Consider the following 230,686-nt stretch of genomic DNA (forward strand, 5'->3'; position numbering starts at 1 on the left):
CAATATATGAGGTATTTATTATATTTTCACAAACAAAGACATCTCCTCTTTTAATTTCTTTTAACTGTGTTTTTAACTCTTTGATGATCTCCTTCTCTGAATATTGCTGCAATAAATTAGCTTTAAGTTTTTTAATTAGGTTTTCGTTTTGTGTTAAAAATAAAATAGAAAAACCAGATTGATTTGCCTCTTCAATTTCACCCAGTTTATTCAATATAGCAAATTTTCGGTGTTCATATTGAAGAATATCTCCAATCATTGCATTCCCACAACCATAAGAAACGAATTTATAGTTTTCATTTTTTTTAGAATCTCTTAAGTATTGTAGCGATTTGTTATATTCTTGTTTTTCGTAATAAATATCAGACAATAAAACTTGCGTTTCTTTTTTTAATTGCTTCCCTGAAAGATTACTGAAAATATTTTCAACCTCATACTCATCGACAAAAACTGACTTTTCACATATAAATCTATTAAACTTAAATGCTTCATCAGAATTGTTTAGATGCAAAAGTATATTTTCCGCAGCATTATATTTATTAAAATAAAAATATAATCGAGCTAAATTAAAATCAATAATTGGATTGAGGGAAAAATTATTTTCGTTAGACTTTAAATGTTCTAATCTCAATAAGAGAGTTTTATAATCGTTCTTATAATATAAATTTGACAATTCAATACTTGTATCACATAACTCATTTTGTGAGAAAATCATAATGGGAATAAGTATTGAAAAGAGTATATTTTTCAAATCTTAGTTTTTCATTGCTAATACAAATAAATTCTGAATTCTAACTTCTATCTTTTAAATAGGCATATATTCCTCTACTTTCCATTCGTCTGAGACAAGATTAATGTAATGATAATGCACTTTATCATTTTTGTCAAAAGCGCCATTTTTATTGATATCTTCTAGACATCTAAAATAAATGCGATTTTGAATTTCGATGATATTCCAATCTATTAATTCTTGAAGGGGTTCCGATAATTTAGTGAAATTTGATCCATCAATATTACTAATATATAAGGATTTAATATCATTTTGATTCACTTTTCCATCTTTATTCGTATCAGAATCTACTAAAACATAAGCTAGAATTTGTCTTTTAGTTTTTTCTGCAATCGTATTTAAAAATGTGACCGTTTGAATTTGGATAAGTTTATCCGTCAGTGGTTTAACAGAAGTGGAATCAAGATGTTGAAATTTTAAATTTTCAAAATATCCCGTTAATTCAAAACGATTGTAATTAGAAATGGCATAACTCACTTGATTGGTTTTACTTGAACCATACACTTTACTATAATCGTCATAAACACGAATATCACCTACAGGATGAATAAGATATTTTGTACCTTCCATAAGGATTGGTAAATCGGCAATCTTAATAGAAGTAGAATCGATTTTCTTAGTTTCGATAGTTTCTTTAGCTTCTTCATAAATCACTTTAGGAGTTGGTTTTTCTTGTTTACAGCTTAGAAAAAGAGAAATTCCTAAAAAAGCGATATATTTTGTGAGAGTATTCATAATTTGGAATTATAATCAAATATACTATTTTTTTTGCTGTATAAAAATTACATACGTGCAATTAATTTCGCATTAAAAACTCTTGTCGTAAGATAATTAGGCACACCATATTGAGATTTAGTATATACATCTCTTACCCAAGTATTTGTAATTGAATTTTGGTTATTAAACAGATTAAAAATTTCTAACCCAAGCGAAAAATCGGTAAAAGGTTGCAACCATTTCTTACTAGATTTTATAGCATCGTCTTTAAACACATAAGAGAATCCTACATCTGCTCTTCTATAATCTTTTAATCTTAATTGAAAATCATATGGATCAGCGTAAGAAGGTGAACCTCCTGGTAAACCAGTATTATAGACTAAGTTAAGATATACTTTAAAATTAGGAATATTAGGCATGTAATCTTGAAATAATAAGCCAAATTTCAATCTTTGATCCGTTGGCCTTGAAATATATCCTCTATCATTTTGATTTTCTTCTGTTTTTAGGTAGCCAAAACTGAACCATGATTCTGTACCTGGAACAAATTCTCCATTTAAGCGTGTGTCCAAACCATAAGCATAAGCTGTGGCTTCATTATTCGCTCGATAACGTATTCTTACATTGTCAATAGTATAAGTGTTTACATCATTAATCTTTTTATAATAAGCTTCACTAACTAATTTAAACGGCCTGTCTCCTAATTTAAAACTATAATCATTACTTACTACTAAATGTATTGATTTTTGCGCACTTACATTAGGTTGAACTACCCCATCATAATCTCTAAGTTCTCTATAAAAAGGAGGCTGATGATACATTCCACCTGAAATACGGAACAGCATGTCTTTTTCCCAATCGGGCTTAATCGCAAATTGAATCCTTGGCGTAAAAGAAAATTGGCTTTCACCATTTGCCACTGTTTTACCACTAACTTGCCATTGATGCCCTCTTACTCCAATATTTAACCAATATTTATGTGTTCCTATTTCACCTTTATAATTCCATTGTGTATATCCTGAAAAACGATTTATAGTTGTATAATTTGTAGCTCTTATATTTCTATAAGGAGCTAAAGGTCCAACATAAGGATTATAAGGTTGATCATTTTGGTAATCTAATACAGGTGTAGGCAAAGAAAATCCAGCAGAATCAATTACTTCCCATTCTACAATTCTATCCCGAATATCTTCTTTAGTGTATTTAAAACCCCATTCAATTTGAGCCTTCTCATTTAATTCATGAAACCCTTTTGTTTCTGCATTGAATATTAAAGCATCTAAATCGTTTCGAGCATGACTCAATTGAGACCCAATACCTCTTGAGAAAACTACATCTCCAAAAGTTTCGGAACCAATATTTGAATCTACTTCGCCTAAACGATACTGCGCCAAAATATCATAATATTCTTGTTCTTGAGTATGATAAGTAGAAACAATAAACTTTAATTTATTGTTTGTATTATACTGATAAACCGACTTCAAAGCACCAAATAAAGTAAGATATTTATCTTTTTCTTGTCCTTCGTAGTAAATTAATAAAGCAATCGGATCACTAATTGTTCCAAAATTTGTTTGACGAGTTAGCGGTTCATAATTGTATTTGTTTTGAGAAATATTCCCTAAGAAACTCCAATTCCATTTGGTTGAAGCATTAAAATTTACTAAGGTTTGAACATCAGCAAAGGACGGTCTAAAATTTGTTTCTGTTTCTTTACTATTTACTAATAAACTATTATCTCTATAACGAACACCAGTAATATTACTCCATTTTTGGTTTTTTGAAACTGCTTCAACAGTCAAACTTCCTCCCATTAAACTAGCTTCTAAACTTGCTCCAAACTGCTTTGGATTACGATAAGTAATATCTAACACTGAAGATAATTTGTCTCCATATTTAGCTTGAAAACCTCCTGCAGAAAAATCTACATTTTCAACCATATTTGTATTGGTAAAACTTAATCCTTCTTGTTGTCCTGAACGAATTAAAAAAGGACGATATACTTCAATTTCATTAACATATACAAGATTTTCATCATAATTTCCACCTCTAACAGCATAAGAGGTACTTAATTCGTTATTAGAATAAACACCTGGTAAAGTCTTGATAACATTTTCAATTCCTGCATTGGCTCCTGGAATCGTTCTTATAATTACAGGGTCAATTGAAGTAACGCCTTCTACTCTTTTTTTACTAGTTCCTGTAACCGTAACTGGACCTATCTGATTTACACGATCATTCAAAACGGGGTAAAATTCAAAATCTTCATTCTTTTTTAAAGTAGTAATAATGGTTGCACTTTTAAATGAAACATGAGAAAAAACAATAGTAATTTCTTTACCAGCTGGAACTTCCAAAGAATAGAAACCGTTTTTATTAGTTTCAGTTCCCTTATCTTCTACACTTACCGTTACATTTTCTATTGGGGTATTAAATTCGTCTAAAATAACTCCTTTAATTCTTGCCGTTTGTGCTAAAAGAAATTGCCCTATAAGGCAAAAAAAGACTAAAAAAATTTGTTTTTTCAATTATTGCAACTTTAATTATTCATAAAAAAATAGGACTCAAAGGTAGTAGAATTTTGCATATTATCTGTTACTACAACTTTAAAATCATTTTTACCTTTTACATACTTATTATCACTTAACGTATGAATTAGCTTTTTAGTCTTATAATCATATTCCATTAATATCCATTCACCATTTAAATAGGCATTATATGTATCAATTCCTGAAAGATTGTCTGCTATTGAAACACTTAATGTTTTTTGATTTTTTAAATCTTTCCCTTCTATGAAATTTACATTATAAATTCTAGGAGCAACCGTATCTTGCGCTAACTTAAAAGTATCTAAATCTCTCACTCTAGTAGAAAAACTATTTCCTTTTCTGTAGGTTTTATTATAATATAATTTATATCCTTCCACAGAAGCTATAAATGTTTTGTCTAAAAGTTCTGGTTTAATCCCCTCTACATCACTAAATGTTATTGTAATATTTTTTTGAATAGGAATATTTTTTTCTGAAAAACTTAAAACACCTTCCTTTACATCAAAGTTAAATTTAAAATCATCGTAAAATGCATTTTCAGGCACATAAATAGAAACATTTTCTTTTGTATAATTATTCTCTACTTTTGAACGTAATAAATAGGGATCTTTGTCAATTTCTTTATGAACAGATGCTTCTTGATTTTGAAATTCAATAGGAATATAAATTGTTGTCATGTTTCCGTGAAAATCAAAAATTTCAATTTTATAATTATAACTTGTGTCTGCCTGAGTATTTATTATACCGTTGTTCTTAGTCGATTTTATAACCGATAAAGGATAAGGTGTTAAATGAAACAAACGTTGCACTCTCTGATTCATTTTTTTAAATCTTTCAAAATCAATCAAATTATTAACGTATCTTGATTCGTCGAAAGAAAAAGTCTCAAAGTCGTATTCATAATATAAAACTCCATTCAAATAAGCATTAACCTTATATAATCCATTCTTATTATATGGATTCGTACAATAATCATAAGCATTTATCCCAAATCCAACCCTACCATTAGCAAATACTTTTGAAGCTAGATATGAACCATCTGCTTGTTTATTAAAAGAAATGGATATCGGTTTTTCAGATTTATTAACGATAGTATTATCTAAAGGATAAGCAACTATACCTTGTAAAAAAGGTTCTCTTTTGTCTGGCACATATTTGGTAAAACCAAAATGCAAAGGATTAATTACTTTTTCTGTTTTTACATCCCTAAACTCAAAATGCAAATGTGGACCACCACTACCACCGGAATTTCCGGAAAATGCAATGACATCTCCTTGTTTTACGGGCAATTCACTTGAAGATGGAAAAAGTTCAATTTCAAAAGCTTTCTGATTATAGTGTTGCTTTTTAATATATTGTTCAATACTTCCGTTTGCTTCTCTTAAATGACCATATACAGAAACATAACCATTAGAATGTGTGATATAAATTGCTTTTCCATAGCCATATGTAGAAATTTTAATTCTGGAAATATAGCCGTCAGATACTGCATAAACAGGAAGTCCTTCCCTTTTGTCTGTTTTAATATCTAAACCCGAATGAAAATGATTTGATCTTAATTCACCAAAAGAACCAGATACATCAATAGGGATATCTAGTGGAGAAATAAAATTATTGGGATATTGTGTTTGTCCAATAATTGTAGAAGTTGCTAATAAAAGGATAATAATAAGTCTCATGTGCGTATATATATTTAGGCTAAAATAATAAAAAATACTTTATTTTTATTATAAAAAAAAAACCTATTCACAAATCATTAAATATCAATACATTAAAAAAAATATTCTTAAAATTATAATTTTTTATAAAAAGTATTGTTATTATTCAATAGTAATACTAATTTTGTAAAATATTGAAATGAATTATATCATTGATGAATGGATTATCTGAACTAATTGATTCTCTTGAAATTAAATTTTTCAAGCTTAACCAAAAGTTAATTAAACTTGAAAAAACAAACCAAGAATTATTAGAAAAAATTAAGGCTTCTGAAGATATTCAAAGCCAACAAGCTAAGGAAATAGCTGTACTTAAAGATAATATTGAAAATTTGAAGATGGTAAATTCATTGTTAGGCAGTGAAGAAAATAAAAGAGAAACAAAACTCAAAATAAATTCATTAATTCGAGAAATTGATTATTGCATAGCACAACTTTCTGATTAGAGAGACATGAGTGAAAAATTAAAAATTAAAATATCGATTGCGGATCGCATCTATCCTTTAACAATAGAGGAATCACAAGAAGAAGGTCTTCGAAGAGCATCTAAAAAAATTGATATTATGATTAAAGAATTTGAAGAAAACTATGCAGTAAGAGACAAACAAGATGTTTTAGCCATGTGCGCTTTACAATTTGCTTCTCAAACAGAACAAAAGCAAATTGATTCGTCACAAGAGTATGACATTTCGTTAAATCGATTAAGGAATTTGGATAAAAAACTGAGTGATTTACTCTATAAATAAAATACGTTCTTACATACAAACAAAGATACTGCCTACATTAGTATATATTTGATAAACTCAACACTAACAAATTAAAATGAGTGAATCTTCGTAGCTATTGCAAGCCCTTAAGTGGGAAGCATGAAATATGAGTTAGCTCAAAACTTGTCTTTACGAGTTTATACAAACACCTAATGTAGGCTTTTTTTATATAATTTATTTAACAAACTATGGACATACTGAGTATAATAATTGGAATCATCGCTGGTCTTGCTTTAGGATTTGGAATTGCAAAATTTCTTGAAAAAAGCAATGTTTCAAATCTTATAAAAAACGCCAAAAAAGAAGCAGGTTCAATTTTAAAAGATGCTAAAACGGAAGCGGAATCACTAAAAAAAGATAAAATATTACAAGCTAAGGAAAAATTTTTAGAACTTAAAGCTGAACATGAACAAGTCATCTTATCAAGAGATAAAAAAATGGCTGAAGCTGAAAAAAGAACAAGAGATAAGGAATCTCAAGTTTCAAATGAGTTAGCAAAAAATAAGAAGGCAAATGAAGATTTAGACAGAAAAATGGCTGACTATGATTCTAAAATTGACATTTTAGAAAAAAAACAACAAGAAATTGACAAACTACATAAAAGTCAAGTTGAACAACTTGAAGTAATCTCTGGTTTATCTGCGGATGAAGCCAAAAATCAATTAGTTGAAAGCTTAAAAGCTGAAGCAAAAACAAATGCTATGTCTTTTATCCAAGAAACTATGGAAGAAGCAAAATTAACCGCTCAACAAGAAGCTAAGAAAATTATTATTAGCACTATTCAAAGAGTAGGTACAGAAGAAGCTGTAGAAAACTGTGTTTCTGTATTTAATATTGAATCTGATGATGTAAAAGGTAGAATTATTGGTCGAGAAGGTAGAAATATTAGAGCATTAGAATCGGCTACTGGTGTTGAAATTATTGTTGATGATACCCCAGAGGCGATTATCCTTTCTTGTTTTGACCCTGTAAGAAGAGAAATTGCACGCTTAGCTCTTCATAAATTAGTAACTGACGGACGTATTCACCCAGCAAGAATTGAAGAAGTTGTTGCTAAAACGCAAAAACAAATCGAAGAAGAAATTATAGAAGTAGGTAAACGTACAGTAATCGATTTAGGAATTCATGGTTTACACCCAGAATTGATAAAAATTGTAGGTCGAATGAAATACCGTTCTTCATATGGTCAAAATTTACTACAACACTCTAGAGAAGTGGCTAACCTTTGTGGTATTATGGCAGCTGAATTAGGATTAAATGTTAAACTAGCAAAAAGAGCTGGACTACTTCATGATATTGGAAAAGTTCCTGATACGGAAAGCGAATTGCCACATGCTATTTTAGGAATGCAATGGGCTGAAAAATATGGAGAAAAAGAAGAAGTATGTAATGCCATCGGAGCGCATCATGATGAAATAGAGATGAAATACTTAATCTCTCCAATTATTCAAGTATGTGACGCTATTTCAGGAGCTAGACCTGGAGCAAGAAGACAGGTTCTTGATTCTTATATTCAACGTTTAAAAGACTTAGAAGACATTGCTTTTGGTTTTAATGGAGTAAAAAATGCGTATGCCATTCAAGCAGGTAGAGAACTTCGTGTAATTGTAGAAAGTGAAAAAGTTACTGATGAAATGGCTTCTAATTTATCTTTTGAAATTTCTCAAAAAATTCAAACTGAAATGACTTACCCTGGGCAAGTAAAAATCACTGTAATTAGAGAGACAAGAGCAGTGAACATTGCAAAATAATGCTGTAAAATATATAGAAGACAAAAGCGCTTTTCAATAGAAAAGCGCTTTTTTTATACCCTTCCCAATTGTATAAAAATAATTTTGGCATGATTTTTTCGTTTATTTAAATATAAACACAAAAATAAATTAATATGAAAAAAATCGTTTTATTCAGTTTTATTTTTCTATTAACAAATACCTTTTTTGGACAAAATGGAAATTCAGAAAAATTTGGAATTAAAGGTGGCCTAAATTATTCCACAGTAACTAAAGGAGATTTTAATGAAGGAGCTGATCCTAGAACTAGCTTCTACATTGGTTTTTATGGAGAAGTACCTCTAATTAAAAAAGTACTTTCCTTACAACCTGAAATTATCTATTCTAGACAAGGTTTTGAAAACAATTACTCAACCCTTTTAGGAACAACTTATACTCAAGAATATCAAATTGACTACATTAATCTTCCTGTTTTAGCGAAACTTCATATTGGCAAAGTTTTTTCGGTAGAAGCTGGTCCTCAATTTGGTTTCAAAATTAACGAAAAAATAAAAACCGATAACAATTCAGTGATTAACAATGATGTAAATAGTTTTGATACTGCCTTAGCTGGTGGAGTTTCATTTAACATTGATAATTTTTTAATTTCTGCAAGGTACACTTATAGTATTAATGAAGTAATTAAGAATACAGATTCTAAAAACTCTGTTTTTCAACTAGGAGTTGGTTTTAATTTTTAAAATAAAAAAACGCTCTCAAAGGATAAATTTTAAACTAAGATTAACAATGAGTCAGCAAACAAAAATTTCTTCATTCTGCTTTTCATATAAACTCAGTATGATACAACTTTTGAGAGCGTTTTTTATTTTCTAGGATGATAATTTTGTAAAACTTCTGATAAAAATTTTCTATCTAAATGCATATAAACTTCAGTGGTAGTTATTGACTCGTGTCCTAACATTAATTGAATAGCGCGTAAATCGGCACCATTTTCTAATAAATGCGTCGCAAAAGAATGCCTAAATGTATGAGGGCTAATTACTTTATTTAAACTAATTTTAACCGCTAGATCTTTAATTATAGTAAATATCATTGCTCTTGTTAACTGTTGCCCTCTCCTGTTTAAAAATAAAGTATCTTCGTGACCTTTTTTTATATTCAAATGATTTCGAATTTGAGTGATATAAATTGTAATATATTTTTCGGTTGTTTTACCTATTGGTACAAAACGTTGCTTATTGCCTTTACCTGTAATTTTAACAAAACCTTCTTCAAAAAATAAATCAGAAATTTTTAAATTAACTAATTCAGAAACTCGTAACCCACAGCTATATAAAGTTTCAAGAATAGCTCTATTTCTTTCTCCTTCAAAAGTAGATAAATCTATTGCTTGAATTAGTGAATCAATTTCAGTAACAGAAAGCGTATCTGGTAGCTTTCTAGCTGTTTTTGGCACCTCAATAAGCTCCATAGGAGTTTCTTGTCTATAATCTTCAAAAACCAAGTAATTAAAAAAGCTCTTTAGTCCAGAAATAATTCGAGACTGACTTCTTGCGTTCACTTCAGAAGCTATTTTATAGATGAACTGTTGCACTGTTTCTTCAGATATAGTTATCGGGCTTTCGGAAATAGAATTTTCTGAAAGAAATAGAACAAGTTTTTCAATATCAAAAGAATAGTTTTCAATTGTATTTTCTGAAAGCCCACGTTCTAACCTTAAATAGTGCTGGAATTCTTTGATATACGTTTGCCAATTACTCATGCTTCAAAAATATCAAAATATTTTTTATAAAAAAAAATCCTGCTAAAGCAGGAATTTTAATATTTTACAAAAATCGTTTTTCTTAAAAATGCAAGGTTAAATTCAATGAAAAAACCCCTACACCCACATTGGTAGTGTTATCTAAATCTCCAAATGCAAAAGAAAAACTTTTATCTCCTTCTACTGTTTCTGCATCAGCTGTTCCTAGCTTTGTGGTAGTTTCAGAAGCCCCATTTAACGCTAATCCAACTCTATAAGTATATTGCGCTCCAATAGCAAATTTTGGAAAAATAAAATATTCAGCTCCAATAAATCCTTGAACACCTACGCCTAAATCTAAACCTGATTTTTCCTCAACACTACTTATAAAGTCCCCTGTTTGTGTATCGGTTGTAGTGTTTTTTTCATTACTAAAAGCGGTAGTTAATAAAACATCAGCACCATAAAATCCTTGCAAACGTGTATTTCCTTTTCTCCACTCTTTTCCTAAACCAGCAGCTAATGCAAAATCATTATTTGAAGTTTCTAAAGTAGTACCTGCATTTGGCCCTGTAGTAATAGGATTTGTATTATTTTGAGTACCAAAACCTAAATTTGCTACAACACGATACGCTTTTTTGTCAGAAATAAACATCTTTCCTACAAAGGTATTGGTTCTAACATAACCCACTTTGGGAGCATAGTTTTTTGAAGTAGACCCACTAAATGCATTTCCTACATATTCAAAAATTCCATCAGCATTAAAACTAATTGCCCAATCGTCCATTTGAGGCAAATAATGTTCCCCTTTACTAGAAACAATAGGATTTACTAAATTTTCTTCTTCTTGAGCATTTGCAACTAAAAAACCGCAAACTGCAAATACAGAAAGTAATACTTTTTTCATTTTGTTTATTTTTAATTTTGTTGACGCAAAACTAAAAAAAAATCTCAAGAATTCACTTGAGATTTTTTTGATTTTATAATTTAAAAACGCCACCAACATTAAATGAAGCGTAAGCATTTTTAATGCCATAATATCCATTTTCTGGAACTTCTGTTAATCCAGTCATTCCTTGGTAATCAATTAGAATACTAAACTTTTTATTCACTTCAATTTTATAACCTATTCCGTAAGCTAATCCTAATTGAAATCCATTAACCTCATTTTTAAAACTTCTACCATTCGCTCTTGCTGCATTTAAAAACCCAAAATTAGGTCCAAAATTTAAATTCCATTTTCTAGTAGAGCCAAAATGCCAATTTGCATTAACAGGTATAGTGATATAATCTAATTCTTCTTTATAATAACTAGTTACTTTTGATCCCATGGTTTGAAAAAGCAATCCTGAACGTAAACTCCATCTATCATTAAAATAATAATCGACCTCAACACCAAAATTTACACTTGTGAGACTAGAATTATTAAATCTTTCATCTCCATAATAATTAGATGAAGAATAACCAACCAAAGGTATTATTTCAACATCTTCTTTACTTCTTTGTTGTGCATTAACAGTTCCTAATGCAAATATTGAAACGAATAATAAAATTTTTTTCATAAAAAAGCTATAAAATTTAAGGGTGCAAAAGTATTAATTAATTTCTACGTTACAAGAAGTATCTCATAAAAAAAAGAAACCACCTTAAACAAAAAAATCCCGCCAAATGGTGGGATTTAATTATATAGTTTATACAAATATTAGAATTTGTAAGTTAAACCAAATGTTGTAGTAGTAAAGAAATTATCAAAAACATTTACGTTTCCGTTAAATTCTGAAACTGCTTTTTCTCCATCATTTTTGTTTGAAGAATATGATAAAATATCAGTTAAAGCAAAATTGATAGCAAAGTTTTCAGTTAAGAAATAGTTAATTCCTAAACCTGCTCCAGCACCAACACCAGAATACTTAGCATCTGCTAAACCTTTTTTACCAGAATTGAAACCAACACCTGCTTCAGCATAAGTTTTAAATCTTGCCCCTAAATCTAAGAAATAGTAACGTCCAAAAACACCAGCACCAAAGTTAGAATTTTTGTCAGTATCAGTTCCAGCAACTTTTGTTTTGTCTGAACCAACAGATAATTCAAGACCTAATGCAAATTTATCAGTTAAAAAATAACCAGCTTTAGGGTTAAAAACAAAACTACTTTCTTTAGTTTCAGTATTTTTGTTATTAGTAGATGAAAAACCTAAATTTCCCTCTACAATAACATTACCTTGAGCAAAACCAAAAGTACTTCCTTCTTCTTGAGCATTAGCAAAACTAAAAGCAAAAACTGCAGCAGCAGCAAATAATAATTTTTTCATTTTTATTAATTTTAAAAAATTTTAGTAGGCAAATCTATACAATTATTACATTCTAACAATCAAAAAATGTATTAAAAAAAACATAAAAAATGTAAGTAATTAATTATCAATAAATAAAAAACTGGACATAAAGTCCAGTTTTTATAAAATTTCATTATTTCTATTCTAAAATTAGAAATAAAGTGCAAAACCTACATTTACTTGGAACACTCCTTTATCTGTATAATCTTCATTTAATGAATGATTATATCTAATCCCTGGTTCAATAGAAACTTTATCTCCTAAGAACCAAGCATACCCAGCACCAACTCCTAACCACATAGGTGTTTCTCCTGCAAAATTTTCTACAGCGTCACCTGATGCACCTGTTAAATCTAATGTCACAGGAATCATACTTTTCACATAATATTTAGCTCCAATACGATATGCAAAAGCACTTACTGCATCTGAACCATCTTCTTTACTACCTCCATAACCTAAACCAACTTTAAGAGCTAAATCATCCATAATGAAATAACCTCCATCAAGTCCAATATTGTAATCACTACTACCATCTTGAGAAGAAAAATAAAAACCAGTTGTTCCTAACATAGCATTACCTGTATTAGCTTCCACTAATATTTTCCCTTTTGATGTTTGACCATCTTGTGCATTTGCAAAACCAAATGCAAAAACTGCTGCTGCAGCAAAAAATAATTTTTTCATTGTTATTAAATTTTAGTTATTATAACAAATATATACTTTTTTCTTAATAAAATAACACATAAGTATTGGTTATTAGCAAGTTACTAAACTTAGTTTTTATTAATCGCTGTTTATCAATGTTTTAAGTAAAATTTCAAAATAAGACATAAAGATTTTATAACAATAAATTATTATTTTTCAACAACTTAACCAAATAAAAAGATTATTTTCTTATATAAAAAACACAATCTTTTCAAAAAAACAACAACTCAAGTTTATTTTTTGCTAAAAAAAACCACATTAAATTTGCTGCAATTAAATAAAAAACCATGAAAAAAATTTATTTCTTGCTCGTACTAAACTGCTTTTTTTTCAGTTATGCACAAAGTATTTGCGCGCCCAACGGAGTGAGTACTAATCCTCAATCACCAATTAATCCAAATGAACCTACTTATTTGAATCATTTTGATTGGACTACTACTAGTGCCTACTATAGTATCAATTCTCAATGCACTCCAAACTCATTTACTCCCAATCCTTTCCAATCGAATCAATCTGAACTTCTGCCATTATCCTTATCTAAAGACATGAAACCAGAAGACGGCTGGGAAATGATTGCCTATAATCTTGGATACGACAATAATAATATTCCATTAGCCGCAAGACCAGAACACACCTATCTAATGCTCTACAATAAATACACTGGTATGCTTCGTATTTTAGTAAAATGGTGTAGAAATGTTAATTATAATGGAGCTTTATTAACTTTAAAATTCACTCCAGGTTTTCAAACCAATCTTTTAGATATGGCTAATGATGAAAAAGCTTTAGATGCTCCTCATATTGCCAATCCATCTCTGAGCACAGCTTTAAAATTTTACAATGACAATAACTATTGGGCGTATGCCGATTTTAAACTAAATTATGATCCTTGTACTTGTTCTGTAAATGAAACAGCACGATTAAAATTATATAGTGAACTAATTAGCAATTCATCTGTAGAATTAACAGGTAAAATAACCGGTACTATAACCTCTATTTCTCAAGGACAAGGTGGAGCTTCTTCTGATGGAAATTTTTGGAAAACCGCAGACAATATCAATAATAAAATGATGTCTGTACACTCTGGTATTGAAAAATTTAAAGAAAAATATCAAAAAATTTATAAAGATTTAGCAGATGGTGGTATTACGATTAACGCTATTAATAATCTTGGTGATTTTTTCAATAATAATAGTTTTATGAAAGCAGGATTAGCAGCTCTTCCAAAAATAAGCGAAGGAGTAAAATTTATAAGTGGCTTATTTGGAGGTGGTGCAAGTGGAAACCAACCTATACAATTAGCTCCAATGAGTGTTAATTTAGACGTAAAAATAAGCGGAACGATTTCTACTCAAGATCCAATGCATAACCAAACTATTGGTTTACCAGGTTCGCTAAACAACAATTTTTTACCCGGTACGATGGGTGGACAACCTTTATATAATGAAACACTTGGGGTTTTTTCATTAATAAATTCACCTGTAATGTACTACAAAGACAGTAATTATTCAAAGAGTTTTTTGAATAGAGAAACAATAGTCCCTTCATCAAGAATAAAAGAATATTGGGAAATACTCTCTGATTACACATTCACAAACAGAAGTTACAAACTTTCGGGTGATGTTATAAAATATGCCATAAACCCTGCTAGCCATTTAACTTTACAAGATGCGGAAGTTATTCTTATAGTTGAATACGAAAAACCTTCAATTACATATCCCAAAAAATACCCTTCTTTTGTTTTTAGTAATCTTGATTCTGACTTAAATAATGGTTTAGCTATTAATGGAACAGACATTGGTCCTTCTGTTGATCCAAATAATGGAATTTTTCAAAATGCTTTTAAACCAATGGGAATAAACAACTTTAAAAATGATTATTCATTTGAATTTTTACATGATGTTTCTTCTGTGAGTACATCTGTCAAAAAAAGACAAATAAATCAATATAGTACAGGTTCTTTTACCAAAAAATGGCAGTGCACAAACACTTGTGATTTCCAAAATATTCAAGGTCCTAGAATATACAGTTATACACAAAACAAGGCTGACTTACCTGTAAATTGGAACAATTTATTAACTTCAGATTTTAAAAGCAATACCGCAAATTCATTAGCATTTGAGCCACAAGTAACAACGCCTAGACCAGAGTTCTTAGCACCAAGAGTTAAAAATTTCAAATTAAAATTTGTTCTTAACTTAAAAAGAACCGATAATCCTGATGCTCAAAATGTATTATATGTGGTTACATATCCTATAGAATTAAAAGAGGCACCTGCTGGATATAATATGAATGGTTCAGATTATATAGCTGATGCAATAACATATGCAAATCAAGGCACGTCAAATCCTGCAAATCCAACAAATAAAGTTATACCTGCAACACAATCAGAATTAGTCGATATGTGTGCAAGTGCTAAATACACAGCTAATCGTAATTCCACTTCTGGAAGAAAAGCTAATAATGAAGAAACAAGTATATTTAAATTGGAACAAGAGCCCGTTTTATTTCCAATACCAGTTAAAAATGAGTTAACAATCGTAAAAAACAATTGCAAAATTCTATCCATTATCGATTTTTATGGAAAAATGATTAAAGATTTCCAAAATGATTCACCTACAAGCAATGAAATTTCGGTAGTAACAGCTAATTATGGTAAAGGAATTTACTTACTTACGTATCTTGATTCTGAAAATAATTTAAAAACAAAAAAATTCATCATTGAATAATTAAAGAAATTAGTTTAAATATTTATTCCCATTTTTAATACGATAAGTACCATAAACTAATTTTTTGCTAAAATTTCATAAACTTTTTATAAAACCATTTGTTAGACAAATGGTTTTTTTACTTTTACTCAAAATCTATATAAAATACAAACATGAAAATAGCAATACTTAATGGTCCTAATCTCAATTTATTAGGAAGAAGAGAACCTGAAATCTACGGAAATCTGACATTTGAAGATTATTTTAAAACTTTACAACAGCAATTTCCAACTATTTCTTTTATTTATTTTCAAAGTAATATAGAAGGTGAATTAATAAATAAACTTCATGAAGTAGGTTTTACATACGACGGAATTATCCTAAATGCTGGTGCTTACACACATACATCCATAGGTATAGGTGATGCTATAAAAGGAATAAACACCCCTGTTATTGAAGTACATATTTCGAATACCTTTTCCAGAGAAGAATTTAGACATCAATCCTACATTTCACCCAATGCTAAAGGAGTAATTATTGGGTTTGGACTAAAAAGTTATGAATTAGCTGTACATTCTTTTCTTTAATGCAACCCTTTAACTGACAAAATCGTCTATTGTATAAACCTAAATTAAAAATGAAAAAATTATTTACTCTAGTACTTATATTAACTAGTAGCTTTATTTTAGCACAAATTAAAGGAACTGTAACAGATGCCAATGGCAACCCACTACCTTATGTTAACATTTATGTTGAGAATACCTACATTGGCACAACAACTAATGAAAATGGAAAATATGAATTGAATTATACCACTTCTAGAAACGTGAATCTTTTGTTTCAGTATTTAGGATATAAAACGCAAAAGCACAAATTAAATGTTACACAATATCCTTTTATTTATGATGTAACTTTACAAGAAGAAGATTTTCAGTTAAACGAAGTTGTTGTTCAAAATGGTGTTAACCCAGCAGATGAAATCATTAAAAAAGCAATTATAAATAAAAAATCGAATGCAGATAAAACGGATAAATTTGAAGCAGATTTTTATTCTAGAGGTATTTTTAAGGTTAAAGACATCCCTGAAAAGTTCATGGGTGTAGAAATAGGCGATTTAGATGGTAGTCTTGATTCTACAAGAAGCGGAGTAATTTATTTATCTGAAACAGTTTCTAAAATAAAATTCGAAAAACCTAATAATTTAAAAGAAGAAATTATTGCATCAAAAATAGCAGGAAATGATAATGGTTTTAGCTATAATACTGCTTTAAATACTAATTATGATTTTTATGAAAACTATGTCAATTTTGATATAAATATGGTTTCACCCATTGCAGATAATACTTTTAATTATTATCGTTTCAAACTTGAAAGCACTTTTTATGATGATAAAAATCAATTAATCAATAAAATACTTGTAACTCCCAAAAGAGATAAAGAACCGGTTTTCGAAGGATATATTTACATAGTAGAAGATACTTGGGCTATTTATGGTATTGACTTAGATATTAAAGGATATCGTATGCAACAACCTATATTAGAGACTATGAAACTAATTCAAAACTTCAGTTATAATACAGAAGAAAAGTTGTGGGTAAAAAATATTCAATCATTAGATTTTAATGCTGGAATATTTGGCATGAAGTTTACAGGTAAATTTACTCATGTTTTTAGCAATTACCATTTTAAAGAAAACTTTGATAAAAAAACGTTTGGCAAAGAAATTGTCACTTTTGCTGAAAATGCAAATAAAAAGGAAAATGCTTTTTGGCAAACAAGTAGACCAGTACCGCTAACAGAAGAAGAAATTACAAGTTATACAAAAAAAGATAGTATACAAACCATTAGAAAATCGCAAACCTATTTGGATTCTATTGATGCCAAATCAAATAAATTTAAGTTTTTTGACATTATAACTGGTTATAGTTACAAAAATTCATTTAAAAATTGGAGCTTTTCTTATGATGGTGTATTAGACTTTTCCTCTTTAAGTTTCAATACGGTTCAAGGTTGGAATTTTGACAGTGGCTTTTCATTCCGAAAATGGGATGAAGAAACAGGTAAGTTTACTTCTATAAGCTCAAAATTCAATTATGGGTTTGCAGAAGACAGGTTGCGTGTTATAGGACGTTATTTTCATCGTTTTAATAATAAAAACTATGCAAATCTAACACTTTCTGGAGGAAGTAGTGTCAATCAATTTAATAGTAATGAACCGATTACAAATTTTGTAAATTCGGTAAGTACACTGTTCTTTAAGAACAACTTTATGAAATTATACAATAAAGAATTTGTAGAAATTAGTTATGGCCAAGAGGTCATAAACGGATTAACGGCTAATGCTAAAATATCCTATGAAAATAGACATTCTCTTTTTAATACTACAGATTATGCAATTGCAAAAAAAGAGGATATTTATTTTTCAAATGATCCATTAAACCCGTTTGACTATACATCTGGATTTGAAAAACACAGTCTATATAAAGCGCATATTTCAACTAGAATTCGTTTTGGTCAAAAATACATATCAAGACCAGACGGAAAGATCAACATACAAAATGACAACTACCCCATTTTAAGTTTTGCTTACGAAAAAGCTTTTGGAGGAAGTGAATCTAATTACAATTATGATTTTGTGGCAGCACGTATTGATTATAATAAAACACTTGGCAACAAAGGAGAATTTGACATCAATATAAGAGGTGGAAAATTTTTCAATGCTGATGGTATTTCTTTTATTGATTATAAGCATTTTAATGGAAATCAAACGCATGTGAATTTTAGAGGCAATTATACGAATGCTTTTAATCTACTTCCTTATTACACACATTCTACAAATGATTCCTATTTAGAAACCCATTTGCAACACAATTTTAAAGGATATATTATGAATAAAATTCCGTTATTAAACAAATTACAATGGAATTTAGTAGGTGGTTTTCACCAAATTAATATACCCCATACAAAACCTTATCAGGAATTTAGTGTAGGTTTTGATAATATTGGTTTTGGTAAATTCCGATTTTTACGAATTGATTATGTAAGAGCGTATCAAGGTGGTTTCCAAGGAGACGGAATAATGTTTGGATTACGTTTTTAATTAAAAAATACCCATAAAAAAATCCAAATTCAAATGAATTTGGATTTTTTTATTATAACTCAAAAAACTGTTATACTCTCACAATCTCAGCTCCAAGAGCTCTTAATCGTTCGTCTATTCTTTCATAACCTCTATCAATTTGTTCGATATTTTGAATCGTACTTGATCCTTTAGCCGTTAAAGCCGCAATTAACAATGAAATTCCCGCACGAATATCTGGTGAACTCATTGTAGTCGCTTTTAATTGTGATTGAAAATTATGTCCCATAACTACAGCTCTATGTGGATCACACAACATAATTTTGGCTCCCATGTCGATTAATTTATCTACAAAAAACAATCGACTTTCAAACATTTTTTGATGGATTAAGACATCTCCTTCTGCTTGAGTTGCTACGACTAAAACTATACTTAATAAGTCTGGAGTAAAACCTGGCCAGGGTGCATCAGAAACCGTTAAAATAGAACCATCAATATCAGTTTTTATTTTATAACCATTAGTATGAGCAGGAATATAAATATCATCTCCTTTTCTTTCTAATGTAATTCCCAATTTTCTGAATACATTCGGAATTTGTCCTAAGTTGTCCCAACTCACATTTTTAATAGTGATTTCACTTCTAGTCATTGCAGCAAGACCAATCCAAGAACCAATCTCAATCATATCAGGAAGAATTCGATGTTCGCAACCCCCTAAAGTTTCAACGCCTTCAATGGTTAATAAATTGGAACCAATACCTTGTATTTTGGCTCCCATCGAATTCAACATTTTACACAATTGTTGCAAGTAAGGTTCACAAGCTGCGTTATATATAGTAGTTGTTCCTTCTGCTAAAACAGCTGCCATAACAATATTAGCCGTTCCAGTAACCGAGGCTTCATCTAACAACATATAGGTTCCTTGTAACCTACCTTCTATTTCAACACCATAAAAATGGTCTTCTCTTTCATATCTAAATTTCGCTCCTAAATTAATAAAACCTTCAAAATGTGTATCTAAACGACGACGACCTATTTTATCTCCTCCAGGCTTTGGAATATATCCACAACCAAAACGCGCTAATAATGGCCCCACAATCATTATCGAACCTCTTAAACTTCCTCCTTCTTTTTTAAAAGCTTCCGTTTTTAAATAGTCAACATTTACTTCATCCGCTTGAAAAGTATAATCACCAGCACCGTTTTTTTGAATTTTAACACCTAAATTTCCTAAAAGGGTAATTAATTTATTTACATCAATAATATCAGGTATATTGGTTACCCTTACTTTTTCTGATGTTAACAATACAGGACATAAAACCTGTAACGCTTCATTTTTTGCTCCTTGAGGAGTAACTTCTCCTTTTAGTTGTTTTCCACCTTCTATTTTAAATGTTCCCATGAAAATTAATTTCTTTTATGGTTTTTAGGATTATTATTATTTGGTTTTTTCTTATGGTTTTTAGTATTCGAATTCTTATTACCCGAATTAAATTGTGATTTGTTTGATACTTTCTTATTCACTTTCATAAGGTTGTGTGAATTGGAAAGTTCTTCATTTGATTTGAATAAATTTATTTTCCCATCAGATAATTCTAATAAATGCTGAAAAATAACTTCATCTTCTACTGTTTCTTTGTTCCAACTCAAGTAGCATTTCTTCATATGGTTAGCAATAACCAATATTAAAGCACTTTTCAAATCTCCTTCTTCCCATTTTATAGCCACATCTATCATATATTTGATGTTATTTCCATAAAAACGATATTTAGGAAAGTTTTGCGGATATTTTAATATATCTGGACGTTGGTTTAAAGCTTCTCTGGAAGGAATTGGATAAGGTGAATCTACATCTAATTTAAAATCAGACATAATAAACAATTGATCCCATAATTTATGTTGAAAATCGGGAACATCTCTTAAATGAGGATTTAAAGAACCCATGACAGAAATAACATATTTTGCTGCCTTATTTCTATCTTCTCTGTCCTTAATATCTGTTACCTGATCAATTAATTTCTGTAAATGTCTTCCATACTCAGGAATTATTAAAGGTTCACGCAATGAATTATATTCTAATTGTGAAACTGCTTCTGTTTTTACTTCCATAATTATAATGATATGATACCTTCTACCACAGCTAATTCTTGATATTTATCAATTACACTCTGTGGGTTTTGCATTTGTACACTTATTGATATACTAGTGTATTTTCCTGTTTTAGATTGTGTTGTATTAATAACTGCTCCCATTTCATTGAAAGCATTCTCTACCGTTTCTACTTTTTCAACATTTGAAGGAACAATAAATTTAAATAAATATTCTGTAGGCCATAGTGAAGTATTTGCCAATTCCTCTTTCAAACGAATATAAAAGTCTTCCGTTTTCTTATCCATCTTCATTTTTTTAAAGTAGCAAATATACTTTTTTAAGTTAAGAATAAATGTTTTGAAGAACATAAATTTAATTTATGAACTAGATTTTTAAAAAAAACTTACTTTTGCGTTTTAGTTTTAATGGAATGGAGAAAGAAATTGTAGTTTTGATAGGAGGTCCAAGCTCTGGAAAAACAACTTTAATTAATGCTTTAGTAAAAGAAGGACATATATGTTATCCTGAAATTTCAAGAGAAGTAATTCAAAAAGCGCAACAAGAGGGTATTGAACAATTATTTTTAGAAAAACCTTTATTATTTAGTGAAATGCTATTAGAAGGTAGAATAAAACAATATCAACAAGCAAAATTAGAAACTTCTAATCTTATTTTTATAGATAGAGGTCTTCCAGACGTAATAGCTTATATGAATTTTATTGGTGATTCTTTCCCTGAAGCTTTCCATGAAGCTTGTTTAACACATAAGTATTCAAAGGTATTTGTATTACCCCCTTGGGAAGAAATTTATACTAGTGATCAAGAACGTTATGAATCTTTTGAACAAGCGGTAGAAATTCAAATGCATTTAGAAAATATTTACCAAAAATATGGTTATCATTTAATTCATGTTCCAAAAGACACTGTAGAAAATAGAGTTTCATTTTTAATGAGTGAACTTAAAAAATAATTGGTTAACTTAAACATTTCTATCTTTTTTTATAATGACTGGATCTTTACAAATTCTTCAAAAGTATTGGAAATATGGTTCTTTTAGAGAACTACAAGAAGAAATAATTGATTCGGTTTTAGAAAAGAAAGACACCTTTGTACTTTTACCCACTAGCGGAGGCAAATCGATATGCTATCAAGTGCCTGGCATGCAAATGGAAGGTATTTGCTTGGTTATTTCTCCTTTAATTGCTTTAATTAAAGATCAGGTTCAAAACTTACAAAAACGAGACATTAAAGCGATAGCTCTTTTGGGTGGAATTTCACAAAATGAAACTATCGATTTGCTTGACAATTGCCAATTTGGAAATTATAAGTTTCTATATCTTTCTCCAGAAAGATTACAGCAAGATTGGATTATTGAAAGGCTTAAGCAACTCCCTATTAACCTTATAGCAATTGATGAAGCTCATTGTGTAAGCCAGTGGGGACACGATTTTCGTCCTTCCTATCTAAAAATTAAAAACCTTAAAATACATTTTCCAAAAATCCCTTTTTTAGCTTTGACAGCTTCAGCTACAAAACGAGTACAAGAAGATGTTATCCAAAATTTAGCTTTAGACAATCCCGCTATATTTCAAAAATCATTTAGTAGAAAAAATCTAGCGTATCATGTTATTGAAACAGAAGATAAATTATATAAAGTAAGACAAATACTTACTAAAAATCCCCAATCATCTATTATTTATGTACGTAATCGAAAATCTTGTTTAGAATTATCGCATCAATTAGAAGCGTTTGGTTTTACAGCAACTTACTTTCATGGTGGTTTACCAAGCAAAGAAAAAGAACACAATATGCAGCTTTGGCTAGAAGACAAAGCCCAAGTTATTGTAGCTACTAATGCTTTTGGAATGGGAATTGATAAACCAGATGTAAAAACAGTAATACATGTGCAACTTCCGGAAAACCTAGAAAATTATTATCAAGAAGCTGGAAGAGCAGGGCGAAATAATGAAAAAGCTTTTGCTATATTATTGGTTAGTGTAGGTGATGTTGAAATAGCAAAAAAACAATTTTTAACCTCTTTACCTGATAAAGATTTTTTAAAAGAAATTTATATAAAACTCAACAATTATTTTCAAATAGCATATGGAGAAGGATTTAATGAACAATTTAATTTTAATTTAAATCAATTTTGCACACAATATAATTTTCCTGTGCTTAAAACATTTAATGCATTACAATATTTAGATAGACAAGGAATTATTACGCTTCAAAATGAATATTCTGAAAAAATAAGCCTTCAATTTATCATTCCCAGTAAAGAAGTAATACGTTATATGAGTTTGAATCCTAAATCTGAAGAAATTATCACAACCATACTTAGAACCTACCCTGGAGTTTTTGAATTAGACACATTAATAAATATCAGTTTAATTGCTAAAAAAGCAAAAACAATTGAAAAAGAGGTTCTCAAAGTTATAACTGATTTAGAGAAAAACAACAACATTCATCTTATCATTCAAAATAACGATAGTCGTATTACATTTAACGAAATAAGAGAAGACGCTCTTACCATAAATAGAATTTCAAAACCCTTAGAAAAGCAAAACGAATTAAAAGTTAATCAATTAAAAAGTGTCATTCACTATATCTCTAAAGAAAAGTGTAAAAACAAACTTTTATTAGAATATTTTGATGAAAAAATAATAGAAAATTGTGGTATTTGTTCTTATTGTGTTTCACAAAAAAGCACATTAGATTTTGAAACAATCAATAAAGTTGTTCATTTTTTAGAAGAAAAAAAAGCAACATCAAGAGAAATACAAAATAGTTTAGACTTAACTACAGAACAAACTATCTTTGCCATACAAACCTTACTAGAGAAAAATAAAATAGACATCAACACTTATAATCAATATTTTTTATTATAATGGAAAAATTAAGAATTGTATTTATGGGAACACCTGACTTTGCTGTAGGAATTCTCAACACGATATATAATAGTAACTATGAAATTGTAGGTGTAATTACTGCTCCAGACAAGCCTGCGGGTCGAGGACAAAAAATAAGTATGAGTGCAGTAAAAGAATTTGCATTAGAAAAAAATTTAAAACTTTTACAACCAACTAATCTCAAATCAGAAAATTTTTTGAACGAATTGAGAAATTTAGATGCTAATTTACAAATTGTAGTTGCTTTTAGAATGTTACCCGAAGTAGTTTGGAAAATGCCTAAATATGGCACCTTTAACTTACATGCATCGCTACTTCCTCAATATCGTGGGGCAGCACCTATTAATTGGGCTATTATAAATGGAGAAACTAAAACTGGAGTAACTACGTTCTTTATTGATGATAAAATTGACACAGGTGCAATGATATTACACAAAGAGACAAACATCTCTCCTACCGAAAACGTTGGAGAATTACATGACAAACTCATGCATTTAGGTTGTAATGCTGTCATTGAAACATTAGATTTAATTGCCAATAACAAAGTAAAAACAACTATTCAAGAAGAACTTGGAGAATTAAAAACTGCTTACAAACTTAACAAAGAAAACTGTAAAATTAATTGGTCTAAAAAAGGAAATGAGATTTACAACCTTATAAGAGGTTTAAATCCTTATCCTGCAGCTTGGACATATATTAAAGATGGTCATAATGAATGGAATGTAAAGTTCTTTGATATTCATTTTTCGGCTGAAACACATAAAAATCCTGTTGGTAAACTAATCACATCCAAAAAAGAATTAAAGATTGCAACCCTTGATGGATATCTTCATATATATAGTTTACAATTCCCAGGAAAAAGAAAAATGGAAACTAAAGAATTGCTGAATGGTATAGAATTTTCTGAAGACGCGATTGCTTTTTAGACCTTATGAATACTGATACAATCGTTTTAAATTAGAAAAACAACCAAGGTTATTAACAAAAAAACCGTTTTATTAACATTTTAAGGTAAAATCCTAGTAAACACTTGCACAATTCAGTTATACAACTAAATTTGTGTAGAAATAATTAAGTTTAACCAAATTAATAAACATTTTATTATGAACAAGTCAGAATTAATCGATGCAATGGCAGCTTCAGCTGGAATTACAAAAGCAGCTGCTAAATTAGCTTTAGAATCATTTTTAAGCAACGTGGAAGGAACTTTGAAAAAAGGTGGAAGAGTTTCATTAGTAGGTTTTGGTTCTTGGTCTGTATCTAAAAGAGCTGCTAGAGATGGAAGAAACCCACAAACTGGTAAAACTATTAAAATTGCTGCTAAAAATGTAGTTAAATTTAAAGCTGGTGCAGAGTTAGACGGAGCTGTAAACTAATCTTATTTTTTTACATAAATCATAAAATCCCGCAAATGCGGGATTTTTTTTTAACTTTTTAAGAAAAACATTTGATTTTGTAAACATTTTTTGATAATTTTAAATAAAAATCATCGCTTATGATATCAGTTTTACCCAAAAAAGGACATTTGCTGATAGCAGAACCTTCAACCTTAGGAGATTTTTCTTTTAACAGATCAGTTATTCTACTAGCAGAGCATAATCATGATGGATCTGTTGGTTTTATATTAAACAAACCTTTATCTTATACTATAAATGATTTAGTTCCAGAAATTGAAGCTTCATTTAAAGTATATAATGGTGGTCCTGTTGAACAAGATAATCTTTATTTTATTCATAATATTCCTGAAATTATTCCCGACAGTGTAGAAATTGCACATGGAATCTATTGGGGTGGTGATTTTGAAACCACTAAAAACCTTATTAATCAAGGTCTAATCTCTAAAAATAACATTCGCTTCTTTCTAGGCTATAGTGGATGGGCACTCCATCAATTAGAAAATGAACTCAAAGAAAATTCTTGGATAATTACGGAAAATACACAAAAAAGTGAGCTACTTGCTCAAGCATCACAATATTTTTGGAAAGAAAAAATACAAGAACAAGGAGGTGAATATATATTGTTTTCAAATGCCCCCTCTGACCCAATACTTAATTAAGTCGAATATAAACATTCAAATCTTGCAACAATTCATAAGCTAATTGTACTTGATATTCTTTCTTACGGTATTTTGTAACAGGCTGTATTCCTGAAATCACATTGGTAATGAATAACTCATCTGCTTTTTGTAAATCAAAAGGCGAAATAGATTGTTCAATTACGTTATATTGTTGTTTCTTCTTGATAAAATTTAAAATTTGTTTACGCATAATTCCGTTTAAACAACCATCAGTTATTGGAGGAGTAATCAATGTATTTCCGTTTCGCATAAACAAGTTCCCTTGTAAAGCTTCAATTACATTTTTTTCATCATTCAATAAAAGGCAATTATCATAACCGTTTTCTGCAGCAAAAACACTCCCAACAACTTGTACCATCTTATTATTCGACTTCAGTGAAGAAAAAAGTTGTTTAGTTATATAAGCATCTTTATACAATTCAACTTCATAATTTGCAGAATGAATAATATACATATCGTTTTCAATAGGAAAGCAAGTTATTACATAAGCAATATCATTCGTTTTAGGTAAATACAACCCTAGATCTTTTCTAAAGACTGATAGTCGCACTCTATAAGATAAAGCGTTTATTTCTTGTGCATTTACTAGAGATAGGATTTGTTCTTCCATAAACTCCATTGTAAACTCCATTGGGATTTCCATTCTAAAAATACGCATAGAAGCCATCAATCTAAAATAATGATCTTCTAAAAACAATACCTTTTTATCAAATATCCTCATCGTTTCAAAAACACAATCCCCAAATAAAAAGCCTCTATTTTGCTCAATAACTACACTACTACTCTGTTGGATAGTTCCATTATAATTTACCATAAATAAAAAAGTCCCGATTTAATCGGGACAAATATACTTTATAAAATCGAGTTTTATACAGAACCTAACACATGTTTTAAATCGGAAACTTGATTTTCCCACAGCAATTTAGATTCTTGCAACTCATCTTCTTCTGAAAAATCGACAACTACTAAAGACACATCCTTTGTTATTTCATCCTCCATAATTTTCATTTCAAAAAAATAATCTGTATCACTCCCTTCTTCGTCTAACCAACGAAATTTTACTCTTTCACCTGTACGCTTGGCAATTAATTTAGCTTTCTCTTCAGAATCGTCCCAAATAAACGTAAAAAGTTCTCCTCTTGAATTTACGTTATCTGCAAACCATTCAGATAACCCAGAAGGAGTGGATATATATTGATATAATAGTGAAGGCGAGGCATGAATGGGGAATTCTAATTCGTATTTTAATTTAACTTCCATTTTTAAAAATTTATTTTGGAAATATATAGAGAATAATCTTAAAAACCAAAAAGAAAAAAACAGATTTTTTTTAAAAAAATATTTTATCAAAAAATGTTTGGAGTAAAAAGAAATAATTATATATTTGCACCCGCATTGAGAGATGCACAACCAACAAATATGGCGAGGTAGCTCAGTTGGTTAGAGCGCAGGATTCATAACCCTGAGGTCACGGGTTCAAATCCCGTCTTCGCTACGAAAGTTAAAAACTTAAAAACATTAGATTTTATGCGGTTTTGAAGAAATTTAAGACCGCTTTTTTTATGTCTTTAACTAAACTAATTTTAACAAACGCATACGGAAACGCATACGAAAACGCATACGGTTTGAAACCATTTAGTAAACCAAAAATATACGATTAAGATTAGTTATAAACAAATAAACATTCCTGTAACTACTTCCTATTTTCTTTGAAATGACATTATTTTAATAAAGTGGAAATAGATCTATTTTGAGGAATTTAAGTTTATAAATAAATTTACATTTAAAAACCTCATGAGGCATTATATTGGAAAAAAAATAGTAGCAGCTTTGATAGATTATTCTATTATTGTAATAATTGATTTCTATTTAATATTTGCATTAGGTGAACCTGTAGCTGGAGAGCCTGAAAGTTATGAATTAAATGATTTTCCCGCATTAATAACGATTCTTCCGTGGTTTATTTTTACTATTTGTTTCGAATACTTTTTAGGATCAACCCTCGGAAATGGAATTATGGGTTTGAAGCCAGTTGCACAAGATAATCAAACTATTAAAATTACATTTATTCAATCTTTACAGCGACATCTGTTAGACCCAATTGACATGTCCTTTTTGGGGCTTGTTGGGTATTTGGTAATGAAAAGCAATTCAAAAGGACAAAGACTGGGTGACATTTGGGCAAAAACTATAGTTATAAAATACAGAAATTGATTTTTTCAGTATAAATTAAGCTTACAATAATTATAAAATAATTAAAAATAAAATCATCTTACAAAAGGAATTGAAAACAGTATTTTTTTTATTCTCTAATTTTAGTCTATTTTTACTACTCGTATCGTCTAACTTTAAACAAGAAATGAAAAAATAGTTTTCTTGATATTTTTCTTAACTATATCAACCTTTTTCCACGCACAAAATCGTATTTCTGGAACCATTTCAGAAGAAAATTCAAATCTTCCTTTATCAGGCGCTTATATTTATATTACCGAATGGAACAAAGGGGTTGTTTCAGATGAAAACGGAAACTATTCCATAACTTTAACTACAAAAGGTAGACTGACGCTTCAATATTCCTATTTGAGTTACGAACCTGTTGTCAAAGAAGTAATCCTTTCGGATTCCAATACAGAACAAACCCTTAATGTACAATTAAAAAAACAAATCATTCAAATGGATGAAGTGGTGTTATCAAATTCTTATATCAACACACAAAGCACCAATACTTATGAAGTTGATGTAGTGGATATTGATAATATATCCAAAGTGGGTGGTTTTAGTGTAATGGACATTATTAATAAAATACCGGGTGTAGATGCAGTAACTTCTGGAACTATGGTAAGCCGACCTTCTATTCGCGGACTTTCAAGTAATCGGGTTTTAACCGTTATTGATGGTGTTCGCTTTGAAACTCAACAATGGGATGACGAACACGGAATTGGGGTGAATGAAAATGGTTTTGAAAAAATTGAAGTCATCAAAGGACCTGAAAGTTTATTATATGGACCTGAAGCAATGGGTGGTGTTATAAATTTTGTAAAAACCAAACCCGCTCCTATTGGAATCACACAAGGTTCTGCTTTTGCAGCTATGTCTACTAACAATTTAGGTTGGAGAGCCAATGCTAAAGTAGACGGTGCTAAAGAAAATTTGAATTGGGGTGTGAGCGCTTTAGGGAAACTTTTCTCTGATTACTTTATCGACAATCAATCTTTCCGAATTCCAAATACCCGTTTGTTAGAATATGGAGCCAAAGGATATCTAGGTACTAATAGAAAATGGGATCCACTAATTTAGAATATACTTTTAATCAAGCTTTCTTTGGAATTTTAGACGGTAAAGACATTACTTTTGGACCCAATGGTGAAATTATTAACAGTGATATTGAAAAAGAAAAATATCCTTTTGAAATTGAAGCGCCTTTTCATACAGTCTTAGACAACCGCCTTACATCTCACTCTACTTTTTTAACTGGAAAATCAAAAGTCGATTTAGTTGTCGGTTATCAAAACAACCACCGTACTGAAAATGAAGAATTAACAGGTGTAAAAAAAGGCTATAAGTATGTCGATATGACCTTGCAAAGTCTTACCTATAACTTAAAATGGTACGCTCCTACTTGGAATCGATTCAGTACGATTGTTGGTTCTCAAGGAATGTACCAAAACAATACCAATAATTCGGGAGCACAAACCGTTTTAATTCCAGATGCAAGGATTAAAGATTTTGGTTTGTTTGCAGTAAACAAATACCAATACCAAGCTTTTAATTTTAGTTTGGGTGCGCGTTTCGATTCTAGAAATTTAGATACAGATGAAACGAACGGCTTAAATTATACCATTCCCGAAATTTCTAAATCTTATAATAATGTTAGTGGATCTGCAGGTATTGCTTATACTATTGCTAAAAAACTAACCTTACGTTCAAGTTTTGCAACAGGCTATCGTTCGCCTAATCTAAACGAATTAACATCAAATGGTTTCAAATTAGAATCTCAACGTTTCGAAGTGGGTAATGCTAATTTTAAAAAAGAACACAACCAACAATTTGATTTGAATGCGGTTTATGCCAATGAATCGATAAGCATTGAAGGAGCCTTCTTCGTGAATACCATTCAAAATTATATCTATATTGAACCAACAAGCACTACAGTTCCAAGTAATTTAGACCCAACAAATAGTGTCCCTTTATATGAGTTCAAGCAGAATAAAGCTCAAATTACTGGAGGAGAAGCTACGCTTTCTATTCACCCAGAAGGCTTAAAATGGTTCCGTTTAGACAATAGTTTTGCAACCTTAAATGGCATACGAACAGATGATGATTCGTATTTACCCATGATGAACCCAACGAAGTTAACCAATACCTTATTCATTACACTGAATGATTTTGGTAAATTTAGTAGTTCGGTTATCAACTTAACAGTTGCTTCTACTTTCGACCAAAATCAAGTAGCCAAAAATGAATTAAAAACGCCAGGTTATTCCATCTTCAATTTAGGAATTAGCACTAGTTATAAAAAACAGCTTTCACCTTAACTGCAAACAATATTTTTGATCGCAATTACATCAATCATATGTCTCGCTTTAGACCTTATAAAATTGCGGAACCTGGCTTAAATATTGCATTAAGCGTTAAAATACCCTTGGATTTAAATTAATTTTAGAAATATAAAAGAAATAAAAAAAGCCTTTCTGAATCAGAAAGGCTTTTTTGTCGGGGTGGCAGGATTCGAACCTGCGACCTCCTGCTCCCAAAGCAGGCGCGATAACCGGGCTACGCTACACCCCGCGAACGAGGATGCAAATATAAAACTAAATTTAAGACCTGCAAATAAAAAAATATTTTTTTTCGCATTTAAAATTTCCATCAAAAAATAGTTCAATTCTCAGTTTTCTAACAAAAAACAGTATATTTTAATGCATTCTTTTGACTTTATAGATTTTCTAATGTATAATTGATAGGAAAGACATAAAATTAAAATCAAATACTTAAATTTGCCCAATAAAATAAATCAAAAATGTTAATAATAGGAATAGCTGGTGGAACAGGAAGCGGAAAAACCACTGTAGTTCACCAAATTATGAATGAATTACCGGCAACTGAAGTTGGAATTATCTCACAAGATTCATACTATAAAGAAACACATCACCTTAGTTATGATGAACGTACTAAAATAAATTTTGACCATCCAAGAGCCATCGATTTTGATTTATTAGTGACGCATTTAAAAGATTTAAAAGCAGGTAAAACCATAGAACAACCTGTTTATTCCTTTGTAACGCATGACAGAACAGACGATTCTATCATTACACATCCTCGTAAAGTGATGATTGTAGAAGGAATTCTAATTTTAACCAATCCAGAGCTACGCGAAATGTTTGACATTAAAGTCTTTGTTCATGCCGATTCAGACGAACGCTTAATCCGACGTCTAAAAAGAGACATTGCAGAAAGAGGAAGAGATATGGAAGAAGTTTTAAACCGTTACCAAAATACTTTAAAACCGATGCATCAACAATTCATTGAGCCTACTAAAGCGTATGCCGATATTATTATTCCAAATGACAAATACAACACCGTAGCTATCGACGTAGTGAGAGCAGTAATCAAACAACGCATCCGTTAATTTGAAAAAAATTAAAAGCATATTATCCCAATTCCCTTTTCTAAATTTTTTAGTAAACAGATACCTATTGGTAACCATAGGATTTTTGGTTTGGATGCTTTTTCTAGACAATTACTCATATTTGGAACATCGCGTTTTAAATAAAGAAATAGACGAATTGCAAGACAATATCGATTATTACGAAACCGAAATTAAAAAAGACAGTATTCGCATCAAAAAATTGAAAAATCCCGATCAAATTGAAAAATATGCTCGAGAAAAATATTTTATGAAACGCGAAAACGAAGATATTTACATCATAGAATTCGAAGGAGAAGAAAAACAAGAACAAAACGATTTTTAATAAGAAGTCAAACACTTGCGCTTCTTTTAAACCATGTTCCTGCTGTACGCACTACAAGGTAGTTAGCTTCCATCAGGACTAAAACAAACGACAGGAACAATAAAACCCATTAAAAAAACAACTAATGGATAGTCAAAAATTATTTCAAGAATTTGAAGCCATTTCATCAAAAGAATGGAAACAAAAAATACAATTTGAACTCAAAGGTGCCGATTATAATGAAACTCTCGTTTGGGAAAGTTTAGAAGGTATTAAAGTAAAACCTCTCTACCATGTAGACGAATTTGAATCTAACATAAAAGTTAATACGCAAGTAACCCAATTTAAAATTGTACAAAATATTTTTGTTCATGATGTTGCTAAATCCAATAAAAAAGCGCTAGACACTTTACAACGTGGTGCTGAAAGCATTCGTTTTACTATTGAAAACGAATCGGTAGTTATAAAGGATTTAATGCAAAATCTTCCTTTAGGTAACACGCACTATTTTTTTTATTTACCTTTTTTATCAATCGATTTCGTAAATCAAATTAATGATTTTGCAACCAAAAATAAGGCAAATTTCTCCATACAAGTTGACCCCATTGGTCATTTAGTTAAAGAAGGAAATTGGTTCACCAATCTAGACACCGACTTTAATACATTAAATCAAATTATTACCCAAACAAACCTGCCATTTTTAAACTTACAAACGCGTATTTATCAAAATGCAGGAGCGAATATCATTCAGCAATTGGCTTATACTTTAGCGCATGCCAATGAATATTTCAATAGAATTAACTGGTCTGTGGAGTCAAATTCTAAAACAATTATAACCATTGAAGTGGCTGTGGGAACACATTACTTTTTTGAAATTGCCAAACTTAGAGCCTTACGCCTTCTATTTGAAACACTAGCAAAAGAATATCATCCCAATATCGAATGTCATATATTGGCTACACCAACGAAACGAAACAAAACTTTATACGATTATAATGTAAACATGCTTCGTACTACAACCGAATGCATGAGTGCTATTTTAGGTGGTGCTGATTCGGTTGCTAATTTGGCTTATGATGCCTTATATCATAAAGACAATGAATTTGGTGACCGTATTTCTCGTAATCAATTATTAGTTTTAAAGAACGAAAGTTATTTCGATAAAGTCAACAATCCTGCAGATGGTGCTTATTATATAGAAACTATTACAGAGCAATTAGCGGAAAAAGCGCTCCAACTTTTTAAAGACATTGAAGCGAATGGCGGATTTATTACGCAATTAATTGAAGGCACAATCCAACGAAAAATAAAAGAAAGTGCTACCAAAGAACAAGAACTTTTCGACACAGGTAAAGAAATTTTATTAGGCACCAATAAATATCCGAATAAAAATGACCGAATGAAAGAGGATTTGGAACTATTCCCTTTTGTAAAAACCCATTCGCGCAAAACACTAGTTACACCAATAATCGAAAAAAGACTAGCCGAAAAACTAGAACAAGAACGCTTAGCTCAAGAAGAACAACTATGAGAAAAGACATACAAAATTTAAAATTAGAAGTCCGAAATCAGAAATCTAAATCTGTCAGTTCGAGCGGAAAAGAGAATTTCATTACCGCAGAAGGAATTGAGGTTAAATCAACCTATACAGAAGAAGATATTGAAAATTTAGAACATATTGGCTTTGCGGCAGGATTTACACCCAATCTTCGAGGTCCATATAGTACTATGTATGTAAGAAGACCTTGGACCATTCGTCAGTATGCTGGTTTTTCTACCGCAGAAGAAAGTAATGCTTTTTACCGCAGAAATTTAGCAGCGGGGCAAAAAGGACTTTCTGTTGCCTTTGATTTGGCAACTCATAGAGGTTATGATTCCGATCATGAACGTGTAGTAGGCGATGTTGGGAAAGCAGGTGTTGCCATCGATTCGGTGGAAGACATGAAAATTTTGTTTGACCAAATTCCCTTAGGTGAAATGTCGGTTTCTATGACCATGAATGGTGCAGTTTTACCTATCATGGCTTTCTATATAGTAGCAGCAGAAGAACAAGGTGTGGCACCTGCATTACTTTCAGGAACCATTCAAAATGATATTCTGAAAGAGTTTATGGTAAGAAATACTTACATCTATCCTCCTACTCCTTCCATGAAAATTATTGCTGATATTTTCGAATACACCAGTAAAAATATGCCCAAATTCAACTCGATTTCTATCTCAGGTTACCATATGCAAGAAGCAGGTGCTACAGCAGATATCGAATTGGCTTACACATTGGCAGACGGATTAGAATACATTCGCACCGGGTTAGCTGCTGGAATGGATATTGATACTTTTGCGCCTCGTTTATCTTTCTTTTGGGCAATTGGAATGAATCATTTTATGGAAATTGCAAAAATGCGTGCGGGCCGAATGTTGTGGTCTAAACTGTTAAAACAATTTCATCCTAAAGATGAAAAATCACTAGCCTTACGTACGCACTGTCAAACTTCAGGTTGGAGTTTAACAGAACAAGACCCATTTAACAATGTAGCGCGTACTGCTATTGAAGCTGCTGCTGCTGCTTTTGGTGGCACGCAGTCTTTACATACCAATGCTTTGGATGAAGCCATTGCTTTACCTACCGATTTCTCTGCTCGAATTGCTAGAAATACGCAAATTTTCCTTCAAGAAGAAACTAAAATTTGTAAAACGGTGGATCCTTGGGCAGGAAGTTATTATGTAGAAAGCTTAACGGCTGAAATTGCTGAAAAAGCTTGGGCATTGATTGAAGAAGTGGAAGCTTTAGGTGGCATGACCAAAGCGATTGAAGCAGGAATTCCGAAATTACGTATTGAAGAAGCTGCAGCTAGAAAACAAGCCCGTATTGATAGCGGACAAGATATAATTGTAGGAGTTAACAAATACCGTTTGGAAAAAGAAGATCCGTTACATATTTTAGATGTGGACAACCAAATGGTGCGCAACCAACAATTAGAATTATTAGCTAAAATAAAAGCCACTCGAAATGCACAAAAAGTAGCTGAATCTTTGGCAAAATTAACGGAATGTGCTAAAACAGGTAATGGAAATTTATTATCTTTAGCTGTAGAAGCAGCTCGTAATAGAGCCACTCTAGGAGAAATTAGTGATGCACTCGAAAGTGTATTTGGAAGATATAAAGCACAAATTAGAAGTTTTAGCGGCGTGTATAGTAAAGAGATAAAAAATGACGAAAGCTTTGAAAAAGCGAAACAATTAGCCGATGCTTTTGCTAAAAAAGACGGGCGTCGTCCTCGTATTATGATTGCCAAAATGGGCCAAGATGGACATGATCGTGGTGCCAAAGTAGTAGCAACAGGTTATGCAGACGTTGGTTTTGACGTAGACATTGGTCCGTTATTCCAAACACCACAAGAAGCGGCAAAACAAGCTGTTGAAAATGACGTACATATTTTAGGTGTTTCTTCTTTGGCAGCGGGTCATAAAACCTTAGTTCCTCAAGTAATAGCCGAATTACAAAAATACGGTCGGGAAGATATTATGGTGATTGTAGGTGGTGTCATTCCAGCGCAAGATTACCAATTCTTATTTGATGCAGGTGCTGTAGCTGTTTTTGGTCCTGGAACTAAAATTAGCGATGCTGCCGTTCGTATTTTAGAAGTTTTATTGGAGGAGTAACTAAAAACAACTCTACAACACCTCAACAATATTAAAACAGCTTAGCTCTAAAAGGCTAAGCCGTTTGCATTTTAAGCTATCTAACCGCTGAATTTCCAAATTATATAAACAAAATAAAAGAGTCAGAGAAAAACAAATCTGTATAGTTTTTATAACTTATATTTTATATCATTATAATTTATATGGCATTATATTTAAAAAATATAAAAAATAGTATTTGAATTTTGGTAATAATGAAAAAAAACTATCTTATAATTTTATTCCTTTTTAACTATACATTCACTTTCAGTCAGCTTGGTTTCTGTAATGGCAGTAGTGGCGCTCCTATTTTTTTTGAAAATTTTGGTAGTGGTAGCACTTATGGTCCGCAATTGCCTGCAGGAGTTACGAATTATACTTATGTAGCCAGTGGTTTTCCACAAGATGGTCAGTATACACTTTACAATAGAACCAATCTTATACCTAATAACTGGCTGTACTCCTTAGATCATACACCTGATACACAACCTGATGGATTAAATGGTAAATGTTTAATTGTAAACGCCAGTAATACTCCAGGCCAATTTTATAGAAGAGTGGTTACGGGGTTGTGTAGTAATACCACTTTCGAATTTACGGCTTGGTTGCTTAATATTTACAATTCGGCTTCAAATGGTTGCCCTGGAACTGGCATTCCCATTAATGTGACTTTCGAAATTTGGAATGCTACAGAAACCGTATTGCTTCGATCGGGAAGTACTGGAAATATTGCAGGAACATCAACACCTAATTGGACACAATACGGACTCGTTTTTACCATGCCAACTGGACAATCTGCCGTAGTTCTTAAAATGAAAAACAATGGTGCTGGTGGTTGCGGTAATGACTTGGCTATCGATGATATTATGTTTCGTTCTTGTGGTGATTATTCAGCTATTGCTAATACAACTACTTCAGGCAATTCGATTACTATTTGTCCAAATGAAACGCTTATTAATAATAGCCTTCAAGTAAGTACTTCTGGTGCTTCCACTTATTTTTATCAATGGCAACAAAGTACAAACAATATTAATTTTTCAGATATTTTAGGAGAAAACAATACTACTTTTTCTGTACCTACGCCCTCAGTAACCACCTATTATAGAGTAAAAGTAGCACAAGATATTTCTCACATTAATAACAACTTCTGTTCTACCTTATCCGATATTTATACTGTCTTTGTTAGTCCATTACCTAATGCTCCTGTAAGTAATGGAAATGCTACAGCATGTAACAATTCAACTAGTACTTTATCAGTAAGCGTGAATGCAAATGAAACGGTCAATTGGTATGATACTGCTTCAGGTGGAACACTTTTATTGGCAAATAGTAATTCTTTTACACCAACTAACATTGGCACTTATTACGCAGAAGCGATTAACGCAAATGGCTGCCCTAGTGCTAACAGAACGGCTGTTACTTTAGAACCCATGCCAACACTAACCACAAATGGTACAACAACCATTTGTTCGGGTGAAACAACGTCTATTGCATTAAACAGCACAAACCCCAATATCACTTTTAGTTGGACAGTAATGCAAAATAATTGTACAGGAGCCTCTAATGGTACAGGAAACAGTATCTCGCAAATGTTGACCTCTTCGAATAACACGACTGGAACAGTTATTTATACTATTACACCTTCCATTAATGGATGTGAAGGAATATCAGAAAATATCACTATCTCTGTAAATCCTACACAAATCATACAATTAAGTTTTCCAAATATTCCTTTATTATATTGTGAAAATGCAACTGCACCCGTTTTACCTAATACATCTTCAAACAGTACTCCTATTAATGGAACTTGGAATCCATCTACAATAAACACATCAGTTCTAGGAACTACAACCTATACTTTTACACCAGAATCACAAACTTCTTGTGTGCAAATTGACCCTTATGAAATAACGATTACTGTAGCCAACGATTTTAGTCCTGATTTTGAGGATGAACTCCTTTTTTGTTCTGGTGCAACTCCTCCCATCTTACAAAATACAGCACCTAATGGAATCACAGGCACTTGGAATCCTGCTGTAATTGATAATAATAATTCTGGTATTTATATCTTTACCCCAGATGCGGGACAATGTGCACAATCACAAACCTTACAAGTAACTGTTAATGAAGCTACTTTAACCGATTTTGAATATACCACAACAGCTGCTTTTTCCGAAAACCAAATCATTACTGTAGTAGCAACTGCAACAGGTAATTATTTATACCAATTAGATGCAGGTCCGCTACAAGAAAATAATGTATTTGAAAATGTCTCTATGGGTAGTCATACCATTACAGTTATAGATACTAAAGGTTGTTCGGAAGAGTTAACCCAAGAAGTTTTCATCGTTAATTATCCTTATTTCTTCACACCGAATGGAGATGGAATTAATGACACTTGGTCCATTCGTTTTGAAAATGCCTTTCCTAACGCTATTATCTCTATTTTTGATCGTTATGGTAAATTAATCAAACAAATTACCAATAACTCTAACGGTTGGGATGGTACTTTCAACAATCAAGACTTACCTGCAAACGATTATTGGTTTACCATAGAATTTACAGAAAATAATAAGACTCGTATATTTAAATCGCATTTTAGTTTGATAAGATAAAAAGATGCTGTCCAAAAAGGTTACAAAGGTGTCATTCAAAATTTATTACTTCGTTTAATCTTCGATTTAAGAAACTGATAACATTGATTATCAACTTAATTTAGAACCTAAAACAAGTTCAGATTGACAAAAATCATTACTTTTTGGACAACTTCATAAACTTATTGCATCAAAAATTTATTTGTAAGTTGATTTTCTTTTATATAAAGCGCCATTTGTTGGGCTACAGCAGTAGGTCTATCCGAAGAAATAATCATGACACCTGCTTTTACAATGTCTAAATAAATGGCATCTCCATTGGCGATAGCACTTTTATCGATATTCACCATTGTTCCAGATATACAAACAATTCCTTTCCCTTTCATATAGTGCATGGTTTCTGGTTTTGGAAAAGTAGTTCCTACAAAAGCAATCATGTTTTCCGCTTTAACTCCTAAATTTTCCATACGCTCTACATCTTCTTTACCTCTAGCTGAAACCGAAAGCATCATCTCTGGAGCTAAAGTTGCCACTTCTGCCGCTTGAGTAGCATTATAGGTAATAATAATGGAATAATTTTCTGCTTTGTTACGTTTTACCGCATCCACTATCATTTTAAAGGGTACACCTCTTTTTACATCTAATGTATACACTACTTTATCTTTTCCCCATTGCAACACCTCGTCTAAGGTTTCAATTTTATACGGAGTAACCTTACCTTCGGTATCTTTTAAATATAATTGTTGCAATTCTTTGTAGGTATATGCATTGATATTTCCTGTTCCTGTAGTAGTTCTATCTAAGGTATTATCGTGCATCATGACTAAAACAGAATCTTTGGTTAATGCAATATCTGTTTCAATTACGGCTGGATTATACAAAATTGTATGTGCAAATGTAGCTGTACAATTTTCTGGAAAACCTACTGTTGGTCCACCGCGATGTGCACTTACCACAGGATAAAAATTAGTCGAGGCTCTAAAAAATGATTTAAAATCGGTATTATTTTTAAAAGCCAAAGTGTGTTCTTTTTGCTGCGCAGTTCCTAAATAAAAACTGCAACATACAGCTACATATAAAACAATATTTTTCAAAACGTTATTTTTTAAAATTTGAAGCACAAAAGTACATATTCTATGAAATGATAGACCTATAGAAATGTTAATTAATTGGAGTTTGTTTTCACACTTATTTTTATTAAAAAACCCCTACTTTTGTAATAATAATAATTTTCATGTCAAAATTACCTCACATTCCAACCAGTATTTTCTCTGTGATGTCGCAATTAGCGAATGAATATGGAGCTATCAATTTATCACAAGGTTTTCCTAATTTTCCGGTTGACCAAAGGCTTTTAGATATAACGAAGCAACTTACACAAGAAAATACCCATCAATATACACCCATGGCTGGGCTGTCCTCTTTATTAGAAAAAATTAGTCAGCTTACTTACGAAAAATATGTACGAAAAACAGACATTGCTACTGAAATTTTAGTTACAGCTGGAGCCACACAAGGGATTTACACTACAATCAATGCCTTAATTGAAAATGGTGATGAAGTGGTTATTTTAGATCCTTGTTACGACAGTTATGAACCTTCTGTTTTAGTTGCAGGAGGCAAACCTGTTCGTATTGCTTTAAACGAAGATTATGCCCCAAATTTTAACCGTATTGAAGAGGGTATAACTTCTAAAACCAAAATGCTTATCCTGAATAATCCACACAATCCTACGGGAAGAATTTGGAAAGAAAGTGAATTTGAAGCCTTAGAAACCCTTTTAGAAAAACACCCTCAAATAGTACTTTTAAGTGATGAGGTGTACGAATACATTTCCTTTACGCAACCTCATATTTCGATAAACACACGTCCTAAATTAAGAGACCGTGCTATAATTGCTTCCTCATTTGGGAAATCGTTACACGTAACCGGATGGAAAATAGGTTATTTGATTGCACCAGAAAAACTAATGCATGAAATAAAAAAAGTGCATCAATTTTTAGTGTTTAGCGTGAGTAGTCTTTCCCAAAATGTGATTGCTTCTTATTTAGATATCGTTGATTTTGATGCTGTAGCCAAAATGTATCTACAAAAAAGAGATTTATTTCGATCTCTTTTAGAAGGCAGTCGTTTTACCCTATTACCTTGTGAAGGCACTTATTTCCAAGTGGTTAATTATGATAAAATTAGTTCTAAAAACGACACCGATTTTGCTAAAGAATTAATTACCCATCATGGTGTTGCCGCCATTCCAATTTCTGTATTTTATGAGGATGGAACAGACAAGCAGATGTTGCGCTTTTGTTTTGCAAAAACAGATGAAACTTTAATAGCTGCTGCGGAGAAATTAGTTTCAATATAAAATTAAACCCTATGAAATTTTTTTTTCAGTTTGTTTTCTATGCTTTCTTATTTCAGTTGGGTTTTTCCCAAAATCAATCCAATGCATTAATTAAAAAAGGTTGGGAAGAGCTGATAAAAGATAATGAAAACAAAGCTTTTTTCTATTTTTGGGAAGCTAAAGAAAAGGCTGAAAAAACTAATAATTCTTTTGATAAAGCAGAATCATTACTTTATTTAGGTATTTGCTCTTATGGTTCTAATTTGCAAAATGGACTTCAATTTGCTACACAATCATTAGAAACTTATTCTAAATTAGAAAACACTTCTGTAATTAAAGCAAAAATGGGACGATTTAAATGTTTACAATTAATTAGCACCATTTATGCCAGACAAGGCAAATATGAAGAAGCATTACAACTTAGCAAAGAAGTGATATCTGAATTAGAAAATGAAAATCAAAAAGATGAAACTCTTGGTTTGGCTTATAATAGTTTAGGATTTATATATGAACAAAAGAATAGTTACTCTTTATCTGAAAAAAATTTCAAAAAAGCCTTAGTCCTTTTTGAAAAAAATAAAAGTTATGCCTATGTTCCAATGTGCTATTTTAAACTTGGTGAGATTTACAGAAAGAAAAAAAACGAAAATCAAAGTTTAGATTATCTTAATAAAGCTTTAAAAGTATCTATAGAGACAAAAAACAAACAAGCATTAATCAATACCCAAATAGCGTTAGGTAATTGGTACTATCAATTTAAGAATGATCATACAAATGCAAAGAACTACTTTACAGAAGCAAATAAAAATGCTGCTTCTTTAAAAGATAAAACTTTTCAAATTAAAACTATAGAAGCATTAGTTGATTTAAATTTTAAAACAGAAAAAGATTATAAAGAAATTGCTTCACTACAAAATAATATTATTAAAATTAAAGATCAATATAATAACTTTAAACAGCAACAAACCTTTAAAAACTTAGAAATTCAATTTGAAATTTCTGAAAAAGACAGAAAACTAAAAATAATTGAAACTGAAAAAGAAAAAACTAATTTAATTAATTACTTTCTTATCGTTTTAATTTTATTAATAGCAAGTATTGCAATAACAATTTATGTTTTTCTAAAACGAATAAATAAACGAGACAAACAACTATTAGTTACAAAAGAGAAACTTTTTGAAGCCTTACAAAAACAAGAAGAGCTCAAAAGAAAGCAATTTCAAAACGACATTGAACATAAAGAAAGTCAACTTAGTGCAATTACTATTCAAATTTTAGAAAAAAATGAGTTATTAAAAGACATTAAGCAAATTATAAATAAAAAAGAATCTCAAAATGATACTGAAATAGCAAAATTAATCAGTAAGCATACCTTCCAAGATAAAAGTTGGCAAGACTTTGATTTCTATTTTGAAAGTATTAATAAAAATTTCTACACCCGTTTAAAAAATCAATACCCGGAAATTAGTACGAATGACCTTAAGATGTGTGCTCTTATCAAATTAAATTTATCTATCAAAGAGATGGCATCTATATTAAATATTTCACCTGATAGTGTAAAAACAGCTAGACATCGTTTAAGAAAAAAACTACAATTATCTACAGAAGAGAATTTAACCGATTTTATTCTTTCAATTTAAAACACTATAAACAAGCAACTTAAACCCATTGTTTACCTATTGTACACCTCAAAAAATGCAATTTATTTTTCATAGTCAATACTTTTGAAAAAAAAATATAGAATATGAAAAAATTATTACCAAACTTGCATTTTACATTTCTTTTAATCGCATTTCTTTTAATAGAAAAAAATTACGCACAAACACCTACCTTACTTTTTGCCGAAAAACTTGAAACCAATCACTTACATGGAATTTGGTCAAGAGCTACAGTTACAGATATAAATGGGAACCTATATGTAACAGGCTTGTTTCATGGTACTGTAGATTTCGATCCTTCTAGCTCAAGTGAAACTCTTTTAACTTATCAAGGAGGAATAACTAATGATAATTCGGGTGAAGCTGATGTATATATAGCAAAATATTCTTCTTCAGGATCGTTAATTTGGGTAAATAGATTGAACGAACCTACTTTTGTAAACATGAATGAAGAAAGAGCTAACGCCATGATTATAGATGGAAACCATCTATATCTTACAGGTTTTACTTCTACACGAGGTTTTTTTGTTTCTAAGTGGAATATAAATGGAAACGAAATTTGGACTCAATATTTTGATGACACAGACCAAAATTTCGTGAGTACCTTTGCAATTGCTAAAAATGGTTCAAACCTTCTCATTACAGGAACATTTGCTAATACATTAGACTTTAACCCTGCTACTGAAACTAACGAATTAACAGGTATAAATCAGGATGGTTTTTTATTATCTTTAAACGAAAATGGCATTTTCCAATGGGTTAAACAGTTTAGAACAAATGGACTTGTTTTTATATCCGATTTAGCAACAGATAGTAATAACAATATTTTTTTAAGTGGTGTCTTTGTAGGAACTGTTGACATTAATCCAAATCCATTCATAGATAATTTTATTACCTCGCAATCGGTTTCCTTTGGAGCTATAAGTTCTAGCTTTATAACTAAATTAGACTCCAATGGAAACTTTATATGGAATCAACATATAAATGGAAATAGCACAACAGATATTTTCATGTCGTTTATCACCGTAGATAGTAATAATGATATTATCAACACCTTTTCTTTAAAAGGACAAGCTATATTACCGAATAACAACAACATTAATACTCCAAATCATTACACTTCAAATATCATTAAATTTACAAATAATGGAACTACTTTATGGAATAAATCGTTTGGTATTCCAGAACCTGTACAAGGCACTAGTTTCCCTAGCTCATTTGCAGCTAATGTAATTACTGATGATTGCAATACTATTTATATATCAGGTGAGTTTTCTGGGGATTGCAATTTTAACACTACTGCTTCAGATATTCATTCTAGCTTAAATAATAAAAGAGAAGCTTTTATTACTAGTTTTGATGTAAACGGAAATTATAACTGGACAATAGATATAGGAGGTTCAGGAAATGTAGATTTTGTAGATTTTGCTGGATATCTACCTATTGCTCTTGATTCAGATAACAATATCATATTAACAGGTACTTTTAGAGGGGAAATGGATTTTGACCCTACAATTGGGGTGCAAACTCTAACATCAAATTCATCAAGTTCACCAGATAATGCTGGCATTTTTATCTCTAAATTTACAAATCCTAATACTTGTACCTTACTAGAAAATTCTTTCAGTAAGAATACTTATTTCGAAATTTATCCCAACCCAAGTAAGGGATTATTCACACTTAAGTCTTTTTGGAATGAAAGTGAAGTAACCATTTTTAATTTAATGGGTAAAAAAATGCATACATTAAAAGTAAACCAACTTGAAACTTTAATCGATTTACAAAATTTCGAAAAAGGTATATATATAATACAATTGGAACATGATAATTTAAAAACTCAAGAAAAAATCATAATTAACTAAAAATCAATATTTGTTTTTAATAAAACAACTAAAAACATATCTTTGACTATAAACAACGAGAAAGTAAAAATGCTATGAAAAAGACAATCTATTTACTTCTATTTTTTAATAAATTATTATTAGCTCAGGTTTTAAATGGAAATTTTGAACAAATAAATTCAAATCTTACTCTTAAAAACTGGAGTATGGATTTTGAAATTCCTTCTCAAATTGACCCTAATACAGGTGAAACAATACATGATGAGATATTATATACAAATGCATCTATTTCATCAATGGTTTATGCTACTACTGATTCTTATTCTGGAAATTATGCGATGGTAGTTTCCAATGCTTATAATGAAACACAAAATTACACTATACCAGGAAAAGCAATTATTCATTTAGAAAATACAAATAGTCACTTAGAAGACAATATCCCTGTAGCAGAAAATGACAATATTTCTATGTTAGGTTTTTTCTATAAATTTATACCCATAGGTAATGATAAGGCAGAAGCAAAAATAAAAGTCTTTGATTCAGACAATAATACAATTGGAGAAGCAGCAATGACAATCGAAAATACAAATAACTTTTATAATTACATTTACACACCCATAAATTATTCTTCTAATGCAGTTGCTTCATCTATAAGCATTACATTTCGTATGGATAAAAACAGTTCAAGTATAAATTGGGGAAGTATTTTAATTGTGGATAATGTAGTTACAAATTTTTCAGCCTTAAATATTGAACAATTTAATGTGCTTGAAAAATGGAAAGTATATCCTACAATAACTTCAGATTACATTACAATTGAAAGTTTACTATTAGAAGATAAAAAAGTGAATTTATCACTCTATAATTCTTTTGGTCAAGAAGTAGAAGTAAAAAAAGAAATAATCGAAATGTTGTCTAAACAAAATATTATAATGAGTCATTTACCAAAAGGAATCTATTTTCTCACACTCGAACGAAACAATTCATCTATTACAAAAAAAATTATAAAAAATTAAATTACTGATTACTACAATTATTACAAAAACAGGAGGAATTATTTCTTTCCTGTTTTTGTTTTTAAGAAATAGTTATAATTAATTAAAAAAATTAAATTGTTAACAAAATAGATTTTCAAAACCCATAAATAATTGTATTTTTACGACTCAAAAATTTTTAGAAATCACAATGGGTAAAATCATAGCAATTGCCAATCAAAAAGGTGGTGTAGGTAAAACTACTACCTCTATTAATCTTGCTGCAGCACTAGGTGTTTTAGAAAAGAAAGTACTTTTAATTGATGCTGATCCGCAAGCTAATGCTAGCTCAGGATTAGGTATAGATGTAGAAAGTGTAGAGATAGGTAGCTATCAAGTTCTAGAACATAGTAATACTCCAGACGAAGCTACTATGGCTACTAATGCTCCGAATGTTTCGGTTATACCTGCACATATAGACTTAGTAGCTATTGAAATTGAGCTAGTAGATAAAGAAAATCGTGAGTACATGTTGAAAAAAGCACTTGAAAGTGTGAAAGACAAATACGATTACATTCTTATCGACTGTGCTCCTTCATTAGGATTACTAACTTTAAATGCGTTAACAGTTGCTGATAGTGTTATTATTCCTATTCAATGTGAGTATTTTGCTCTAGAAGGTTTAGGAAAATTATTGAATACCATTAAGAGTGTTCAAAAAATACACAACCCAGAATTAGATATTGAAGGCTTATTATTAACCATGTATGATTCTCGTTTGCGTTTATCAAACCAAGTAGTTGAAGAAGTACAGAAACACTTCAACGATATGGTTTTTGAAACTGTAATTCAAAGAAATATCAAACTAAGTGAGGCACCTAGTTTTGGTGAGAGCATTATTAATTATGATGCAACAAGTAAAGGAGCTACCAATTATATTAATTTAGCGGAAGAAATTATCAAGAAAAATAAGTAAATAGTAAGATGGCGAAAGCAGAGAAAAAACAAGCACTAGGAAGAGGATTATCAGCTTTATTAAAAGATCCTGCAAATGATATTAAATCAGTTGAAGACAAAGGAGCAGATAAAGTGGTAGGTAACATAATTGAGCTTGAATTAGATGCAATTGAGATAAATCCGTTTCAACCGAGGAGTAATTTTAATGAAGAAACCTTAAAAGAATTAGCTATTTCCATTAAGGAATTAGGTGTTATTCAACCCATTACTGTTCGTAAATTAGACTTTAATAAATTCCAGTTAATTTCTGGAGAAAGAAGATTACGTGCTTCTAAACTAGCTGGTTTAGAAACGATTCCAGCATACATTCGTTTAGCGAATGACAATGAATCATTAGTAATGGCTTTGGTGGAAAACATTCAACGTCATGACTTAGATCCTATTGAAGTTGCTTTATCCTATCAAAGATTAATAGATGAAATTAATTTAACGCAAGAAGAATTGAGTGATCGTGTGGGTAAAAAACGCTCTACAATTACTAATTATCTTCGTTTATTAAAATTAGACCCAATTATTCAAACAGGCATGCGAGATGGATTTATTTCTATGGGGCATGGAAGAGCTTTGATTTCTATTGAAGATGATGAGGTTCAATCAGAAATTTATCATAAAGTAGTAAGTCAAAACCTTTCTGTTAGAGAGACAGAAGCTTTAGTAAAAAAATACCAAGACAGCTTAAAACCACAAGCTGCAAAATCAGCGTCAGATAGAAGTTTTGAAGTAGCAGATACCGATCAAAAAGCTTTTACAGGTTTTTTTGGTACAAAAGTAGATGTAAAAGTGGCTTCAAATGGAAAAGGAAAAATTACTATTCCATTTCATTCTGAGGAAGATTTTAATCGTATTTTGAAATTGATAAATAATTAGTGAAAAAGTTATTTCTCATATCTTTTTTTGGTTTACTTTTTAGTAATACGAGTATAGCTCAGGAAGAGATTTCTGTAGTGGTTAAAGACTCTGTTATTTCTAAACCAACCCAAATTAATCCTTTGTCTCCTGCTAAAGCTGCTTTTTATTCAGCAGTCTTACCTGGATTAGGACAAGCTTACAACAAAAAGTATTGGAAAATTCCTTTAGTTTATGGAGGTTTAGCTTCTAGTTTATATTTTTATGGATGGAACAATAAAAAATACCATGAATTTAGAGATGAATACAAAGCTCGTTTAGACGGAACTTCTAAACAAGGTGACCACCCTATATATGGTTCACTTTCAAATGATGGATTACTAAGAGGACAAAAATACCATCAAAGAAATAGAGATTTGTCTGCTTTAATTACTGCAGGTATTTACATCCTAAATATTATTGATGCCAATGTAGATGCTCATTTGCTTCAATTCAATGTAAATGACAATTTATCTATAAAACCAGAACTATATCAAAACGAAATAGATTATCAATATAAAACGGGTATCAAACTCACTTACAATTTTTAACTTTTTATTAGCTAACATAATATAAAAAAAACGTCTTATACTTCATGAAAATTGCACTTTTAGGATATGGAAAAATGGGTAAGGTTATTGAAAAAATAGCTTTAGAAAGAGGTCATGAAATTGTTTTAAAAAAAGGAAGAGATGATGATTATGTAGACTTAGAGCAAGCAGATGTAGCTATTGATTTTAGTATTCCAAGCAGTGCCGTTGCTAATATTTCAACATGCTTTGAAAAAAATATTCCTGTTATTTCTGGAACTACTGGTTGGTTAGAAGAATATGATCATATAGCTGCCTTGTGTAAAGAAAAAAATGGAAGCTTTATATATGGTTCTAATTTTAGTTTAGGGGTTAATATCTTTTTTGAATTAAATGATTATTTGGCAAAAATGATGGCTAAATTAAATCAGTATCAAGTGTCGATGGAAGAAATTCATCACACTCAAAAGCTAGATGCGCCAAGCGGAACAGCTATTTCATTAGCCAATGGAATTATAAGAAATACGAATTACACTAATTGGACCTTAGAAGAAGCTACAGCAAAGGAAATACATATCGAAGCCAAAAGAATTGAAGATATACCAGGTACACATAGTATTTTTTACGATAGCAATGTGGATCAAATCGAAATAAAACACACCGCACACACTAGAGAAGGTTTTGCTTTAGGTTCAGTTGTAGCTGCAGAGTGGCTTATAGGTAAAAAAGGCATCTTTACGATGAAAGATGTTTTAGGATTAAATTAGAAAAGTAAAAACATAATAATTGCATTGAAGTTTAAATACTTAAACTTTAAAACAATTTAAACAATTAAATAAAATAAAAATGTCAGTACAAGGTTGGTTATTATTTATTTTAATAGTACAAGTCATACATGGTTTAGGCACTTGGAAGTTATATATAAAAGCAGGTAGAAAAGCATGGGAAGCTTTCGTACCTATCTATAATGCTATTGTATTAATGAAAATAATCAACAGGCCTACTTGGTGGACATTGTTGCTCTTTATTCCTATTATTAATTTGTTTATGTTTCCAATTATTTGGATAGAAACCTTACGAACATTTGGTAAAAAAACCACTCTAGATATGCTTTTAGGCGTAGCTACATTAGGATTGTATATTCTCTATGTAAATTATACTCAAGAACTTACTTATCATAGTGATCGTGATTTAAAAGCACCTACAAAAGCTATGGATACTTTAGGTTCATTAGCATTTGCTATTATTGTCGCTACTTTTGTTCACACTTATTTTATTCAACCTTACGTAATTCCTACTTCTTCATTAGAAAAATCATTATTAATTGGGGACTTTCTTTTTGTAAGTAAGTTTAATTATGGAGCAAGAACCCCTATGACACCCATTGCAGCTCCAATGGTTCATGATTCCATTCCTTTGGTAGGAACATTATCTTATTCTAAAAAACCACAGTTACCCTATTTTAGATTTCCAAAACTAGAGAAAATTAAAAATAATGATATCGTTGTTTTTAACTGGCCAAGAGACACCTTAGACAACATGTATCATCCTTCTAATAGAAGAATCGACAAACCTATTGATAAAAAAACGAATTATGTTAAAAGGTGTGTGGGAATAGCAGGCGACTCTTTAGAAATTAAAGATGGATTTGTTTATATAAATGGAAAACAACTCATTTTACCAGAAAGAGCAAAACCTCAATATTCATACAATGTTGCAGTAGATAGAAGCAAATTAAATATTGAATATATCATATCAGAATTAAATATTACTGATGGTATAGGCTTAATCACGGAAGATACTTTATATTTTAGTGCCTTAACTTTTGAATCTGCTGAAAGATTGAAAAATTTCCCAGGTATTTTAAACATCAAAAGAAATATAAAAAAAGATGCTGAAGACGGTACTTTCCCAGATTTTAAAGACGGTACACCTTCACCTAACAGAAATTGGAACGGAGACAATTTTGGCCCTATCTATATTCCAGAAGCTGGAAAAACAGTAGCATTAACCAAAGAAACACTTCCACTATATAAAATCATCATTACAGAATATGAAGGAAATACACTAGAAGTTAATGGTGATCAAATTAAAATTAACGGACAAGTAACAAACCAATATACTTTCAAACAAGATTATTATTGGATGATGGGAGATAACCGTCACAATTCGTTAGACGCGCGTTATTTTGGTTACACTCCTGAAGACCATATTGTAGGAAAACCAGTATTCATCTGGATGAGTTGGAATTCCAACGGTAAAGGACTGAACAAAATTCGTTGGGAAAGATTATTCACAACTGTATCTGGTGATGGTCAGCCTAAATCGTATTTTAAATACTTTTTAGTTTTACTTGCTCTATATTTTGTAGGTGAGTATTTTTGGAAGAAAAAGAAAAAAGAGAAAGAACTTAATAAATAAATTGCTGAAGCTGTCTAAAAAGTCTTGATTTGTCATTCCAAATTTATTTAACTTCGTTGAATCTTTGATTTCGGAATCTAATAATAGTTGAAAATCAAATAATTTACAGAAACTGAAACAAATTCAGCTTGACAAGATTATACTTTTTGGACAGCCTTCTTTTTATAAAATAAACAGCAACAAAAGCTAAGCTAAATCCGAATTGATAAAAGTTTAATTTAATGAATATCCTTTTACATCCCACTTATTTTCCTTCTATAAGTCATTATGTGGCTATGCTTCAAGCAAAAACTATTACGTTTGAAATGGAAGATAATTTTCAAAAGCAAACGAATAGAAATAGAATGTATATTTATAGTCCGAATGGTATTCAAATGTTAAATATACCGATTAAACATTCTAAAGAAATACATCAAAAATATAAAGATGTCAAAATTGAAAATGCATTTGGTTGGCAAAAAAATCATTTCAAATCCTTAGAAGCTGCATATAGAACTTCCCCTTTTTTTGAATATTTTGAAGACGAATTACATCTCATATTTCAAAAAGAGCATACTTTTATGATGGATTTAAATTTTCAAATATTTGAGATTATCAATTCTTGCCTAGGTATTCATTTACCATATCAAATTACAGATGAATTTTTTCATGAAGTAGAAAATGGCACCGATTTTCGATATCTAGCAAATGGTAAAAAAGATTCTTTTGTAAACGAACCTTACACTCAAGTATTTAATGAGAAGAAAGGTTTTATCCCAAACTTGAGTATTTTGGACCTTCTATTTAATGAAGGAAGACATGCAAAAGACTATTTATTAGCTCAACAATTAATATAATTAATTTTCTTTTTGTTTTTCATCCATTTTCTTTAAACGCGTAATTATAGGAAAATGGTCGCTTAGTTTTACTTTATTGTCTGTAGTAAATTCTTTTACAACAAATGAATCTTCAACAAAAACATAATCAATTCGCGCAGGATAATATTTAAAATTATAAGAGGTACCAAAACCAGTACCTGCTTCTTCAAAAGCATCCTTCATTTCGCCTTTAATATTTCTATATACATAAGAAAAAGCACTATTATTCATGTCTCCACAAATAATTTTAGGATAATTACAACCAGCATAGTGATTCTTAATCAATTCCGATTGTAATTGTTGTTGCTTAAAAGCTTCACTTATTCTTTTAAAAATAAATTTAGATTTATTTTCATCTAATTTTTCATGTATATCCGTACTTATTTTTACAGATTGCAAATGCATACTATATACTCGAATGGTATCGTTCATTTTTACTATATCGGCAAAAATGACATTATTTGTAGAATTTGGAAAAACAATATTTCCAGTATTGATAATTTCATACCTAGAAAAGATAGCTTGACCATATTTATTCTTATCTCCTTTTAAATATATTTTATTGTAAGGAAAATTTCTTAGTCTTACATCATCATTAGGGGTAAATTCTTGAAGGCATAAAATATCAGGATTGTAGTTTTGAACAACATCAGAAATATCGCTTGCTACCTTTTTATTTGGCAACCATTCATATTTATTAAATAATCTCACGTTATAACTCATAACTACAAAATCATCTGGTTCTGGTTCTAACTTTACAGCATCATAACGATATAGTTTTCCCAAAAAGGTAATTCCTATTAAAAGTACTATTCCCGACAAGAACATCTTTCTTTTTAATTGCAAAACCCATATAATAAAAAAGGCAACATTTAAAACCAAAAACAAAGGCAATAAAAGTGTTAATACGCTTAAAAATGGAAACAAATTAGGTGCAAGAAAGGGTAATAAATAGGCAAGAAATGTTAGTAAAGCTAAAACTTTATTACAAAAAAAGGCAACTCTACTTATTAATGATTCTCTTTTCAACTATTTCCTGCTTTAAATAAAAACTCTTTTTCTTCTTTACTTAAACTATCATATCCTGATTTACTTATTTTGTCTAAAATATCATCTATTTTTTTTTGATTGATATCGTTTTCTTTAGAAACATTTGAAGAAACAGGTCTTTGATAATTGTTTTTATGCACCTTTTTAAAAGGAGTCTTCTTTTTAGGAGTAACACTGCTTTTAAAAATATCTTGCAATTTAGATATTCCTTTAGACAAATCGGTTCCATTTTGAAGTAATTTAACATATATAAAACCAAAAAATGCTCCTCCAAAATGTGCTAAATGTCCTCCGAAATTCCCAAAAGGCATTTGAATAAAATCCAAGAATAGAATAAAAAAACTAATATGCCAAAGCTTAACAAAGCTAAGTGAAAAGAAACCTACTTGTGTATAAGGCGCATATATTGTAACGGCAAATAAAACGGCTAAAATAGCACCACTAGCTCCAATTAATTGAGATTGCACACCTATAAACTGGAAGTAAGTTAAGAATACAATACCTGCAAAAATACCTCCAATAAAATAAACCGTAGTAAATTGTTTTAGTGTAAAATAATATAAAAAGTAACGAGAACTGAACCAAAGCACCAATACATTAAACAAAAGATGAAAAAAATCAAGATGAAAAAACATGTAAGTAAATATAGTCCAAAATCGAGTAATGTATTTACTAAACAGGGAAGGTAAAGCTACATATTCATAATAGTTAAAGTGAACATTAGTAACTTTTAAAATCATACTTAGCAAAGAAAAAACTACAAAAATTCCTATATTCCAAAATATAATTTTTTGTACTAAACCTCCTAATCTATATTCATTTTTAAAATCTTGAAAAATATTCATAAATGTCAAATATTATCTATCCCAGCGGTTTTTATTAAATTGATTTTTTTTCCAGTACCACATCATTACAAGACCAGTTATAGCTCCTCCAAGATGAGCAAAATGTCCAATTAAAGTAACTTTTCCACTTCCGAACAAAGAACTTCCTTGTAATCCCAAGAATAAATCTATTAAGAAGTAACTTCCAATTAAGTATTTTGCTTTTATTGGAATTGGGAATGGAAACAATATCATTTCTCTATTAGGATTCAAAACAACAAAAGCTACCATTAACCCAGATATAGCACCTGATGCTCCCACTGAACTTCTTAAAAAAGTTGAAACCAAACCATTAAAATTACTTTGAGACAAATATTCGTTCCATATAGTATTATATTTCATTTCATTTAAAGTTTGGTAAATTTCTTTTTTATCAAATCCATTATCAATTAAAATATTCAAACTATGATGAAATTCAAAATAGTTGATAAGCATTTGGAGTACATATGCTCCTAATCCACATAAGAAGTAAAAAAGCACGAATTTTTTATCACCTAAAAAATATTCAATTACTGAACCAAAGAGCACGAGAACAATCATATTAAAAAAGATATGTCCTATATCAGCGTGTACAAATATATGAGTTATAGGTTGCCAAAAACGAAACTTATCACTTTCAAAGTAATGCAAAGCTAATACATCGAAAGCTGTTGGAACTAAATAACATCCTAAAAAGAATATAATATTAATGATTAGCAAATGCTTAACCATATCGGTCATTTTCATCATAATGCAAATTTTTTATCTAAGTCTTCAACACTTATTGTAATAAAAGTAGGTTTATTGAATGGAGATACATTTGGATCTTTACAAGCAAATAATCCATTAACTAAATTTTCTTGCTCCATTTCTGTCAAATAGGTTCCTGTTTTAACAGCAACACTTTTAGCCATCGTTTTTGCAATACCATCATTTAATGAAAAAGTACTCTCAGGTATATTACTTTGTAAGCCATTTAATAATTCTTCTAACAAAATACTTACTTCACTTTCTTGAATACAGGCAGGAATTCCTGCAATTTGAATACTGTCTTTAGTAATACTATCAAATATAAAACCTGTATTTTCTAATGAAGGTACTAATTCTTTTATAAAAATCAGCTCTTCATTATTGAAATATAATTCTAAAGGAAATAACAATTGCTGGCTGGATGCTTTTTTAACCGTTATATTGGTAAGAAACTGTTCATATAAAATGCGTTGATGCGCTTTATTTTGGTCAATTACGAGCATTCCCGACTTAATCGAACTCACAATATATTTTTTATGAATTTGATAGGTTCTAGAAGGAGTTACCTCAACATCTTTATTTTCAAAAAATGAACCTGTCACTTCCTCACTTTCTATAGCAATACTTTCAATTTCTTTAGTATCATTTCTTAAATCTACATATAAACTTTCCCAAGAATTGACTGTTTCTTTTTTAAAATAATTCCCTTTAGAATTATAAGAACCCGTGTAGCTCAAACTTGAAGCATTTTTAGCTGGACTTTCATCCGCAAATGGATTAAAGTTAGCATCAACTTGAATCAATGGCAAATGAGAGCTTTTGTCTTTATAATCATAAGGAGTATCTAAATTAGGATCTCTTTCAAAATCTAAAACAGGCGCTACATTAAATTGTCCAAGACTATGCTTTACAGAAGATCTTAAAATAGCATATAAAGCTTGTTCATCATCAAATTTTATTTCGGTTTTAGTAGGATGAATATTAATATCGATAGTGTGCGGAGGAACCTTTAAGTATAAAAAATAACTGGGTTGATTTCCTTCTTTCAAAAGCCCTTCATAAGCACTCATAATTGCGTGATGCAAATAACCACTTTTTATGAATCGATCATTAACAAAAAAAAATTGCTCACTTCTGCTCTTTTTAGCATATTCAGGTTTACCAATAAAACCACTTATGGAAACAATTTCTGTATCTTCTGAAACTGGAACTAATTTTTCATTGGTTTTCCCACCTAAGATATTCACAATACGTTGTCTGTAATTAGAATGAGGCAAATTATAATTTTCAGAGCCATTATGTATTAAAGTAAAATATATGGAAGGATGAGCTAGCGCTACTCGTTGAAATTCGTCCATAATATGTTTCATCTCAACCGTTTCAGACTTTAGAAAGTTACGTCTAGCTGGTATATTAAAAAACAAGTTCTTTACTAAAAACGAAGTACCTTTTGGTAATACCGCAACTTCTTGCGTTACAAACTTACTTCCTTCAATTACTATATGATGTCCTAATTCTTCTTGATCTTGTTTCGTTTTTAGCTCTACATGAGCAATTGCAGCTATTGAAGCTAATGCTTCTCCACGAAAACCTTTGGTATGTAAATCAAACAAATCTTCAGCATGACGGATCTTTGAAGTTGCATGACGCTCAAAACATAATCGAGCATCGGTTACACTCATTCCAATACCATTATCGATAACTTGAATTAGAGTTTTACCTGCGTCTTTAACAATAAGTTTGATATCGGTTGCTTTGGCATCAATAGCATTTTCTAACAACTCTTTTACTACTGATGCGGGTCTTTGTACCACTTCACCAGCAGCTATCTGATTGGCAACGTGATCGGGTAATAGCTGAATTATACTAGACATTTATTTTCTTTTGAAAATCGATAAATCGAAATCTATTATGAGCAAAAAAACCAGTATTAAAACACTGATTATAATTAAAATTCTTCTATTTGCTTCTCTATTTTGATTATTTTTAAAATCATTAAAAGCTCTTACAAACTTAGCTTTGATACCTCTATCAGATTGTATTGTTACTCTATAATCATCAAATTTATGCTTAAACTCAAAAGGGTTACCTTCTCCTTTATTGTCATAATATCTAGGCTGATAACTAAATTTTTTGTTCTTTTTCTTACCTAAAAGTCCCATTTTCTTATGTTTTAAATTAATTAATGTAGGAATCTAACACATATATTCCTATCAATAATAGTACCAATAAAAGCAATAAGACACTTATTGGCAATGGAGTTTTTGTTTTCCTGTTTTGACTATTTGCATTTTTCCACTGAGAAACAAAATCTTTTCCTGATGAAGTAGCATTACCTAATTGATTTTCACTTGAAAATCTAGGTTTGTAATTAAAAGTTCTTTTATTTGATTTATGAAACAAAACTGAGCAAATTTATACATCAAAAATACTTAAAAATAAATTTAATTTGAAATTCAAAATGCCAAATTTTGTTAATTATGGTTAAGATACTATACTCTTTTATTCAAGTCAACCATTTTTATAGCAGCAATAGCAGCTTCTGTACCTTTATTTCCGTGTTTCCCTCCACTTCTATCAATAGATTGCTGCATGTTGTTATCTGTTAATAAACAAAAAATGGTAGGCACATTAAATTGTACATTTAAATCTTTTATACCTTGAGTGACACCTTCACATACAAATTCAAAATGCATAGTTTCACCTTTTATTACGCAGCCAATTGCAATTACACAATCTACATCTTGAGTTTGAATCATCTTTTTTGAGCCAAAAATTAATTCAAAACTACCTGGAACATCCCAACGAATAATATTCTCTGGTAAAGCTCCACAATCTATTAATGCAGTTTTAGCTCCTTCAAAAAGCCCGTTTGTAATAGTATCATTCCATTCTGAAACAACAATCCCAAATCGAAAGTCCTTCGCATTTGGGATTGTATTTTTATCATATTGTGATAAGTTTTTATTTTCTGTAGCCATAAGCTTACTCTGTCATTGCAATTAAAGCATCAATATTAACAGCTTCTCTTGAAGTTTCATATTTTTCTTTTATAGTAGAAAATATAGCATGTGCTTCCGCTTTTTTATTATTTAAATAAGCCAATTGTCCTGCTTTCATCAAGAATTTAGGTGCTGTAAAATCATTTTCATCTACCTCAGCAGCTTTTTTATATGAATCAATTGCAGCATCAAGTTTATTCAATTCTGAATATGCATCTCCTAAAGCACCTAAAGCTAATGCTTTTGTCATTATATCTTCTGCTTTATAAGCTAAAAGATATTTCTCAGCATTTTTAAAGTCCTTTGTATGCAAATAAGCCATACCTGCATAGTAATTAGCTAAATTACCTGCTTTTGAACCAGAATATTGATCTGCTAAATTAACCAATCCTAGTTTTCCTTCTCCTCCTTTTAAAGCTAAATTAAATAAAGAATCAGGATTTTGAGTATTAGTTAAAGCCTCATTAAAATATACTTGTGCTTGATATATATCATTTAATGCTTGCTCTTGTTTTGGTTCTGATACAAATTTATTAAACAATATGTATCCAACTGCAGCTAATGCAATTACACCAACAATTCCTAAAATTATTTTTTGGTTTTTAGCCACCCACTCTTCTGTTCTAGAAGCCGTTTCATCTAAAGCATTAAATACTTCTTCTGTTGTACTTTCTTCTCCAGATTCTAAAACTTCCTCAAATTCATTTTCGTTATCTAAAACTTCTTTTGGTTTTGGTGTTTTATAACCTCTTTTGTTATATGTTGCCATTTATAATACATTTAATAGAGGTGCAAAAATATAATTTTTCTTTAAACACACACAAAAAATATTTTAAAATAATTAACAATGAGAAAATATAGTGCTATATTTTGTAAATTTTCATTTCCTATTTTGTCATTAGACCTTTTGATTTTTACTGCTTCCAATTATATAACCTTCTTTTTCTTTCATATATTTTCATAAAAAAAGATAATTATCATCAATTAACTATTATTTTTGCACCTTCTATTTTAAAGATTTCCACTTGTGTTTTTAAATCATCTTACCTTATTAAATTATAAAAATATTGCTTCAAAATCTTTCGATTTTACAAGTAAGATTAATTGCTTTGTAGGCAAAAATGGTGTAGGTAAGACTAATATTCTAGATGCAATTTACCATTTAGCTTATGGAAAGAGCTATTTTAATCCTTTGAGCACACAAAACATAAAACATGAAGAGGATTTTTTTCTATTAGATGGTGTTTTTATTAAAAATAGCAAAGAAGAAAAAATTTCATGTAGCATTAAAAGAGGTCAAAAAAAAATTATAAAAAGAAATAATAAGATTTATGAGAGACTTTCTGAGCATATTGGCTTTATTCCTTTAGTAATAATTTCTCCCTCTGATTCTGATTTAATTATAGAAGGAAGCGAAATCAGAAGAAAGTTTATTGATACCGTTATTTCAACTTTAGATCATCATTATCTAAATCAACTAATACAGTACCAAAAATTAATTACACAACGAAACGCTTTATTAAAATATTTTGCTTTAAATCAAACTTTTGACAAAGACAACCTCGCTATCTATGATGAACAATTAGCTCCTTTAGGAAAAATTATTTTTGACAAGAGACAACATTTTTTAAATGAGTTTACCCCTATTTTTCAAAAATACCATACTCATATTACCAATCAAAATGAAAAAGTACAACTCGTTTACCAAAGCCAACTAATGAATTCTTCAATGATTGAGTTGTTTCATCAAAATTTATCCAAAGATAGAGCACTTCAATATACGAGTAATGGTATTCACAAGGACGACCTCTCTTTTGAAATCGAAGGTTATCCTATAAAAAAATTTGGATCCCAAGGGCAACAAAAATCATTTTTAATTGCCTTAAAATTGGCTCAATTCGAATTTATTAAAAAAGAAAGTGGTGAATTACCCATACTTTTATTTGATGATATTTTTGACAAATTAGACGAAACCAGAGTAGAAAAAATCATATCAATGGTTAATGACGCTGTTTTTGGTCAAATTTTTATCTCAGATACTCATACAGAAAGAACAGAAAGTATTATAAAAAGTACACATCAATCCTATACTTTATTCAATTTATAAATTGTACCAATTAATTGCTATTTTTACGTATTCAAACCTTACATATATTATGAATTTTGAAACCAATTTTTCTCTGAAATCTTATAATACTTTTGGAATCGATGCTAAAGCAAAACAATTTATAGCCATACATTCTAAAGAAGAACTTGCAGCAATTTTACAAAATCATCAAGATATTTTTATATTAGGTGGAGGTAGCAATATGCTTCTTACACAAAATGTTGACAAACTTGTTATTCATATAGATTTAAAAGGTATAGAAATTATCGACACCAATGAAGATTATGTTTGGGTAAAGGCTCATGCAGGAGAAAATTGGCACAATTTTGTATTATATTGTATTGAAAAAAACTACGGTGGAATAGAAAATCTTTCATTAATACCTGGAAACGTTGGCACTACACCCATACAAAATATTGGTGCTTATGGTGTAGAAATTAAAGACACCTTTTTTTGTTGCGAAGCCATGGAAATCGCTTCACAAAAGTTAGTCACATTTGATAAAGAAAGTTGCGCATTTGGTTACAGGGAAAGTGTTTTTAAAAATGAATTGAAAAACCAATTTATTATTACATCTGTTACTTTTAAATTAACTAAAAAAAATCACCGTTTAAATACCTCTTATGGTGCAATTGAAACAGAATTAACAAATAAAAAAATCACTTCACCAACATTAAAAGACATTAGTAATGCTGTAATAACAATTCGAAAAAGCAAGCTCCCCGATCCAAAAGAACTAGGTAATAGTGGTAGTTTTTTCAAAAACCCAATAGTTTCTAAAACTATATACGAAAAAGCAAAAACAAATTATCCAGAAATCCCGCATTATCCCGTTTCAGAAAATGAAGTCAAAGTTCCTGCAGGTTGGTTAATTGAGCAAGCTGGTTTTAAAGGAAAACGTTTTGGGGATGCTGGAATACACAAAAATCAAGCTCTTGTTTTAGTAAATTATGGTCATGCTACAGGTGCAGAAATTTTAGCTGTTGCAAAAATGATTCAAGAAACCGTTTTGGAAAAGTTTGGCATTCCCATTGAAGCTGAAGTAAATATTATATAACCCATCTTTGTATAAATTCTAAAGATGAAATTCTATTTTGAAAATTGTTTTTTGTATCTTTGCCTTGTAATTTTTTTTAAAAAAAGATGAAATTAATTTTACTTACAATTGGTCTTCTTGCCTTAGCTGTTATAGGAATCACAATAAAAATTTGGGCAAAGAAAGACGGTAAATTTGCTGGAACTTGTGCAAGTCAAAGTCCTTTTTTAAATCCTGATGGTGAAAATTGTAGTTTTTGCGGTAAAACTCCAGAAGAAATGAAAGACTGTAAAGAAAGTTCACATTCCTAATTTTATCTTCTTCCTATGATTTTTACAATCCTACTGATAGCTTTAGCTACTATTGTAGGCATCCAATTTATTTATTACATATTCATTTTTGGACGCTTTTCATTCGCTAAACAAAAAACGTTTTCTTCAAAAAAAGTAGCTGTTTCAGTTATAATTTGTGCTAAAAATGAAGCAGAAAATATAAAAAAATATTTTCCTATTTTGATAGCACAAAATCATCCTGAATATGAATTAATACTCATAGATGATGCTTCTACAGATGACACTTTAGAATTATTCGAAGAATATCAAAAGACATACAGTAATGTAAGACTGGTAAAAGTAGAAAATAATGAAACATTTTGGGCAAATAAAAAATATGCTTTAACTTTAGGTATAAAAACTGCTAAATACAATCATTTATTATTTACTGATGCAGATTGTTATCCTAATTCTAAAGAATGGATTAATCAAATGACCTCGCAGTTTTCAGAAAAGAAACATATTGTTTTAGGTTATGGAGCTTATGAAAAAGTTAAAAATTCTTTTTTAAATAAAATCATACGTTTTGAAACACTTTTGACTGCAACACAATATTTTGGTTGGGCAAATTCAGGTAAACCATACATGGGTGTAGGAAGAAACTTAGCCTACCAAAAAGATTTATTTTTTAAAGTAGGCGGATTTGTAAACCACATGAAAGTGCGTTCTGGTGATGATGATTTATTTATAAATCAAGTTAGTACGAAGGAAAACACTGCCATCTGTTATACTCCAGAAAGCTTTACTTATTCAGAGCCAAAAAAAACATTTAAAAATTGGTTCAACCAAAAAAGGAGACATGTTTCTACAGCAAAATTATATTCTACTTTTGATCGTTTCCAATTAGGTCTATTTTATATCACACAATTTTTATTCATTATACTTTCAATTATTCTTTTTGCTTTTCAACAAGAATGGTTACTTGTTCTGAGTCTTGTTCTCATCCGATATGTATTTACCTGGATTAGTTTAGGTTATGCTGCCAGCAAGTTAAATGAAAAAGACACTTTACTTTGGTACCCAATTATCGAAATAATACTTATCTTCACACAACTAAATGTATTTTTTACTAATCTTATTTCAAAACCAGTACATTGGAAATAAATTCGGAAATTATTCAAAAAAACATTGAACTTGCGAAAAATGGGGATCAGGTAGCTTTTACCTTCTTGTTAGACTTCTTTTGGAATGAAGTGTATGGTTTCATGTTAAAAAGAACAGAAAACGAAACAGATACAGACGATATTACTATTGAAACCTTTGCAAAAGCTTTTGATAAAATAACCACATATAATCCCGAATTCGGATTTAATACTTGGTTAATTACGATTGCTAAGAATGTTCACATTGACATGCTTAGAAAGAAAAAATCATCCTTATTTATAGAAATTTCAGATGAGGACGACGATCGTGCTTTTAATGTAGTTGATGACACTCCTTCCATTGAAGACGAAATTATTACTGAACAAAATCTTTCTCAATTATTGAGTTACATCAAAAAATTAAAACCTGCTTATCAAGAAGTCATCCAATTGCGTTATTTTCAAGAAATGAGTTATCAAGATATGGCAGAAACTTTGGAGGAACCACTCAATAATATCAAAATAAAACTACTACGTGCTAAAAAATTATTAGCCGAAATTATTACCAAAAAAGAGAAGAAAAAAACAAAATAACTTTTCTATATTTGGCAACCAACCAACATAGAATGTTATGCAAGATTTTACCACTTCTCAGAAGCTAAAACATTTATTTTCACTTCCAGTAATTGTAGCTGCTTTAGGCTATTTTGTAGACATTTATGATTTATTACTGTTTGGAATTGTAAGAGTCCCTAGCTTAGAAGCATTAGGCTTAGATGCCAATGTAGCAGGTTCAACGATTTTAAATTACCAAATGGTTGGCTTATTAATTGGAGGTATTATTTGGGGGATTTTTGGAGATAAAAAAGGCAGATTATCAGTACTTTTCGGTTCCATTTTAGTGTATTCATTAGCGAATATTGCCTGCGGTTTTTTACCTTTTTTCCCTAAAGACAACTTAGTATCAATATATGCTCTATTGCGCTTTATAGCAGGGATAGGCTTAGCAGGAGAACTAGGTGCTGGAATTACTTTGGTTTCAGAATCTTTACCGAAAGAATTAAGAGCTATTGGCACCTCTATTGTAGCGGGGTTTGGACTATTAGGAGCGGTTGTAGCTCAATTAACTGTAGAACTTGCTGGCGATTGGACCATTGCCTATTTTGTAGGTGGCTGTTTAGGTTTACTTCTTCTATTTCTACGTGTTGGAGTAGTCGAATCTGGCATATATAAAGACATCAAAAAATCAGACAGCATTCAAAAAGGCAATATTTTATTATTTGTGACCAATACTAATCGTTTTGTAAAATATTTAAAGTGTATCGCTATCGGACTTCCAACATGGTTTTGTGTAGGAATTTTAGCCGTAATGGGAAATCAATTTGCTCCTGCTTTTGGAATCGAAAACATCAATCCTGGAAGAGCTATTATGTGGACGTATATTGGTATTTCTATTGGTGATTTTGCTAGCGGTTTTATCTCACATTGGTTACATTCTAGAAAAAAAGCCATTTTTTATATGATGATTTTCACCATTATTGGGGTTTGTCTCATGCTTTTTGGAGGAACCAAAACAGAAAACATGTATTATTTTTACTGTGCTTGGCTTGGTTTAGGAACGGGGTATTGGGCCATGTTCGTTACAGTTGGAGCAGAACAATTTGGCACCAATATAAGAAGTACAGCAGCCACAACAATTCCGAATATGGTTAGAGGTTTACTTCCCGTTATGCTCATCAGTTTTAATTATTTAAAGGTCTCTAACGGTGTTATTTGGGGAGCAGCAATTGTGGGCTTTGTAGTTTTTGTTTTAGCCATTTATGCTACTCTAACCATTCCAGAAACCCACAATACCGATTTGGATTTTGTGGAATAATCATTGTTACTTTGTCGTTATGTTTAAAAACAATAACAAATCCTAACAATTTCATAAAGTTTGTAATTTTTCTAATTTCTAACTTCTAACTTCTAACTTCTTTTTATCTTTGTAGTTCAAATTGATTAGAATGGAATCGGTATTAAATAATGTTTTTCCACCAAAGGAACCCAAACCAAAATGGTTACGTGTAAAATTACCTACTGGAAAAAAATATACAGAATTAAGAGGTTTAGTAGATAAATATAAATTAAACACAATTTGTACGTCAGGTAGCTGTCCTAACATGGGTGAATGTTGGGGAGAAGGTACCGCTACATTCATGATTTTAGGAAATGTATGCACGCGTTCTTGTGGTTTTTGTGGCGTAAAAACGGGAAGACCTGAAACAGTGGATTGGGATGAGCCTGAAAAAGTAGCACGATCTATCAAATTAATGAAAATTAAACATGCGGTTATCACTAGTGTAGATAGAGATGACCTTAAAGATATGGGTTCCATTATTTGGGCGGAAACTGTGAAAGCTATTCGCAGAATGAATCCAAATACTACTTTAGAAACTTTAATTCCTGATTTTCAAGGAAACGAAAGAAATTTAGACCGAATAGTAGCAGTTGCTCCAGAAGTAGTTTCTCATAATATGGAAACTGTAAAACGATTGACTCGTGAAGTGCGCATTCAAGCGAAATACGAAAGAAGTTTGGAAGTACTTCGTTATTTGAAACAACAAGGTATCAAAAGAACCAAATCGGGAATCATGTTAGGTTTAGGAGAAACCGAAGAAGAGGTCATTCAAACTTTACATGATTTAAAAGAGGCAAACGTTGACATTGTAACCATTGGACAATATTTACAACCCAGTAAAAAACATTTACCTGTAAAAGAGTTTATCAAACCAGAACAATTTGAAAAATACGAAAAGATAGGTAAAGAATTAGGTTTTAGACATGTCGAAAGTGGAGCGCTTGTTCGTTCTTCTTACCATGCTGAAAAACACATTCATTAATATTTTAAGCCTTATGACTAGTCCTAAAAAATCGATACAGATTTATTAGACAAAAATAATTAAATTAAACACTTGCAAGAACGTTCTTGCAAGTGTTTTTTCTTTTATAAGTTCTCATTTTTAGATTAGATTGTTGATGCATTTGATTTGGAGTTAACATATGATTAGAGTAGTGAGGTCTTTTTTGATTGTAAACTTGGATAACTTCTTTTATTATTTGTTTCATAATTGGCAAATCTTTNTTTGGAAACCATAATGAAGCGTTGAAAAGTTTTTTAATTGCTAAAAAACACTTTGAAAAGAAAAAAGATTATTACAATTTAGCTAAAATTCAAGTTAATTTAGGAAATATTCAAGCCTCTCAAAATAAATATAGAGAAGCTATCCCTTACTTTAAAAAAGCTTTAGAATTTTCAAAATTATCTTCAAAACCATATTCAATCTTGCATGAATATACAAACATTGGAAAATGTTATGATTTTTTAAAAGAATATGATAAAGCTATTGAATATCTAGAAAAAGCACTTATAATTTGTGAGAAAGAAGGTAACGAAAAAGAAAATAAAATCTATGTTTTAAAAAGTTTAGGTAATGTATATAGTAATTTAAAAAACATTGATAAAGCTCTATTCTATTATAATCAAGCTTTAGAAATTAATAAATCACATAAATCTAAAAGCGACGATATACGAATAACAAAATATATTGGAAATGCGTATATGTCTATCGATAATTATTCTAAAGCAATCCCATATTATGAAAAAGCTTTAAAAAAAGTTAATGATCAAAAAGACATTGTCAGCTTATATGAACTTTCATATAACTTATCCAAAGCGTATGAGTTTACTGGTAATTACAAAAAAGCTCAATTTCATATGGAAAATTTTGCTAAAGCTAAAGATTCGGCAAACGAAATGAGCAATTTAGCAGCCATAAAAAAGATTGAATCCAACTTTGAAATCGAAAGAAACGATAGTAAATTAAAATTACTAGAAAAAGAAAAAAAAGCCATTAATGCATCTTTAAAAAGAAAAAACATTATTATCCTCTCCATTTTAAGTTTCATTTTATTAAGCATTATCTTTTTTTATTTATTATATAAACAAGAGAGAAAAATTTTTAAATCAAAATTACATTTAAATGATGCAGAGTCAAATCTTAAAGGACAATTTATAGAACGTAAAAGAATTGCCCAAGAGTTACATGATAATATTGGTAGCTCTCTTGCAGCAGTTAGATTTTCTGTAATGGATGCAATGAAAGATACCTCAGAAGAAAAAAACAAATTGCTAACTTATATTGATAGTATTTGTAATGAGGTTCGTTTTATTAGCCATAATATTATGCCTCCAGATATTACAGAGCAAAGTTTGCAAAGCCTTTTGGAACAATTAGTAGAAAATTACAAACTAAATAGTAGCCTTCATTTTGAAATTTATTTCACAGATGAACAAAAATTAGAAAAATTAAGTAATCAACAAAAATTAATGCTCTACAGAGTTGTTCAGGAATCTATTAATAATGCTATTAAACATTCTAAATGCAAAAATATTAATATTTTAATCAGTTGCTTTGACAATTATGTAAATATTATTATAGAAGATGATGGTATTGGTTTTGATACAAAAAACACGCAATATGGATTAGGCATTAAAAGTATTAAAGAACGATGCAAAGAATTTAACATTGATTTGGATTTAGATTCTGAACCAAACAAAGGCACCACCATTACATTCAATATTTTTTATTATAATGAATAAAGTAAAAATAGTTTTAGTAGATGACCATACAATCTTTTTAAATGGCTTGGAAGCCATTTTAAAAAGATATGAGTTTAGCAAAGATATTATTTTATTTGACCAATCAATTGAAGCATTAAACCACATTGAAAATAACGAGGTAGATATTGTAATTACTGATATAAGTATGCCACAAATTAATGGAATTGATTTATTAGCAAAAGTTAAGAAGAGTAAACCATCCGTTAAAGTAATTGTCTTGAGTATGCATACTGAAAATGCTATAGTAAAGAATGTCTTAAAAAATGCGCCCGATGCTTATCTCTTAAAAAACAGTGAAGAGAAAGATTTTTTTTCTGCTTTAGATGCCGTTCAAAAAGGAGAAAAGTATTACTGTAATAGTATAAAAAACATTTTATTAGATTCTGCAACTGGAAATAAAAAAACAAGTAATAGCTCGATAATTCCAATTTTAAGCAAAAGGGAAAAACAAGTTTTAGAATTAATCGCTAAAGAATTTACAACCCAAGAAATAGCAGACAAATTATTCTTAAGTGTTAATACAATTGAAACCTATAGGCAGAATTTATTATTAAAATTAGGCGCAAAGAATTCACCTGGAATAATAGCTAAAGCCTACCAATATGGAATTCTAAATTAATTTCTGACTAAAAAAGACGGCATCCCTGAAAACCACTATTTTTATTTTTGGTCAGTAACCATGAATTTTTTTTTCTAAAGTATGCGTTGCTTTGTATTGTTAAACAAATAATATAATAACAATGAAAAAAGCAATGCTAATTGTAAGCCTATTAATCTTTAGTACACAGGCTATTCAAGCACAAAAAAAATCTGCAAAAAAATCTGCAAAAAAATCGCAAGCCTATGAAATTGGATTAGGCTCACAAGTCAATTTATCAAATGGGTCTAGTTTTGGAATTTATTCTACAGGAGCACATCAATTTTCAGATGAAATTCTCGCTGGTATAAAATTAGGTTCTCAATTTGAAACAGGAACAAGTAATTTTGAAGTGGGTGCTTTCGGAAGGTATCTATTTAACAACTTTTTTGGTGGTGCTGGACTTACTTACTCACACAGCTCTTATGAAGTAGAAACGGGAAACTATAACGGATTTGAGGTAGAGTATTCCACCGAGAAAATAACTGCTAGTGGCGTCTATTTAACCTTAGAACCTGGATATCGTTACTTTTTCAATGATAATTTCGGGATTGATTCGGGATTGAATATCAATTTTTCATTCTCAAATGGTGGTGGCACTTGGGTAGGGCTTCGATTGGGAGGATTATATAGATTTTAATCTATTACTTCTCTCTATAAAGTTCTAAAACGAATTCTTAAAATCTGATACAAATGAATAGCGCAAATCCTGATAAAAGTACTATCTTATTTTTGCCTGATATAGGATGCTCTTCTGAAATGTGGATGAACGTGGCAAATCATTATAAAGAACAATACAATTGTGTCTTGATAGATTTTGCAGGATTTGCCAATACTCCAGCCATCAACGATTACTATACAAAACAATATGTAGAAGAAATTGAAAGTTATGTAAAGCAACAAAACTGGAGCAACCTTATTCTTTTCGGACATAATTTTGGTGGTTTTATTGCTTGTCAGTTAGCTGCCAATAAAAAAATAAATATTAGAAAAATAATCACTACCGATTTCTTTCCGAACCAACGTCTAGTTCACGAGCAAAAATATAAGCCAAATAAAATTCCAGAGATAATTCAGCAATTAAAAGAAATTTATTGTTATGCACCACTAAAAGATTTTATTGCCTTTCAAAGGAAAATAATTCATACGATTTATACGAATGATAAAATGCTAGCTGAAAAAATATTGTCTTGGCAATTGGCTTCAGACCGAAAAACAATTATAAATGTATTAATCAATCAATTAACAACAGATTTATATCCATATTTAAAAAACAATGAGATTCCATGGCTCAATTTTAATGTAGGAAGAACATTCGAGAAAAAAGCAGAAATACACACGTTAGAACGATATATAAATTCTAAAAATATCTCACAAATAACTACTCATCATTCTAAAACCTTTTTTTTTATTGATAATGAAAATTGGTTCATCAAAAAAACAAAAAAATTTATAAACAATTAAATAAACAAAACATGAAAAATTTAATCTTATTTACAGCATTCCTTTTAACACTTATTTCGTGTGAATCAGACGATTCATCATTAAAAAAAGATTTACTAATACAAGAAACAATTAAAAACCTGGATCTAAATACAATAGAAAATTGGAAATACGAATACAACTCAAATAATTTAATAAGTGGACATCAATATTTCAAAAATTCTCAATTGATGTATAATTACATATACAGATATAATTCAAACAATCAATTAATAGAACTTGAGAGAGACATGACAGAGCCTAATGAAGTTTCTAAAACCAAATATTATTATAATTCAGATGGTTATGTTATTAAAGAAGAAGATTATAGAAATAATGGAGAGTTATCAGCAATTTATGATTGGGATTATTCTAATTTAAATTTAGTCAAACTGACACAAAAAAACACACAAAATCAATTAATTCTCACAACATATTATACTATTTTAAACAATAATATTCAGAATATAAAATATGATTATGCAGATCCAAGCATAAATGATTCTCAATATGATTTTCAATCTTTTGATTCCAAAACTTTTAGAAAATCTAAAATGCCTCTATTAAATCACTTATCTAATGAAAAGTTGAACACAAACAATCCTTTAATTGCTATTAGAAAAAATGCTTTAAATGGAGACATCTATGAAAATTACAAATATGATTACCAATTTGATGAAAAAAACAATTATAAAACTGTTAATGTTTACAATCAATTAAATGACCAGTTGAAATATGTTTGTGAATATGAATGGAAAAATAATTAAACTTTTAATAACATTTATGAATTCTTAAATAATAATATATTGTCTGTTAATCCTATCTACAGTTTTCATAATTAAAATTAATAAATTAAAGAACATGAAAAAAACAATCTTATTTACAGCATTCCTTTTAACACTTATTTCTTGTGAATCAGACGATTCATCATTAAAAAAAGATTTACTAATTAGTGAGACCACAAAAAATTTAGAAGAAAATATAACTAAAACTTGGAAATATGAATATAATTCAAACAATTTAATCAGTAATTATCAATATTTCCTGAATTCTGAACTTGTTTCCACCTTTAATTACGCTTATAATTCAAATAATCAATTAATTGAACTTGAAAAAGAAACTAATAATCCAAATGAAATTTCGAAAACTAAATATTATTATAATTCAGAAGGTTATGTTATTAAAGAAGAAGATTATAGAAATAATGGAGAACTATACGCTATCTATATGTGGGATTATTCAAATCCAAGTCTTGTCAAATTAACTGGAAAAACTGTACTAGATGAGTTAATTGTAACTACTTATTATACTATTTTAAACAATAATGTACAACAGATAAAATATGATTATGCTAACCCTAATACAATTGATTTTCAATATGATTTCCAACAATTTGATTCAAGAAATTTTAAACGTTCTACAATGCCATTGATAAATCTAATCAACCCTAAATTAAATGCAAATAATCCATCGATTGCTATTAGAAAAAATGCCAATAATGGAGAAATTTATGATCATTACCTTTATGATTATGAATTTAATGAAGATGGTAATTATAAAAAAATAAATATATACAACCAATTAAACAATCAATTAAAATATGTTTGCGAATATGAGTGGGTAAATAAATAAAAATTCTCACAACAATTTTTTCATTCTTATAATTTGAATTTTAGTTCGATAAGTCGCAATATTCACTGTTGCGACTTATTATTTTTAACAACTTTATAAATTTCTCATGAAAAATGAACATCCTAATAAAATAATATTTAAAAAAAACTATATATCTTCGAAGAATTAATAAAAATTTCCAAAATGAAACCTTTTTTCACCTTTATTCTTCTCATTTTTAGTTCGATTTCTTTTTGTCAAGAAGATCTTTCTGCATTATATAATAAAATGGAAGTGTATATTCCTATGCGTGATGGCGTAAAATTATTTACCGCAATTTACACTCCAAAAGACATTTCTAAAAGCAATAAATATCCTTTCCTAATGCAACGTACCTGCTACAGTGTGGCACCTTATGGAGAAGGAAATTTTAAAAAATCTTTAGGCCCAAACACCTTTCTTTTAAAAGATAAATACATATTTGTTTATCAAGATGTAAGAGGAAGATATATGAGTGAAGGGACTTTTACCAATATGACTCCGCAAGTGGAACACACTTCAAAAACAAATGTTGACGAAAGCACCGATACCTACGACACTATAGATTGGCTAATTAAAAACATTAATAATAATAACGGAAAAGTGGGACAATATGGCACCTCTTACCCTGGTTTTTACACTGCTGTAGGAACATTAGCTAATCATCCTGCTTTAGTAGCTTCTTCTCCTCAAGCACCTATTTCGGATTTCTTTTTTGATGATTTTCATCACAACGGTGCATTTTTAACAGGTTATTTCAGAACTTTTCCTGTTTTTGGTGTACAAAAAACAAAAGCAGAAGATAAAGCTTGGTATATGGATCAATATATTAAGCCCACTTCAAAAGACGGTTCTGTTTTCTACAATGAATTAGGAACTGTTAAAGAAGCAACCGATAAATATTATGCAGACAATTTTTTCATGCAGGAAATTGTTTCGCATCCGAATTATGATTCTTTTTGGCAAAAAAGAAATTTATTACCGCATTTAAAAGGAATCAATCACGCCGTAATGGTTGTAGGTGGTTGGTTTGATGCAGAAGATTTAGCAGGGCCTTTAAACATTTACAAAACCATAGAAAAAACAAGTCCGAATGCTAAAAACACACTTGTTATGGGACCTTTTTCTCATGGTGCTTGGGCTCGTGAAAACGGAAAACACTACCTTAATGACATCTATTTTGGTGATAGTATTGCTACCTTTTATCAAAAAAATATTGAATATAAATTCTTCAACCATTATTTAAAAGGCAATAATAAAACAGCTGTTAATTTACCTGAAGCTTACATGTATAATACGGGTAAAAAGCAATGGCAAGAATTTACAACTTGGCCTCCTAAACAAGCTAGCAAAATTAATTTTTATTTGCATTCTAATGGTAAATTACAAAATAAAAAGGAAGAAAAAACTCATTTTAGCGAATACTTTAGTGACCCCAACAAACCCGTTCCAAGTAGTAATAATTACGCAGATTATAATGGTTTTACCCCAAGAAATTATATGAGTGAAGACCAACGATTTGCAACAAGTCGCCCTGATGTGGTAACCTTTACAACCGAATATTTAGAAGAAGATATTACTTTAGCTGGTGAAATCATGGCAAAACTTAAAATTGCAACAGATGCAACAGATGCCGATTTTATCGTAAAATTAATTGATATTTATCCTTTAGACGAACCTGAAAACAAAGACAAACCAGACGTGCTTTATGCAAACTACCATCAAATGGTGCGTAGCGAGATTATGCCCGCTCGATTTAGAAATAGCTTTGAAAAACCAGAAGCATTGCAACCTAATACAAACACGGAAATTAATTTTAGATTACAAGATGTATTACACACCTTTAAAAAAGGGCATAAAATACAAATTCAAATCCAAAGCACTTGGTATCCTTTAATGATGGTAAACCCACAAAAATTCTTAGAAAATCCATACTTAGCTACAAAAGACGATTATTCTAAAGCCTTCATAAAGGTATATAGCGATAGTCATATTGAAGTAGATGTTTTAAAATAATTTAAATAAAAAAAGGCTGTCTAAAGACAGCTTTTTTCATTCATATAAATAACAACTTATAACATGTCTAAAAATTCAAAACTTTTAGATTTAAAACTTTTTAGCTTCAACAAAAAAATTACTTTTGCAAAACAAATGGCAAATTGCCTTCTTGAAAATTGACACCTTACATTTATGAATTACCTTTCAGTCGAAAATATATCTAAAGCCTACGGTGAACGTGTTTTGTTTGATAACGTTTCCTTTGGGATTAATAAAGATCAAAAAATTGCTTTTATTGCTAAAAATGGTTCTGGAAAAACTACCATCATGAATATGATTAACGGTTTAGACGAACCCGATTCGGGTCAGGTAATACTTCGAAAAGGAATCAATGTAGCGTTTTTATCTCAAAATAATAATTTACAAGACGAGTTAACCATAGAGGAAAGCATTTTCGCATCGGATAATGATACTTTAAAAATCATTGAAGCGTACGAAAAAGCATTGGAAAACCCAGAAGACGAAGAATTATATCAAAGGGCTTTTGACGATATGGATCGCTACAATGCTTGGGATTTTGAAACCCAATACAAACAAATTTTATCCAAATTAAAACTAGACGATTTAAAACTGAAAGTTAAAAATCTTTCGGGTGGTCAAAAAAAACGTTTATCATTAGCCATTATTCTTATTAATCGACCGGATTTATTAATTTTAGATGAACCAACCAACCATTTGGATTTAGAAATGATTGAATGGTTAGAAGATTATTTTGCGAAAGAAAATATTACTTTGTTTATGGTCACGCACGATCGCTTTTTCTTAGAGCGTGTGTGTAATGAAATCATTGAATTAGAGAATAATAAAATATATCAATACAAAGGAAACTATTCTTATTACCTAGAAAAGAAAGAAGAACGTATTGCCTCTGAAAATGCAACTATTGACAAAGCACAAAACTTATTCGTAAAAGAATTAGCTTGGATGCGTCGCCAACCCAAAGCAAGAACAACTAAATCCAAATCGCGTCAGGATGATTTTTATAAAATCAAAGCTGTTGCAGAAAGTCGCAGAAAAGAAAATGTAGTAGAACTGGAAATTAATATGGAGCGAATGGGGAGCAAAATCATTGAAATGGTAAAAGTGACTAAAAAATTTCCTGAAAAAACCATACTCGATGATTTTTCATATTCTTTCCAACGTGGAGAACGCATTGGAATTATTGGAAAAAACGGAACTGGAAAATCTACCTTTCTAAATATTCTAACGCAAACTGCACCTCCAGATTCAGGTAAAGTTATTATTGGAGACACCATCAAGTTAGGTTATTATACTCAAAGTGGTATTAATCCTAAACCAGGGCAAAAAGTGATCGACATTATTAAAGAATATGGAGAATACATTCCGTTAACCAAAGGAAAAATCATTTCGGCATCTCAACTGTTAGAACGTTTCCTTTTTGATGCCAAAAAACAATACGATTTTGTGGAAAAATTGAGTGGTGGTGAATTAAAAAGGTTATACTTGTGTACGGTTTTGATTCAAAATCCAAATTTTTTAATTCTCGATGAGCCTACCAATGACTTAGATATTGTAACTTTAAATGTACTAGAAAGTTTTCTTTTAGATTATCCTGGTTGCCTTTTAGTAGTAAGTCATGATCGTTATTTTATGGATAAAATTGTAGATCACCTATTTGTTTTTAGAGGCGAAGGAAAAGTAGAAGATTTTCCGGGTAATTATTCCGATTTTAGAGCGTATGAAGATTCGGCTGAACCCAAAGAACTGAATGCAGTAAGTACCGAAAAAGTCAATTGGAAAGAAAAAAACGCAAGTACTTCAGGTTTGTCTTTTAACGAACAAAAAGAACTCAATAAAATTGAACGTGAAATTAAAGATTTGGAATACGAAAAATCCAAAATTGAACAAGAATTTGCTGATGGAAAAGTTGCAGATGATAAAATTGAAACCAAGGCAAACGAACTACAAAAAATAATTCAATCCTTAGAACAAAAAGAAGAAAGATGGTTTGAATTAACCGCAAAATCAGAAGGATAAATTACAATTTGACAATCCAACTATTTTAAAAAAAACAAAAATAGTTGGATATCAAACCTTTCAATTTTAAATTTTTCCCGAAATTAAATTCTTATATTTATTTAACAATGCCTTTGTCATTCCTAAATTTGATTTTGTAGAATCAACAGCTAAATAAATAAAATATTGATTGTCATCAGAAACATCTATTATATGAATTTGACCACTTAGAGTAATCAGTATATTATCGATAGATTGATTCAATTTCAGTGCTTCAATAGCTTTAATTTTAGCTTTAACAACTTCAAGATTGTAAGCAGATGCTAATTCAGGATCAAAATCTGGCATTATAGAGTCAGAATAATAAGAAATTCCACTTTTAACTTCTGTTATAGCTACAGCAATGTAACCCGCAACATTTTTCTTCAACTCTTCACCAAATTGGCTTAAAAAATCTGACATAATTTTTGTTTTATTAAATTAACTAATTAATTCCTAAATTTGCATAACAAGGAATATTTATTCATTTTTTTGTACAAATGTAAATTATTTTGAATGCTATGCAAATTTTAACAAACATTTTTAATGGATAATTTTAACGAATTAGGAATAAGATTTTACAAATACCTAAAAACCAAAGGTTTAGGTATAAATGATACAGCAAAATTATTAGGGTTATCGGGTAGTCAAATTAGCAATGTAAAGAATGGAAAAGTTTTTGGTACAGATAAAATGTTCAAAATATTGAATGAATTTAAAGATTTAGATGCAAATTGGTTATTCCGAGGTGTTTCAAAAGAGATTCCCCACGTAGACATTAATCATTTAGATTATGTGATTGAGTTACAAAAAGAAAGAATAATTGATTTAAAGAAAGAAAATGCCGAATTAAAAAAAGAAATAAAAGCTTTACAATCAAAACAAGCTAATTTATAAATCCTTTTTTAATTATTCATATCCTTTTATATTCAAGTATTTTTGATGTAATTTGTATTTTGTCACATTTTTTAGAAGTCTTTACATAATAATATGTTGTTCCCAATCATAGCCTACATAAAATTTCTTTTCCAAGCCAAAAGCGAACATGGAATTCATTCTCCATTTGTATTTGATTTGGTTACCAAATGCTTTTATGACAATTTCCATTATCCAGAATATATAATCTTAAAAAGCTATCGAAAAGCACTTTTAGAAAATAAAAACACTATAGAAGTAACCGATTTTGGAGCAGGCTCGCGAGTTTTCAAATCCAACACAAGGTCTATCTCAGCGATTGCTAAAAATGCAGGAATTAGCCCTAAAAATGCACAATTATTATTTCGTATTACACAGTATTTTCAACCCGAAACTATTTTAGAAATTGGCACTTCATTAGGATTAGCTACTTCTACCCTGTCATTAGGTGCTGAAAACTCAAAAATTACAACGTTAGAAGGTTGTCCAAATACTTTGTCTGTTGCAAAAGATTACTTGACAAATTCAACTGTAAAAGCCAAAAACATTGAATTCATAAATACCGAATTCTCGAAATACCTTTCTTCCAACAACCAGCAACCAGCAACCAACAACCTTATCTACTTCGATGGCAATCATTCTAAAAAAGCAACCTTAACTTATTTCGAAACATTACTCTCAACCGTTACCAATGACAGTGTTTGGATTTTTGACGACATTCATTGGTCCAAAGACATGGAAGACGCTTGGAAAACAATACAAAATCATCCCAAAGTAACGGTAACCATAGACACCTTTCAATGGGGAATGGTTTTCTTTAGAAAAGAACAAAACAAAGAGCATTTTATAATCAATCCTAAACGTAGCCTTAGCTCCTACCTATTTAAAAAAATTAGAATCTAATTGTAACAAATTACTCGCTTTTTCTACTTATGTGTAATTAAGAATTCAACTTTTTGAATTGTAAATTCTAAATTCTAATTTAAGATGGCACAACCAATCATTGAAATAAAAGGCATTACTAGAGATTTTCCTTTAGGAGACGAAACCATTCATGTGTTAAAAGGAATTGATTTAACTATTAACAAAGGGGAATATGTGGCACTAATGGGACCATCAGGTTCCGGAAAATCTACCTTAATGAATCTTTTAGGTTGCTTAGATACACCTACTTCCGGAAGTTATGTACTAAATGGAAAATTAGTGAGTCAAATGCACGATGATGAATTGGCAGAAATTCGTAACAAAGAAATTGGCTTCGTTTTCCAAACATTTAATTTAATGCCTAGGACTACTGCTTTGGATAATGTAGCCTTACCCATGGTGTATGCTGGTTTTTCAAAATCGGAAAGAAACGAAAGAGCTACTGAAGTTCTAACGCAAGTAGGCCTTGCGGATCGTATGGATCACAAACCCAATCAGTTATCCGGTGGTCAAAGACAACGTGTGGCCGTAGGTCGTGCTTTGGTAAACAAACCTGCCATTATTTTAGCCGATGAACCAACTGGAAACTTAGACAGTAAAACTTCGGTAGAAATCATGAATCTTTTCAATGAAATTCATGCCAAAGGAAATACGGTAATTTTAGTAACTCACGAAGAAGATATTGCTGCATATGCACATCGTATCATTCGTTTACGAGACGGACTTATTGAAAGTGACAATCTTAACAAATAATACCAATATGAAATCCAAAACTTTTTTTATAGCAGGAATTTTAACCGTTAACATTTCACAAATTCTTACCCATTATTTTCAATTTAACGATTTTTCCAAAGGTATTTTAACTGGAACAGGATTAGGTCTTTTTTTGTTAGCACTTTTACAAAAAAACAACACTGTGAAAAGTTAATTTTAGAAGCGAATCGCTTGGTTTTTATCAGCCGTCCTTTTTCCTGCCATTCCAAGTAGTCCCGAAAAAATCGGGAGCTACTTTTTACTGTCAGGGCTAGTTATTTTTCCATTTCTTCATTTGTTAGGAACTCCTTATCTTTGAAAAACAAAAATAAATCCATGACAAAAATTGCACTGCTCACTTGCGATAAATTACCTGACTTAAAACCATCCGACCAACAACTTATTCCTGAATTAAAAAAACATGGCATTACAGCTCAAGCCGCCATTTGGGATAACCCAAAAGAAGATTGGACGCAGTATGATTATCTCATTTTTAGAAATACTTGGGATTATTATGAAAAAGAAGAAGCATTCAATCATTGGCTTTCTAAAATAGAACATCTAGGCATTCCTACACTCAATTCATTGAATGTAATTCAACAAAACAAACACAAGTTCTACTTGCAAGAATTAGAACAAAAAGGAATTACTATTTTACCCACCTATTTTCAGAAAAAAACAACTCATCTCGATTTAAAAAATACCATCCCATCACATTGGAAAAAAGTGGTTGTCAAACCTGCTTTTTCTGCGGGTTCTTATTTAACCAAAGTGTTCGAATCTAGTGAAATAAAAAAAATCGAAGAAGAATATCAAATAATTGCTCAAGAAAAAGAATTATTATTACAGGAATTTCAACCTGAAATTACTTCTTTAGGGGAAACCTCCTTTATTTTCTTTAACAAAACATTTTCACATGCTGTAAACAAAAAACCTGCTGCTAACGATTTTAGAATACAAGTACAATTTGGAGGGCAATACACTTTAGTACAACCTTCAGAATCTTTGATTCAGCAAGCACAAGAAATTGTCAATCAATTTCCAGAACCATTACTATATGCGCGGGTAGATGGAATTGTAAAAAACAACACCATTCACTTAATGGAAGTAGAATGCATTGAACCCGATTTGTATTTTGATTATGCTCCAGACGCATTGCAAAAATTCACCCAAGCAATAGTGCAATTAATTCAGTAAATTTGAAAATAAAATGGACATGTTCTTTTTGGTTGGCATTTTAGCATTTTTATATATTGTACTACGATTGGTTCAGAAAAAGAAATCTAAAAATTTAAATCATAGAAAACCGTTTCATATTGCTTATAACAAAAACAAAGACAATACAAAAAAATTAGAATCCTAATTTCAATTTTAAAAATAAGGTTTCTAAATTCTAAATTCTTATGAAAGTATATACTAAAACAGGAGACAAAGGAACAACAGCTCTTTTCGGTGGCACACGGGTTCCTAAACACCATATTCGCATTGAAAGTTATGGCACAGTTGATGAATTAAATTCACACATTGGATTAATTCGTGATCAAGAGATGCAGTCGCACTACAAAACCGTTTTAATTGAAATTCAAGACCGTCTTTTTACATTGGGAGCTATTTTAGCAACACCTCCTGAAAAAGAAACCTTAAAAAATGGTCAACCTCGTTTGCAACAATTAGGTATTATAGAAAGTGATATCGAATATTTAGAAAAAGAAATAGACACTATGGAAGAAAATCTTCCTCCTATGACACACTTTGTATTACCAGGTGGACACATAACCGTGTCATATTGTCATATCGCAAGATGTGTTTGCCGTAGAGCGGAGCGTTTAGTGACGCATTTGAATGACATAGAGCCTACAGATACCTATGTTATGAAATACCTAAACCGACTTTCTGACTATCTTTTTGTACTGGCACGAAAGTTGTCCTACGATGTAAAGGCTGAGGAAGTAAAATGGATACCTAGGAAGTAGTTTTTTAGTATTCAGTCTTTGGTAAACCGTATCACTTCTATACAATTAGTAGTTTAAAAAACGAATTAAAAATAGTAAAAAAAGACTCACGATTTACTTAAAAAAAAGACGTTCTTACAAATAATAAAAAATAAATCAAAAAAAACTTGATTTTTTAAGTTAAAAAATTATTTTTGCATAAATTTAAATCGATAGAAAAATGTATTGGACATTAGAACTAGCATCCTATTTAAGCGATGCTCCTTGGCCTGCTACCAAAGACGAACTTATCGACTACGCAATCAGAACGGGTGCTCCTCTTGAAGTAGTTGAGAATCTCCAATCGATTGAAGATGAAGGAGAAATCTATGAATCAATGGAAGAAATTTGGCCTGATTATCCAACTGACGAGGATTATCTTTGGAACGAGGATGAGTATTAAAAAATAAAATAACAACATTTAAAAAGTCTCACATAGAGGCTTTTTTTTGTACATTTACACACCTAATTTTTGAATAAAAATTATTATGAGTTTAATTAATTCTATATTAAAAGCTTTTGTTGGAGATAAATCTCAGAAAGACGTAAAAGCCATACAGCCACTTGTAAACAAAGTTAAAACCTTTGAAACAGCACTTGCCTCTTTATCCCACGATCAATTAAGAGCAAAAACTGAAGAATTCAAAGAAAAAATAAAATCAGCTAGAGCTGAAAAAGATAGTAAAATTGAAGCTTTAAAAGTAGAAGCCGAAAATACTACTGACATAGACAAAAGAGAAGATATTTACACTGAAATTGATGCTTTAGAAAAAGAAGCCTACGAAATTTCAGAAAACATATTAAATGAATTATTACCAGAAGCATTCGCTGTATTAAAAGAAACTGCTAAACGTTTCAAAGACAACTCAACGATTACTGTAACAGCTACCGCAAGAGATAGAGAATTATCTGCTTCAAAACCTTATATCACTATCGAAGGAGATAATGTTACTTGGGCAAATTCTTGGGATGCCGCTGGAAAAGCCATCACTTGGGATATGATTCATTATGATGTACAGCTCATTGGTGGAGTGGTTTTACATCAAGGTAAAATTGCCGAGATGCAAACAGGTGAAGGAAAAACATTGGTTGCTACACTGCCATTATACTTAAATGCCTTAACAGGTAATGGAGTTCATCTTGTAACTGTAAATGATTATTTAGCAAGACGTGATAGCACTTGGAAAGCACCACTTTTTGAATTTCATGGTCTAACAGTAGATTGTATCGACAATCATCAACCCAATACAGCAGCGAGAAGAAAAGCCTACAATGCAGATATTACGTATGGTACCAATAACGAATTTGGATTCGATTATTTAAGAGACAATATGGCGCATTCACCTGAAGACTTGGTACAAAGAAAACACAATTTTGCTATTGTGGATGAGGTGGATTCTGTATTAATTGACGATGCACGTACACCTTTAATTATTTCAGGACCTGTACCACAAGGAGATCGTCATGAATTTAACGAATTAAAACCAAAAGTTGACAACTTAGTTTCGCTTCAAAGAAAATTAGCTACGGACTGTCTTACAGAGGCTAAAAAGTTAATCAAAGAAGGCAATACTAAAGATGGCGGTTTCTATCTATTGCGTTCCTATAGAGCCATTCCTAAAAATAAAGCATTAATTAAATTCTTATCAGAAGAAGGAGTTAAGCAATTATTACAAAAAACAGAAAATCATTACATGGCAGACAATAATCGTGAGATGCCAAAAGTGGATGAAGCACTATATTTTGTAATAGAAGAGAAAAACAATCAGGTAGAATTAACAGATAACGGTATTAAATTTCTTTCTCAAGATACCGACGAACATTTCTTCGTTTTACCAGATATAGGAACTGAAATTGCAAAAATTGAAAAAATGAATCTCTCTACTGAAGAAGAAGCAGAAAAAAGAGACGATTTATATAAAGATTTTTCAATTAAATCGGAACGTATTCATACACTTACACAATTATTAAAAGCCTATACTTTATTTGAAAAAGATACAGAATATGTAATCATTGACAACAAAGTCATGATTGTTGATGAGCAAACGGGTCGTATTATGGATGGCCGTCGTTATTCGGATGGATTACACCAAGCAATTGAAGCTAAGGAAAATGTAAAAATTGAAGCGGCTACACAAACTTTTGCAACCATTACATTACAGAACTATTTCCGTATGTATAGTAAACTTGCTGGTATGACGGGGACAGCTGTAACTGAAGCTGGAGAATTTTGGGAAATTTACAAATTAGATGTAGTAGAAATTCCAACCAACAGACCTATTGCCAGAAAAGATAAAGAAGATTTAATTTATCGTACGGTTCGTGAAAAATTCAATGCTGTTATTAACGACGTTGTTGAGCTTTCACAAGCAGGTCGTCCTGTATTAATTGGTACAACTTCAGTCGAAATCTCTGAGTTATTAAGCCGTATGTTAAAAATAAGAAACATACAACACAATGTCTTAAATGCGAAAATGCATAAAAGAGAAGCAGAAATTGTTGCTGAAGCAGGTAAACCTGGTGTTGTAACTATTGCTACTAACATGGCGGGTCGTGGTACCGATATTAAATTATCAGACGAAGTAAAAAAAGCAGGTGGTTTAGCCATCATTGGTACTGAACGTCACGATTCAAGACGCGTAGACCGTCAGTTAAGAGGTCGTGCTGGTCGTCAAGGAGACGTAGGTAGTTCCCAATTCTATGTATCTTTAGAAGATAACTTAATGCGTTTGTTTGGCTCCGAAAGAGTAGCCAAAGTGATGGATAGAATGGGATTAAAAGAAGGGGAAGTAATTCAACATTCTATGATGACCAAATCTATCGAAAGAGCGCAGAAAAAAGTAGAAGAAAATAACTTTGGTGTTCGTAAACGTTTATTAGAATATGATGATGTTATGAATGCACAACGTGAAGTAGTTTATAAACGTCGTCGCCATGCATTAGAAGGAGAACGTTTAAAAGTGGATATTGCTAATATGATGTATGATACTTGTGAAGTGATTGTACAAAATAATAAAGCAGCTGGTGATTTTAAAAACTATGAATTTGAATTAATTCGCTACTTCTCAATCAGTTCTCCTGTATCTACTGAGGAATTTTCTAAACTTCAAGAAAGAGAAATTATTAGCAAAACTTATAAAGCCGTTTTAGATCATTATACTGAAAAATCAGAAAGAAATGCAAAAGAAGCTTTTCCAGTAATTAAAAATGTATATGAAAACAATAATGGCCAATATGAGCGTATTGTAGTTCCTTTTACAGACGGAATTAAATCATTAAACATTGTAACCAATTTAGAAAAAGCTTATAGTTCTGAAGCAAAATCATTGGTAACTGATTTTGAAAAAAATGTTTCTCTAGCTATTATTGACGAGGCTTGGAAAAAACATTTACGCAAAATGGACGAACTAAAACAATCGGTACAATTAGCTGTTCACGAACAAAAAGATCCTTTACTTATTTATAAATTTGAAGCATTCAATTTATTTAAACGAATGATGGATGAAGTAAATAAAGATGTCATTTCTTTCTTATTTAAAGCCGATTTACCTTCTCAAAATGCAAACACGATTAGTGAAGCCAAGGAAGTTAGAACAAAAGAAAACTACACAGAGAGTAAAGAAGAAATTTTAAATAGCGATGAATTAGCTGCTAGAAATAGAGAAGCGGGTCAACAAACACAAAATCGCCCACAAGTTACAGAAACTATTGTGAGAGAAACTCCAAAAATTAATCGCAATGATACCGTTACTATTAAACATGTAATGAGTGGAAAAACAGAAACTATGAAATTTAAAAAAGCAGAAAACTTAATCGCTTCTGGTGAATGGGTTTTAGCATAATAATTCTTTAAAACTAAATCAATAAATCCTCATTTCTATTAAGATAGATTTGAGGATTTATATTTTAACAACTACCTTATGAATAATAAAATTTGTCCTGCTTGCAAAAAAGAATCTCCAGAATCTTATGACAACTGTAGTTACTGTAAATTTCCATTTAACGGAACAGAAAAAGAACAAGCAACTCACATTGGTAAATTTATTGCAGATAAGGGAATTTTAGATAAATCTAAACACAATATCGAAAACAGTAAACGTATATTGTTTTATATCGTAGCATTTAATACAATAGGATTAATCATTGCTATTATGAATAATAAATATGATTTTCTAGGTGTTTTTTTAACTGTTTTTATTAGTCTAATTTTTCTATTATGTGGCATTTTTCTACAGAAGAATCCAAAGATTTTAACTATAATTCCTTTAACAATAATCTTGTTATTTTACACATTGAATTTTATTTTTGATAGAGAACACTTTTTTAATGGAATCATTTTCAAAATAATAATTGTTGGTGCATTAATTTACAACTTATATGTTTTAAATGAAGCTGAAAAATTTAAGAAAGCCAACAACCTATAATTAAAACTACGTTAAAAAACATCCTCAATTCTAGTAAGCATTGAGGTTTTTTTTATCTTTGAAAAAATACTAAAACATGAGAGCTAAAATATTTTTTCTAACCGCATTATTCTTCACTTATTTCTCAGCTTTTTCACAAGATATTGGAAGCTTAAAAACGGAAGTTACTAAAATTTATAAAGCAACTGCTTCAATGGATTATGATGGTATTTTTGAAACAACCTATCCTAAAGTTTTTGATATTATTCCTAAAGAAACAATGAAGGAAATGTTCCAACAAATGATGAGTAATGACGATTACAATATAAAACTAATTCCTGTAGAACCTAATTTTTCATTTGGCGAAATTAAAAAAATTGGTACACAAACTTTTTGTTTAATAGATCATGACAATGTGATGCAAATGAAATTTAAAAAACCAATTATAGATAAGGATGCCGAAACCATGATTGGCATATTTAAAAAATCTATGGATGCGAAAGAAGTGACCTTTGATAAAGACAAAAATGAATTTACTATCAAGCTTCGCTCAACACTTATTGGTGTATATGACGATTCGACTAGCAACAAATGGAAATTCTTAAATAAAGACAAAGAAAATCAGTTATTTAATATGATTTTTGATGAAAATGTAAAAACAGCATTAGGATTATAAAAATGACAAACGAAATTATTTTTTCCCATTTCTTTTCTCAAGTAAAAGAAAGCATCACAAATGGTACTTTTGCCAAATTAACTTTAGCAAAAACGATAGGTAAACCTGAATTACAGAATATATATGTAAAATTGACAGAAGAAAACAACCAATTAAAATATACCCTTACCAAAAAAGTCTATGACGGTGAAAAAAAAGAAATCACCACAATTCATCCTTTAGATTCTTTAGAAAGTGAGTTAACCCCTTATCTTCCCTACCCTTTTTTATCAGCTTTACTTTTCACAACAGAGGCAGACATTACATTAAAAATCAATAAGAAAAAAGTGGCTAGTATTATTGAGCAACCGCCAACGTTTAAAAATGCAGATTCGGTTTTAATAGCCTTTTTGAATAAATAAAAAAATCCAACTTGAAGTTGGATTTTTGTTTATCTAAATATATTCTTCTTACAAACTAAAATACTCTTACTAAATTAAATCCGAAGAAAATATCTCCTTTTGACCAATTCCCATAGGCATTACCTAAATATCCTGTTTCATTCATAGCTTGTGAATTAGTGAAATGCAACTGAAATATATGCCCTCCTGTTTCAATATCAACCCCTACAGATAAAGGATTATGTGATAATGAACTTGCTGCTCTGTTTAAATGCGCTGCGTAGTCCATCGTTAATGCCACACGATTCGATATTTTATATCTTCCTCCAGCACCAATAGCATACTGACTATTATCTTGATAATCATTAACTACAAAGTTCTCATGAAAAAATGTAGGAGCTAATTCTAATGATAATCGATCAGAAAATTTTCTAGAAATTAAAAGTTGCGTTGTATAATTTAACCTATTTTCAAAAGTCAATTTTGGCAACAAATCTTTATCTAGTTCAGAATTCACTACAATACTATTAAATCCAACAATAGTAACTGGAAAACCATTTTCTTGTTGTGGCATTAATCGGTATTTAACGGCTCCTTCATAGGCTTTTTGAAAACCACTTCTAGAAGCATGAACCGTTAACCATTCATTTATTCCATATAAAAACTTGATTTGAGTATTCGCATCGTCTAATCCAAAAAAAGTATCAATTCCATTCTTAATAGAACCAAAACGGTGTGAAACAATAAAATAAAAATCACCTTTTGCAGCTAATTTGGTAGATTCTAAATTAACTATTTTTAATGACTTAAAAGCAGAAGATACCTCCGTAGGATCTGATGGCGTATCAATTTCAGAAAGTAAATCATCTTGAGCCTGCATACAAAATGGTAGTAGCATAGCGAATAAAAATTTTTTCATAGTATTTTTTTTAGCAATTTATTTAATTACAGACACTTGGTCCATTTTGAATTCTTCTAAAAGTTCGTCATAACCAATAAATCTTCCTTTAATAGTTATTTCTTGGTCTTTTTCTATTGGTTGATTTGGTTTTTCAAGAAGTGTAGCCGATAAAACCTCATCAACAACTAAAAGATTAGCTGTTGCATCATAAGAAGTAACCTTTCCATTCACATCTATAGTTTTATCTAAGTATTTTGTATTGGCAGCATTTTCATCTGCTTTAAAATCTTGAGCTAAAGTAGCTACTTTAATAGAATAACTCGCTTCTTCAGAACTAATATCTCTATGACTTTTGTAGATATAATTATAACCTAAAACACCTACAACTATTAGGATTATAAGAATAAAAATCCATTTATTTTTTTTCATATTGCTATTTGTTTTTTAACAAAAATAAAATAAAATTTTTATCTATGTCTTAAAAAAACTATTTTTACTATAACAATTACAAAAAGCTATGAAGAAAAAAACAATTTTAACACTTACAATCTTAACAACTTTACTCGCTAGTTGTACTAATGATTCAGAAGCAGACTTAGTAGATGTTCCTAACGAAAATACAGTAACTTACACCAATTATGTTAAAAATGTAATTGATAGTAATTGTCTATTTTGTCATGGAGCTACACCATCAAATGGTGCTCCCATGTCGTTAACAACATATAGTTTAGTGAAAGATGCTGTTCTGAACAGAGGATTATTAGACCGCATTTCAAGACCTCAAGGCTCCTCAGGTATGATGCCAAATGGAGGTACAAGATTACCACAAACAACTATAGATGCGATCACTAAATGGCAAACAGATGGTTTATTAGAATAACAAAAAAATAAATAAATATGAAAAAAATTGCAGTATTAATTTTGATTTGTTTTACCGCCTTTGGATTCGCACAAGAAAAAAAGTCGACTAAAACGGGAGAAATTACTTTTGAAGCATCCGTTCCTTCATTTGAAGAAGTAAAAGCAACAAACAAGGGAGTTTCTTGCGTTTTAAATACCCAAACAGGTGAAATTGCCTCATTGGCTTTAGTAAAAGGATTTCGTTTTAAAGTAGCTTTAATGGAAGAACATTTCAATGAAAATTATATTGAAAGCGGAAAATATCCTAAAGCTGTCTTTAAAGGAAAAATTGAAAATTTTGATGTTGCTAAATTAACAGAAAAAGAACAAAAGTTTGTTATAAATGGTACTTTAGAATTACATGGAAAAACGAAAAACATAACTTCTAACGCCCTAATTAAAAAATCGGGAACTACCATTATTATTGACAATACTTTTGCCGTTCAACCAGAAGATTTTGATATTAAAATTCCTAGTGTTGTAAGTAAAAAAGTAGCTAAAACAGTAGATGTAACATGTCATTTTAGCCTTTAATTCATAAATAATAAATTAAAAGACAACATAACTATTCGTTATTGTTGTCTTTTTTTTGTCCTTTATTTTTCTTATAAATAGGAATAAAATAACTTAAGGTGTAATTAAAACCAGCTCCAAATTTACCATCATACGTTCTATTAAATCCTGGAATATATAAATTATCAAAATTCTCAGGTTTCTTATCTGAAATTAAATAATTTAATCGTAAAGAGAACCCTAGATAAATATTATTAAACATTTTTGCTTTAACACCTCCTACTACTTCAATCCAACTGGCATTTAATCCACTAAATTTTTCATTAGGATAAACCGTATACACACCATAAAAATTAGCCGGGTCATATATTTTATACGAATTTAATTGTTGATTAAACGAACTAAATCCATAACGTAAACCAATATGAATCAGGTTTTCCATATCGAGCCAATTCTCATATGAATTAAAATCAAAACCCGCTTTAAAATACGTTCCACTTGTTGTAAAATTCAATCGATCATCATCTATCGTTTTTTCTTCATTACCTAATTCTCCAGCGATGTAAAATTTCTTTGTTAATCTATAAGCACCTTCTACTTCTAATCCTTTATAATTATCATCATAAAAAGATTTAGCCAATCTATGCAAATCTATTCCTACTCGCAAACCATAACGTTCTGGATATTTTTTAATTGTATCCTGAGCTTTGACAGGCAAGAAAAAAAGAGCAATTAGTAAACTAAAAGAATATTTTAATGTGAACTTCATTTTCGTTATCGATTGTTGTTTTTTGAACATTTATTGCTTGTATCCAATTGGCTGGTAACGGACCTATTAGCTGATTTGGATTTGTTATTTCAAAATTCGTTTTATACCCACAAGCTCTTGAAACAAAGATTTCACTTCTGTCATAACTAAAAGTCAATACATCTATTTTTTCATTGGCTCCACCTTGATTTAAAGTAAAATTAAATACAGAAGTATTCACAGTTGTTTGTAATGGTAAATAAATTTTATTCGCATTAAACAAATAACGATTTGTATTATCTGTTGGAAGCGATGTATTTGCCACTAATTTAGTATTTGTAGTGGTTTCTTCAATAACTAAATCGGTTACACTTTTTAAAGTAGTAGGATCTGTTATATCATAAAACTCCAAGACTACTCTTGGCGTTGTAGGCGTTGTTTCTGCACATATATCATCTTTTTCACAATTCCAAAATGAAAATATTGTTACCAAAACAAGAAGTATTAAGCTTAATTTTTTCATTGTATAAATTTAATCTTTTCTATCTTTTTTCCAAAAGTACAACATTTTCAACATGATGCGTCTGTGGAAACATATCTACTGGTCTTACTCGAATTACTTTATACATTTCATCAAGCAATGCTAAATCTCTTGCTTGTGTAGCACTATTACAACTAACATACACTACACGTTTAGGTGCAATCTTAAGAATTTGTTCTACAACAGCAGCATGCATACCATCTCTTGGTGGATCAGTAATAATTACATCTGGATGCCCATGTGTCTTAATAAATTCGTCATTAAACACATTTTTCATATCGCCTACAAAAAACTCGCAATTTATAATATTATTGCGTTTTGCGTTTTCTTTAGCATCTGCAATCGCTTCAGGAACAGCTTCTACACCAATCACTTTCTTTGCTTTTTTAGATACAAATTGAGCAATTGTTCCTGTACCCGTATATAAGTCATACACTAATTCTTCCCCTGTCAAGCCAGCAAATTCACGTGTAATTTTATATAGCTCATACGCTTGTTCCGAATTGGTTTGGTAAAACGATTTGGCATTAATACTAAAGTGTAAACCTTCCATTTCTTCTAAGATATATTCTCTTCCTTTAAAAAGTTTAATATCCTGATCGTAAATCGTATCATTAGGTTTGCTGTTAATTACATACAACAATGAGGTAATTTCTGGAAAACGCTCTGCTAAAAAATTTAATATTAATTCTCTTTTCGCTTTATCCTCTTTAAAGAATTGAATTAACACCATAATTTCTCCAGTAGAAGCGGTACGAATCATTAACGTGCGTAATAAACCTTCTTGTGCTCTAGGATTATAAAATTCTAATCCGTTAGCTACCGCAAATTCTTTAATTTCGTTTCGAATGGCATTAGAAGGATCTTGTTGTAAATGACATTTTTCAATATCTAAGATTTTATCCCACATTCTTGGAATATGAAATCCTAAAGCATTTTTATGATCAAATTCAACACCATTTCTCACCTCTTCATCTGTCATCCAACGCGAATTAGAAAAACCAAATTCCATTTTATTGCGGTAGAAAAATTGCTTTTTAGAACCTAATATAGGTTCGAATTCTGGCATTTCTATTTTACCAATGCGCTTGAGATTGTTATATACTTCCTGATTTTTATAGAACAATTGTTTGTCGTAGTTCATATTTTGCCATTTGCAACCACCACAAGCACCAAAATGTTGGCAAACTGCTTCCACCCTATCTTCAGAAAATTGATGAATAACAGTAGCTTTACCTTCATAATAGGCTTTTCTTTTCTTCATGGTTTGCACATCTACCACATCACCTGGAACTACATTAGGTATAAAAATTACCTTACCATCTGGAGCTTTTGCTACCGATACGCCTTTTGCACCTGCATCAAGGACTTTTACGTTTTCGAATACGATTCGTTCTGTTCTCTTTTTTCCCATAGCGCAAAAATAAAGTATTGCGTACATTTATAGATATAGTTTAAGAAAAAAATATCGTTTTTTTTATGGTACCAATATATCATCCCTAAAGGGATTCTTTTTTTTTCATGCAACCTCTTTTTTCTTACCGATATTTAATCCCTAAAGGGATTTTTTGTCTTTCATTTAACCTTTATAATCGATATTTGATCTCTAACAGGATTCTTAAATAATGACATCTAATAACTTTAGCAGTAATACATTTTCTACTTTTTTTTGATTTTAATAAAACAAAATTACTTAGAATTCAATTCTAAATAATCCCGTTAGGGATTTAATATTGGTAACCCAAAAAAACAGTAATGAAATCAAATCCCTTTAGGGATGATACCTTGGAAAGCAAAAATTCAATCCTCTTTAGATAGGATATTCATAATTATATTATTTTAGTAAAAACAAATAACAAATGGCAAATACTTATACACAAATTCACTTACAGTTTTTTTTGCAGTAAAATATAGACAAGCGCTTATCTTACCTTTTTTTAAAAATGAATTGTATCAATATATTACTGGAATTATCCAACATTATAATCATAAAGTATTAGCTATAAATGGAGTTGAAGATCACATTCACATTTTTATAGGTATGCGACCAACTCAATCCGTTTCTGATCTTTTGCAAGACATTAAAGGCAGTTCGTCTAAATGGATTAATGAAAAGCAGTTTTTAAAAGCCAAATTTGAATGGCAAAGCGGTTATGGTGCTTTTTCCTATTCGAAATCTCATGTAGAAAATGTTATTAATTATATTGCTAAACATGAAGAGCATCATAAAAAAGAATCTTTTCAAGAGGAATACTTAAAATTATTAAAAGAATTTGCAATTGATTATAACGAAGCCTATCTTTTTCAAGATCTACAATAACAAAAAGGCTATCCGTTAAGATAGCCTTCTGCTTATTTAATAATTTAGATATTAATAAATGATCTTCTTGGTAAAAACTTTACCATTCTGATCCATTACTTTTATGAATAACGTTTGGTGGTTTGTCATCAAAGTCGCATTGGTATATTCAGTACTATTAATATTTTTTGTATGAACTAGTTTTTTTCCTAAAAGGTCATACACCATTACTTCTTTTATTGGCAAACTTGATTTTACATGAATGGTGTTTGAGGCAGCAAAAATAGTCACAGTATTTTCATTCTCAAAAATGGATGCTGTTAAAGCAGTATTTTGATATACTATTTCAAATCGGTTATTAAATATCCCTGCTTGTGAAGTAAATTGATAACTTCCCGTTTTTAAATCATGGATTACATTAGCGACTTTATCTTTCAAATAAATAGCTTGTGTAGTGAATAAGCCATCAAAATTTTCTAAACTAATAGTAAATGTATCTGACACACTCGCTTGAAAACCTAAAGGTACCACATCCTGATCTGTAAAAGGTAAGGTTCTACCTTGAATAACATAAGCTGTATTATCAATTAAATTATATATTTTAGAGTTTGAATCTTGTAACATAATCCCATCTATACTTGGATCGATAGCATTAGACGCTCCATTCATATAACCTAATAATATTTGATTCACAGGATGCGTTGATGTATTCAAATTTAACCAAATTCGATGTCTTTCAATATTATTTGTAGTTGCTGAAGATGCTACAGCTGATGATTTAAAAAACTGTGTAGATACAGCAGCATCTCTTCTCATTTCGTTATTGAATTCGACTGCAAAAGCATATAAAGAATTAACATAAAATCCTTGACCTATTGGAATGACACCATTAGGAATTGCGCCACCAGCTGCGGAAGCTGCACCACCTAAAAGTGTATAAGAAGCAAAATTATTGACAGGATATACTCCTCCAACTGCTGGAGCAGTATGTGTCCAAAAATATAAGGTTCTTACTTTTGCGTTTTTTCTAATAAAATCGTCCGCACTTATAGGAGAAGCATAAGGGTTTCCTAACACATTGATTCCACTTCCTATATTTGATGTGTAAATCCCATTATTAGGCACCCCTGTAAAAGTACCATTATAAGCTGCTGGAGTAGTGGTACTCCAAGTATTATCTACACGTATAACATAGCCTTTACCTGTTTCAAAATTTGTCATAGGATCAACGGTTTGATAAGCCGTTGGGGTTGTAGTTCCAGTATATAAATATTCGTAGAATCTATTCGTTAATGTATTTGGTGAAAAAGCCAATAATTGCTGATTTTGCACAGGTGAAGACCAAGCAGTATAATCTAATCGAACCATAGGTGCAGAATTTCTTTTTACAATAATATTTCCTGTATTTACAGCATGTTTTGTATATTGAATTAAAGCAGCATTATTTTGAATAGTTAATGTTCCTGTACCATTAACCGTTAAATTTTCGCCTACACGTAAAGTATGACCGGAATTAAACACTACATTTATACCGTTATTAACTACAATCGAACACGCATCTAAACTAGCAGTTGAATTATAATTACCTGCAAACACAACAGCTGTTTTAGGTGTGGGTACACCATTAGACCAACTAGATCCATTCCATGTAGTAGTAGTTGCACCACAATACCAAAAATCAGCAGAAAAAACACCTCTTCCATAAGTAGCAGCATAAACACTAAATTTACTAGGATTAGTCAAATCTTTTTGAATGTCCATGTCAGTTACTTTTACATTACTCATACCATTATAAGATTGTCTCCATACTAAGGCTTGATTACTACTTGCTGAAGCATCAAAAGTATTTGCATACCAAACACCTAAATCGGTACCAATCATAAGCTCATTAGGAGCTAATGGATTTTGTATAAAACATTTTACTGGTAAATCGGGTAAATTACCTTCAATACTATACCAATTTGTACCTCCATTAGGTGTGTACCACACATTGGTAACCCCATAATTATGAAAAGTTACAAATATCTGGTTTTCATTAGCTCCAAATTCAATATCTGAAACACTTCCTAAGAAATTTGGTCCAGAAATATCTGTCCATGTAGGAGTACCATTCGCATTTGTAACTCGCAAAACCTTACTGTTCATAGTACCAACAAACAATTTTGAACTAGCAGTTGTATAAGGTGAAACTGTAAGTGCTGATGGAATACCAGTTAGTAAAGCATTTGTTAAAGTAGTTTTAGAAGCGGGTGAACTACCTAAAAAGCTAGATATTCTCCTAATTTGAATAGTAGAAGTATTATAATCATAAAATTCGGAATAGATAATATCTAAATTAGAATCTAAAGCCATAACTGGGTAAAACATCCCTGCCTGAGTCGCTTCCAAATTTTTAGTACTATAAGCTCCACCAATCCCTCTTCTATTCATATTTTGATTATATACATAATTTGTAATATAATATTTATCTGCATCTTGTGACGCTAAAGGAATTCCACCATCACCACCTTGTATTTCTATACTGGAATTAATTCCTGCTGAAGCTCCTGTATTTGAAGTACTTCCGGCTGCAAAGTAATTAGACCCATTATCTTGAGCACCTGCCACAAAAATATCGCCTGTTGTACTTGTTTGACCTTTAGGAGCTACCGCTAGACCTACAAATTGGGTTACATTAAAACCAGTATTTCTAGAAGTAATATTTGAAGTTGTACCTGTAGCAAGAGATAATTTAGGGCAATAGTATACTCCTCCATCGTTACCAAATAAAACTTCGTCTGTGTTATTAGGATTAAAGACAATAGCATGTTGATCAGAATGAACTAAATTAGCTGTACTCCAATTGGTAATTTGTGTCCAAGAAGTACCACTATTAGTTGATTTAGCCAAATTAATCCCTCCTGCTACAATAATAGCATCATTAGCTGGGTCAGATTCTAAAACCAAATCATAAAAAGCTTGCGCTCCTGTAAAGCCATAAGTCGTTAAACGAGTTTCACCTGTTGCAGGTGGTAGCGTTAAGGTTGAAACAGAGCCAAAAGCATTTGTAGTCATTTCGAGTTTTACTTCTATTGTAGGTGTATTTGGATTGGCTTGAGAAAGTTGAGATAAAATATAAAATTTATTCGGATTGCTTGCAGACGCTTCGAGTTCTACTCTCGCTCCTCCACCATTACCTGTAACTGTATGAACTAAATTAAATGAAACTCCCCCATTGGCTGAACCAAAAACTTGTCCTCCACCATCACCAAAAGTCCAACTTTCTGTAGAAGAAACCCATACTTTCCCATCAGATCCGATTTCAATATCATTAGGACATACTTGATTACCATTAGCTGTCAAAGGCAAAGTTGATTTAGTCCACGTTTCACCACCGTTTATAGATTTGTAAATTCCTAGAGTTGTAGGGGAAAATTGTGTAGTCATCCCTATACCTCCATAAGTTCCGTCACCTAAAGCTACAAATATTTCTGTATTTCCACCATTATTTCTTGTTACCACATCATTAACTACCTGAACACCTTGCACTTCTAATCCTGAAAATTCTCCTTGTATAGCAGGACTGATTGTACCTGTCAAATTAGTTAAATTTGCCATTAATAAATCTCCATCTTCTTTAGTAATCATTACGGATGGAATAGTAGCACCAGAACCATCTGCAGACATCGTAATTACGCCTGCACCAGGAGCATTATTCATTATTATAGCCGCAACAGCTCCAGCATTTTCAGCCATTAAAACTTTTGATTCAAAGGAACAACTTCCTCTCCTTATTAATGCAATTTTACCACTCATTGAACTCGCTGGTAAAGAAGTACAAGCATCTTCAGTTGGCGCAACACCATCATTTACTAAAACTATAGGTGCCGTAATTGGTGTTACTGGAGGATTTCCAAAAGCGGGCAATCCAGTTAAATAGTTGCCTATAACCGCACTATTTGAAGGAGAAATAATTTGTAACCTTTCAATTTGATGATTTACAGAAGTAACGGTTCCTCCTCCTAAAACTTGAAACCATGACAGGCCAGCATCTAAAGATTTCCAAACCCCATTTCCATTCACATCTCCAAACACATAAGATTCACCAGTTCCTACATACCAAATATTATTATTATTTGGATCAACGGTGATTGTTTGAACATTTAGGTGCTCAGGTAAAGGCAATTTTGTCCATGAAGAAGAAGCACTAGTTATATTTGTATTTTTCCAAAGACCACCACTTACACCCCCTGCAATAACGGTAATACCATCAGCTGTGTTTGTATCAGTTGGATCAAATATTATAGCACGAGTTCTTCCACCCACATTGTTAGGTCCTCTTTCTACCCAACTATTATCAGTACCATCTCCTGGGATACGTTGTGTAGCTGACTGTAATTTTTCGTACTCTAAATTTTTTCTAATTTGAGCAATATTTTCTGGGGTAGGTCGTCCCAGATATGGATTCATTTCCAATAGCCATTCTTGTTCAACATATTTATTAGGAGGAAGACCAGCAGCTTTTCTATCTTCTTTGGATAAAGTTAATAATCTATTAACAGGATTATTTTTTAAAAAATATTCATGCTTTAATCTAGCATTCTCTATTTTTGAAAGATTTCTATTATTTTCTTTTTTACAAGAAAAATTTAGCAATAGAAATATTGTTAAAAAAATAAGTATTTTTTTATTCATTTAGATTTGGGTTTAAAGTTTTAACTAAATTAACAAAATTTACAATATAATTACACTATTTATTAAATAAATTTTAAACATTATTCAATTTAAAACACAAAATTATGACAACTCATTTAGCACTTTTAAGAGGTATTAATGTTTCAGGACACAATATCATTAAAATGGAAACCCTAAAAAGCCTTCTTGAAAATATAGGTTTTAAAGATGTGACTACTTATATTCAATCTGGTAATGTATTCTTAAAGAGTAGTGAAATAAATGCCTCATCAGTAGGATTTAAAATCAAGCAAGAAATTTTTAAAACCTTAGGCTTTGATGTTTCAGTCATAATAATTAATAAACAAGATTTAGAGGATTGTTTTACCCATAATTCTTTTCTAAAAGAGATAAATTATGATACAAAAAAATTATATGTTGCATTTTTATCGAAAGAAATTTCAAAAGAAGCTATAAATGATTTAAAAATGAGCCAAGTAAAACCTGATGAATGTTTAATTGATGGCAATAAAATTTTTATAAAATATAACATAGGAGCAGGAAAAACCAAATTTGATCAAAAATATATTGAAAAAAAACTACAAGTAACTGCCACAATTCGTAACTGGAATACCGTTACTAAATTGTTAGAATTATATAAAGAAATTGAAATTTAGCCTATACAAAAGTTAATTGTTCTTTAAATATGACTTATAGGAATGTTAATCTTAATGAATACCGGTATATTTTAAGTAATTTTAAGGTATAACATAAAAAGAAATAACATGAAAAGAAATGCAACAGCCATATGGAACGGAGATGTAAAAACCGGAAAAGGAACAATTTCAACCCAAAGCAAAACTTTAGACGACACCCAATATTCTTTTAAAACTCGTTTTGAAGACGGTATAGGAACTAATCCAGAAGAATTAGTTGCTGCTGCCCATGCTGGTTGTTTTACCATGCAATTATCAGCATTTATTGGTGAAAAAGGTTTTACAATTGACGAAATTAAAACCAAATGTGATATTACACTAACAGAAGGTACAATTGTTCAATCTCATTTAACTGTAGAAGCTAAAATACAAGGTATTTCTAATGATGAATTTCAAGAATTGGTCACAAAAGCGGAAGAAAATTGTCCCATTTCTAAATTATTTGACACTGAAATTACATCATCGGCTACTTTGGTATAAAACCCAATTAACCCAAATCATAGAACAACCTCTATTTATTTAATAAATGGAGGTTGTTTGCTTTACGAAAGTGAAGAAAAAAACATAAAACAAGATTAGATGCTGTAAAATTTTTACATTTGTAAAACGGATGATTTCTCTCCACTTTTAAGAAGGAATTGAAGATTAATAATCTAATAAATTTATCATGTCAGTTTTACAAAAAATGAGCTCGGCAGAAGCTATTGCATTAGAAGACAAATTTGGTGCACACAATTATCATCCACTACCTGTGGTTTTAAGCAAAGGAAAAGGAGTATTTGTTTGGGATGTAGAAGGAAAGAAATATTATGATTTCTTATCAGCCTACTCTGCAGTAAATCAAGGACATTGCCATCCAAAAATTATTGATGCAATGACTATGCAAGCCCAAACATTAACTTTAACTTCTAGAGCGTTTTATAATGACAAATTAGGCGTTTACGAAAAATACATTACCGAATATTTTGGCTTTGACAAAGTATTACCAATGAATACTGGTGCAGAAGCCGTTGAAACTGCCCTGAAAATTTGTAGAAAATGGGCTTATGAAAAGAAAGGAATTTCTGAAAATGAAGCTCAAATTATTGTTTGTGAAAACAATTTCCATGGAAGAACCACCACAATTATTTCTTTTTCTAATGATGAAAATGCACGTAAAAACTTTGGCCCTTACACTGCTGGTTTTATCAAAATAGCCTATAACGATATTGAGGCCTTAGAAAAGGCTATTACTTCTTCAAAAAACATAGCAGGTTTCTTAGTAGAACCTATTCAAGGTGAAGCTGGTGTTTTTGTACCTGATGAAGGATATTTAAGTAAAGCAAAAGCATTATGTGAAGCAAACAATGTTTTATTCATTGCGGATGAAGTTCAAACTGGAGTTGCTAGAACAGGTAAATTATTAGCCGTACAACATGAAGATGTACAACCTGATATTTTAATTTTGGGTAAAGCTTTATCAGGTGGAGCTTATCCAGTATCAGCAGTTTTGGCAAATAACCATATTATGAACGTGATTAAGCCTGGCCAACACGGCTCTACTTTTGGTGGAAATCCAGTTGCTGCAGCGGTTGCAATAGCAGCACTAGAGGTAGTTAAAGAGGAAAATTTAGCATCTAATGCCGAAGCTTTAGGACAATTATTCAGATCTGAACTGAACAAATACATTGCCAACAGTTCTATTTGTTCATTGGTAAGAGGAAAAGGATTATTAAATGCAATCGTTATCAATGATAATGAAGAAAGCGAAACAGCATGGAACATTTGTATGAAACTTGCTGAAAATGGTTTATTGGCAAAACCAACGCATGGCAACATCATTCGTTTTGCTCCTCCATTAGTAATGACAGAGTATCAATTATTAGATTGTGTAGGTATAATTATTAATACGCTAAAAGATTTTGAAAAATAAATTTTAAATAAAAAATGGGTTTGCTTACAAACCCATTTTTTATTTAAAATTATTCGCTCTGAGATTTGGAAATCTCTTGTGGTTTAACCTCTACAGGACTTATTGAGGTATTATTTATTTCTTTTTTCACTACTCCATTTTGAGAGGGAATAGTTTTTATATTTTCTAATGCTTTTTTATATTTAGACATTACAACTGTCCAATTAATACAATCAAAAATATTTTCAAGATATTTTTTTTTATTATTCTGATAATTCAAATAGTAAGCATGTTCCCATAAATCAATCCCTAAAATGGGTAGGCCTTTATCTTTTGCATCTAACATTAAAGGATTTTCCTGATTGGAAGTTGTAACTACCTTTAGTTCTTGATTTTTGGTGACAATTAACCAAACCCATCCAGAACCAAAATATTGATTCCCTTCAGTAATGAATTTGTTTTTAAAAATTGAAAAGGAAACAAAATGGGTATTGATTGCGTCCAACAGTTCATCGGTTGGTTTTTTAGCTCCTTTGGGTTTTATTATTTCAAAAAAAAGGGAATGGTTATAAAATCCGCCAGCATTATTTTTCAATTGTAGTTCCTTGTCAGAAACTTTACTTAAAATTTCTTCGATTGTTTTCTTTTCTAATTCTTTTCTAATTGCAACTTCTTTATTTAAAGCATTTGTATATCCTAAATAATGCTTTCCATAATGCAATTCCATAGTTTTTCCATCAATAACTGTTTTTAATGCTTCATAACTGAAATCTAATGGAATTAACTGAAATACACCAGTAGCTTTTACATCTGCGGGATTACCAAAAGAAACAGAAACAGTTTCTTCAGGCTCAGGTAGTGCCACTTCTACCAAATTATTTTTATCTTTACAAGAGACAAATAATACAACTGCAATAAAAAAAGAATAAAATTTTATCATAAATTACGTTCTCTCAAAAGTTGATTAATAATATCAATATATCTTTGTTTGGCTTCTGCTATTGTTAGGTGTTTTACTTGAATCCAGGCATTCAACTTAAAGGCATTGATTAAATCTTGAGGATTTTGCACATGAATATTTGAGGTTCCACTGGTTGCTTGTTTATACAAACCATATAAAACGAGTTGTACATCCTGAGGAACTGATTCCTGAGGAACTAATTGTGCATTATCAAATGCTTCTTGAAATAAAGTATCTAAATCTTTATCTTCCATTTATTTTTTACAAATAACTGTTTTTCCTCCTATAGCTTTCTGACCTAACTTCACATTAACATCTGTACCTAAAGGTAAATAAATATCTACTCTTGATCCAAATTTGATAAATCCAGCATCTTTTCCTTGAACTGCTCGCATTCCTTCTTTAGCATAATTTATGATTCGTTTAGCCAAAGCACCAGCAATTTGTCTATACATTACTTCACCATAAACACGATTATTAATAACAACCGTGGTTCTTTCATTTTCTTCACTTGCTTTTGGATGCCATGCTACTAAAAATTTACCTGGATGATATTTACTATACTTAACTACACCATTTAAAGCATAACGTGTAACATGCACATTTATAGGCGACATAAAAATAGAGACCATCAACCTATTATCCTTAAAATATTCTGGCTCATACACTTCTTCTATTACGACCACTTTACCATCTACAGGGGCAAGAATATGGTTATCACTATTCTCAATTTCTCTTGTAGGGTTTCTAAAAAACTGTAGAATTAAAATCAAAAACACTACTGCAAGAATAATAACACTAATTCTTAGCCATTGAATAGTTATAAAATCTGATGCAAAAATAACAGCTACAACAATTGCAAGTGTTATCAAAATAATTTTAGCTCCTTCTTTATGAAACATAATATAAAATTAAATAAAACAAATTAATAAATGGTACTACAAATATAATACTATCTAAACGATCTAATATTCCACCATGTCCTGGCATAATATTTCCAGAATCTTTTATCTCTGCAACTCTTTTAAATTTAGATTCAATCAAGTCGCCAAGAGTACTAAAAATACTTACAATTATTGCAATTACAATCCAAATGTAAATATTTTTTGTTTCAATATAATATTTAGATAAAACTACACTACAAATAATTGTAAAAAAAATTCCTCCAACAAACCCTTCTATAGTCTTCTTTGGAGATACTAGAGGGAACAACTTTCTCTTACCAAAATTTTTACCAACAAGATAAGCAAAAGTATCATTAGTCCAAATACATATAAATATGGTAATTAGAATTTTCTCATTATATTTATTTCCTTTACCTATACATATATAGTTGGTTAAAATAAAAGGTATGATAATATATCCTATTAATAATGTATATCTAGTTAATAATTTAAATTTTGTTTTATTAGCATTAAATAAATAAAAAAGAAGTTTAAAAGCCATAATTATTGAAAAAAGACTTAGAAATGTCCATATTTCAATAGTAATTCCATTTCTATCCCATAAATAAAAATACATTAAGCACGATATAGGAATCGCAAAATAAAAATTAAGATGTGCTAATTTACAAAATTCATAAACTGCTAAAATTAAAAATATACCAAAAAGAATGGCTAAACTCTCTTTAGAATAGGAAATGCAGCTTAACAATAGAATAATATAAACAGCACCTGAAATAGCTCTCTTTAATGTTTCATTCATATTAAAGATCTTCTAATAAAAGCAAATACAAATTTTTATGACTACTTCCATAGTGCAAAAAATCTTCTTCTTTTACTTTTTCGAAGTATTTTATTGTAGTAATATTAGTTGGATATTCTTTATCATATTTATTTTTAATATGACGTAGCCCTTCACTTTTATTAGCTACTAGTTGACTTGTAGTAGCTAAAACGACCATATTAGTAGGTAAATCTGCTGGTCTATAATGTTTTAATTGATTAGATGAAAAAAGTACCGAACCTTCATCTGCAATTAAATTCTCACAAGTTGAAAAATAAAACTTTGCCTCCTTTGAAGCATTTTTATAAACTAATTTATTTTCGTCTAAGAAGTGAAACAATTGCGATTCAAAACACATGACTTCATTTTCAAACCAATCATTTTCTTCTAATATATTAATAAAGTTCTCTGATACTTCATTTAAGTTTTCACAATAGATAAACTTCCCACCATTCTTTTTAAAATGGTGAGTAAACATCTCATCAATTGGTAATTTTACTTCTGGTGCATACGGACTCTTTTCGTCGTCTTTATTGCTTTTTGATGCATTTCCAGAGTTACCAAAAATTTTTCTAAAAAGACTCATGTATTTTTAGTAGGTATGTTCATACTTGCGCGAACCAAAGATAAAAAAAAACTTAGTTCTTTAATGGTAAAGAACTAAGTTTTTTTAAAAATGATATTTTTGAAGTTATAACTTCTTATTCTGCAGTAATTTCTATAGTTTTTTCATGTGGCCTATTACCAAAAATAGTCTCCAAATCATCTTTAAAAATCACTTCTTTTTCAATTAATATGTCAGCTAATTGAATTAATTTATCTTTATTATCCTCTAACAATTGTACTGCTCTTTGATATTGTCCTTCAATAAGCAATGAAATTTCATCATCAATTACTTTTGCAGTTTCTTCAGAATATGGCTTTGAAAAATTATATTCACTTTGTCCTGATGAATCATAGTAAGTAATATTACCTAGTTTATCATTCAAACCATAAATAGTAACCATTGCACGAGCTTGTTTAGTCACTTTTTCTAAATCGCTAAGTGCTCCAGTAGAAATTTTATTAAAAATTACCTTTTCAGCAGCTCTTCCACCCATCGTAGCACACATTTCGTCAAGCATTTGTTCTGGTCTCACAATTAATCTTTCTTCTGGTAAATACCAAGCAGCACCCAAACTCTGTCCTCTTGGAACAATCGTAACTTTCACTAAAGGTGCCGCATGTTCTAACATCCAACTCACTGTTGCATGACCCGCTTCATGAATAGCAATAGCTCTTTTCTCTTCTGGAGTAACAATCTTATTTTTCTTCTCTAAACCTCCTACAATTCGATCTACTGCATCTAAGAAATCTTGTTTATCTACTGCTTTTTTATCTTTTCTTGCAGCAATTAAAGCTGCTTCATTACATACATTAGCAATGTCTGCTCCAGAAAAACCAGGTGTTTGTTTAGCTAAAAATTCTGTATCTAGCTCTTCCGATTTTTTTATCGGTTTTAAATGAACTTCAAAAATCTCTTTTCGCTCTCTAATATCTGGTAAGTCTACATAAATCTGTCTATCAAAACGTCCAGCACGCATTAAAGCTTTATCTAATACATCTGCTCTATTAGTAGCCGCTAAAACGATAACATTTGTATTTGTACCAAAACCATCCATTTCAGTCAACAACTGATTTAACGTATTTTCTCTTTCATCGTTTGAACCAGACATATTGTTTTTCCCTCTTGCTCTTCCGACTGCATCAATTTCATCAATAAAAATAATCGCTGGTGATTTCTCTTTCGCTTGTTTAAATAAATCTCTTACACGCGAAGCTCCAACACCTACAAACATTTCTACAAAATCAGAACCAGACAAAGAAAAGAATGGTACTTTAGCTTCACCTGCAACCGCTTTAGCTAATAGTGTTTTTCCAGTACCTGGAGGGCCTACTAGCAAAGCTCCTTTAGGAATTTTACCACCGATTGATGTATATTTTTCTGGATTTTTAAGGAATTCAACTATTTCTTGAATTTCTTCCTTAGCACCTTCCAAACCTGCTACATTTTCAAAAGTAACTTTAACATCATTTTTTTCATCAAACAATTTCGCTTTAGATTTCCCTATACTAAATATTTGACCACCGCCTCCACCGGCACCACCCGACATTCTACGCATCATAAAAATCCATAGTCCAGCAAGTAAAACAAAAGGAAGTAATAACGATAAAATGTCACCCCAAATACCTTCTGGTTCTTTAGCAAAATCATTAATTAATCCTTTTTTCTTTGCCTCTATTAGTTCTTTCTGGAATAATTCTGAATTTCCAATCTCAAAATAGTAATGAGGTCCTTTAGGGTTAAGATTTCCTAATAAATTATCTTTTGCTTCTTTATGTTCTTTTTCTCCCAAAGCTTCTTTCTTTAAGAAAACTTGAGCTTTAGTATTACTAAAAATAACCTTATCAACTTGATTTGCATCTAAAAAATCATAGAATTTGGATAATGTTGTAGGTTTAGGATTACTCAAATTTAACCCATTACCACTCAAACTAAGAAGTATAAATATTCCTATTGCAAGTCCATATAATATCCATGGACTAAATTTAAATTTTGGATTTTTATTTTCAGACATAATTTCTTTTAATATTTACTTTGAATTGAAGTTATTTTGGCATCACCCCAAAGACTTTCTATGTTATAATATTCTCTAATATGCGTTTGAAAAACATGCACCACTACATTTACAAAGTCCATTAATACCCATTCTCCATTTTCTAGACCTTCCACATGCCATGGTTTTTCTTTAAGCTCTTTAGAAACTACTTTTTGGATAGAATTTGCGATTGCAACTACTTGAGTGTTTGAGTTACCATTACATATAATAAAATAATCGCATACTGTATTGTCTATTTCTCTAAGATCTAGGACATCTATATCAGCCCCTTTAACATCTTCAATTCCCTTAATGATATTTACTACTAAATCGTCGTTACTATTATTTTTTGCCATTTAAATTTTATAAGTTTATGCAAAGTTATCATTTTTTGTCTTTATTTTTGAACCTTAACATAAGATTAAAATTAAAAAACTTTACATTTTGTAAATGAATATTATCAAACTCAATGCCATAGATTCTACAAACAAGTTTTTAAAAGAATTGTCAGTTTCCAAAAAAATAGAAAATTTCACTACAGTTGTAACTGAAAAACAATTAAAAGGGCAAGGCCAAAGAGGTGCTTCTTGGCACTCTGAAGACGGAAAAAACCTAACCTTTAGCGTGTTTTATGAGATTCAAAACATCAATTTAAATAATCTATTTACTATTAACATTGCAACCTCAATTGCTGTAGTTGAAGCATTACAAATTAATGAAATAACTGACTTAAACATCAAATGGCCAAACGACATTTTGTCAGAAAACAAAAAAATTTGTGGTGTATTAATTGAAAACACCATTAAGACTGATGGAACAACAAAATCAATTATTGGAATTGGTTTAAATGTGAATCAAGAAAAATTTGAGGAACTACCTCAAGCTTCCTCATTAAAAATTTTAAAAAAGAGAGAATTTGACAAAGAAAAATTGTTACTTGACCTAATAAATAAGTTAGAAAACAATTTAAAAGAAATTGGAAATCCTGATTATTTATGGGAGAAATATCATAGTTTATTATTTAAAAAGGATATTCCAATGGCATTTGAAAGCTCAGAAAAATTGCGGTTTATGGGTATAATTAAAGGAGTTTCAAGAAATGGCAAATTAATTCTACTTTTAGAAGAAGATTGCATAAAAGAATTTGACATTAAGGAAATTAAAATGTTATATTAATTATTTTCTTAAATCTTAGTAAAGACTTGTTAAACTTAACACTAAAGTGTATGTTTTTAAGTACTTTTGCAAACGTTTAAAATTACTACAACAAAATGGATAAAAAAATATTCTCTTTCTTATTTTCCACTCGTTTAATGGCTGTATTATTCATCATTTTTGCTGCTGCTATGGCTATTGGAACTTTTATTGAAGATGCATACAACACTGAAACTGCAAGAATAATTATATACAACGCTTGGTGGTTTGAAGTAATAATGGTCTTTTTTGTAATCAATTTTATCGGCAATATTAAGCGATATCAATTATATAAAAGAGAAAAATGGGCAACATTATTATTGCATTTGTCTTTTATATTTATTTTGATAGGTGCTTTCATCACGCGGTATATTAGTTATGAGGGTATGATGTTAATTAGAGAAGGTCAAACAGAAAACAGAATATATTCAGATAAAACATTTGTATATGGTTTTGTCGATGGTAAATACAAGGGTGAAATGAAAAGAAGAGCGTTTGAGAAAAGTAATTATTTTGCACCTGAAAATGTTGCATGGTATTTAAAACCTTTTTTTTCAAATGATTTTTCCATAAAAAGTGATTTTAATAACATTCCATACTCAATAGAATATGAGGATTTTATTATGAATGCTACAGAAACGATTGAAGAAGACAAAAACGGAATTTATTATCTAAAATTAGTTGAATCTAGTGATGGCTCTCGTCATGAACATTACTTAAAAGAAGGACAAGTTCAAAATATTCATAATATTTTATATGCATTTAATAATCCTACAAAAGGAGCAATCAATATTTCTCTTTCTAATGATTCTTTAAAGATACAAACTCCATTTGAAGGCAGCTATATGAAAATGGCTGATCAATCTAAAGGAAATGTTTCAAAAGACAGTATTCAACCCCTGTATTTAAGATCATTATATAGTTTAGCTGGAAATCAATTTGTTTTTCCCGAAAAACCTATCAAAGGAAAAATGAGTTATCAATCCAATAATAATTATAAAGATAAAGAAACTCAAGACGCACTTGTTGTAACTATTAAAAGTCAGGATAAAGAAGAAAAAGTAACTTTGTTAGGATCTAAAGGATCACAAGGTATTCCGCAAATGATAAAAATTGGCGAGCTAGACTTCACCCTATTCTTTGGAAGTAAAGTATATGAAACGCCTTTTAATGTAAAACTAGAAGACTTTATTGCGGACAAATACCCTGGAACTGAAAAAAGTTATTCAGCATTTAAAAGTAAAGTTGAAATTCAGGATACAGAAAACAACAATATTTTTAAAGACAGCATTTATATGAATAACATTTTAGACTATAGAGGCTATCGCTTTTTTCAAGCAAGTTTTGATACAGATGAAAAAGGGTCACATTTATCAGTCAATCATGACCAATGGGGAACATGGACAACTTATATTGGTTATTTTTTACTCTACTTTGGTTTGATGGCTATATTGTTTGACAAAAACACTCGTTTTGGTGATTTAAAGAAAAAAATAAATAAAATACAAGAAAAGAAAAACCTTTTAGCTACTTTGTTTTTGTTTTTCTTTACATGGATAGGTTTTTCGCAAGAGCACACACACAATAATGAAACAACAGATTCAAAAAAAGCACTAGAGCTTATCAATAAATACAAAGTTTCTGAAGAACATGCAGAAGAATTTGGAAAAATGGTTATCCAGGATCAAGGAGGAAGGATGAAACCTGTAAATACTTTTTCATCAGAATTGTTACGTAAAGTTTCCAAAAGCGACACTTATAATGGTATGAATTCTGATCAAGCATTTATTTCCATGACACAATTTCCACAATATTGGTATACTGTTCCTATTATTTATTTAAAAAGAGAAAATGACAGTATTAGAAAAATCGCAGGAATTGATTCAAAAGTTAAATTTGCTTCTTTGGTTGACTTTTTTGACGAAAAAGGCAACTATAAATTAGCTCCTTATTTAGAGGATGCTTATAAAGCTAGCGTAGCAAATAGTTTTCAGAAAGATTTCATAGAAGCAGACAAAAAAGTAAACCTTCTTTACGATGCTTTAAGCGGAAAAATATTACGTGTTTTCCCTATTCCTAATGACAAAAACAACAAATGGTTGTCTTATCTAGAAATTAATGATTCTACAAATACTGCCTTAGACAGTATAAAAAATGTAGTACCATTTTATTTAGATGCAGTTTCAAAAGCTAGTCAAAACAACGATTACAAATTAGCCAATTCTTTACTTATTGGATTAAAAAATTACCAATCGAAATATGGTAAAAATGTAATGCTTTCTGATGAAAAAATTAAAATTGAAGTATTATACAATAAATACGATATTTTTAAAAGATTATTTTATCTATATATGCTTGCCGGTGTTCTGATGTTAGGCTTTGCTATTTATCAATTATTTTCCTCTGCAAAATGGGTAAATTACACTGTTAAATTTTTCCAACAATTAATTACTTTCTTATTTATTTTACATACTTTAGGATTAATTGCCCGTTGGTATGTATCAGGTCATGCTCCATGGAGTAATGCTTATGAGAGTATGATTTATGTAGCTTGGTCAACCATGTTTTTTGGAGTAGCATTTAGTAGAAAATCTAAGCTTACAATTGCAGCGACTGCATTTGTCACTTCCATGCTTTTAATGGTTGCTCATCTAAGTTGGATGGATCCTGAAATTGGGAATCTACAACCCGTTTTAAATTCGTATTGGTTAATGATACACGTTGCGGTAATTGTTGCTAGCTATGGTCCGTTTACATTAGGAATGATACTGGGTTTAGTTGCTTTATTTTTAATGATTTTCACCAATAAAGATAATGCTAAAAAAACAAAATTAGCGATAGATGAATTAAGTTACATAAATGAAATGGCGTTAACGGTAGGTTTAGTTATGTTAACCATTGGTAACTTTTTAGGCGGTCAATGGGCTAATGAAAGTTGGGGACGTTATTGGGGTTGGGACCCAAAAGAAACCTGGGCATTAATTAGTATTTTTGTATACGCTTTTGTTATTCATGCCAGATTAGTTCCTGGACTAAGAGGAAAATGGTTTTATAATTTTGCAAGTGTATTAGCCTTTGCATCTATTGTAATGACCTATGTGGGCGTTAATTTTCATTTAAGTGGTTTACACTCGTATGCATCAGGTGAGAGACAAAACGTAACTTATTACTTATATATATTGTCTGCAATAATTGTAATTGGGATTATTGCTTGGATTAATTACAAAAAACACCTTAGTAAAAGTAAAAATTAAACATTATACACAAATAAAAACAAAAACTCCGAGGTTTTCTCGGAGTTTTTGTTTTTATGAATAAAGCAATTTAAATAATTACTTGATTATTTCAATTTTTTGGGCTTCTTCAATATTTACGCTATCAAAGAAACCTTGTTCACCCATCCATTCATCACTATATATTTTACTCATATATCTTGATCCATGGTCTGGAAAAATTACAACTACATTACTTTCATTTGTAAATTCACCTTCTTCAGCGAATTGTTTTACAGCTTGCATAGCTGCTCCTGAAGTATAACCAACAAACAAACCTTCTTTTCTTGAAATTTCTCTAGCTGTATGAGCGCTTTCTTCGTCAGAGACTTTGATAAACTTATCAATCATGTCAAAATCGGTAGCAGTAGGAATTAAATTCTTACCAAGACCCTCTATACGATATGGGTAAATTTCTTCACTGTCGAATTCTTTTGTTTCGTGGTATTTTTTCAAAACAGAACCATAAGCGTCTACACCTAAAATTCGAATATTTGGATTTTTTTCTTTCAAGAAACGAGCAGTACCTGAAATTGTACCACCAGTACCACTGCAAGCTACCAAATGAGTAATCTGTCCTTTTGTTTGCTCCCAAATTTCAGGGCCTGTGGTTTTATAATGAGCATCTATATTCAAATCATTAAAATATTGATTGATATAAATAGATCCTTTTGTTTCCTCATGTAATCTTTTAGCTACACTATAATAAGACCTTTTATCATCTGCAGAAACATTAGCTGGACAAACATAAACTTTTGCTCCCATTGTACGAAGCATATCTATTTTATCTTTTGAAGATTTAGAACTTACTGCTAAAATACAATCATATCCTTTAATGATACTAACCATTGCCAAACTAAATCCTGTATTTCCTGATGTGGTTTCTATAATTGTATCACCTGGTTTTAAAATACCTCTTCTTTCTGCCTCATTTATAATATAAAGTGCTATTCTATCTTTCGTAGAATGTCCTGGATTAAAGGCTTCTACTTTAGCATAAAAATTACCACTTATATTTTCAGTTACTCTATTTAATTTAATTAGAGGTGTATTACCGATTAACGCTAAAACATTGTTGTAGGCATTTATTTCTTCTCTCATAAAAACTAAATTATATTTGAGGTAAATTGTAATTTTAACAACCCCAAAACCCTGCAAATTTAACAAAAAAAAATTAACTACTCCTTAATATTCTCTAAATCTAACAAAAAAGTAAATTCTTTTGCAGTTTCTTTTAATGCTTCAAAACGACCCGAAGCACCACCATGTCCTGCATCCATATTAGTATCTAAGAATAATAAATTTTTATCCGTTTTTGTAGCTCTTAATTTAGCAACCCATTTAGCTGGTTCCCAATATTGCACTTGAGAATCATGTAAACCAGTTGAAACATACATATTAGGATACGCCTGCGCCATCACATTATCATAAGGTGAATAGGATTTCATATAATCGTAATATGCTTTTTCGTTTGGATTACCCCACTCATCATATTCCCCTGTAGTTAATGGAATAGTATCATCTAACATTGTAGTTACTACATCAACAAATGGAACTTGAGCAATTACACCATTATACAATTCAGGAGCCATATTTACTATTGCACCCATTAAGAGTCCTCCTGCGGAACCACCTTCTGCATAAAGATGCTTTGAAGAAGTATATTTTTGTGCTATTACATATTTAGAACAATCAATAAAATCGGTAAATGTGTTTTTCTTTTTTAATAATTTACCATCTTCATACCATCGTCTTCCTAAATCTTCACCTCCTCTAATATGTGCAATAGCATAAATAAAACCTCTATCTAATAAACTTAAACGGGTTGTAGAAAAATAAGGATCCATAGATGCACCATACGAACCATATGCATACAGCAAGAAAGGATTGGATCCGTCTTTTTTCATTCCTTTTCGGTATACCATTGAAATAGGTACTTTGGTCCCATCCGTTGCTGTAGCCCAAATTCTTTCTTCTACATAATTATTTTTATCAAACTTTCCTCCTAAAACTTCTTGTTCTTTTAGCACCTTTTTCTCTTTGGTTTTCATATTAAAATCAATTACCGAAGATGGAGTTAGCATGGATTGATAAGCAAATCGTAAAATATCAGTATCAAAATCAGGATTAGTCGTAGTATATGCTGTATAAGTTTCGCTTTCAAAAGGTAAATAATAAGCACCTTCCCCTTTCCATGGACGAATTTGAATTTTATTTAAACCATTTGAACGTTCTTCCACCACAAGATAATCTTTAAATATATCTATCCCTTCTAATAAAACATCTTCTCTATGTGGAATAACTTCAACCCAATTCTCCATTGAAGTAGTATTCTCAGATGTTTTCATCAATTTAAAATTAGTTGCTTTATCCTTATTAGTAACTACATAAAAATCATTACCAAAATGAGAAATACTATATTCTAAACCTCTAGTTCTTTTTTGAAACATTTTAAATTTCCCATTAGGATTGTTCGCTTCTAAAAATTGAAATTCAGAAGTTAATGTACTTGTAGAACCGATGACAATATATTTTTTGGACTTTTCTTTGTAAACAAAAGAATAAAAAGTATCATCTTTTTCATGATATACTAAAGGATCATTTTTAACTTCAGTTTGTATAATATGTTTATAAATTTTATCTGAACGAAGTGTTTTTGGGTCTTTTTTAGTGTAAAAGAAAGTTTTATTATCACTTGACCAAGTAGAACTTCCTGTTGTATTTTCAATTTTCTCTGGTAAAATTTCACCTGTTTCTAAATTCTTTATTTGTAGTGTATATTGCCTTCTAGATACTAAATCGACTCCAAAACTTACCCATTTATTATCCTCACTAACACTAATTCCATTTAAGTTGAAATAAGATTTACCTTTAGCCATTTCATTACAATCAAACATAATTTCTTCTTTGGCATCTAAACTTCCTTTTTTACGAGAATAAATAGGATAATCTTTTCCCGTTTCATATCGAGTAATATAATAATACCCATTATAAAAATATGGAACTGAACTATCGTCTTCTTTTATTCTTGCTTTCATTTCTTTGAATAAATCGTCTTGAAATGATTTTGTATGAGCGGTCATCTTCTCATAGTATTCATTCTCTTTATTCAAATAATCGATAACTTCTTTATCTTCTCTTTGATTTAACCAAAAATAATTATCTGTACGAACATCACCGTGCTTTTCCAGTGTATGTGGTACGATTTTAGCAACAGGTGGTTGAATTTCTGCTTTCATTTCTTCCTTTTTATCTTTACATGAAGTAGCAAAAATAATAGAAATGATAACAATAGAAGAAATATTTTTCATTAAGTTATATGTTTAAAGTTGAAAGCTAATTTAGTACTTTTGTAGTAATAAAAAAATTAAATATTATGTTTGGAGACATTATGGGAATGATGGGTAAAATTAAAGAAACCCAAGCCAAAGTTGAAGCTACAAAACAGCGCTTAGATACGGTTTTAATTGATGAAAAAAGTAATGACGGACTTCTTGAAGTAACCTTGACTGCTAATAGAAGAATAAAATCGATTACCTTAAGTGATGATTTATTACAAGACAAAGAAATGCTAGAAGATTATTTAGTGACCGTTTTGAATAAAGCAATTGAAAAAGCTACAAATGTTCACGAAACAGAATTAGCAGCAGTAGCTAAAGAAGGTATGCCAAATATTCCAGGAATGGATTTATTTAAATAATTTATTTAAATTATCTATCTGAATTAGTACTCCCAATTCAGATAGATAATAAAAAATTACTTAATAAGATTTTTCACAACTGTTTCTGCAGCATGTAACCCAAACAATGCAGGCATCCAACTATTGGTTCCATAAAAAGACTTTTTAAAATTAGTCCCATCTGTAGTTTTTATACTTGTATAATCAGGACGCTCATCTGAATATACTACTTTAACTCCTTTTGAAATACCTTCTGCCTTTAATCGTTTTCTTATATTTTTTGCTAAAGGACAGTATTCTGTTTTACTAATATCTCTTACTTTTACATTTTCAGCATTATATTTTCCTCCAGCTCCCATGTTACTAATTACTTTAACCTTCTTTCTTTTACAAGCCATAATTAGGTTTAATTTTGGAGTAACACTATCGATACAATCTAAAACATAATCAAATTCTGGAGATACTAATTCAAAAGCTCTTTCAGGTGATAAAAACTCTTGAATACGAGTCAACTTCAATTCAGGATTTATATCTAATAATCGATCACCAACAATTTTTACTTTGGGTTCACCCACCGTAGAATGCAATGCTGGTAACTGACGATTAATATTGGTAATATCAACCGTATCACCATCTACTATGGTCATACTTCCTACTCCAGCCCGTGCTAAAAATTCTGCTGCAAAACTACCCACTCCTCCTAAACCAACGATTAGCACATTTGCGTTGGTTAGTTTATTCATTCCTTCTTCTTTAAATAATAAAACTGCTCTTTCTTGCCACTTTGCCATTTGCTCTTTTTGTTTAAAAAGTTTAACTGTTAAATTGTTTAATGTTGTTTATTAAATATGATTCTAAAATTGTTGCTGACTATCTCTTTTAGTTCATGAATAGCTATATTTCTTATTTCTGAAGCTTTTTTATAAACCTGTTCAATCGATTCTTCAATAGTATCAGTTTCTAAAAAAAATCGATCTATTGGTACATTCATAAATACATTTTCTAATTCTGGATTACGCAATAAATACTTTCCAAAAGACAAATAAAAACCATTATCTAAAAGGGATTGCGCTACCTGATCATTTTTAGAAAAACCGTGTATAATCATTGGATTTTGAATATTCATTTCCTTCTTTACTTCGATTACTTCTTGGTAAGCAGCCACACAATGCAAAATTACAGGTTTATTCGTTTTCTGTACCAATGCCAATTGTGCTTTAAAAACCTGTAATTGAATTTCCATAGGAATTTCTATACGTTTATCTAAACCACATTCTCCTAAAGCGATGCAATTTTCTGAAGCCAATTTCTCTTCAATACAAGCTAAATCTGATGCAACTCGATTTTCATCAATATACCAAGGATGAATGCCAATGGAATATTGAGGAATGTGTTTATTAAATTCCCAAGGATACTGATTTACAACTTCTAAAACAGATGCATCATTCGAAAAAGAATGTGTATGTAAATTGATGAAATACATTAGTCATGAAATTTTTTTACACCAGCTTCAATCGCAATATCCAAATCATTTTCCAAAGGGACAATTGGACATGAATACTTATGATTATAAGCACAATAAGGATTATAAGCTTTGTTAAAGTTAATAATTACTTTATCTGAATTTGGAATTCGCATATCTATATAGCGTCCGCCAATATAAGTTTCTTTACCACAAGTTATATCTGAAAAAGGCAAAAACAAATAATCTTTAAATTCTGTTTTTTTAGATAATTCTATATTTTGATACACATTTAGCCTGAAAGGCTTTCCTTCTATCTCAAAATGAAGTGTTCCAAATTTAACATACATTGGAGTTCTATCTGTAGAAGTTTTCATTTTAAAAGGCATCTCTTTTTTAGCCTTCTCAAAAATAGCCTCAATAATTAATTTCTCATTAATCGGATAAAAATCCAAACCCTTAAACTGTGCTCTATCTTCTTCCGTTAAAGGGCTCTTTTTCACGTCAGAAAATTCTTCATTCAATTCTTTTTGAAATTCATGTATTACTTCTATTTCACTCTTTTGAGCAAAACAAAACCCTACACATAATAATAAAACCCAAATCCTTAACATCTTTTTTTTACAAAAATATATATTTTGAGTTATATAATTTTAAAAAACCTATTTCGTACCTTTGAAAATCAATCAAAATCATGATAAAGAAGGCATTTTTAAAATATATCGAAAACTTTAAAGGTTTCTCTAGAGAAATTTGGATTCTAACTCTTATTACTTTTATTAATAGAGCAGGAACTATGGTACTCCCCTTCTTATCAAAATATTTAAATGAAGATTTAGGTTTTTCATTAGATAAAGTGGGTTGGATAATGGTTAGTTTTGGTTGCGGTTCCATGTTAGGCTCTTGGTTAGGAGGAAAATTAGCTGACAAAATCGGATTTTACAAAGTCATGATTTTTAGCTTATTAACCAGCGGTTTTATGTTCTTTGGTTTACAACATATTACGTCATACGAAGGATTGTTAATAGCCATTTTTTTAATTATGACCATAGCCGATATGTTTCGTCCAGCCATGTTTGTGTCATTAGGTGCCTATGCTAAACCAGAGAATAGAACACGAGCATTAACTTTAGTGCGATTAGCTGTTAATTTAGGTTTTGCAGCAGGACCTGCTTTAGGAGGACTTATTATAATGAATATTGGCTATAAAGGATTGTTTTGGGTAGATGGAATAACTTGTATTATTGCTATTCTTATATTTTGGATAAAAGTAAAAGAAAAAGAGCACTCTCCTTATTTAGATAAAAAAAATCCAGGAGAGATTTTAACAACTTCAGTCTTTCGCGATACTACTTTTTGGACTTTTTTACTTATGTGTTTAATTAATGGTATTATCTTTTTTCAATTATTTACTACTTTACCTATTTATCATAAAAAGCAATTTAATTTAACAGAATTTCAAACAGGCTTATTATTAGCATTTAATGGCATTCTAATATTTTTCATGGAAATGCCTTTAGTAAGCTATATAGAAAACAGAAAGATGAACAAAGCAAAAGTGGTTACTATTGGAACCTTTATAATGGCTTTATGTATGTATTTACTTCTTTTAAAACAATGGGTATTTGTTTTATGGATTATGATGTTTTGTATGACCTTTGGAGAAATGCTTGCTTTTCCGTTTTCTAATTCCTTCGCAATGAGTCGTGCACCTAAAGGACATGAAGGAAGATATATGGCTATATTTACTATGAGTTATAGCTTAGCACATATTCTCTCTTCTAAAACAGGTTTTTTTATTATTGAAAAATATGATAGTTTTCAACGGAATTGGTTCTTTATGGGTAGTATAGGTCTATTTGGTACTTTTCTTGGGGGATTGACTTTATATTTTCTTAAAAAAGAAAAAGAAAAAAATAAAACTAAAAAAATAGTTAAATAACTATAAAAATAGTTGTAAAACTAAAAATATAGTTATATGTTTGTGTAACAAAAAAAAGTTATGCAAAAATTAACCAATAAAGAAGAAGAAATCATGCAGATTTTATGGAAGCTTAAAAAAGCTTTTGTAAAAGACATCATGGAAGAAATTACAGAAGACAAACCACATTACAACACGCTTTCTACAATAGTACGCAATTTAGAGGAAAAAGGATATGTAGGTTATACTGCTTATGGAAAAACGCATCAATATTTCCCTCTTGTAAGTATTGAAAACTACAGAAAAAAATTCATGAACAGCGCTATTGATACTTACTTTAACAGTTCGTACAAAAATTTAGTTTCCTTTTTTGCTGAAGAAGAAAAAATTTCAGCTGACGAACTTCGAGAAATTTTAGAAATCATAGAAAAGAAAAAGTAATATGGAAAACTTGATGTTATATATTCTTAAAGTAAATGGATTATTAGTTGTTTTCTATTTAATTTATCATTTTCAATTAAAAAAGGAAACTTTTTTTCAAATTAACCGCAGTTTTTTGCTTTTAGGTATAATAACTTCATTCGTTTTACCACTCATTTCATTTACTACTATTATTTGGAAAGATCCAGAACCACTTACATCTGGTTATGCTTATCAAACCCTACCATTAAATTCATTCGAAAATAAAGTAGAAGTAGCACCATTTAATTGGAATCTGTTATTTTTTCTCTGTTATTTTTTAGTTTCTTTTTTCTTTTTGAGCAAACTATTGATAGAGTTTATTTCTTTCTTCAGAATCATCAAAAAAGGAAATAAAAGTAAGTCAGAAAAAATTATTTTGGTTGAAACCAATGAATGTCAGAATCCTTTCTCATTTTTCAACTACCTTGTCGTGAATAAAGGACATTTTACAACTGAAGAATTAGAATTAATATTAATTCATGAAAAGATTCACATAGAACAAAAACATTCCATTGATGTTTTAATAAGTAAACTATTGTGTTTATTATTTTGGGCCAATCCTATAGTCTGGTTTTATAGAAAAGCTATTTTAGAAAATTTAGAATTCATTGCAGATCATCAAACTTCTGCAAGATCCAATAAAACGTATGAATACCAAAAAACTTTATTAAAAGCAGTTATTTGTGCAAATCAATTATCAATTACAAATCAATTTTATCAATCATTAATCAAAAAACGAATCGTTATGTTAAACACCAATCCTTCACACAAAAAACAACTTTGGAAATACTGTTTGGTACTTCCTTTATTAATTGGTTTTATTTTCTTTTTCCAAATTCAAACCATTGCGCAAGTGAAAGAAAACCAAAATAATAATCAACAACAACAAGAAAGAGTTGAACTTCGCATCGATAAAAATTCGACAGATGAAGAAATTAAAAAAGAAACTAAATACCTTGAAGAAAAGTATCATTTAACGGTTAAAGTTTCAAAAATCAAAAGAAATAAAGAAGAAGAAATAGTAAGTTTAAAAATGGATTACAACGATGGTAAAGGAAATTCAGGATCAACGCAAATATCTGGAGACGAACCTATAAAACCTTATGTTTTTTTCATAAATAATAACAATGGAAAAAGAAATATGGGCTTTACTTCCCTTTCAAATGAAAATAAAAGTAATGCAACTTACACTTATGAGAGTGAAGATAATGATGAAGAAGATGCTTTAGCTTATTCATATGATGAGGGAAACATGCCTGTACCTCCAATGCCTCCTGTACCACCATCTTCTAAAATGCTAAAATCTATGCCAAGTCCTCCTAGTCCTCCAAATTTTCCACAAGCTCCAGAAGTTCCTTCCGATTTGAGTGATAAGCAGGCAATGAAAAATTTTGAAGAAAAAATGGCTGCATTCGAAATGAACATGAAAAAAATGCAACCACAAATGGAACAATTTGAAAGAGAAATGGAAAAGTATGAAATGCAAATGGAAGATTTTGAACCCGATATGAAAGACTTTGAAAAAGAAATGGAAAAATTTGAAAAAGAAATGGAAGCCTATCAAGAAAAAATGATGAAAAAACATCAATATGCTTATGAATATAAGGTTGAGAAAATGAATAGTCGAGATGCCTTAAATGAGGAAAACAAAATCCATCAAGAAGAAATGAAGAGAGCACATAAAGAAGCAATGGAAGCGCACAAGCTGGAAATGAAGGAAAGAAAAGAAGCGTTAAAAATGCGAATGGAAGCAGAAAAAGAAAGAATGAAAATGGAAATGGCAAGAATGAAAGCAGAAATGGAAAGAGAAAAAGCGGAACAAAAAAGAAGAAGTGAAGCTTTAAAAAAAATATAATTTAGATAAAGCATCCTTCCAAAAAAAGGATGCTTTTTTATGTATCTTTGTTAAAAACAAACTCATGTATAAATTTTTAGCCAAATTGAATAAAATTATTCTCCCTAGTTTTACCAAACAGAAACTAGATGTTACAAAAGCAAAAAAATGGCAAAAAGCAATATTAGCCTATCGCTATTATATTACCATAAAAAGTTTAGACTAAAATTAAAACTACCTTTGAAAATCGGAGTTATAAAAAAGGGTTAAAGATTTATTTTCATTTTGATAAGTTCTTTTTAATACCTCAATTTCATAAGAAAGCATATAAAACGCTTCTCTAATTTTATTAGATTCATAAATATTAAATTCATTTTTTTCATCTAATTTAGGGCTAAAAAAAGGATATACTTTTAGATTTCCACAATTATCTAAATGATTATAAACCGAATTATAATTTGCTAAATCGCTAAGATAGGCAAGATCATTTGGATGCAAATTTCCCCTCTTAATTTCACGTAGAATTACATCCTTCGAAACTGATTTAAAAAAACATAAGCTAGCATTTTTTAAGAAAAAATTTAAAAAATAATTAGAGAAATACGTTTCAGTAATTCTTTTGTAAAATTTATGCTTTGTAGGAATTTTATTTTCTCTTGAAGTAATATCATTTTTAGGTAATTTAACTTCTCTAAAAATGGTAGAATCAGAAATTCCAAGTAACTTATCGCTAGGAAAACCTTTTGATTGAATAAGTTCAGAAAAAACAGTCACATTCGAAGCTAATTTTGAATGATAGTCTTTTAGATCTAATTCTCTGTTTTTTAAATCCTTAATAGCAAAATCATATATTCTATCTAAATAATCGAAATCTATTCTACTCAAATATTTTTTTCTTTTTTCAATAATAATATCCTGCAATTTATCATCTTTTATAATTTTTGCTGTTGCTTCTTTTAAAACAGGAAAATTATCTAAATGATTCATTTTAAGCCCATTTTCAAAAGCTTGTAAAATATATTTTTGAGGATTTCTTTTATTTATTTTGGCTATTTGTGCTGCAATTAGTAAATCTTTCAAAAAGATAAAATCAAATTCTTTAAAAGTTTTATCATAATAATAAAAACAACTATCTACATTCTTATCCTTATAGAGAAATATTTCGGCTTTATTAATTTGGGTATGATAATCAAAATAATCTGCGTTAAATACCTGAGCATTAGAAAATTGCACAAAAACTAATACAAGAAAGTATAAGATGACTGGCTTCATTTAAATATTATAAAATTAATTCCATCACATAATCATCCATTACATAATTATTACCGATATCGATAACTTCTTCTTTTACAATTGCGAAACCTATTTTTTCGTAGAAAAACTTAGCTTGATTGTATTTATTTACATTCAAGAAAATAGCAATTTGATTATTTTCCAAAGCTTTCTCTTTTACAAAATTTACTAGTTTCTTTCCTAAACCTGTTCCTTGCATTTCGGGCAAAAGATATATTTTATGAATTTTTGTTTTTTGAGGCAGGCAATCCAATTCGTAAGAAACAAAACCTAAAGGTTTGTTGCTTTCATTAATTACCATATAAAAAACATGCCCTTTATCTTCCAATTGGGTTTCTAAAGCTCTAACATCATAAAATTGATTTAGCATATATTCTAATTGCTCTTTAGAAAGAATTTCTTTGTAAGCAACGGGCCATATAGTATATGCTAACTCTTTTATGATTGCTAGCTCTGTTTTTTCTATTTTAACGATATCCATCTGTATTAAATCAAAATTTATTGGAACTAAAATAATAAAACCATTTAGTTAATAAGATCTAAATGGTTTTATATTTTTTAAGCTTGTCCAGTAGGACCAAAATTTAAAGGAATTTGAGGATGTTCTCCTTCTTCTATTTTACCATGAGCTGCTTCAAAACGTTGAATATTTTCAGCCATAGCTTTTAGTAACCTTTTGGCATGCTGTGGTGTTAAAACAATTCGAGACTTCACTTTTGCTTTGGGAACTCCAGGCATAATTGCAATGAAATCTAATACAAATTCACTATTAGAGTGATTAATAATGGCTAAATTAGAATAAATTCCTTCTGCTGTTTTTTCATCTAACTCAATATTAATTTGACCTTGTTGGTTATTATTTTCCATAATTTCTGATTTAAAAAAAACCTAACAGAATTATCTGTTAGGTTTGGTTATACTTAATTGTAACGAACTACTAATTTATTAATAATTAAATTCTTCTTTAGCAGCCATTAATTCATTGTATTCTTCTTTAGATCCTACGATTGTATTATCGTATTCTCTCATACCTGTACCTGCAGGAATTCTGTGACCTACAATTACATTTTCTTTCAATCCTTCTAAAGTATCTATTTTACCAGCAACAGCTGCCTCATTTAATACTTTTGTCGTTTCTTGGAAAGAAGCTGCAGAGATAAATGATTTCGTTTGTAACGAAGCTCTTGTAATACCTTGAAGAACAGGTGTAGCAGTTGCAGTGATAATATCTCTAGCAACAACTAGATTTTTGTCTTCACGTTTTAATAGTGAATTTTCATCACGTAATTGACGTGGAGAGATAATTTGACCCGCTTTTAGATTTTGAGAATCTCCAGCGTCTTCAATTACTTTCATTCCGTATAATTTATCATTTTCAACGATAAAGTCGCTTGTGTGAGCCAATTGATCTTCTAAGAATAGTGTATCACCTGGATCTTGGATTTGAACTTTACGCATCATTTGACGAATTACCACTTCAAAGTGCTTGTCATTAATTTTTACCCCTTGTAAACGGTATACTTCTTGAATTTCATTTACCAAGTACTGTTGTACAGCAGATGGTCCTTTAATTCTTAAGATATCTTCTGGTGTAATGGCACCATCAGAAAGAGGCATTCCCGCTTTCACATAGTCATTCTCTTGAACTAAGATTTGGTTAGAAAGTTTTACTAAATATTTCTTCACTTCACCAAATTTAGATTCGATGGCAATCTCTCTATTTCCTCTCTTAATTTTACCAAAAGTAACTACACCGTCGATTTCAGAAACTACAGCTGGGTTAGAAGGATTACGCGCTTCTAAAAGCTCTGTAATTCTAGGTAAACCTCCTGTAATATCACCCGCTTTAGAGGAACGACGAGGAATTTTTACTAAAATTTTACCTGCCTTAATTTTCTCTCCATCATCTACCATTAAGTGTGCCCCTACTGGTAGGTTGTACGAACGAATTAACTCACCATCTTTACCATAGATATGTAAAGTTGGAATTAATTTTTTATTACGAGATTCAGAAATTACTTTCTCTTGGAAACCTGTTTGTTCGTCAATTTCAACTACAAACGAATCCCCTTGTTTGATATCTTCATATTCTACTTTACCCGTAAATTCAGAAATAATAACCCCGTTATATGGATCCCATTTACAGATAGTTGTACCTCTTTCGACTGTCTCTCCGTCTTTTACAAAAATACTAGAACCATAAGGAATATTATGAGTATTTAAAACGATACCAGTAGTTACATCTACTAATTTTAACTCCGTAGAACGTGAAATAACAATATCTACTGAATTTCCTTCTGCATCTTCACCTACAACCGTTTTTAAATCCTCAATTTCTAAACGACCTGCAAATTTAGTAATGATACTTGACTCTTCAGATAAACCTCCAGCAACCCCTCCAACGTGGAACGTACGTAGTGTTAACTGTGTACCAGGCTCACCAATAGACTGTGCAGCAATAACTCCAACAGCTTCTCCTTTTTGAGTCATTTTACCAGTTGCTAAGTTTCTTCCGTAACATTTAGCACAAATTCCTTTTTCAGCTTCACAAGTTAATGGAGAACGTACTTCAATTCTTTCTAAAGGAGAGTTCTCAATTTTCTTAACTAACGCTTCTGTAATTTGTTCACCAGCTGGAACTAATACTTCAGAAGTTAAAGGATTGATTACATCATGTAAAGCCACACGACCTAAAATTCTTTCTCCTAAAGACTCAACAATTTCTTCATTTTTCTTTAATGCTGTAACCTCAATTCCTCTTAAAGTACCACAATCTACAGAGTTTACAATAACATCTTGAGATACGTCATGCAACCTTCTTGTTAAGTATCCTGCATCGGCAGTTTTAAGAGCGGTATCCGCAAGACCTTTACGAGCACCGTGAGTTGATATAAAGTATTCTAAGATCGATAATCCTTCTTTAAAGTTAGAAAGAATCGGATTTTCAATAATTTCACCACCACCAGCAGTTGATTTTTTAGGTTTAGCCATCAAACCACGCATACCAGTTAACTGACGAATTTGCTCTTTAGAACCCCTTGCTCCAGAATCAAGCATCATATATACCGAGTTGAATCCTTGTTGGTCTTCTCTAATGTTTTTCATTGCTAATTCAGTTAACAATGCATTAGTAGAAGTCCAAACATCAATTACCTGATTATAACGCTCATTATTTGTAATAAGACCCATGTTATAATTCATTGTAATTGCCTCAACTTGTTCATTTGCATCAGCAATTAAATCTTGTTTCTTTTCTGGAATAATAATATCCCCTAAACTGAATGATAAACCGCCTTGGAAAGCGAATTTATAACCCATATTTTTCATATCATCTAAGAAAGCAGCAGTTGTAGGTACATCTGTTACTCCTAAGATTTTACCAATAATATCACGTAAAGATTTTTTAGTTAAGACTTCGTTAATATAACCAGCCTTTTCAGGAACTACTTCATTAAATAAAACTCTACCTGCAGTAGTTTGGATTATTTTATAAACTAATTCACCATTTTCATTGAAATCTTTTGCTCTTACTTTAATACGCGCATTTAAGTCTAATTTACCTTCGTTAATTGCGATATTTACCTCTTCAGCTGAATAAAAAGTTAAACCTTCTCCTTTGATTTTTAAATCTGGAGTAGATAAACGCTCTTTAGTCATATAATATAAACCAAGAACCATGTCCTGAGAAGGTACTGTAATAGGTGCTCCATTCGCAGGGTTCAAGATATTATGAGAAGCTAACATTAATAATTGCGCTTCTAAAATTGCTTCTGGTCCTAAAGGTAAGTGAACAGCCATCTGGTCACCATCGAAATCGGCATTAAATGCAGTACACGTTAATGGGTGTAACTGGATTGCTTTTCCTTCGATTAATTTTGGTTGGAAAGCTTGAATACCTAAACGGTGAAGCGTAGGAGCACGATTCAATAATACTGGATGTCCTTTGATTACATTCTCTAAGATATCCCATACTACTGGCTCTTTTTTATCAATAATTTTCTTAGCTGATTTTACAGTTTTAACAATACCTCTTTCAATTAATTTACGAATCACAAAAGGTTTGTATAATTCTGCAGCCATATCTTTTGGTAAACCACACTCATACATTTTCAATTCAGGTCCTACAACAATTACAGAACGAGCTGAATAATCCACACGTTTACCTAATAAGTTTTGACGGAAACGACCTTGTTTACCTTTTAAGGAATCCGATAATGATTTTAAAGGTCTGTTTGATTCTGTCTTAACAGCAGATGCTTTTCTAGTATTATCAAATAACGAATCTACTGCTTCTTGAAGCATACGTTTTTCGTTACGTAAGATAACTTCTGGAGCTTTAATCTCAACTAATCTTTTCAAACGATTGTTACGGATGATTACTCTTCTGTACAAATCATTTAAATCTGAAGTAGCGAAACGACCTCCATCTAGTGGCACCAACGGACGTAATTCTGGTGGAATAACTGGAATTACTTTTAAGATCATCCATTCTGGAAGGTTTTCTCTGTTTAAGTTAGCTTCACGGAAAGACTCAACGATGTTTAAACGTTTTAAAGCTTCTGTTTTACGTTGTTTAGATGTCTCAGTGTTTGCAGCGTGACGCAATTCAAACGACAAAGAATCTAAATCAATTCTTGATAATAAATCCATAATACATTCAGCACCCATTTTAGCGATGAATTTATTTGGATCGGTATCATCTAAATATTGATTTTCCATTGGAAGGGTATCTAAAATATTCAAATACTCTTCTTCTGTTAAGAAATCTAATTTATTTAAAGTTTCACCTTCTGGTCCTTTAGCAATACCTGGTTGAATTACTACATATCTTTCGTAGTAAATAATCATATCTAATTTCTTAGAAGGTAATCCTAAAATGTAACCAATTTTATTGGGTAACGAACGGAAATACCATATGTGAGCGATAGGCACCACTAAATTAATGTGACCTACTCTATCTCTACGAACTTTCTTTTCTGTTACTTCAACACCACAACGGTCACAAACAATCCCTTTATAACGGATTCTTTTATATTTTCCGCAGGCACATTCATAATCCTTTACTGGTCCGAAAATTCTTTCACAGAAAAGACCATCTCTTTCAGGTTTGTGCGTACGATAGTTAATAGTTTCAGGTTTTAAAACCTCACCTCTTGACTCTGCCAAAATAGATTCTGGTGAAGCCAATCCTATCGTAATTCTGTTAAATCTTTTAACGGTGTTTTTATCTTTTAATCTTGTCATGATCTGATTACTATCGATTTTTTGTAAAAAACTTTTGTTCAGTTATACAGTTCCCAATTAAGGGCAACAGTCTCAGTATTCAGTCGCAAAACTGATTACTGCGACTGAGACTGTTACTGCTTTATTTATTCTTCTAATCTGATGTCTAAACCAAGACCTTTCAATTCATGCATTAATACATTGAATGATTCAGGTAATCCTGGTTCTGGCATTGTTTCTCCTTTTACGATGGACTCGTAAGTTTTAGCTCTACCGATTACATCATCAGATTTAACCGTCAATATTTCTCTTAAAGTACTTGATGCACCATATGCTTCAAGTGCCCAAACCTCCATTTCTCCAAAACGCTGACCTCCGAATTGAGCTTTACCTCCTAATGGTTGTTGCGTAATTAAAGAGTATGGACCAATAGAACGAGCGTGCATTTTATCATCTACCATGTGTCCTAATTTCAACATGTAAATTACACCCACAGTTGCTGGTTGGTGGAAACGTTCTCCAGTACCACCATCATATAAATAGGTATGACCGAATCTTGGAATTCCAGCTTCATCAGTTAAAGCATTGATTTGATCTAAAGAAGCTCCGTCAAAAATAGGTGTAGCGAATTTTTTACCTAAATTCATTCCAGCCCATCCTAATACGGTTTCATAAATCTGCCCAATGTTCATACGAGAAGGTACCCCAAGTGGATTCAATACAATATCAACTGGTGTTCCATCTTCTAAGAAAGGCATATCTTCATGACGTACAATTCTAGCCACAATACCTTTGTTACCGTGACGACCCGCCATTTTATCCCCTACTTTTAACTTACGTTTTTTAGCGATATAAACTTTAGCTAATTTTAAAATTCCAGCTGGTAACTCATCTCCAACTGTAATCGTAAACTTCTCTCTTCTCAACCAACCTTGTAAGTCATTTAACTTAATTTTAAAGTTATGAACTAAATCATTTACCATTTTATTAGTAACCTCGTCGGTTGTCCATTGTCCTTTTGTTAAGTGAGCAAAATCTTCAACTGATTGTAACATTTTTTTAGTGAATTTTTTACCTTTTGGCAATACTTCTTCACCTAAATCATTCATTACACCTTGAGATGTTTTACCATCAATGATTACAAATAATTTTTCGATTAATTTATCTTTTAATTCATTGAATTTAACTTCAAATTCTATGTCAAGTTTATCGATATCTTCTTTGTCTTTTGAACGCTTACGCTTATCTTTAACTGCTTTAGCAAATAATTTTTTATCTAAAACAACACCATGTAATGATGGAGAAGCTTTTAACGAAGCATCCTTTACATCACCCGCTTTATCACCAAAGATAGCACGTAATAATTTTTCTTCTGGTGTTGGATCTGATTCTCCTTTTGGAGTGATTTTTCCTATAAGAATATCACCAGGTTTTACTTCTGCACCAATACGAATCATTCCATTTTCATCTAAATCTTTAGTAGCTTCTTCAGAAACGTTTGGAATGTCATTTGTTAATTCTTCGTTACCTAATTTTGTATCACGAACTTCTAACGAATAATCATCAATGTGAATAGAAGTAAAAATATCATCACGAACAACTTTTTCAGAAATTACAATCGCATCCTCGAAGTTATAACCTTTCCAAGGCATGAAGGCTACTTTTAAGTTTCTACCTAAAGCTAACTCTCCATTTTGTGTTGCATATCCTTCACAAAGTACTTGTCCTTTAGCAACTTTATCACCTTTTCTAACGATTGGTTTTAAGTTGATTGAAGTACTTTGGTTCGTTTTTCTAAATTTAATTAATTGGTATGTTTTTTCATCTTCTTCAAAACTTACCATTCTTTCTTCTTCCGTTCTATCGTACTTGATTGTAATTTTATTAGCGTCTACATAAGTAACTGTACCTTCGCCTTCAGCATTAATCAGTACGCGAGAATCAGAAGCCACTTGTCTTTCTAAACCAGTGCCCACAATTGGTGATTCTGGTCTTAACAAAGGAACTGCCTGACGCATCATGTTTGATCCCATCAAGGCACGGTTCGCATCATCGTGCTCTAAGAATGGAATTAAAGAAGCTGAAATAGAAGCAATTTGGTTAGGTGCTACGTCAGTATAATGAACCACATTAGGTTCCACAACTGGGAAATCGCCTTCTTCACGAGCAATAACCTTTTCAGCAGTAATTTTACCTCCATCATTCATTTCAATGTTTGCTTGTGCAATCATTTTTCCTTCTTCCTCTTCAGCACTTAAATAAATTGGTTCCGATACTAAATCTACAACTCCATCCATTACTTTACGATAAGGAGTTTCAATGAATCCCATTCCATTTACTTTAGCATAAACTCCTAATGAAGAGATAAGACCAATGTTTGGTCCTTCTGGAGTTTCAATAGGACATAAACGACCGTAATGCGTATAGTGAACGTCACGAACCTCGAAACCAGCACGCTCTCTAGATAAACCTCCAGGTCCTAATGCAGATAAACGACGTTTATGAGTAATCTCTGCTAATGGATTTGTTTGATCCATAAATTGAGACAACTGATTGGTTCCGAAGAAAGAGTTTATTACCGATGATAATGTTTTTGCATTAATCAAATCGATAGGTGTAAACACTTCATTATCTCTAACATTCATTCTTTCTCTAATAGTTCTTGCCATACGAGCAAGACCTACACCAAATTGTTGTGATAATTGTTCACCAACTGTTCTTACACGTCTGTTAGATAAGTGATCGATATCATCAATCTCTGCTTTAGAATTAATTAATTCAATCAAATACTTAACAATTGTTATGATATCCTCTTTGGTTAAGACTTGCTTTTCCATTGGAATATCTAACTGTAATTTTTTGTTCATTCTATAACGACCAACTTCACCTAAGTTATAACGTTGATCAGAGAAGAATAATTTATCTATAATACCGCGAGCCGTTTCCTCATCAGGTGGTTCTGCGTTACGTAATTGTCTATAAATATGCTCAACAGCCTCTTTTTCAGAGTTTGTAGGGTCTTTCTGTAAAGTATTGTGAATAATAGTATAATCAGCTGCATTATTATCTTCCTTATGTAAAAGAATAGCTTTTACATCTGCATCTATAATTTCTTCAACATTATCTTTATCTAAAATAGTATCACGATCTAAAATGATTTCATTTCTTTCAATAGATACTACTTCTCCAGTATCTTCATCTACGAAATCTTCATGCCAAGTATTTAAAACACGAGCAGCAAGTTTTCTACCGATATATTTTTTAATACCCGTTTTAGAAACTTTGATTTCTTCAGCTAAATCGAAAATTTCAAGAATATCTTTATCTCTTTCAAATCCGATAGCTCTAAATAAAGTAGTTACAGGTAATTTTTTCTTTCTATCAATATAAGCGTACATTACACTATTGATATCTGTTGCAAATTCTATCCAAGAACCTTTAAAAGGAATAATTCTTGCAGAATATAGTTTTGTTCCATTTGCATGGAAAGATTGCCCAAAAAACACTCCAGGTGATCTATGTAATTGAGATACAACTACACGTTCAGCACCATTAATTACGAATGTACCACTAGGTGTCATATAAGGGATTGTCCCTAAATAAACATCTTGAACAATTGTTTCAAAATCCTCATGTTCAGGATCAGTACAATACAATTTAAGACGTGCTTTCAAAGGTACACTATACGTTAAACCTCTATCAATACACTCTTCTATTGTATAACGTGGTGGATCAATAAAATAATCAAGAAATTCTAAAACGAATTGGTTTCTTGTATCTGTAATTGGGAAATTTTCCATGAAGGTATTGTAAAGTCCTTCATTGCCTCTTTCGTCTGATTTTGTTTCTAGTTGAAAAAAATCTTTAAATGATTTTACCTGAATATCTAGAAAATCTGGATAATTAGGAATGTTCTTCGTAGAAGCAAAATTTAATCTTTCAGTCTGATTTGTTATCATCAATGGACAAAATTTTGATTTAAAAAAAGTAATTTTTTTGTGTAAAACACTATTTTAATTTATACTTCCTTTTAATATAATTAACACATCTTTAAAGATAGACCAGGAAAGATAGTCTATTTTTTTTCTTCGTATTAATTACAAGATTTCATAAAGAAATTAAAAACATAATTTTCTTATACGAAAAATGGTTTAGGCCTTTGAGAATAAATCTCAAGGCCTAAACCTGGTTTTATACCTAAGTTTAACTTATTTAAGCTCAACTACAGCACCAGCTTCTTCTAAAGCTTTCTTAAGACCTTCAGCCTCATCTTTAGAAACTCCTTCTTTAACATTTGCAGGAGCACCGTCTACCATATCTTTAGCTTCTTTAAGACCTAAACCTGTTAATTCTTTAACCGCTTTAACAACTGCTAATTTAGAAGCACCTGCATCTTTCAATACAACAGTGAATTCAGTTTGCTCAGCAGCAACAGCAGCATCACCAGGACCAGCCACAACAACTGCAGCAGCAGCTGGCTCGATACCATAGTCATCTTTTAATATTGTTGCTAATTCATTAACTTCTTTTACAGTTAAGTTAACTAATTGTTCTGCGAATTGTTTCAAATCTGCCATTTTTCTATCTTTTAAAATGTTTTGTAAAAATTATAATTTATTAATGTGCGTTCTTTATTATTCAGCTGACTCTTCTTTACCTTCTTGGTTTTGAAGTGCAGCAATAACTCTTTGAGCAGGTGATTGTAATAATCCGATGATTTCACCAATAACTTCAGCTCTAGATTTAATAGAAGCTAATTTATCTAAGTTTTCATCACCTATATATACATCCTCAGTAATGTAAGCACCTTTTAAGATTGGCTTACTACCTTTCTTACGAAATTCTTTTATAATTTTAGCTGGAGCATTTGCAACATCAGCAATCATTATAGAAGTATTTCCTTTTAATACTGATGATAAATCACCAAAATCTGTATCAGAAGCTTCCATTGCTTTTTCTAGCAATGTATTTTTAACTACTTCTAATTTGATTCCTGCTTTAAAACAAGCTCTTCTTAAGTTTGAAGTAGAATCTGCATCTAGTCCTGAAGTATCTGCTAAATAAATAACATTTACTCCCGCTAACTTTGCAGTTAAATCTTCAATAGCGATTGATTTTTCTTCTCTAGTCATACTAAAAATTTTTAACTACCAAATTATACTGCTTTAGGATCTAAAGCAATAGCAGGACTCATTGTACTTGATAAGTGTATAGACTTAATATAAGTACCTTTAGCTGCAGTTGGTTTTAATTTAATTAATGTTTGAATGATTTCATGTGCATTATCGTATATTTTATCAGCATCAAAAGATACTTTTCCAATACCCGCATGCACGATACCTGTTTTATCAACTTTAAAGTCAATTTTACCCGATTTAACTTCTTGAACAGCTTTTGCAACATCCATAGTTACAGTACCTGTTTTAGGATTAGGCATTAAACCTCTTGGTCCTAAAATACGACCTAAAGGACCTAATTTACCCATTACAGCTGGCATAGTAATAATAACATCTACATCTGTCCAACCATCTTTTATTTTTTGAAGATAATCGTCAAGACCTACATAGTCTGCACCAGCTTCTTTAGCTTCAGATTCTTTATCTGGAGTAACTAAAGCTAAAACACGTACATCTTTTCCTGTTCCATGAGGTAATGTTACTACACCTCTTACCATTTGATTCGCTTTTCTTGGATCTACTCCTAAACGAACAGCTATATCTACAGACTCATCAAATTTTGCAGAAGCAACTACTTTAATTAATGCAGCAGCATCTTTTAATGTATATTGTTTGTTCTTCTCAATTTTTGAAGCAGCCTCTTTTTGTTTTTTTGTCAATTTTGCCATGTCTAATTCTTTTAACGATTAAAAAGGAGCATTTCCAGATACTGTTATACCCATAGATCTAGCAGTTCCAGCAACCATACTCATTGCTTTTTCAATTTCGAAAGCATTTAAGTCGGCCATCTTGTCTTCTGCTATAGTTCTAATTTGATCCCAAGTAACATTTGCTACTTTTTTACGATTTGGTTGTCCTGAACCAGACTTAACTTTAGCTGCTTCTAATAATTGAATAGCAGCTGGTGGCGTTTTAACAACAAAGTCAAATGACTTGTCTTTATACACAGTAATTTGTACTGGTAAAACTTTGCCAGGTTTATCTTGAGTTCTAGCATTAAATTGCTTACAAAACTCCATGATGTTAACCCCAGCAGCCCCCAAAGCAGGTCCAACCGGTGGCGATGGATTCGCAGCACCTCCCTTAACTTGTAGTTTAACTACTTTACTAACTTCTTTTGCCATTTTTAAAAAAATTTAGCACATCTATCAATTGGAAGCGATTGATGTGAATTGTATATGTAACTTATTATATTTTTTCTACTTGCATAAAACTTAATTCTAATGGTGTTTTTCTTCCGAATATTTTCACCATTACTTCAAGTTTACGTTTTTCTTCATTGACTTTTTCAATAGAACCATTAAAACCATTAAAAGGTCCATCTATTACTTTCACAGTTTCTCCAACCGAAAAAGGAATAGCGATATTATCTACTTTAACAGATAATTCATCTACTTTACCTAACATTCTGTTTACTTCAGACATCCTTAGAGGCACAGGTTCACCTCCTTTAGTTTCACCTAAAAAACCAATTACACCAGGAATAGACTTAATAATATGCGGAACCTCTCCAGTAAGATTAGCTTCAACCATGATATAGCCAGGGAAATATACTTTTTCCTTAGCCATTTTTTTTCCATCTCTTATTTGAACTACTTTTTCAGTAGGTACTAAAACTTGAGAAACATAGTCAGATACTCCCAATCTAAGTGTTTCAGACTCAATATAAGCTTTAACTTTATTTTCCTGACCACTTACAGCCCTTACAACATACCATTTTTTCACATTATTATCCGCCATGATATTATCTTAGTAAGTTATAAAAGCCTTCAAGAGCTTTAACAAACAATTGATCTACACCATAAGTCAAAAGCGCAAAAATAACTGAAAACAAAGCTACTATAATTGTTAAACGCTGAACTTCAGCCCATTCAGGCCAAGTTACATTAGATTTCAATTCTTGAAATGCTTCTGAAATATAATTAACAAAATTCGTCATTACTTTATATGATTTGCACGGGCGGAGGGATTCGAACCCCCATCAATGGTTTTGGAGACCACTATACTAGCCCTTGTACTACGCCCGTTTATTATAAGCCAGTTGAAAAATCAACTGGCTTTTATTTATTTTATAGACTTAAAAATTAGTCTAAGATTTCAGTTACCTGACCAGCACCAACTGTTCTACCACCTTCACGAACTGCGAAACGTAATCCAACAGATAATGCAATAGCACTTAACAATTTAACTTCAATAGTTAAGTTATCACCTGGCATAACCATTTCTACACCAGCTGGTAAAGTAATAGTACCAGTTACGTCAGTTGTACGTACATAAAACTGAGGACGGTAGTTATTATGGAATGGAGTATGACGTCCACCTTCTTCTTTTTTCAAGATATACACCTCTGCTTTGAAATGAGCGTGTGGTTTAACAGATCCTGGCTTAACAATAACCATTCCTCTTTTGATATCTTCTTTAGCAATACCTCTCAATAAGATACCTGCGTTATCTCCAGCCTCACCTCTATCTAAGATTTGACGGAACATTTCAATACCTGTAATAGTTGAAGTTAATTTCTCAGCACCCATACCAACGATTTCAACTGGATCTCCAGTGTTTGCAATACCAGTTTCGATACGACCTGTAGCAACAGTTCCACGACCCGTAATTGTAAATACGTCTTCAACTGGCATCAAGAATGGCTTATCAACATCACGAGCTGGTAATTCAATCCAGTTATCAACTGCTTCCATTAAAGCTAATACTGTATCAACCCATTTTGGCTCACCATTTAAAGCTCCTAATGCAGAACCTTGAACAACAGGACCATTATCACCATCATATTGATAGAAAGATAATAAATCTCTAATTTCCATTTCAACAAGCTCTAATAACTCAGCATCATCAACCATATCAACTTTGTTCATGAAAACAACCATTCTTGGAACACCTACTTGGCGACCTAAAAGGATGTGTTCACGTGTTTGTGGCATAGGACCATCAGTAGCAGCAACTACTAAGATAGCTCCATCCATTTGAGCAGCTCCAGTTACCATGTTCTTAACGTAATCCGCGTGACCTGGACAGTCAACGTGAGCATAGTGACGATTTGCTGTAGCATATTCTACGTGAGAAGTATTAATAGTAATACCTCTTTCTTTTTCTTCCGGTGCATTATCAATTTGATCAAACGATTTTGCTTCAGAATAACCAGCATCAGCTAACACTTTAGTTATTGCAGCAGTTAAAGTTGTTTTACCGTGATCTACGTGTCCAATAGTACCAATGTTTAAGTGTGGTTTGGAACGATCAAAATTTCCTTTTGCCATGATTTAATAATTTAATCTTAGTTATTTATTAGTGTTCAAAAATTATAACATCTCCAGAGCCAATGACGGGATTTGAACCCGTGACCTCTTCCTTACCAAGGAAGCACTCTACCCCTGAGCTACACCGGCTTACATCTGTCATCAACAGGAATGTTAGTGGGGAGAGCAGGATTCGAACCTGCGAAGGTTACCCAGCAGATTTACAGTCTGCCCTCGTTGGCCGCTTGAGTATCTCCCCTAACTTTTTTATTATCAGTTGCTTATATTTAAGAGCCGATGGAGGGACTCGAACCCACGACCTGCTGATTACAAATCAGCTGCTCTAGCCAGCTGAGCTACACCGGCAACACAATAAAAAAGTCCGCTATTTCTAACGGACTGCAAATGTATAGAATTTATTTTTTATTCAAAACTTTTTTTGTCTTTTTTTTTAATTAAGCGTGAGCTCTTATTTTTTCTTTATATTTTACTAAAACTCTTTCAAGAGATTCTTCAGACGAATCTACAGCTTCTTCAAAGGTTTTACACGTTTTTTTTACCACAAACTCGTCTCCTGGAACATTAATTTTTATCTCTACTGTTTTATTTTCTTTATCACTTGTGTTTTCTAATTTCAAAAACACTTCAGAAGAAATGACTTTATCAAAATATTTTTCCAATTTACCTAATCGCTCTTGAATAAAGTTAACTAATTTTTTGTCTACATTAAAGTTAACTGCCTGAACATTTACTTTCATACTTTTAATAATTACATAGGTTAAACAAGTGAATTATTTACGGTTTCTAGGATGCGTATCTTGATACACTTTTTTTAACTCTGCGAGGCTACTATGAGTATATATTTGTGTAGAAGACAAACTAGCATGACCCAATAATTCTTTTACTGAATTTAAATCGGCACCATTATTTAGCAAATGAGTTGCGAATGAATGCCTAAGAACGTGAGGACTCTTTTTCACCTTAAGAGACACACTACTAAAGTAATCATTAATTAAACGATAGACAAATGATTCACTAACTTTATTTTTGTTTTTTGACAAAATTAACACTTCAGAAGTTACTCCTTCTAGCATTTCTAGGCGTAATTCTAAATATTTTTGAAGCAAAATAAGTGTACATTCTAGTAGAGGAATAATTCTTTCTTTATTTCTTTTACCTAGAACTTTTACAGTACGATTTGAAAAATCAATATTATGTATTTTTAAATTAATCAATTCTGCCCTCCTTATACCTGTTGTGTAAAACAATTCTAAGATTAATTGATTCCGTTTATCTTCAAAAACATTTTTTGAAAACTGACTCACATCGAAAACCGCTTCCATTTCTTTTTCTGAAAATGGAACTTGAACTTTTTTTGGTGTTTTTAGAGATTTATGCTTTAACAAAGGATTAACTTGGATTTGTTTTATCTTAAGCAGAAACTTATAAAAGGATTTTAAAGCAGACACTTTCCTATTAATAGACTTATTTGAAATTCCTTCTTCTACTAATAACACTATCCAACTTCTAATTAAAGGATAAATTACTGATTCCAAATTTATTTTATCATGTTTTTCATCTAAAAATTGCTGAAAACTTAAAATATCATTGCAATATGCATTTACGGTAAGAGGAGAATACTTTTTCTCCTTAAGTAGATAATCCTGATATGCTTGAAAATTTGATGCCATAAAAAAACCGTTAGAAACAAAGTTACACTTTATTCTCTAACGGTTTTATATTTTTAATTCAAAAATATTATGACTCTAAAGAATCTTTTAATCTTTGAATGTAAGCAGCTTTTTGAATAACAGCTCTTTTAACGATTGACGGTTTGTGGAAAGCTTGTCTCGCTCTTAATTGACGAACAGTTCCTGTTTTATCAAATTTTCTTTTGTAACGTTTTAACGCTTTATCGATATTTTCTCCGTCTTTAATTGGAATAATTAACATAATTTAGGCACCCCCTTTCATTTAGACCGCAAAATTATAATTTTATTTTTAAATATGAATAATAAATTATGAATTATTTTTATAATTTCTTTTTAGCCCTGATGGAAGCGACATCCTTTTTTGTTGTCAAACGGGGTTGATAACAAAAAAGATATAGCGGACAGCAGGATAGAGCTTCTAAAAATTATTCTACAGCGGGCTTATAATTTTTATTATCAATTATCATTTTTGAAAGAATCTCTTTTAAAATTTCTGAAGTTCCTCCTCCGATAGGTCCTAAACGACTATCTCTAAACAATCGAGCCAATGGATATTCTTCCATATAACCATAACCTCCTAGCATTTGTAAACAACTGTATATGGTTTCATCTGCCACTTTTGTAGATTTTAATTTAGCCATTGTTGCTTCTTTAACAACATATTCTCCATTATTTAAACGAGCTATAGCTTCATAATTAAAAACCTTACAATGTTCCACATCTGTAGTATGTTCTACTATTTTATGTCTTAATGCTTGGAACTTATCAATTGATTTTCCAAAAGCTTCTCTTTGCGACATATATTCTAAAGTATACTCTATCGCGTAATCAGCTCTTGCATGTGCATTGATAGCCATAACCAATCTTTCCAAAGCAAAATGTTGCATGATATATGGAAATCCTTTACCTTCTTCTCCCATTAAGTTTTCTAAAGGAATAGCTACATTATCAAAAGAAATTTCTGCTGTATCAGATGCTCTCCAACCTAATTTATCCAATTTTGTAGCATTTACACCTGGAGTATTTGTTTCAATTAAAAAAATACTAATACCTTTATTTCCTAACTCTGGGTTTGTTTTAGCAGCAACTACATAATAATCGGCATATACGCCATTTGTAATAAATGTTTTAGAACCATTAAGGATATATTGATTTCCTTTTTTTATAGCTGTTGTTCTCATTCCAGCCACATCACTCCCTCCAAAAGGTTCTGTAATACATAGAGCCCCAATTTTATCACCTGAAATACTAGGTGCTAAAAAATTTTCTTTAATTTGTTCACTTCCTTCCGCATTCAAATGTGTCATTGCTAAATAAGAATGAGCCCACATAGCAGCAGCAAATCCAGCTGATTTTATTTTTTGAAGTTCTTCCAAAAAGATTACGGTATAAAATAAATCTAAATTAAGTCCTCCATAGGCTTCAGGATATTTTAATCCAAAGAAACCCATTTCTCCAAATTTTTTCCAAATAAAACGTTCAATAGTACCGCTTTTTTCCCATTTTTCTATATGAGGTACGACTTCTTTTTGTAAAAAATCTCTAAAACTAGATCTAAATAATTGATGTTCTTCTGTGAAGTATTTTGAATTCATAAATCTCAAACTGATTTGATTAAATTGAGTTATTTTTTTAGAATTCCAAATATAAGGCGATTATTTTTAATTTTTCTAAAGGACAGTTGTTAATTTTTGCTAAATCGTCAATAGAGGAAAAAGTACCATTCATACTCCTATAAGTGACAATTTCTTTTGAAAAAGCATAATTAAAATAGGGAAATTTACTCAATTCTTTAACTGAAGCAGTATTAATAAAAATCTTTTTCAAATTAGCATTAGATTGAACATAGAATCTCCGTTTACATTCCTCATAGACTTCTGGTGAAATTCCCCAAATAAACTGAAGTTGTTCAATTGTAGCAAATTGACCCAACTTTTCTTTTTCTTTGAGTATGATATCTGAAATTTTATCTCCTATTCCAAACACTTCCATAAAATCTTCTTTAGTAGCTTGATTTAATTCTTTTGGAATTATTTTAACTTTTTTTTCTTGAAAAGAAACTGCTTCTTTAGTAGAAACTTTATTTGAAGTAATCCAATCTGGAAACTTAAAATAGGGAGAAATTTCATTTAATAACTCTGTAGATATTTTTGTTATTTTTTGAAATTCTTCTTTAGAGTTGACAAATTTTCCAGTTGATCTAAAACGATGTAACCGATTAATCTCCTCTATAGACATACCTAACATATAACCTTTATAGTCGAGTTGCATATTATTTTTTTTACAAATATACTTCTTTAAAAGCATAAGAAAATACATAAAGTATTATTAAATTTACATAAAAAATAGCAAAATGAATTTACTATTACTTGTTATTATAGGAATAACAGCTTTGATTAGTTACAAAGGTTTTAATGATGAAAATTTTTTTCGAAAATATGAATTTCATATAGGTAGAATACGCTCTGGAGAACAACTTAGAATGATAACTTCTGGATTTATACATGTCGATTTCATGCATTTATTATTTAACATGATTACACTGTATTTTTTTGCCCCTGTAGTTATTGATAATTTAGGTTCTATATATTTCTTATATGTTTATTTTGGGAGTATGATTGCAGGAAGTATGTTAACTCTTTATATGCATAAAAATGATTATTATTACAGAGCCGTAGGTGCATCGGGAGCAGTTATGGGAATAATTTATGCTTCCATTTTATTAGATGTGCATCAGCAAATGAGATTTTATGGTTTTATTCCAGGTTATATTTTTGGAATAGGATATCTTTTGTATTCTATTTATGGAATGAAAGCTAAAAACGATCATATTGGTCATACAGCTCATTTTGGAGGGGCAATAGGAGGTTATTTGATTACATTAATAAAACAACCCGACTTATTTCAATCTAATACAAAGATTGTATTTCTATTAATGATTCCTATAATTATTCTGTTTTACATGGATAAAACTAAGAGATTTTAGTTTGGCATAGCTTTTGAATTATTTACACAAAAATAAACATATGAAAAAGACAATTTTAACCTTTGTATTAGTATTTACAACCATGATGAATCAAGCCCAAGAAAACAAATTAATTCCAGTACCGCAAGTAACCGTTTCAGGTGAAGGGAAGATTAAAGTAGTTCCAGATGAAGTAATAATTACTGTAGGAGTGGAAAATTCAGGGACAGACGCTAAAGAAGTAAAGAAAAAAAATGATGAAACAATTGATTTGGTAATTAAAACAATTAAAGGTAAAGGTATTCCTGTGGCAGATTTTCAATCGGAAAGAGTTTCTTTATATAAAAATTATGATTATCAAACCAAAAAGAATAGTTATGTAGCCAGTCAAACTTTGAAAATACATTTAAAAGATTTGTCAAAATACGAAGCAATTATGATGGATTTGGTTAACACGGGAATTAATCAAATTCAAGGAGTTGAATTTAAATCATCAAAGTTGAAAGAATATGAAACAGAAGCAAGAAAAAAAGCAGTTCTGGATGCAAAAATGAAAGCTGAGGATTATGTTTTGGTTTTGGGGCAAAAGATAGGTAAAGCAATCATTATTTCGGATACATCTACACCAAACTATCCACAACCGATGTATAGAAATGTGATGTTAAAAGCGGAAATGGATACAGCAAATGAAACTTTAGCTATTGGCGAAATAGAAGTAACGGCAAATGTTACAATAAGTTTTGTGTTAGAATAAAAAAGAATAAGATTTATAAAAATAAAAAAGCATCAATTACTTGATGCTTTTTTTGTGGGGAGAGCAGGATTCGAACCTGCGAAGGTTTCCCAGCAGATTTACAGTCTGCCCTCGTTGGCCGCTTGAGTATCTCCCCAGCCTGTCGCTACTTTGACTTAGCGATTGCAAATATACTATTGTTTTTAATACTTGCAAATAAAAATTAAGCTATTTTTTTAATAATTTTATAACTGTTTGTAAATGAAAGTATAAAAAAAATCTCCCTAGGGAGATTTTTTTTATTTATATAAAGATTTGATGTATTATAAGCCTAAAAGTTCTTTTACTTTTGCTTTCAATTCTTCTCCTCTTAGGTCTTTTGCAACAATATTTCCTTTTTCATCTAAGATAAAAGTAGCTGGAATAGATTTTACATTGTATTGTTCTGCTATAGGTTCTTTCCAAAATTTAAGATTTGAAACATGATTCCATACTAAGCCATCATCAGCAATAGCCTTTTTCCAGCTTTCAGCATCTTTATCTAAAGAAACTCCTATAATATTTAATCCTTTTTCATGTAATTCATTGTATAAAGCTACAACATTAGGATTTTCTGCACGACAAGGTTTGCACCATGAAGCCCAAAAGTCGATAATAGTTACTTTTCCTAATGATTCTTTTAAAGAAATAGTTTTACCATCAGGTGAAGGACCGCTAAATTCAGGAGCTGCTTTTCCATTAGTAATTGCAGTTGCTGCATCTAAAGTCTTTTTAATACTTTTACCTGGTTTAGTATCTAATAAGGATTTGTCAAATTTTTCAAAGTATTCTTTTACTTCTTCAGTTGTTAAGCCATTACTCATTAACATATTTTCTAATAATAAGGCTGAAACGTAAGCTTTAGGATTCGATTTTACAAAGTTAGTATAAGTATCCTTCATGTTTTTTTGAGTTTCTTCTTGTATAACTCTATATTCTTTCATGATTTGATTCATAACAACAGTATCATTCGAAGTTTGAGCTGTTTTCATTTTCTCATCATTATTCTTTTTGAATTGATTTATTTTATCACCAACTTTGGTAGCAGCATCATTAAACTCTTGAAATTTCTGATTATTATAAGTACCACCAATTTTTGATTTGTGAATACTATCATTATTAAATTCAATTTCTGTTTTACCTTCTTCAAAAATGAAAGGCAGTACTTGCATTCCATCTTCCGATTTTAAGAAAGCAATATCTATACCTTTTACATCGCCTTTAAATTCAAATTTACCATTTTCAACAACTGCAGTATCTTTAGGTAGTGGTTGTCCTATTTCATCTTGTAATTGAATTATTAATTTTTTACCATTTTCAACACCTTTAACTGTTCCTGTAATTTGATATTGATTTTCTAAAGCTTTGTTACATGATGTGAATGCTAAAGCAGATGCAAATAATACTAAAAATTTTTTCATTTATAATTATGTCATTTAATTTTAGGCAAATGTATTCAAATAAAAATACTCTGAACACTTTTTTAGAATTAAATTTTTCATAAAAAAATCAGGCTTTAACCTGATTTTTTATAATTTATTTTAATGTGGATGGACAAACATAATTGGTTAATGGCACTGCAGTATTTCTAATTCCTGCAATTCCTTTTTCAATATTTATCATATTGTGATATCCTCGAGATTTCATAATAGATGCCCAAATAACAGATCTGTAACCACCAGCGCAATGAACATAGAATGTGTCTTCTTTCGGTATTTCAGCAATATGGTCGTTAATATAATCCAAAGGGATATTAATCGCTTTTTCAACATGTTCTGCACTATATTCTCCTGGTTTTCTGGCATCAATAACAGGTGCAGTATTATATTCTTTAGCAAATTCATCAGGAGAAATAGATTGAATTGAATCTACTTCATAGCCCGCTTTTTTCCATGTTTCTAAGCCACCTTCTAAATAGCCTAGAGTATTATCGAATCCAACTCTCGATAAACGAGTGACAGTTTCTTCTTCTTTCCCTTCTGGAGTAATTAATAAAATAGGTTGTTTTACATCTTTAATTAATGCACCTACCCAAGGAGCAAATTGCCCATGTAAACCAATAAAAATTGAGTTGGGAACATGTTCTTTTATAAAGTCATATTCGTTGCGTACATCCAAAATGACTGCTTCAGTTTGATTAGCTATTGCTTCGAATTCTTTTGGAGTTAAAGGATTATTTGCTTTTTCTTTTACAGTGTCCAAACTCTCATATCCTTGAATATTCATTAAAACATTTTGCGGAAAATAAGCTGGTGGTGGTAAAAGACCATCTAATAATTCTTTTTTGAATTCTTCGATTGTCATGTTTGCACGTAATGCATAATTGTTTTTTTTCTGATTTCCTAATGTGTCTGTTGTTTCTTTACTCATGTTTTTACCACATGCGCTTCCAGCACCATGATTTGGATAAACAATTAAATCATCACTTAATGGCATGATTTTTTCTCGGAGCGAATGAAATAAATATTCAGCCAGTTTATCTTGTGTTAAATCGGCTACTAATTTTTGAGCTAAATCTGGCCTACCTACATCACCTATAAATAAAGTATCACCAGTTATAATGCCATGCTCTTTTCCATTTTCATCGATTAATAAATAACAGGTGCTTTCTAAAGTATGACCTGGAGTGTGAATAGCTTTTATAGTGTAATTTCCTATTGAAAATTCTTGACTATCTTCTGCTATAATAGCTTCAAAATTAGGTTTTGCAGTTGGTCCATAAACTATTTTTGCACCCGTTTTTTGTGCTAAATCTAAGTGACCCGAAACAAAATCTGCATGGAAATGTGTTTCAAAAATATATTTTATTTTTGCGTTATCTTTTTTTGCTTTTTCAATATAGGGTTCAACTTCTCTTAATGGATCAAAAATTGCAGCTTCACCATTATTTTCAATATAATAAGCTGCGTGAGCAATACATCCAGTATATATTTGTTCAATTTTCATGTCTAATAAAATTTAGTTTTACAAATTTACGAATAATATACTTTAAAGGAAGTAACCTAGGTTACATTAATTCTTTTAAAGTGATAATACCAGCCATTGCTAATACAAAATAGGCAAATCCTTTTTTTAATTGCCCTTCATTAATATATTTACTAATATAGGTTCCAGAGAGAATTCCTATCATTGATATAAAAGAAAATGGAAGTAAAAAATCCCAATGAACGTTAATATGTTTTAAATCTCCTAGAAAACCAATCAAAGAGTTCATAGCAATAATAAACATAGAAGTTCCTACTGCTTTTTTCATGGGTAATTTTGCTATAAGTAGAAGTGAAGGAATGATTAAAAAGCCACCACCAGCACCTACTAATCCAATTATGATTCCAATAGTGGTATTTTGGACTATTATTTTAATTAAATAATGTTTTTGATTGATCTCTTGTAAATTAATCTTTGTTTTTTTTATCATTGAAAATGCAGCAAAAAACATTATAATAGCAAAAAGAAGCATTAAGAACGTATTCCTGCTCAATAGTATTTCTTCATTTTCAAAAATAATATTTGGAATATTAGGTACGATATATTTTCGGGTTACAAAAACACCTATAAATGATGGAATTGCAAAAACTAAACCTGTTTTTACGGATACTAATTTTTTTCTATAATTTATAATTGCACCAAAAGCAGATGAAGTTCCTACAACAAATAGAGAATAAGCAGCACTTACAACAGGATTGTAACCTAAAACATAAACTAATAAAGGAACAGTAAGAATTGATCCACCACCACCCGTTAAGCCAATAATAATTCCTATGAAAAAAGCGCCTAAATATCCCAGAAATTCCATTATATTGCTACAATTTCTATTTTGTTTCTATGTAGTTTTATTTTACCTTGTAACTCTAAACTTTTTAATAATCTAGAAATAACAACTCTTGAAGTATGCATGTCATAAGCAATTTGTTGATGTGTATTGTTTATTTCAGTATTTCCTATGACTTTTGCTTTATCGGTTAAATATTTATATAAACGTTCATCTAAATTCATGAATGCTAATGTGTCTATTGCTTCTAGCATTTCATTTAAACGAATATTATAACTTTCAAAAACAAAATTTCTCCATGTTTTATATTTTGTAAGCCATTCTTCCATTTTTTCAACAGGAATCATAAACATAGCTCCATCGTTTTCAGCGATAGCTCTAATTTTGCTTTTAGATTTTCCCATGCAACATGTTAATGTCATCGCACAAGTGTCGCCCCTTTCTAAAAAATAAAGAAGTAATTCGTCTCCATTTTCATCTTCACGCAAAATTTTTATAGCGCCATGTAATAAAAGAGGCATCGATTTAATATAATCACCTATTTCAATTAGGTAATCATCGGCTTTAAATTCTTTATAGGTAGCTACTTTCTCTATTTCATGTAACAATTCTTCTTCAAAAATATAGCCATATGCTTGTTCTAAAATTTCTCTCATACCAGATTTTTTGTAAAGATACGTTTTATATTAAATTGAAGTATGTTACTTTTGTTACATATAAAAAACCTAACCCCTTTTAAGGATTAGGTTCATGAATTAAAAAAATCGTATTATTAGATATTTAAAGGTTTAATATCACCATTTGTAGTAATAATATAATATTTATTATTTTTTATAATCGTATTTTTAGGTAATAAATCTTCTTTTAATTTTATTCGAATAATCATTTCATAAAAGACTTGAATTGTAGGTTCAGTAATTTCAGCATTTACAACAAAGGTGTGGGTTTTAGATAAAGCACCATCATAAAATTGAGTGTTATTTTTACGAATATTATTTACATTACTGTTAGGCTCAAAATTTATACTTGCTTGACTAAAAGCAGTATAACTTTTATAACTTTCCATGGGATAAATAGTATTGTATCCTTCAGTTAGCGTTTTTTCTTTTTTTAATAAATCGGTATTCATGATTAAAGAATAGTTAGCCAGCATTTGTTTGTATTCTTCTAAAGCTTTTTGTTGTAAAACATCTCTTATTTGATCTATGTTTTCAGTAATATAATCTACTTTTGCCAAGTCATAAATTTCTTGCTTTGAACAAATATTCATGATACTATTTAAATCGTTTGTTTTTTTAAATTTTATAATTAAGTTTTTTTTCAATTCAAATCCAGCTGGTTTTTCATTATATGTTTTTGGATTAAAGATCTTTTTTTGGACTTCATATTCATATGTTGGAACAAATGAAATCATATCAATAATTACTTCAATCTCTGGATTAAAATGCTGAATTGCTTTGATTACATTTTCTAATCGTGTATCCATAATATTGGTAGCTTCTTCAGCTGTTTTTCCAATTTGAAGTACACTAAAAACTGCTCGCTGAGATGTTGCTTTCTCATTATAAATTCCTTTTATAGTAATGTACATTTCATTTTCATTACTTGATGTTGTTTGAATGGTATTAAATTGGTTGTTATGGTATTGATTTTGATAATTATAATTACCGTTTAAATTTTTTACTGAAGTTTCAGCATTAGCATTTCCAGAATGTTGTGAATAAACCATAGTTTGTAGCAATAAAGTGCCTAAGCACAAAAGGTTAATTGTTTTCATAATCATATATTTTTAAATTTTGTTAGGCAAACGTAATTGAGATTATGAAAAAGAGTTTGGTATAACTACTGTAATAAAACTGTAATGTTTTTTCAGTACTTTTACAGTGGTTTTACAGTAATTTTTTTACTTAGAATTATACTTTTACCAAAGAATTATGACCCATATAGAAGTGTTTTATGAGTTGAAAAATAGTGTTTTGCAACACTACAAAAAACGCTACCCTTATTTTAATGGAAATTGGAAAACGTTTAGTTCACAAGATATTTTGAACCTTATTGAAGATGTTGAAGAAAAATGCAAAGCAAGTGTTAGTGAAAAATGGATTTATACACATTTAAAACCGGAAACCAATGAAAAATTACCGCGTAAGGATATGTTGGATATTTTTTCACAATATATTGGTTTGGCAAACTGGGATGCTTTTCAATATGAACACAACCAACAGAAGACTATTGAGGTTTCAAAAAAATCTTTAAAATCAAGAAAGCTATTATATATTAGTTTATCAGTATTTGTTTTTTTAATAATTATTGGCTTGTATTGGCAAATGACTAAAAAAACATTGGAAAAGAAAACGATTCATTTAGAAGAAAAATTTACACAGGATTCTGTAATTCCTAATATCACAAAAGCATATATAATAGAAGATAGTGTTGAAAAGGAAATTGTTGTAAAAAGTTCTAAAATAGAAGTAAATAAAGAAGCGAAGGTAGTAGTAAAAAGCCCCTTTTATAAGGAGAAAACCGTTGATTTGAAGCAAAATCCAGAAATTGTTACGATTACTTTAGAACCAAATGATTATGCGAATATTTTGCAAGGATTTATTAAGAGTGACATTAAAGATTGGGAAACTAGAAAAGAACAATTAGAAAAAATTTTGCATGATAATGTTGAAGTCATTGTTATGTTACCCAATAATTTAGGAGCAGAATATTTTAATAAAGATGAGTTTTCGCAGAAATTAATTATTCCTACTGCTTCTTTAAAAAAAATGAAAATAGTAGAAGTAAAAAACGAAGCGAATAATCAGATTATTTTTATTCGATTAATTCAAGAATAATGAGAAAATATATATATATCGTTTTCTTTTTTGGAATTTCATTTTTTATGAAAGGTCAAAATAGTAACCTTAATGTTGTAAATAAAAAAATAGAAAGTCAATTTTCAAAGCCAGTTGTTATTGCTTATCAAAATCAAGCCGAAAAAGCAATTGTAGATTTTTATAATTATTTAAATTTATACCAATTGACTACCCATGATGAAGCAGAAATAGTAATACCTATTGTCCCATTGAATATATTCTTTTTAGCAATTATGTCATTAGACAATAAAGGATTAAAATCGGAATATTTATTTGTAAAGGAATTAAAATCAAAAGTTTCTTTATTATTTATTGATTTTTCAGTTTTAAAAGAAGTTTCAAAAGTTAATTTCAAAGAATCGGAAATGGGTTCTGAATAACCCAATGAAAATTCCAAAACCTCTTTTCTATCTTTATCCAATTGATTTTGATTTCTACTGTCGTTAGGATTTCCCGACTGATAGAACAAAGTATTTGTCTTAGTGTTTAAGTTCACTTCATTATCACTATTATCATTATTCATTGTAAAACTTATACCTCTACCCTTTCGCTTTAGTTTTTTGTATAGGTTTAAATTATTTGTAAAACTATTTCGATTAATTTCTTGAGCATTGTTCGTATTGTTTTCATTTAGCAAATCATTTGAAGCGTCAAAAGAAGTAGCACGGCTGTCATAATAATCTAAAGTTCTATTTTTAGACAAACTAGGTGAAAAATACAATGTGGTTGTCGAATCAATTTTAATTTCAAAATCGACATTTATCGCATGTCCTGTATTATCTGTTTTTGAATTAGATTCTGAATTGGTACTCGTATTTCCAGTAGGCAATAAATTAGTCCTATTGGTTCTGTTTCTATTTTCAGAAATGGCATTAGAAAAATAATAACTTGCATTAGGATTTGTTTTTTTATTCATCCATTCGTCAGAAAAATGAACTCCAATCATATTCGATTTTGTAATTCCCGAATTGCCACCAAAACGCATTCCATTTATTCCAAAACTTCCATTACTGTTCACATACATAGATTGATTTCTTCCTCCACCCATATTATCAAAAATTTCATCCATTGAAAACCCAACAGAATTAATATTATTTGAAGACCCTAAAACACTTATTTTTTGAGTATCTTTAAAATAATTGAATAAAACACTAGATTCATAACGATCTTTTGTACCATAGCCTGCTGTTGCTTTACCAAATAATCCTTTATTTTTATCTTCTTGAATGGTTAAATTTATGGTACTGGTATTGTCTGAAGCGGCTTGACCTGATAATTCTTCTTTTTTTGTTTTCGTATCGGTTACTTGTACCTTGTCAATCATATCAGCAGGTAAATTTTGAGTAGCAATTTTACCATCTTTTCCAAAAAAAGGTTTCCCATTAACTAAAATATTATTCACCTCTTTTCCATTCACTGTAATTTTACCATCAGTATCCACCTCAACACCTGGCAATTGCTTCAATAACTTTTCAACATTCGCGTCTGGAGCCACTTTAAATGATGATGCATTAAATTCTAAAGTATCTGATTTTACAGAAATAGGTGGTATTTCAGACTTTACCACAACTTCTTTTAATGAGGAAACATTTTCTTTTAAGGCTATTGTACCTAAATCGATATCCTTATCAATAACCGAAAATGCTTTTTTAAAATCGAGATAACCATTATAAGATATTTTTAAAACAACTGGAAAATTTAATCCTTTTATTTTAAAATTAAAATTTCCATTTTTATCTGATATTGTATAATCCACAACTGATGAGTCGCTCACTTTTGAAAAATAAACGGTAGCAGATTCCAGTGGAAATTTCAAATTTTCATCTACTAATTTACCAGAAACAGAAACATTATTTTGAGTAAAACCTAAGCTATAAAAAAATAAAATGACAAGTAAAAGGTAATTTTTGCACATAAAAAAATCGCGATTAATAACTAACCGCGAAATAAAGTTATTTCTTACAGTTTAAAAAGAAATAAATGTTTTTTAACTTAATTTTATATATAAACTGACTTACCTAATTTTATATTTTCAAAATGTGACCCTCCAATAGTTACATCTTGACTGTCAATTAGTTTAACAATAACGTCGCCTATTTCTGAAGTACTTGATGGATTTTCTTTATTTAAATCGACAGTTCCAATGTTTTCATTTAACATGGTTTCTACTGCTTTATAGATTAACCTGGCTTCATCATGCAAAGAGAATTGTTCTAATAACATCGCTGCACTTAAAATCGAAGCTACAGGGTTAGCGATATTTTTACCAGCTGCTTGTGGATACGAACCATGAATAGGTTCAAATAAAGCCGTACCTTTCCCTACAGAAGCTGAAGCTAGTAATCCAATAGAACCACCAATAACACTCCCTTCATCTGAAATAATATCGCCAAACATATTCTCTGTTAAAATAACATCAAACTGACTTGGATTTAAAATCATTTGCATGGCTGCATTATCTACAAATAGAAAATCTAAAGTTACATCAGGATATTCTTTAGCTAATGAAGTTACAACACGTCTCCACAGTCTTGACGTTTCCAAAACATTGGCTTTATCTACCAAAGTTACTTTCTTTCTTCTTTGTTGTGCTGCTTTAAACGCTAAGTGCGCAATTCTTTCAATTTCATATTGTGCATACTCACATAAATCAGAAGCAATAGTTCCCTCTTCATTGAGTTGTTTTTCACCAAAATAAATTCCGCCAGTTAATTCTCTATAAATAACCATATCCGTTCCTTGAATAATTTCTTTCTTTAATGGAGATTTTTCAAGTAACGAATCATAAGCTGTAATCGGACGAATATTTGCAAATAAACCTAATTCTTTTCTCAATTTCAACAAACCTTGTTCTGGTCTTACTTTTGCATCTGGATTGTTATCATATTTTGGATCACCAATAGCTCCAAAAAGCACAGCATCACTTTCTTTACAAAGCGTTAATGTTTCTTCCGGTAATGGATTTCCAGTTTGATCGATAGCAATTGCACCTACTAAAGCTTCTTTAAATTGAAAATCATGTCCAAATGCATCTGCAATAGACTGTAATACTTTTACGGATTCTTTCGTTACCTCAGGACCTATACCGTCTCCAGGTAACACGGCTATTTTCATCTTCATAATGATTTCTTTAAATGACTATGGATTGTGTTTTATTTCTATTTGCTTCAAAAGCTTCAATTTTATCTTTATTGCTTACTAAAAAATCAATATCATCATACCCGTTAATCAGACATAGTTTTTTATAAGCATCGATTTCAAAAGTTTCTTGTAAACCAATATCTTTTACAGCAATGGTTTGTTGTTCTAAATCAACGATAAGTTCGGTTTCAGGATTTTGAGTAATTAAAGTTAAAACTTCTTTTAGAAACGCAGGGGAAACTTGGATGGGTAACAATCCGTTATTTAAAGCATTTCCTTTAAAAATATCAGCAAAATAACTAGAAACAATCACTTTAAAGCCATAATCTGTTAAAGCCCAAGCAGCGTGTTCTCTACTGCTTCCACAACCAAAATTATCTCCGGCCACTAATATTTTTCCAGAATATTTAGGATTATTAAGTACAAATGAAGCAATGGGCTCATTATTTTCTTGAAATCGCCAATCTCTAAATAGATTATTTCCAAAGCCAACTTTATTCGTAACCTTAAGAAATCTTGCTGGAATAATTTGATCGGTATCGATATTTTCTACAGGTAAAGGAACTGCTTTTGAATATAATGTGGTAAATTTTTCCATGATTAATTAAGATGTTTTGTGATATCAATAATTTTACCTTCTACAGCAATCGCTGCTGCCACTAAAGGACTTGATAAAAGGGTTCGAGCCCCTTGTCCTTGTCTGCCTTCAAAGTTTCTATTTGAAGTAGATACACAATATTCTCCTGCTGGAATTTTATCATCATTCATAGCCAAACAAGCAGAACAACCCGGTTGACGAATTTCAAAACCTGCTTTTTCAAAAATAGCGGTTAAACCTTCTTCCTGAATTTGTTTAGCTACCTGTTGTGAACCAGGAACGATTAAAGCATTTACATTGGCTGCTTTTTGTTTACCATTAATGTATTGAGCTGCGATTCTGAAATCTTCAATTCGAGAATTAGTACAACTTCCTATAAAAACATAATTAATTGGTTTTTCCAATAAAGATTCTCCTTTACGGAAACCCATGTAATCTAAAGCTTTTACAAATGATTCATCTTCCAAGACAGGTATACAATCATTAATTTTAATTCCCATACCTGGATTGGTTCCATAGGTAATCATGGGAGCAATGTCTGCAGCATCAAAAGAATATTCTTTATCAAAAACCGCACCTTCGTCTGTTGGTAAGGTTTTCCAATAGGCTATTTTCTCCTCTAATTCATTTCCTTTGGGTGCAAAAGTTCTTCCTTTTATGTATTCGAAAGTAATGTCGTCTGGAGCAATCATACCACCTCTTGCTCCCATTTCGATACTCATATTACAAACGGTCATTCTTCCTTCCATAGACATTTCTTGAAAAACATTGCCAGCATATTCACAGAAATAACCGGTACCTGAATTGGTTCCAATTTTTGAAATAATGTATAAAATAACGTCTTTAGGTGTAACTCCTTTGGCTAACTTTCCATTAACACTTACTCGAAGACTTTTGGGTTTGTTTAATAACAGACACTGACTGGCAAACACTTGTGCTACTTGACTGGTTCCAATACCAAATGCAATAGTTCCAAAAGCACCATGCGTAGAAGTGTGACTGTCACCACAAACCATGGTCATTCCGGGCAACGTAATCCCTAACTCTGGAGCAATAACATGTACAATCCCTTGATATTGATGTCCTAAATCGTATAAGGTAATATTATTTTTTTCACAATTTTTTGTCAATTGTTCTAACTGATTTTTAGACAACACATCTTTGATAGGTAGGTGTTGGTTTTTTGTAGGCACATTATGATCTGCAGTTGCTACAATCTGTTTGGGTCTAAAAATAGGGATATTTCGTTCTTCAAGTTCCGCAAAAGCCTGAGGACTTGTTACTTCGTGTATAAGATGTTTATCTATGTATAAAATTTGAGGTCCGTTAGGCACTTCGCTTACCACATGACTATCCCACACTTTATCAAATAAGGTTTTCTTTTCCATTTTTATGCTACAATACCAATTTTATTGTTTTCAATAATCCTATGAACATCTTCATCAATTACTTCTTTTTTTCTATCGGCAATTTTTAGAAATTCTTGATAAACTATATCTAACTGTAATTTAGTTAATTCATAACCAATTTTTTTAGCTCTGTAAGCCAATGCTGCTCTTCCGCTTCGAGCGGTTAAAATGATTGAAGATTCAGTTACTCCAACATCTTCTGGGTTAATTATTTCGTATGTTTCTCGATTCTTAATTACTCCGTCTTGATGGATTCCTGAACTATGTGCAAAAGCATTAGCGCCCACTATGGCTTTATTAGGCTGTACAATCATACCCATACTTTCCGACACCAAATGACTCATTTCATTTAACAACCTTGAATTTACATTTGTATCTAAACCTAGAGTGGGATGTTGCCTTAAAATCATAACCACTTCTTCTAAAGAAGTATTTCCTGCTCGTTCACCAATACCATTAATTGTGCATTCAATCTGTCTAGCACCATGGATAACACCCGCAATAGAATTAGCTGTAGCCAAACCTAAATCATTATGACAATGGCATGATAAAATTGCTTTTTCAATTCCTTTTACATTTTCAACCAAGTATTTCATTTTGGCTCCATATTCTTCTGGCAAACAATAACCCGTTGTGTCCGGAATATTTAAAACAGTCGCACCCGCAGCAATAACTTCTGAACATACTTGTGCTAGAAAAGCGTTATCAGTTCTACCCGCATCTTCTGCATAAAATTCAACATCGTCTACATATTTTTTCGCATAGGCAACTGCTTTCACTGCACGTTCTATAATTTCTTCTTTGGTTGCATTGAACTTATATTTAATATGCGAATCTGAAGTACCTATTCCTGTGTGTATTCTTGGCTTTCTAGCATATTTGAGCGCTTGTGCAGCTACTTCAATATCTTTTTCAACAGCTCTAGTTAATCCACAAACAGTAGCATTTTTAACCACTTTTGCGATGGCTTCCACAGCCTCAAAATCTCCTGGACTCGAAATTGGAAATCCAGCTTCAATTACATCTACTCCGAGTTCATCTAACCTTTGAGCAATAATTAACTTTTGCTCTTTGTTTAATTTACAACCAGGAACTTGTTCTCCATCTCGTAAGGTGGTATCGAATATTTGTACTTTCCCTTTATCCATAAAAGAATTATTAAACTTAATTTTAATTTATGAATACAAATTTATACTTTGCTTCGTGTAAAGAGACTTTTTAAAATTTTGTTTTACAGTATTAAAACTATTTTTTTTAAAACTAAAATGTTGATTTACAAATATATACAATTCATTTATTTACAATGGCAAACATAACAAAAGACAATTTATTCATCCTAATTAAATCGCTTTCTCGATCAGAAAAACGTCAGTTTAAACTCTATGCGAATCGTTTAGATGTAAATACCAATGCTAAATTTTTACTTTTATTTAATTTGTTAGACAAAATGAATGATTATAATGAGGAAACTATTTTAGAAAGTAAGATTGTAACCAAATTGCAACTCTCAAACTTAAAAGCTCATTTATACAAACAAATTTTAATTAGTTTACGAATGAATCCCGTAAATCAAAACAGTAGAATTTTGATTCGGGAGCAATTAGATTTTGCTACAATTTTATATCATAAAGGTTTATACAAACAAAGTTTAAAAATCTTAGAGAAGGCCAAAATAATGGCACTTGAAAATGAAGAAAAGAACATTGCTTATGAAATTGTAGAACTTGAAAAAGTAATTGAGTCGCAATATATTACTAGAAGTATTGTAGGAAGAGCAGATGAATTAACTTCTCAAGCAAAAAAATTAAGTAAAGAAAATGTTATTGCTAGTAAGCTTTCAAATCTTTCCTTACAATTGTACAGCATTATGTTAAAAAGCGGTTATGCCAAAAGTGATGCTGAAATGCGAGAAATAACAAATTATTTCAACAAAGAATTACCCACTTACATCATATCTGATTTAGGTTTTAGAGAAAAATTATGGTTATATAAAGCACATTTATGGTATAGTTTCCTAATACAAGATTTTTTGTCTTGTTATAAATACGCCAAAAAATGGGTGGATCTTTTTTATGATAATCCAAAAATGATATTTCTAAATCCAGTATGGTATATCAAAGGAGTCAATTATTTATTAGAATGCCTTTATTTAATTAAACATAAAACACTATTTAAAGAAACACTAGATAAGTTAGAAGATACAATCAACTTAGATGCCTTTCCAAAAAATGACAACGTAAGTATCCTTACTTTTTTGTGCATTTATAATAGCAAATTAAATCTTCATTTTTTAGAAGGCACTTTTGATCAAGGTTTATATTTAGTAGATGATATACTTAAGAAAATAAAAATGGATGAAGATAAAATTGACGAGCATCACGTGATGGTTTTTTATTATAAAATTGCCTGTATGTATTTTGGAGTAGGAAATAACACACTATGTATCAGCTATCTTCAAAAAATTATTGACAATAAAAATTTATCCATGCGAGAAGATTTAATGTGTTTTGCTAGAGTATTGAGTTTAGTTGCACATTATGAAGCGAGCTTGGATTACAAATTAGAACTGCAATTAAAAAGTACTTATAAGTTTTTAATTAAGATGAACGACTTACATGAAGTACAACGTGAAATGATTAAGTTTTTGAGAAATTTAGGCACTATTTATCCACATCAATTAAAAGGAGAATTTAAAAAACTACACACACGGTTAAAAGTATATGAAGAGCATCCATATGAAAAAAGAGCTTTTTTATATTTAGATATTATTTCTTGGCTAGAGAGTAAAATAGACAACAAACCCATAATGGAAATCATTAAAACGAAAGCTTCAAACGCAGTAAGATAATATTTAAGAATAAAAAAGGGGTTTTTCCCCTTACAATTAACGTTGATACATAAAAGAGTTTGTTTAGAGAAGTCATAATCTTTGCATTGTGATCACAACAAAATATTTTAACATCAAACGATTAATTAACATGAAAAATTTATTTACACTTATAGTTTTTTTACTATGGAATATATCTAACAGTCAATTTATTACAAACGGAAATTTAAATAGCACTTGCCAAGGAGATGGCTACAATCCTGTTCCAAGTTGTGTTCAAGGTTGGCAGGCCAGTCATGGTACTCCTAGTGTAACTGGAACTGTTGGCAATGATACAGCCGCTTGGATGTGGTCTTATTCAAATACAGGTGAAGGAATCTTTACAAACTATAATTTTCAAGCAGGAAAAACTTACGAAGTAACTTTTAAAATTAAAACTTCAACTAAAAACAGCAACGCAACAAGTGCCGTTCTAAACTCATTAGCTATAGTGAAAGCCGTAAGTGGTCTAACCACCTCTTCGTCAACAACTATTCCAAGCCCTTTAGCTACAGGAGAATTAATTTGGCAAAGAACCATTGGGACAAATATTAATAATGAAGAAACTATAACGGTTTGTTTTACTCCTACAAAAAATAATTCTCAACTTTGTTTTTATCCATTAATGACTGCCTCTTCATCAAGTAATGGATATAATCAAGTACAAATGGAAGTTGATGATATTTATATTACACCTCCTGTTACTTCAGTTTTTCATTTTCAAGATAGTAACAATATCATTAAAAATGATTTTTGTGCAAATGAAACTATTTTTTTAAATGGTGGTGCTTCAGCCAATGAAACACAATACTTTCTAGATGTTTGGAGAAGACCTATTGGCTCTACTGGTGCTTTTCAATGGCAAGCTCAAAAAGGAAGCAATGGCTGGACGCAAGGACAATTGGGTATTTTGAATTTAACTTCTATTTTTAATGCTCAAGGATATACTTTTAGTAGTGGATATGAATATCAAATTAAAGTAGCAACAGCTAGACCTAATTGTACCTCTTGGGTACCTACTACTCATGAATTTAGAGTTTTAAACAGTACAGGTTCACCTCAATTTACTTATACTTCTACATGTGCAACCAATGGGACTATTTCTGTTACTGTAACTGCAACTGATACCTCTGCAGGTTTAAATCATTGGTGGGGATTAATGGAAACTTCCGTCTTAGGCTCAACTACAGATACGAATACCATAGGACAAGTAGGCGGTATTCAAAACGGTACTTCAACCACTTTTTCAGGATTAACTAGAGATAAGTTTTATTACATTAAGCATGGTATCTATAATGATTGTTTGCCTTGGACTGAAATGAGGATCGCTTTACCACAAGATGTATATTGGAGTAATTACACAACAAATTTTGAGTTTATCAATTTATCAAGTAATGGTAGTTCTTTATCTGTAACTGTTGAAGCACATAGTAATCCCGTTTTTGTAAACCATCATTGGTCAATTTCTTATGCTCCAAATGGAAGTACAACTGGGAACAATCCTGTTCCTGGAAATCCAAGCATCTGCTGTAGCTCTGCTCCTGCTACTTTTAATAACGGCTTAACGGTAAACACTTGGTACTATATTAAACACGGTATTTGGAATGATTGTGCACCTTGGAATGAAACTAGAAAAGCATTTCGAATTTATATTCAAGGTAAATTAGCTAATGGAAACCCTGATTATGCAATAGAAACTTTAGATATTAAAGATACTGAACCCTTTCCATATGAAAAAAAGACATCTGTAAAGGCAAATGAATTTCTAATGTATCCAAATCCTATTCAAAAAGGCACTACTTGTTCAGTATCTATTGATTCAAAAACTATTAAAGAGTTAGTTTTAGTTGACTTATTAGGAAAATCGGAAACAATCACTTTTGAAGAGAAAGATGTCAATACTATTACATTTTCTGTACCAGAAAACAAATCCAAAGGTATTTATATGGTAAAAATAATAACCAAAAATGATAACTTACTGACCCAAAAACTAGTGATAGAATAAGAGTTTCACTTATACAACTGATTTATATAAACTAAAAGAGTGGGAATTAATATTTTCCCATTCTTTTTTTTATTAAAAACTACCTTTAAAAAAAAGGGGATTTTTCCCCTTTAATTTCGGGAGATTTCTTACTGTTTTATTTTACAATTGTTTCAATATTTGCATATCCAAAATAACAAATAATATCTAATTTAAAATAAACATGAGAACAACATTATTTTTTGCAACTTTTTTACTAACAACTATCTTGGCGGGTGCACAAACTCTTAAAAATGGGAAATTAAGTGGTAATTGTACAGGTAACGGTTTTAGCGCTCCAAGTTGTATTGAAGGATGGGCAGCAAGTCATGGAACTCCAATGGTTATGGGTAATATAAATAGTAATACATGGGCGGGTTTAAGTATTACACAAGAAAATAGTGGCGGAATTTTTACAAACTATAACTTCATTGTAGGAAAAAAATATGAAATTTCCTTTAAAGTTAAAGCGTTTACCAATTTAAACTCAGAAGAAATTAAAATACAAAATCCATCGGTAAATATTAGAACAATTAGTGGTTTATCAAGTAATTCTAAAGAAAATATGCCAAAAATTGATGAAACGAGTGAAATTGTATGGACAAATACTATCTCAAAATCAAAATCGTTTTGGCAAGTAGTACGATTTACTTTTATTCCCATTCAAAACAATTCTCAATTATGGTTTTATCCATCAGTAGAAAATCAATTATCTTTAGATGTAAATAATATGGTTCAAATGGAAATTGATGATATACATGTACAAATTTTAAATGAGAATAATTTAGTTCATTTTCAAAATACATCAAACTCAATTTCTGATGATTTCGTAGAATCGGTAGTAGTAGTGTCTAATCCTATTTATAAAGGACATGTTTCAAAAATATTTACTAATGATATTAATTTAAAAGAAATTACTTTAATTGATTTATCTGGAAATACAAAAAATATAAATTTTACTATTGCTAATAAAGAAACTATTAATTTCATTTTAGATGAAACAACAGCTCCAAATATTTATACTTTACAAATGACTCATAAAAATGGTAAAATAATTACTAAAAAAATCATAGTACAATAATAAGAATGAGGTTATTTGTACTAAACGAAAGAGCTTTCAATTATGAAAGCTCTTTTTATTTATTTCTGTCTAAAGTAGATATCTATAGGTACACCCGAAAAATTATAAATTTCTCTTAATTTATTTTCAATAAAACGCTTATAAGGTTCTTTAATATATTGTGGCAAATTAGCAAAAAACACAAACTGAGGTGTGGGTGTAGGCAATTGCATGCAATATTTAATTTTTACATATTTCCCTTTAATTGCTGGTGGTGGAGTTGCTTCAATAATAGGAAGCATTAAATCATTGAATTTTGAGGTTGCAATACGCTGTTTCCTATTCTCATACACTTCAACAGCCACTTCTAATGCTTTTAACAAACGTTGTTTCGTTAAAGCCGACACAAATAAAATAGGCACATCTGTAAAAGGTTGTAATTCTTCTCTAATTTTTCTTTCATAATCTCTGGTTGACAAAGTATCTTTTTCTATCAAATCCCATTTATTTACCAAGATTACGATTCCTTTTCTATTTTTTTCTGCTAACCAAAAAATATTTTGATCTTGTCCTTCAAAACCACGCGTAGCATCAATCATTAAAATACATACATCACTATGTTCAATGGCACGCACTGATCGCATTACCGAGTAAAACTCTAAGTCTTCTTTTACTTTTGCTTTCCTTCTAATTCCAGCTGTATCCACTAATTTAAATTCGAATCCGAAACGATTATAAGTAGTATCAATAGCATCTCTTGTCGTTCCTGCAATATCAGTTACAACAAATCGATCTTCTCCTATTAAAGCATTTATAAACGATGATTTTCCTGCATTTGGTCTTCCAACCACAGTAAATTTTGGCAATGGGTTTTCTTCTTCTGTAGCTTCTGGTAATTCTGGTAATACTTCTACTAATTTATCTAATAATTCACCCGTTCCACTACCATTCATTCCTGCAATGGTAAAATATTCTCCTAATCCTAAAGAATAAAATTCTACTGCATCTTTTTCACGTGCGCCATTATCTACTTTATTAACTGCTAAAAGAATAGGTTTTGTTACTTTTCGAAGTAATTTTGCCACCTCTTCATCCATAGGTGTTACCCCTTCTTCCACATCTACAACAAAAATAATAGCATCCGCTTCATCGATTGCTAGTTCCACCTGACGTCTAATTTCTGCTTCAAAAATATCATCAGAACCTTTTATATAACCTCCAGTATCTATAACAGAAAAGGCCTTTCCATTCCATTCACTTTTGCCATAATTTCTATCACGTGTAACTCCACTAACCGAATCTACAATAGCATCTCTACGCTGAATGAGACGATTAAAAAAAGTTGATTTCCCTACATTAGGTCTTCCTACTATGGCTACAATATTATTCATTACTTATTTTTTTGAAAGTGCAAAGATAATCATTTAGAATTTAGAAAAAGAGAATCCTTTTTTCTTATTTAATTCATTTATAAACAAGCTAGTAAATTTAATTCTACATTGATTTTTACTTTTTATTTTGTAAATTAGTAGGATAAACCACACTAATTTATGGATAAACAAATTACCCTTCGATTCCGTTTCTATTCCGTTGCCCACAAATCTATCGAAACTGTTTTGAAAGAATTTGAAGATTTAAAGCAAGAATTAGAGCCCAATTATAAAATTAAAATTCTAGACCATCATGTATGGCTTAGTTTGGGTGTATTAAAAAGAGAAAAATATTCTCCTCATCTTCATTTACAATTAGAACCCATGGAAGACGGAAACACTGCAGTAAATGGATTATATGGTCCTGATCCCGTATTGTGGACATTCTTCATCTTCCTGCATTTTTTAATTGGTTTACTCTTCTTTATCGCTTCCGTTTCTGCGTATTCCAAATTTAGTTTGCACCAAAAATTTCATATAGAAATCATTATTATAGTTAGTATGATTGCTTTATGGTTTTTTCTTTACTATTTAGCAAGAAGAAATAGAAGAAAAGGGCTTCCTGAAATGCAAAATTTACAAGAAATTATGGAACGAATAGTTAACTAATTATTTTTGGTTGTAACCAAATCGCCTCAACTGATTTAAATTACTCCTCCAATCTTTATTAACTTTTACATACGTTTCCAAATGAATTTGTTTACCAAAAAATTTCTCTAAATCTTCTCTAGCTTGAATACCTACTTTTTTCAATGCAGCTCCTTTATGACCAATGATAATTCCTTTTTGGGTATCTCTTTCTACCATAATAACCGCTCGAATACGTATAATGTTGTCATCTTCTTTAAACTCTTCGGTATCAATTTCTACAGCATATGGAATCTCTTTATCGTAGTTTAATAAAATTTTCTCTCGAATAGTTTCATTTACAAAAAATCGTTCTGGTTTATCGGTTAAAGAATCTTTAGGATAATAAGGAGGAGAAACAGGTAATAATGCGATAATGCGATCAAAAACAGCTTGCACATTAAAATTCTCTAAAGCAGAAATAGCAAAAATTTCTGCATTGGGTACTTTTTCAGACCATAAAGTTACTTGCTCTTCTAATTGTTCCTGATTAGACTTATCAATTTTATTCAATAGTAACAAAACCGGAATTTTTGAATGTACTATTTTATTAAAAAAGCTCTCATCTTTTAACTCCTTTTCCCCTATTTCAACCATATACACCAAGACATCAGCATCTTCAAAAGCATTTTTAACAAAACCCATCATCGAATTTTGCAATTCATAGGCTGGTTTAATAATTCCAGGCGTATCGGAAAGAACCATTTGAAAATCATCTCCATTAACAATTCCTAAAATTCTATGCCTTGTAGTTTGTGCTTTACTTGTAATTATCGATAAGCGTTCTCCCACTAAGGCATTCATTAAGGTTGACTTACCAACGTTTGGGTTACCGATAATATTTACAAAACCTGCTTTATGCATGAGATTTATTTTTTAAATTAAATTTATTGAACTGAATGTTCACTGGACATTTATTCCACTTTGTTTCATACAATTCGATTTTCAATCTCGAGTCTTCTCTTAATATCAAATCAATAATATTTACAAAACCTGCTTTATGTTCCATGAATCATTTTTTAAGCTACAAAGGTAGTCATAACAGTCGAATAGAAGAAATTTTAATTTTTTTCTTATTTTTTCTTGTTTTTAAATATAATCGTTGTATTTTTGCACTCACAAATCGCGGGATAGAGCAGTAGGCAGCTCGTCGGGCTCATAACCCGAAGGTCACTGGTTCGAGTCCAGTTCCCGCTACTAAGAAATTTTATTGAAATTACAAACGCACATCGCGGGATAGAGCAGTAGGCAGCTCGTCGGGCTCATAACCCGAAGGTCACTGGTTCGAGTCCAGTTCCCGCTACTAAAAAAGACTTAAGCAATCACTTAAGTCTTTTTTATGCAGTAAAATTTTAAAATATACTCTAAATGATGCAACTTTAACCTATTCAAACGTAAAATAAAAAAGTTATATTTGAGAAAATAAAAAACGTCAATTAACTTCGTATATACATCTATATTTGGGTAGATTGGCACTATTTTATAGTGTGTATATAGAAGTTAGCAGCAACCAAATCAACGGACAATAACAAATAATTAAAAACATAAATGAAACTTAAAAATTTATTCTTCTTTATTATTTCATTCTTTATTCCAAATTTATCCGAAGCACAAAATGAAAACCTTTCAATGAATGGACAAATTGTAAAATCTGCATTTAATAAAAAAGAATATCAGTTATACGTTTCACTTCCTTCAAATTATAATCCATCAGACACAATACATTATCCTGTATTATATGTACTAGATGCTAGCTATTCTTATCCTTTAATTTCTTCTATTCACAATTTACTAGATTCTAGTCAAGAAATAGAGAAAATAATAATTGTAGCCATCGGAGATAAAGATCAATCAAATCAAACTTGGATGTCGAGTAGGATGTCAGATTGTACACCTTCAAATGATCCAAATGTAGATGCAGAAATAGCAAATGGACTCAACATACCTAAATCTGAAGTAAAAACCGGAGGAGCAAAAGAATTTTTAGCAACTATCCGAACCAATATTATACCATTTATCAATAAAAATTACAAAACTAAAAATGATTATGGTATTTTAGGACATTCTGTTGGTGGTTTATTTGCTGGATATTGTTTAATTAATGCTCCGGATTTATTTAAAAGATATGGAATAAACAGTCCTTCTTTTCTTTGGAATAATCAAGAAATTCTATCTAATCAAAAAAACTTCATTACAAAAAATACCGAACTAAATGGGAAAGTTTTCATTTCCTATGGTAGTCTTGAACCTGAAATTATGCTTCCATCCATTAATTCATTTATAAATACACTGAAAGATCGAAACTACAAAGGATTAACATTAACTACTCAAATTTTTGAGAATGAAACACATACTTCTGTTGTAGCTGCTTCAACAAGTCGTGCTTTGAAAGTCTTATATGGAATTAAAAGAGAATAATGTATATATAAATCGGCAGCCGCTAACTGCCTTGCTTGTTGCACAACTAATCAAAGGTAATAATTCTAGATTTTCAATCATTTTTAAAAAATAACAAGTATTATAAATCAAGCGTTTACGATTTTATAAAAACAGAAAATTAAGCATTTAATAGAAAAACAGAAGTTGTGCAACAAGCACAAGCGGTTAAAAAAATGACTTGGTCAAGAATTTCCCGAAAATTGGGAGAATTTTCTAAAATAAGTTTATATTTGTTATGGCTTGATTATGATTCATACCTCTACTTGTAGCCGCAAAACATTTTAGCACATTTGAAAAATAACTATGAGCAAATTAAAGCCGCCTTTGAACAAAATACTTTTTCTACTTTTATTCAGCATATCATTTGTAAACCAAGCTCAAAATATTTTCGACGAAAAATTTGAAGGATGTAATACGGATAGATTTGCGACTGAAAAGGATGCAATTGAGGTTAGAGAAACTAATAAAGATTTAATCTATGTTTTAGCGAACAATTTGGAAACTGAGAATGTGAAGAAAATTAAAGGACTTCTGAGTTTTCAAATTATAGTTGACTTAAATGGAAAATCCTGTCTTCTAAGTGTGGATAATGACACAAATATTCCGACAAAAAAACTAAATCTTAAAGAAATAATTGACCAAAATCTGAACTGGGAAAAGCCGACTGAAAAAACTTCTGTGATAATAGCTATAATGTTCAATGGAGCATCAGTTGAGAAAAAAAGAATTGGAATGAGTAGTGAAAAAGGATTTCACCAGATTAAATAAAAAAAGTGTTACAACAATGTATAACACAATTTCGACGGATTCGAGTACCCTTCGACAAGCTCAGGGCTGACTAGAATCCACTCGGAATTGCTAACATCAGACTAAACTGAAAATTATTAATTTTAATCCCGTAACTGACGGTTATACAAGACCGTTATGCGTAAATTTATGACACGACATATCTACATCATATTGATAGCTTTTTTGACCGCTTGTGGGACACCATCAGCAGATAAAAAAGAAGCTGAAATTAATAGTGCAAAAATCGTTACAACGACCAATTTACAAACTAATGTTGCGACAGACATTAGTTTAGCGGAGGACACGACCGATTATAATAATGCAACTTATCTCGTAGTGGTTGCCGACACAAGCCAAGACTATTCAATGCTTCATAAAAAAATGTTTGACCTAAGTAGCAAATTAAAATTATCTATTGACACAATGGGACGCTTTTACAACAAGACAAAAAATCTAATTGCCCTGCCGGACAATGACGAAGATGAAATTTATGCAGGTGACTATTACCCAAGACGGTTCCCATCAGACAATTTGAGTTTAGAGTATTTGGACTTTTATCAGAGACCAGCAGGAGAAAAAACTATTGCATTGGTGACTGGAATTTATGAAAAAGAGAAAAGTGCAGATAGTGCGTTGACTGTTTTACAAAAGACAGAGAAAAAAGTATTTAAAATTAAAGCAGACATTTATGTGGGTTGTATGCACTAACAGAGAAAAAAAATCTACGCATAACAGGCTTAGCTGTTACACAAACATTTTTTCAAAATAACTCCAAAAAGACATATTATAAAACCTCTTTTAAAGCGATTTAAAGGAGGTTTATTAGTTATGGTTCAAAATATTGAAATTTGAATAACCAGCAATTTATACCTCTTACGTTTAAAAAAATATTTTGATTATATTTGAAGGTAGTTTATGTGTTTTTTTTATAAACTTACGTTATCACCAAGCTCACAAAATTATCTTTTAAAAAAGGCTTATTCTTTATCAATGAAAAAAATCATTTTTTTATCGTTATCAGCATTAGTAATTTTTCTCCTTCAAAGTTGTGGTCCTGGAACACAAGATTTTCAAAAATCGTTAACAAACAATTATAATCTCAACAAGAGTTCTTCTGCAAACATAATTATCTCTCCAAAAGAGGGCTATATAAATGAAGAAGAGATAATACCTACAAAAGTGGTTGGTGTAAATGTTTACGAAAACTATATCATTGCTCAAAGACTTGTCTTAGAAAATGAAAAACTAAATGGTAATATTTCTAATAATAAAATTGCAAAAAAAAATAGTTATGATTTCTGGATTATTGATTCAGAAAAAAAACAAATTTTAAAAAAATTAAGTTATTCCCAATTCTTAATTAAATGTGATTCGTTGAAAATTCCAAGGAGTATTAACCTTGTAGATATTTATACTTATTAAGCCTGCTGGTAAAAACCGTAACTATTACACAGCCCTAAATTTTCAAAAAAAACTAAATCACCTTGTTTATCTCTTAATTTAGAGATTTTTAAGTGCATCTTTTTTAGCAAAAGTTCAAAATATTAAAATTTAAATAGTTTACAAATCGAGTTTTTGAAGTTGTAAAATATCGTTTTTATAACAGGAAAGCATCTCCCTTGTTTTAAAGAAATAATTTAGGCTTAAACACTTGGTTTTGTTATGAAAAAACACAAGAAATGAGCTTCGCTACAGCTTTTGTGGGCTTCAATTTATACCTCTTTCGTTTAAAAAATTATTCTAAGTTTATTTGATCATAGTTTATGTGTTTCTCACAAACTAACATTAGCGATTAGCTAAAAAAAGAGAAATTAAAATCTTTTTTTGTAACAATTCTCCATTCTTTACGTCAAGTCATCAATCAATCAATCAATCAATTATGAATCAATTAATCAAAAAAATCTTGTATTTCCCAATTACAAAAATTATGTTGGGAATAATTATTTGCTTTTCCGTTTTTGTAGGAACTCAAAATTTTATTTTAAAACCGATAGGCTATAGCCTCATTAAAGACAAAGATTATGCCGACCCATTCATTCATATTCTTTCCTTTTTCATTTTATTATTTAGCTATTATTTCCTATTCCGTTTTTATGATAAAAGAGAAATAAAAGAACTTTCAACAAAATATTTATCAAAAGAAATGTTTGGAGGTTTTACAGTAGGATTTTTAACCATTTCATTGTCTATTTTTATTCTTTATTTATTAGGATATTATCAATTCATTGATATAACAATTGCTAATTATCCTATAAGATTATTTACAACTTTAGTGGTGGCCGCTTTTATAGAAGACCTTTTTCATAGAGGATTAATTTTGCGTGTAATTGAAAATTGGCTTGGTACTCACATTGCTCTTATAATTATCATGCTCATTGAAACTTCACACGTTTTTAATCCGAATGCTAACTTATTTAGCCTTTTTTTCGATTTGTGTTGGGGTTTTACAATGTCTATGCTTTTTATTTATACCAAAAGAATTTGGTTTCCCTTCTTTTTTCATCTAGGTTGGAATTTTGCGCAACCCTTTTATGGTTCAAACCTCACCGGACTAAATGATTTAGGAACTATTATTACATCTAAATTTGAAGGTCCAACTTTATTTACTGGTGGTGCAATAGGAATTGAAGGTTCAATTATAACCGTATTTTTATTATTATCCATTGGTATATTTCTTTATTACAAAGCTCATAAAGAAGGAAAAATCATGAAACGAAAAAACTTAAAATCAAGAATTTAGAAAAAAAAAGACATCCTTTTCAGATGTCTTTTTTAGTTAGATTATAGTTTTTAAAAAAAACTTATTTTGTTGCTTTTACATTTACACTAATTTCAATGTCTTTGCTAATCATCCATTCAGCTGGGTCTGCTTCTGTTGTACCAAATTTAATACCCCAATCTGCACGATTCACTGTGAAATCTGCTAAAATAGTTATTGTATTATCTACTACATCAATTTTAGCTGGGAAAGATACATTTAAAGTATTTCCTAATAAAGTTAAATTACCACTTAACATTTTATTTGCACCTGCTACTCCTTCTCCTTCAGCAACTGGCGCTGATAAATCTTCCACTTTTGTAATTTTGAAATCTGCTGTTTTGTTATTCTCTACGTTAAAAAAATCAGCATTTTTTAAATGTGCTTCTAAATCTGTTGCTTTTTTACCTTCTTCTGTAACAGAAGCTGGATCTACTTTTAAAGATTGCATATCGATAACAAAACTACCTGCATTTACAGCATCTCCAGAAACTGAAATTTCACCTGTTTGAATACTTAAAGTTCCCCAACGTGGAGCAAAACCTCCTTTGTGAAACGCTTTCCATTTTACTACAGAAGCAGTTGTATCTACTGCAAATACATTTTCAGTAGTTTCAGCCACTGCTTGTTCTTCTGTTGTTGTTGTATCTGTTTTTTTATCTCCACATGATACTAAAATAAATCCTGCTGCTACTAAAGCAAATAAACCTTTTTTTGTCATAATGTTAATCTTAAATTATTTTGTTTTTTTGAGTGTAACAAATTACGGAATTTAAAATGAAATCTAAAGTTAATCTAGATTAAGAAATGAACAAAAAATAGTTTTACTTGTATGTTTCATACATAATACCATTTTAAAACCATTTCGTTTATTGTTTTTTAATTTTATCTTCATAAACAACTAAACCTTTTTTAATTTAGATTATTTATCTTTGTTTAACGCCTAAATTCTTTTAAACAAAACAAATAAAACCTACATGAAAAAGAAACCTCATCAAAAACAAAGCGTTATACAAACTATTTTTTCTAATTTTAGAAAAAGATTGATTTTACCCAAAAACCATAATGATTTTGCTCATTATGAAATAAAAAAACAGGATAAAGGCTACTCAATTATCATTTATAACGAAAGGGACAGTAATAGAGAATTATTTTTTAATTCGAAAGAAGAACTGGATCGCTTTATAAAAACACTTTAATAATAACTATTTATTTTAGTTTAAATCCCACAAAAATGGTAATACATAATATCCAAAGAGAGCTATGATAACAATTGAAATAATATTCATCCAAATTCCTTTCCTTACCATATCTTCCACTTTTAGATAACCTGCACCAAAAACGACTGCATTAGGTGGTGTTGCTACAGGGAGCATAAAAGCACACGATGCTGCTAATGTTGCACTTACTAATAAGATATACGGATGTATATCAATGATGAGAGACAATGAAACCAAAACAGGTAATAACATAGCCGTTATGGCTGTATTAGAGGTGATTTCTGTAAGAAAATTGATTACTGCTATTAAAACGACTAACAATAAAATTATGGAAGCACCTTCTAATAGTGTAAGTTGGTCTCCAATCCATGCTGCTAATCCAGTGGTTTCAAACCCTAAAGCTAAAGCCATTCCTCCACCAAACAATAATAAAATTCCCCATGGCAAAGTGACTGCATCTTTCCAAGTCATGATAGCTTCTTTATCTTTTTTACTTGGAATTACAAAGAGAATCAAAGAAAAAAGTATAGCAATAATGGTATCGTCAATTTTTGGAAATAGCTTCACTAATACAAACGAACGCAATATCCAAGCTAAAGCAGTAAGTACAAATACTAAAAAAACCATTTTCTCTTGATAAGTTATAGGTCCTAATTTTTGCAATTGGTTTTCAATTTCTTCTTTTCCTCCAGGAAATTCTTTCTGTTTGATTTTGAAAGCAAATTTTGTTAAGTATAACCAACATATATATAGCAAAACGATGCTTAACGGAAAACCAAAAATAAACCATTGTAAAAAAGAGATTTCTATATTGTAAGTCTTCTGAATAACGCCCACTAAAACTAAATTAGGCGGTGTACCAATTAAAGTAGCCATGCCTCCAATAGAAGAACTGTAAGCAATAGCTAACATTAACATTTTACCAAAAAGAACATTTTCATTTTCTATTGTTGATGGATTGTCCTTTAAATGTTTTACTACTGCTATACCAACAGGCAAAATCATTACTGCTGTGGCAGTATTAGATATCCACATTGATAAAAAAGCTGTGGCTATCATAAATCCTAAAATGATTTGATTTACGTTTGTTCCCACCATTTTTATAATAGTTAATGCAATTCTTTTATGTAAACTCCATTTTTCTATCGCAATGGCAATAATAAATCCACCTAAAAACATGAATATAAATTGATGCCCATAACTAGCTGTTGTTTCTGTTAAAGACATTCCTCCACTTAAAGGAAAAAGAACAATGGGTAGCAAAGAAGTAACAGGAATATCAACAGCTTCTGTTATCCACCAAACTGCTATCCAAACGGTAGATGCTAAAACAGCAACTGCTTCGTCAGTTAGTCCTTTTGGATGAAATAATAATTTGATTAAAACAAATAATAAAGGTCCTAATACCAATCCTATCTTCTTCTTTGTTATTTCCATATATTTTTAATTAAAAAGTAAATATGCTGCATTTATTGAAGCTTTTACATAATCATGATCTGCATTTGGAACCAAATGAAAACTCCAATTAAATGATAAATTATTTGTGGTTGCATATTGTTGACAAAAGTTATAATAATAGGTTGCTCGTTCTTTTCTGTGTAACCCTTGTGCATCGGCAAAACTATTATGTCTTAATCCTGCTGCATTAGGATCATCATCATTTATTCCTACTTGCACAAATATTTTTTTATTTAAAAAAGCAGGCATGCTCATCGTTTCTAAAACCGATTGAGAAATACCATAAGGAAAATTAACGTTTGTATTGGGCACAGTGTACCATCCTCCTGCAGAAACTACAGATTTATTCACTCTAGCATTGGGTTTAAACATTAAAAAACGATGTGCAAACTGTCCTCCAGCTGAATGTCCATAAATATGATAAGAAGTACTCGTATTGCTCGTTTTATTTTTAAAAAAATCAAATAAAGGTTCAAGAATAGAAAAAGTCCATTCGTTCTCAGGATTTAAAGTATTTATTGATGGGTTATCTCCATCTACGTAAACATTTCCTAAATTATAACCATCTCCACCTGGGAAATTTTGCTCTGAAAACTCAGGAACAATAGCTATAAAACCATATTGCTCACACTGATTAACGATAGTATTTCTATAATCAATAGCATTTCTTTCGGTACCATGAAAAATTATAACCATAGGGGTAGAAGATGTAAGATTTTGAGGTATATGATAATACACTGCTAAGTTTTTATTAAAGGAATTGGTATTATATGCATAATTGATTACACCAGAACCAGATTGTAATTCGCTTTCAAAAGGAATTGAATTTTCTTCATTAACTTCATCATTATTACATGAAATTAAAAAAAAGGAACAAATAACGCAAAAAATGTAGTAATTAATTCGCATATCATAAATTTTAAGTAGTTTAAAAAAACAAAATAAATTTAAAAGCTTCTATATTTGTAATACCAATTATTACAGTAAATGAATACCAATCATAAATTTGCTTTACAAAGGGTTAAAAATGAATTTGAAATTCAGCAGCACAAAAAACCACACAATAGATATATAGTAGTATATCGCTCTATTAAAAAATGTATTGAAAAACTTGAATTACCACATGATTGGCTCCTTCCATCTACTAGATTGTTGGCCACTGAATTAAATTTGTCAAGAACTACTATTATTAAATCCTATGAATTATTACTTCTAGAAAAATTAATTGTTTCAAAAACAGGCTCAGGTTACCGGGTAAATTATTTAAATGAGGATACTAATAAAATAAAAAAGACACAATCGGTAATTCATCCCGATTTATATCCAAAAATTTCTGAAAAAGCCATATCTTATCTCAATAACATTTCTCTTATAAATAGATTATCTAATAAAAATTTGGCATTTTTACCAGGAGTTCCACCAGTAGATATTTTTCCTATTAATCAATGGAAAAAATTAATGAACACCTATTGGCGTCATGTTAAATCTTCTGGTTTATCCTATTCTCAATCTACAGGTTTACATGAATTAAAAAGAAGCATTTCTAATTATTTAAACATTTGTAGAAATGTAAAATGTCATCCTGAACAAATTGTAATTGTATCTGGATCTTTACAATCCTTATATCTTATTGCTAATACTTTACTCAACAAAAATGATAGTGTCGTTTTAGAAAATCCTATTTTTCCTAATGTGCACTCTGTTTTTAAAAGTTCACAAGCTAATTTAATTCCTGTTGGTTTAGACGAAGAAGGTATTCGCTTAGATGAATTAAAAAATATTTCAAATCTAAAACCAAAGATTTTACATCTAACGCCATCAAATCATTATCCGTTAGGAACTAAAATGACATTGCAAAGACGATTTGAAGTTTTACAATGGGCATCGGAAAATAAAGCCTTTATCATTGAAAATGATTATGAAAATGAAATTGCTAATTTAACTTCAAACATCCCTTGCATTTACAGTTTAGATAAAGAAGACAGAACAATTTACATGGGTACATTTAATCGTTTATTACATCCTTCTATTCGATTAGGTTATATGGTGGTTCCTAATTATTTAATCCAAGCTGTTGAAGCACTTCAAGAACATTCACATCGTTTTGTATCTCCATCACTGCAAATGGTAATGAATCAATTTATAAATAAGAATTATTTGTACCAACATTTAAAAAATGCCATAAACGAGGCGAAAGAAAGGCATGAGATTTTCATTTCTGAATTTCAAAAAGAATGCCAATCAATGTACATACATACTAAAGATTTTTCTAGTTTTCATATAGTAGCTTTGTTTAATAAAGAAACTACAATTGAACAAGAGAAAGAAATAATCAATCAACTCAATAATGAAAATATAACGGCTTACTCTCTAAGTAAATGCTATATTAAAGAACCTGTTCAAACAGGTCTGATTTTAGGATATTCTTCTGTAAGAACACAATTAATTAAAAAAGAAATAAAAAAAATGGGAAAAATATTATAAAATAGTAATCTTTTAAAATTGGTATTATTTTTTTTGATCAATTGGTTTCTTTTTCCAGAAAGTGATTATTCTATTTTTGGAACAGTAAAACAAACAATTCAAAATTAAAACCCAATTTATCATGAGAAAATATTACTTTTTTCTAGCTTTAATGATAAGCAACTTATCAATTTCCCAAGACCTTGAACTTAAAGGAATTATAGATTTTACCGTTCCTTCAGGAAGCAATAACGGTAAAGCCATTCATTTACATGTTATAAACGCTATTTCTGATTTAAGTGTATATGGTATTGGAGTTGCCAATAATGGTGGAGGAACAGATGGGCAAGAATACACTTTCCCAGCGATACCAGCAAATGCAGGCGATCACATTCTTTTACCAAGAAACACGGTAGCTATAGAAGCTTATTTAGAAAGTTTAAATCATTTTGCCATAGTTATTGAAGATGGCATTGCCACTCAAAATGGTGATGATGCAATTGAATTATTTTATAACGGCAATGTAATTGAAACTTTTGGAGATGTTGATTGTCAAGCTAGTGCAGATGGCGTTACTGTGACCTGTCCTAATTATCAATATTATGAAGATGCATGGGCTTACAAACAAGGTTCTACATGGATTTATGGTTCAGCTCAATGTACAGATAATTCAACAACTTCTTCAAGTTCAGCATGCCCCTACCCTTTTTTAGACCCCGCTTTATCAACTACTAATTTTGAGAAACATTCTTTTGTTGTTTTTCCAAATCCTTCCAATATGGGTCAAATTAATATATATCCCTCAATGGAAGGATTTAAAAACATTAGTATTTATGACACAAATGGCAGAAAAGTTTGGGAACAGTACACTTCCAATAATACCCTAAATATAAATACTATAAATAAAGGATTTTATATTATTAAAATTACTCAGGATAATAAAACTACTTCTTCTAAAATAATATTAAAATAAATTTAATCAAAAATATTTATGAAACTATATTTTAAAATTGCTTTAGTAGTCTGCCTATCATTGCTACTAACAAACTGTACTACTGATGATATAGAACCCACATTAATTTCTTTTGAAGTGTCTAACACTAACTTAAATGAAAATGGTGGAAATATTACAATAACAGCAAAGTTAAATGCAAACACTAACAATCAAATAAGTATTCCAATACTAATTAGCGGCTCAGCTTCTTTATCAAATGATTTTACTATATCAAAAAATGAAATTATTATAAATAAAGGTAATAGTTCTGGTGAAATAACAATTACTGGAATAGATGATATTCAAATTGAAGGAATAGAAACAATCATATTAAAGACTACAGCAAATGATTCTTACATTTTATTAAATGAATATTCTTTAGAAATCCAACTTTTAGATGATGATTCGGATTCAGACAATGATGGTGTTCCTGATTCTTTAGATGAATGCCCAACCGTTTTCGGAGAAATAGAGAATAATGGTTGCCCTTATCTTGGATTTCTTATTAATGAAATTTTATATGACCCAGAGGCAACATTATTAGGCGATGCAAATGGTGATGGAACAAGAGATGCGAATGACGACGAATTTATTGAATTTTATAATTCCGGACCCGCTTTAGACATTAGTGGCTATAAAATTTTTGATTCTACAGGATTAACTAATAATACACCTAGACATGTATTCCCTTCTGGAACTATTGTTCCTGCTAATGGAGTAATAGTAGTTTTTGGAGGAGGTAATCCTACAGGGACATTTGGAGGAGCAATAGTACAAACTGCTTCGGGTGGTCAAATTAATATTACTAATGCTGGAGATGTTATTACTTTACAAGATGGCTCTGGAAATACTATTACTACATTAGATATCGAACCGCTTTCAGATAATCCAGATGAATCTTATACAAGAAATCCAGATCTTACAGGTAATTTTACGCAACATAGTAGTATTCCCGAAAGCTTAGGAACATTATTTTCACCTGGAACTAAAATTGATGGTTCTTTATTTTAAATAAAAAGAGTTATGGAAAACATTATTGGTCCCATTATATCCTTGTTTTTTATAATAGTAACAGCACGCCTACTATTAAAAAGATACAACCCACATGCGGTATTATTAATCTCAGGATTAGTAATGTTAATCATGGCTCTTTTATTAAATTACAAATTACCTCAAATAAGTGATCCTTCAGGTTTTAGTGGATTTGATGTATTTAAATACATTAAAGAATCATTCTCAAAAACCAATGCAGATGTAGGGTTAATGATTATGATTATAGGTGGTTTTGTAGCTTATATCGAAAAAATAGGAGCTTCTAATTGCCTTGTATATGTTGCGATGAAACCATTAAAACTATTTAAAAAACATCCTTATCTTACCTCTACTTTAGTGATACCTATTGGTCAAATTTTATTTATTGCTATCCCTTCAGCTGCAGGACTAGCTTTACTTTTAATGGCGTCTTTATTTCCTATTTTGATTAATTTAGGCGTAAGTAAAACTACTGCCGCATCAGTGATTACAGCAAGTACCGCACTAGGGATAGGTCCAGCATCGGTGATTACGGCTAGTGCTGCCAATATAATTCAAGTTGATGCTGTTCTCTTTTTTATTAACGATCAAATTCTGATTTCTTGTATCATGAGCGTTGTAATGATGCTATGTTATTTTTTTGTTAATCGTTATTTTGATTCCAAAGAAGCCCAAACATCTGAAGCGTTAATAAACAAAGAACCAGAGTTGAAAGCACCCTTAATATATGCTTTGCTGCCTGTTTTTCCGATACTTTTATTAATTATTTTTTCTGAATTATTTAGTCTTTTTAAAGAACCAATTATTCTTGACACAACTACAGCAATGATTATAAGTTTAATCATCGCACTAATTTTTGAATGGGTAAGAACGGGTAATATAAAAGAAGTATTTGAATCTTTAAAAGTCTTTTGGGATGGAATGAGTACTATTTTTAAAGGAGTCGTAACTCTAATTATAGCTGCAGATATTTTTGCAAAAGGATTAATTAGCTTAGGCTTCATTAATGGACTTTTAGACATATCTCTTAACCTAGGATTGAACGCTACAGGAATTATTATTGTAATGACAATTATGATTTTTCTAGCATCTATGCTAATGGGTAGTGGAAATGCCGCTTTTTTTGCTTTTGGACCATTAGTTCCTAAAATAGCTAATAAACTAGGAATAAGTAGTACATCTATGATTTTACCAATGCAATTCTCTGCTTCCATGGGAAGAACAGTTTCTCCTGTTGCTGGTGTTTTAATCGCAGTTTCTGAAATAGCGAAAGTACCTACACTAAATATCGTAAAACGAAATTTAATCCCTTTAATCACAGCATTATTAATCATGTTGTGTTTTGAAATCATTTAACCTATGCACTATGTTGAAAATAATTAAAAATGCTGAAATATATGCCCCAAACTATTTAGGGAAAAAAGACATACTTATTGCTGGTGAAAAAATTGTAGCTATTGAAGAGGAATTAAACCTATCCATCAACAGCGTAACTACTATAGATGCAGAAAACAAAATTGTGACTCCTGGCTTAATAGACCAACATATTCATATTATTGGCGCTGGTGGAAAAGATGGTTTTGCATCCATGACACCAGAAGTCACATTAAATGAACTTATAGCTTGTGGCACAACTACTGTAGTAGGGCTACTAGGTACAGATGGAACTGCTAGAAATATAAGAACACTATATGGTAAAACCAAAGCGTTAGAACAAGAAGGTATTTCTGCATATATGTTTAGCGGTTATTATGGGGTTGATAGCGTGACGATTACAGACAGCATTCAGGCTGATATGATTTGCATTGATAAAGTTTTAGGATGCAAAATTGCAATTAGTGATATTCGTTCTTCTTATCCAACTGCAAAAGAATTATTAAGAAAATTAAGAGATGTGAGAGTAGGTGGCTCAATTGGAAATAAAAAAGGAATACTTCATGTTCATTTAGGAAATTTAGATTCTAAAATGGATATACTCTTCGAATTAGTTAAAAAATACCAATTTCCTATTGAGCACATCTCTCCTACTCATGTAGGCAGAACCAAACCTCTTTTCGATCAAGCAATCGCGTTTGCAAAACTAGGAGGCATGATAGACATTACAACTGGAGCATCAAAATATACCCATCCGCATTTATCTGTACTGTATGCTTTAGAAGAAGGGGTCAGCATAGATAATATAACATTTAGCTCTGACGGACATGCAGGACTAACGAAATTAGACAAAGAAGGAAATAATATGGGTTTTAAAAGCGCTCCTATAGATCAAAATATTTATGAAGTAATTGAATTAATAAAAAAAGGAAACATCAAAATAGAAGAGGCTTTTAAATTAATCACTATTAATCCAGCAAGAAATTTAGGATTAAAAAATAAAGGAAAAATAGACGTGGGCTTTGATGCAGATTTTTGTTTTTTTAACAAAGATTTTGTTTTACAAGACGTATTTGCAAGAGGAAAACAAATGATGAAGAATACAGAAATAATAGTTAAAAAAAGCTTTGAATAATAGTATAAAATAGTATTTATGAAACTTTTAAAAAGAATTACAATAATTGCTGTAATATTTTTCATACTACCATCTTATTCACAAAAAATAAAAATGGATAAATATGAGTTTGGTGAAGGATTACAGTTTAGAACCAGCGATGGTAAAGAATTTAGAATTAGCGGTTACCTTCAACCTTATCTTGAGACAAAATACTTCACAAATGGTGAAGATAAAGATCCTTACAACAGATTTAGAATGCGTCGTTCCAGAATTAAAATAGATGGAACTTCTAGCGACAAACGATTTAGCTATAGATTACAAGTGGATTTGAATGGTGCTTCAGAATTAGAGGATGCAACAGGAAATTATCTAATGGATGCTTTTGTTTCTTATGATATTACCAAAAAAATCAACATCGCTTTTGGTCAAAGAGCTACCTACACAGACAATAGAGAATTATTCATGACTTCAAATTCTTTGCAACTCATTGAAAGAAGTCGATTAACTTCTGCTTTTGCAACTATCAGAGAATTTGGACTTTTTGCACAAGGCGAATTAAGAACAGGTAGTTATTCGCGCATAAAACCTTATTTTGTAATTACCAATGGTGATGGTGCAAATGTACTTAACAAAGATCATGGTGGTTTAAAAATTGGAGGTAGAATAGATTATCTTCCATTTGGATTATTTACTAATATCGGTCAGTTTAAAGAACCAGATATTGTAAGAGAAAGAACACCTAAGCTTGTCATAGGTGCTAATTATAGTTTCAACAATGGAATAAGTAGTCGTAGAGGACAAGAAAGTGGTGCTATCTTATATTTAAATAACGAGAACAAAGAATCTTTACCTGACTTTACTAAATATGGCATTGATTTTCTATTTAAATACAGAGGTTTTTCTATATTAGGTGAATATGTAAAAACAACCGCATCCATACCTTCAGATATTACACAAAGAGTAAGAACAGACGGTACTACTTCAACAAGTTTCGATGTAAATGGAGTACAAGACATTGAGGCTTATATTAAAGGCAGAATGATGCTGGGTGAAGGATACAATTTACAATTTGGGTATTTATTAAAAAATGGCTTCTCAGTTGATGGTAGATATACACATCTTAAACCAGATACAAATTCATTTTTAAGTAATGCAACATTCTATAATCGCCCTAATTATTATACCATAGGACTTAGTAAATACTTATCACGCAACTACGGAGCAAAAATACAAGCTTCATTTACTTATGTAGATGGCTCTGAAGGAATCAATGATACGGAAGGCAATCCAATTGACAGCAATGAAATAATTGGCAGAATTATGTTAACATTCTCATTATAAATATGAAAAATTTAATACCCTATTTTTTTATGTTTTTCTTGAGTTTAACTTCAATATGGGCTCAATTTAATCCTCAATCAAAAAAAATCACTGAAAAATTTTTCCCTGATACAGATAAAATTAAAGATGTGACACCCGGATTAAAAAAGAACAAAGGCTTTACAAACTATGAAGAATTAATTTCTTTCTTAACTACTTTGCAGGAAGAGCATTCAGATTGGGTAACATTAGAATACATAGGAGCGTCTCAAAAAGGATTAAAAATTCCTTTAATAAAACTTACTAATCATAAGTTAAACCAAGAAAAATTAAAAATTTGGATTCAAGGTGGATTACATGGCAATGAACCTGCAAGTTCGGAAGGCGTTCTATATATTTTATATACCTTATTAAATGATCCTGAATATAAATATTTATTAAATAGTATTGAATTAGCGGTTGTTCCCATGGCTAACATAGATGGCTATTTAAAACAAAATAGATATGCAGCAAACGGATTAGATTTAAACAGAGATCAAACTAAATTAATGGCTCCTGAAAGTGTAGCTATTAAACAAGCTTTTTCAAATTTTGATCCCGAGGTAGGTTTGGATTTTCATGAATACAATCCTTACAGACGTGATTTTACCAAGCTTCACAACTATGGAATTGCTGCTTACTATGATGCTATGATGCTTTATTCGGGAAATTTAAATGTACCAAAAAACATTCGTCAATTAACAGAAACCCTTTTTGTTGAAAGTACAAGAAAAGAATTAGAAATAAACAATTTAACTTCAAGAGATTATGTATCTACAGAAGATTTTGAAGGAGAAATTCGCTTTAATAGAGGTTCTACAAATGCTCGATCTAGTGCTACTTCATACGCATTAACCAATACAATTTCAACTTTAGTAGAAGTAAGAGGTGTAGGACTAGACAGAACATCTTTCAAAAGAAGGATTTTCACCACCTTTTTAATTGGAATGAATTATATAAAAATTGCCCACAAAAATGCAGAGATAATTAAACAAGAGATTGCAAAAGCTAGATATAATATGGGGGAAATTACGGTTACAAGTAGTCAAGAAGTTTACAAGGACGATATTTTAGCGATCGATTTAGAAGCTGACGATTTAATCAAATTACCTGTGACTATTAGAGATGCTTTATTATCAAAACCAAAACTTGTTAGACCTCTTCCAGAAGCCTATATAATTAATCACAACCAGCCTGAAATAATTGAAAAAATGAAAGTTTTAGGAATTAAAATAGATACGCTCTCAGAAGAAAAACAATTTACTGTTGAATGCTATTTAATTAGTTCGATAGAAGACAATAGTGTTCCTTATGAAAAAATGAATTTACAAAAAGTAACAACTGAAATTGTAAATCGAGTAATACGATTCCCAAAAGGAACTTACATCATTTCTACTGATCAAAAAAATAAACCTATTCTCACAGAAGTATTGGAACCAGAAGCACCTAATAGTTTTATCAGCTTTGGGGTTTTAAGAACAAAACTTAATGAAGAACTACCAATTTACAGATTACTTAAAAAGAATTAAAAAAAGAAATAGATTATGAAAAAAATAGCCTACATAGCTTTATTGATATACGCATCAAATTTAAATGCACAAGAAAATAATACATCAGATTTTCAATTAGATGATAAAGGATTAAACTTTACTTTTAATGAAGGCGCTTATGAATTTAATATTAATGGTTTTATTCAGCCTAGTGTATCAATTGAAAAAACTAAAAATCAAGATTCAAATAATACTTTTAATGCTCGAAGAACTTTCTTTATGATTGGAGGAAAAGCAATGCAAGAAAAAGTAAGCTTCTTATTACAAACCGATTTTAGCTTATCGCAACCTTTGCTCGATGCTTGGATCGCTTATCACCCATATGAATGGTTAACTTTAACTGGAGGACAAAAACAATCTTTCCTTAATAATCGTGAAATGATATATAGAGAGGATAAACTACAGTTTACTGACAGAAATAGATTGAGCAAATTGTATAGTAAAACAGGACGTGAGTTTGGTCTTTTTATTGAAACAAAATTTGGAAAAAATTTTGGTATCGCTCCAAAACTCGCCATTACATCTGGTGATGGTAGAAATTCATTCGGTTCAGATAGTAGAGATTCTGATTTAGGTGGTGTAAAAATAGGTGGTCGATTAGACATTTATCCTTTAGGTTATTTTTCAAAAAACAATGACCTATATACTGCCGATTTAGCTCATGAAGAAACAGTAAAAATTCTAATTGGTGGTGCAGTAAGTAAGAACAAAGGGGTAACAAATGCTGTAGGTGAAGGTCATGGTGATTTTATTTTTTATGATAATAATGGAAAAAATAATTTAGCTGATTATTCTCAAGCCTTTGCCGATTTGTTATTAAAATATAATGGTTTCTCTTTTTTAGCGGAATATGCAAATGCTAGTGCGAGCAATATAAATAGGACATTTATAGACCAAACTGCTACGACTATTTTAGCTCCACAACAAATTAGTGAATATTTAATTTTAGGAGATACATATAGTTTTCAAACTGGATACGTTACTAAAAAAGGCTTAAGTTTTGATTTGCGTTATGAAAATACTGCACCCGAATTTAAAGAAAATTCAGCTTCATTATTACCCGAATCTAATAGTTATACATTAGGAATAACAAAATATTTTAAATATAATAATATTAAAATTCAAGGCGCTGTAACCAATATCGATTATTCGCAAGGTGAGCAAACCATCATTGCTGAATTTGTATTTCAAATAGGATTTTAATTCCTATTTAATAAATTAGTTTGGAAGTTTTTTTTTATTTTTATAGAAAACAATTGTGTATAAACTAAAATTATTACTATGGGAAAATTTGTTATCTCTAAAAGAAATAATGGGGAATTTCAATTCAATTTAAAAGCTACTAACGGACAAGTTATTCTTGCGAGTGAAGGTTATGTAACGAAAGTTAATTGTGAAAATGGTATTGAATCTGTAAAAAAGAACTCACAAATAGAGGAACGCTTTGAAAAGAAAACGGCTTCAAATGGTAAAGCTTATTTTTCATTAAAAGCTTCAAATGGACAAATTATAGGTTCTAGCGAAATGTATGAAAGTACAACAGCTAGAGACAACGGAATAGAATCTGTGAAAAAAAACGCTCCCGAAGCTACAATTGAAGATTTATCTTAATTAAGTTTACCATGTCGAGATGTATTAAGTCGCTCAAATGAGCGACTTTTTATTTTTTAATCTACAATAAAATTATAAACTTAAATTTTAGTTATAATTGTTGTTTTCAACTTTGCTTTATTTATTTTCGTAAAAAAATAGACGTTATCACTTTTCGATGGAATGTACATGATAAAAAAAAACATCCTCATTTTACTATTTATCCTATTCTTTATACCTAGTTTTTCTCAAAAAAACAGTAGAGAGAACGATTCGGTAAAAATCTATCACGATATACATGAATATGCTAAAAAAGGAAAATTTTCAAAATTTGTGTATCGCTTATTCTTTAGATCTTCACAACTCAATCATTCTAACAATACATCGTCAACAGAAGCATTTAAAAACGATTTGATAACTTATGATGGGCGTATCATTCGAGAAATACACATAAAAACTTTGGATCCATTTGGTTTTTCTATTGACGACACCACAAAAGTTCCCAATAATAAACTGGAAAAAATAGGAAATTCAATACATGCTAAAACAAAACAGTTTACAATTAAAAATTTATTATTGTTTAAAAAAAATGATCCTTTCGATAATTTAGTTATTAAAGAATCGGAACGTTTAATAAGGAGCCAAAGATATGTTAGACGAGTAACTATTCATCCTAAAGAGATACTAACTTCTCAAGATTCAATAGATATCGATGTAATTGTTTTAGATTCTTGGAGTATTTTGCCTAATGGAAGTTTATCTTCTGATCAAGGAAAATTCACTTTAAAAGAAAGAAACTTACTGGGCACTGGGCATCAAATTAATGGTACCTATAAAGAACGATTTACCGATAAAAACAATGCAAAATCTTTATCATATACTATAAACAACATAAAAAACAGTTATTTAAGTTTTAATGCTATTTATGATAATGATTATGACAATAACAGCCAACGTGCTTTTTCATTAAATAGAAACTTTTTTTCAGCGCTTACTAAATGGGCTGGAGGAATATATTTTCAAAATAAATCGCAAAATGAGTTCTTCACAATTAGTATAGATAGTAGCGTAATTAACCCAATAAAATCGGAAACCCAAGAATTTTGGATGGGTCGGTCATTTAAAATATCCAATAAAGAGGATTACGATAGTCGTACAAAAAGAATAATAACTTCTTTAACTTATAACAAGAAAAATTTTCTTGAAAGACCCTCAATAACATTAGATCCGAGTTCCTACTTTTCAAATGAAACAAATGTAATAATGCAATTAGGATATGTTTCCCAAAAATACTTTAAAGACAGTTATATATTTAATTATGATATTATTGAAGATGTACCCTATGGAGAAATTTTTGGTTTGAATATTGGATATCAAAATAAAAATGGAACTTCAAGACTTTATTTAGGTAGTACAATGGCTTATGGTAAAAAATTTGATTTTGGATATTTTAGTAGCCGAATAGAATGGGGAAGCTTTTTTCACCAAGGTAACCCTTATCAAAATACCTTAAAATTTGAATCTCATTATTTTAGTCCACTTTTTCGATTAAAAAGATGGAAAATAAGGCAATTTATAAAACCATCATTTGTATGGGGAAATCATAGAGATACATCACAAAAAGACGTTATAAATTTAGAAGGACAAAATGGCATCCAAGGTTTTACCGATTTACTTACAGGCACAAAAAAGTGGGCACTATCCTTGCAAACACAAATGTACTCACCAAATAGTTGGAAAGGATTCCGTTTCAGCCCTTATGTTACTATATCTATGGGTTCAATTTCCGAAAAAAATAAAAATTTACTGCACGAAAAAGTATATCCAAAAGTAGGGATAGGAGTGCTCATTAATAATGATTATTTAGTATTTAATAGTTTTCAAGTTTCATTTTCTTATTATTCAAATATTCCTTTTGAAGGTAATAATATTATAAAAACTAATTCATTTGAAAATGATGACTTAACTTTACCTCTATTTAGTCTATCCAAACCTTATCATATTACATATCAATAAAATAATATTGTGAATTCATAAATTAGACATATTTTATCTTACTTTTGCAAAAATTTTAAAAAACCACTTTTAAATAAGTATTTTATCTCTTTTATATGAATATGAAAAAAATAGTTGAGTATAGAAAACTACTCAATGTAACAAAAGATGTTACCCTTAGCGAATTAAAATCTATCTACAGACAAAGCATGAAAGAAAATCATCCAGATAGATTTACAGATGAAGAGAAGAAAAAAGAGGTAGAAGCTATAAGCACCTTAACTATTGAAGCGTATCACTTTTTAGTAAGTGTAGCTAATGAAACACTAGAAAAAGATAAAGAGCTTTATACAAAAACTATTTCTACTGTAAATATTGAAGATTTTTACATGGATAATAATGTGCTGTACATTAATTTTCTGGATGGTAATAAATATGAATATTTTGGAGTACCCAAAAATACCTATGTAAAAATGATTAATGCAGAATCTCCTAGCCGATTTGCAAGAAGACATATATACGGAAATTTTTTATACCGTAGTGCTTCTAAACTTGTTGCAGCAGAATAAATTTAAACGAAACGATAATTCGAAAAGGTTACATTATAAAAAAAGGAAGCTGCCTTCCTCAAGGCAGCTTTTCTTTTAAATTTGTTTATATGCAAACAAACTTAACAAAACAAACTCTAAACTATCTTTACCAAAGGTAAGTTGAATTATAATAAAAAAAAATACGTATTTATACGTATTTTTAGGTGTTTTTCGTAAGTATTTATACGTATCTTGTTATACCTAGTAGTTATTTTACATTTCATCTAAGGCAATCAGTTGGTGTTTCAATGCAAAAACAACCACCCCGATAAAGTTTTTAGAATTTGTTTTTTCCATAATGTGTTTTCTATGTGTTTCCACAGTTCTCACATTTATATTTAAGATTTCTGAGATTTCTTTACTACTTCTACCATTAGAAACTAGTTTAATAATTTCAATTTCACGAGTGGTTAAACAATTTTCATCTATTTCAAGATCTTCTTCCACATTCATACTATTCTTTTTTTCCCACAACATCACTTCTCTAATTATAGAACCTAATTCGTTACCAAAATAATAACCATTTTCTTTTATACTCACAATAGCATTTTGTAATTGGTCTGGATCTGAATTTTTCGTAAAAAAACCATGAGCGCCTAATTCCATCACTCTATGAATACTTTCTTTTGTAGTTAACTGAGAAATAATCAATATATAAATATTGGGATATTTATCTCTTAAAACTCTACAGGTTTGGAAACCATCCATTTCAGGCATTTGGATGTCTAATAATACTAAATCTATTTGAATTTGATCGATACAGTTTAAAAACTCTTTGCCATTATTAGCTTGAAAAACAACATCAATATCATCAAAAGAATTTAGTAAATGGGCAAGACTTTTCCTAAAAAGTTGGTGATCATCTACTATTGCTACCTTCATTTTAGTTTATTTTTTACCGAAATTACAAATTCATTTCCTAATAAAACTTGATTTTGTTTAAAAATTGCATCTATAACTTTTAATCTTGAGCTAATGTTTTTTAGTCCAGTACCTTTCGAAATAGCATACATTTCTTTAAAATTGAAAGGTATTCCGTCATCTTTTATGATTATATCATATCCTCCAATTTCAGTTTTAATATAAATTTCACAAGAAGTTATTTGACCATATTTTATCATATTTGTCGTTAATTCTTGTAAAATTCTGAATAATTCATAAGAAATCTCATTGGACAACAATATGCTATGATCGTCGCATTTTATTGAGAATTTCGCTTTTGTCTTAGAATTTAATCGAGTGAAATAATCTTGTAAAGCTACTAGAAACCCAGAAGTCTCTAATAATGGAGGCATTAGTTTATAAGAAACCAAACGAGTATTTTCTATTGCGGCTTCCACTCCTGTTTTAATATCATCAAATAATGCTTTTTTATCTTCGCTGGTTTCTTTTTTATACAATACAGCTAAAAAATTCTTTATAGCATTTAAATCACCTGAAACACCATCATGAATATCTGCAGCTATTCTTTTACGTTCTTGTTTTTCCGATTCTAATGAAGTTTTAAGAAGTAATTCTGCTTCTTTTCTCTTCATCTTCATCACATAGGTTTGATAAAAAACGGCTAGAAATAACACAACCAGAACTAATAAAAATATTAATCCTGTTCCTAGTATAATTATTGTTCCAACTTTGTTTGCACTCTCCAAATAGAAAAAATTAAAATTAATCTTAGAATGATGTTAAAAATAATAATTAATATCCAAAATTCAAGCAGTTTGTAATTTGGATTATCCCTTAAATAATCTGCAGCCAAAAATACAAAAAAAGTACCTGTAAAATAAATTAGTAAACCCGAAACATATAAAAAATCGGTTCGCTGAAAGAGGGGAATATCTTCCATCTTCTTAAAAACGTCTAAAAACCATTTAAGACTACTAAATACAACAAGCAATGTAATAGACACATTTAAAAGTAAATCATTGAAATCTTTTTGTTTAGGAGACCAATCCAACAAGAGATATCCATAAAGAAAAAGATATATTACTCCTATACTAATAAATAATCTTTTATTCTTAAATATATTATAATAAAAAAACAAAACGCAGTAAAACTCTAAAAAAATATTTATCCTAAACCATATTTTGGTCCCTACTTCTAAATATAAAGTAAAAATTAATTCATAAACACTTGATAAAGCCACTAACCAAATAAAAGGCAAAAAAAAGATAGTAAATTTGTCATTTTTTTTGCCTCTATAAAAAAGAATTATTGGGATTAATCCCAATAATTCTGCAAAGAGTAATAAATTATTATACAAAATTTTATTTTGCTAAAGGACTACTTGTATCACAATCAGTTGGGCAAGGTGCCATTCTATCTATAATTACACCATTTGTTATATCTTTACCTGAAGAATCTACACCTACTAAAACTGGTGCCATTCTCCCATTTGTTTTATCATAACCATTATAAATTCTTACTCCTATACAATCATTTTGTTGCAGAATAAGATTAAGAGTTTCAATACCTACAAATGAACCTTTAATATCCTTAGGATAATTATTTCTAAAGTTAGTTACTAATTCTAACGCTTCTTCTAAGCGAATTTCTGAACCTGAGTTTGGGCTAATTGACATATGTTGATTTTTAAGGGTTAATAGAACGAATATAATATTTATTTTAACAAAAAAATATTTTTAACACGATTTTATTTGTTTTTATTTAACATAATAATAGATGAAAAGCTTTTTTTATCGACTAAATGTTATTTTCTTTAGCTTAAATTTTGGAATCTATTCTTTAAACCAACGACTTATTAAATAAAAACATTCTAATAATTGTCCAAATAATTCTTATTGCAATAAAACTAAACGCAAAAGAAATAAAATGTCTAAAATCATAATCTAATAAAAAATTTAATACCATAGCAAAAGTTAAGTACCCTATGGAACAAATCATTGCGTTGATAAAAAGACTTGATGTATTTTCCTTATTAGACAATAATAAAAGTATTGCTGTAACACTTATATTCATTAAAAACCATATAATAGACATAAAAAAACTAACTAATATTAAAAAATAAAAATTAAAGTCTAAAAAATAATTTTCATCAATTAATTGCAAATAGTCTGGTCTAAATAGAAAAAAAGCTATTAAAAAATAATAGGTTTGTCCTAGTACCGAAAAAAAGATTGTCTTTTTATTAATTTTTAAATCTTTAATAATAGTTAAAAAGCTCATATCAAAATGATTTTAATTTAGCATTTACTTAACATTTCAAAACTAGACACAAAAACAATACCAATCAATACGTATTTATACGTATTTTTAGCTGTTTTTTATACGTATTTATACGTATTTTATATTTTTTTAGTGTTTTTATAAGATTATAACATTACAAAAAACATTACAAAAAAATCTACAATACTTTTTTTTAGTATATTTGATATACTAACCAATATGTATTTTTATGGAAATAAATTTTTTAGCATTATTAGTTGCGGCTGTATCAACTTTGGTAGTTGGTTTTATTTGGTATAATCCAAAGGTTTTTGGAACAATCTGGATGAAAGAAACAGGTATGACTGAAGAAAAAGCAAAAGGAGCGAATATGGCCTTAATTTTTGGGATGTCATTCTTTTATGCATTTTTAATTTCATTTGTTCTGCAATTCTTAACCATACATCAATATGGTGCATTGGGAATGATTGGGGGTGATATTGCAAATGCAAAACCATCCTATGCTGCATTCATGTCTGATTATGGTGACGTTTTTAGAACTTTTAAACACGGTGCTTTACATGGTTTAATGACTGGTCTATTTTTTGCATTACCATTAGTTGGAACAAGTGCTCTTTATGAAAGAAGATCATGGAAATACACTCTAATTGTAGGTGGTTATTGGATGGTGTGTTTTATTATTATGGGTGGAATTATTTGTTCTTGGAAATAAAAATTATTTTTTGTAAACTAATTAACATTTTATTATACATTAATCGTCCTATTTTTGTGGGACGATTTTTTTTTTACCTTGGAAAACATTACTTTTAAAATATATCGAGATGTTCAATCACTTCCAGAGCAATGGGATAATGTAGCATCTAAAAATCATTTCTTACAAAAACCCTATTTAAATGTGTTGCAACATACTGCACCTATAAATATGGAGTGTTTCTATATTGGTATTTTTAATGCTACTGAATTAATCGGTGTTTCTATTGCGCAATATGTGAATGTTGACCAATTAGAATCTTTTGGTGAAAGAGACAATTGTATGAAAACGCATATTCGAAATTTTATCTTTAAAAATTTCTGTTCGCATGTCTTATTCTTAGGTAATAATATGATTACTGGTGAGAATAGTTTTGTATTTAAAAACAAAGTTCCAGCAGCTTGGATTAGCAAAATTCTATCGGAATGCACCAAAGAACTTATTCATTATTTCAAACAAAAAAAGATTAAAATTCATATTGTTACCTATAAAGATTTCTACAAATCTTTTACTAAAGAGTTGAAAGCACATGATTTTCATTCTCTATACGAATTCAATACGCAACCCAACATGATTTTTAAGCTACACGCTGAATGGCAAAGCAGTGCCGATTATGTAAATGCTTTCACTAAAAAATACAGAGATCAATACAAAAGAGCACATAAAAAAATTGAGGGTATTGTTACTAAAGAACTCAGTTTAGAAGAAATCATTCAATACGAAACACGCATTTACGAACTCTATCATCATGTAGCCGTAAATGCTCCTTTTAATACCTTTTTTCTTTCCAAAAACCATTTTTCTTTTTTCAAAAAGCAATGTGGCAATCGCTTTAAGCTATTTGGTTACTTTAAAGGCTCTATTTTAATTGGTTTTCATACTATTTTGTTAAACGAAAACACCTTAGAAACTTATTTCTTGGGTTATGATGAGGAGCATCAAAAAGAACACATGTTGTATTTGAATATGCTTTACAACATGACCGAATTTGGCATTGAACATCAATTCAAAAAAATTATTTTTGGACGTACTGCTTTAGAGATAAAGAGTTCTATTGGAGCAGAACCTATAGATATGACAGGATTTATTTTTCACACCAATCCCTTAATTAATTTTTTAATGCCAAAAATATTTAGCAAACTTGAACCTAATGTTTCTTGGCAACAACGTCATCCTTTTAAATAAACTATTTTAAGGGACAGCTACTTTCATTTGAGCAGGTAAAATTCCCACTTTTAATTCGTCTTCTTCTCCACAATATTCACCATCAATTTGAAAACTAATTTTCTTATGAGTAGTGATTACTGCTTGATCAGTGGAAAATATACTTACTTCTTCCGTGTTAGAAAGAATGTTTCCTGTTACAATTTTACCAATGGTAAACACATCCAAACTTTTTAAAACTACGATTTCAAACTTTCCATCATTTATCTTGCCATTCGGATTAATGGTTACTCCAGTTCCATACTTTTGAGAATTGGCAATCACAATCATTTTAGCATTGGTATGCAGCTCACCTTCCGTTGTTTTTATATCAACCTCAAAAGGTTCATCATCAGCTTCTGTTAAGGTAGTAATAACCTGTAACGCATAGCCCAATTTACCTCTAGTGTCACTATTTTCATAGTTTTTAACCAATAAAGCATTCAATCCTAAATCACTTAAATGTAGACTTTTCTTTCCGTTAATTTCCACCATATCAATTGCGATATAGTCGTTTTGAAAAGCAATTTTAATATTTTCTTCAACTGTAGTTGGTAAATTTAAATCAATCGATAATCCATTAGCAGAACCTGCCGGAATGATACCAAAAATCACATCTTCTTGTTCCAAAGCTTCTCCTACCATTTTAATAGTGCCATCACCACCAGCAATAAGTACGCGAACGGGTTGATGTTCTTGATATAATTTTTGAATAGCTACTTCATCTTCAGTACCTGTGGTTTCATAAACTATGATTTCTTGTTGTATTTCTTGAGCAAAATCGCGAATTTGTGTAACCAATGTAGTTTTATCTCTGTCTCCTGAAATAGGATTTACGACTAGTAAATAATTATTTTTAACTGACATATTATCGAATCCCTAATTAATTTGTAATTTGTAAAACTCTTAATCAAATGTATAAAATTAAATGAAACCGGTATTAAAATTATATCGTGGCTATGCAAATAATCAAGAATTAATTGTCATGGGTCATGTGTTTAAGCCTAATAGTATTTCCGATTATGATTTTCAAAAGAAAAATTTTCAGAATGCACAATCCATTATTCGCCTATTTCAAGTAAAAACAAAACCCAATACCGATGTTTTTTTAGACATTAATGGAACAACCATTCATACCAAAACATTGGAAGATGGCTATTTTAAGTTTTGTATTCCTTTAAAGAATGATACCACTTTTGGGTGGAAAAAACACACCGTTTCTATTGTACATGAAGGGGAAAGAATTACTGCTTCTTCTAGTTATATTCAACCCAAGCTGGGAAAATTTGGCTTTATTTCAGATATAGATGATACATTTTTAATTTCCCATACACGAAATCCTTTTAAAAAAATCTACATTCTTTTGTTTAAAAATGTGACTAAAAGAAAGGTATTTGAAGATGTAGTACCACATTATCAAGCCTTACAAAAGGCAGGAAGAGCCAACAAGGAGGAAGAAAACGCTTTTTTTTATGTTTCAAGTAGCGAATGGAATTTATACAGTTTGATTACCCAATTTACAGAACTACACCAGCTTCCAAAAGCCGTTATGCTTCTAAAAGATATTAAAACCAGTTTGACCCAATTGTTTTTTACAGGTCGTGGGAACCACAATCATAAATTTGAAAAAATCAAACACGTTTTAGAATTTTATCCAGAATTGCAATATGTTTTATTAGGCGATGATTCGCAACAAGATCCTAAATTGTATGAAGCAATTTGTAAAATTTTCCCTTTGCACATTAAAGCCATCTATATTAGACAAGTAGGTTCCTCTAAAAAGAAAGCAACAGAAAAAATCCTAGACAATATTACAAGTTTAGATGTAGCGGTTTGTTATTTTAAATCGAGCAAAGAAGCTATTGCACATTCTAAAACGATTGGGTTGATTGAATAACTTATATATTTAAACATTCTTATCTTATGTTCCAATAAAAAATACTTAATCTAATTTATAAATATCATCATAAGTAACATAAGCTGTTCTGCCTAATGTATATATTGTTCTTCCATTTTCATTTAATAGCATTCCTACACTTTTATCCTTTTTTGGGAAAAAAAGTTGATATTCTCTACCATCACTCAATTGAATTCCATAAGTAGAAACTCCATTTTCATATTCAATTGAATGTTGTGTATATCCATATTTTACCGTTTCTCTTTTACTATCTTTAGTAGTTATTTCCTTAGAAGTAAATGTAACTTCAAATTTCTTACCCTCGCAATCCAATGCTTTCCATTTACCTTGATAAACCGCAGAACCTTCACATGAAAATAAAATAATAGAAAACATGAAAATTAAAAGTAGATTGCATTCTTTCATAGAAAAATTAATTCTTTACTGGTTTATAAATTTAAGTTGTAACTAATAATATTACCAATAGTTTAGTAAAAAGTTACAAGAAGGAGTAAATTTATTCTTGATTTTTTCATTTAATAAATAATATAAAATAGCTTATTTGACTTTCGTCTTTCATTCTAAATTTAATTCATCCCATCAATCTCTTCTTGAACCGTTTCCCAATCTTCTAACAACTGATCCAGTTCTTTCTTTTTCTTTTCATAAGCAGTAAAGAAAGACGCGTTTTCAATTAATTTATCATAGTTTGAAGCCAATTCTTTGTCGTCTTTTTGAATATCTCGCTCTAAATCCTGAATTTGACTTTCAATTTTACTCAACTTGTTTTGTAACGTTTTTTGCTTCTTTTGCTCTTCATAAGAAAACGATTTCTTTTCAACTACAGGAGTCGTTTGCTTTGGAGTCTTCACCGTATCCTTTATTTCAAAAGCACGCATATCTTGCGCATTTCTTTGTTCCAAGAAGAAATTGATATCACCTAAATACTCTTTGATTTTTTTATCTTTAAACTCATAGGTAATATTAGCCAAGCCTTGTAAAAAATCCCTATCATGTGAAACTAATAACAAAGTACCTTCATATTTTTCCAAAGCCGCCTTTAAAACGTTCTTAGATTTAATATCTAAGTGGTTGGTAGGCTCATCCATCAACAAGACATTAATTGGCTGTAAAAGCAGCTTACATAATGCCAAACGATTTCTTTCTCCTCCAGAAAGCACTTTGACTTTCTTCTCCACATCATCACCTCTAAAAAGAAAAGCCCCAAGCATGTCTCTCACTTTGGAACGATTGGAATCTAAAGCCGCTTCAAGCATCGTATCTAGTAAGGTTTTTTCCCCATCTAAATATTCAGCTTGATTTTGAGCAAAATACCCGAGTTGCACATTATGTCCTAATTTGATAGTCCCTTTGTATTCAAATTCGTTTACAAGCGCTTTAATAAAGGTAGATTTCCCTTGACCATTTTGACCTACGAATGCAATTTTGCTACCTCTTTCGACTAGTAGCGAAATATCTTCTAAGATTACTTTCTCACCATAGGCTTTGGTAACATGTTCTGCCTCCACTACAACTCGTCCTGGTGTTTGTGAAACTGGAAAAGAAATACTCATGACCGAATTGTCATCTTCATCTACTTCAATACGCTCAACTTTATCTAATTTCTTGATTAACGATTGAGCCATCGATGCTTTAGAGGCCTTAGCACGAAACTTTTCAATTAGCTTTTCTGTTTCTTCAATCTTTTTAGCTTGATTTTTTTGAGTAGCCAATTGCTTTTCACGAATTTCTTCACGCAATATTAAATATTGAGAATACGGCTTATTGAAATCATAGGCTTTACCTAAAGATATTTCAATCGTTCTATTCGTAACATTATCCAAAAACATTTTATCGTGAGAAACAATCACTACAACTCCTGGGAAACTTTTTAAAAAACCTTCTAACCAAATAATACTTTCTATATCCAAGTGGTTGGTTGGCTCATCGAGTAATAAAATATCGTTTGATTGTAATAATAATTTAGCCAATTCAATTCGCATTCTCCATCCACCAGAAAAGGTACTTGTTAGATTATTGAATTCTTCTCTTTTAAAACCAAGACCTAATAAGATTTTTTCAGTGTCCCCAACATAATTATAGCCACCTAAAATTTCATAATGATGCGTTACTTCACCTAATTCTTCTATTAGTTCAGAATACGATTGACTTTCGTAATCGGTTCGGGTAGCTAGTTCATGATTAATCACATCGATACGCATTTCAGCTTTTTTAATATCACTAAATGCTTGATACGCTTCTTCTAAAACCGTTCTTCCTTCTTCAAAATCGATATCCTGACGAAGAAAACCCATTCTCACTTCCTTTTCAGTAGCTATTACTCCTGAATCTGGTTTTATGTCACCTGCTAAAATCTTCAACATGGTCGATTTTCCAGCACCGTTTTTACCAACAAGACCTACTCTATCACCAGCACCTAAACGAAAAGTTACTTCTTCAAACAAATACGTTCCACCAAATGAAACCGATAAATTATGTATATTAATCATGATAATATTGTTACTATTGTTACACAAACCCATTCTTACAATTTGTACCTTTGTGTAAATATTTTGCAAATGTTAAAAAAAGGAACGAAAATAAATAGTATTTTAACAGGAACTTGTCCTAAATGTCAAGAAGAGAGTATGTATATGGATAAAAATCCATACAATTTAAATAATATTTACAAAATGCATGAAAAATGCAGTCACTGTCATATCCGTTATAAAATTGAACCTTCTTTTTTTTATGGCGCTATGTATGTGAGTTATGCTGTTGGGATAGCTTTTGCGGTAGCTGCTTTTGTAATTACTAAAGTATTTTTGAATAACAGCCTAATGACTACTTTTTATGCCATTATTGGAACACTCGTAGTTTTTATGCCTTTTATTATGCGCGTATCGAGGAACATTTGGATAAATATGTTTGTTCATTATGACAAAGATTGGAAAGAAAACTTAAAAGAGGAAACTAAATAAGGCTTCTTTTTCTATAAATACGAATGATATCAATTTCTTTCTCTAAATTTTCTCCCAGTACCAAATGATTAAAGAGTTGGTTTGCCAAAAATGGAGCCAACATTACTCCTCTTGTTCCAAGTCCATTTAAAACGTGAATATTTTTATGTTTGTAATGTGTACCAACTAAAGGTCTTCTATCTTTAACTGTTGGTCTTACACCTGCAAAATGTTCTATTATTTTATAGTCGCAAGTAATCGTTTCTTTCAGTTTTTCGGTTAATTCGTTTTTACCTGCAGTTGTTGGTATATTCGTTTTATCTGTCCAATCATAAGTGGCTCCTACTTTATATTTATCATTTCCTATAGGTAAAATAAAAATACTAGATTTAATTGTAACGTCAATTTTTAGATTTGGAGCTTCAATTATTAACAGTTCCCCTTTTGTACCATCAAGAGGTAAATCATTAAAATAAGGATTGGCATGCATACCAAAACCTTCTGCGAAAATGATATTTTTATATTTGTCATTCTTATAAAGAATGAAATCATTTGTAATTTCAACTTCTTCATAATTAAAACGTTCTGAAGTAAACAAATGAGAGGCTTCTAAATAAGAAGCATAAGAAGAAACCAACTTTCTAACATCTAGGTATCCTGTATACAAAACTTCTCCATAACCATAAGAAGCATTCACAGATGCATATTTATCACCTATAAGTTTGGTAGAAAGAAAATCAGACAAACTAGGCTTATCTGCAGCAGTGAACCAATCATTTTGTTCTTCAACAGAGGCAAACTTTCTATAAATTGGTATTTTATAATCAAAAGTAGTTTGTAGTTTTTTCTCTAAATTTTCATAAAAAGGAAAAGCCAATTGCAATTGTTCTTTAGCTTTCCAAACTTCACTAAATCTTTTCAATACAACAGGATTATATAAACCTCCTGCAATACGTGACGAGGGTTGTGAATTATCATCATAAACCACAAAGGATTTATTATGCTGTTTACACAATTCTGCAAAAGAAACACCAGCAATACCGGCACCAACGATTAAGAAATCTTTCATAACGCAAAAATAAAAAAACTCTTATCAAATTAATGATAAGAGTTTATATTAAAATTGGAGAAATTTTATATTAATAATTCCACATATCTTGTTCAAAATTACGTAGCTTTTCTTTAATGCGTTCCGCTTCTAAAAGTTGCATTTGCGCATTTTCTTTCATGTAATCTTTAATCTGACGATCACCATAAACATTTTCTTCTTGGTAAATCACAGCGTTAAATCTTCTTGAATTTAACAAGTGATCAAAAGAGAACGGCATAGCAGAATTTTTATTATTAAAAGATTTTGCTTCGTGTAAAACATCTCTTACAGCAGGAAAGTAAACCCAAAATAATTCAACATCGTCTGGCTCTTCACTATTTAAAGTAAATACGTCTGGAACTACAGGACAAATACCTAACATACGGTATTTCATTTCTCCTTGTCTTTTGTCAAAATACCAGTATCCAACAGTCTTATAAGCATTAACATGAAACGCTTCAATTTCTTGTTTAACTATGTATTCTTCTGGAATAGATTCACCTGCGTTGAAATATTCTCTACCTGCGTCTGTTGTATCAATAAATACAAGAGAGGCTTCAATATCACTAAGCGATTTTTTCTCAGTAAAATAACTATTGTCATAAACCTCAGTTATTTTACCATCTCTAATAGCATTAATTAAAACATTATAAAGTGGTTGTCTGTCTGGACCTAAGTCTCCTTCAACAGGAAAATACAATGGAAAATTAACTCTTTCATCTAAATCGATGTATTCCCAAATACGTTTACCCATTAAAACATCTCTATCCATAACATAACCATATGGTAATGGTTTGTCATTATCAGCAACTAACTCTGCTTCTGTTTTCTGACCAATTTGATCAGGTGTTTTAGCATTTAAAAGATTAGATTGAGCAAAAGTAAAAGTAGAACTTAAACCTAATGCAACAACTAACATAAAATTTCTCCAACTCATCTTTTCTAATTTTTAGTTTAATGAATAAACCCTTTGAAAACTTCTTATTTAATTTCGAAAGTACAAGGAGCCGTTTTCTTCATCATGATAGAACTACCTTGTAATCTTGTTTTAATTTCAGAAATGATAATTACATCACCTCTACTTGCTTTACCAATTGCGGCTTTAGCTCTTGCATCCATTCTGTTTCCAGAAACAACAATAGTTGGTTGACCAGGTACTTTAATATTGAAACCAGTTACGTCAATATTTAAGTCGAAATCAAAATCATCTAATTCAGCAGTTACTGTTGAAACTTCTAAACTTGATTTTGGCCCTTCTGCAGCAACTTCTTTACGAATTTTACCTTGTGGTCCAGGAATGTCTTTGATACGAAATACTTTTTTATCAGAAACTGCTTTCCCATCAGGAAGTTTAGCATTAACATTGATTACAACTTCTCTTCCTGCACCAGGACTCATGTTGTATTTTCCAACACCAGAACCTTTAGATAATCCTGCAGCAGATGCAGTTACATCGCTATCAGAAACACCAGCAAATGAAATTGTCATAGGGTTAACAACACCTCTATAAACCACATTCATTTTATCAGCAGAAATTGTAGCAGAATTTGGTCTTGGTACAACTACATATTTACCTTCAAACTTCAAAGGAATTTCTTTTCCATCTTCTAAAAAGCCAAACTCTCCAGAAATATTTTGTTCACCAATTCCACCTGCTGTCATAGATATTAATGCTTGACCATTTTCAATTTTACCAGGTCCTTTGAAAGATGTTGGTTGCGTATTAGCATCATATCTTCCTAATACAACTTTACCTGTAACTTGTTCACCTTGAAAATATGCATTTTTATCTAAAACTACAATAGCTTGGAAATTTTTCATAGAAGCAGCTGATTTTAAAGCATTTCCTAAGAATAAGTTATACGCACCAGCTTCAGTATTTTTAACATCATTTTGCATAGAAGTTATAAAAGTTAAAGTAGATACAGCAGGAAAACCTTTTGCTTTATAATCAAGAAATTTTAATTTAACACCTTCTCTATTTGTTATATCAGCTGTTGAAAATTTCTTTTCAATTTCTTTAATAAAAGGAATATATTTCACATCAGTTCCTAATACTTTCTTGATATCAGCAACATAATTATCTATCTTAGTCACAATTTCTTGACCTCTTGGGCTATATCCATCTCCTTTGAACCATTTTTCATCTATCGTAGATTTATCCATAGCTTCAAAAGGAAATTTACCTGTTTTAGGATCAACTTTAAAACCTTCAGTAACTTCTTTTTTAACTGATTCTAAGAATGTATTGAATTCATTCGAAATTTTAGATACTTCTCTTGCTTTTTTTGCAGATTCAGCATATTTTGCTGGTTCATCAGATGCTTTTGTATCTAAAGCTGCTAATAAAGTTTCATTTGATTGATTTGTAAGTTTATTTGACTCATCAAATTTGTCATTGAAATTTCCAAAAGCAGTTAATACTTCTTTTGACATATTTAATGCCAACATTGCGATGAAAACCAAGTACATCAGGTTAATCATCTTCTGTCTAGGGGTTAGTTTTCCTCCTGCCATTTTTTAAATTAGTTTTTTTAAATTAATAATTTTGGTTAATTAAATTGATAAAACTAATTATCCTCTATTGTTCATCGCAGAAAGCATACCTCCATAAACTGCATTTAAAGATGCGATGTTAGAAGTCATAGACTGCATTTGCTCTTTTAATTTAGCTGCATTATCAGCAATTTCTTTGTTAGCCTCAGCGTTTCTAGTTGCACTTTCTAACTGCACTTTGTATAAGCTATTTAAAGCTTCCATCTGTGCAGCTGCTTGTGACATTTCTTCAGAATATTTCTTTTGAGAAGCGATTGAATCTACTGTTGGAGAAATACTTTTTGCAGCACCTTCAAAGTTTCTAATGCTACTACCAAGACTTTCCATTAAAGCACCATCAATTTTAGCTTCTTTAAGCATGTTGTCTAATTTTTGAGACAATAAACCTTGAGCATCAGTTGGATTTTCCTTTTTCTTTTTATCTCCAGCTTCTCCACCAGCTAATTCTGGATAAACCAAAGACCAGTCTAAATCTTTTTCAGGTGCATCAAATGCAGATAAAGCAAAGATACCAGCTTCTGTTACTAATCCTACAATTAACATGATATCAGCTCCATGCCAATGTTGAAGTTTAAATAAAGCTCCAACGATTACAACTGCTGCTCCCATTCCATAAAGGAAATTCATCATTCTTTTACTTAAAAATGCCATAATAAATAATTTTAGTTAGTTAAGTTTAATTTATAATTTAAAAATTGGTTATACATTATTTAGGACTAGTTGCTGTAGCTGCAGTTCCCATATAGTCTTGAACAGTTCTAAAACCTATGTAACTTCTAGCTGAATCTGCATATTCATAATCACGTGTTGACACTTGTAAAAAGTAAGCCACATCTTTCCATGAACCACCACGAACAACTTTTCTTTGATTTTTTCTATCAGCAACGTTAGGATTCATTGTAGAAACGAATTCGTAAGCCGTTACATCATATGCTGATTCAGTCCATTCTGACACATTTCCAGCCATATTGTAAAGATTAAAATTGTTTGGTTCATATGATTTTGCCTCAACAGTATAAAGAGCACCATCAGCAGCATAATCACCTCTATTAGGCTTGAAGTTTGCCATAAAACAACCTCTATCATTTTTTGCATAAGGACCACCCCAAGGGAAAGCACCTGACTCTAAACCACCTCTAGCAGCATATTCCCATTCCGCTTCAGTTGGTAATCTGAAAGAATTTACTTGATCTCTTCCTTTTTTCTTCTTAATATAAGAATTTTTATATAAAGTTCTCCAAGCACAAAAAGCTTTTGCTTGATTCCAAGTAACACCAACTACAGGATACTCTGCATATGCTTGATGCCAAAAATAGTCATTATGCATAGGTTCATTGTAAGAATAAGCAAAATCTTTAATCCAAACTGTAGTATCTGGATATATTTCAATTGGTTTAGCTTCTTCATACAAACCTTTTCTACCTTTTTTAGTTACAGATTTATTCCAATCAACTTCTCTATATCTAAATTTCAATTTAGAAACATCAATCGTTTTTAACCCATTATACGATTCTGATTCTGGAAGATACATTGAATCCATAACCTCAACATAATACTCATCTGGGTATTTTTGTGGATCATTGATTAATTTCGCCTTTTTATTTAACTTTCTATTAGCATAATCATCATCTTCAGTACCGATACTGTAATAATTTTCATACATATATTTGTCGTAAGGTGACATTTCTTCTACATTAGCATCTGCAAAAGCATAATCGCCAATTCCTCCATCTGAACCTTCAGCACCTCCTTGACCCACTTCGTCAGCTAACATTGCTAATCTAGTTCTGATTGTAGAATCTTTCACCCATTCTACAAACTGCCTGTACTCTGAATTAGTAATTTCAGTCTCATCCATGTAAAATGATCGCACAGTAACTGTCTTAGTAGGAGCGTCCTGAATACTAGCCAAATCATCATCTGATTTACCAAGAATAAATGCACCTCCTGGTACTAATGTCATTCCATAAGGTTTCTCAGGATGCCATTTTTTTCCTTTTACACCTACTAGTTCACCTCTATCGCCTTTACCACAACTGGCAAACAATGATAAGATTGCTGTAAATACAACTAACTTCTTCATATAAATTTGGGTTAATATAATTTCACTTTTAAGGGCGTAAACCTATTCAATAATTTTGAAAAAAACAATTTTTTTGAAATATTTCTTAAAAAAATATTAAAATGAGCATTCAAAAAAGCTGTTTAAGCTTCGTTTTATCTATGATTTACAATAAATTACGTCGATATGCCTTCCACCATCTACTTGGAATTTCTTGTTCACAAGCGGCCAAATAATCATCATATGTGCAAGGTAATAACGTATTTCTTTTCAATTTATTATTCGCATTTGATAAAAAAGGTATTTCAATCCACCATCTTTCTGTTTTATTGCTTTTAAAAAACACTAATTCTTCCTCTTCTACTAACACAATATACTTTAAATAATTTTCTTTTGTACCAAAAGGATACTCTTTAGATCTAAAACAAAATCCTTCAATAAAATACCAAATCATTTGTGCTATTAATACCGATTCTTTTTCAGAAAACCAAGAATTAAAAACCCCAAAAGTAGAGACTTTATCACTTATTCCAGAATATCTAGCTAAGGTACATATTTCTTTTCCGTCAAATCCGTTAGGATTAAATACTCCATTCCTACCCGAATAAGAGGATTGAACCGCATTCATATCTATACTGACCAAATCTGCATCTCTAAAAACAGGCTCAGCAATAGCTATTTTATTTGACACCTCTCCTAATCGATAAGCATCAAAATACAATTTTTCAATTAGATCAATTTCTTCTTGTGAATTATAATAAGTTTGGAATCCAATATTACTATAATTAAATAGATTATTGGGTTCTTCAACAATAATTCTAGTCAAATATGATTCTTCCAAAGAGCCTTTTTCTTTTGCAAAATCAAATTTACTATCAATCGTAACTAAATTGACCATCTGATCTAAATTATCATAAGCTCGATAAAGTGGAAAAGTTAAATCATGACTTCCTCCTATAATTATAGGTATTATTTTTTTTCTTACTAAATCTTCGTTTACTGATTTTATTAAAAAATAAGTATCTTCTATTGTTTCTCCAAATCGAATATTACCTAAATCTGCAATAGAAACATTCCAATTACCTGGAAAAAGAGCATAGATTTTTTTTCTAAAATTATCAAACCCCTGAAATTCTATTTCAGCCTCAGTCCCTCTGTATTCATTAACACAAATTATTGCAAGAGCAATTTGGTCTAAATCTGGAAATTCTTCTTTGGTATGAAAAAAAACTTTTTTACCTAACGATTGACTAGGTAAATTATCCTTATATTTAATGAAAGATTCACTTACTGGTTCTAGGAAATCAAAAACCATTATACTTTATTTCTTTTTAGAAGTTGTTTTTTTTGTAGCACTTTTTTTAGCTGGTGCTTTTGCCTCAATCATTTCTTTTACTTTATCTAAAGTAAGTTTAGACGCATCTGTATCTTTACCCAATTCTATTTTTATCTTTCCTTTTAAAATAACCGATCTCCCCCATCTTGCTTTTTCAACACGTATTCCTTCCTCTTCCCAATTATGAATAAGCTTGTCTTTTTCTTTTTGTAATTTATCTAAAATTAATTCTTTGACATCTTGCTGCGATAAATTATCAAAATCATATTTTTTGCTCACATTAATAAATATACTATTCCACTTTATAAATGGACCAAAACGTCCTACTCCTTTTTGAACAGGCAAACCTTCATAAGTAGCTATAGGTGCATCCGCTTTTTGTTTTTCTTTTATTAACTCTATTGCTCTTTCTAATGTCACATCTAAAGGTTCTTCCCCTTTTGGTAAAGAGATAAAGGTTTGACCAAATCTTACATAAGGACCAAAACGTCCATTATTAACTTCAATTTCTTCGTCTTGAAATTTACCCAATGCCTTGGGCAATAAAAACAAAGACAAAGCCTCCTCTAATGTTATTGTACCTATATTTTGCTCAGGCAACAAACTAGCAAATTGCTTATCCTCATCTTCTTGTTCACCAATTTGCACCATAGGACCAAACTTACCTAAACGAACGGAAATCTGTCTACCTGATTCAGGATGTTTACCTAAAATACGCTCACCAGTTTCCCTGTCAGCATTTTTTTCTACATCTACAACATTGGGATGAAAATGAGTATAAAAATCATTCATCATTTTTACCCAGTCTTCATTTCCAGAAGCTATCTCATCAAAATCTTGCTCAACTTTTGCTGTAAAATTATAATCTAAAATAGTTTTAAAATTAGATACTAAGAAATCATTAACTATCATACCAATATCTGTAGGAACAAGCTTTCCTTTATCAGAACCCGTATTTTCAGTTAGCTCTTTAGAAACAATTTTCCCTGCTTCTAACAACAATTGCTTATATTTTCTTTCTTGTCCTTCAAAAGTTCCTTTCTCAACATAATTACGATTAATTATTGTTGATATTGTAGGTGCATAAGTTGAAGGTCTACCAATCCCTAATTCTTCTAATTTTTTTACCAAAGAAGCTTCAGTATAGCGACTAGGTGGTCTAGAAAAACGCTCAGTTGCCGTAATATAATTGTTAATTAATTTTTCATTCACTTTTAAAGCAGGTAACATACCTTCTTGTTCTTCTTCATCGTCGTCATGACCTTCTAAATATACTTTTAAAAAACCTTCAAACTTAATCACTTCACCAGTTGCATGGAATAATTCATTATGATTATTAGCTTCAATTTTCACATTAGTCCTTTCCAACTGTGCGTCGCTCATTTGCGAAGCCAAAGTTCTCTTCCAAATTAAATCGTACAACCTAGCTTGATCTCTATCAATATCTACAGTATGTCTCGACATATCGGTAGGTCGAATGGCCTCGTGCGCTTCTTGTGCTCCTTTCGACTTTGTATTATAATTTCTTGGTTTACTATATTCAGCACCATAATAACTTTCAATCTCAGCTTTTGCAGCTTGCATAGCTTCATTAGAAAGATTTACACTATCTGTTCTCATATAAGTAATTAATCCTGCCTCATATAATCGTTGCGCAATTTGCATTGTTATTCCTACTGGAAGGTATAATTTTCTTGCGGCTTCTTGTTGTAATGTTGAAGTGGTAAATGGAGCCGCTGGAGATTTTTTAGTCGGTTTTGTTTCTAAATCGGCTACTTTATAAGTAGAACCTATATTTTTTTGAAGAAAATCTTCTGCTTCTTTTTTAGTGCTGAAATTTTTAGGCAATTTAGCTTTGAATGATTTTCCGCTTTCATTCGTAAATTCGGCAATAACTGAATAAGATGCTTCTGTATTAAAATTTTGTATTTCCCTTTCTTTTTCAACTATTAATCTAACCGAAACCGACTGCACTCTACCCGCAGACAAACCTCCTTTTACTTTTTTCCAAAGTACTGGAGACAATTCATATCCCACTAATCGATCTAAAACCCTTCTTGCTTGTTGGGCATTGACTAAATTATAATCAATTTGTCTTGGGTTTTCAATGGCTTTCTGAATAGCTGTTTTAGTAATTTCATGAAAAACAATTCGCTTTGTTTTTTTCTGATCTAATTTCAATTCTTCAGCTAAATGCCATGCTATTGCTTCTCCTTCACGGTCTTCATCGGAAGCTAACCAAACCATTTCCGCTGATTTTGATAAGTCTTTCAACTTTTTAACCAAAGCTTTTTTATCGCTTGAAACCTCATATTTGGGCGTAAAACCATTTGCAACATCCACACCAATTTCTTTAGAAGGTAAATCAGCTATATGTCCAAAACTAGACTCGACCTGATATTCTTTCCCTAAAAATTTTTCTATAGTTTTTGCCTTCGCAGGTGACTCAACGATAACTAAATTCTTTGCCATTATCAATTTTTATTTGGGACAAAAGTAGCAGTTTTTTTTAAATTTTAAGTTTTAATGTTTTTTTTTACTAAAATTAATCGACAAAAAGCACCTCTATTTAAGAAACAGTATTAAAAATAATAATATTTGTTAAAGTAAATCTGACATCTTGTCATAATTTATAATTTAGTATTATCTTTGCTGATTAAAATTTGGATTGAAATTACATAATAGTATTATGGAGAAGATAATTGAAGAAAATAAACAAGGTACAAGTCTTGTATTAGATCAAAAAGAAGGAAATACGAAAAAGCTTTTTATAGAGAGCTATGGTTGTCAGATGAATTTTTCTGATAGTGAAATTGTAGCTTCTATATTAGTGAATCAAGGATATAATACCACTCAAAATTTAGAAGAAGCTGATTTAGTTTTGGTAAATACTTGTTCTATTAGAGATAAAGCAGAACAAACTATAAGAAAGCGTTTAGAAAAATACAATGCCGTAAAAAAAATCAATCCAAGTATGAAAGTAGGAGTACTTGGATGTATGGCTGAACGCTTAAAAGACAAATTTTTAGAAGAAGAAAAGATTGTGGATATGGTTGTAGGTCCAGATGCCTATAAAGACATCCCTAATCTTTTAAAAGATGTTGAAGACGGTAGAGATGCTATTAATGTTATTTTATCTAAAGAAGAAACCTATGGAGATATTGCACCCGTTCGATTGAACTCTAATGGGGTAACTGCATTTGTTTCCATTACGCGTGGTTGTGATAACATGTGTACTTTTTGCGTAGTTCCTTTTACTAGAGGACGAGAAAGAAGTAGAGAGCCTCAAAGCATTTTAGATGAAATCCAAGATTTATGGAGTAAAGGATTCAAAGAAGTTACCTTATTAGGTCAAAATGTAGATAGTTATTTATGGTATGGTGGTGGTCTGAAAAAAGATTTTGTAAAAGCAACAGAAATGCAAAAAGCTACAGCTGTTGATTTTGCTCAGTTATTAGATATGTGTGCTACTCAGTTTCCTAAAATGCGTTTTAGATTTTCTACATCTAATCCACAAGATATGCATGTAGAAGTAATTGAAGTAATGGCAAAGCATCACAACATTTGTAAATACATACACTTACCTGTTCAGTCTGGTAGTACGCGAATCTTAAGAGAAATGAATCGTCAACATACTCGTGAAGAATATATGACTTTGATTGATAATATTAAAAGAATCATCCCAGATATTTCTTTATCTCAAGATATGATTACTGGTTTCCCAACAGAAACCGAAGAAGACCATCAAGATACACTCTCTCTAATGGAATATGTAAAATACGACTTTGGTTTTATGTTTGCATATTCGGAAAGACCAGGAACTATGGCTGCCAGAAAAATGGAAGACGATGTAGCAGACGAAGTTAAAAAACGCAGGTTAACAGAAATTGTAGACTTACAACAAGTACATGCATTAGAAAAAACAAAACGTTTTGTAGGACAAACAGTAGAAGTCTTAGTTGAAAAAGATTCTAAACGTTCTAATGAACACTGGTCTGGTAGAAATTCTCAAAATACAGTGGTTGTTTTCCCAAAAGGTAATTACAAACCAGGTGATTTCGTTGATGTAAAAATTACAGATTGTACAGCCGCCACATTAATTGGAGAAGCTGTTGGATATTCTGAAATAATGCAATAATACTTATATCTATGGAAAAAGAAATCATTATAAAACCCTCTTTTGATGTTAAAAGTACTTTCAAAGCTTCAATGAATGTGTTTTTCGGTAGCAAATTGATAGTTTTCTTAGCAATATTTATAGCAATAAATATATTTAGCATACATGGCACTTTATCAATGGGTGTTAAAGATATTTTTAGCGCAATAGCTCCAATATTTATTATTCCACTATTAATAATTATTTATTTGTTTGTAGCATACAGAAATTCAAAAAAACAGATTCAAGATAACCCAAGAATTAAAGAAAATATTATTTACACTTTAAATAGTGAATATTTTGAAGAAAAAGGAGATAGTTTTGAAGTAAAACATTTTTGGAAAAACATAAAAAAAGTAGTCGAGAAAAACGATCTTTTTCTTATATATATAGGAAACAATAGAGCTAATTTTATTAGGAAAGTAGACTTAAAAGAAAATCAATACAATGAATTAAAAGAACTTTTAAATTCATTGAACATAAAAAAGAGTTTAAAGTTATAAAAGATTCTTCCTTCGTGAGAATGGCAAGAATGGACTATTTTAAATTTAAATAAAAAATAATAAGAGATTGCTTCGTGCCTCGCAATGACAACATGGAAACAGTACAAGCCATAAAACAACGATTTGAGATTATTGGAAATGACCCAAAGTTAAATCGTTCCATAGAAAAAGCCATACAGGTTGCTCCTACTGATATTTCAGTATTAGTAACTGGAGAAAGTGGTGTAGGAAAAGAAAGTATTCCAAAAATAATTCATTCGCTTTCCCATAGAAAACACGGTAAATACATTGCAGTAAACTGTGGAGCCATTCCGGAAGGAACTATAGATAGTGAACTTTTTGGACATGAAAAAGGAGCATTCACTGGAGCAACATCAACTCGTGAAGGCTATTTTGAAGTAGCTGATGGTGGAACAATTTTTTTAGATGAAGTGGGTGAACTTCCATTAACTACACAAGTTCGTTTATTACGTGTATTGGAAAATGGTGAGTTTATAAAAGTAGGTTCTTCCCAAGTTCAAAAAACGAATGTAAGAATCGTGGCTGCTACCAATGTAAATATGTTTGACGCCATTGAAAAAGGAAAATTTAGAGAAGATTTATACTACAGATTAAGCACTGTTGAAATACAATTGCCTCCCTTGCGCGATCGAAAAGAAGATATTCATATTTTGTTTCGCAAATTTTCATCTGACTTTGCACATAAATATAAAATGCCTCCCATACGATTAACCGATGAAGCTGCTGATTATTTAATTCGCTATCGTTGGAGCGGAAACATTCGACAATTGCGAAATATTGCAGAACAAATTTCTGTTCTAGAAACTAAAAGAGAAATTAGTCTTCAAACACTACAACAGTATTTACCCTCAGAAGGAAGTAATTTACCGACAGTAATTCATACTAAAAAAAACGAAAATGATTTTAGCAATGAAAGGGAAATTTTGTACAAAGTGCTCTTTGACATGAAGGCCGATTTAAATGATCTAAAAAAGCTAACCTTAGAATTAATGCAAAACGGAACTACAAAAGTTCAAGAAGCAAATAAAAATTTAATTCAGAGAATTTATGGTCAAAATGAAGATAATCTTATCTTTGAAAAAGAATCTCCTTCAGACATTATTCCGGTTCAAAACCAAATGCAAAAAGACACATTTAATGAACATGATGTAGAAGATGAAGAAAATTATCTTTTTGCAGAAACAGTGGAAGAAGAAGAAACACTGAGTTTAGAGGCTAAAGAAATTGAATTAATTAAAAAGTCTTTGGAACGCAATAAAGGTAAAAGAAAAGCAGCTGCAGATGAGTTAGGCATTTCAGAAAGAACCTTATATAGAAAAATTAAACAATACGATTTATAAATGAAATCTATTTTAAAAACACTATCAATTGCGCTACTAATGACCGTTTCAAGTTGTAAATATTACAACCTAACTGGAACATCACCTATTGATGCCAAAACATTTCAAGTAAATTATTTTCAAAATACAGCTGATCTAGTAGAACCTGGAATTGAAAGAACTTTTACTATTCAATTACAAGAAATAATTCAAAACCAAACCAATTTAAATTTAGTCTCTCAAGGTGGAGAATTATTATACGAAGGTGAAATTACAGAATATCGTATTACACCTATGACTGCCACTGCCGACCAAAGAGCCGCTCAAAATCGATTAACTATTTCTGTATTAGTTCGATTTTCAAATAAAAACAAAGAAGAAGATGATTTTGAAAAACGCTTTTCATTTTATCATGATTATCCTGCAGACGAACAAATGACAGGTAGTCGTTTATCGACTGCATTAGATGAAATATTTACAAGAATCACTCAAGATGTTTTCAATGAATCATTAGCTAAATGGTAATTTAAAAAAAATAATTTGAATACTACTGATTTAACATATCTTCTTAATAATCCTGCAACTATAAATGAAAAAAGGACAATGTCATTAGAAATTGTGTTACAACAATTTCCTTTTTTTCAAAGTGCGAGAGCTTTACACTTAAAAGGTTTGTATAACCAACAAAGCTTTAGATATAATTACGAATTAAAAAAAACGGCTGCTCATACACATGACAGAAGTATATTATTTGATTTCATTACCTCTGAAACTTTTAGAATACTTAAAAAAGAAATTACAGAAGATACGGAAAAAAATATAAACAATATTGCCGTACATGATGCATCAGTTGTCAATATAGGTGATGCTGAAGAAAAATCACCTTTAAAAATTACACCTGCTACTTTTGAGGATAATAAAATGGAAAATTCAGACATTACATCTATCCACACAATTGTAGAAGTACTTCCAACCGCTATTGAAACCACTATTGAAAAAGAAGAAGAAATAATTGTCATCAACAATTCTTCTTCAATAGAAGAAAAACTTGAAATAGGAAAACCTCTTGAATTTAATCAAGCTGAAAAACATTCCTTTCAAGAATGGTTACAACTTACAAAATTTTCACCTATCGAAAGAGAAAGTAATGATAAAGAAGAGGAAAAACAGGATGAAAAATTAAAAAAAATAGACTTGATTGATCGTTTTATTGAACTTAATCCAAAAATCACCCCAACCAAGGAAGCAACATCTGCACCAGCTAACGTGCAGAAAAGTGGTGAGGAACAATCACATTTAATGACAGAAACACTTGCTAAAATATATTTAGAACAAAAAAAATATTTTAAAGCAATTCAAGCTTATGAAATTTTAATTTTGAAATATCCAGAAAAAAGTAGTTTCTTTGCAAACCGAATTAAAGATATAAAAGATTTACAACAAAATAATAATTAGATTATGGGATTCACAGGTTTTTTAATTGCAATAACAATAGTTTGCTTTTTATTAATTTTAGCTATCATGGTACAAAACCCTAAAGGAGGAGGTTTATCTTCAACTTTTGGTAGCTCACAACAATTAGGTGGAGTACAAAAAACAACTGACTTTTTAGACAAAAGTACTTGGACTTTAGGTGGAATTTTAATTGCTCTTATTTTATTATCTACTTTAGCTTTTAGCGGTAGCGATGTTAACGGTTCAAAAGTTTTAAGTGATGACGAGGTAACCATTCCTGCTCAAACTACGATACCTACAACACCAGAAGCAAAACCAACTGAAGCTCCAGTAAAAACTGAAGAAGCTCCTAAGTAGTTACATAATATATTACAACAAAATGCCAGCCTGTCAGTGCTGGCATTTTTAATTTCAGTAAAATTGGCACAAATTGATTTTGGCACAATTTCTGAAAAATAATGAACCGAATAAACACTAATTAAAATTTAAAAAAATATGTCATTAAACATTAAACCAATTTCAGATCGCGTAGTTATTGAGCCAATGGCTGCAGAAACTACAACTGCATCAGGAATTATTATTCCTGATACTGCTAAAGAAAAACCTCAAAAAGGAATTGTGGTTGCAGTAGGTAATGGTAAAAAAGATTATTCCATGACTGTTAAAACGGGAGATGTTGTACTTTATGGAAAGTATTCGGGCACAGAATTCAAATATGAAGGTAAAGATTACCTTATTATGAGAGAAGATGAAATTTACGCAATTTTATAATATTACAAAAACAATAGAATTAAGTATTAAGACATTCAAAAGTCATCCCAAACGCAGTAGAGGGAATTAAAAACAAATAACTTAGAGGAAATTGAAGATTGCTTCATTCCTCGCAATGACAAAAATTATGGCAAAAGATATTAAATTTGATATTGAGGCACGCGACGGTTTAAAACGTGGTGTAGATGCATTAGCAAATGCAGTTAAAGTAACATTAGGACCAAAAGGCAGAAATGTTATTATTAGCAAATCCTTTGGAGGCCCAACTGTAACTAAAGATGGGGTTTCGGTTGCTAAGGAAATTGAATTACAAGATCCATTAGAAAATATGGGTGCCCAAATGGTTAAAGAAGTAGCTTCAAAAACTAATGATTTAGCTGGAGATGGAACAACTACTGCAACAGTTTTAGCACAAGCAATTGTTAAAGAAGGTCTTAAAAATGTTGCCTCTGGAGCAAATCCAATGGACTTAAAAAGAGGGATTGATAAAGCAGTTGAAACTATCGTAGAAGATTTAGGCAAGCAAACAGTTGCCGTAGGAGATTCTTCTGAAAAAATCAAACAAGTAGCTTCTATATCAGCAAATAATGATGACACAATTGGAGAATTAATTGCTACTGCATTTTCAAAAGTAGGTAAAGAAGGTGTAATCACTGTTGAAGAAGCAAAAGGAACTGATACTTATGTAGATGTGGTAGAAGGAATGCAATTTGACAGAGGGTACTTATCTCCATATTTTGTAACCAATGCAGACAAAATGATTGCTGAATTAGACAATCCTTATATTTTACTTTACGATAAAAAGATTTCTAATTTACAAGAATTATTACCTATTTTAGAACCTGTAGCGCAATCAGGTCGTCCATTATTAATAATTGCTGAAGATGTAGACGGTCAAGCATTAGCAACTTTAGTTGTAAATAAATTAAGAGGTGGTTTAAAAATTGCTGCTGTAAAAGCACCAGGTTTTGGAGATAGAAGAAAAGCCATGTTAGAAGACATTGCCATTTTAACTGGAGGTACTGTCATTGCTGAGGAAAGTGGTTTTTCATTAGAAAATGCCACTATAGCAATGTTAGGTACTGCTGAAACAATAACAATTGATAAAGACAATACTACAATTGTAAATGGTGCAGGTGATGCTGAAAATATTAAAGCAAGAGTAAACCAAATTAAAGCACAAATCGAAACTTCTACATCTGATTATGATAAAGAAAAGTTACAAGAACGCTTAGCTAAATTAGCAGGTGGTGTAGCTGTTCTTTACGTGGGTGCTGCATCAGAAGTAGAAATGAAAGAGAAAAAAGATCGTGTTGATGATGCTTTACATGCAACAAGAGCTGCGGTTGAAGAAGGTATAGTTGCTGGTGGTGGTGTAGCATTAGTAAGAGCTAAATCCGTTTTATCAAACTTGAAAGCTGAAAACCCAGATGAAGCTACAGGAATTCAAATCGTAAATAGAGCTATAGAAGCTCCTTTAAGAACAATTGTTGAAAATGCAGGTGGTGAAGGTTCGGTAGTAATTGCAAAAGTTCTAGATGGTAAAGGCGATTTTGGTTATAACGCTAAAACAGGAGAATATGTTGAGATGTTAAAAGCTGGAATTATAGACCCTAAAAAAGTAACTCGTGTGGCTTTAGAAAATGCTGCTTCTGTTGCTGGAATGATTCTTACTACAGAATGTGCTTTAATCGATATTAAAGAAAATGAACCTGCTGGTCACAGCCATATGGGTGGTGGTATGCCAGGTATGATGTAAAAGCAAAAAAATAAAAAAATCCGATAAGAAATTCTTATCGGATTTTTTGTTTTAATTAAAATAAATTTGATACTGAGCAATTACCGCACCTTTCCTAGTAATTTGATCTCCTTGTGTATTATAAACAGGCCTATCTTGATAGGCAAGAGTAAATTTAGAAGTATGATTTGACAACAACCAATTAACACCAACATCATAAAAATTCATTGAATTATTTAATCTACCATAATTGGCATGTTGCAAGGAAATATAAGGCATTAATGTAGTTTTCCCAATCAGATTTTCTTTTAATTTATACCCTATCTGACCATAAACTATAGTTCCTGTTCCATACATAGGAAAATTATTACCCGATCCATTTAGAATGGCTGCATTATTATTACCATTTGCAGGATTCATTGGTCCAGAATTTCTAGTATAATTATCTCCAAAATCATAATGAGTAATACTCACATAAGTACTTATAGCTTGCCCATTTGTACCAATAGGTGCGTCGTAATAAATGTCTACAGATAAATGAACCATATTTTTATTGATTGTATCACCCACTGCATTTAGTTTCCACATAGCATCTTTTTGATAAATGAAACCTGCACCAATATTTAAAACTTTCTTCTTCCCTAGATATGTTCCTGTCATATAAGGTGTTGTATTGCTCTCTTGATCTTTAAATTGATATTGAAAGTAACCGTTCCATTGCATTTTAGGCGGAGCTGCTGAAAATGCCCAATTGGTATTTATAACTCCAGTGTAAGCCGATGATTTTTGAATAGCCATAGGTTGCGACATTACCAATCTATAATCAAACTTACCTAATTTTCCTTTAGCATAAATTGATAATTTTCTTAAAAATTGATCTGTAACATCATTTGTTGTTTGTTGGAACAAGGGAGCATCAACTCCTAAAATAGTCCCAACAGATGGAGATGCAAATCTAGACAAACCACTCCAAGCAGTAAGTCCAATTCCCAAAGATAGCTGTGTCTTGTCTAATGCATATTCACCTAAGGCATCGTGAACAAAAAAACCTTGTTTTCTATCAGAAATGTTATTGTAATTGTTTTCTCCAAATTGAGAATACACAAAAACGCGATCCGTTAATTGCCCATAAAATTGCATACGATATCTACGAATACCTATATCAGTCCCACTTGATTTTTCAATTCCAAATATGGTTGTTCCCGGATTATAATCCATACTTCTTAACCAAGCTTGAGTTAATAAAGTAAATTTAATATAATTACTACCGTCTTCATTAAGATAAAATTTTCTATCTTTTATAAAACCATTACTTTCTGTTTTTTTATCTTCTTGAGCAAGCACTCCAAAAGTTGTTAGGAATAAGGCTATAATAGCCCAATTTTTAGCTAAGTTTTTCATTTAATATTCTTTATGGATAGAGTTGAATAGTTTAAGCCATTCAACTCTATCGTTCTAATTCTTATTTGTTTTTTCTTCCTGAAAGTGGATGATCTGAAAGCGGTTTATGACTATCTAATCCTATAATGGTAACAGTACTGTTATCATGCGACTCATAATCATGTTTAAAATGTTCTAAATTCTCCATTACGGAATGGTCAACTAATTTAGTTTTTTTCAAATCGATAGTCACATTAAATCCTGGAGGAATTGATTCCAGTTTACGTTTTACACCTAAGTAATTAGTGAAGATTGCTGCTTTGTCAATTTCTACTAAGTAGTTATTTCCTTCAAAAGAGACTAAGGTGGGTGCTTTAAAGAAAGAGGAAATAGGAGTTCCGTTTATGAGATGGATGATCATTTTTAAAACAATTCCAGCAGCAATTCCTACTAATAAATCTTCAAATAATGTAAAGAAAATAGTAACTAAAAATATCGCTAATTGTTCTTTTCCAATTTTAAAAGTATGTATAAATTCTTTTGGATGTGCTAATTTTATACCTACAGTAATTAACATGGCCGCTAAAGCTGCATTGGGTATCATTTCTAAGATTGGTGCTGCTAATAAAACAAAAGCTAAAATAAAAAGTCCATGAAAAAAATTGGCCCAACGAGTTTTTGCCCCATTATTTACATTTGAAGAAGAACGAGCTACTTCAGAAATCATTGGTAAACCACCTAGAAAAGCTGCTAAAGTATTTCCAACACCCACTGCAATTAAATCTTTGTTCATATCTGATTTACGTTTAAATGGATCCATTAAATCAATCGCTTTAACAGTTAATAAAGACTCTAAAGAACCCACTAACGAGAACATAACTACATATTTGATAAATACTCCCGTTTGAGAAAATCCATCAAAACTAGCATTAAATCCTAGACCATCAACAAAGTTTCCAATTTTTACTAATGCGTAAGCTGGTTCAGTCTCTTTAAAATGCATAAATAACTCACATGGAATAGCGAATAATAATACCACTAATGGAGCTGGAATCATTTTTATATTTTTATTTTTAATATATGGCCATCCCATCATAATTGCTAAACTTACTACTCCAATAATAGTCGCTTTTGGATCCAAATTGATTATAAAATTTGGAATATTTGCTAATAATTCTAAAGGCCCTTTTCCTTTTGCAAGTGTAGGATTGTCATTAAGCAAAATAGGTATTTGTTTCGCTATAATAATTATTCCAATTGCCGCTAACATACCATGAATAGCGGAAAGTGGAAAAAAATCCGCCAATTTACCTAATTTTAAAACACCAAATAAAATTTGAACAATACCAGCCACAACCATTGCTCCTAAAGCTAAATGCCAACCTAATTCTGCATTACCGGCTCCAAATTCACTTACTGCACCAGCAACGATAACAATCAATCCAGCAGCTGGTCCTTTAATAGTTAATCGAGAACCCATTATAAGGCTCACCACTACTCCTCCTATTATTGCAGTGAGTAATCCCATAACAGGTGGAAACTCTGACGCTTTTGCAATACCTAAACTTAAAGGCAATGCTAATAAAAACACAATAAAACCAGATATTGCATCTGTTTTAAAATTTTCTTTTAATCCTGCTAAACCATCAGCAGGTATATATTTTTTTACTTTTGAATGCATTTTAATATTTTTATTTGTGATCCAAAACTTGTTTCAGGATCTTTTGATATTTATTTTTGAAATTGATCTTTTGATTTTCGAATTATGACGATTTGTAAGGCAATTCATGATAAGTCTTAATATGCGGACCTAAAAACAATCGAGCATAAATTCTTATACCAGCAATTCCTGATACAATAAAACTTGAGGAAACGAAAAAGGCTAATACAATTTGGTTACTTTCTATGTGACTAAATAGTAAATCTTCACCTACAAAGGTGGTTGTAATTGGAAAACCCGTAACTCCTAAAACAGCTAATAAAAAGAAAAATGCAAATCTAGGATGCTCGTATACATGTCCTAAATATTGATTCATAGAAATATTATCTTCCATTTTTCTTAGCTTAAGTAAAGCTACAAATCCTACAATTCCAGCTAAAACGACACCAAATAAATATACCCCAACTTCGTTATAATCAACTTTATCATTAAAAAGAACCGCAATAGCAATCCAAAAATGATTGAGTACAATTAAAACCCAAGCCATAAATGGATTTTGACGTTCTGAAAAAGACTTAAATACAAAAACTAAACCTATAAAGGCAAATAATTCTGGTAAATTAGAAACAATATAACTAGGTATCAAGTCTTTATATTCATAAAAAACTATACCTAAAACATATAGAGGTATAAAAAATATGAGTAGCGTTCTTAAATTAAAAAAATCTATAGATTTACCTATTATTTTTAATGGTTTCCATAATAGCGTATTCATCACCTCTTCTAACTTAAATTCTTTTAAACTTAGGATGTATAAAGAATATTCTATTCGTTTTGGAAGTGAATCTTCAATGGAATTTTCTTTCGGCTGATAATTATAAAATTGTTCTCTAATTAAATAACTTACTACCGAAGGTGAAACTAATAATTGATAGGTTCTTAAAAACGCATTCCCAACAAAATGGAATAATGCTAAAGTTTCTAGCCCTAAAGCAATTTCGATAAAAATCAATCCAATTTGTGATATCGAACTATAAGCAATCTGACTTTTAACTGAAGACTGTACTCTTGCCATTAAAGAAGCGGCTATACTTGTTGTAAATCCCATAAGTCCAATAGCAATGCGAATAGATGTTTGATTTTCCCAAAAAGGAAATGTTCTTAACATAAGAAAAACTCCTAAATGAACAGATAATGAACCGTAAAAAATTGCACTAGAAGGCGTTGGCCCTTCCATTGCTCTAGGTAACCAAGAAGAAAATGGTATTTGTGCTGATTTTGCAGCAGCAGCACAAGCCAAACACAATGCTACAAAGGCACCTATAACAGAATGACTTTGTAAATGTTCATTAACTAAATTATAATTATTTAATTCAATAAAAGTGATGTTCTCATGAAATAAATGATGACTAGCCCACATAGCCAAAATTACTCCTACATCGCCTATTCTATAGATTGAAAAAACTTTAAATGCATTCTTTACAGGCAAATATCTTTCTCTGTAAAATGCAATTAATAAAAATGATGATATTCCTATTATTTCCCAACCAATAAATAAAGTCTCAAAATTACCTGATAAAATAGCTAAATTATATCCAAAAAAGAAAAACAAAACCGTATTAAAAAAACGTTTATATCCTTTCTCTCTATGCAGATAATAACGACTATAAGTGGTAATCATTGAAGTTAAAAGTGCTCCTACAAAAAGATAAACCGCAGTAACTTTATCAAAATAAAAATCAATAAAAAATTCATAATGAGAAGTCTTCATTAAAGTAAATTCTTTTAGATTTAAATCTAAAGTTCCTTCAATTATCCAAAAAACAATAAATATTGTTATACTTATTAATTGAGTAAAAACGGTTCCAAAAGCTACCCAAGAAATCACTGCTTCTTTCTTTTCTGGTATAAATAAACTAAAAACAAATCCTAAAAAAGGAAGTGCTATAAAAAATTGCAAAATTTCATTCATCATTCCTTAATTTAAAATTCCTACTTGTAAATTTTCTTGTGATTTCTCTGCTAATTTTTGTACATCTTTTACATAATTAGCTTCTTTTTGAACTGGCAGATAGGATTCAAAATTCCCTTCTTCAAAATGAAACAAACCTCCTGTTTCTGGGTTAACTACAACAAGTTTTACCCATTCATTTATAAACCACTCATAAGTTGCCAGATTTTTGGTAATGGCATACTTAACAATTTCTGGATAATGTTCAACTATTACTAATAGACGAACAGGGTCATGAACTTCAATCATTTGGCTTGGTAGTCCTGGTCTTAAATCGCCATCTATTCCATTAGCAACACCTATAAGTCCCATCACATTATGAGGCAATTTACTTCCTGCTCCTAATTTATGGTTATCAACTCTTGAAAAGTAATATTCTAAATTAATTCCGCCTCCAACTGGTGCAACTGCTCCTAAAATACCTGCTAAATAATCTCCCGTAGGATCCACTGTGTAATCATAAGAGTTCATAAAAGAACGTCGATCTAAAAACAATTGTTTTGACAAACTTCTACGCCCTACAATACACATCGCATTTGTAGCATGGTTAAGCTCAGGTCTTGGTTCAAACAGTGAAACAGAACGTCTTTTAATTTTTTCATGAACTTTTTCCAACGTTTGATTCGTTTTTACAGTATCAAAACGACGAGATCTTTCTTTAGCATTGAAATCCAATGCTTTGGTAAATGTTATCGCATTTTGTTGATGCAACATTTTATTTTCCTCAGATAATAGTTCTTCATCGTAAAAAGCAATTTCATCACGAGTCGTATCATGTAAAGCAGGTAAAAACTGAGTACTTTCTGGGATAACAATTCCTCTTTCTTTTAAAATTGCTCTAACTTTGGGATGATTTATAGCAAAACAAGCAACTTTTGCATTTACTGAGCTTGGTCTTCCTGAACAAGCACCACAATCGTAGCCCGCATAATGTGTATTATTTACACTTGTTGCCCCATGACCTACAATATATACTATAGGTGCAAAATCTTTTACTAAGCCAATACTTTTAAGTAATCCTTCTGCTCTATTTGCCATTTCTTCAATAGAGAATCCAACTTGTAAATCATTTTCTTTATCATTTATATCGCTATTTTCAATAACTAGTTTTGATTTTTTGTTCAAATGCTTGAATGAAGCACTTGTAGCAGGTGTCATTGTAGGTTTGAAAATATTTATAAATAATTTAAAGGCAGCAGAAAAGCCTAAAGTTTGGCTTATAATCCAACCAAACAATAAGGAATGTGACTTTTTATTATAGTGGAAATCTTTAGCTTGCTTTTTCTTTCTATCTACTTCTTTAATTAAGTATTTTGGAGTGACTGGAGCGGGACAAAGTTTTGTATAAAATTTACCATTTACAGGTTTGTAAAAAAATTCAAAATTAAAAAAAGCTGCAGTCCCAAAAGTTTTAGAATACTTATCTAAACTTTCTACATATCTCCTAAAAGAACATTCCCTATCATCCATACAAAACATGGCTTGAAAACTAGCTTCGTCATTCTGATTTGTAATTTCAAGATTTTGAATACCTGATAGCACTTGATCATAGAAGCTCCATTCAAAAATTTCTTGCCATAATGACAACACTTCATAGTATTCACTATAAGCAACAGGTTTAAATAGATGGATTGGTTCTTCTTTAAATCGATGGGCTAATGGCGCCCAATTTTCTCCAAACTTTTTATCTAAAGCATCTAATTCTAATAATAATTCAAAGATAATTAGCTCTTCAAATGTGATTTTTCTTTTATCTAATAACGAGTTTGGATTATTTTCTATGGTAACAACCATACCACTCCATCCTGGATGCGAAAACTGCTGATCGAACAAATAGGTTTCAAAATAGGCTTCATTTCCAACGATAATGGATAAAAGCTCTGTAATTGAAGTTCCTTTTTCTAATAATTCTTTTGCACGTTTGGTAGAAAAAATACCATTAAAACTATTTGCATTTAATTTTTTTAATGAATTTAAAAAACCCTCATTATGTACTGGAAATGACCAAATTGATATTCCTTGGTCTAAATAACTACATAGTACTCTAAATAAAATTCCATGAGTTGATTTATCTAAGTTGATGGCGTATTCTTTTTTCCAAAAAGAACGTAAATATCCGATACGACAAGTTAATTGCTCGTCATACTTTTTTGTAAGCAAATTGGTTTTCCAAGTTTGAAAATCTTTTTGCCCTTTCCTTTTGTTAATTACAGATTCTAATACCGATTCTGAAATTTCTTTTTTTGAAAATCGGGTTCTAAAATCATTTAAAGACAAATATGTTTTGTATCCAAATATTTCAGAAGCTTCATGCAATGCTTCAAAAAAATGTTTTTTCTGAAAGGCATGTAAAGTATTATGATGTACAAAATCTTTCAACGGATTTTGCGCTGGTAAATAATGATTTAGGTGATGCAGAACATGATGTTCGTCAAAACCTACATGAGATGTATTCATTTTGAAATGAAATAAGATTAATACACAAGAAAATTATTTATGACAACATCATAAATAAACAAGTATAAAGTGTATTAAGAAAGATGAAATTTCCAATTGCAAAACAAATCGTATAGTGGTATACTTTGATTTGCATTAGGCTGAAATAAATAATAAAATCTGTATTTAGATTCTAATTTTTGAAAAATTAATTTTGAGAGGTATTCTGAATGAGTAAAATTTTCAATTTCAAACTCTAGTTCAATTTCTTTTTCACTGAATGAAACTGATTCCTCGTTTGTATCAATTGTTACACTTGAAACTTTTAGATATTGGTCATCGTCTAGTACTTCTGTAAAAGTACCATTATGTTTGATTTTGTTACTGGTTGCAACAGTAGTATTGCTAACTAATAAACCTAAAAAAGGCAGTAAAAAAATACTAAGTAATATTTTACCAAACAATTCTTTTTTAAACTTCACGACTCATCCTAAATATGATACAAATTTATTTCTTTTTTTGAATCGGAAGTTTTTTTTGAATTATTTTTTTAACAAAAAATAAAATTCAATTATAAAACAAAAGAGGCTGTCAACATCTTGACAACCTCTTGTTAATTTATAATCTTTCATACTGACAACAACCATGCAACTTTTCATAATCTGCGTCAGTTGCTTTCACTTTACCCGCATCGTGACCCGCTTTAGCAATAGCTTTTTGCACATCTACTACTGAACATTTATTTTCATCAATAATTAAATGCAAATCTTTATGATCAATATGCCAATCTGCGCTTTTCACACCTTTAACAGAAAAGGCCGCTTTTTCAATTCGCTTCTTGCACATTTCACAATTCCCATTAACTGCAAATTCTACTTTTTTATTTTTATCTTTTTTCTCTTGTGAAAAACTTACCAGTGAAAATAAACTTACCAGTAAAATCATTATAATTTTTTTCATCTTTTTTATTTTAAAGTTACTTATTTAATTTTAAATCGCAATCCAGCATAGTACATTTGTCCAAAAACTGGGCCATAAATCATACTGCTGTCAAAATAGTTTCCAAAAGGATTGGAAGCACTCACTATGGCATTATCTTGTTTGTAATTCCCTATATTCTCTCCTCCTATATACACTTCAAATATACTAGAAAAAGTTCTAGTAATTTGCGCATTAATCACTCCAAATGAAGGGGCAAATTCTCTCAATCTGTATTCAGGTAAGTTTGTCTCTGTATTTGGTAATCGTTGTTCTCCTAACCAATTATAAGTAACATCATATTTCCATTGTTGTCCTTTTTCTTTAATATGGGTTTCGAAAGACACATTAGTAAAAAAACGATGTTTTGCTTGTAACGCTCTTTGTAACTGACCTGTTTTATATTGCGTTTGAACATCATAATATTTATAGGCTGATTTTATATTAAAATGTTTGAAAGGTTCAATACTAAATTCTCCTTGAAAAGAATTAGCAAAACTCTTTCCTTCTAAATTATAAAACAATACTTGTTGGGGACTAAAATCAACATCTACCACGGCTTGGTTTTTAAAATCAGTACGATAATAATCTAAAACCACTTCCGATTCTGCTCCAAATAGTTTAAAAGATTGAATGAAACTCACTCCATAATTCCAAGCAATTTCAGGATTTAAGCCATATAATTTCCCATCATTAGATAGAATAGAAAAATCTCGGCTAGAAGCAAACAATTGTTGATTTTCTGCAAAAATATTAGCGGCTCTTTTTCCTCTACCTACTGAAGCTCTGATAACCGCTTCTTTCCAAGGATTGTATCGTAAATGCAATCTAGGAGTAATAAATGTACCTAATCTATTATGCTTATCCACTCTTGTTCCAGCTACCAAACTAAAATTATCTAAATTATCATAGGTATATTCAAAAAATGCCCCTACTGAGTTATCAATTCTTGAAAAATCTTGACTAAAGTTTAGAGCTACGCTCTCATCATATTTATCATAAGAAAAATTCACTCCTGTAGTAAATCTATTTCTAGTATTTGATATAATCGAATTGAACAACAAGTTAGAATAATAGCTTTTTTGGTGTATTTTATATTGGTTTAAACCAAAATAAGAATCTTGCTGATGAGATTGAAACGAATTTTGAAAACCAATACTTTGATAAGGCATATCCGGAAACACATAGCCTGTTTTATTTGAAATTTCAATTTTTTCAGTATTAATCTCACTTCCCCAAGCATTTGTAGTAAACTTATCTGTATCAGGATTAAAATCAACTTGACCCGATTGTTTTTCATCATTCATATAACGCACATTTAAGAAACTTACTATTCCTTTTTCTGCATCATTATATTGCCAACGATTTAGAATATTAATTTGTTTACCAATAGGATTATCTAAAAAACCATCATCATTCATATCATTCTTTATTTGTCTGGTATTGCCATGTAAAAATAAAGTTGAACTTAATTTGTCTGAAAACTTTTGATTAAAATGTGTGTTTATCTCAGATCTACCTCCCATACCATAATAGGCATTTAAAAAGAAAGGAATATCATTAACAGGTTTTAATAATTCATAGTTTATTTGTCCAGAAATGCTTTCATAACCATTAATAACACTTCCTGCACCTTTAGTTATTTGAATACTTTCCACCCAAGTTCCAGGAACAAAAGACAAACCATAAGCTTGCGAAGCTCCTCTTACAGAAGGAATATTTTCTTCAGCTATTAAAATATAAGGACTCGTTAATCCAAGCATTTTAATTTGTTTATTACCTGTAACCGCATCAGAAAAATTAACATCTATAGAAGGATTAGTACTAAAACTTTCAGACAAATTACAACAAGCTGCTTTCAACAACTCTTTTTGACCCATAGTTTGTACATTAGAAACTTGAAATTTAGAATGTTCCGTACTTTTTTTTGTTTTTAAAACTGTTACCTCATCTAAATTGGTAACTGCTTCCAATTGAATTGTTAAAAATTCAGTATTTGTAATTGCTATTTTTTTTGTTTTGTAACCAATGTAGCTCACTACTAAATTTGTAGATTCATCTGATTTTTTGAGTGTAAAATTACCATCGATATCAGAAGTAGTTCCCGTAGCTGTATTTTGCCAAAACACATTGGCACCTAAAAGAGGTTGGTTATTTTCGTCTACAATTTTTCCTTTAATTTCCTCTTGAGCAGATACAATTGAAGTAAAAAATAGTAGCCATAACACTATATTTTTATACATAAATTATTTTTAATGTTTAATAAATTTTAAAATCTTAAATTAAAAAACATTAAAAATTACGCGTAAAATACTAATTGACAATATAGTTTATAAAAAGGAGGAGCATTTGAATCACAATAGAAAGAAGGTAAATTAGGTTTTACTATTTCATTGTGTACTTCAAAAAAAGAAACTTTGTTTGAAAATAAGATGGGACAATCAAAAACAAATTGAAACGAATTTTCAATCGTATTGTCTGTTTTTTTCTCAATTTCAACTATTTTATTAGAACAACATTCGGAATGATTATCACTAGAAGCACAACATGAAGTACTATCTTCTTCAACACAAGCATCTTTAAACTGATAATCTATAGAAATAGAAGACAGCTTATCATGACAATAATGCACATTCAGAGCAAATCCTAAATTTGAAAATAGGAATACAAAAGCAAGTAGTATGGAAATGTTTTTTCTGAATGACATAGCACAAAATTAGAAAAATATTTTCTCAAAAAAGTTAATTTTATCTAAATTTCAATAATTTGCCTTCTTTTTGGAATTATACAATGGAGTTGTAACTGCGTTTCAATTTCATTTTTTAATCCTTCTGATGCTTCATTTTCTCCATGTACTAAAAAAATACTTTGCGGTTTATTTTCTAATTCAGTAAGCCAATTTATTAAATCTTTTTGATCTCCGTGTGCTGACAAACCTTCAATAGACAAAATGGTTGCTTCTACTTCATATATTTTGCCATACATTTTAATTGTTTTATCCCCTTCAAGTAATTTCCTTCCTCTAGTTCCTTCCGCTTGATAACCAACTAAAGCTACCGTATTTTCTGGTTTAGTAATATATCTCTCTAAATAAGACAAGACTCTTCCTCCAGTAATCATACCACTTGCCGCAATGACCACTTTGGGTTGTTTATCATAAATCACTTCAATAGTATCTTTAAATTCTGAAATTAAAGTAAATGTTTTACACATCTCAGAACATTCCTCATAATTTAACTTATGCCATTTCCTGTTTTCTAAAAACAATTCCAATACATCTATACCCATAGGAGTATCTATTATATAAGGGATATCAGGAATTTTGTTTTCTTTTTTCAATTTCCAAATCAAATACATCATCACCTGTACTCTTTCTACAGCAAAACTGGGAATAACAAGGTTTCCTCCTTTATTATAGGTGTTATTTATAATTATCTCTAAATCAAACAAAGGATTATTATTAGGATGCACTCTATTTCCATAGGTACTTTCTAGAAAAATATAATCTGCATTTTTAGGTTTCACAGCTGGAAAGAGTAAAATATCGTCATCTTGACCTATATCACCTGAAAAAACTAATTTTTTACCTTCAATATCTAAAGCAATAGAACAGGCTCCTAAAATATGTGAAGCGTAAAAAAAAGAAAAAGAAACGGAATCAGACAAAGCAACCACAACATCTTTTTCTATTACTTTAAACAAAGGCAAAACTTGTTGTACATCTTCAATAGTATATAAAGGTATCGCTGGATTGTGCTTAGAATAATGTTCATTATTTGCTTTTTCAGCTTCCTCCTCTTGGATTTTTGCGCTATCCATTAAAATTAATCTTGCAATCTCTTTGGTAGGTGATGTACAAAATATTTTTCCTTTAAAGCCGTCTTGAACTAATTTAGGTAACCAGCCACAATGATCTAAATGACCATGAGTAAGAAGCACAAAATCAATTTCTTTAGGATCATACGATAAAGGTAGACGATTTAATTCTCTTAACTCTTTTAATCCTTGAAATAAACCACAATCAATTAAGATTGAGATAGAAGATGTCTCAATCAATGTTTTAGAACCTGTAACAGTTCCTGCTCCTCCTAAAAAATGTACTTTCATCTATTTAATAATTGATTACATTCTTCTTTTATACGTTTCATTCTATTTTCACTCAACTTTAACTTTTCAAAACTATCTTCAAAATGCATTAAATCATACACTGTTAGCATATCTTGAAGCAACAACAACTCTTTCTCTGCTGCTGTCAGCGTTGTTAAACAAGTTATAGGATAAATATTATAATGATTAACGATGTTTTTAATTCCATTTTGAAAAGGATGATCCCAACTTAATAACTTTAATCCAGAACATTCAGCAAATTTTATAGCCTCACTAGTAAACTTACTATTAGTAACTAACCAACAGTTTGTTATTTGCTCCTCTTTTTTAAAGATAGTATAGCTTTTTTTATTTAAATCGTTAAATCGGGACAGAATATACATGGGTACTTTGACATCTGTTTTGGCATCTTGGCTACTGTGAAACTTACATTCTACCATACTGACATGATTGTCTTTTTTTACTAAAACATCTAATTCATGAGATACACACTTTCCTTCTAAAAAAAGATTAGTAATTACATCATATCCTTGTACTTCAAAAATTCGTGCAATAAATTTTTCAAAGTAAAAACCTGCTGGTCCCAAAGCAAAAATGCCATTTTTTAAACTGTAACGTGCAGCATTAGCATGGGAAACAGATTTTAATTTTTGAAAAGCTAAAGCATAAACCTTTTTTGAAGTAATACCATTATACAACTGCGGTTGAATTTCATTAAGTATTCTTTTGGCTACTGTTATACTTGCTCCAGAATTAATTAATGAGGCTATTAATTTAGTATTATCAAATTCAACAATTATACCCGACTTTTTTTTTATCTTCATTAGTCTAAAAAATAAGCACTAAGGTAATCATTTTTTTATCATTTTCTGATAATAAAAAGCAGGTATAAACAGCAATAAAAACAAAGGTTGGATTAAAAAACGTCTGGTATAAAATAAGATTAAATAATTTGGTTTCTCATCTTGTAGAAGAATAAAAAACAAACTAATTAATATTGTAAAGAGAATGCAATATAATCCTACTGCAAAAGCAATCATCTTTTTCTCTAAAAAAAGAAAATAAATTAATCCTAAAGAAATTACAGTATTAATAAAATAGCGAAAAGAAATACCTAAGAATAATTTCCAACCATTATATATTGGCAACGATTTATTTTGATATTCCGATTTAAAAAAAGCTAAAAATGGGTCATAAAAAAGATGACTCTCAAAGAATCGAATTAGAATTAAGCTAATTATAAAAATTAAAATATAAAAGTATCTCACTTTAATTCTTGCCATAGCCTGAAAATTTCATAACCCATAAAACCCAAAGTATAAAAACCACTCCATAAATAAACAAAGGGAAAACTGTTCCATGAAGTAACGTTTCATTTTCGGGATAAAAATAAAGAGCATAAGTTAATAAAGCTATACGTACCACATTTAAAAAATGAATGATCAATCCACCAATTACAATGTAAAATAAAGTTTTTTTTAAATTAACTGAAAAAGCAAATACAAAGGCAGCAAATAAAATAATTACACTTATTGCATTGCATCCTTCAATCATTCTAGAAACATATTTCTCATTATAAATTATTTTCAAAGAAGGTTCATTTGGATTTTTCACAATGTCAGCAGGATGCCCCATAAAAGTTAAAAGTGTTTTAGTCTGGTTAGCTACACTAATAGAAATCGCATCTACCTCATTTTTAGCTTTATCATATTGGTTCAAATAAACTTCATACAAAAAAGTAAAAACGATATAAAAAAGTAAAAATTTTACTAAAAAAGCGAGAAAGGGCTTATATTCAACAAAAAGTGATTTCAAACGGCTATTTTTTAACAAAAATATATAATTTTTAACTCCTAAGAATAAATACTTTTGCAAAAACAAATTAAAAATGACTTTCGAAAATTTAAAACCACAAGTAGTGAATATCGTTTCTACAGAAAACACTACTAGAGATGAGAAATTATTACAAATCTGTCAATTATTACAAGACTCCATTTCTTATTACAATTGGGTTGGGTTTTATTTTGCTAATCACGAAACTAAAACCTTACATTTAGGTCCGTATGTAGGAGCAGAAACCGATCACACTGTAATTCCATTTGGTAAAGGTATTTGCGGTCAAGTAGCTGAGTCCAATGCTAACTTTGTGGTTCCCGATGTATCTGCACAAGACAATTACATCGCTTGTAGTTTCACAGTAAAATCGGAAATTGTAATACCTTTATTTGTAAAAGGTCAAAATATTGGTCAAATCGATATTGATTCTCATATAATTGATCCTTTTACTGAAGCGGACGAACGCTTTTTAGAATTTGTAAATGAACAAGTAGCTACTTTGTATTAATTTTTATTTTTTGGAGCCTTTTCCAGCTGTACACTATATCTTTTTACTTTTTTGATTATAAAGACGTTATAAAAAAAGTAAAAAGGATGCCGTTGCCATCTGGGCTATTAAAAAATAAATAACAAAACATAGTAATTAATATATTATAATTTCTATATTTGCACCCGAATTGGAATAACATCCATTTCATACATAATAATCATTTAAAATAATATTAGCATGTACTTAACTAAAGAAGTTAAAGAAGAAATCTTCGCTAAACACGGAGGAAAAGCAGAAAACACTGGATCTGCAGAAGGACAAATCGCTTTGTTCACATTTAGAATCAACCACCTAACAGGACACTTAAAAGCAAATCGTCATGATTACAACACGGAGCGTTCGTTGGTGAAGTTAGTAGGTAAAAGAAGAAGTCTTCTTGACTACTTAAAAAAGAAAGATATCAACAGATATCGTGAGATTATCAAAGAATTAAATATCAGAAAATAATCAACTAAGGGGCTTTGCGCCCCTTTTTGTTTTATATATTTTAAAGAAAAAGTTTGGTTTTTCATTGGGTTTCAAACAACTACGCACACACAACAACAACACAACTAGACCCTTTGTTTAATTAAGAATTACATTTTATGATTCCAAAAGTATTCCAAGAAGTTATCGATTTAGGAGATGGGAGAACCATTTCAATCGAAACTGGAAAATTAGCCAAACAAGCCGACGGATCAGTCGTAGTAAGAATGGGAGACGCTATGTTATTAGCAACTGCTGTTTCTGCTAGAACTGCTAATCCTGGAGTTGATTTTTTACCTTTAACGGTAGATTATCGTGAAAAATTTGCTGCAGCAGGACGTTTCCCTGGCGGATTTTTCAAAAGAGAAGCACGTCCTAGCGACAGTGAAGTATTAACTATGAGATTAGTAGATCGTGTATTACGTCCACTTTTCCCAGACGATTATCATGCAGAAACGCAAGTAATGATTCAATTAATGAGTCATGATGATGAAGTAATGCCAGATGCATTAGCTGGTTTAGCTGCTTCAGCTGCCTTAGCTGTTTCTGATATTCCTTTCTACAACTTAATTTCTGAAGTGCGCGTAGCGCGTATCGATGGAAACTTTGTGATCAACCCTAGTAGAGAACAATTAGAACTTTCAGACATCGACATGATGGTAGGTGCTTCTTTAGATTCTGTAGCTATGGTAGAAGGAGAAATGCATGAAATTTCTGAAGCAGAAATGGTAGCTGCAATTAAGTTTGCCCATGAAGCTATCAAAATTCAAATTCATGCTCAACAACGTCTAAGAGAAGCTATTGGCACTCTTACTTACAGAGAATATGAAGGCGAAGTAGAAGATGAAGCTATTTATGAAAAAATTAAAAAAGCTTCTTATGATAAATACTATGCTATTGCACAAGAAGCCTCTGCAAAAAGTGAAAGAGGTGAAAAATTTGCTTTGGTAAAAGAAGAAGTAAAAGCTTTATTTACTGAAGAAGAATATGCTGAAAATGCAGATTTAGAAGAATTAGTAGGTAAATACAATTATAAAACGCAAAAAGAAGCAGTTCGTAATGTGATCCTTGAAAAAGGAATTCGTTTAGATGGTAGAAAAACTACAGAAATCAGACCTATTTGGTGCGAAGTAGATTATTTACCATCGGTTCATGGATCTTCACTTTTTACACGTGGAGAAACACAAGCATTAGCAACGGTAACTTTAGGAACGTCTAGAGAAGCAAACGTTATAGACAACCCAAGTGAACAATCGGAAGAAAAATTCTATTTACATTACAACTTCCCTCCTTTCTCAACTGGTGAAGCAAAACCATTAAGAGGAACTTCTCGTAGAGAAGTAGGACACGGTAATTTAGCGCAACGTGCACTTAAAAATATGGTACCTGCAGATTGTCCTTACACTATACGTGTAGTTTCAGAAGTATTAGAATCTAACGGTTCTTCATCTATGGCAACGGTTTGTGCTGGAACAATGGCTTTAATGGATGCTGGAATTCAAATGACAAAACCAGTATCTGGTATTGCCATGGGATTAATTACAGATGGAGAAAAATTTGCCGTACTTTCAGATATTTTAGGAGACGAAGATCATTTAGGTGATATGGATTTCAAAGTTACCGGAACAGCAGATGGTATTACAGCATGTCAAATGGACATCAAAATTGATGGTTTACGTTATGACATTATGGAACAAGCCTTAGCGCAAGCTAGAGAAGGACGTTTACACATTTTAGGGAAATTAACCGAAACTATTGCTGCGCCTAGAACAAGTGTAAAACCAAAAGCTCCAAAAATTGTAATGAGTTCTTTACCTGCAAGTATGATTGGTGCTTTTATTGGACCTGGTGGAAAAAACATACAAGAACTTCAAAAAAATACGCAAACTACAATTGTTTTAACAGAACAAGGAGAGCTTGGAATTGTAGAGATATTAGGTACTAACCAAGCTGGTATTGATTCCGTTCTTGCAAAGATAGAAGCTATGGTTTTCAAACCTCAAATGGGAGAAGCTTATGAAGTAAAAGTAATAAAAATGCTAGACTTTGGAGCAGTAGTAGAATACACTAAAGCACCTGGAAATGAAGTTTTATTACACGTTTCTGAATTGGCTTGGGAAAGAACCGAAAAACCATCAGATGTGGTTAACATCGGTGATGTATTTATGGTTAAATATTTAGGTGTTGACCCTAAAACCCGTAAAGAAAAGGTTTCGAAAAAAGCCCTTATTCCTAGACCTCCAAGAGAAGAAAAAAAAATCGAGAAAAAAGATAACCCACAAGGTTAATTCAATTATTTAATTCATAAAAAATCCCGTTTTATTCGTTTAAAGCGGGATTTTTAGATTATAACTTTCTTTTAGATCGAATTAGACACTTTGATGTTTTTAAAAAACATTTCTTCTGAAATTGATTTATAAATATTGAATAAATCAACAAATCTCTAGCAGTTATATTATCAAGATTATCATAAAAACTAGAATTATTTCTTTTTAATAAAAAACGCATAAAATTCAATTTAATTTTCCCATATTCTTAAGATGTTTAAAATGAGAAGTTATCATCTCAAATAAAGTCTTATGATGATAAGGCAATTTATATTCATTAGTAGTTTCCTTGATAATATCATTAATTTCTTTATAATTCACATGACAAATAGTAGGAAATAGATGATGTGCTGCATGACAATTGGAACCACCACTTATAAATCGAGCCCAATGTTTATTTGCATCCCAATCACAACTTGTGTATAATTGATGTACCGCCCAAGAGTGTTCTAAATTATCGTGATTGGGAAGTGGATAATAAGCTTCTTCAAAAAAATGAGTCCCTACCAGCATTATTATAAAAATTAAAGAAGTAAATGCACTAGAGACTAAAAAAGTAGCAACAATTATTTTCCAACTAAATGCAGAAAAAACAATTGGAATAACTAATACTAATAAAAAGTACATTAATTTATAAAGAAAAAAACGACTGTACAATTCAAAAGAAGTAAACCCTTTTTTCATCCAATCATAATCCTTAGAAAACAGATAAATCCAATCACTCACAAAAACCGAGTGTAAGAGCGTTAACATATATACAAATGGAGCATAATAAGCTTGAAATTTGTGTTTTGGGCTCCAAGGGTGAGTGGGACTTAGTCGCAAAAAGGGATTTTTATCTATATCCACATCACTTCCTTCTACATTGGCATATAAATGATGCGAACGAATGTGCCTTAAACCCCAAAGCATTGGATCTATTCCTACCGTTAAAAAACTAATAAAATGAAGAATCTCATTAAGTCTTTTACTCTTAAAAGCTGTATTATGACTTGCGTCATGACCCAAGCTAAATCCAACTAATAGTCCAGATAATTGAAAAAAAAGATAACTAAAGCAAAATTGAAATAGTGATATTTCATTAAAAAAAAGAAGACTATAAAAGGTATAACACAATAAAAACCACAAAATACCTTTTCTCCAAAAAATAAAATTTCCATAACTAATTTGTTTATTCTCTAATCGGTTATAAACCTTTTCCTTTAAAACAGTATAGAATAACTTTTCTTCTTCAGATTTATTAAAATACTTTGTCTTCATATCATTCTTATTTAATTTGTTAATAACATCACAAACCTATTTTAAAAATCACAAAAAAAATTGCGTTAAATAATATTAATTATATTTGTATTTGCGAAAATCACAAAATGAAAAACCAAGAACTTCTTTTAAAAGCTATTCAAAAAAAAGTGCAAAACAAATCGCTTTTAGATGAAATTGCCAAAGTATTAGGTATAAGTTACGATGCAGCTCATAGACGCCTCTCATTAAAAAGTAAATTCACCATAGATGAAACCATACTTTTGTGTCAACAATTTAATATTGCAATGGATCTTTTATTTAAAAAAGAGAACAAATATGTGTTAGACAAAACAAAAACCATAAAATCGATTGCAGATTTTAAAAGCTATTTAGAAAAATCAGCTTCTATTTTAAATCAATACAAAGGAAACGGTTCCTCTGTATATTATTCCGCAAAAGATATTCCTTTACATTATACATTAGGAGGTAGCTTATTATCCAAATTCAAACTCTATGTTTGGCTAGCTATTTTGTCACCTGAAGAAGATTTAAGTTTTGAAAATTTTGTTATGGAAGATTTAATTTTACAAGACTCCATTCGATTAGTTACGATTTTTCAAAACATACATCGTGTTGAAATTTGGAATGATACAACTATAAATAGTTCGTTGCAACAATTGTATTATTTTTATGAAGCTGGTTTATTAAAATACAGCAATGCTTTATTGATAATAGATGACATCAAAAACATCATTTTAAAAGTTGAACAAGAAATTTATAATACTACTTCTTCATTTGAGCTATTTCATAATGAAATCTTGCTTCTAAATAATACGGTTTTGTTTACCAATGAAACTCATGCCTCCTTTTTTATTCCTCACAATATGTTAAGTTACTATGTTACATCGGACGCCCAAATTTGTCAAGAAGAAAAAGAATTTATCACCAATCAATTAAAAAATTCGATGTCCATCTCAAAAGCAGGAAGAAAAGATCAAAAAATTTTCTTTACTAAAATGTACCAAAAAATAGAATTCTACAGAAACAAAATTGAAAATTATATTATGGAATAATTTTTTTTAAAGTTTTTGTAACTTTTTTGTAACCTCTTACGTATAACAATTGTAACACTTAAAATTAAGAGGAATTAAATAAATGAGACAACTCAAAATCACCAAGCAGGTAACGAATCGTGAAACTGCTTCCTTAGACAAATACCTACAAGAAATTGGAAAAGTTGACCTTATTACTGCAGATGAAGAAGTGGATTTAGCACAACGAATCAAAGCAGGAGACCAAAGAGCTCTTGAAAAATTAACCAAAGCTAACTTACGTTTCGTGGTTTCTGTTGCTAAACAATATCAAAATCAAGGTTTAACTCTACCCGACTTAATTAACGAAGGTAACTTAGGTTTGATTAAAGCGGCTCAACGTTTTGATGAAACACGTGGTTTTAAATTTATTTCTTATGCTGTTTGGTGGATTCGTCAATCTATTCTTCAAGCTTTAGCAGAACAATCTCGTATTGTGCGTTTACCCTTAAATAAAATTGGTTCTATCAATAAAATTAATAAAATGTATGCTTTATTAGAGCAATCTAGTGAGCGCGCTCCATCTGCTGAGGAAATTGCAAAAGAATTAGACATGACTGTAAATGATGTAAAAGAATCGATGAAAAATTCGGGTCGTCATTTATCTATGGATGCACCTCTTGTTGAAGGAGAAGATTCTAACCTTTACGACGTTTTACGTTCTGGTGAATCTCCAAATCCTGATAGAGAATTAATTCACGAATCTTTACAAACCGAGATTGAAAGAGCTTTAGAAACATTAACTCCTAGAGAAGCAGATGTAGTACGTCTATACTTTGGTTTAGGTGATCAACATCCTATGACTCTTGAAGAGATTGGTGAAACTTTCGATTTAACTCGTGAGCGTGTACGTCAAATTAAAGAAAAAGCAATTAGACGCTTAAAACACACTTCAAGAAGTAAAATATTAAAAACTTATCTTGGATAAAACACAATTCTGAGATTTCAGGATAAAATTCCAAAATCCAATTATTGGAATTTGGAATTTGTTTTTTTAAATTTACCAAATAATTAAACAGTTTCAATAACTGTTCGTTTTTTGATTACTCCTTTTCACTACGTCAGTTCGAGCAAAGCTCTCGAGTGATGATTGAAACCAAACATATAGAAAGCAACAACAGTTTCAATAACTGTTCGTTTTTTGATTACTCCGTTTCACTACGTCAGTTCGAGCAAAGCTCTCGGGTGATGATTGAAACCAAACATATAGAAAGCAACAACAGTTTCAATAACTGTTCGTTTTTTGATTGATGATTGAAACCACGGCTGATTACCGTGGTTTTGTTTTTTTATGAAACAAAATCACGGTCAGTTCGCATAAATGCTCGGGTATCCGTGGTTTTGTTTTTTTATGAAACAAAATCACGGTCAGTTCGCATAAATGCTCGGGTTTAGCTCCGCTCAGTTCGTCATGCTTCCTCGTGTCCGTAGTTTTGTTTTATATTAATTTTCTTATTGCTTTTTAGTAATTATTTCTATTTTATCTTATTTTTACATAAAATCTAGAATTTAAACATGAAAAAAACAATTGTATTGCTTTCAATGCTAACCGTTTTAGCTTGTAAGAAAAATGAAGAAAAAAAAGACGAACCTGGCATCATGGATGCTGTAGAAGGCGTTAGTAATCTCAACAAAGCGGGCGATGCTTTAAAAGACTTTGAAAAACAACAAGAAAAGTTAAAAGCAATGACACCTATTTCTAATGATGTTCTTAAAAATGTACTTACTGAAGAATTAGGCGGTCTAAAAAGAGCTCATTTTAATGCTGGTGATGCTTCTATGATGGGATTAGCTACTGCAGATGCAAAATATACTAATGAAGAATCGGGAAAAGAAGTAGCGGTTAGTATTATGGATGGAGCAGGTGAATCTGGTAGTAGTATTATTAGCTTAACTGTAATGGCTTTATCTATGAATGTGGAAAGTATTAATGATACTGAAACTAAAAAAACAGAAACTATTAACGGAATTAAATGTCTTACAGAAGACGATACGAATCCTGAATATATAAAATCTTCAATTACATTTATTTATAAAGATCGTTATCAAGTAGCCTTAAGAGGAACCAAAATAAACTTAGACGAATTAAAATCATATATGAAAAATTTGGATTTATCTAAATTAGATTAATACCTTATTTTTTATGTTTTAAAAGCCTTTTTGGATTTCAAAAAGGCTTTTCATTTTTAAGTCACCCACAATTCTGTTTTTGGAAAAATCTATAAACTTATTCTCTCAACTTATAACTTTATAATATCTTTGCAAAAAACAACATAACTACCCATGCACAATTTAAAAAACACACTTATTGCTCCTTCAGTGTTAGCAGCAGATTTTGCCAATTTACAAAGAGATATTGAAATGATTAACAACAGTGAAGCCGACTGGTTTCACATTGACATCATGGATGGCGTTTTTGTTCCTAACATTTCATTTGGAATGCCCGTTTTACAAGCGATTAGCAAGCATGCTAAAAAAACAATTGATGTTCATTTAATGATTGTGGATCCAGATCGTTATATCACTACTTTTAAAAAGCTAGGAGCAGACATTTTAACTGTACACTATGAAGCGTGTACTCATTTGCACCGTTCTCTTCAAGCGATTAAAGCAGAAGGCATGAAAGCAGGTGTAGCGATTAATCCGCATACCAATGTGAGCTTATTGGAAGATACTATTAAAGATATCGATTTAGTTTGTCTTATGAGTGTAAATCCAGGTTTTGGAGGGCAATCTTTTATTGAAAATACCTATAAAAAAGTAAAACAATTAAAAGAAATCATTATTAGAAACAAGGCTACTACTTTAATTGAAATTGATGGAGGTGTAACCAATGTGAATGCCAAACAATTAGTAGAAGCTGGTGCTGATGTTTTGGTTGCTGGAAGCTATGTTTTTGGAGCTACAAACCCAACAGCTACTATTGCCGATTTAAAAGCTATTACAAAATAATGTAAAAAACTGTCTGAAAAACTATAAAAACAGGTCATCAAATTCTAAAGACAATCTTAGAAAACGGTTTTAGAATTTTCAGACAGCTTTTTTTAATATTGGTCAATTAAATATTTGATTAAATCGGTAGTCGTAACAATTCCAACTAACAAATTCCCTTCACAAACTGGTAATGCATGAAATTCTTTAGTGGCTAAAATTTCTGCTGCTTCTTTTATTGTAGTGTCTGGACTAACCGTTACCAATTTCTTTGCCATGACTTGTTCTACTGTAAACATATTGTAAACAGTTGTATCTATTTCATCTTCGTCTTCATCTACTGCATCAGCAAATGAGATTCGTAACAAATCGGTGTAACTCAACATTCCTACAATTTTATTGCTTGAAACCACAGGAATATGTCTTATATGATGTTTTTTAAAAAGCATCTCTGCTTTGGTCAAATCATCGGATACATTCAACTTTACCACATTGGTCGACATTATAGTTGAAATTGGAACTTTCTGTTTCATGACTTACTATATTTGTTACTACAAATTTAGGCATATATAAGTTAAAAAACAGCACTTAAATCATTGGAATACTGGTGATTTTTTAGTATATTATTCGGTTGAAGAAAAATTAATCATCATCTTAACTTTTTCATACAATTGAGGAAATTCTCTTTTAAAATCTTCTGGTGTTTCAAAAAAGTGTTCGAGTATGACTGCCACAAATTCAAATTCGTTAGTATAAGCATAAATTCTAAAGTAATTTGATTGCACTAAGCGATTATAATTGGCAGGATATTTTACTTCTTTCATAATTTCGTCATAAGTAACCGAAAAAATAGTTGCTGAAGTATCGGAACTTTTGATACCTTGATAATGCAATACATGACCAAATTCATGCAATCCTAGATTCAAATTATCATTATCAATGGCATAACCTTCTAAAAAATGCTTCCAAGAAAAAACAATGGCTTTCATTCTTGGATTAAACTCTCCTTTATGATACGCTTGGTTAAAAGTAGAAAAATACACATCCGGATAAATAATAATTTTATCTATAACTGTAAACAAATACTTTCGCATACCAAATGTTAACATAACTGCTGTTGCTGCAATAAGTATTTTCATTTCGTTTGTAACCGTTATTCCATCTTTCCCTATAAAAGGATATTTCTTTATAAAAGTAGCTACTCGGTGCTCAAAATAAGTTTTTTGATTTTGCGGTAATCTTTGGTAGAACTCAAATTTATCATACAAGAGTTGCATTTGTTGTAAGGTTAATTTCTTTGGAAAAAGATACCAATGCACATATATAGGTTTTCGAAAGAAAAATGCATAAATAGGCTCGATGATAACATTGTAGGTAAAAACGAGACAGAAGATAAGACCTATAAATAATAGTATATATTGCAAAGTTTCTAGATTTGAGAAAAACGAATATAATAAATTTATATTTTCAAATGCGTCCTTTCTCTTTTGAAAAGCTGTATTTGTTCACAAGTGCAACATTATCAAACCTATTATAGTACGAAAATCATTCTAAAAAAAATCTTAATTTTTTAGCTTTTTCGACAAAATGCAAAATCGAATTCAATAATAATGCGTATTTTCGAATCATGCTATTAACAAAGAAGTTGTATTAATAACCCATTTGAAACAATAGCATTATGAAATTAGCGTCTATTTTAATCTATGAAGAGGAAAGTGCCAAAAACAAAGCGGTTAACCCAAAGTGGCCTAATCTTTTTCTTCTATCATTTTTAAAACGTATTGCATTTTTTTTCTTATTCTTTTTATTTTTAGGCCTGTTCCTAAGTATCAAACCTATAGAAGAATACGATTGCGACTTATTACATGAAGGTACATTTGTGTATTATTATGAAAATAAAAAAATTAAAGTGGTCATCCATGAAAAGGATCATATTGAATACCATGAAAATGGCAAATATGAAATACATTCTAAAATTGAATGGATTAACGATTGTGAGTTTGTAACTACTTGTGTTAAAAACACTTT

217 protein-coding genes, 9 tRNA genes and 1 pseudogene (1 of these 227 only partly in view) are annotated in these 230,686 nt (G+C 30.5%); 116 read left to right on the forward strand and 111 right to left on the reverse strand.

The features are described from left to right. From HALO113_RS04380 to HALO113_RS04395, 4 genes are all read right to left on the reverse strand, one after another. Positions 1–631 (reverse strand): hypothetical protein (locus HALO113_RS04380; protein WP_159777866.1); only part of this gene is annotated, 631 nt, incomplete at its 3' end. A 174-nt stretch (positions 632–805) separates the two neighbouring features. Further along, entirely contained in the window at positions 806–1,525 is a 720-nt protein-coding gene (locus tag HALO113_RS04385) for a hypothetical protein (RefSeq protein ID WP_159777867.1), read from the reverse strand. A 47-nt stretch (positions 1,526–1,572) separates the two neighbouring features. Next, complete coding sequence (locus HALO113_RS04390) at positions 1,573–4,035, reverse strand: TonB-dependent receptor (RefSeq protein ID WP_159777868.1); 2,463 nt, start codon at positions 4,033–4,035, stop codon at positions 1,573–1,575. Positions 4,036–4,046: 11 nt separating this feature from the next. Then, entirely contained in the window at positions 4,047–5,735 is a 1,689-nt protein-coding gene (locus tag HALO113_RS04395; RefSeq protein ID WP_159777869.1) for a M23 family metallopeptidase, read from the reverse strand. 194 nt (positions 5,736–5,929) lie between these two features. On the opposite strand from HALO113_RS04395, the gene HALO113_RS04400 reads away from it, so the two are divergent. The 4 genes from HALO113_RS04400 to HALO113_RS04415 all read left to right on the forward strand — a co-directional run bounded on the left by HALO113_RS04400 (position 5,930) and on the right by HALO113_RS04415 (position 9,011). Further along, positions 5,930–6,220: a hypothetical protein gene (locus tag HALO113_RS04400; RefSeq protein WP_159777870.1), complete on the forward strand. Its 291-nt coding sequence runs from the start codon at positions 5,930–5,932 to the stop codon at positions 6,218–6,220. 6 nt (positions 6,221–6,226) lie between these two features. Continuing rightward, positions 6,227–6,520, forward strand: a complete 294-nt coding sequence (locus HALO113_RS04405; protein WP_159777871.1) for a cell division protein ZapA — start codon at positions 6,227–6,229, stop codon at positions 6,518–6,520. A gap of 209 nt (positions 6,521–6,729) precedes the next feature. Next, positions 6,730–8,292 carry a ribonuclease Y gene (rny, locus tag HALO113_RS04410; protein WP_159777872.1) on the forward strand — a complete coding sequence of 521 codons (1,563 nt, stop codon included), beginning with the start codon at positions 6,730–6,732 and terminating at the stop codon, positions 8,290–8,292. Positions 8,293–8,426: 134 nt separating this feature from the next. Next, a complete protein-coding gene (locus tag HALO113_RS04415) occupies positions 8,427–9,011 on the forward strand; it encodes a porin family protein (protein ID WP_159777873.1) in 585 nt (194 codons plus the stop codon). A gap of 122 nt (positions 9,012–9,133) precedes the next feature. Here HALO113_RS04415 and xerD read toward each other — a convergent pair whose 3' ends face one another. From xerD to HALO113_RS04440, 5 genes are all read right to left on the reverse strand, one after another. Beyond that, entirely contained in the window at positions 9,134–10,033 is a 900-nt protein-coding gene (gene xerD, locus HALO113_RS04420) for a site-specific tyrosine recombinase XerD (protein WP_159777874.1), read from the reverse strand. Between the two features lie 82 nt (positions 10,034–10,115). Continuing rightward, the gene (locus tag HALO113_RS04425; protein WP_159777875.1) at positions 10,116–10,919 is read right to left on the reverse strand and encodes a hypothetical protein; all 804 of its coding nucleotides are present in this window, start codon (positions 10,917–10,919) and stop codon (positions 10,116–10,118) included. Between the two features lie 73 nt (positions 10,920–10,992). After that, the gene (locus HALO113_RS04430; protein WP_159777876.1) at positions 10,993–11,574 is read right to left on the reverse strand and encodes a porin family protein; all 582 of its coding nucleotides are present in this window, start codon (positions 11,572–11,574) and stop codon (positions 10,993–10,995) included. Between the two features lie 140 nt (positions 11,575–11,714). Next, positions 11,715–12,323 carry an outer membrane beta-barrel protein gene (locus HALO113_RS04435; RefSeq protein ID WP_159777877.1) on the reverse strand — a complete coding sequence of 203 codons (609 nt, stop codon included), beginning with the start codon at positions 12,321–12,323 and terminating at the stop codon, positions 11,715–11,717. Between the two features lie 171 nt (positions 12,324–12,494). Further along, the gene (locus HALO113_RS04440; RefSeq protein ID WP_159777878.1) at positions 12,495–13,028 is read right to left on the reverse strand and encodes an outer membrane beta-barrel protein; all 534 of its coding nucleotides are present in this window, start codon (positions 13,026–13,028) and stop codon (positions 12,495–12,497) included. 308 nt (positions 13,029–13,336) lie between these two features. Between HALO113_RS04440 and HALO113_RS04445 the strand changes: the two genes are divergently transcribed. From HALO113_RS04445 to HALO113_RS04455, 3 genes are all read left to right on the forward strand, one after another. Then, the gene (locus HALO113_RS04445; RefSeq protein WP_159777879.1) at positions 13,337–15,778 is read left to right on the forward strand and encodes a T9SS type A sorting domain-containing protein; all 2,442 of its coding nucleotides are present in this window, start codon (positions 13,337–13,339) and stop codon (positions 15,776–15,778) included. Between the two features lie 152 nt (positions 15,779–15,930). Next, on the forward strand, positions 15,931–16,344 hold the full coding sequence (gene aroQ / locus HALO113_RS04450) for a type II 3-dehydroquinate dehydratase (protein WP_159777880.1): 414 nt from the start codon (positions 15,931–15,933) through the stop codon (positions 16,342–16,344). Between the two features lie 50 nt (positions 16,345–16,394). Continuing rightward, positions 16,395–18,857 (forward strand): DUF5686 and carboxypeptidase regulatory-like domain-containing protein, encoded by a 2,463-nt coding sequence (locus HALO113_RS04455; protein WP_159777881.1) that lies wholly within the window; start codon positions 16,395–16,397, stop codon positions 18,855–18,857. Positions 18,858–18,927: 70 nt separating this feature from the next. On the opposite strand, the gene murA is transcribed toward HALO113_RS04455, so the two are convergent. Genes murA through HALO113_RS04470 form a run of 3 tightly spaced genes read right to left on the reverse strand, consistent with a single transcriptional unit; the run spans position 18,928 to position 21,232 of the window. After that, positions 18,928–20,238, reverse strand: coding sequence for a UDP-N-acetylglucosamine 1-carboxyvinyltransferase (gene murA / locus HALO113_RS04460; protein WP_159777882.1), 1,311 nt, complete (start codon positions 20,236–20,238; stop codon positions 18,928–18,930). A 5-nt stretch (positions 20,239–20,243) separates the two neighbouring features. Then, positions 20,244–20,945, reverse strand: a complete 702-nt coding sequence (locus HALO113_RS04465; RefSeq protein WP_159777883.1) for a DUF4290 domain-containing protein — start codon at positions 20,943–20,945, stop codon at positions 20,244–20,246. Positions 20,946–20,947: 2 nt separating this feature from the next. Further along, a complete protein-coding gene (locus tag HALO113_RS04470; RefSeq protein WP_159777884.1) occupies positions 20,948–21,232 on the reverse strand; it encodes a DUF493 family protein in 285 nt (94 codons plus the stop codon). Positions 21,233–21,357: 125 nt separating this feature from the next. Between HALO113_RS04470 and HALO113_RS04475 the strand changes: the two genes are divergently transcribed. The 5 genes from HALO113_RS04475 to HALO113_RS04495 all read left to right on the forward strand — a co-directional run bounded on the left by HALO113_RS04475 (position 21,358) and on the right by HALO113_RS04495 (position 25,892). Next, positions 21,358–21,897 carry an AAA family ATPase gene (locus tag HALO113_RS04475; RefSeq protein ID WP_159777885.1) on the forward strand — a complete coding sequence of 180 codons (540 nt, stop codon included), beginning with the start codon at positions 21,358–21,360 and terminating at the stop codon, positions 21,895–21,897. A gap of 34 nt (positions 21,898–21,931) precedes the next feature. Further along, positions 21,932–23,815, forward strand: a complete 1,884-nt coding sequence (locus HALO113_RS04480) for an ATP-dependent DNA helicase RecQ (protein WP_159777886.1) — start codon at positions 21,932–21,934, stop codon at positions 23,813–23,815. Next, the gene (gene fmt / locus HALO113_RS04485) at positions 23,815–24,762 is read left to right on the forward strand and encodes a methionyl-tRNA formyltransferase (RefSeq protein ID WP_159777887.1); all 948 of its coding nucleotides are present in this window, start codon (positions 23,815–23,817) and stop codon (positions 24,760–24,762) included. The genes HALO113_RS04480 and fmt overlap by 1 nt, the downstream gene beginning before the upstream one ends. A 177-nt stretch (positions 24,763–24,939) precedes the next feature. Continuing rightward, positions 24,940–25,212, forward strand: coding sequence for an HU family DNA-binding protein (locus tag HALO113_RS04490; protein WP_130736689.1), 273 nt, complete (start codon positions 24,940–24,942; stop codon positions 25,210–25,212). Positions 25,213–25,331: 119 nt separating this feature from the next. After that, positions 25,332–25,892, forward strand: coding sequence for a YqgE/AlgH family protein (locus HALO113_RS04495; protein WP_159777888.1), 561 nt, complete (start codon positions 25,332–25,334; stop codon positions 25,890–25,892). Here HALO113_RS04495 and HALO113_RS04500 read toward each other — a convergent pair. Together HALO113_RS04500 and HALO113_RS04505 are read right to left on the reverse strand one after the other, a co-directional pair. After that, positions 25,885–26,727: an aminotransferase class IV gene (locus tag HALO113_RS04500; protein WP_159777889.1), complete on the reverse strand. Its 843-nt coding sequence runs from the start codon at positions 26,725–26,727 to the stop codon at positions 25,885–25,887. The genes HALO113_RS04495 and HALO113_RS04500 overlap by 8 nt on opposite strands. Before the next feature lie 53 nt (positions 26,728–26,780). Continuing rightward, on the reverse strand, positions 26,781–27,173 hold the full coding sequence (locus HALO113_RS04505; RefSeq protein ID WP_159777890.1) for an START-like domain-containing protein: 393 nt from the start codon (positions 27,171–27,173) through the stop codon (positions 26,781–26,783). Between the two features lie 161 nt (positions 27,174–27,334). Between HALO113_RS04505 and HALO113_RS04510 the strand changes: the two genes are divergently transcribed. From HALO113_RS04510 to HALO113_RS04525, 4 genes are all read left to right on the forward strand, one after another. Next, positions 27,335–27,408, forward strand: a tRNA-Met gene (locus HALO113_RS04510). A 299-nt stretch (positions 27,409–27,707) separates the two neighbouring features. Then, positions 27,708–28,127 carry an RDD family protein gene (locus tag HALO113_RS04515; protein WP_159777891.1) on the forward strand — a complete coding sequence of 140 codons (420 nt, stop codon included), beginning with the start codon at positions 27,708–27,710 and terminating at the stop codon, positions 28,125–28,127. A 162-nt stretch (positions 28,128–28,289) separates the two neighbouring features. After that, positions 28,290–29,210 (forward strand): TonB-dependent receptor plug domain-containing protein, encoded by a 921-nt coding sequence (locus HALO113_RS04520; protein WP_159777892.1) that lies wholly within the window; start codon positions 28,290–28,292, stop codon positions 29,208–29,210. After that, positions 29,192–30,448: a TonB-dependent siderophore receptor gene (locus tag HALO113_RS04525; RefSeq protein WP_159777893.1), complete on the forward strand. Its 1,257-nt coding sequence runs from the start codon at positions 29,192–29,194 to the stop codon at positions 30,446–30,448. Before HALO113_RS04520 ends, HALO113_RS04525 begins: the two co-directional genes overlap by 19 nt. A 178-nt stretch (positions 30,449–30,626) precedes the next feature. On the opposite strand, the gene HALO113_RS04530 is transcribed toward HALO113_RS04525, so the two are convergent. Continuing rightward, positions 30,627–30,701: transfer RNA gene (locus HALO113_RS04530), tRNA-Pro, on the reverse strand. 229 nt (positions 30,702–30,930) lie between these two features. On the opposite strand from HALO113_RS04530, the gene udk reads away from it, so the two are divergent. The 5 genes from udk (at position 30,931) to HALO113_RS04555 (ending at position 38,154) form a co-directional block, all read left to right on the forward strand. Next, positions 30,931–31,539, forward strand: coding sequence for a uridine kinase (udk, locus tag HALO113_RS04535; RefSeq protein ID WP_159777894.1), 609 nt, complete (start codon positions 30,931–30,933; stop codon positions 31,537–31,539). Between the two features lie 67 nt (positions 31,540–31,606). After that, positions 31,607–31,882, forward strand: a complete 276-nt coding sequence (locus tag HALO113_RS04540; protein WP_255477863.1) for a septum formation initiator family protein — start codon at positions 31,607–31,609, stop codon at positions 31,880–31,882. 124 nt (positions 31,883–32,006) lie between these two features. Next, positions 32,007–33,392 carry a methylmalonyl-CoA mutase subunit beta gene (locus HALO113_RS04545; protein ID WP_159777895.1) on the forward strand — a complete coding sequence of 462 codons (1,386 nt, stop codon included), beginning with the start codon at positions 32,007–32,009 and terminating at the stop codon, positions 33,390–33,392. Next, positions 33,389–35,521, forward strand: a complete 2,133-nt coding sequence (gene scpA, locus HALO113_RS04550; RefSeq protein WP_159777896.1) for a methylmalonyl-CoA mutase — start codon at positions 33,389–33,391, stop codon at positions 35,519–35,521. Before HALO113_RS04545 ends, scpA begins: the two co-directional genes overlap by 4 nt. Before the next feature lie 233 nt (positions 35,522–35,754). Next, entirely contained in the window at positions 35,755–38,154 is a 2,400-nt protein-coding gene (locus tag HALO113_RS04555) for a T9SS type B sorting domain-containing protein (protein ID WP_159777897.1), read from the forward strand. A gap of 161 nt (positions 38,155–38,315) precedes the next feature. Here the strand turns inward: HALO113_RS04555 and HALO113_RS04560 are convergent, their stop codons facing one another. Then, positions 38,316–39,227 carry a glycerophosphodiester phosphodiesterase family protein gene (locus tag HALO113_RS04560; RefSeq protein ID WP_159777898.1) on the reverse strand — a complete coding sequence of 304 codons (912 nt, stop codon included), beginning with the start codon at positions 39,225–39,227 and terminating at the stop codon, positions 38,316–38,318. 140 nt (positions 39,228–39,367) lie between these two features. Between HALO113_RS04560 and HALO113_RS04565 the strand changes: the two genes are divergently transcribed. The 10 genes from HALO113_RS04565 (at position 39,368) to HALO113_RS04610 (ending at position 50,636) form a co-directional block, all read left to right on the forward strand. Continuing rightward, positions 39,368–40,495 carry a methionine aminotransferase gene (locus HALO113_RS04565; RefSeq protein ID WP_159777899.1) on the forward strand — a complete coding sequence of 376 codons (1,128 nt, stop codon included), beginning with the start codon at positions 39,368–39,370 and terminating at the stop codon, positions 40,493–40,495. 11 nt (positions 40,496–40,506) lie between these two features. Then, a complete protein-coding gene (locus HALO113_RS04570) occupies positions 40,507–42,114 on the forward strand; it encodes a tetratricopeptide repeat protein (protein ID WP_159777900.1) in 1,608 nt (535 codons plus the stop codon). 104 nt (positions 42,115–42,218) lie between these two features. After that, positions 42,219–43,994, forward strand: a complete 1,776-nt coding sequence (locus tag HALO113_RS04575) for a T9SS type A sorting domain-containing protein (RefSeq protein WP_159777901.1) — start codon at positions 42,219–42,221, stop codon at positions 43,992–43,994. Between the two features lie 74 nt (positions 43,995–44,068). After that, a complete protein-coding gene (locus tag HALO113_RS04580) occupies positions 44,069–44,989 on the forward strand; it encodes a T9SS type A sorting domain-containing protein (RefSeq protein ID WP_159777902.1) in 921 nt (306 codons plus the stop codon). Positions 44,990–45,158: 169 nt separating this feature from the next. After that, positions 45,159–45,923 (forward strand): ParA family protein, encoded by a 765-nt coding sequence (locus HALO113_RS04585; protein ID WP_159777903.1) that lies wholly within the window; start codon positions 45,159–45,161, stop codon positions 45,921–45,923. A gap of 8 nt (positions 45,924–45,931) precedes the next feature. Next, positions 45,932–46,831, forward strand: a complete 900-nt coding sequence (locus HALO113_RS04590; protein ID WP_159777904.1) for a ParB/RepB/Spo0J family partition protein — start codon at positions 45,932–45,934, stop codon at positions 46,829–46,831. Beyond that, positions 46,831–47,400: a DUF5683 domain-containing protein gene (locus HALO113_RS04595; protein ID WP_236554593.1), complete on the forward strand. Its 570-nt coding sequence runs from the start codon at positions 46,831–46,833 to the stop codon at positions 47,398–47,400. The genes HALO113_RS04590 and HALO113_RS04595 overlap by 1 nt, the downstream gene beginning before the upstream one ends. Before the next feature lie 44 nt (positions 47,401–47,444). After that, positions 47,445–48,146, forward strand: coding sequence for a 4-hydroxy-tetrahydrodipicolinate reductase (dapB, locus tag HALO113_RS04600; protein ID WP_159777905.1), 702 nt, complete (start codon positions 47,445–47,447; stop codon positions 48,144–48,146). Between the two features lie 79 nt (positions 48,147–48,225). Continuing rightward, on the forward strand, positions 48,226–49,800 hold the full coding sequence (lepB, locus tag HALO113_RS04605; protein ID WP_159777906.1) for a signal peptidase I: 1,575 nt from the start codon (positions 48,226–48,228) through the stop codon (positions 49,798–49,800). A gap of 221 nt (positions 49,801–50,021) precedes the next feature. After that, on the forward strand, positions 50,022–50,636 hold the full coding sequence (locus HALO113_RS04610) for a WbqC family protein (protein ID WP_159777907.1): 615 nt from the start codon (positions 50,022–50,024) through the stop codon (positions 50,634–50,636). Here HALO113_RS04610 and HALO113_RS04615 read toward each other — a convergent pair whose 3' ends face one another. The 8 genes from HALO113_RS04615 to HALO113_RS04650 all read right to left on the reverse strand — a co-directional run bounded on the left by HALO113_RS04615 (position 50,637) and on the right by HALO113_RS04650 (position 57,091). Next, on the reverse strand, positions 50,637–51,686 hold the full coding sequence (locus HALO113_RS04615) for an endonuclease/exonuclease/phosphatase family protein (protein WP_159777908.1): 1,050 nt from the start codon (positions 51,684–51,686) through the stop codon (positions 50,637–50,639). Next, positions 51,683–52,552, reverse strand: a complete 870-nt coding sequence (locus tag HALO113_RS04620) for a rhomboid family intramembrane serine protease (protein ID WP_159777909.1) — start codon at positions 52,550–52,552, stop codon at positions 51,683–51,685. Before HALO113_RS04620 ends, HALO113_RS04615 begins: the two co-directional genes overlap by 4 nt. A gap of 12 nt (positions 52,553–52,564) precedes the next feature. Continuing rightward, on the reverse strand, positions 52,565–53,320 hold the full coding sequence (locus HALO113_RS04625; RefSeq protein ID WP_159777910.1) for a rhomboid family intramembrane serine protease: 756 nt from the start codon (positions 53,318–53,320) through the stop codon (positions 52,565–52,567). After that, positions 53,317–55,194 (reverse strand): DNA mismatch repair endonuclease MutL, encoded by a 1,878-nt coding sequence (mutL, locus tag HALO113_RS04630; protein ID WP_159777911.1) that lies wholly within the window; start codon positions 55,192–55,194, stop codon positions 53,317–53,319. Before mutL ends, HALO113_RS04625 begins: the two co-directional genes overlap by 4 nt. Continuing rightward, complete coding sequence (locus tag HALO113_RS04635; protein ID WP_159777912.1) at positions 55,195–55,482, reverse strand: riboflavin synthase subunit beta; 288 nt, start codon at positions 55,480–55,482, stop codon at positions 55,195–55,197. It abuts the gene before it with no gap. Between the two features lie 16 nt (positions 55,483–55,498). Next, positions 55,499–55,723, reverse strand: coding sequence for a hypothetical protein (locus HALO113_RS04640; protein ID WP_159777913.1), 225 nt, complete (start codon positions 55,721–55,723; stop codon positions 55,499–55,501). 89 nt (positions 55,724–55,812) lie between these two features. Further along, positions 55,813–56,301, reverse strand: a complete 489-nt coding sequence (gene ribH, locus HALO113_RS04645; RefSeq protein WP_159777914.1) for a 6,7-dimethyl-8-ribityllumazine synthase — start codon at positions 56,299–56,301, stop codon at positions 55,813–55,815. A 4-nt stretch (positions 56,302–56,305) separates the two neighbouring features. Then, positions 56,306–57,091, reverse strand: a complete 786-nt coding sequence (locus HALO113_RS04650) for a hypothetical protein (RefSeq protein WP_159777915.1) — start codon at positions 57,089–57,091, stop codon at positions 56,306–56,308. 258 nt (positions 57,092–57,349) lie between these two features. On the opposite strand from HALO113_RS04650, the gene HALO113_RS04655 reads away from it, so the two are divergent. From HALO113_RS04655 to lipA, 7 genes are all read left to right on the forward strand, one after another. Beyond that, the gene (locus tag HALO113_RS04655) at positions 57,350–58,429 is read left to right on the forward strand and encodes a DNA replication/repair protein RecF (RefSeq protein WP_159777916.1); all 1,080 of its coding nucleotides are present in this window, start codon (positions 57,350–57,352) and stop codon (positions 58,427–58,429) included. Between the two features lie 49 nt (positions 58,430–58,478). After that, on the forward strand, positions 58,479–59,486 hold the full coding sequence (gene murB / locus HALO113_RS04660) for a UDP-N-acetylmuramate dehydrogenase (protein WP_159777917.1): 1,008 nt from the start codon (positions 58,479–58,481) through the stop codon (positions 59,484–59,486). An 86-nt stretch (positions 59,487–59,572) separates the two neighbouring features. Continuing rightward, the gene (locus HALO113_RS04665) at positions 59,573–59,776 is read left to right on the forward strand and encodes a membrane or secreted protein (RefSeq protein WP_159777918.1); all 204 of its coding nucleotides are present in this window, start codon (positions 59,573–59,575) and stop codon (positions 59,774–59,776) included. A 15-nt stretch (positions 59,777–59,791) separates the two neighbouring features. Beyond that, a complete protein-coding gene (locus tag HALO113_RS04670; protein WP_159777919.1) occupies positions 59,792–60,901 on the forward strand; it encodes a glycosyltransferase in 1,110 nt (369 codons plus the stop codon). Then, entirely contained in the window at positions 60,892–61,473 is a 582-nt protein-coding gene (locus HALO113_RS04675; RefSeq protein WP_159777920.1) for an RNA polymerase sigma factor, read from the forward strand. Before HALO113_RS04670 ends, HALO113_RS04675 begins: the two co-directional genes overlap by 10 nt. Before the next feature lie 37 nt (positions 61,474–61,510). Beyond that, positions 61,511–62,755, forward strand: a complete 1,245-nt coding sequence (locus tag HALO113_RS04680; protein ID WP_159777921.1) for an MFS transporter — start codon at positions 61,511–61,513, stop codon at positions 62,753–62,755. 130 nt (positions 62,756–62,885) lie between these two features. After that, complete coding sequence (gene lipA / locus HALO113_RS04685; RefSeq protein WP_159777922.1) at positions 62,886–63,761, forward strand: lipoyl synthase; 876 nt, start codon at positions 62,886–62,888, stop codon at positions 63,759–63,761. 64 nt (positions 63,762–63,825) lie between these two features. On the opposite strand, the gene HALO113_RS04690 is transcribed toward lipA, so the two are convergent. Further along, positions 63,826–63,996 carry a hypothetical protein gene (locus tag HALO113_RS04690; protein WP_370519375.1) on the reverse strand — a complete coding sequence of 57 codons (171 nt, stop codon included), beginning with the start codon at positions 63,994–63,996 and terminating at the stop codon, positions 63,826–63,828. 7 nt (positions 63,997–64,003) lie between these two features. Here HALO113_RS04690 and HALO113_RS04695 point away from each other — a divergent pair. The 8 genes and pseudogenes from HALO113_RS04695 to HALO113_RS04730 form a co-directional block, all read left to right on the forward strand. Then, positions 64,004–65,521 (forward strand): annotated as a pseudogene (locus tag HALO113_RS04695) (tetratricopeptide repeat protein); the annotation flags it as partial. Beyond that, positions 65,514–66,161, forward strand: a complete 648-nt coding sequence (locus HALO113_RS04700; protein WP_159777924.1) for a response regulator — start codon at positions 65,514–65,516, stop codon at positions 66,159–66,161. The pseudogene HALO113_RS04695 and the gene HALO113_RS04700, both read left to right, overlap by 8 nt. A 121-nt stretch (positions 66,162–66,282) precedes the next feature. Further along, positions 66,283–66,819, forward strand: coding sequence for a hypothetical protein (locus HALO113_RS04705; protein ID WP_159777925.1), 537 nt, complete (start codon positions 66,283–66,285; stop codon positions 66,817–66,819). Between the two features lie 53 nt (positions 66,820–66,872). Further along, positions 66,873–67,643 carry an alpha/beta hydrolase gene (locus tag HALO113_RS04710; protein WP_159777926.1) on the forward strand — a complete coding sequence of 257 codons (771 nt, stop codon included), beginning with the start codon at positions 66,873–66,875 and terminating at the stop codon, positions 67,641–67,643. An 11-nt stretch (positions 67,644–67,654) separates the two neighbouring features. Further along, entirely contained in the window at positions 67,655–68,428 is a 774-nt protein-coding gene (locus HALO113_RS04715; RefSeq protein WP_159777927.1) for a hypothetical protein, read from the forward strand. Between the two features lie 94 nt (positions 68,429–68,522). Continuing rightward, on the forward strand, positions 68,523–69,293 hold the full coding sequence (locus HALO113_RS04720; RefSeq protein ID WP_159777928.1) for a hypothetical protein: 771 nt from the start codon (positions 68,523–68,525) through the stop codon (positions 69,291–69,293). A 183-nt stretch (positions 69,294–69,476) separates the two neighbouring features. Continuing rightward, positions 69,477–71,327: a CocE/NonD family hydrolase gene (locus HALO113_RS04725; protein WP_159777929.1), complete on the forward strand. Its 1,851-nt coding sequence runs from the start codon at positions 69,477–69,479 to the stop codon at positions 71,325–71,327. A gap of 174 nt (positions 71,328–71,501) precedes the next feature. Further along, complete coding sequence (locus tag HALO113_RS04730) at positions 71,502–73,367, forward strand: ABC-F family ATP-binding cassette domain-containing protein (RefSeq protein ID WP_159777930.1); 1,866 nt, start codon at positions 71,502–71,504, stop codon at positions 73,365–73,367. A 66-nt stretch (positions 73,368–73,433) separates the two neighbouring features. Here HALO113_RS04730 and HALO113_RS04735 read toward each other — a convergent pair whose 3' ends face one another. Further along, positions 73,434–73,808, reverse strand: a complete 375-nt coding sequence (locus HALO113_RS04735) for a hypothetical protein (RefSeq protein WP_159777931.1) — start codon at positions 73,806–73,808, stop codon at positions 73,434–73,436. Between the two features lie 123 nt (positions 73,809–73,931). Between HALO113_RS04735 and HALO113_RS04740 the strand changes: the two genes are divergently transcribed. From HALO113_RS04740 to HALO113_RS04790, 11 genes are all read left to right on the forward strand, one after another. Continuing rightward, entirely contained in the window at positions 73,932–74,282 is a 351-nt protein-coding gene (locus HALO113_RS04740) for a helix-turn-helix transcriptional regulator (RefSeq protein WP_159777932.1), read from the forward strand. Between the two features lie 93 nt (positions 74,283–74,375). Further along, positions 74,376–75,203, forward strand: coding sequence for an O-methyltransferase (locus HALO113_RS04745; RefSeq protein WP_159777933.1), 828 nt, complete (start codon positions 74,376–74,378; stop codon positions 75,201–75,203). Positions 75,204–75,287: 84 nt separating this feature from the next. Next, complete coding sequence (locus tag HALO113_RS04750; protein WP_140999340.1) at positions 75,288–75,977, forward strand: ABC transporter ATP-binding protein; 690 nt, start codon at positions 75,288–75,290, stop codon at positions 75,975–75,977. A gap of 7 nt (positions 75,978–75,984) precedes the next feature. Continuing rightward, positions 75,985–76,152 carry a hypothetical protein gene (locus HALO113_RS04755; protein ID WP_159777934.1) on the forward strand — a complete coding sequence of 56 codons (168 nt, stop codon included), beginning with the start codon at positions 75,985–75,987 and terminating at the stop codon, positions 76,150–76,152. Between the two features lie 161 nt (positions 76,153–76,313). Next, positions 76,314–77,174, forward strand: a complete 861-nt coding sequence (locus HALO113_RS04760; RefSeq protein WP_159777935.1) for a RimK family alpha-L-glutamate ligase — start codon at positions 76,314–76,316, stop codon at positions 77,172–77,174. Positions 77,175–77,380: 206 nt separating this feature from the next. Further along, on the forward strand, positions 77,381–77,950 hold the full coding sequence (locus tag HALO113_RS04765) for a cob(I)yrinic acid a,c-diamide adenosyltransferase (RefSeq protein WP_159777936.1): 570 nt from the start codon (positions 77,381–77,383) through the stop codon (positions 77,948–77,950). Between the two features lie 199 nt (positions 77,951–78,149). Continuing rightward, on the forward strand, positions 78,150–78,371 hold the full coding sequence (locus tag HALO113_RS04770) for a DUF2795 domain-containing protein (protein ID WP_002986941.1): 222 nt from the start codon (positions 78,150–78,152) through the stop codon (positions 78,369–78,371). A gap of 85 nt (positions 78,372–78,456) precedes the next feature. Continuing rightward, positions 78,457–81,810 (forward strand): preprotein translocase subunit SecA, encoded by a 3,354-nt coding sequence (gene secA / locus HALO113_RS04775; protein ID WP_159777937.1) that lies wholly within the window; start codon positions 78,457–78,459, stop codon positions 81,808–81,810. 78 nt (positions 81,811–81,888) lie between these two features. Continuing rightward, positions 81,889–82,392: a hypothetical protein gene (locus HALO113_RS04780; protein ID WP_159777938.1), complete on the forward strand. Its 504-nt coding sequence runs from the start codon at positions 81,889–81,891 to the stop codon at positions 82,390–82,392. Between the two features lie 76 nt (positions 82,393–82,468). Further along, positions 82,469–83,047, forward strand: coding sequence for a hypothetical protein (locus tag HALO113_RS04785; protein WP_159777939.1), 579 nt, complete (start codon positions 82,469–82,471; stop codon positions 83,045–83,047). Between the two features lie 2 nt (positions 83,048–83,049). Continuing rightward, positions 83,050–83,448, forward strand: coding sequence for a hypothetical protein (locus HALO113_RS04790; RefSeq protein WP_159777940.1), 399 nt, complete (start codon positions 83,050–83,052; stop codon positions 83,446–83,448). 55 nt (positions 83,449–83,503) lie between these two features. Here HALO113_RS04790 and HALO113_RS04795 read toward each other — a convergent pair whose 3' ends face one another. Both HALO113_RS04795 and HALO113_RS04800 read right to left on the reverse strand, forming a co-directional pair. Continuing rightward, positions 83,504–84,346 carry a DUF5777 family beta-barrel protein gene (locus tag HALO113_RS04795; RefSeq protein ID WP_159777941.1) on the reverse strand — a complete coding sequence of 281 codons (843 nt, stop codon included), beginning with the start codon at positions 84,344–84,346 and terminating at the stop codon, positions 83,504–83,506. An 18-nt stretch (positions 84,347–84,364) separates the two neighbouring features. Next, on the reverse strand, positions 84,365–84,757 hold the full coding sequence (locus tag HALO113_RS04800) for a hypothetical protein (protein ID WP_159777942.1): 393 nt from the start codon (positions 84,755–84,757) through the stop codon (positions 84,365–84,367). A gap of 88 nt (positions 84,758–84,845) precedes the next feature. Here HALO113_RS04800 and HALO113_RS04805 point away from each other — a divergent pair, with 88 nt between their 5' ends. Both HALO113_RS04805 and HALO113_RS04810 read left to right on the forward strand, forming a co-directional pair. Further along, positions 84,846–85,208, forward strand: coding sequence for a hypothetical protein (locus tag HALO113_RS04805; protein WP_159777943.1), 363 nt, complete (start codon positions 84,846–84,848; stop codon positions 85,206–85,208). Positions 85,209–85,225: 17 nt separating this feature from the next. Next, on the forward strand, positions 85,226–85,762 hold the full coding sequence (locus HALO113_RS04810; RefSeq protein ID WP_159777944.1) for a YceI family protein: 537 nt from the start codon (positions 85,226–85,228) through the stop codon (positions 85,760–85,762). 31 nt (positions 85,763–85,793) lie between these two features. Here HALO113_RS04810 and HALO113_RS04815 read toward each other — a convergent pair whose 3' ends face one another. The 3 genes from HALO113_RS04815 to rlmD are packed head-to-tail and all read right to left on the reverse strand — an operon-like array spanning position 85,794 to position 88,444. Then, positions 85,794–86,510: a DUF6048 family protein gene (locus tag HALO113_RS04815; RefSeq protein WP_159777945.1), complete on the reverse strand. Its 717-nt coding sequence runs from the start codon at positions 86,508–86,510 to the stop codon at positions 85,794–85,796. After that, positions 86,482–87,012, reverse strand: coding sequence for a DUF6452 family protein (locus tag HALO113_RS04820; protein WP_159777946.1), 531 nt, complete (start codon positions 87,010–87,012; stop codon positions 86,482–86,484). Before HALO113_RS04820 ends, HALO113_RS04815 begins: the two co-directional genes overlap by 29 nt. 19 nt (positions 87,013–87,031) lie before the next feature. Further along, positions 87,032–88,444, reverse strand: a complete 1,413-nt coding sequence (gene rlmD, locus HALO113_RS04825) for a 23S rRNA (uracil(1939)-C(5))-methyltransferase RlmD (RefSeq protein WP_159779554.1) — start codon at positions 88,442–88,444, stop codon at positions 87,032–87,034. Positions 88,445–88,954: 510 nt separating this feature from the next. Here rlmD and tnpA point away from each other — a divergent pair. Next, the gene (gene tnpA, locus HALO113_RS04830) at positions 88,955–89,350 is read left to right on the forward strand and encodes an IS200/IS605 family transposase (RefSeq protein ID WP_370519376.1); all 396 of its coding nucleotides are present in this window, start codon (positions 88,955–88,957) and stop codon (positions 89,348–89,350) included. Between the two features lie 51 nt (positions 89,351–89,401). Here tnpA and HALO113_RS04835 read toward each other — a convergent pair whose 3' ends face one another. Next, the gene (locus tag HALO113_RS04835) at positions 89,402–94,003 is read right to left on the reverse strand and encodes a PA domain-containing protein (RefSeq protein WP_159777947.1); all 4,602 of its coding nucleotides are present in this window, start codon (positions 94,001–94,003) and stop codon (positions 89,402–89,404) included. Positions 94,004–94,107: 104 nt separating this feature from the next. Between HALO113_RS04835 and HALO113_RS04840 the strand changes: the two genes are divergently transcribed. From HALO113_RS04840 to rocD, 3 genes are all read left to right on the forward strand, one after another. After that, positions 94,108–94,659: a DUF1697 domain-containing protein gene (locus tag HALO113_RS04840; protein WP_159777948.1), complete on the forward strand. Its 552-nt coding sequence runs from the start codon at positions 94,108–94,110 to the stop codon at positions 94,657–94,659. Positions 94,660–94,767: 108 nt separating this feature from the next. Continuing rightward, the gene (locus tag HALO113_RS04845; protein ID WP_159777949.1) at positions 94,768–95,178 is read left to right on the forward strand and encodes an OsmC family protein; all 411 of its coding nucleotides are present in this window, start codon (positions 94,768–94,770) and stop codon (positions 95,176–95,178) included. Positions 95,179–95,365: 187 nt separating this feature from the next. Then, on the forward strand, positions 95,366–96,610 hold the full coding sequence (gene rocD, locus HALO113_RS04850) for an ornithine--oxo-acid transaminase (RefSeq protein WP_159777950.1): 1,245 nt from the start codon (positions 95,366–95,368) through the stop codon (positions 96,608–96,610). Between the two features lie 49 nt (positions 96,611–96,659). Here rocD and HALO113_RS04855 read toward each other — a convergent pair whose 3' ends face one another. The 7 genes from HALO113_RS04855 to rsfS form a co-directional block, all read right to left on the reverse strand. After that, a complete protein-coding gene (locus HALO113_RS04855; RefSeq protein ID WP_159777951.1) occupies positions 96,660–97,529 on the reverse strand; it encodes a superoxide dismutase in 870 nt (289 codons plus the stop codon). Then, on the reverse strand, positions 97,526–97,804 hold the full coding sequence (locus HALO113_RS04860; RefSeq protein WP_159777952.1) for an acyl-CoA-binding protein: 279 nt from the start codon (positions 97,802–97,804) through the stop codon (positions 97,526–97,528). The genes HALO113_RS04855 and HALO113_RS04860 overlap by 4 nt, the downstream gene beginning before the upstream one ends. Next, positions 97,805–98,452 carry a phosphatidylserine decarboxylase family protein gene (locus HALO113_RS04865; protein WP_159777953.1) on the reverse strand — a complete coding sequence of 216 codons (648 nt, stop codon included), beginning with the start codon at positions 98,450–98,452 and terminating at the stop codon, positions 97,805–97,807. Then, entirely contained in the window at positions 98,442–99,254 is an 813-nt protein-coding gene (locus HALO113_RS04870; RefSeq protein WP_159777954.1) for a phosphatidate cytidylyltransferase, read from the reverse strand. The genes HALO113_RS04865 and HALO113_RS04870 overlap by 11 nt, the downstream gene beginning before the upstream one ends. A gap of 1 nt (position 99,255) precedes the next feature. Then, complete coding sequence (locus tag HALO113_RS04875; RefSeq protein WP_159777955.1) at positions 99,256–99,861, reverse strand: LUD domain-containing protein; 606 nt, start codon at positions 99,859–99,861, stop codon at positions 99,256–99,258. A 115-nt stretch (positions 99,862–99,976) separates the two neighbouring features. After that, a complete protein-coding gene (gene ftsH, locus HALO113_RS04880) occupies positions 99,977–101,893 on the reverse strand; it encodes an ATP-dependent zinc metalloprotease FtsH (RefSeq protein ID WP_159777956.1) in 1,917 nt (638 codons plus the stop codon). Between the two features lie 8 nt (positions 101,894–101,901). Beyond that, positions 101,902–102,270 carry a ribosome silencing factor gene (gene rsfS / locus HALO113_RS04885; protein ID WP_159777957.1) on the reverse strand — a complete coding sequence of 123 codons (369 nt, stop codon included), beginning with the start codon at positions 102,268–102,270 and terminating at the stop codon, positions 101,902–101,904. A gap of 94 nt (positions 102,271–102,364) precedes the next feature. On the opposite strand from rsfS, the gene HALO113_RS04890 reads away from it, so the two are divergent. Next, a complete protein-coding gene (locus tag HALO113_RS04890) occupies positions 102,365–103,090 on the forward strand; it encodes a biotin--[acetyl-CoA-carboxylase] ligase (RefSeq protein WP_159777958.1) in 726 nt (241 codons plus the stop codon). A gap of 95 nt (positions 103,091–103,185) precedes the next feature. Next, complete coding sequence (ccsA, locus tag HALO113_RS04895) at positions 103,186–106,362, forward strand: cytochrome c biogenesis protein CcsA (protein WP_159777959.1); 3,177 nt, start codon at positions 103,186–103,188, stop codon at positions 106,360–106,362. Between the two features lie 78 nt (positions 106,363–106,440). Here ccsA and HALO113_RS04900 read toward each other — a convergent pair whose 3' ends face one another. Together HALO113_RS04900 and HALO113_RS04905 are read right to left on the reverse strand one after the other, a co-directional pair. Then, the gene (locus tag HALO113_RS04900) at positions 106,441–107,481 is read right to left on the reverse strand and encodes a PLP-dependent cysteine synthase family protein (protein WP_159777960.1); all 1,041 of its coding nucleotides are present in this window, start codon (positions 107,479–107,481) and stop codon (positions 106,441–106,443) included. 77 nt (positions 107,482–107,558) lie between these two features. Beyond that, the gene (locus tag HALO113_RS04905; protein WP_159779555.1) at positions 107,559–109,619 is read right to left on the reverse strand and encodes a S9 family peptidase; all 2,061 of its coding nucleotides are present in this window, start codon (positions 109,617–109,619) and stop codon (positions 107,559–107,561) included. Positions 109,620–109,756: 137 nt separating this feature from the next. On the opposite strand from HALO113_RS04905, the gene HALO113_RS04910 reads away from it, so the two are divergent. Further along, positions 109,757–110,080: a YbaB/EbfC family nucleoid-associated protein gene (locus HALO113_RS04910; RefSeq protein WP_159777961.1), complete on the forward strand. Its 324-nt coding sequence runs from the start codon at positions 109,757–109,759 to the stop codon at positions 110,078–110,080. A gap of 56 nt (positions 110,081–110,136) precedes the next feature. On the opposite strand, the gene HALO113_RS04915 is transcribed toward HALO113_RS04910, so the two are convergent. The 3 genes from HALO113_RS04915 to HALO113_RS04925 are packed head-to-tail and all read right to left on the reverse strand — an operon-like array spanning position 110,137 to position 112,135. After that, entirely contained in the window at positions 110,137–110,850 is a 714-nt protein-coding gene (locus HALO113_RS04915; protein ID WP_159777962.1) for a ThiF family adenylyltransferase, read from the reverse strand. Between the two features lie 38 nt (positions 110,851–110,888). Further along, positions 110,889–111,542 (reverse strand): TatD family hydrolase, encoded by a 654-nt coding sequence (locus tag HALO113_RS04920; protein WP_159777963.1) that lies wholly within the window; start codon positions 111,540–111,542, stop codon positions 110,889–110,891. Beyond that, positions 111,542–112,135 carry a DUF1684 domain-containing protein gene (locus HALO113_RS04925; protein ID WP_159777964.1) on the reverse strand — a complete coding sequence of 198 codons (594 nt, stop codon included), beginning with the start codon at positions 112,133–112,135 and terminating at the stop codon, positions 111,542–111,544. The genes HALO113_RS04920 and HALO113_RS04925 overlap by 1 nt, the downstream gene beginning before the upstream one ends. 80 nt (positions 112,136–112,215) lie before the next feature. Between HALO113_RS04925 and HALO113_RS04930 the strand changes: the two genes are divergently transcribed. The 4 genes from HALO113_RS04930 to HALO113_RS04945 all read left to right on the forward strand — a co-directional run bounded on the left by HALO113_RS04930 (position 112,216) and on the right by HALO113_RS04945 (position 115,964). Then, positions 112,216–113,463, forward strand: coding sequence for an MFS transporter (locus HALO113_RS04930; protein ID WP_159777965.1), 1,248 nt, complete (start codon positions 112,216–112,218; stop codon positions 113,461–113,463). A 60-nt stretch (positions 113,464–113,523) separates the two neighbouring features. After that, positions 113,524–113,883, forward strand: a complete 360-nt coding sequence (locus HALO113_RS04935) for a BlaI/MecI/CopY family transcriptional regulator (protein WP_159777966.1) — start codon at positions 113,524–113,526, stop codon at positions 113,881–113,883. A gap of 1 nt (position 113,884) precedes the next feature. Then, positions 113,885–115,759, forward strand: a complete 1,875-nt coding sequence (locus HALO113_RS04940) for a M56 family metallopeptidase (RefSeq protein WP_159777967.1) — start codon at positions 113,885–113,887, stop codon at positions 115,757–115,759. A 64-nt stretch (positions 115,760–115,823) separates the two neighbouring features. Next, on the forward strand, positions 115,824–115,964 hold the full coding sequence (locus HALO113_RS04945) for an SsrA-binding protein (protein ID WP_159777968.1): 141 nt from the start codon (positions 115,824–115,826) through the stop codon (positions 115,962–115,964). Positions 115,965–115,972: 8 nt separating this feature from the next. On the opposite strand, the gene HALO113_RS04950 is transcribed toward HALO113_RS04945, so the two are convergent. The 21 genes from HALO113_RS04950 to HALO113_RS05050 all read right to left on the reverse strand — a co-directional run bounded on the left by HALO113_RS04950 (position 115,973) and on the right by HALO113_RS05050 (position 134,665). Beyond that, on the reverse strand, positions 115,973–117,010 hold the full coding sequence (locus HALO113_RS04950; RefSeq protein ID WP_159777969.1) for a hypothetical protein: 1,038 nt from the start codon (positions 117,008–117,010) through the stop codon (positions 115,973–115,975). 7 nt (positions 117,011–117,017) lie between these two features. Continuing rightward, positions 117,018–117,512: a GNAT family N-acetyltransferase gene (locus HALO113_RS04955; protein ID WP_159777970.1), complete on the reverse strand. Its 495-nt coding sequence runs from the start codon at positions 117,510–117,512 to the stop codon at positions 117,018–117,020. A 77-nt stretch (positions 117,513–117,589) separates the two neighbouring features. After that, a complete protein-coding gene (locus HALO113_RS04960; RefSeq protein WP_159777971.1) occupies positions 117,590–117,898 on the reverse strand; it encodes a DUF3467 domain-containing protein in 309 nt (102 codons plus the stop codon). A gap of 78 nt (positions 117,899–117,976) precedes the next feature. After that, a complete protein-coding gene (rpoC, locus tag HALO113_RS04965; RefSeq protein ID WP_159777972.1) occupies positions 117,977–122,275 on the reverse strand; it encodes a DNA-directed RNA polymerase subunit beta' in 4,299 nt (1,432 codons plus the stop codon). Positions 122,276–122,400: 125 nt separating this feature from the next. After that, positions 122,401–126,213, reverse strand: a complete 3,813-nt coding sequence (gene rpoB / locus HALO113_RS04970) for a DNA-directed RNA polymerase subunit beta (RefSeq protein ID WP_159777973.1) — start codon at positions 126,211–126,213, stop codon at positions 122,401–122,403. Positions 126,214–126,462: 249 nt separating this feature from the next. Further along, positions 126,463–126,831 (reverse strand): 50S ribosomal protein L7/L12, encoded by a 369-nt coding sequence (gene rplL / locus HALO113_RS04975; protein WP_159777974.1) that lies wholly within the window; start codon positions 126,829–126,831, stop codon positions 126,463–126,465. 57 nt (positions 126,832–126,888) lie between these two features. Then, the gene (gene rplJ, locus HALO113_RS04980; RefSeq protein WP_159777975.1) at positions 126,889–127,386 is read right to left on the reverse strand and encodes a 50S ribosomal protein L10; all 498 of its coding nucleotides are present in this window, start codon (positions 127,384–127,386) and stop codon (positions 126,889–126,891) included. Between the two features lie 23 nt (positions 127,387–127,409). Continuing rightward, entirely contained in the window at positions 127,410–128,099 is a 690-nt protein-coding gene (rplA, locus tag HALO113_RS04985; RefSeq protein ID WP_159777976.1) for a 50S ribosomal protein L1, read from the reverse strand. Between the two features lie 18 nt (positions 128,100–128,117). Further along, the gene (gene rplK / locus HALO113_RS04990) at positions 128,118–128,555 is read right to left on the reverse strand and encodes a 50S ribosomal protein L11 (RefSeq protein ID WP_159777977.1); all 438 of its coding nucleotides are present in this window, start codon (positions 128,553–128,555) and stop codon (positions 128,118–128,120) included. A 64-nt stretch (positions 128,556–128,619) separates the two neighbouring features. Beyond that, complete coding sequence (nusG, locus tag HALO113_RS04995) at positions 128,620–129,171, reverse strand: transcription termination/antitermination protein NusG (RefSeq protein ID WP_159777978.1); 552 nt, start codon at positions 129,169–129,171, stop codon at positions 128,620–128,622. A gap of 4 nt (positions 129,172–129,175) precedes the next feature. Then, a complete protein-coding gene (gene secE, locus HALO113_RS05000; protein WP_159777979.1) occupies positions 129,176–129,370 on the reverse strand; it encodes a preprotein translocase subunit SecE in 195 nt (64 codons plus the stop codon). Between the two features lie 16 nt (positions 129,371–129,386). Continuing rightward, positions 129,387–129,458: transfer RNA gene (locus HALO113_RS05005), tRNA-Trp, on the reverse strand. A gap of 57 nt (positions 129,459–129,515) precedes the next feature. Next, positions 129,516–130,703, reverse strand: a complete 1,188-nt coding sequence (gene tuf, locus HALO113_RS05010; protein ID WP_159777980.1) for an elongation factor Tu — start codon at positions 130,701–130,703, stop codon at positions 129,516–129,518. A 57-nt stretch (positions 130,704–130,760) separates the two neighbouring features. Beyond that, positions 130,761–130,832 (reverse strand) — tRNA-Thr (locus tag HALO113_RS05015). Positions 130,833–130,860: 28 nt separating this feature from the next. Next, positions 130,861–130,941 (reverse strand) — tRNA-Tyr (locus HALO113_RS05020). A gap of 33 nt (positions 130,942–130,974) precedes the next feature. Next, a tRNA-Thr gene (locus HALO113_RS05025) sits at positions 130,975–131,048 on the reverse strand. A gap of 89 nt (positions 131,049–131,137) precedes the next feature. After that, positions 131,138–131,440 (reverse strand): ribosome hibernation-promoting factor, HPF/YfiA family, encoded by a 303-nt coding sequence (hpf, locus tag HALO113_RS05030; protein WP_159777981.1) that lies wholly within the window; start codon positions 131,438–131,440, stop codon positions 131,138–131,140. 33 nt (positions 131,441–131,473) lie between these two features. Further along, positions 131,474–132,373 carry a tyrosine-type recombinase/integrase gene (locus HALO113_RS05035; RefSeq protein ID WP_159777982.1) on the reverse strand — a complete coding sequence of 300 codons (900 nt, stop codon included), beginning with the start codon at positions 132,371–132,373 and terminating at the stop codon, positions 131,474–131,476. Between the two features lie 67 nt (positions 132,374–132,440). Continuing rightward, positions 132,441–132,635: a 30S ribosomal protein S21 gene (gene rpsU, locus HALO113_RS05040; protein ID WP_140997633.1), complete on the reverse strand. Its 195-nt coding sequence runs from the start codon at positions 132,633–132,635 to the stop codon at positions 132,441–132,443. Between the two features lie 184 nt (positions 132,636–132,819). Beyond that, positions 132,820–133,989 (reverse strand): acyl-CoA dehydrogenase family protein, encoded by a 1,170-nt coding sequence (locus HALO113_RS05045; RefSeq protein ID WP_159777983.1) that lies wholly within the window; start codon positions 133,987–133,989, stop codon positions 132,820–132,822. Between the two features lie 37 nt (positions 133,990–134,026). Beyond that, positions 134,027–134,665 (reverse strand): helix-hairpin-helix domain-containing protein, encoded by a 639-nt coding sequence (locus HALO113_RS05050; protein WP_236554597.1) that lies wholly within the window; start codon positions 134,663–134,665, stop codon positions 134,027–134,029. Positions 134,666–134,747: 82 nt separating this feature from the next. On the opposite strand from HALO113_RS05050, the gene HALO113_RS05055 reads away from it, so the two are divergent. Together HALO113_RS05055 and HALO113_RS05060 are read left to right on the forward strand one after the other, a co-directional pair. Beyond that, complete coding sequence (locus HALO113_RS05055) at positions 134,748–135,380, forward strand: rhomboid family intramembrane serine protease (protein WP_159777984.1); 633 nt, start codon at positions 134,748–134,750, stop codon at positions 135,378–135,380. 40 nt (positions 135,381–135,420) lie between these two features. Then, a complete protein-coding gene (locus tag HALO113_RS05060) occupies positions 135,421–136,113 on the forward strand; it encodes an SIMPL domain-containing protein (RefSeq protein ID WP_159777985.1) in 693 nt (230 codons plus the stop codon). 55 nt (positions 136,114–136,168) lie between these two features. Here HALO113_RS05060 and HALO113_RS05065 read toward each other — a convergent pair. From HALO113_RS05065 to HALO113_RS05090, 6 genes are all read right to left on the reverse strand, one after another. Beyond that, a tRNA-Tyr gene (locus HALO113_RS05065) sits at positions 136,169–136,249 on the reverse strand. A gap of 166 nt (positions 136,250–136,415) precedes the next feature. Beyond that, positions 136,416–137,552, reverse strand: a complete 1,137-nt coding sequence (locus tag HALO113_RS05070) for a TlpA disulfide reductase family protein (RefSeq protein WP_159777986.1) — start codon at positions 137,550–137,552, stop codon at positions 136,416–136,418. 115 nt (positions 137,553–137,667) lie between these two features. Continuing rightward, a complete protein-coding gene (locus HALO113_RS05075; protein ID WP_159777987.1) occupies positions 137,668–139,077 on the reverse strand; it encodes a rhodanese-like domain-containing protein in 1,410 nt (469 codons plus the stop codon). A 61-nt stretch (positions 139,078–139,138) separates the two neighbouring features. Next, entirely contained in the window at positions 139,139–139,924 is a 786-nt protein-coding gene (locus tag HALO113_RS05080; protein ID WP_159777988.1) for a sulfite exporter TauE/SafE family protein, read from the reverse strand. Continuing rightward, positions 139,924–140,556: a Crp/Fnr family transcriptional regulator gene (locus HALO113_RS05085; protein WP_159777989.1), complete on the reverse strand. Its 633-nt coding sequence runs from the start codon at positions 140,554–140,556 to the stop codon at positions 139,924–139,926. The genes HALO113_RS05080 and HALO113_RS05085 overlap by 1 nt, the downstream gene beginning before the upstream one ends. Positions 140,557–140,672: 116 nt before the next feature. Beyond that, positions 140,673–141,677, reverse strand: a complete 1,005-nt coding sequence (locus HALO113_RS05090) for an SIMPL domain-containing protein (protein WP_159777990.1) — start codon at positions 141,675–141,677, stop codon at positions 140,673–140,675. 157 nt (positions 141,678–141,834) lie between these two features. On the opposite strand from HALO113_RS05090, the gene HALO113_RS05095 reads away from it, so the two are divergent. Continuing rightward, positions 141,835–142,740 carry a hypothetical protein gene (locus HALO113_RS05095; RefSeq protein ID WP_159777991.1) on the forward strand — a complete coding sequence of 302 codons (906 nt, stop codon included), beginning with the start codon at positions 141,835–141,837 and terminating at the stop codon, positions 142,738–142,740. A gap of 166 nt (positions 142,741–142,906) precedes the next feature. On the opposite strand, the gene HALO113_RS05100 is transcribed toward HALO113_RS05095, so the two are convergent. The 5 genes from HALO113_RS05100 to HALO113_RS05120 form a co-directional block, all read right to left on the reverse strand. Further along, on the reverse strand, positions 142,907–144,676 hold the full coding sequence (locus HALO113_RS05100; RefSeq protein WP_159777992.1) for a carboxypeptidase-like regulatory domain-containing protein: 1,770 nt from the start codon (positions 144,674–144,676) through the stop codon (positions 142,907–142,909). Positions 144,677–144,759: 83 nt separating this feature from the next. Then, positions 144,760–145,881 carry a 3-isopropylmalate dehydrogenase gene (leuB, locus tag HALO113_RS05105; protein ID WP_159777993.1) on the reverse strand — a complete coding sequence of 374 codons (1,122 nt, stop codon included), beginning with the start codon at positions 145,879–145,881 and terminating at the stop codon, positions 144,760–144,762. Between the two features lie 10 nt (positions 145,882–145,891). Continuing rightward, entirely contained in the window at positions 145,892–146,500 is a 609-nt protein-coding gene (gene leuD / locus HALO113_RS05110; RefSeq protein WP_159777994.1) for a 3-isopropylmalate dehydratase small subunit, read from the reverse strand. A 2-nt stretch (positions 146,501–146,502) separates the two neighbouring features. Continuing rightward, entirely contained in the window at positions 146,503–147,888 is a 1,386-nt protein-coding gene (gene leuC / locus HALO113_RS05115) for a 3-isopropylmalate dehydratase large subunit (protein WP_159777995.1), read from the reverse strand. A 2-nt stretch (positions 147,889–147,890) separates the two neighbouring features. Continuing rightward, entirely contained in the window at positions 147,891–149,057 is a 1,167-nt protein-coding gene (locus HALO113_RS05120; protein WP_159777996.1) for a 2-isopropylmalate synthase, read from the reverse strand. A 155-nt stretch (positions 149,058–149,212) separates the two neighbouring features. Between HALO113_RS05120 and HALO113_RS05125 the strand changes: the two genes are divergently transcribed. From HALO113_RS05125 to HALO113_RS05135, 3 genes are all read left to right on the forward strand, one after another. After that, positions 149,213–150,757, forward strand: coding sequence for a hypothetical protein (locus HALO113_RS05125; protein ID WP_159777997.1), 1,545 nt, complete (start codon positions 149,213–149,215; stop codon positions 150,755–150,757). 130 nt (positions 150,758–150,887) lie between these two features. After that, complete coding sequence (locus tag HALO113_RS05130; protein WP_159777998.1) at positions 150,888–152,780, forward strand: T9SS type A sorting domain-containing protein; 1,893 nt, start codon at positions 150,888–150,890, stop codon at positions 152,778–152,780. A gap of 202 nt (positions 152,781–152,982) precedes the next feature. Then, a complete protein-coding gene (locus HALO113_RS05135; RefSeq protein ID WP_159777999.1) occupies positions 152,983–153,879 on the forward strand; it encodes a hypothetical protein in 897 nt (298 codons plus the stop codon). A 59-nt stretch (positions 153,880–153,938) separates the two neighbouring features. Here HALO113_RS05135 and der read toward each other — a convergent pair whose 3' ends face one another. Then, a complete protein-coding gene (der, locus tag HALO113_RS05140) occupies positions 153,939–155,249 on the reverse strand; it encodes a ribosome biogenesis GTPase Der (protein WP_159778000.1) in 1,311 nt (436 codons plus the stop codon). 159 nt (positions 155,250–155,408) lie between these two features. Between der and HALO113_RS05145 the strand changes: the two genes are divergently transcribed. Further along, complete coding sequence (locus HALO113_RS05145) at positions 155,409–155,897, forward strand: hypothetical protein (protein ID WP_159778001.1); 489 nt, start codon at positions 155,409–155,411, stop codon at positions 155,895–155,897. On the opposite strand, the gene era is transcribed toward HALO113_RS05145, so the two are convergent. Together era and HALO113_RS05155 are read right to left on the reverse strand one after the other, a co-directional pair. After that, on the reverse strand, positions 155,898–156,779 hold the full coding sequence (gene era, locus HALO113_RS05150) for a GTPase Era (protein ID WP_159778002.1): 882 nt from the start codon (positions 156,777–156,779) through the stop codon (positions 155,898–155,900). Then, positions 156,772–156,924: a hypothetical protein gene (locus HALO113_RS05155; protein ID WP_159778003.1), complete on the reverse strand. Its 153-nt coding sequence runs from the start codon at positions 156,922–156,924 to the stop codon at positions 156,772–156,774. The genes era and HALO113_RS05155 overlap by 8 nt, the downstream gene beginning before the upstream one ends. 115 nt (positions 156,925–157,039) lie before the next feature. On the opposite strand from HALO113_RS05155, the gene HALO113_RS05160 reads away from it, so the two are divergent. From HALO113_RS05160 to HALO113_RS05190, 7 genes are all read left to right on the forward strand, one after another. Next, positions 157,040–157,112 (forward strand) — tRNA-Met (locus HALO113_RS05160). Between the two features lie 33 nt (positions 157,113–157,145). Continuing rightward, positions 157,146–157,218 (forward strand) — tRNA-Met (locus HALO113_RS05165). Positions 157,219–157,463: 245 nt separating this feature from the next. Next, positions 157,464–158,333, forward strand: coding sequence for an alpha/beta hydrolase (locus HALO113_RS05170; RefSeq protein WP_159778004.1), 870 nt, complete (start codon positions 157,464–157,466; stop codon positions 158,331–158,333). Positions 158,334–158,657: 324 nt separating this feature from the next. Next, positions 158,658–159,122, forward strand: coding sequence for a hypothetical protein (locus HALO113_RS05175; RefSeq protein WP_159778005.1), 465 nt, complete (start codon positions 158,658–158,660; stop codon positions 159,120–159,122). Positions 159,123–159,278: 156 nt separating this feature from the next. Further along, positions 159,279–159,851 carry a hypothetical protein gene (locus tag HALO113_RS05180; protein ID WP_159778006.1) on the forward strand — a complete coding sequence of 191 codons (573 nt, stop codon included), beginning with the start codon at positions 159,279–159,281 and terminating at the stop codon, positions 159,849–159,851. Positions 159,852–160,133: 282 nt separating this feature from the next. Next, the gene (locus tag HALO113_RS05185) at positions 160,134–160,565 is read left to right on the forward strand and encodes a DUF3997 domain-containing protein (protein WP_159778007.1); all 432 of its coding nucleotides are present in this window, start codon (positions 160,134–160,136) and stop codon (positions 160,563–160,565) included. A 457-nt stretch (positions 160,566–161,022) separates the two neighbouring features. After that, positions 161,023–161,883 (forward strand): CPBP family intramembrane glutamic endopeptidase, encoded by an 861-nt coding sequence (locus tag HALO113_RS05190; RefSeq protein ID WP_159778008.1) that lies wholly within the window; start codon positions 161,023–161,025, stop codon positions 161,881–161,883. A gap of 61 nt (positions 161,884–161,944) precedes the next feature. Here HALO113_RS05190 and HALO113_RS05195 read toward each other — a convergent pair whose 3' ends face one another. Then, positions 161,945–162,622 (reverse strand): YceI family protein, encoded by a 678-nt coding sequence (locus HALO113_RS05195; protein ID WP_159778009.1) that lies wholly within the window; start codon positions 162,620–162,622, stop codon positions 161,945–161,947. Between the two features lie 256 nt (positions 162,623–162,878). Here HALO113_RS05195 and HALO113_RS05200 point away from each other — a divergent pair, with 256 nt between their 5' ends. Beyond that, the gene (locus tag HALO113_RS05200) at positions 162,879–163,100 is read left to right on the forward strand and encodes a hypothetical protein (RefSeq protein WP_159778010.1); all 222 of its coding nucleotides are present in this window, start codon (positions 162,879–162,881) and stop codon (positions 163,098–163,100) included. Between the two features lie 15 nt (positions 163,101–163,115). Here HALO113_RS05200 and HALO113_RS05205 read toward each other — a convergent pair whose 3' ends face one another. Together HALO113_RS05205 and HALO113_RS05210 are read right to left on the reverse strand one after the other, a co-directional pair. Continuing rightward, positions 163,116–164,558, reverse strand: coding sequence for a DASS family sodium-coupled anion symporter (locus HALO113_RS05205; protein WP_159778011.1), 1,443 nt, complete (start codon positions 164,556–164,558; stop codon positions 163,116–163,118). A gap of 6 nt (positions 164,559–164,564) precedes the next feature. Continuing rightward, positions 164,565–165,488, reverse strand: a complete 924-nt coding sequence (locus HALO113_RS05210) for a hypothetical protein (protein WP_159778012.1) — start codon at positions 165,486–165,488, stop codon at positions 164,565–164,567. Positions 165,489–165,566: 78 nt separating this feature from the next. On the opposite strand from HALO113_RS05210, the gene HALO113_RS05215 reads away from it, so the two are divergent. The 11 genes from HALO113_RS05215 (at position 165,567) to HALO113_RS05265 (ending at position 178,622) form a co-directional block, all read left to right on the forward strand. Further along, positions 165,567–167,063 carry a PLP-dependent aminotransferase family protein gene (locus HALO113_RS05215; protein ID WP_159778013.1) on the forward strand — a complete coding sequence of 499 codons (1,497 nt, stop codon included), beginning with the start codon at positions 165,567–165,569 and terminating at the stop codon, positions 167,061–167,063. A 121-nt stretch (positions 167,064–167,184) separates the two neighbouring features. Then, complete coding sequence (locus HALO113_RS05220) at positions 167,185–168,015, forward strand: T9SS type A sorting domain-containing protein (protein WP_159778014.1); 831 nt, start codon at positions 167,185–167,187, stop codon at positions 168,013–168,015. A gap of 18 nt (positions 168,016–168,033) precedes the next feature. Continuing rightward, positions 168,034–169,047 (forward strand): lamin tail domain-containing protein, encoded by a 1,014-nt coding sequence (locus tag HALO113_RS05225; RefSeq protein ID WP_159778015.1) that lies wholly within the window; start codon positions 168,034–168,036, stop codon positions 169,045–169,047. Between the two features lie 12 nt (positions 169,048–169,059). Continuing rightward, positions 169,060–170,424: a C4-dicarboxylate transporter DcuC gene (dcuC, locus tag HALO113_RS05230; protein ID WP_159778016.1), complete on the forward strand. Its 1,365-nt coding sequence runs from the start codon at positions 169,060–169,062 to the stop codon at positions 170,422–170,424. 10 nt (positions 170,425–170,434) lie between these two features. Continuing rightward, entirely contained in the window at positions 170,435–171,577 is a 1,143-nt protein-coding gene (iadA, locus tag HALO113_RS05235) for a beta-aspartyl-peptidase (protein WP_159778017.1), read from the forward strand. An 18-nt stretch (positions 171,578–171,595) separates the two neighbouring features. Then, the gene (locus HALO113_RS05240; RefSeq protein ID WP_159778018.1) at positions 171,596–172,900 is read left to right on the forward strand and encodes a porin; all 1,305 of its coding nucleotides are present in this window, start codon (positions 171,596–171,598) and stop codon (positions 172,898–172,900) included. 2 nt (positions 172,901–172,902) lie between these two features. After that, positions 172,903–174,447, forward strand: coding sequence for a M14 family zinc carboxypeptidase (locus HALO113_RS05245; protein WP_159778019.1), 1,545 nt, complete (start codon positions 172,903–172,905; stop codon positions 174,445–174,447). 15 nt (positions 174,448–174,462) lie between these two features. Next, the gene (locus HALO113_RS05250; protein ID WP_159778020.1) at positions 174,463–175,671 is read left to right on the forward strand and encodes a hypothetical protein; all 1,209 of its coding nucleotides are present in this window, start codon (positions 174,463–174,465) and stop codon (positions 175,669–175,671) included. A gap of 78 nt (positions 175,672–175,749) precedes the next feature. Beyond that, positions 175,750–176,079, forward strand: coding sequence for a YegP family protein (locus tag HALO113_RS05255; protein ID WP_159778021.1), 330 nt, complete (start codon positions 175,750–175,752; stop codon positions 176,077–176,079). A gap of 168 nt (positions 176,080–176,247) precedes the next feature. Beyond that, entirely contained in the window at positions 176,248–178,074 is a 1,827-nt protein-coding gene (locus tag HALO113_RS05260; RefSeq protein ID WP_159778022.1) for a hypothetical protein, read from the forward strand. Between the two features lie 101 nt (positions 178,075–178,175). Further along, positions 178,176–178,622, forward strand: a complete 447-nt coding sequence (locus HALO113_RS05265) for a KTSC domain-containing protein (RefSeq protein ID WP_159778023.1) — start codon at positions 178,176–178,178, stop codon at positions 178,620–178,622. Positions 178,623–178,856: 234 nt separating this feature from the next. Here HALO113_RS05265 and HALO113_RS05270 read toward each other — a convergent pair whose 3' ends face one another. The 4 genes from HALO113_RS05270 to HALO113_RS05285 all read right to left on the reverse strand — a co-directional run bounded on the left by HALO113_RS05270 (position 178,857) and on the right by HALO113_RS05285 (position 181,826). Next, on the reverse strand, positions 178,857–179,525 hold the full coding sequence (locus HALO113_RS05270; protein ID WP_159778024.1) for a response regulator transcription factor: 669 nt from the start codon (positions 179,523–179,525) through the stop codon (positions 178,857–178,859). Continuing rightward, a complete protein-coding gene (locus HALO113_RS05275) occupies positions 179,522–180,178 on the reverse strand; it encodes a sensor histidine kinase (protein WP_159778025.1) in 657 nt (218 codons plus the stop codon). The genes HALO113_RS05270 and HALO113_RS05275 overlap by 4 nt, the downstream gene beginning before the upstream one ends. A gap of 729 nt (positions 180,179–180,907) precedes the next feature. After that, positions 180,908–181,222, reverse strand: coding sequence for a hypothetical protein (locus tag HALO113_RS05280; RefSeq protein WP_159778026.1), 315 nt, complete (start codon positions 181,220–181,222; stop codon positions 180,908–180,910). 163 nt (positions 181,223–181,385) lie between these two features. After that, positions 181,386–181,826: a hypothetical protein gene (locus HALO113_RS05285; RefSeq protein WP_159778027.1), complete on the reverse strand. Its 441-nt coding sequence runs from the start codon at positions 181,824–181,826 to the stop codon at positions 181,386–181,388. A 229-nt stretch (positions 181,827–182,055) separates the two neighbouring features. Between HALO113_RS05285 and HALO113_RS05290 the strand changes: the two genes are divergently transcribed. Together HALO113_RS05290 and HALO113_RS05295 are read left to right on the forward strand one after the other, a co-directional pair. After that, entirely contained in the window at positions 182,056–182,538 is a 483-nt protein-coding gene (locus tag HALO113_RS05290; protein WP_159778028.1) for a DUF1761 domain-containing protein, read from the forward strand. A 78-nt stretch (positions 182,539–182,616) separates the two neighbouring features. Then, the gene (locus HALO113_RS05295) at positions 182,617–183,762 is read left to right on the forward strand and encodes an 8-amino-7-oxononanoate synthase (protein ID WP_159778029.1); all 1,146 of its coding nucleotides are present in this window, start codon (positions 182,617–182,619) and stop codon (positions 183,760–183,762) included. A gap of 6 nt (positions 183,763–183,768) precedes the next feature. Here HALO113_RS05295 and HALO113_RS05300 read toward each other — a convergent pair whose 3' ends face one another. Then, complete coding sequence (locus tag HALO113_RS05300; RefSeq protein WP_159778030.1) at positions 183,769–184,647, reverse strand: diacylglycerol kinase family protein; 879 nt, start codon at positions 184,645–184,647, stop codon at positions 183,769–183,771. A gap of 61 nt (positions 184,648–184,708) precedes the next feature. On the opposite strand from HALO113_RS05300, the gene HALO113_RS05305 reads away from it, so the two are divergent. After that, complete coding sequence (locus HALO113_RS05305) at positions 184,709–185,677, forward strand: App1 family protein (protein WP_159778031.1); 969 nt, start codon at positions 184,709–184,711, stop codon at positions 185,675–185,677. A 45-nt stretch (positions 185,678–185,722) separates the two neighbouring features. On the opposite strand, the gene HALO113_RS05310 is transcribed toward HALO113_RS05305, so the two are convergent. Together HALO113_RS05310 and HALO113_RS05315 are read right to left on the reverse strand one after the other, a co-directional pair. Continuing rightward, positions 185,723–186,073, reverse strand: coding sequence for a hypothetical protein (locus HALO113_RS05310; RefSeq protein WP_159778032.1), 351 nt, complete (start codon positions 186,071–186,073; stop codon positions 185,723–185,725). A 191-nt stretch (positions 186,074–186,264) separates the two neighbouring features. Continuing rightward, a complete protein-coding gene (locus tag HALO113_RS05315) occupies positions 186,265–188,187 on the reverse strand; it encodes an ABC-F family ATP-binding cassette domain-containing protein (protein WP_159778033.1) in 1,923 nt (640 codons plus the stop codon). Positions 188,188–188,256: 69 nt separating this feature from the next. On the opposite strand from HALO113_RS05315, the gene HALO113_RS05320 reads away from it, so the two are divergent. Continuing rightward, positions 188,257–188,658, forward strand: coding sequence for a DUF983 domain-containing protein (locus tag HALO113_RS05320; protein WP_159779556.1), 402 nt, complete (start codon positions 188,257–188,259; stop codon positions 188,656–188,658). Here the strand turns inward: HALO113_RS05320 and HALO113_RS05325 are convergent. From HALO113_RS05325 to topA, 7 genes are all read right to left on the reverse strand, one after another. Then, on the reverse strand, positions 188,651–189,706 hold the full coding sequence (locus HALO113_RS05325; protein WP_159778034.1) for an FAD-binding oxidoreductase: 1,056 nt from the start codon (positions 189,704–189,706) through the stop codon (positions 188,651–188,653). The two genes, HALO113_RS05320 and HALO113_RS05325, sit on opposite strands and share 8 nt — an antisense overlap. Before the next feature lie 70 nt (positions 189,707–189,776). Beyond that, positions 189,777–190,664 carry a gliding motility protein GldN gene (gene gldN, locus HALO113_RS05330; protein ID WP_159778035.1) on the reverse strand — a complete coding sequence of 296 codons (888 nt, stop codon included), beginning with the start codon at positions 190,662–190,664 and terminating at the stop codon, positions 189,777–189,779. 44 nt (positions 190,665–190,708) lie between these two features. Beyond that, on the reverse strand, positions 190,709–192,244 hold the full coding sequence (gldM, locus tag HALO113_RS05335) for a gliding motility protein GldM (RefSeq protein ID WP_159778036.1): 1,536 nt from the start codon (positions 192,242–192,244) through the stop codon (positions 190,709–190,711). A 57-nt stretch (positions 192,245–192,301) separates the two neighbouring features. Then, entirely contained in the window at positions 192,302–192,934 is a 633-nt protein-coding gene (gene gldL, locus HALO113_RS05340) for a gliding motility protein GldL (protein WP_159778037.1), read from the reverse strand. A 55-nt stretch (positions 192,935–192,989) separates the two neighbouring features. Beyond that, entirely contained in the window at positions 192,990–194,366 is a 1,377-nt protein-coding gene (gldK, locus tag HALO113_RS05345) for a gliding motility lipoprotein GldK (RefSeq protein WP_159778038.1), read from the reverse strand. A gap of 145 nt (positions 194,367–194,511) precedes the next feature. Then, positions 194,512–195,660 carry a formimidoylglutamase gene (locus HALO113_RS05350; RefSeq protein ID WP_159778039.1) on the reverse strand — a complete coding sequence of 383 codons (1,149 nt, stop codon included), beginning with the start codon at positions 195,658–195,660 and terminating at the stop codon, positions 194,512–194,514. Positions 195,661–195,666: 6 nt separating this feature from the next. Then, entirely contained in the window at positions 195,667–198,153 is a 2,487-nt protein-coding gene (gene topA / locus HALO113_RS05355) for a type I DNA topoisomerase (protein WP_159778040.1), read from the reverse strand. A gap of 217 nt (positions 198,154–198,370) precedes the next feature. Here topA and miaB point away from each other — a divergent pair, with 217 nt between their 5' ends. The 8 genes from miaB to groL all read left to right on the forward strand — a co-directional run bounded on the left by miaB (position 198,371) and on the right by groL (position 205,665). After that, positions 198,371–199,819 (forward strand): tRNA (N6-isopentenyl adenosine(37)-C2)-methylthiotransferase MiaB, encoded by a 1,449-nt coding sequence (gene miaB, locus HALO113_RS05360; RefSeq protein WP_159778041.1) that lies wholly within the window; start codon positions 198,371–198,373, stop codon positions 199,817–199,819. Positions 199,820–199,830: 11 nt separating this feature from the next. After that, positions 199,831–200,340: a YcxB family protein gene (locus HALO113_RS05365; RefSeq protein ID WP_159778042.1), complete on the forward strand. Its 510-nt coding sequence runs from the start codon at positions 199,831–199,833 to the stop codon at positions 200,338–200,340. Positions 200,341–200,432: 92 nt separating this feature from the next. Beyond that, positions 200,433–201,701, forward strand: a complete 1,269-nt coding sequence (locus HALO113_RS05370; RefSeq protein WP_159778043.1) for a sigma-54-dependent Fis family transcriptional regulator — start codon at positions 200,433–200,435, stop codon at positions 201,699–201,701. Further along, on the forward strand, positions 201,702–202,205 hold the full coding sequence (gene lptE, locus HALO113_RS05375; RefSeq protein WP_159778044.1) for an LPS assembly lipoprotein LptE: 504 nt from the start codon (positions 201,702–201,704) through the stop codon (positions 202,203–202,205). A gap of 15 nt (positions 202,206–202,220) precedes the next feature. Then, positions 202,221–203,135 (forward strand): tetratricopeptide repeat protein, encoded by a 915-nt coding sequence (locus tag HALO113_RS05380; RefSeq protein ID WP_159778045.1) that lies wholly within the window; start codon positions 202,221–202,223, stop codon positions 203,133–203,135. Then, positions 203,136–203,492: a preprotein translocase subunit SecG gene (gene secG, locus HALO113_RS05385; protein WP_201297628.1), complete on the forward strand. Its 357-nt coding sequence runs from the start codon at positions 203,136–203,138 to the stop codon at positions 203,490–203,492. A gap of 138 nt (positions 203,493–203,630) precedes the next feature. Next, positions 203,631–203,906: a co-chaperone GroES gene (gene groES, locus HALO113_RS05390; protein ID WP_159778047.1), complete on the forward strand. Its 276-nt coding sequence runs from the start codon at positions 203,631–203,633 to the stop codon at positions 203,904–203,906. Between the two features lie 127 nt (positions 203,907–204,033). Beyond that, on the forward strand, positions 204,034–205,665 hold the full coding sequence (gene groL, locus HALO113_RS05395) for a chaperonin GroEL (protein WP_159778048.1): 1,632 nt from the start codon (positions 204,034–204,036) through the stop codon (positions 205,663–205,665). A gap of 51 nt (positions 205,666–205,716) precedes the next feature. On the opposite strand, the gene HALO113_RS05400 is transcribed toward groL, so the two are convergent. The 12 genes from HALO113_RS05400 to xrtF form a co-directional block, all read right to left on the reverse strand. Beyond that, complete coding sequence (locus HALO113_RS05400; RefSeq protein ID WP_159778049.1) at positions 205,717–207,045, reverse strand: hypothetical protein; 1,329 nt, start codon at positions 207,043–207,045, stop codon at positions 205,717–205,719. A 61-nt stretch (positions 207,046–207,106) separates the two neighbouring features. Beyond that, complete coding sequence (locus HALO113_RS05405; RefSeq protein ID WP_159778050.1) at positions 207,107–208,705, reverse strand: SulP family inorganic anion transporter; 1,599 nt, start codon at positions 208,703–208,705, stop codon at positions 207,107–207,109. 82 nt (positions 208,706–208,787) lie between these two features. Further along, a complete protein-coding gene (locus tag HALO113_RS05410) occupies positions 208,788–210,659 on the reverse strand; it encodes a proton-conducting transporter membrane subunit (RefSeq protein WP_159778051.1) in 1,872 nt (623 codons plus the stop codon). Positions 210,660–210,662: 3 nt separating this feature from the next. After that, on the reverse strand, positions 210,663–213,152 hold the full coding sequence (locus HALO113_RS05415) for a YbcC family protein (protein ID WP_159778052.1): 2,490 nt from the start codon (positions 213,150–213,152) through the stop codon (positions 210,663–210,665). Positions 213,153–213,226: 74 nt separating this feature from the next. After that, positions 213,227–213,613 carry a hypothetical protein gene (locus HALO113_RS05420; protein ID WP_159778053.1) on the reverse strand — a complete coding sequence of 129 codons (387 nt, stop codon included), beginning with the start codon at positions 213,611–213,613 and terminating at the stop codon, positions 213,227–213,229. A 136-nt stretch (positions 213,614–213,749) separates the two neighbouring features. Then, positions 213,750–214,091 (reverse strand): heavy-metal-associated domain-containing protein, encoded by a 342-nt coding sequence (locus HALO113_RS05425; protein WP_159778054.1) that lies wholly within the window; start codon positions 214,089–214,091, stop codon positions 213,750–213,752. 20 nt (positions 214,092–214,111) lie between these two features. After that, positions 214,112–216,352 carry a TonB-dependent receptor domain-containing protein gene (locus tag HALO113_RS05430; RefSeq protein WP_159778055.1) on the reverse strand — a complete coding sequence of 747 codons (2,241 nt, stop codon included), beginning with the start codon at positions 216,350–216,352 and terminating at the stop codon, positions 214,112–214,114. 56 nt (positions 216,353–216,408) lie between these two features. Next, positions 216,409–216,816: a hypothetical protein gene (locus HALO113_RS05435; protein ID WP_159778056.1), complete on the reverse strand. Its 408-nt coding sequence runs from the start codon at positions 216,814–216,816 to the stop codon at positions 216,409–216,411. A gap of 44 nt (positions 216,817–216,860) precedes the next feature. After that, the gene (locus tag HALO113_RS05440; RefSeq protein ID WP_159778057.1) at positions 216,861–218,216 is read right to left on the reverse strand and encodes an MBL fold metallo-hydrolase RNA specificity domain-containing protein; all 1,356 of its coding nucleotides are present in this window, start codon (positions 218,214–218,216) and stop codon (positions 216,861–216,863) included. After that, positions 218,213–219,040, reverse strand: a complete 828-nt coding sequence (locus HALO113_RS05445; protein ID WP_159778058.1) for a restriction endonuclease — start codon at positions 219,038–219,040, stop codon at positions 218,213–218,215. Before HALO113_RS05445 ends, HALO113_RS05440 begins: the two co-directional genes overlap by 4 nt. 27 nt (positions 219,041–219,067) lie before the next feature. Then, positions 219,068–219,499, reverse strand: coding sequence for an exosortase F system-associated protein (locus HALO113_RS05450; RefSeq protein ID WP_159778059.1), 432 nt, complete (start codon positions 219,497–219,499; stop codon positions 219,068–219,070). Then, complete coding sequence (xrtF, locus tag HALO113_RS05455; protein WP_201297570.1) at positions 219,486–220,031, reverse strand: exosortase family protein XrtF; 546 nt, start codon at positions 220,029–220,031, stop codon at positions 219,486–219,488. Before xrtF ends, HALO113_RS05450 begins: the two co-directional genes overlap by 14 nt. Before the next feature lie 73 nt (positions 220,032–220,104). Between xrtF and HALO113_RS05460 the strand changes: the two genes are divergently transcribed. From HALO113_RS05460 to HALO113_RS05470, 3 genes are all read left to right on the forward strand, one after another. Beyond that, positions 220,105–220,560: a GAF domain-containing protein gene (locus HALO113_RS05460; RefSeq protein ID WP_159778061.1), complete on the forward strand. Its 456-nt coding sequence runs from the start codon at positions 220,105–220,107 to the stop codon at positions 220,558–220,560. Positions 220,561–220,779: 219 nt separating this feature from the next. Continuing rightward, the gene (gene rpsO, locus HALO113_RS05465) at positions 220,780–221,049 is read left to right on the forward strand and encodes a 30S ribosomal protein S15 (protein WP_130735979.1); all 270 of its coding nucleotides are present in this window, start codon (positions 220,780–220,782) and stop codon (positions 221,047–221,049) included. A 137-nt stretch (positions 221,050–221,186) separates the two neighbouring features. After that, entirely contained in the window at positions 221,187–223,355 is a 2,169-nt protein-coding gene (locus HALO113_RS05470; protein ID WP_159778062.1) for a polyribonucleotide nucleotidyltransferase, read from the forward strand. A gap of 225 nt (positions 223,356–223,580) precedes the next feature. On the opposite strand, the gene HALO113_RS05475 is transcribed toward HALO113_RS05470, so the two are convergent. Continuing rightward, positions 223,581–224,654, reverse strand: a complete 1,074-nt coding sequence (locus HALO113_RS05475; protein WP_159778063.1) for a fatty acid desaturase — start codon at positions 224,652–224,654, stop codon at positions 223,581–223,583. Between the two features lie 107 nt (positions 224,655–224,761). Between HALO113_RS05475 and HALO113_RS05480 the strand changes: the two genes are divergently transcribed. The 4 genes from HALO113_RS05480 (at position 224,762) to rpe (ending at position 228,679) form a co-directional block, all read left to right on the forward strand. Then, entirely contained in the window at positions 224,762–225,709 is a 948-nt protein-coding gene (locus HALO113_RS05480; protein ID WP_159778064.1) for a hypothetical protein, read from the forward strand. An 82-nt stretch (positions 225,710–225,791) separates the two neighbouring features. Beyond that, complete coding sequence (locus HALO113_RS05485; RefSeq protein ID WP_159778065.1) at positions 225,792–226,655, forward strand: RNA polymerase sigma factor RpoD/SigA; 864 nt, start codon at positions 225,792–225,794, stop codon at positions 226,653–226,655. A 587-nt stretch (positions 226,656–227,242) separates the two neighbouring features. After that, positions 227,243–227,857, forward strand: a complete 615-nt coding sequence (locus tag HALO113_RS05490; protein ID WP_159778066.1) for a hypothetical protein — start codon at positions 227,243–227,245, stop codon at positions 227,855–227,857. Between the two features lie 153 nt (positions 227,858–228,010). Beyond that, a complete protein-coding gene (gene rpe, locus HALO113_RS05495) occupies positions 228,011–228,679 on the forward strand; it encodes a ribulose-phosphate 3-epimerase (protein ID WP_159778067.1) in 669 nt (222 codons plus the stop codon). Positions 228,680–228,771: 92 nt separating this feature from the next. Here rpe and HALO113_RS05500 read toward each other — a convergent pair whose 3' ends face one another. Together HALO113_RS05500 and HALO113_RS05505 are read right to left on the reverse strand one after the other, a co-directional pair. Further along, positions 228,772–229,191 (reverse strand): CBS domain-containing protein, encoded by a 420-nt coding sequence (locus HALO113_RS05500; RefSeq protein WP_159778068.1) that lies wholly within the window; start codon positions 229,189–229,191, stop codon positions 228,772–228,774. A 90-nt stretch (positions 229,192–229,281) separates the two neighbouring features. Beyond that, a complete protein-coding gene (locus HALO113_RS05505; RefSeq protein WP_159778069.1) occupies positions 229,282–230,082 on the reverse strand; it encodes a zinc-dependent peptidase in 801 nt (266 codons plus the stop codon). Between the two features lie 254 nt (positions 230,083–230,336). On the opposite strand from HALO113_RS05505, the gene HALO113_RS05510 reads away from it, so the two are divergent. After that, a protein-coding gene (locus HALO113_RS05510; protein WP_159778070.1) for a hypothetical protein crosses the window boundary here: on the forward strand, positions 230,337–230,686 show its 5' portion. Its footprint extends 130 nt past the window's final position; 350 of the gene's 480 nt are visible here — the first part of the coding sequence; its start codon is at positions 230,337–230,339; its stop codon lies off the right edge, out of view.

This window comes from Flavobacterium sp. 9AF, assembly GCF_902506265.1.
Lineage (GTDB): Bacteria > Bacteroidota > Bacteroidia > Flavobacteriales > Flavobacteriaceae > Flavobacterium.

Bases quoted from the DNA above. Each gene is read 5' to 3' on its own strand.
- HALO113_RS04625 (WP_159777910.1), bottom strand. From the start codon at position 53,320: ATGATGAAAATGACCGATATGGTTAAGCATTTGCTAATCATTAATATT.
- HALO113_RS05205 (WP_159778011.1), bottom strand. From the start codon at position 164,558: ATGGAAATAACAAAGAAGAAGATAGGATTGGTATTAGGACCTTTATTA.
- nusG (WP_159777978.1), bottom strand. From the start codon at position 129,171: ATGGCGGATAATAATGTGAAAAAATGGTATGTTGTAAGGGCTGTAAGT.
- gldM (WP_159778036.1), bottom strand. From the start codon at position 192,244: ATGGCAGGAGGAAAACTAACCCCTAGACAGAAGATGATTAACCTGATG.
- topA (WP_159778040.1), bottom strand. From the start codon at position 198,153: ATGGCAAAGAATTTAGTTATCGTTGAGTCACCTGCGAAGGCAAAAACT.
- HALO113_RS05280 (WP_159778026.1), bottom strand. From the start codon at position 181,222: ATGTCAATTAGCCCAAACTCAGGTTCAGAAATTCGCTTAGAAGAAGCG.
- ccsA (WP_159777959.1), top strand. From the start codon at position 103,186: ATGGATAAAAAAATATTCTCTTTCTTATTTTCCACTCGTTTAATGGCT.
- HALO113_RS04955 (WP_159777970.1), bottom strand. From the start codon at position 117,512: ATGGATATCGTTAAAATAGAAAAAACAGAGCTAGCAATCATAAAAGAG.
- HALO113_RS05440 (WP_159778057.1), bottom strand. From the start codon at position 218,216: ATGAAAGTACATTTTTTAGGAGGAGCAGGAACTGTTACAGGTTCTAAA.
- HALO113_RS05210 (WP_159778012.1), bottom strand. From the start codon at position 165,488: ATGCGAATTAATTACTACATTTTTTGCGTTATTTGTTCCTTTTTTTTA.
- HALO113_RS04815 (WP_159777945.1), bottom strand. From the start codon at position 86,510: ATGAAGTTCACATTAAAATATTCTTTTAGTTTACTAATTGCTCTTTTT.
- mutL (WP_159777911.1), bottom strand. From the start codon at position 55,194: ATGTCTAGTATAATTCAGCTATTACCCGATCACGTTGCCAATCAGATA.
- iadA (WP_159778017.1), top strand. From the start codon at position 170,435: ATGTTGAAAATAATTAAAAATGCTGAAATATATGCCCCAAACTATTTA.
- rny (WP_159777872.1), top strand. From the start codon at position 6,730: ATGGACATACTGAGTATAATAATTGGAATCATCGCTGGTCTTGCTTTA.
- HALO113_RS04465 (WP_159777883.1), bottom strand. From the start codon at position 20,945: ATGGAAGTAAAAACAGAAGCAGTTTCACAATTAGAATATAATTCATTG.
- rplK (WP_159777977.1), bottom strand. From the start codon at position 128,555: ATGGCAAAAGAAGTTAGTAAAGTAGTTAAACTACAAGTTAAGGGAGGT.
- HALO113_RS04710 (WP_159777926.1), top strand. From the start codon at position 66,873: ATGAATAGCGCAAATCCTGATAAAAGTACTATCTTATTTTTGCCTGAT.
- HALO113_RS04945 (WP_159777968.1), top strand. From the start codon at position 115,824: ATGTATAAATTTTTAGCCAAATTGAATAAAATTATTCTCCCTAGTTTT.
- HALO113_RS05045 (WP_159777983.1), bottom strand. From the start codon at position 133,989: ATGAATTCAAAATACTTCACAGAAGAACATCAATTATTTAGATCTAGT.
- HALO113_RS05125 (WP_159777997.1), top strand. From the start codon at position 149,213: ATGGCAAACATAACAAAAGACAATTTATTCATCCTAATTAAATCGCTT.
- HALO113_RS04385 (WP_159777867.1), bottom strand. From the start codon at position 1,525: ATGAATACTCTCACAAAATATATCGCTTTTTTAGGAATTTCTCTTTTT.
- HALO113_RS05400 (WP_159778049.1), bottom strand. From the start codon at position 207,045: ATGAAAAACTTAGCTAAAAATTGGGCTATTATAGCCTTATTCCTAACA.
- HALO113_RS04435 (WP_159777877.1), bottom strand. From the start codon at position 12,323: ATGAAAAAATTATTATTTGCTGCTGCTGCAGTTTTTGCTTTTAGTTTT.
- HALO113_RS05500 (WP_159778068.1), bottom strand. From the start codon at position 229,191: ATGAAACAGAAAGTTCCAATTTCAACTATAATGTCGACCAATGTGGTA.
- rplA (WP_159777976.1), bottom strand. From the start codon at position 128,099: ATGGCAAAATTGACAAAAAAACAAAAAGAGGCTGCTTCAAAAATTGAG.
- HALO113_RS04785 (WP_159777939.1), top strand. From the start codon at position 82,469: ATGAGAGCTAAAATATTTTTTCTAACCGCATTATTCTTCACTTATTTC.
- HALO113_RS04750 (WP_140999340.1), top strand. From the start codon at position 75,288: ATGGCACAACCAATCATTGAAATAAAAGGCATTACTAGAGATTTTCCT.
- HALO113_RS05285 (WP_159778027.1), bottom strand. From the start codon at position 181,826: ATGAGCTTTTTAACTATTATTAAAGATTTAAAAATTAATAAAAAGACA.
- HALO113_RS05485 (WP_159778065.1), top strand. From the start codon at position 225,792: ATGAGACAACTCAAAATCACCAAGCAGGTAACGAATCGTGAAACTGCT.
- HALO113_RS04475 (WP_159777885.1), top strand. From the start codon at position 21,358: ATGGAGAAAGAAATTGTAGTTTTGATAGGAGGTCCAAGCTCTGGAAAA.
- HALO113_RS04575 (WP_159777901.1), top strand. From the start codon at position 42,219: ATGAAAAAATTATTACCAAACTTGCATTTTACATTTCTTTTAATCGCA.
- HALO113_RS05050 (WP_236554597.1), bottom strand. From the start codon at position 134,665: ATGCAACTCGACTATAAAGGTTATATGTTAGGTATGTCTATAGAGGAG.
- gldK (WP_159778038.1), bottom strand. From the start codon at position 194,366: ATGAAGAAGTTAGTTGTATTTACAGCAATCTTATCATTGTTTGCCAGT.
- xerD (WP_159777874.1), bottom strand. From the start codon at position 10,033: ATGAGTAATTGGCAAACGTATATCAAAGAATTCCAGCACTATTTAAGG.
- rplL (WP_159777974.1), bottom strand. From the start codon at position 126,831: ATGGCAGATTTGAAACAATTCGCAGAACAATTAGTTAACTTAACTGTA.
- HALO113_RS05085 (WP_159777989.1), bottom strand. From the start codon at position 140,556: ATGAGAGAAATTTTAGAACAAGCATATGGCTATATTTTTGAAGAAGAA.
- HALO113_RS04810 (WP_159777944.1), top strand. From the start codon at position 85,226: ATGAAAAAAATTGCAGTATTAATTTTGATTTGTTTTACCGCCTTTGGA.
- HALO113_RS04910 (WP_159777961.1), top strand. From the start codon at position 109,757: ATGTTTGGAGACATTATGGGAATGATGGGTAAAATTAAAGAAACCCAA.
- HALO113_RS05080 (WP_159777988.1), bottom strand. From the start codon at position 139,924: ATGGAATTTCTGGGATATTTAGGCGCTTTTTTCATAGGAATTATTATT.
- HALO113_RS04400 (WP_159777870.1), top strand. From the start codon at position 5,930: ATGAATGGATTATCTGAACTAATTGATTCTCTTGAAATTAAATTTTTC.
- secE (WP_159777979.1), bottom strand. From the start codon at position 129,370: ATGACGAATTTTGTTAATTATATTTCAGAAGCATTTCAAGAATTGAAA.
- leuD (WP_159777994.1), bottom strand. From the start codon at position 146,500: ATGGAAAAATTTACCACATTATATTCAAAAGCAGTTCCTTTACCTGTA.
- HALO113_RS05490 (WP_159778066.1), top strand. From the start codon at position 227,243: ATGAAAAAAACAATTGTATTGCTTTCAATGCTAACCGTTTTAGCTTGT.
- lptE (WP_159778044.1), top strand. From the start codon at position 201,702: ATGAAATCTATTTTAAAAACACTATCAATTGCGCTACTAATGACCGTT.
- era (WP_159778002.1), bottom strand. From the start codon at position 156,779: ATGCATAAAGCAGGTTTTGTAAATATTATCGGTAACCCAAACGTTGGT.
- HALO113_RS04765 (WP_159777936.1), top strand. From the start codon at position 77,381: ATGAAAGTATATACTAAAACAGGAGACAAAGGAACAACAGCTCTTTTC.
- HALO113_RS04470 (WP_159777884.1), bottom strand. From the start codon at position 21,232: ATGGATAAGAAAACGGAAGACTTTTATATTCGTTTGAAAGAGGAATTG.
- HALO113_RS04790 (WP_159777940.1), top strand. From the start codon at position 83,050: ATGACAAACGAAATTATTTTTTCCCATTTCTTTTCTCAAGTAAAAGAA.
- murA (WP_159777882.1), bottom strand. From the start codon at position 20,238: ATGGGAACATTTAAAATAGAAGGTGGAAAACAACTAAAAGGAGAAGTT.
- HALO113_RS04860 (WP_159777952.1), bottom strand. From the start codon at position 97,804: ATGGAAGATAAAGATTTAGATACTTTATTTCAAGAAGCATTTGATAAT.
- HALO113_RS04740 (WP_159777932.1), top strand. From the start codon at position 73,932: ATGGATAATTTTAACGAATTAGGAATAAGATTTTACAAATACCTAAAA.
- groL (WP_159778048.1), top strand. From the start codon at position 204,034: ATGGCAAAAGATATTAAATTTGATATTGAGGCACGCGACGGTTTAAAA.
- HALO113_RS05175 (WP_159778005.1), top strand. From the start codon at position 158,658: ATGAGCAAATTAAAGCCGCCTTTGAACAAAATACTTTTTCTACTTTTA.
- rpoC (WP_159777972.1), bottom strand. From the start codon at position 122,275: ATGACAAGATTAAAAGATAAAAACACCGTTAAAAGATTTAACAGAATT.
- HALO113_RS04440 (WP_159777878.1), bottom strand. From the start codon at position 13,028: ATGAAAAAATTATTTTTTGCTGCAGCAGCAGTTTTTGCATTTGGTTTT.
- HALO113_RS05370 (WP_159778043.1), top strand. From the start codon at position 200,433: ATGGAAACAGTACAAGCCATAAAACAACGATTTGAGATTATTGGAAAT.
- HALO113_RS05155 (WP_159778003.1), bottom strand. From the start codon at position 156,924: ATGGAACATAAAGCAGGTTTTGTAAATATTATTGATTTGATATTAAGA.
- HALO113_RS05060 (WP_159777985.1), top strand. From the start codon at position 135,421: ATGAAAAAGACAATTTTAACCTTTGTATTAGTATTTACAACCATGATG.
- HALO113_RS05415 (WP_159778052.1), bottom strand. From the start codon at position 213,152: ATGAATACATCTCATGTAGGTTTTGACGAACATCATGTTCTGCATCAC.
- HALO113_RS04875 (WP_159777955.1), bottom strand. From the start codon at position 99,861: ATGAGTCTTTTTAGAAAAATTTTTGGTAACTCTGGAAATGCATCAAAA.
- HALO113_RS04565 (WP_159777899.1), top strand. From the start codon at position 39,368: ATGTCAAAATTACCTCACATTCCAACCAGTATTTTCTCTGTGATGTCG.
- HALO113_RS04840 (WP_159777948.1), top strand. From the start codon at position 94,108: ATGACAACTCATTTAGCACTTTTAAGAGGTATTAATGTTTCAGGACAC.
- HALO113_RS04855 (WP_159777951.1), bottom strand. From the start codon at position 97,529: ATGATAAAATTTTATTCTTTTTTTATTGCAGTTGTATTATTTGTCTCT.
- leuC (WP_159777995.1), bottom strand. From the start codon at position 147,888: ATGGAAAAGAAAACCTTATTTGATAAAGTGTGGGATAGTCATGTGGTA.
- HALO113_RS04570 (WP_159777900.1), top strand. From the start codon at position 40,507: ATGAAATTTTTTTTTCAGTTTGTTTTCTATGCTTTCTTATTTCAGTTG.
- HALO113_RS04800 (WP_159777942.1), bottom strand. From the start codon at position 84,757: ATGAAAAAAAATAAATGGATTTTTATTCTTATAATCCTAATAGTTGTA.
- scpA (WP_159777896.1), top strand. From the start codon at position 33,389: ATGAGAAAAGACATACAAAATTTAAAATTAGAAGTCCGAAATCAGAAA.
- HALO113_RS04700 (WP_159777924.1), top strand. From the start codon at position 65,514: ATGAATAAAGTAAAAATAGTTTTAGTAGATGACCATACAATCTTTTTA.
- groES (WP_159778047.1), top strand. From the start codon at position 203,631: ATGTCATTAAACATTAAACCAATTTCAGATCGCGTAGTTATTGAGCCA.
- miaB (WP_159778041.1), top strand. From the start codon at position 198,371: ATGGAGAAGATAATTGAAGAAAATAAACAAGGTACAAGTCTTGTATTA.
- HALO113_RS05095 (WP_159777991.1), top strand. From the start codon at position 141,835: ATGACCCATATAGAAGTGTTTTATGAGTTGAAAAATAGTGTTTTGCAA.
- HALO113_RS05325 (WP_159778034.1), bottom strand. From the start codon at position 189,706: ATGAAAGATTTCTTAATCGTTGGTGCCGGTATTGCTGGTGTTTCTTTT.
- HALO113_RS04490 (WP_130736689.1), top strand. From the start codon at position 24,940: ATGAACAAGTCAGAATTAATCGATGCAATGGCAGCTTCAGCTGGAATT.
- HALO113_RS05190 (WP_159778008.1), top strand. From the start codon at position 161,023: ATGAATCAATTAATCAAAAAAATCTTGTATTTCCCAATTACAAAAATT.
- aroQ (WP_159777880.1), top strand. From the start codon at position 15,931: ATGAAAATAGCAATACTTAATGGTCCTAATCTCAATTTATTAGGAAGA.
- HALO113_RS05430 (WP_159778055.1), bottom strand. From the start codon at position 216,352: ATGTATAAAAATATAGTGTTATGGCTACTATTTTTTACTTCAATTGTA.
- HALO113_RS04805 (WP_159777943.1), top strand. From the start codon at position 84,846: ATGAAGAAAAAAACAATTTTAACACTTACAATCTTAACAACTTTACTC.
- der (WP_159778000.1), bottom strand. From the start codon at position 155,249: ATGAATAATATTGTAGCCATAGTAGGAAGACCTAATGTAGGGAAATCA.
- HALO113_RS04495 (WP_159777888.1), top strand. From the start codon at position 25,332: ATGATATCAGTTTTACCCAAAAAAGGACATTTGCTGATAGCAGAACCT.
- HALO113_RS04590 (WP_159777904.1), top strand. From the start codon at position 45,932: ATGGCGAAAGCAGAGAAAAAACAAGCACTAGGAAGAGGATTATCAGCT.
- HALO113_RS05195 (WP_159778009.1), bottom strand. From the start codon at position 162,622: ATGACAAAAAAAGGTTTATTTGCTTTAGTAGCAGCAGGATTTATTTTA.
- tuf (WP_159777980.1), bottom strand. From the start codon at position 130,703: ATGGCAAAAGGAAATTTTGATCGTTCCAAACCACACTTAAACATTGGT.
- HALO113_RS05265 (WP_159778023.1), top strand. From the start codon at position 178,176: ATGAAAAAAATAGTTGAGTATAGAAAACTACTCAATGTAACAAAAGAT.
- HALO113_RS04500 (WP_159777889.1), bottom strand. From the start codon at position 26,727: ATGGTAAATTATAATGGAACTATCCAACAGAGTAGTAGTGTAGTTATT.
- HALO113_RS05405 (WP_159778050.1), bottom strand. From the start codon at position 208,705: ATGCATTCAAAAGTAAAAAAATATATACCTGCTGATGGTTTAGCAGGA.
- HALO113_RS05100 (WP_159777992.1), bottom strand. From the start codon at position 144,676: ATGTGCAAAAATTACCTTTTACTTGTCATTTTATTTTTTTATAGCTTA.
- HALO113_RS04900 (WP_159777960.1), bottom strand. From the start codon at position 107,481: ATGAGAGAAGAAATAAATGCCTACAACAATGTTTTAGCGTTAATCGGT.
- HALO113_RS05460 (WP_159778061.1), top strand. From the start codon at position 220,105: ATGACTTTCGAAAATTTAAAACCACAAGTAGTGAATATCGTTTCTACA.
- HALO113_RS04960 (WP_159777971.1), bottom strand. From the start codon at position 117,898: ATGGAAAATAATAACCAACAAGGTCAAATTAATATTGAGTTAGATGAA.
- HALO113_RS04865 (WP_159777953.1), bottom strand. From the start codon at position 98,452: ATGTTTCATAAAGAAGGAGCTAAAATTATTTTGATAACACTTGCAATT.
- HALO113_RS05425 (WP_159778054.1), bottom strand. From the start codon at position 214,091: ATGAAAAAAATTATAATGATTTTACTGGTAAGTTTATTTTCACTGGTA.
- lipA (WP_159777922.1), top strand. From the start codon at position 62,886: ATGGAATCGGTATTAAATAATGTTTTTCCACCAAAGGAACCCAAACCA.
- HALO113_RS05445 (WP_159778058.1), bottom strand. From the start codon at position 219,040: ATGAAGATAAAAAAAAAGTCGGGTATAATTGTTGAATTTGATAATACT.
- HALO113_RS04745 (WP_159777933.1), top strand. From the start codon at position 74,376: ATGTTGTTCCCAATCATAGCCTACATAAAATTTCTTTTCCAAGCCAAA.
- HALO113_RS04845 (WP_159777949.1), top strand. From the start codon at position 94,768: ATGAAAAGAAATGCAACAGCCATATGGAACGGAGATGTAAAAACCGGA.
- rpsU (WP_140997633.1), bottom strand. From the start codon at position 132,635: ATGTTAATTATTCCAATTAAAGACGGAGAAAATATCGATAAAGCGTTA.
- HALO113_RS04610 (WP_159777907.1), top strand. From the start codon at position 50,022: ATGAATATCCTTTTACATCCCACTTATTTTCCTTCTATAAGTCATTAT.
- HALO113_RS05350 (WP_159778039.1), bottom strand. From the start codon at position 195,660: ATGGTTTTTGATTTCCTAGAACCAGTAAGTGAATCTTTCATTAAATAT.
- HALO113_RS04670 (WP_159777919.1), top strand. From the start codon at position 59,792: ATGATTTTTACAATCCTACTGATAGCTTTAGCTACTATTGTAGGCATC.
- HALO113_RS04620 (WP_159777909.1), bottom strand. From the start codon at position 52,552: ATGAATATTTTTCAAGATTTTAAAAATGAATATAGATTAGGAGGTTTA.
- HALO113_RS05215 (WP_159778013.1), top strand. From the start codon at position 165,567: ATGAATACCAATCATAAATTTGCTTTACAAAGGGTTAAAAATGAATTT.
- HALO113_RS04925 (WP_159777964.1), bottom strand. From the start codon at position 112,135: ATGTTAAGGATTTGGGTTTTATTATTATGTGTAGGGTTTTGTTTTGCT.
- HALO113_RS05255 (WP_159778021.1), top strand. From the start codon at position 175,750: ATGGGAAAATTTGTTATCTCTAAAAGAAATAATGGGGAATTTCAATTC.
- HALO113_RS05435 (WP_159778056.1), bottom strand. From the start codon at position 216,816: ATGTCATTCAGAAAAAACATTTCCATACTACTTGCTTTTGTATTCCTA.
- HALO113_RS05480 (WP_159778064.1), top strand. From the start codon at position 224,762: ATGAAAAACCAAGAACTTCTTTTAAAAGCTATTCAAAAAAAAGTGCAA.
- rpsO (WP_130735979.1), top strand. From the start codon at position 220,780: ATGTACTTAACTAAAGAAGTTAAAGAAGAAATCTTCGCTAAACACGGA.
- gldL (WP_159778037.1), bottom strand. From the start codon at position 192,934: ATGGCATTTTTAAGTAAAAGAATGATGAATTTCCTTTATGGAATGGGA.
- ftsH (WP_159777956.1), bottom strand. From the start codon at position 101,893: ATGTCTGAAAATAAAAATCCAAAATTTAAATTTAGTCCATGGATATTA.
- HALO113_RS04480 (WP_159777886.1), top strand. From the start codon at position 21,932: ATGACTGGATCTTTACAAATTCTTCAAAAGTATTGGAAATATGGTTCT.
- HALO113_RS05290 (WP_159778028.1), top strand. From the start codon at position 182,056: ATGGAAATAAATTTTTTAGCATTATTAGTTGCGGCTGTATCAACTTTG.
- HALO113_RS04445 (WP_159777879.1), top strand. From the start codon at position 13,337: ATGAAAAAAATTTATTTCTTGCTCGTACTAAACTGCTTTTTTTTCAGT.
- HALO113_RS05310 (WP_159778032.1), bottom strand. From the start codon at position 186,073: ATGTTTTCTATTATTTTATTTTCATGTGAAGGTTCTGCGGTTTATCAA.
- HALO113_RS05365 (WP_159778042.1), top strand. From the start codon at position 199,831: ATGGAAAAAGAAATCATTATAAAACCCTCTTTTGATGTTAAAAGTACT.
- HALO113_RS04760 (WP_159777935.1), top strand. From the start codon at position 76,314: ATGACAAAAATTGCACTGCTCACTTGCGATAAATTACCTGACTTAAAA.
- HALO113_RS04635 (WP_159777912.1), bottom strand. From the start codon at position 55,482: ATGGGACTTTTAGGTAAGAAAAAGAACAAAAAATTTAGTTATCAGCCT.
- HALO113_RS05055 (WP_159777984.1), top strand. From the start codon at position 134,748: ATGAATTTACTATTACTTGTTATTATAGGAATAACAGCTTTGATTAGT.
- HALO113_RS04870 (WP_159777954.1), bottom strand. From the start codon at position 99,254: ATGAATGAAACATTAAAGAGAGCTATTTCAGGTGCTGTTTATATTATT.
- HALO113_RS04425 (WP_159777875.1), bottom strand. From the start codon at position 10,919: ATGAAAAAAGTATTACTTTCTGTATTTGCAGTTTGCGGTTTTTTAGTT.
- dapB (WP_159777905.1), top strand. From the start codon at position 47,445: ATGAAAATTGCACTTTTAGGATATGGAAAAATGGGTAAGGTTATTGAA.
- HALO113_RS05220 (WP_159778014.1), top strand. From the start codon at position 167,185: ATGAGAAAATATTACTTTTTTCTAGCTTTAATGATAAGCAACTTATCA.
- HALO113_RS05320 (WP_159779556.1), top strand. From the start codon at position 188,257: ATGTTAAAAAAAGGAACGAAAATAAATAGTATTTTAACAGGAACTTGT.
- HALO113_RS04580 (WP_159777902.1), top strand. From the start codon at position 44,069: ATGAAAAAGACAATCTATTTACTTCTATTTTTTAATAAATTATTATTA.
- HALO113_RS05130 (WP_159777998.1), top strand. From the start codon at position 150,888: ATGAAAAATTTATTTACACTTATAGTTTTTTTACTATGGAATATATCT.
- HALO113_RS04920 (WP_159777963.1), bottom strand. From the start codon at position 111,542: ATGTATTTCATCAATTTACATACACATTCTTTTTCGAATGATGCATCT.
- rsfS (WP_159777957.1), bottom strand. From the start codon at position 102,270: ATGGCAAAAAATAATAGTAACGACGATTTAGTAGTAAATATCATTAAG.
- HALO113_RS04905 (WP_159779555.1), bottom strand. From the start codon at position 109,619: ATGAAAGCAGAAATTCAACCACCTGTTGCTAAAATCGTACCACATACA.
- HALO113_RS04730 (WP_159777930.1), top strand. From the start codon at position 71,502: ATGAATTACCTTTCAGTCGAAAATATATCTAAAGCCTACGGTGAACGT.
- HALO113_RS05135 (WP_159777999.1), top strand. From the start codon at position 152,983: ATGAGAACAACATTATTTTTTGCAACTTTTTTACTAACAACTATCTTG.
- HALO113_RS04715 (WP_159777927.1), top strand. From the start codon at position 67,655: ATGAAAAATTTAATCTTATTTACAGCATTCCTTTTAACACTTATTTCG.
- HALO113_RS04835 (WP_159777947.1), bottom strand. From the start codon at position 94,003: ATGAATAAAAAAATACTTATTTTTTTAACAATATTTCTATTGCTAAAT.
- lepB (WP_159777906.1), top strand. From the start codon at position 48,226: ATGTCAGTACAAGGTTGGTTATTATTTATTTTAATAGTACAAGTCATA.
- HALO113_RS05225 (WP_159778015.1), top strand. From the start codon at position 168,034: ATGAAACTATATTTTAAAATTGCTTTAGTAGTCTGCCTATCATTGCTA.
- HALO113_RS04725 (WP_159777929.1), top strand. From the start codon at position 69,477: ATGAAACCTTTTTTCACCTTTATTCTTCTCATTTTTAGTTCGATTTCT.
- HALO113_RS04680 (WP_159777921.1), top strand. From the start codon at position 61,511: ATGCAAGATTTTACCACTTCTCAGAAGCTAAAACATTTATTTTCACTT.
- HALO113_RS05260 (WP_159778022.1), top strand. From the start codon at position 176,248: ATGATAAAAAAAAACATCCTCATTTTACTATTTATCCTATTCTTTATA.
- HALO113_RS05200 (WP_159778010.1), top strand. From the start codon at position 162,879: ATGAAAAAGAAACCTCATCAAAAACAAAGCGTTATACAAACTATTTTT.
- HALO113_RS04665 (WP_159777918.1), top strand. From the start codon at position 59,573: ATGAAATTAATTTTACTTACAATTGGTCTTCTTGCCTTAGCTGTTATA.
- HALO113_RS05120 (WP_159777996.1), bottom strand. From the start codon at position 149,057: ATGGATAAAGGGAAAGTACAAATATTCGATACCACCTTACGAGATGGA.
- HALO113_RS04430 (WP_159777876.1), bottom strand. From the start codon at position 11,574: ATGAAAAAAATTTTATTATTCGTTTCAATATTTGCATTAGGAACTGTT.
- HALO113_RS04795 (WP_159777941.1), bottom strand. From the start codon at position 84,346: ATGAAAAAATTTTTATTCGCTATGCTACTACCATTTTGTATGCAGGCT.
- secA (WP_159777937.1), top strand. From the start codon at position 78,457: ATGAGTTTAATTAATTCTATATTAAAAGCTTTTGTTGGAGATAAATCT.
- HALO113_RS04890 (WP_159777958.1), top strand. From the start codon at position 102,365: ATGAATATTATCAAACTCAATGCCATAGATTCTACAAACAAGTTTTTA.
- HALO113_RS05250 (WP_159778020.1), top strand. From the start codon at position 174,463: ATGAAAAAAATAGCCTACATAGCTTTATTGATATACGCATCAAATTTA.
- HALO113_RS04515 (WP_159777891.1), top strand. From the start codon at position 27,708: ATGAGGCATTATATTGGAAAAAAAATAGTAGCAGCTTTGATAGATTAT.
- HALO113_RS04585 (WP_159777903.1), top strand. From the start codon at position 45,159: ATGGGTAAAATCATAGCAATTGCCAATCAAAAAGGTGGTGTAGGTAAA.
- rlmD (WP_159779554.1), bottom strand. From the start codon at position 88,444: ATGGGAAAAAAGAGAACAGAACGAATCGTATTCGAAAACGTAAAAGTC.
- HALO113_RS04555 (WP_159777897.1), top strand. From the start codon at position 35,755: ATGAAAAAAAACTATCTTATAATTTTATTCCTTTTTAACTATACATTC.
- rpe (WP_159778067.1), top strand. From the start codon at position 228,011: ATGCACAATTTAAAAAACACACTTATTGCTCCTTCAGTGTTAGCAGCA.
- HALO113_RS05145 (WP_159778001.1), top strand. From the start codon at position 155,409: ATGGATAAACAAATTACCCTTCGATTCCGTTTCTATTCCGTTGCCCAC.
- HALO113_RS04770 (WP_002986941.1), top strand. From the start codon at position 78,150: ATGTATTGGACATTAGAACTAGCATCCTATTTAAGCGATGCTCCTTGG.
- fmt (WP_159777887.1), top strand. From the start codon at position 23,815: ATGGAAAAATTAAGAATTGTATTTATGGGAACACCTGACTTTGCTGTA.
- HALO113_RS04395 (WP_159777869.1), bottom strand. From the start codon at position 5,735: ATGAGACTTATTATTATCCTTTTATTAGCAACTTCTACAATTATTGGA.
- udk (WP_159777894.1), top strand. From the start codon at position 30,931: ATGTTAATAATAGGAATAGCTGGTGGAACAGGAAGCGGAAAAACCACT.
- hpf (WP_159777981.1), bottom strand. From the start codon at position 131,440: ATGAAAGTAAATGTTCAGGCAGTTAACTTTAATGTAGACAAAAAATTA.
- HALO113_RS04930 (WP_159777965.1), top strand. From the start codon at position 112,216: ATGATAAAGAAGGCATTTTTAAAATATATCGAAAACTTTAAAGGTTTC.
- HALO113_RS05410 (WP_159778051.1), bottom strand. From the start codon at position 210,659: ATGATGAATGAAATTTTGCAATTTTTTATAGCACTTCCTTTTTTAGGA.
- HALO113_RS05305 (WP_159778031.1), top strand. From the start codon at position 184,709: ATGAAACCGGTATTAAAATTATATCGTGGCTATGCAAATAATCAAGAA.
- HALO113_RS04455 (WP_159777881.1), top strand. From the start codon at position 16,395: ATGAAAAAATTATTTACTCTAGTACTTATATTAACTAGTAGCTTTATT.
- HALO113_RS04950 (WP_159777969.1), bottom strand. From the start codon at position 117,010: ATGAAGCCAGTCATCTTATACTTTCTTGTATTAGTTTTTGTGCAATTT.
- HALO113_RS04705 (WP_159777925.1), top strand. From the start codon at position 66,283: ATGAAAAAAGCAATGCTAATTGTAAGCCTATTAATCTTTAGTACACAG.
- HALO113_RS04525 (WP_159777893.1), top strand. From the start codon at position 29,192: ATGGGATCCACTAATTTAGAATATACTTTTAATCAAGCTTTCTTTGGA.
- HALO113_RS04545 (WP_159777895.1), top strand. From the start codon at position 32,007: ATGGATAGTCAAAAATTATTTCAAGAATTTGAAGCCATTTCATCAAAA.
- rpoB (WP_159777973.1), bottom strand. From the start codon at position 126,213: ATGATAACAAATCAGACTGAAAGATTAAATTTTGCTTCTACGAAGAAC.
- HALO113_RS05180 (WP_159778006.1), top strand. From the start codon at position 159,279: ATGCGTAAATTTATGACACGACATATCTACATCATATTGATAGCTTTT.
- ribH (WP_159777914.1), bottom strand. From the start codon at position 56,301: ATGGCTACAGAAAATAAAAACTTATCACAATATGATAAAAATACAATC.
- HALO113_RS04820 (WP_159777946.1), bottom strand. From the start codon at position 87,012: ATGAAAAAATTAAGCTTAATACTTCTTGTTTTGGTAACAATATTTTCA.
- HALO113_RS04650 (WP_159777915.1), bottom strand. From the start codon at position 57,091: ATGGCAACATATAACAAAAGAGGTTATAAAACACCAAAACCAAAAGAA.
- HALO113_RS05245 (WP_159778019.1), top strand. From the start codon at position 172,903: ATGAAAAATTTAATACCCTATTTTTTTATGTTTTTCTTGAGTTTAACT.
- HALO113_RS05170 (WP_159778004.1), top strand. From the start codon at position 157,464: ATGAAACTTAAAAATTTATTCTTCTTTATTATTTCATTCTTTATTCCA.
- rocD (WP_159777950.1), top strand. From the start codon at position 95,366: ATGTCAGTTTTACAAAAAATGAGCTCGGCAGAAGCTATTGCATTAGAA.
- HALO113_RS04405 (WP_159777871.1), top strand. From the start codon at position 6,227: ATGAGTGAAAAATTAAAAATTAAAATATCGATTGCGGATCGCATCTAT.
- HALO113_RS05240 (WP_159778018.1), top strand. From the start codon at position 171,596: ATGAAACTTTTAAAAAGAATTACAATAATTGCTGTAATATTTTTCATA.
- HALO113_RS04935 (WP_159777966.1), top strand. From the start codon at position 113,524: ATGCAAAAATTAACCAATAAAGAAGAAGAAATCATGCAGATTTTATGG.
- HALO113_RS05090 (WP_159777990.1), bottom strand. From the start codon at position 141,677: ATGAAAACAATTAACCTTTTGTGCTTAGGCACTTTATTGCTACAAACT.
- rplJ (WP_159777975.1), bottom strand. From the start codon at position 127,386: ATGACTAGAGAAGAAAAATCAATCGCTATTGAAGATTTAACTGCAAAG.
- HALO113_RS05315 (WP_159778033.1), bottom strand. From the start codon at position 188,187: ATGATTAATATACATAATTTATCGGTTTCATTTGGTGGAACGTATTTG.
- HALO113_RS05270 (WP_159778024.1), bottom strand. From the start codon at position 179,525: ATGAAGGTAGCAATAGTAGATGATCACCAACTTTTTAGGAAAAGTCTT.
- HALO113_RS04735 (WP_159777931.1), bottom strand. From the start codon at position 73,808: ATGTCAGATTTTTTAAGCCAATTTGGTGAAGAGTTGAAGAAAAATGTT.
- HALO113_RS05450 (WP_159778059.1), bottom strand. From the start codon at position 219,499: ATGGCAAGAATTAAAGTGAGATACTTTTATATTTTAATTTTTATAATT.
- HALO113_RS05300 (WP_159778030.1), bottom strand. From the start codon at position 184,647: ATGTCAGTTAAAAATAATTATTTACTAGTCGTAAATCCTATTTCAGGA.
- HALO113_RS04755 (WP_159777934.1), top strand. From the start codon at position 75,985: ATGAAATCCAAAACTTTTTTTATAGCAGGAATTTTAACCGTTAACATT.
- HALO113_RS04505 (WP_159777890.1), bottom strand. From the start codon at position 27,173: ATGGAAGTTAAATTAAAATACGAATTAGAATTCCCCATTCATGCCTCG.
- HALO113_RS05070 (WP_159777986.1), bottom strand. From the start codon at position 137,552: ATGAAAAAATTTTTAGTATTATTTGCATCTGCTTTAGCATTCACATCA.
- HALO113_RS05075 (WP_159777987.1), bottom strand. From the start codon at position 139,077: ATGAAAATTGAACAAATATATACTGGATGTATTGCTCACGCAGCTTAT.
- HALO113_RS04940 (WP_159777967.1), top strand. From the start codon at position 113,885: ATGGAAAACTTGATGTTATATATTCTTAAAGTAAATGGATTATTAGTT.
- HALO113_RS05475 (WP_159778063.1), bottom strand. From the start codon at position 224,654: ATGAAGACAAAGTATTTTAATAAATCTGAAGAAGAAAAGTTATTCTAT.
- HALO113_RS04720 (WP_159777928.1), top strand. From the start codon at position 68,523: ATGAAAAAAACAATCTTATTTACAGCATTCCTTTTAACACTTATTTCT.
- gldN (WP_159778035.1), bottom strand. From the start codon at position 190,664: ATGAGTTGGAGAAATTTTATGTTAGTTGTTGCATTAGGTTTAAGTTCT.
- HALO113_RS05035 (WP_159777982.1), bottom strand. From the start codon at position 132,373: ATGGCATCAAATTTTCAAGCATATCAGGATTATCTACTTAAGGAGAAA.
- murB (WP_159777917.1), top strand. From the start codon at position 58,479: ATGAATTTTGAAACCAATTTTTCTCTGAAATCTTATAATACTTTTGGA.
- HALO113_RS04415 (WP_159777873.1), top strand. From the start codon at position 8,427: ATGAAAAAAATCGTTTTATTCAGTTTTATTTTTCTATTAACAAATACC.
- dcuC (WP_159778016.1), top strand. From the start codon at position 169,060: ATGGAAAACATTATTGGTCCCATTATATCCTTGTTTTTTATAATAGTA.
- HALO113_RS05470 (WP_159778062.1), top strand. From the start codon at position 221,187: ATGATTCCAAAAGTATTCCAAGAAGTTATCGATTTAGGAGATGGGAGA.
- HALO113_RS04915 (WP_159777962.1), bottom strand. From the start codon at position 110,850: ATGGCAAAGTGGCAAGAAAGAGCAGTTTTATTATTTAAAGAAGAAGGA.
- HALO113_RS05185 (WP_159778007.1), top strand. From the start codon at position 160,134: ATGAAAAAAATCATTTTTTTATCGTTATCAGCATTAGTAATTTTTCTC.
- leuB (WP_159777993.1), bottom strand. From the start codon at position 145,881: ATGAAGATGAAAATAGCCGTGTTACCTGGAGACGGTATAGGTCCTGAG.
- HALO113_RS05275 (WP_159778025.1), bottom strand. From the start codon at position 180,178: ATGAAGAGAAAAGAAGCAGAATTACTTCTTAAAACTTCATTAGAATCG.
- HALO113_RS04780 (WP_159777938.1), top strand. From the start codon at position 81,889: ATGAATAATAAAATTTGTCCTGCTTGCAAAAAAGAATCTCCAGAATCT.